Origin of the sequence: Streptomyces sp. NPDC052042, assembly GCF_044548345.1 — a bacterium.
In the GTDB taxonomy this organism is placed as follows: Bacteria; Actinomycetota; Actinomycetes; order Streptomycetales; family Streptomycetaceae; genus Streptomyces.
This window is the reverse complement of record NZ_JBIUBU010000004.1, coordinates 1-230,686: the sequence shown is the minus strand read 5'-3', so window position 1 is coordinate 230,686 and position 230,686 is coordinate 1. Positions and strand designations below refer to the sequence as shown.

184 protein-coding genes, 15 pseudogenes and 1 riboswitch (1 of these 200 cut by a window edge) are annotated in these 230,686 nt (G+C 70.5%); of the genes and pseudogenes, 121 read left to right on the top strand and 78 right to left on the bottom strand.

Features of this window, described 5'->3' with window-relative positions:
* From ACIHCL_RS10505 to ACIHCL_RS10495, 3 genes are all read left to right on the top strand, one after another.
* Positions 1 to 152 carry the 3' portion of an acyl-CoA synthetase gene (locus tag ACIHCL_RS10505; RefSeq protein WP_399859441.1) on the top strand. It extends 1,399 nt beyond the left edge of the window, so 152 of the gene's 1,551 nt are visible here — the last part of the coding sequence; the start codon falls outside the window, past its left edge; the stop codon is at positions 150 to 152.
* 165 nt (positions 153 to 317) lie between these two features.
* Positions 318 to 731: a DUF3592 domain-containing protein gene (locus ACIHCL_RS10500; protein ID WP_399859439.1), complete on the top strand. Its 414-nt coding sequence runs from the start codon at positions 318 to 320 to the stop codon at positions 729 to 731.
* Between the two features lie 524 nt (positions 732 to 1,255).
* The gene (locus ACIHCL_RS10495) at positions 1,256 to 2,755 is read left to right on the top strand and encodes an acyl-CoA synthetase (protein ID WP_399859437.1); all 1,500 of its coding nucleotides are present in this window, start codon (positions 1,256 to 1,258) and stop codon (positions 2,753 to 2,755) included.
* A gap of 290 nt (positions 2,756 to 3,045) precedes the next feature.
* Here the strand turns inward: ACIHCL_RS10495 and paaK are convergent, their stop codons facing one another.
* Positions 3,046 to 4,335 (bottom strand): phenylacetate--CoA ligase PaaK, encoded by a 1,290-nt coding sequence (gene paaK, locus ACIHCL_RS10490; protein WP_399859435.1) that lies wholly within the window; start codon positions 4,333 to 4,335, stop codon positions 3,046 to 3,048.
* Positions 4,336 to 4,539: 204 nt separating this feature from the next.
* Positions 4,540 to 6,165, bottom strand: a complete 1,626-nt coding sequence (locus tag ACIHCL_RS10485; RefSeq protein WP_399859434.1) for an FAD-dependent oxidoreductase — start codon at positions 6,163 to 6,165, stop codon at positions 4,540 to 4,542.
* A gap of 265 nt (positions 6,166 to 6,430) precedes the next feature.
* Here ACIHCL_RS10485 and ACIHCL_RS10480 point away from each other — a divergent pair, with 265 nt between their 5' ends.
* The 7 genes from ACIHCL_RS10480 to ACIHCL_RS10450 all read left to right on the top strand — a co-directional run bounded on the left by ACIHCL_RS10480 (position 6,431) and on the right by ACIHCL_RS10450 (position 11,739).
* Positions 6,431 to 7,552 carry a SchA/CurD-like domain-containing protein gene (locus ACIHCL_RS10480; RefSeq protein WP_399859818.1) on the top strand — a complete coding sequence of 374 codons (1,122 nt, stop codon included), beginning with the start codon at positions 6,431 to 6,433 and terminating at the stop codon, positions 7,550 to 7,552.
* A 76-nt stretch (positions 7,553 to 7,628) separates the two neighbouring features.
* Positions 7,629 to 8,063 (top strand): cupin domain-containing protein, encoded by a 435-nt coding sequence (locus ACIHCL_RS10475; protein ID WP_399859432.1) that lies wholly within the window; start codon positions 7,629 to 7,631, stop codon positions 8,061 to 8,063.
* Positions 8,060 to 9,328: a beta-ketoacyl-[acyl-carrier-protein] synthase family protein gene (locus tag ACIHCL_RS10470; RefSeq protein WP_399859430.1), complete on the top strand. Its 1,269-nt coding sequence runs from the start codon at positions 8,060 to 8,062 to the stop codon at positions 9,326 to 9,328. Before ACIHCL_RS10475 ends, ACIHCL_RS10470 begins: the two co-directional genes overlap by 4 nt.
* Entirely contained in the window at positions 9,325 to 10,575 is a 1,251-nt protein-coding gene (locus ACIHCL_RS10465; RefSeq protein ID WP_399859427.1) for a beta-ketoacyl synthase N-terminal-like domain-containing protein, read from the top strand. Before ACIHCL_RS10470 ends, ACIHCL_RS10465 begins: the two co-directional genes overlap by 4 nt.
* Before the next feature lie 14 nt (positions 10,576 to 10,589).
* Positions 10,590 to 10,847: an acyl carrier protein gene (locus tag ACIHCL_RS10460; RefSeq protein ID WP_362029754.1), complete on the top strand. Its 258-nt coding sequence runs from the start codon at positions 10,590 to 10,592 to the stop codon at positions 10,845 to 10,847.
* 1 nt (position 10,848) lies between these two features.
* Positions 10,849 to 11,328, top strand: coding sequence for an SRPBCC family protein (locus ACIHCL_RS10455; protein ID WP_399859424.1), 480 nt, complete (start codon positions 10,849 to 10,851; stop codon positions 11,326 to 11,328).
* A 75-nt stretch (positions 11,329 to 11,403) separates the two neighbouring features.
* Positions 11,404 to 11,739 carry a TcmI family type II polyketide cyclase gene (locus ACIHCL_RS10450; RefSeq protein ID WP_399859421.1) on the top strand — a complete coding sequence of 112 codons (336 nt, stop codon included), beginning with the start codon at positions 11,404 to 11,406 and terminating at the stop codon, positions 11,737 to 11,739.
* A gap of 280 nt (positions 11,740 to 12,019) precedes the next feature.
* Here ACIHCL_RS10450 and ACIHCL_RS10445 read toward each other — a convergent pair whose 3' ends face one another.
* From ACIHCL_RS10445 to ACIHCL_RS10435, 3 genes are all read right to left on the bottom strand, one after another.
* Complete coding sequence (locus ACIHCL_RS10445) at positions 12,020 to 13,090, bottom strand: methyltransferase (RefSeq protein WP_399859418.1); 1,071 nt, start codon at positions 13,088 to 13,090, stop codon at positions 12,020 to 12,022.
* A 35-nt stretch (positions 13,091 to 13,125) separates the two neighbouring features.
* A complete protein-coding gene (locus tag ACIHCL_RS10440) occupies positions 13,126 to 14,193 on the bottom strand; it encodes a nitrous oxide reductase family maturation protein NosD (RefSeq protein ID WP_399859415.1) in 1,068 nt (355 codons plus the stop codon).
* A 323-nt stretch (positions 14,194 to 14,516) separates the two neighbouring features.
* The gene (locus ACIHCL_RS10435; RefSeq protein WP_399859413.1) at positions 14,517 to 16,145 is read right to left on the bottom strand and encodes an acyl-CoA synthetase; all 1,629 of its coding nucleotides are present in this window, start codon (positions 16,143 to 16,145) and stop codon (positions 14,517 to 14,519) included.
* 165 nt (positions 16,146 to 16,310) lie between these two features.
* On the opposite strand from ACIHCL_RS10435, the gene ACIHCL_RS10430 reads away from it, so the two are divergent.
* The 5 genes from ACIHCL_RS10430 (at position 16,311) to ACIHCL_RS10410 (ending at position 21,100) form a co-directional block, all read left to right on the top strand.
* Positions 16,311 to 17,111, top strand: a complete 801-nt coding sequence (locus ACIHCL_RS10430; RefSeq protein WP_399859410.1) for a crotonase/enoyl-CoA hydratase family protein — start codon at positions 16,311 to 16,313, stop codon at positions 17,109 to 17,111.
* A gap of 15 nt (positions 17,112 to 17,126) precedes the next feature.
* A complete protein-coding gene (locus ACIHCL_RS10425) occupies positions 17,127 to 18,077 on the top strand; it encodes a Zn-ribbon domain-containing OB-fold protein (protein WP_399859408.1) in 951 nt (316 codons plus the stop codon).
* Positions 18,078 to 19,130 carry a thiolase domain-containing protein gene (locus ACIHCL_RS10420; protein ID WP_399859405.1) on the top strand — a complete coding sequence of 351 codons (1,053 nt, stop codon included), beginning with the start codon at positions 18,078 to 18,080 and terminating at the stop codon, positions 19,128 to 19,130.
* Positions 19,123 to 20,289 (top strand): thiolase domain-containing protein, encoded by a 1,167-nt coding sequence (locus ACIHCL_RS10415; RefSeq protein WP_399859402.1) that lies wholly within the window; start codon positions 19,123 to 19,125, stop codon positions 20,287 to 20,289. Before ACIHCL_RS10420 ends, ACIHCL_RS10415 begins: the two co-directional genes overlap by 8 nt.
* Before the next feature lie 310 nt (positions 20,290 to 20,599).
* Positions 20,600 to 21,100: a hypothetical protein gene (locus ACIHCL_RS10410; RefSeq protein ID WP_399859400.1), complete on the top strand. Its 501-nt coding sequence runs from the start codon at positions 20,600 to 20,602 to the stop codon at positions 21,098 to 21,100.
* Between the two features lie 93 nt (positions 21,101 to 21,193).
* Here ACIHCL_RS10410 and ACIHCL_RS10405 read toward each other — a convergent pair whose 3' ends face one another.
* Entirely contained in the window at positions 21,194 to 23,407 is a 2,214-nt protein-coding gene (locus ACIHCL_RS10405) for a germacradienol/geosmin synthase (protein WP_399859397.1), read from the bottom strand.
* Positions 23,408 to 23,804: 397 nt separating this feature from the next.
* On the opposite strand from ACIHCL_RS10405, the gene ACIHCL_RS10400 reads away from it, so the two are divergent.
* Positions 23,805 to 25,136 carry an N-acetylmuramoyl-L-alanine amidase gene (locus ACIHCL_RS10400; protein ID WP_399859394.1) on the top strand — a complete coding sequence of 444 codons (1,332 nt, stop codon included), beginning with the start codon at positions 23,805 to 23,807 and terminating at the stop codon, positions 25,134 to 25,136.
* 78 nt (positions 25,137 to 25,214) lie between these two features.
* Here the strand turns inward: ACIHCL_RS10400 and ACIHCL_RS10395 are convergent, their stop codons facing one another.
* Positions 25,215 to 26,348, bottom strand: coding sequence for an aminoglycoside phosphotransferase family protein (locus ACIHCL_RS10395; protein WP_399859393.1), 1,134 nt, complete (start codon positions 26,346 to 26,348; stop codon positions 25,215 to 25,217).
* Between the two features lie 232 nt (positions 26,349 to 26,580).
* Here ACIHCL_RS10395 and ACIHCL_RS10390 point away from each other — a divergent pair, with 232 nt between their 5' ends.
* Entirely contained in the window at positions 26,581 to 28,080 is a 1,500-nt protein-coding gene (locus ACIHCL_RS10390) for a hypothetical protein (protein ID WP_399859392.1), read from the top strand.
* A gap of 217 nt (positions 28,081 to 28,297) precedes the next feature.
* Here ACIHCL_RS10390 and ACIHCL_RS10385 read toward each other — a convergent pair whose 3' ends face one another.
* Complete coding sequence (locus tag ACIHCL_RS10385) at positions 28,298 to 29,761, bottom strand: PP2C family protein-serine/threonine phosphatase (RefSeq protein WP_399859390.1); 1,464 nt, start codon at positions 29,759 to 29,761, stop codon at positions 28,298 to 28,300.
* Positions 29,762 to 30,210: 449 nt separating this feature from the next.
* Here ACIHCL_RS10385 and rpmG point away from each other — a divergent pair, with 449 nt between their 5' ends.
* Positions 30,211 to 30,375, top strand: a complete 165-nt coding sequence (rpmG, locus tag ACIHCL_RS10380) for a 50S ribosomal protein L33 (RefSeq protein WP_399859387.1) — start codon at positions 30,211 to 30,213, stop codon at positions 30,373 to 30,375.
* Positions 30,376 to 30,625: 250 nt separating this feature from the next.
* Here the strand turns inward: rpmG and ACIHCL_RS10375 are convergent, their stop codons facing one another.
* Positions 30,626 to 31,282: a YoaK family protein gene (locus tag ACIHCL_RS10375; RefSeq protein ID WP_399859384.1), complete on the bottom strand. Its 657-nt coding sequence runs from the start codon at positions 31,280 to 31,282 to the stop codon at positions 30,626 to 30,628.
* Positions 31,283 to 31,757: 475 nt separating this feature from the next.
* Between ACIHCL_RS10375 and ACIHCL_RS10370 the strand changes: the two genes are divergently transcribed.
* The gene (locus tag ACIHCL_RS10370; RefSeq protein ID WP_399859382.1) at positions 31,758 to 32,273 is read left to right on the top strand and encodes a lytic polysaccharide monooxygenase auxiliary activity family 9 protein; all 516 of its coding nucleotides are present in this window, start codon (positions 31,758 to 31,760) and stop codon (positions 32,271 to 32,273) included.
* Positions 32,274 to 32,376: 103 nt separating this feature from the next.
* Here the strand turns inward: ACIHCL_RS10370 and ACIHCL_RS10365 are convergent, their stop codons facing one another.
* Both ACIHCL_RS10365 and ACIHCL_RS10360 read right to left on the bottom strand, forming a co-directional pair.
* Positions 32,377 to 32,994 carry a hypothetical protein gene (locus ACIHCL_RS10365; RefSeq protein ID WP_399859379.1) on the bottom strand — a complete coding sequence of 206 codons (618 nt, stop codon included), beginning with the start codon at positions 32,992 to 32,994 and terminating at the stop codon, positions 32,377 to 32,379.
* Positions 32,995 to 33,570: 576 nt separating this feature from the next.
* Positions 33,571 to 33,777 (bottom strand): DUF5988 family protein, encoded by a 207-nt coding sequence (locus ACIHCL_RS10360; protein ID WP_399859376.1) that lies wholly within the window; start codon positions 33,775 to 33,777, stop codon positions 33,571 to 33,573.
* Positions 33,778 to 33,892: 115 nt separating this feature from the next.
* On the opposite strand from ACIHCL_RS10360, the gene ACIHCL_RS10355 reads away from it, so the two are divergent.
* A complete protein-coding gene (locus ACIHCL_RS10355; RefSeq protein WP_399859373.1) occupies positions 33,893 to 34,225 on the top strand; it encodes a hypothetical protein in 333 nt (110 codons plus the stop codon).
* A 12-nt stretch (positions 34,226 to 34,237) separates the two neighbouring features.
* A pseudogene (locus ACIHCL_RS10350) lies at positions 34,238 to 35,897 on the top strand (helix-turn-helix domain-containing protein).
* Positions 35,898 to 35,991: 94 nt separating this feature from the next.
* Here ACIHCL_RS10350 and ACIHCL_RS10345 read toward each other — a convergent pair.
* Positions 35,992 to 37,419 carry an RtcB family protein gene (locus ACIHCL_RS10345; RefSeq protein WP_399859371.1) on the bottom strand — a complete coding sequence of 476 codons (1,428 nt, stop codon included), beginning with the start codon at positions 37,417 to 37,419 and terminating at the stop codon, positions 35,992 to 35,994.
* A gap of 34 nt (positions 37,420 to 37,453) precedes the next feature.
* Positions 37,454 to 37,951: an archease gene (locus tag ACIHCL_RS10340; protein ID WP_399859369.1), complete on the bottom strand. Its 498-nt coding sequence runs from the start codon at positions 37,949 to 37,951 to the stop codon at positions 37,454 to 37,456.
* A gap of 518 nt (positions 37,952 to 38,469) precedes the next feature.
* Between ACIHCL_RS10340 and ACIHCL_RS10335 the strand changes: the two genes are divergently transcribed.
* Positions 38,470 to 39,606: a hypothetical protein gene (locus ACIHCL_RS10335; protein ID WP_399859367.1), complete on the top strand. Its 1,137-nt coding sequence runs from the start codon at positions 38,470 to 38,472 to the stop codon at positions 39,604 to 39,606.
* Positions 39,607 to 39,618: 12 nt separating this feature from the next.
* Here the strand turns inward: ACIHCL_RS10335 and ACIHCL_RS10330 are convergent, their stop codons facing one another.
* The gene (locus tag ACIHCL_RS10330; protein ID WP_399859365.1) at positions 39,619 to 40,767 is read right to left on the bottom strand and encodes a galactosyldiacylglycerol synthase; all 1,149 of its coding nucleotides are present in this window, start codon (positions 40,765 to 40,767) and stop codon (positions 39,619 to 39,621) included.
* Positions 40,768 to 41,200: 433 nt separating this feature from the next.
* Between ACIHCL_RS10330 and ACIHCL_RS10325 the strand changes: the two genes are divergently transcribed.
* From ACIHCL_RS10325 to ACIHCL_RS10305, 5 genes are all read left to right on the top strand, one after another.
* Complete coding sequence (locus ACIHCL_RS10325; protein WP_399859362.1) at positions 41,201 to 42,016, top strand: SDR family NAD(P)-dependent oxidoreductase; 816 nt, start codon at positions 41,201 to 41,203, stop codon at positions 42,014 to 42,016.
* Positions 42,017 to 42,030: 14 nt separating this feature from the next.
* A complete protein-coding gene (locus ACIHCL_RS10320; RefSeq protein ID WP_399859360.1) occupies positions 42,031 to 42,963 on the top strand; it encodes a DMT family transporter in 933 nt (310 codons plus the stop codon).
* Positions 42,964 to 42,991: 28 nt separating this feature from the next.
* On the top strand, positions 42,992 to 43,753 hold the full coding sequence (locus ACIHCL_RS10315) for a polysaccharide deacetylase family protein (RefSeq protein ID WP_399859357.1): 762 nt from the start codon (positions 42,992 to 42,994) through the stop codon (positions 43,751 to 43,753).
* Positions 43,754 to 43,897: 144 nt separating this feature from the next.
* The gene (locus ACIHCL_RS10310; protein ID WP_399859354.1) at positions 43,898 to 44,482 is read left to right on the top strand and encodes a TerD family protein; all 585 of its coding nucleotides are present in this window, start codon (positions 43,898 to 43,900) and stop codon (positions 44,480 to 44,482) included.
* A 56-nt stretch (positions 44,483 to 44,538) separates the two neighbouring features.
* Positions 44,539 to 44,793 (top strand): hypothetical protein, encoded by a 255-nt coding sequence (locus ACIHCL_RS10305; protein ID WP_399859351.1) that lies wholly within the window; start codon positions 44,539 to 44,541, stop codon positions 44,791 to 44,793.
* A gap of 41 nt (positions 44,794 to 44,834) precedes the next feature.
* Here ACIHCL_RS10305 and ACIHCL_RS10300 read toward each other — a convergent pair whose 3' ends face one another.
* The gene (locus ACIHCL_RS10300; protein WP_399859349.1) at positions 44,835 to 45,326 is read right to left on the bottom strand and encodes a pyridoxamine 5'-phosphate oxidase family protein; all 492 of its coding nucleotides are present in this window, start codon (positions 45,324 to 45,326) and stop codon (positions 44,835 to 44,837) included.
* Between the two features lie 307 nt (positions 45,327 to 45,633).
* Here ACIHCL_RS10300 and ACIHCL_RS10295 point away from each other — a divergent pair, with 307 nt between their 5' ends.
* Together ACIHCL_RS10295 and ACIHCL_RS10290 are read left to right on the top strand one after the other, a co-directional pair.
* On the top strand, positions 45,634 to 46,116 hold the full coding sequence (locus tag ACIHCL_RS10295) for a hypothetical protein (RefSeq protein ID WP_399859346.1): 483 nt from the start codon (positions 45,634 to 45,636) through the stop codon (positions 46,114 to 46,116).
* Entirely contained in the window at positions 46,113 to 46,838 is a 726-nt protein-coding gene (locus ACIHCL_RS10290) for a vitamin K epoxide reductase family protein (protein WP_399859343.1), read from the top strand. The genes ACIHCL_RS10295 and ACIHCL_RS10290 overlap by 4 nt, the downstream gene beginning before the upstream one ends.
* Here ACIHCL_RS10290 and ACIHCL_RS10285 read toward each other — a convergent pair.
* Positions 46,789 to 48,147, bottom strand: a complete 1,359-nt coding sequence (locus ACIHCL_RS10285; RefSeq protein WP_399859341.1) for a globin domain-containing protein — start codon at positions 48,145 to 48,147, stop codon at positions 46,789 to 46,791. The genes ACIHCL_RS10290 and ACIHCL_RS10285 overlap by 50 nt on opposite strands.
* 166 nt (positions 48,148 to 48,313) lie before the next feature.
* Here ACIHCL_RS10285 and ACIHCL_RS10280 point away from each other — a divergent pair, with 166 nt between their 5' ends.
* A complete protein-coding gene (locus ACIHCL_RS10280; RefSeq protein WP_399859337.1) occupies positions 48,314 to 49,147 on the top strand; it encodes a response regulator in 834 nt (277 codons plus the stop codon).
* Between the two features lie 76 nt (positions 49,148 to 49,223).
* Here ACIHCL_RS10280 and ACIHCL_RS10275 read toward each other — a convergent pair whose 3' ends face one another.
* The gene (locus ACIHCL_RS10275) at positions 49,224 to 50,924 is read right to left on the bottom strand and encodes a GAF domain-containing protein (protein WP_399859816.1); all 1,701 of its coding nucleotides are present in this window, start codon (positions 50,922 to 50,924) and stop codon (positions 49,224 to 49,226) included.
* Between the two features lie 518 nt (positions 50,925 to 51,442).
* Between ACIHCL_RS10275 and ctaD the strand changes: the two genes are divergently transcribed.
* Positions 51,443 to 53,197: a cytochrome c oxidase subunit I gene (gene ctaD, locus ACIHCL_RS10270; RefSeq protein WP_399859334.1), complete on the top strand. Its 1,755-nt coding sequence runs from the start codon at positions 51,443 to 51,445 to the stop codon at positions 53,195 to 53,197.
* A 51-nt stretch (positions 53,198 to 53,248) separates the two neighbouring features.
* Entirely contained in the window at positions 53,249 to 53,629 is a 381-nt protein-coding gene (locus ACIHCL_RS10265; protein WP_399859332.1) for a hypothetical protein, read from the top strand.
* 233 nt (positions 53,630 to 53,862) lie between these two features.
* Here ACIHCL_RS10265 and ACIHCL_RS10260 read toward each other — a convergent pair whose 3' ends face one another.
* The 4 genes from ACIHCL_RS10260 to ACIHCL_RS10245 form a co-directional block, all read right to left on the bottom strand.
* Positions 53,863 to 55,548: a translation initiation factor 2 gene (locus ACIHCL_RS10260; protein ID WP_399859329.1), complete on the bottom strand. Its 1,686-nt coding sequence runs from the start codon at positions 55,546 to 55,548 to the stop codon at positions 53,863 to 53,865.
* A 1-nt stretch (position 55,549) separates the two neighbouring features.
* Positions 55,550 to 56,170, bottom strand: coding sequence for an L-threonylcarbamoyladenylate synthase (locus ACIHCL_RS10255; protein ID WP_399859327.1), 621 nt, complete (start codon positions 56,168 to 56,170; stop codon positions 55,550 to 55,552).
* Between the two features lie 378 nt (positions 56,171 to 56,548).
* The gene (locus tag ACIHCL_RS10250) at positions 56,549 to 56,917 is read right to left on the bottom strand and encodes an ABC transporter permease subunit (RefSeq protein ID WP_399859324.1); all 369 of its coding nucleotides are present in this window, start codon (positions 56,915 to 56,917) and stop codon (positions 56,549 to 56,551) included.
* Positions 56,918 to 56,974: 57 nt separating this feature from the next.
* The gene (locus ACIHCL_RS10245) at positions 56,975 to 58,021 is read right to left on the bottom strand and encodes an AI-2E family transporter (protein WP_399859321.1); all 1,047 of its coding nucleotides are present in this window, start codon (positions 58,019 to 58,021) and stop codon (positions 56,975 to 56,977) included.
* 442 nt (positions 58,022 to 58,463) lie between these two features.
* Between ACIHCL_RS10245 and ACIHCL_RS10240 the strand changes: the two genes are divergently transcribed.
* A complete protein-coding gene (locus ACIHCL_RS10240) occupies positions 58,464 to 58,619 on the top strand; it encodes a DUF6131 family protein (protein WP_199883202.1) in 156 nt (51 codons plus the stop codon).
* A 455-nt stretch (positions 58,620 to 59,074) separates the two neighbouring features.
* Here ACIHCL_RS10240 and ACIHCL_RS10235 read toward each other — a convergent pair whose 3' ends face one another.
* From ACIHCL_RS10235 to ACIHCL_RS10225, 3 genes are all read right to left on the bottom strand, one after another.
* Complete coding sequence (locus ACIHCL_RS10235) at positions 59,075 to 60,127, bottom strand: polyprenyl synthetase family protein (protein WP_399859319.1); 1,053 nt, start codon at positions 60,125 to 60,127, stop codon at positions 59,075 to 59,077.
* Positions 60,124 to 61,182, bottom strand: coding sequence for a tetratricopeptide repeat protein (locus ACIHCL_RS10230; RefSeq protein WP_399859317.1), 1,059 nt, complete (start codon positions 61,180 to 61,182; stop codon positions 60,124 to 60,126). The genes ACIHCL_RS10235 and ACIHCL_RS10230 overlap by 4 nt, the downstream gene beginning before the upstream one ends.
* Positions 61,183 to 61,596: 414 nt before the next feature.
* A complete protein-coding gene (locus ACIHCL_RS10225; protein WP_399859314.1) occupies positions 61,597 to 61,920 on the bottom strand; it encodes a hypothetical protein in 324 nt (107 codons plus the stop codon).
* Positions 61,921 to 62,251: 331 nt separating this feature from the next.
* Between ACIHCL_RS10225 and ACIHCL_RS10220 the strand changes: the two genes are divergently transcribed.
* The 4 genes and pseudogenes from ACIHCL_RS10220 (at position 62,252) to ACIHCL_RS10205 (ending at position 63,982) form a co-directional block, all read left to right on the top strand.
* Positions 62,252 to 62,719 (top strand): hypothetical protein, encoded by a 468-nt coding sequence (locus ACIHCL_RS10220; RefSeq protein WP_399859312.1) that lies wholly within the window; start codon positions 62,252 to 62,254, stop codon positions 62,717 to 62,719.
* Between the two features lie 72 nt (positions 62,720 to 62,791).
* Positions 62,792 to 62,968 (top strand): annotated as a pseudogene (locus ACIHCL_RS10215) (LuxR C-terminal-related transcriptional regulator); the annotation flags it as partial.
* Positions 62,969 to 63,044: 76 nt separating this feature from the next.
* A complete protein-coding gene (locus ACIHCL_RS10210) occupies positions 63,045 to 63,236 on the top strand; it encodes a DUF6381 family protein (RefSeq protein ID WP_399859309.1) in 192 nt (63 codons plus the stop codon).
* Between the two features lie 236 nt (positions 63,237 to 63,472).
* Positions 63,473 to 63,982, top strand: a complete 510-nt coding sequence (locus tag ACIHCL_RS10205) for a DUF664 domain-containing protein (protein WP_399859306.1) — start codon at positions 63,473 to 63,475, stop codon at positions 63,980 to 63,982.
* A 173-nt stretch (positions 63,983 to 64,155) separates the two neighbouring features.
* Here the strand turns inward: ACIHCL_RS10205 and ACIHCL_RS10200 are convergent, their stop codons facing one another.
* The gene (locus ACIHCL_RS10200) at positions 64,156 to 64,962 is read right to left on the bottom strand and encodes an SAM-dependent methyltransferase (protein ID WP_399859303.1); all 807 of its coding nucleotides are present in this window, start codon (positions 64,960 to 64,962) and stop codon (positions 64,156 to 64,158) included.
* A 443-nt stretch (positions 64,963 to 65,405) separates the two neighbouring features.
* Between ACIHCL_RS10200 and ACIHCL_RS10195 the strand changes: the two genes are divergently transcribed.
* A complete protein-coding gene (locus tag ACIHCL_RS10195) occupies positions 65,406 to 65,852 on the top strand; it encodes a nitroreductase family deazaflavin-dependent oxidoreductase (protein WP_399859300.1) in 447 nt (148 codons plus the stop codon).
* A gap of 254 nt (positions 65,853 to 66,106) precedes the next feature.
* Here the strand turns inward: ACIHCL_RS10195 and ACIHCL_RS10190 are convergent, their stop codons facing one another.
* Positions 66,107 to 67,081 (bottom strand): acetylxylan esterase, encoded by a 975-nt coding sequence (locus ACIHCL_RS10190; RefSeq protein ID WP_399859298.1) that lies wholly within the window; start codon positions 67,079 to 67,081, stop codon positions 66,107 to 66,109.
* A gap of 276 nt (positions 67,082 to 67,357) precedes the next feature.
* Between ACIHCL_RS10190 and ACIHCL_RS10185 the strand changes: the two genes are divergently transcribed.
* Positions 67,358 to 68,653: an alpha/beta fold hydrolase gene (locus ACIHCL_RS10185; RefSeq protein ID WP_399859296.1), complete on the top strand. Its 1,296-nt coding sequence runs from the start codon at positions 67,358 to 67,360 to the stop codon at positions 68,651 to 68,653.
* Positions 68,654 to 68,736: 83 nt separating this feature from the next.
* On the opposite strand, the gene ACIHCL_RS10180 is transcribed toward ACIHCL_RS10185, so the two are convergent.
* Entirely contained in the window at positions 68,737 to 69,309 is a 573-nt protein-coding gene (locus tag ACIHCL_RS10180) for a rhodanese-like domain-containing protein (protein ID WP_399859293.1), read from the bottom strand.
* A 97-nt stretch (positions 69,310 to 69,406) separates the two neighbouring features.
* Between ACIHCL_RS10180 and ACIHCL_RS10175 the strand changes: the two genes are divergently transcribed.
* The 8 genes and pseudogenes from ACIHCL_RS10175 to ACIHCL_RS10140 all read left to right on the top strand — a co-directional run bounded on the left by ACIHCL_RS10175 (position 69,407) and on the right by ACIHCL_RS10140 (position 75,932).
* A complete protein-coding gene (locus ACIHCL_RS10175; protein ID WP_399859290.1) occupies positions 69,407 to 69,685 on the top strand; it encodes a metal-sensitive transcriptional regulator in 279 nt (92 codons plus the stop codon).
* Between the two features lie 142 nt (positions 69,686 to 69,827).
* Positions 69,828 to 70,194: pseudogene (locus tag ACIHCL_RS10170) on the top strand (zinc-binding dehydrogenase); the annotation flags it as partial.
* Between the two features lie 186 nt (positions 70,195 to 70,380).
* Positions 70,381 to 71,985 carry an ABC transporter substrate-binding protein gene (locus ACIHCL_RS10165; RefSeq protein ID WP_399859288.1) on the top strand — a complete coding sequence of 535 codons (1,605 nt, stop codon included), beginning with the start codon at positions 70,381 to 70,383 and terminating at the stop codon, positions 71,983 to 71,985.
* Positions 71,986 to 72,008: 23 nt separating this feature from the next.
* Entirely contained in the window at positions 72,009 to 72,974 is a 966-nt protein-coding gene (locus tag ACIHCL_RS10160) for an ABC transporter permease (RefSeq protein WP_399859286.1), read from the top strand.
* A complete protein-coding gene (locus ACIHCL_RS10155) occupies positions 72,967 to 73,824 on the top strand; it encodes an ABC transporter permease (RefSeq protein ID WP_399859283.1) in 858 nt (285 codons plus the stop codon). Before ACIHCL_RS10160 ends, ACIHCL_RS10155 begins: the two co-directional genes overlap by 8 nt.
* A gap of 77 nt (positions 73,825 to 73,901) precedes the next feature.
* The gene (locus ACIHCL_RS10150; protein ID WP_399859813.1) at positions 73,902 to 74,819 is read left to right on the top strand and encodes an ABC transporter ATP-binding protein; all 918 of its coding nucleotides are present in this window, start codon (positions 73,902 to 73,904) and stop codon (positions 74,817 to 74,819) included.
* A complete protein-coding gene (locus tag ACIHCL_RS10145) occupies positions 74,812 to 75,516 on the top strand; it encodes an ABC transporter ATP-binding protein (RefSeq protein WP_399859280.1) in 705 nt (234 codons plus the stop codon). The genes ACIHCL_RS10150 and ACIHCL_RS10145 overlap by 8 nt, the downstream gene beginning before the upstream one ends.
* Before the next feature lie 221 nt (positions 75,517 to 75,737).
* On the top strand, positions 75,738 to 75,932 hold the full coding sequence (locus tag ACIHCL_RS10140) for a hypothetical protein (RefSeq protein ID WP_399859277.1): 195 nt from the start codon (positions 75,738 to 75,740) through the stop codon (positions 75,930 to 75,932).
* Here ACIHCL_RS10140 and ACIHCL_RS10135 read toward each other — a convergent pair.
* From ACIHCL_RS10135 to ACIHCL_RS10120, 4 genes are all read right to left on the bottom strand, one after another.
* Positions 75,913 to 76,095: a hypothetical protein gene (locus ACIHCL_RS10135; protein ID WP_399859274.1), complete on the bottom strand. Its 183-nt coding sequence runs from the start codon at positions 76,093 to 76,095 to the stop codon at positions 75,913 to 75,915. The genes ACIHCL_RS10140 and ACIHCL_RS10135 overlap by 20 nt on opposite strands.
* Entirely contained in the window at positions 76,092 to 76,454 is a 363-nt protein-coding gene (locus ACIHCL_RS10130; RefSeq protein WP_399859811.1) for a DUF779 domain-containing protein, read from the bottom strand. The genes ACIHCL_RS10135 and ACIHCL_RS10130 overlap by 4 nt, the downstream gene beginning before the upstream one ends.
* 436 nt (positions 76,455 to 76,890) lie before the next feature.
* Positions 76,891 to 78,408 (bottom strand): glycerol kinase GlpK, encoded by a 1,518-nt coding sequence (glpK, locus tag ACIHCL_RS10125; RefSeq protein WP_399859273.1) that lies wholly within the window; start codon positions 78,406 to 78,408, stop codon positions 76,891 to 76,893.
* A 48-nt stretch (positions 78,409 to 78,456) separates the two neighbouring features.
* On the bottom strand, positions 78,457 to 79,302 hold the full coding sequence (locus ACIHCL_RS10120; protein ID WP_399859270.1) for an MIP/aquaporin family protein: 846 nt from the start codon (positions 79,300 to 79,302) through the stop codon (positions 78,457 to 78,459).
* A 986-nt stretch (positions 79,303 to 80,288) separates the two neighbouring features.
* A riboswitch (cyclic di-AMP (ydaO/yuaA leader) is annotated at positions 80,289 to 80,473 on the top strand.
* Positions 80,474 to 80,477: 4 nt separating this feature from the next.
* Between ACIHCL_RS10120 and ACIHCL_RS10115 the strand changes: the two genes are divergently transcribed.
* A complete protein-coding gene (locus tag ACIHCL_RS10115; protein WP_399859268.1) occupies positions 80,478 to 81,227 on the top strand; it encodes a transglycosylase SLT domain-containing protein in 750 nt (249 codons plus the stop codon).
* A gap of 147 nt (positions 81,228 to 81,374) precedes the next feature.
* Here the strand turns inward: ACIHCL_RS10115 and ACIHCL_RS10110 are convergent, their stop codons facing one another.
* A complete protein-coding gene (locus tag ACIHCL_RS10110) occupies positions 81,375 to 81,692 on the bottom strand; it encodes a hypothetical protein (protein WP_399859265.1) in 318 nt (105 codons plus the stop codon).
* A 402-nt stretch (positions 81,693 to 82,094) separates the two neighbouring features.
* Here ACIHCL_RS10110 and ACIHCL_RS10105 point away from each other — a divergent pair, with 402 nt between their 5' ends.
* Both ACIHCL_RS10105 and ACIHCL_RS10100 read left to right on the top strand, forming a co-directional pair.
* Positions 82,095 to 83,492, top strand: coding sequence for an APC family permease (locus tag ACIHCL_RS10105; protein WP_399859262.1), 1,398 nt, complete (start codon positions 82,095 to 82,097; stop codon positions 83,490 to 83,492).
* Positions 83,493 to 83,806: 314 nt separating this feature from the next.
* Positions 83,807 to 84,730 (top strand): DMT family transporter, encoded by a 924-nt coding sequence (locus tag ACIHCL_RS10100; protein WP_399859259.1) that lies wholly within the window; start codon positions 83,807 to 83,809, stop codon positions 84,728 to 84,730.
* Between the two features lie 149 nt (positions 84,731 to 84,879).
* On the opposite strand, the gene ACIHCL_RS10095 is transcribed toward ACIHCL_RS10100, so the two are convergent.
* Positions 84,880 to 85,470 carry a lytic polysaccharide monooxygenase gene (locus ACIHCL_RS10095; protein ID WP_399859256.1) on the bottom strand — a complete coding sequence of 197 codons (591 nt, stop codon included), beginning with the start codon at positions 85,468 to 85,470 and terminating at the stop codon, positions 84,880 to 84,882.
* 436 nt (positions 85,471 to 85,906) lie between these two features.
* Here ACIHCL_RS10095 and ACIHCL_RS10090 point away from each other — a divergent pair, with 436 nt between their 5' ends.
* From ACIHCL_RS10090 to ACIHCL_RS10050, 9 genes are all read left to right on the top strand, one after another.
* Positions 85,907 to 87,211: a HEAT repeat domain-containing protein gene (locus tag ACIHCL_RS10090; protein WP_399859253.1), complete on the top strand. Its 1,305-nt coding sequence runs from the start codon at positions 85,907 to 85,909 to the stop codon at positions 87,209 to 87,211.
* Positions 87,212 to 87,357: 146 nt separating this feature from the next.
* Positions 87,358 to 88,122 carry an SMI1/KNR4 family protein gene (locus ACIHCL_RS10085; protein WP_399859251.1) on the top strand — a complete coding sequence of 255 codons (765 nt, stop codon included), beginning with the start codon at positions 87,358 to 87,360 and terminating at the stop codon, positions 88,120 to 88,122.
* A gap of 153 nt (positions 88,123 to 88,275) precedes the next feature.
* Positions 88,276 to 89,136, top strand: coding sequence for a Gfo/Idh/MocA family protein (locus tag ACIHCL_RS10080; RefSeq protein WP_399859248.1), 861 nt, complete (start codon positions 88,276 to 88,278; stop codon positions 89,134 to 89,136).
* A 794-nt stretch (positions 89,137 to 89,930) separates the two neighbouring features.
* Positions 89,931 to 90,779, top strand: a complete 849-nt coding sequence (locus ACIHCL_RS10075) for a sterol desaturase family protein (RefSeq protein ID WP_399859808.1) — start codon at positions 89,931 to 89,933, stop codon at positions 90,777 to 90,779.
* 80 nt (positions 90,780 to 90,859) lie between these two features.
* Positions 90,860 to 100,381, top strand: a complete 9,522-nt coding sequence (locus ACIHCL_RS10070) for an amino acid adenylation domain-containing protein (RefSeq protein ID WP_399859247.1) — start codon at positions 90,860 to 90,862, stop codon at positions 100,379 to 100,381.
* Positions 100,371 to 102,053, top strand: coding sequence for a phytoene desaturase family protein (locus ACIHCL_RS10065; protein ID WP_399859244.1), 1,683 nt, complete (start codon positions 100,371 to 100,373; stop codon positions 102,051 to 102,053). The genes ACIHCL_RS10070 and ACIHCL_RS10065 overlap by 11 nt, the downstream gene beginning before the upstream one ends.
* 44 nt (positions 102,054 to 102,097) lie before the next feature.
* Positions 102,098 to 103,798, top strand: a complete 1,701-nt coding sequence (locus ACIHCL_RS10060; RefSeq protein ID WP_399859807.1) for a phytoene desaturase family protein — start codon at positions 102,098 to 102,100, stop codon at positions 103,796 to 103,798.
* Positions 103,795 to 104,850: an MDR family NADP-dependent oxidoreductase gene (locus ACIHCL_RS10055; RefSeq protein WP_399859242.1), complete on the top strand. Its 1,056-nt coding sequence runs from the start codon at positions 103,795 to 103,797 to the stop codon at positions 104,848 to 104,850. Before ACIHCL_RS10060 ends, ACIHCL_RS10055 begins: the two co-directional genes overlap by 4 nt.
* Before the next feature lie 163 nt (positions 104,851 to 105,013).
* Entirely contained in the window at positions 105,014 to 106,216 is a 1,203-nt protein-coding gene (locus ACIHCL_RS10050) for a cytochrome P450 (RefSeq protein ID WP_399859239.1), read from the top strand.
* 183 nt (positions 106,217 to 106,399) lie between these two features.
* Here ACIHCL_RS10050 and ACIHCL_RS10045 read toward each other — a convergent pair whose 3' ends face one another.
* The 3 genes from ACIHCL_RS10045 to ACIHCL_RS10035 form a co-directional block, all read right to left on the bottom strand.
* The gene (locus ACIHCL_RS10045; protein WP_399859236.1) at positions 106,400 to 107,689 is read right to left on the bottom strand and encodes a cytochrome P450; all 1,290 of its coding nucleotides are present in this window, start codon (positions 107,687 to 107,689) and stop codon (positions 106,400 to 106,402) included.
* 1,187 nt (positions 107,690 to 108,876) lie between these two features.
* A complete protein-coding gene (locus ACIHCL_RS10040; protein WP_399859234.1) occupies positions 108,877 to 109,338 on the bottom strand; it encodes a hypothetical protein in 462 nt (153 codons plus the stop codon).
* A 335-nt stretch (positions 109,339 to 109,673) separates the two neighbouring features.
* Entirely contained in the window at positions 109,674 to 110,840 is a 1,167-nt protein-coding gene (locus ACIHCL_RS10035; RefSeq protein WP_399859231.1) for a PP2C family protein-serine/threonine phosphatase, read from the bottom strand.
* A 232-nt stretch (positions 110,841 to 111,072) separates the two neighbouring features.
* On the opposite strand from ACIHCL_RS10035, the gene ACIHCL_RS10030 reads away from it, so the two are divergent.
* From ACIHCL_RS10030 to ACIHCL_RS10015, 4 genes are all read left to right on the top strand, one after another.
* Positions 111,073 to 112,518: a glyceraldehyde-3-phosphate dehydrogenase gene (locus ACIHCL_RS10030; protein ID WP_399859228.1), complete on the top strand. Its 1,446-nt coding sequence runs from the start codon at positions 111,073 to 111,075 to the stop codon at positions 112,516 to 112,518.
* Positions 112,519 to 112,670: 152 nt separating this feature from the next.
* Positions 112,671 to 113,564, top strand: a complete 894-nt coding sequence (locus ACIHCL_RS10025) for a TIGR03619 family F420-dependent LLM class oxidoreductase (RefSeq protein ID WP_399859226.1) — start codon at positions 112,671 to 112,673, stop codon at positions 113,562 to 113,564.
* 366 nt (positions 113,565 to 113,930) lie between these two features.
* Entirely contained in the window at positions 113,931 to 114,569 is a 639-nt protein-coding gene (locus ACIHCL_RS10020) for an HD domain-containing protein (RefSeq protein ID WP_399859224.1), read from the top strand.
* Between the two features lie 602 nt (positions 114,570 to 115,171).
* Positions 115,172 to 116,347 carry a cytochrome P450 gene (locus tag ACIHCL_RS10015; RefSeq protein WP_399859222.1) on the top strand — a complete coding sequence of 392 codons (1,176 nt, stop codon included), beginning with the start codon at positions 115,172 to 115,174 and terminating at the stop codon, positions 116,345 to 116,347.
* Positions 116,348 to 116,593: 246 nt separating this feature from the next.
* Here the strand turns inward: ACIHCL_RS10015 and ACIHCL_RS10010 are convergent, their stop codons facing one another.
* The 4 genes from ACIHCL_RS10010 to ACIHCL_RS09995 all read right to left on the bottom strand — a co-directional run bounded on the left by ACIHCL_RS10010 (position 116,594) and on the right by ACIHCL_RS09995 (position 123,473).
* Positions 116,594 to 120,643 carry a Pls/PosA family non-ribosomal peptide synthetase gene (locus ACIHCL_RS10010; RefSeq protein WP_399859219.1) on the bottom strand — a complete coding sequence of 1,350 codons (4,050 nt, stop codon included), beginning with the start codon at positions 120,641 to 120,643 and terminating at the stop codon, positions 116,594 to 116,596.
* Between the two features lie 482 nt (positions 120,644 to 121,125).
* Entirely contained in the window at positions 121,126 to 121,443 is a 318-nt protein-coding gene (locus ACIHCL_RS10005; protein ID WP_399859216.1) for an urease accessory protein UreD, read from the bottom strand.
* A gap of 167 nt (positions 121,444 to 121,610) precedes the next feature.
* Positions 121,611 to 122,810, bottom strand: coding sequence for a GDSL-type esterase/lipase family protein (locus ACIHCL_RS10000; RefSeq protein ID WP_399859215.1), 1,200 nt, complete (start codon positions 122,808 to 122,810; stop codon positions 121,611 to 121,613).
* 93 nt (positions 122,811 to 122,903) lie between these two features.
* Positions 122,904 to 123,473 carry a TetR/AcrR family transcriptional regulator gene (locus ACIHCL_RS09995; protein WP_399859213.1) on the bottom strand — a complete coding sequence of 190 codons (570 nt, stop codon included), beginning with the start codon at positions 123,471 to 123,473 and terminating at the stop codon, positions 122,904 to 122,906.
* A 71-nt stretch (positions 123,474 to 123,544) separates the two neighbouring features.
* Between ACIHCL_RS09995 and ACIHCL_RS09990 the strand changes: the two genes are divergently transcribed.
* Both ACIHCL_RS09990 and ACIHCL_RS09985 read left to right on the top strand, forming a co-directional pair.
* Positions 123,545 to 124,036 (top strand): FBP domain-containing protein, encoded by a 492-nt coding sequence (locus ACIHCL_RS09990; RefSeq protein WP_399859211.1) that lies wholly within the window; start codon positions 123,545 to 123,547, stop codon positions 124,034 to 124,036.
* A 368-nt stretch (positions 124,037 to 124,404) separates the two neighbouring features.
* Positions 124,405 to 125,064 (top strand): DUF1707 domain-containing protein, encoded by a 660-nt coding sequence (locus ACIHCL_RS09985; RefSeq protein WP_399859208.1) that lies wholly within the window; start codon positions 124,405 to 124,407, stop codon positions 125,062 to 125,064.
* A 413-nt stretch (positions 125,065 to 125,477) separates the two neighbouring features.
* Here ACIHCL_RS09985 and ACIHCL_RS09980 read toward each other — a convergent pair whose 3' ends face one another.
* Positions 125,478 to 126,302 carry a dienelactone hydrolase family protein gene (locus ACIHCL_RS09980; protein WP_399859205.1) on the bottom strand — a complete coding sequence of 275 codons (825 nt, stop codon included), beginning with the start codon at positions 126,300 to 126,302 and terminating at the stop codon, positions 125,478 to 125,480.
* A 99-nt stretch (positions 126,303 to 126,401) separates the two neighbouring features.
* Here ACIHCL_RS09980 and ACIHCL_RS09975 point away from each other — a divergent pair, with 99 nt between their 5' ends.
* On the top strand, positions 126,402 to 127,412 hold the full coding sequence (locus tag ACIHCL_RS09975) for a GlxA family transcriptional regulator (protein ID WP_399859203.1): 1,011 nt from the start codon (positions 126,402 to 126,404) through the stop codon (positions 127,410 to 127,412).
* 193 nt (positions 127,413 to 127,605) lie between these two features.
* Positions 127,606 to 128,130: pseudogene (locus tag ACIHCL_RS09970) on the top strand (crotonase/enoyl-CoA hydratase family protein); the annotation flags it as partial.
* A 230-nt stretch (positions 128,131 to 128,360) separates the two neighbouring features.
* Here ACIHCL_RS09970 and ACIHCL_RS09965 read toward each other — a convergent pair.
* Positions 128,361 to 129,248 carry a septum formation family protein gene (locus ACIHCL_RS09965; RefSeq protein ID WP_399859201.1) on the bottom strand — a complete coding sequence of 296 codons (888 nt, stop codon included), beginning with the start codon at positions 129,246 to 129,248 and terminating at the stop codon, positions 128,361 to 128,363.
* Positions 129,249 to 129,742: 494 nt separating this feature from the next.
* Between ACIHCL_RS09965 and ACIHCL_RS09960 the strand changes: the two genes are divergently transcribed.
* The 10 genes and pseudogenes from ACIHCL_RS09960 (at position 129,743) to ACIHCL_RS09915 (ending at position 139,849) form a co-directional block, all read left to right on the top strand.
* Complete coding sequence (locus tag ACIHCL_RS09960; RefSeq protein ID WP_399859198.1) at positions 129,743 to 130,174, top strand: DUF6083 domain-containing protein; 432 nt, start codon at positions 129,743 to 129,745, stop codon at positions 130,172 to 130,174.
* Between the two features lie 628 nt (positions 130,175 to 130,802).
* Positions 130,803 to 130,901: pseudogene (locus ACIHCL_RS09955) on the top strand (TetR family transcriptional regulator); the annotation flags it as partial.
* A 510-nt stretch (positions 130,902 to 131,411) separates the two neighbouring features.
* Positions 131,412 to 131,879 carry a hypothetical protein gene (locus tag ACIHCL_RS09950; RefSeq protein WP_399859195.1) on the top strand — a complete coding sequence of 156 codons (468 nt, stop codon included), beginning with the start codon at positions 131,412 to 131,414 and terminating at the stop codon, positions 131,877 to 131,879.
* Positions 131,880 to 131,977: 98 nt separating this feature from the next.
* Positions 131,978 to 132,100 (top strand): hypothetical protein, encoded by a 123-nt coding sequence (locus ACIHCL_RS09945; RefSeq protein WP_399859192.1) that lies wholly within the window; start codon positions 131,978 to 131,980, stop codon positions 132,098 to 132,100.
* 264 nt (positions 132,101 to 132,364) lie between these two features.
* Positions 132,365 to 133,312, top strand: coding sequence for a hypothetical protein (locus ACIHCL_RS09940; RefSeq protein ID WP_399859190.1), 948 nt, complete (start codon positions 132,365 to 132,367; stop codon positions 133,310 to 133,312).
* A 664-nt stretch (positions 133,313 to 133,976) separates the two neighbouring features.
* A complete protein-coding gene (locus tag ACIHCL_RS09935) occupies positions 133,977 to 134,279 on the top strand; it encodes a hypothetical protein (RefSeq protein WP_399859187.1) in 303 nt (100 codons plus the stop codon).
* 937 nt (positions 134,280 to 135,216) lie between these two features.
* Positions 135,217 to 136,692 carry a sodium:solute symporter gene (locus ACIHCL_RS09930; RefSeq protein WP_399859185.1) on the top strand — a complete coding sequence of 492 codons (1,476 nt, stop codon included), beginning with the start codon at positions 135,217 to 135,219 and terminating at the stop codon, positions 136,690 to 136,692.
* Between the two features lie 57 nt (positions 136,693 to 136,749).
* Complete coding sequence (locus tag ACIHCL_RS09925; protein WP_399859182.1) at positions 136,750 to 138,144, top strand: NAD(P)/FAD-dependent oxidoreductase; 1,395 nt, start codon at positions 136,750 to 136,752, stop codon at positions 138,142 to 138,144.
* Between the two features lie 30 nt (positions 138,145 to 138,174).
* Positions 138,175 to 139,260, top strand: coding sequence for an arginase family protein (locus tag ACIHCL_RS09920; protein ID WP_399859179.1), 1,086 nt, complete (start codon positions 138,175 to 138,177; stop codon positions 139,258 to 139,260).
* A 10-nt stretch (positions 139,261 to 139,270) separates the two neighbouring features.
* Complete coding sequence (locus ACIHCL_RS09915) at positions 139,271 to 139,849, top strand: helix-turn-helix domain-containing protein (RefSeq protein ID WP_399859177.1); 579 nt, start codon at positions 139,271 to 139,273, stop codon at positions 139,847 to 139,849.
* Between the two features lie 617 nt (positions 139,850 to 140,466).
* Here the strand turns inward: ACIHCL_RS09915 and ACIHCL_RS09910 are convergent.
* The 10 genes and pseudogenes from ACIHCL_RS09910 to ACIHCL_RS09865 form a co-directional block, all read right to left on the bottom strand.
* Positions 140,467 to 143,685: an RICIN domain-containing protein gene (locus ACIHCL_RS09910; RefSeq protein WP_399859174.1), complete on the bottom strand. Its 3,219-nt coding sequence runs from the start codon at positions 143,683 to 143,685 to the stop codon at positions 140,467 to 140,469.
* Positions 143,686 to 144,017: 332 nt separating this feature from the next.
* Positions 144,018 to 144,647, bottom strand: a pseudogene (locus ACIHCL_RS09905) (transposase family protein); the annotation flags it as partial.
* A 106-nt stretch (positions 144,648 to 144,753) separates the two neighbouring features.
* On the bottom strand, positions 144,754 to 146,154 hold the full coding sequence (locus ACIHCL_RS09900) for an NAD(P)/FAD-dependent oxidoreductase (protein WP_399859171.1): 1,401 nt from the start codon (positions 146,152 to 146,154) through the stop codon (positions 144,754 to 144,756).
* A gap of 107 nt (positions 146,155 to 146,261) precedes the next feature.
* Complete coding sequence (locus ACIHCL_RS09895; RefSeq protein WP_399859168.1) at positions 146,262 to 147,413, bottom strand: M24 family metallopeptidase; 1,152 nt, start codon at positions 147,411 to 147,413, stop codon at positions 146,262 to 146,264.
* 81 nt (positions 147,414 to 147,494) lie between these two features.
* Positions 147,495 to 148,610, bottom strand: a complete 1,116-nt coding sequence (locus ACIHCL_RS09890; RefSeq protein WP_399859166.1) for a hypothetical protein — start codon at positions 148,608 to 148,610, stop codon at positions 147,495 to 147,497.
* Between the two features lie 6 nt (positions 148,611 to 148,616).
* Positions 148,617 to 149,039 (bottom strand): cupin domain-containing protein, encoded by a 423-nt coding sequence (locus tag ACIHCL_RS09885; RefSeq protein ID WP_399859163.1) that lies wholly within the window; start codon positions 149,037 to 149,039, stop codon positions 148,617 to 148,619.
* A gap of 181 nt (positions 149,040 to 149,220) precedes the next feature.
* On the bottom strand, positions 149,221 to 150,429 hold the full coding sequence (locus tag ACIHCL_RS09880) for an ABC transporter ATP-binding protein (RefSeq protein ID WP_399859161.1): 1,209 nt from the start codon (positions 150,427 to 150,429) through the stop codon (positions 149,221 to 149,223).
* A 1-nt stretch (position 150,430) separates the two neighbouring features.
* Entirely contained in the window at positions 150,431 to 151,231 is an 801-nt protein-coding gene (locus ACIHCL_RS09875) for an ABC transporter permease (protein ID WP_399859158.1), read from the bottom strand.
* A gap of 3 nt (positions 151,232 to 151,234) precedes the next feature.
* Positions 151,235 to 152,170 carry an ABC transporter permease gene (locus ACIHCL_RS09870; protein ID WP_399859155.1) on the bottom strand — a complete coding sequence of 312 codons (936 nt, stop codon included), beginning with the start codon at positions 152,168 to 152,170 and terminating at the stop codon, positions 151,235 to 151,237.
* A 47-nt stretch (positions 152,171 to 152,217) separates the two neighbouring features.
* A complete protein-coding gene (locus tag ACIHCL_RS09865; protein WP_399859153.1) occupies positions 152,218 to 153,273 on the bottom strand; it encodes an ABC transporter substrate-binding protein in 1,056 nt (351 codons plus the stop codon).
* Positions 153,274 to 153,377: 104 nt separating this feature from the next.
* Here ACIHCL_RS09865 and ACIHCL_RS09860 point away from each other — a divergent pair, with 104 nt between their 5' ends.
* Complete coding sequence (locus tag ACIHCL_RS09860) at positions 153,378 to 154,157, top strand: TetR/AcrR family transcriptional regulator (protein ID WP_399859151.1); 780 nt, start codon at positions 153,378 to 153,380, stop codon at positions 154,155 to 154,157.
* A 19-nt stretch (positions 154,158 to 154,176) separates the two neighbouring features.
* Here ACIHCL_RS09860 and ACIHCL_RS09855 read toward each other — a convergent pair.
* From ACIHCL_RS09855 to ACIHCL_RS09845, 3 genes and pseudogenes are all read right to left on the bottom strand, one after another.
* Positions 154,177 to 154,370: pseudogene (locus ACIHCL_RS09855) on the bottom strand (IS110 family transposase); the annotation flags it as partial.
* Positions 154,371 to 154,437: 67 nt separating this feature from the next.
* Positions 154,438 to 155,259 carry an IclR family transcriptional regulator gene (locus ACIHCL_RS09850; protein ID WP_399859148.1) on the bottom strand — a complete coding sequence of 274 codons (822 nt, stop codon included), beginning with the start codon at positions 155,257 to 155,259 and terminating at the stop codon, positions 154,438 to 154,440.
* 88 nt (positions 155,260 to 155,347) lie between these two features.
* On the bottom strand, positions 155,348 to 156,814 hold the full coding sequence (locus ACIHCL_RS09845; protein ID WP_399859146.1) for a dihydroorotase family protein: 1,467 nt from the start codon (positions 156,812 to 156,814) through the stop codon (positions 155,348 to 155,350).
* Between the two features lie 851 nt (positions 156,815 to 157,665).
* Between ACIHCL_RS09845 and ACIHCL_RS09840 the strand changes: the two genes are divergently transcribed.
* The 9 genes from ACIHCL_RS09840 to ACIHCL_RS09800 all read left to right on the top strand — a co-directional run bounded on the left by ACIHCL_RS09840 (position 157,666) and on the right by ACIHCL_RS09800 (position 168,869).
* The gene (locus tag ACIHCL_RS09840; RefSeq protein ID WP_399859144.1) at positions 157,666 to 158,853 is read left to right on the top strand and encodes a CaiB/BaiF CoA transferase family protein; all 1,188 of its coding nucleotides are present in this window, start codon (positions 157,666 to 157,668) and stop codon (positions 158,851 to 158,853) included.
* The gene (locus ACIHCL_RS09835; protein WP_399859141.1) at positions 158,850 to 159,656 is read left to right on the top strand and encodes an HpcH/HpaI aldolase/citrate lyase family protein; all 807 of its coding nucleotides are present in this window, start codon (positions 158,850 to 158,852) and stop codon (positions 159,654 to 159,656) included. Before ACIHCL_RS09840 ends, ACIHCL_RS09835 begins: the two co-directional genes overlap by 4 nt.
* A 23-nt stretch (positions 159,657 to 159,679) precedes the next feature.
* Positions 159,680 to 160,507 (top strand): cyclase family protein, encoded by an 828-nt coding sequence (locus tag ACIHCL_RS09830; protein ID WP_399859138.1) that lies wholly within the window; start codon positions 159,680 to 159,682, stop codon positions 160,505 to 160,507.
* Positions 160,504 to 161,916, top strand: a complete 1,413-nt coding sequence (locus tag ACIHCL_RS09825) for an MmgE/PrpD family protein (protein WP_399859136.1) — start codon at positions 160,504 to 160,506, stop codon at positions 161,914 to 161,916. Before ACIHCL_RS09830 ends, ACIHCL_RS09825 begins: the two co-directional genes overlap by 4 nt.
* A gap of 798 nt (positions 161,917 to 162,714) precedes the next feature.
* Positions 162,715 to 163,548, top strand: coding sequence for an IclR family transcriptional regulator (locus ACIHCL_RS09820; protein ID WP_399859133.1), 834 nt, complete (start codon positions 162,715 to 162,717; stop codon positions 163,546 to 163,548).
* A 300-nt stretch (positions 163,549 to 163,848) separates the two neighbouring features.
* Positions 163,849 to 164,694, top strand: a complete 846-nt coding sequence (locus ACIHCL_RS09815) for an arylmalonate decarboxylase (RefSeq protein ID WP_399859131.1) — start codon at positions 163,849 to 163,851, stop codon at positions 164,692 to 164,694.
* Positions 164,691 to 165,959, top strand: coding sequence for an FAD-dependent oxidoreductase (locus ACIHCL_RS09810; protein WP_399859128.1), 1,269 nt, complete (start codon positions 164,691 to 164,693; stop codon positions 165,957 to 165,959). Before ACIHCL_RS09815 ends, ACIHCL_RS09810 begins: the two co-directional genes overlap by 4 nt.
* A complete protein-coding gene (locus ACIHCL_RS09805) occupies positions 165,956 to 167,377 on the top strand; it encodes an aldehyde dehydrogenase family protein (protein WP_399859126.1) in 1,422 nt (473 codons plus the stop codon). The genes ACIHCL_RS09810 and ACIHCL_RS09805 overlap by 4 nt, the downstream gene beginning before the upstream one ends.
* 1 nt (position 167,378) lies before the next feature.
* On the top strand, positions 167,379 to 168,869 hold the full coding sequence (locus ACIHCL_RS09800; protein WP_399859123.1) for an aldehyde dehydrogenase family protein: 1,491 nt from the start codon (positions 167,379 to 167,381) through the stop codon (positions 168,867 to 168,869).
* 67 nt (positions 168,870 to 168,936) lie between these two features.
* On the opposite strand, the gene ACIHCL_RS09795 is transcribed toward ACIHCL_RS09800, so the two are convergent.
* Positions 168,937 to 169,110, bottom strand: a complete 174-nt coding sequence (locus ACIHCL_RS09795; RefSeq protein WP_399859120.1) for a hypothetical protein — start codon at positions 169,108 to 169,110, stop codon at positions 168,937 to 168,939.
* A gap of 31 nt (positions 169,111 to 169,141) precedes the next feature.
* Here ACIHCL_RS09795 and ACIHCL_RS09790 point away from each other — a divergent pair, with 31 nt between their 5' ends.
* The 7 genes from ACIHCL_RS09790 to ACIHCL_RS09760 all read left to right on the top strand — a co-directional run bounded on the left by ACIHCL_RS09790 (position 169,142) and on the right by ACIHCL_RS09760 (position 176,005).
* Positions 169,142 to 170,194: a class I SAM-dependent methyltransferase gene (locus tag ACIHCL_RS09790; protein WP_399859118.1), complete on the top strand. Its 1,053-nt coding sequence runs from the start codon at positions 169,142 to 169,144 to the stop codon at positions 170,192 to 170,194.
* Between the two features lie 26 nt (positions 170,195 to 170,220).
* Entirely contained in the window at positions 170,221 to 170,520 is a 300-nt protein-coding gene (locus tag ACIHCL_RS09785) for a hypothetical protein (protein ID WP_399859115.1), read from the top strand.
* Positions 170,521 to 170,591: 71 nt separating this feature from the next.
* Positions 170,592 to 172,091 carry an ABC transporter substrate-binding protein gene (locus tag ACIHCL_RS09780; RefSeq protein WP_399859113.1) on the top strand — a complete coding sequence of 500 codons (1,500 nt, stop codon included), beginning with the start codon at positions 170,592 to 170,594 and terminating at the stop codon, positions 172,089 to 172,091.
* A 95-nt stretch (positions 172,092 to 172,186) separates the two neighbouring features.
* Positions 172,187 to 173,164: an ABC transporter ATP-binding protein gene (locus tag ACIHCL_RS09775; RefSeq protein ID WP_399859110.1), complete on the top strand. Its 978-nt coding sequence runs from the start codon at positions 172,187 to 172,189 to the stop codon at positions 173,162 to 173,164.
* Entirely contained in the window at positions 173,161 to 174,135 is a 975-nt protein-coding gene (locus ACIHCL_RS09770) for an oligopeptide/dipeptide ABC transporter ATP-binding protein (RefSeq protein ID WP_399859107.1), read from the top strand. The genes ACIHCL_RS09775 and ACIHCL_RS09770 overlap by 4 nt, the downstream gene beginning before the upstream one ends.
* Complete coding sequence (locus ACIHCL_RS09765; protein ID WP_399859105.1) at positions 174,132 to 175,082, top strand: ABC transporter permease; 951 nt, start codon at positions 174,132 to 174,134, stop codon at positions 175,080 to 175,082. Before ACIHCL_RS09770 ends, ACIHCL_RS09765 begins: the two co-directional genes overlap by 4 nt.
* Positions 175,079 to 176,005, top strand: coding sequence for an ABC transporter permease (locus ACIHCL_RS09760; RefSeq protein WP_399859103.1), 927 nt, complete (start codon positions 175,079 to 175,081; stop codon positions 176,003 to 176,005). The genes ACIHCL_RS09765 and ACIHCL_RS09760 overlap by 4 nt, the downstream gene beginning before the upstream one ends.
* 33 nt (positions 176,006 to 176,038) lie before the next feature.
* Here ACIHCL_RS09760 and ACIHCL_RS09755 read toward each other — a convergent pair whose 3' ends face one another.
* Entirely contained in the window at positions 176,039 to 176,347 is a 309-nt protein-coding gene (locus ACIHCL_RS09755) for a transposase (protein ID WP_399859804.1), read from the bottom strand.
* Between the two features lie 213 nt (positions 176,348 to 176,560).
* On the opposite strand from ACIHCL_RS09755, the gene ACIHCL_RS09750 reads away from it, so the two are divergent.
* Positions 176,561 to 176,794: a hypothetical protein gene (locus ACIHCL_RS09750; protein ID WP_399859100.1), complete on the top strand. Its 234-nt coding sequence runs from the start codon at positions 176,561 to 176,563 to the stop codon at positions 176,792 to 176,794.
* Positions 176,795 to 176,826: 32 nt separating this feature from the next.
* Positions 176,827 to 177,567: a class I SAM-dependent methyltransferase gene (locus ACIHCL_RS09745; protein ID WP_399859098.1), complete on the top strand. Its 741-nt coding sequence runs from the start codon at positions 176,827 to 176,829 to the stop codon at positions 177,565 to 177,567.
* Between the two features lie 54 nt (positions 177,568 to 177,621).
* Here ACIHCL_RS09745 and ACIHCL_RS09740 read toward each other — a convergent pair.
* The 8 genes and pseudogenes from ACIHCL_RS09740 to ACIHCL_RS09705 form a co-directional block, all read right to left on the bottom strand.
* Positions 177,622 to 177,780 (bottom strand): annotated as a pseudogene (locus ACIHCL_RS09740) (transposase); the annotation flags it as partial.
* A 255-nt stretch (positions 177,781 to 178,035) separates the two neighbouring features.
* Positions 178,036 to 178,436 (bottom strand): annotated as a pseudogene (locus ACIHCL_RS09735) (transposase); the annotation flags it as partial.
* A gap of 50 nt (positions 178,437 to 178,486) precedes the next feature.
* A pseudogene (locus ACIHCL_RS09730) lies at positions 178,487 to 178,609 on the bottom strand (transposase); the annotation flags it as partial.
* A gap of 38 nt (positions 178,610 to 178,647) precedes the next feature.
* Positions 178,648 to 180,219: an ISL3 family transposase gene (locus tag ACIHCL_RS09725; protein ID WP_399859095.1), complete on the bottom strand. Its 1,572-nt coding sequence runs from the start codon at positions 180,217 to 180,219 to the stop codon at positions 178,648 to 178,650.
* 97 nt (positions 180,220 to 180,316) lie between these two features.
* Positions 180,317 to 180,517, bottom strand: a pseudogene (locus tag ACIHCL_RS09720) (transposase); the annotation flags it as partial.
* Positions 180,518 to 180,574: 57 nt separating this feature from the next.
* Positions 180,575 to 182,440, bottom strand: a complete 1,866-nt coding sequence (locus ACIHCL_RS09715) for a glycoside hydrolase family 36 protein (RefSeq protein ID WP_399859092.1) — start codon at positions 182,438 to 182,440, stop codon at positions 180,575 to 180,577.
* 18 nt (positions 182,441 to 182,458) lie between these two features.
* A complete protein-coding gene (locus ACIHCL_RS09710) occupies positions 182,459 to 183,313 on the bottom strand; it encodes an alkaline phosphatase family protein (protein WP_399859089.1) in 855 nt (284 codons plus the stop codon).
* Positions 183,314 to 183,377: 64 nt separating this feature from the next.
* Positions 183,378 to 185,504, bottom strand: a complete 2,127-nt coding sequence (locus tag ACIHCL_RS09705) for an alpha-galactosidase (protein WP_399859087.1) — start codon at positions 185,502 to 185,504, stop codon at positions 183,378 to 183,380.
* 177 nt (positions 185,505 to 185,681) lie between these two features.
* Here ACIHCL_RS09705 and ACIHCL_RS09700 point away from each other — a divergent pair, with 177 nt between their 5' ends.
* From ACIHCL_RS09700 to ACIHCL_RS09665, 8 genes and pseudogenes are all read left to right on the top strand, one after another.
* Positions 185,682 to 186,872 (top strand): ROK family protein, encoded by a 1,191-nt coding sequence (locus ACIHCL_RS09700; RefSeq protein WP_399859085.1) that lies wholly within the window; start codon positions 185,682 to 185,684, stop codon positions 186,870 to 186,872.
* Positions 186,873 to 187,010: 138 nt separating this feature from the next.
* A complete protein-coding gene (locus ACIHCL_RS09695) occupies positions 187,011 to 188,294 on the top strand; it encodes an ABC transporter substrate-binding protein (RefSeq protein WP_399859083.1) in 1,284 nt (427 codons plus the stop codon).
* Positions 188,291 to 189,304, top strand: coding sequence for a carbohydrate ABC transporter permease (locus ACIHCL_RS09690; RefSeq protein ID WP_399859081.1), 1,014 nt, complete (start codon positions 188,291 to 188,293; stop codon positions 189,302 to 189,304). The genes ACIHCL_RS09695 and ACIHCL_RS09690 overlap by 4 nt, the downstream gene beginning before the upstream one ends.
* Before the next feature lie 7 nt (positions 189,305 to 189,311).
* Positions 189,312 to 190,157: a carbohydrate ABC transporter permease gene (locus tag ACIHCL_RS09685; RefSeq protein WP_399859078.1), complete on the top strand. Its 846-nt coding sequence runs from the start codon at positions 189,312 to 189,314 to the stop codon at positions 190,155 to 190,157.
* 71 nt (positions 190,158 to 190,228) lie between these two features.
* Positions 190,229 to 192,169 carry a glycoside hydrolase family 5 protein gene (locus ACIHCL_RS09680; protein ID WP_399859076.1) on the top strand — a complete coding sequence of 647 codons (1,941 nt, stop codon included), beginning with the start codon at positions 190,229 to 190,231 and terminating at the stop codon, positions 192,167 to 192,169.
* A 37-nt stretch (positions 192,170 to 192,206) separates the two neighbouring features.
* Positions 192,207 to 193,961: a beta-galactosidase gene (locus ACIHCL_RS09675; protein WP_399859074.1), complete on the top strand. Its 1,755-nt coding sequence runs from the start codon at positions 192,207 to 192,209 to the stop codon at positions 193,959 to 193,961.
* Positions 193,962 to 194,051: 90 nt separating this feature from the next.
* A pseudogene (locus ACIHCL_RS09670) lies at positions 194,052 to 195,240 on the top strand (glycoside hydrolase family 38 C-terminal domain-containing protein); the annotation flags it as partial.
* A 54-nt stretch (positions 195,241 to 195,294) separates the two neighbouring features.
* On the top strand, positions 195,295 to 195,954 hold the full coding sequence (locus ACIHCL_RS09665) for an HAD family hydrolase (protein ID WP_399859071.1): 660 nt from the start codon (positions 195,295 to 195,297) through the stop codon (positions 195,952 to 195,954).
* Positions 195,955 to 196,344: 390 nt separating this feature from the next.
* Here ACIHCL_RS09665 and ACIHCL_RS09660 read toward each other — a convergent pair whose 3' ends face one another.
* From ACIHCL_RS09660 to ACIHCL_RS09645, 4 genes are all read right to left on the bottom strand, one after another.
* Positions 196,345 to 197,496 carry a hypothetical protein gene (locus ACIHCL_RS09660; protein WP_399859069.1) on the bottom strand — a complete coding sequence of 384 codons (1,152 nt, stop codon included), beginning with the start codon at positions 197,494 to 197,496 and terminating at the stop codon, positions 196,345 to 196,347.
* Between the two features lie 98 nt (positions 197,497 to 197,594).
* Positions 197,595 to 198,149: a hypothetical protein gene (locus tag ACIHCL_RS09655; RefSeq protein ID WP_399859067.1), complete on the bottom strand. Its 555-nt coding sequence runs from the start codon at positions 198,147 to 198,149 to the stop codon at positions 197,595 to 197,597.
* Positions 198,150 to 198,207: 58 nt separating this feature from the next.
* Entirely contained in the window at positions 198,208 to 201,123 is a 2,916-nt protein-coding gene (locus ACIHCL_RS09650; protein ID WP_399859064.1) for a M48 family metalloprotease, read from the bottom strand.
* Positions 201,123 to 201,653, bottom strand: coding sequence for a hypothetical protein (locus tag ACIHCL_RS09645; protein WP_399859062.1), 531 nt, complete (start codon positions 201,651 to 201,653; stop codon positions 201,123 to 201,125). Before ACIHCL_RS09645 ends, ACIHCL_RS09650 begins: the two co-directional genes overlap by 1 nt.
* A gap of 414 nt (positions 201,654 to 202,067) precedes the next feature.
* Here ACIHCL_RS09645 and ACIHCL_RS09640 point away from each other — a divergent pair, with 414 nt between their 5' ends.
* From ACIHCL_RS09640 to ACIHCL_RS09610, 7 genes and pseudogenes are all read left to right on the top strand, one after another.
* Positions 202,068 to 203,249, top strand: a complete 1,182-nt coding sequence (locus tag ACIHCL_RS09640; protein ID WP_399859059.1) for an aminotransferase class V-fold PLP-dependent enzyme — start codon at positions 202,068 to 202,070, stop codon at positions 203,247 to 203,249.
* A complete protein-coding gene (locus ACIHCL_RS09635; protein ID WP_399859057.1) occupies positions 203,234 to 204,565 on the top strand; it encodes an ABC transporter substrate-binding protein in 1,332 nt (443 codons plus the stop codon). Before ACIHCL_RS09640 ends, ACIHCL_RS09635 begins: the two co-directional genes overlap by 16 nt.
* A 5-nt stretch (positions 204,566 to 204,570) precedes the next feature.
* Positions 204,571 to 205,527 (top strand): carbohydrate ABC transporter permease, encoded by a 957-nt coding sequence (locus tag ACIHCL_RS09630; protein WP_399859055.1) that lies wholly within the window; start codon positions 204,571 to 204,573, stop codon positions 205,525 to 205,527.
* Complete coding sequence (locus tag ACIHCL_RS09625; RefSeq protein WP_399859053.1) at positions 205,524 to 206,339, top strand: carbohydrate ABC transporter permease; 816 nt, start codon at positions 205,524 to 205,526, stop codon at positions 206,337 to 206,339. Before ACIHCL_RS09630 ends, ACIHCL_RS09625 begins: the two co-directional genes overlap by 4 nt.
* A 5-nt stretch (positions 206,340 to 206,344) precedes the next feature.
* The gene (locus ACIHCL_RS09620) at positions 206,345 to 208,261 is read left to right on the top strand and encodes a glycoside hydrolase family 36 protein (protein WP_399859050.1); all 1,917 of its coding nucleotides are present in this window, start codon (positions 206,345 to 206,347) and stop codon (positions 208,259 to 208,261) included.
* 58 nt (positions 208,262 to 208,319) lie between these two features.
* A complete protein-coding gene (locus ACIHCL_RS09615; protein WP_399859047.1) occupies positions 208,320 to 209,348 on the top strand; it encodes a LacI family DNA-binding transcriptional regulator in 1,029 nt (342 codons plus the stop codon).
* Between the two features lie 27 nt (positions 209,349 to 209,375).
* Positions 209,376 to 209,504, top strand: a pseudogene (locus ACIHCL_RS09610) (TetR/AcrR family transcriptional regulator); the annotation flags it as partial.
* A 28-nt stretch (positions 209,505 to 209,532) separates the two neighbouring features.
* Here the strand turns inward: ACIHCL_RS09610 and ACIHCL_RS09605 are convergent.
* The 3 genes and pseudogenes from ACIHCL_RS09605 to ACIHCL_RS09595 all read right to left on the bottom strand — a co-directional run bounded on the left by ACIHCL_RS09605 (position 209,533) and on the right by ACIHCL_RS09595 (position 210,797).
* Positions 209,533 to 210,228, bottom strand: a complete 696-nt coding sequence (locus tag ACIHCL_RS09605; protein WP_399859044.1) for a GntR family transcriptional regulator — start codon at positions 210,226 to 210,228, stop codon at positions 209,533 to 209,535.
* A gap of 43 nt (positions 210,229 to 210,271) precedes the next feature.
* Positions 210,272 to 210,439, bottom strand: a pseudogene (locus ACIHCL_RS09600) (IS630 family transposase); the annotation flags it as partial.
* A 181-nt stretch (positions 210,440 to 210,620) separates the two neighbouring features.
* Complete coding sequence (locus ACIHCL_RS09595; protein WP_399859041.1) at positions 210,621 to 210,797, bottom strand: hypothetical protein; 177 nt, start codon at positions 210,795 to 210,797, stop codon at positions 210,621 to 210,623.
* 688 nt (positions 210,798 to 211,485) lie between these two features.
* Between ACIHCL_RS09595 and ACIHCL_RS09590 the strand changes: the two genes are divergently transcribed.
* Genes ACIHCL_RS09590 through ACIHCL_RS09575 form a run of 4 tightly spaced genes read left to right on the top strand, consistent with a single transcriptional unit; the run spans position 211,486 to position 216,627 of the window.
* Positions 211,486 to 213,381, top strand: a complete 1,896-nt coding sequence (locus ACIHCL_RS09590) for an FAD-dependent monooxygenase (RefSeq protein WP_399859038.1) — start codon at positions 211,486 to 211,488, stop codon at positions 213,379 to 213,381.
* A 29-nt stretch (positions 213,382 to 213,410) separates the two neighbouring features.
* Positions 213,411 to 214,301 carry an alpha/beta fold hydrolase gene (locus ACIHCL_RS09585; RefSeq protein ID WP_399859037.1) on the top strand — a complete coding sequence of 297 codons (891 nt, stop codon included), beginning with the start codon at positions 213,411 to 213,413 and terminating at the stop codon, positions 214,299 to 214,301.
* Positions 214,298 to 215,239 carry a 3-carboxyethylcatechol 2,3-dioxygenase gene (locus ACIHCL_RS09580; protein ID WP_399859035.1) on the top strand — a complete coding sequence of 314 codons (942 nt, stop codon included), beginning with the start codon at positions 214,298 to 214,300 and terminating at the stop codon, positions 215,237 to 215,239. Before ACIHCL_RS09585 ends, ACIHCL_RS09580 begins: the two co-directional genes overlap by 4 nt.
* 32 nt (positions 215,240 to 215,271) lie before the next feature.
* On the top strand, positions 215,272 to 216,627 hold the full coding sequence (locus ACIHCL_RS09575) for an MFS transporter (protein WP_399859033.1): 1,356 nt from the start codon (positions 215,272 to 215,274) through the stop codon (positions 216,625 to 216,627).
* Positions 216,628 to 217,424: 797 nt separating this feature from the next.
* Here the strand turns inward: ACIHCL_RS09575 and ACIHCL_RS09570 are convergent.
* From ACIHCL_RS09570 to ACIHCL_RS09550, 5 genes are read right to left on the bottom strand one after another with little or no spacing between them, the layout of a single operon-like run.
* A complete protein-coding gene (locus tag ACIHCL_RS09570) occupies positions 217,425 to 218,387 on the bottom strand; it encodes an electron transfer flavoprotein subunit alpha/FixB family protein (protein ID WP_399859031.1) in 963 nt (320 codons plus the stop codon).
* Between the two features lie 48 nt (positions 218,388 to 218,435).
* The gene (locus ACIHCL_RS09565; protein ID WP_399859028.1) at positions 218,436 to 219,224 is read right to left on the bottom strand and encodes an electron transfer flavoprotein subunit beta/FixA family protein; all 789 of its coding nucleotides are present in this window, start codon (positions 219,222 to 219,224) and stop codon (positions 218,436 to 218,438) included.
* Between the two features lie 45 nt (positions 219,225 to 219,269).
* Positions 219,270 to 220,790, bottom strand: coding sequence for an aldehyde dehydrogenase (locus ACIHCL_RS09560; RefSeq protein ID WP_399859026.1), 1,521 nt, complete (start codon positions 220,788 to 220,790; stop codon positions 219,270 to 219,272).
* 44 nt (positions 220,791 to 220,834) lie between these two features.
* Positions 220,835 to 222,190 carry an MFS transporter gene (locus tag ACIHCL_RS09555; RefSeq protein ID WP_399859023.1) on the bottom strand — a complete coding sequence of 452 codons (1,356 nt, stop codon included), beginning with the start codon at positions 222,188 to 222,190 and terminating at the stop codon, positions 220,835 to 220,837.
* Positions 222,187 to 223,620 carry an FAD-binding protein gene (locus ACIHCL_RS09550; protein WP_399859020.1) on the bottom strand — a complete coding sequence of 478 codons (1,434 nt, stop codon included), beginning with the start codon at positions 223,618 to 223,620 and terminating at the stop codon, positions 222,187 to 222,189. The genes ACIHCL_RS09555 and ACIHCL_RS09550 overlap by 4 nt, the downstream gene beginning before the upstream one ends.
* A gap of 165 nt (positions 223,621 to 223,785) precedes the next feature.
* Here ACIHCL_RS09550 and ACIHCL_RS09545 point away from each other — a divergent pair, with 165 nt between their 5' ends.
* The 4 genes from ACIHCL_RS09545 to acnA are packed head-to-tail and all read left to right on the top strand — an operon-like array spanning position 223,786 to position 229,251.
* Positions 223,786 to 224,565 (top strand): IclR family transcriptional regulator, encoded by a 780-nt coding sequence (locus ACIHCL_RS09545; RefSeq protein ID WP_399859018.1) that lies wholly within the window; start codon positions 223,786 to 223,788, stop codon positions 224,563 to 224,565.
* A complete protein-coding gene (locus ACIHCL_RS09540) occupies positions 224,562 to 225,767 on the top strand; it encodes a CaiB/BaiF CoA transferase family protein (protein WP_399859015.1) in 1,206 nt (401 codons plus the stop codon). Before ACIHCL_RS09545 ends, ACIHCL_RS09540 begins: the two co-directional genes overlap by 4 nt.
* Positions 225,764 to 226,597 carry a citryl-CoA lyase gene (locus tag ACIHCL_RS09535; RefSeq protein ID WP_399859014.1) on the top strand — a complete coding sequence of 278 codons (834 nt, stop codon included), beginning with the start codon at positions 225,764 to 225,766 and terminating at the stop codon, positions 226,595 to 226,597. Before ACIHCL_RS09540 ends, ACIHCL_RS09535 begins: the two co-directional genes overlap by 4 nt.
* 29 nt (positions 226,598 to 226,626) lie before the next feature.
* The gene (gene acnA / locus ACIHCL_RS09530) at positions 226,627 to 229,251 is read left to right on the top strand and encodes an aconitate hydratase AcnA (RefSeq protein ID WP_399859011.1); all 2,625 of its coding nucleotides are present in this window, start codon (positions 226,627 to 226,629) and stop codon (positions 229,249 to 229,251) included.
* Positions 229,252 to 229,382: 131 nt separating this feature from the next.
* On the opposite strand, the pseudogene ACIHCL_RS09525 reads toward acnA, so the two are convergent.
* Positions 229,383 to 229,954: pseudogene (locus tag ACIHCL_RS09525) on the bottom strand (IS3 family transposase); the annotation flags it as partial.
* Positions 229,955 to 230,028: 74 nt separating this feature from the next.
* Between ACIHCL_RS09525 and ACIHCL_RS09520 the strand changes: the two are divergent.
* Positions 230,029 to 230,355, top strand: a complete 327-nt coding sequence (locus tag ACIHCL_RS09520; RefSeq protein ID WP_399859008.1) for a transposase — start codon at positions 230,029 to 230,031, stop codon at positions 230,353 to 230,355.
* A 137-nt stretch (positions 230,356 to 230,492) separates the two neighbouring features.
* On the top strand, positions 230,493 to 230,686 hold a 194-nt coding region (locus ACIHCL_RS09515; protein WP_399859005.1), incomplete at its 3' end, for an IS3 family transposase.

Here is a 230,686-nt window from a genome sequence, read left to right as displayed (position 1 = left end):
CGGTCCTGCGCCACTGCGAGCAGCGCCTCGCCGGGTACAAACTCCCCCGGAGCATCGACTTCACCGAGGCGATGCCCCGCGACCCCAACGGCAAGCTGTACAAGCGGCGGCTGCGCGCACCGTACTGGCAGGGGCGCACGGGTGGCGCATGACCGCCCGCCGGGAGGGCGGCGAGCCAAGCAGGCGGGGCGGCCGTCCCCCTTGCCGACCGGACGCCGCACACGGGATCATGGCATCCGTACGAGGGGCTCGGGCGTCGGGCATGCCGTGCCCCGCGGACCCGACAGCGTTCCGGGGGAACTGTGGTCATAGCCGCCGTGTATTTCATCGTCTCCGTGTCGGCGGTCGCCGTCTTCGGCACTCATCTGGACCGGCAGCTCCAGGGACCGCGGCTGCGGGCCGCGTGGGCGGGCGGTCTCACGTCCGAGGCGCGGTGCACGGGCGTGCGCACCGAGGAGGGACAGGACGCGGACGGCGTGCCGATGGTCCGCACCCACCCGACCCTGGAGTTCCGCGCTTCCGACGGACGGGCCGTCACCTTCGAGGAGCGCCGGGAACGCGCCGAGCTGGCCGTGGGCGACGTCGTGACGGTGTATTACAGCGCCCAGGACCCGCAGGCCGCGACGCTCCGCGCCCCGTCGGTGTTCATGCGCCACACCAGGGCCCTGGTCATCGGCACGGGCGCGGTGGTCGCCGCGGTCACGGCGACCGTGCTGGCCCTGGCCTTCTGAAACCGTTCCGGGTGCGTGCGGCAGCCGGGACAACGACTGGCACGCGGACGGGCGCTCCCCGTACGTCGAGCGGCCGTGACCGATGCCCCCGAGCGCGCTCCCGGCTCTGCCGCCACAACTCCCGCCACGGCGGCGGACGTCGGTGATACCCGGGCCATGGGCTCCGGCCCCGTCGGCAGGACGACCGCAACGACCGCGACCGAGGCGCCCGGAACGGGAGGACGGGCCGGGCGGCAGACGGGCCGTCGGCGCGCTCCTCCGCCGAGGGGCCGTTCTCCCGGACGTACGCGACCACCGGCGAGCTCCGTCGCCATGATGTCCCTGACCGGGTTCGCCGCGGTGCCCACCCTGCCCACGGCCGCGCGCGACCTGGACGGGTGTCGCTCTTCCCGCTGATCGCAAGGAGTTTCGTGGCCGCCGGACCGCCCGGGGCGACCGCCGGGCGACCGCCGCCCGGGCCCGGCGGCGACCCCTTCGCCGTCCCACCCCTTGACCACAGGGATCCGGCCGCACAGGATCACGCCATGACAGGTGTACGGAGCAGCACAGTCGACGGTGTCGTGGGCCGCAGCGCCCGCCGGACCCCCGGGCGCACCGCCCTCGGGTACGCGGAGCGGACCTGGACCTATGCGGAACTCGACTCCGCCGTGAGCACGGCCGCGGCGGTGCTCACCGAAGAGCACCGGCTGAGCCCGGGTGACCGGGTCGCCTGCTACGCGCACAACTCCGACACGTACCTGATCGCCTTCCTCGCCTGCGCCCGCGCGGGCCTGGTCCACGTACCCGTCAACCAGAACCTCACGGGCGACGACCTCGCGTACATCCTGGAACAGTCCGGCAGCACCCTCGTCCTCACCGACCCGGGCCTCGCCGACCGCGTCCCGGAGGCGTTCGCCGTCCGCGCGCTGCGCGACGCCCCGGGATCCCTCCTCGACGCCCTGGCCACCCCGCGCCCCTTCGTCCCGGAGCGCGAACCGGATGCCGGGGACCTGGTCCAGCTCCTCTACACCTCGGGCACCACCGCGCTGCCCAAGGGCGCCATGCTGACCCACGGCGCCCTCGTCCACGAGTACGTCAGCGCCATCACAGCGCTCGACCTGCGCGCCACCGACCGGCCCGTCCACTCGCTGCCGCTCTACCACTCCGCGCAGATGCACGTCTTCCTGCTGCCCGGCCTCGCCGTCGGCGCGCACAACATCATCCTCGACGCCCCCGACGTGAACCGGATCTTCGACCTCGTCGAGGCCGGCCGGGCGGACAGCCTCTTCGCCCCGCCGACGGTCTGGATCGGCATCTCCCAGCACCCCGGATTCGCCACCCGCGACCTCGGCGGCCTGCGCAAGGCCTACTACGGCGCGTCGATCATGCCGGTCCCCGTGCTGGAACGGCTCCGTGAGCGGCTGCCCGGCCTCGCGTTCTACAACTGCTTCGGGCAGAGCGAGATCGGACCGCTCGCCATGGTCCTGGGGCCGGACGAGCACGAGGGCCGGATGGACTCCTGCGGCCGGCCCGTGCTGTTCGTCGAGGCCCGGGTCGTCGACGAGGACGGGGAGAAGGTGCCCGACGGGACGCCCGGCGAAGTCGTCTACCGCTCACCGCAGTTGTGCGAGGGCTACTGGGACAGGCCCGAGGAGACCGCAACGGCGTTCCGCAGGGGCTGGTTCCGCTCCGGCGACCTCGCCGTGCGCGACGCGGAGGGCTTCTTCACGGTCGTCGACCGGGTCAAGGACGTCATCAACTCGGGCGGTGTCCTCGTCGCCTCCCGCCAGGTCGAGGACGCGCTCTACACCCACCCCGCCGTCGCCGAGGCCGCCGTCGTCGGGCTGCCCGACGAACGCTGGATCGAGGCGGTGACGGCCGTGGTCGTCCTGCGCGGCGAGGCCACGGAGGCCGAACTCATCGATCACGCCCGTGAGCGGCTCGCCCACTTCAAGGCTCCCAAGAAGGTCCTCTTCGTGGACGAACTGCCGCGCAACGCCAGCGGGAAGATCCTCAAGCGGGAGCTGCGCGACCGGTTCGCCTGACACTCCGGCACGGCCCGGTGTCCGGGGCCGGTACCCGCCCCGGACACCGCGGTGGAAGACTCGGCAAGGTCCTCATGGGTCCTGCAGTGCCGCTCCCGGCCGTGTTCGCGCCCTCGCGCAGCCCGGCCCTTCCCCGGGCCCCCGGCTTCGTGCGAGCAGGGGAGACCCCGTCCGAGGGCTTCCGGCCGCCCTGCGGTCGCGAGCACCGGACGACGCTCCTTCCGGGCAAACATCGCCGGTCACGGCAGTGGTGCCGCATCCTTGACGGGCAAACGGTGCCTGCCGCGGCACTAGTCGAGGCCGCGCTCGTCCACGATCCGCCGGAACTTGCCGACCGAACGCTCCAGCGTCTCGGGGGCGGTGATCTCGACCCCCACCGACACACCGATCCCGTCCTTGACCGCCGCCGCGATCGACTCCGCGGCGGACGCCCGCTGTTCGGGGGTGGTCCCCGCCCGGGCCTCCGCCCGGACGGTCAGGGCGTCGAGCCGGCCCGCGCGGGTCAGCCGCAGCTGGAAGTGCGGTGCGACCCCCGGTGTCCGCAACACGATCTCCTCGATCTGGGTCGGGAAGAGGTTCACACCGCGCAGGATCACCAGATCGTCGCTGCGCCCGGTCACCCTCTCCATCCGCCGGAACACCCGCGCCGTGCCCGGCAGCAGCCGGGTCAGGTCCCCGGTCCGGTAACGGACCACCGGCATGGCCTCCTTGGTGAGCGAGGTGAAGACCAGCTCGCCCTCCTCGCCGTCCGGAAGCACCTCCCCGGTGAACGGGTCGACGACCTCCGGATAGAAGTGGTCCTCCCAGATGTGCAGCCCGTCCTTGGTCTCCACGCACTCCTGCGCCACGCCCGGTCCCATGACCTCCGACAGCCCGTAGATGTCGACCGCGTCGATCGCGAACCGCTCCTCCAGTTCGCGCCGCATCTCCTCCGTCCACGGCTCGGCGCCGAGGATCCCGGTCTTCAGGGAGGTCGTCCGCGGGTCCATGCCCCGGCGCTCGAACTCGTCGAGCAGCGTCAGCATGTACGACGGGGTGACCATGATGATCTCGGGCCGGAAATCCTGGATCAACTGGACCTGACGAGCCGTCATGCCGCCGGAGGCGGGGATGACCGTGCAGCCGAGCCGCTCCGCCCCGTAGTGCGCTCCCAGGCCACCGGTGAACAGCCCGTATCCGTACGCCACATGGACCTTCTGCCCGGGGCGTCCGCCGGCCGCCCGGATCGAGCGGGCGACCACGTCCGCCCAGATGTCCAGATCCCGCTCGGTGTAGCCGACGACGGTCGGACGGCCCGTCGTCCCGCTCGACGCGTGGATCCTGCGCACCCGCTCCTCGGGAACGGCGAACATGCCGAAGGGGTAGTTGTCCCGCAGATCCGCCTTGGTCGTGAAGGGGAAGCGGGCGAGGTCGGCGAGCGTGCGGCAGTCGTCCGGCCGCAACCCGGCCCGGTCGAACGCTGCCCGGTAGTGGCCGACATTCTCGTACGCGTGGCGCAGCGTGGCCCGCAGCCGCTCCAGCTGGAGTGCCTCCAGCTCGTCCCGGCCCAGTCGTTCCGCCGAGTCCAGCAGGGACGTCATCCCGATCTCCCTCTCCCGAGCAGGCGACCGATCATTCGGTCGAACTTTCGGGAGCAGTAACGCAGGAGGTCTCGCCCCATGGCAAGAGGGGCGACGCGGATCGTCCGCGCCGCCCCTCGCCTCCCGCCGCGCCCCTGCCGGGCCCGCGCGGCCCGCCGCCCCTGCGCGACGGCCGTACGGACCGGCCGGGGCGCGGCGCGCCGGTCAGGACCGGTGCAGCAGTGAGGTCAGCACGTCGTGGAGGGTGGCCTCCGCATCGGCGACGGAGCCCGCCGACCGCCAGGCCACGAACCCGTCGGGACGCACCAGCACGGCACCCCCGGACGTCGTGCCGTGGGCCCGGGCCCAGTCGGCCCCGTCCTCCGGCTCCAGATCGGCGCCCGGTCCGATGCCGTACGCCCGCAGCCGCACCGACAGCCGGTCCGCGACCGCCTCGGCCGCCTTCCGCCACACCACGTCCGTGCCGTCCGTGAGCAGCACGAACGTGTGCTCGTACAGATCCAGGGTCGACATGCGTCCGCCCGCCTGCCGGACCCACAGGTGCGGCGCGCGGGTGCCCGGCCGACCGTCCAGCCGCATGGTCTCCGGCACCACCGGCTCGGCCGGGTCGGCGCCCAGCACGGCGCCCCGGGGATAGCAGTAGCCCAGTGCCACGGCGAGCATCCCGGTCTGTCTGCCGCCCACACCCGGGGCCGCGGTGTAACCCGGGTGGCTGTGCTCGCTGGAGCGCGCCGAGGCCCGCGCGCTCGTCGCCCGCGCCACCGGCAGCCGCTCCGCCTCATAGGTGTCCAGCAGCCCCGGGCCCGCCTCACCCCGCAGCACGGCTGCGAGCTTCCAGGCCAGGTTGTGCGCGTCCTGGATGCCGGTGTTGGAGCCGAACGCCCCGGTGGGGGACATCTCGTGGGCCGAGTCCCCGGCGAGGAACACCCGACCGGAGCCGTACCGCTCCGCGACGCGCTCCGCCGCGTGCCACGGGGCCCTGCCCGTGATCTCGATGTCCAGGTCCGGGGCCCCGACCGCGGCGCGGATGTGCGCGGCACACCGCTCGTCGGTGAAGTCGTCCAGCATTTCGCCGTGCTGGGGCTGCCACGGGGCGTGGAACACCCAGTCCTGCTCGTTGTCCACCGGCAGCAGGGCACCGTCCGCGGCGGGGTTGGTCAGATAGCAGACGATGAAACGGCGGTCGCCCAGCACATCGGCGAGCCGCCGCGAACGGAAGGTGATGCTGACGTTGTGGAACAGGTCGCCGGGACCCGTTCGGCCGATCCGCAACTGCTCGCGGAGGGGACTGCGCGCCCCGTCCGCGGCGATGACGTAGTCCGCGCGCACGCTGATGTGTTCACCGGTCTCGCGGCTCTTGAGGACCGCGTCCACCCCCGACGCGTCCTGGTCGAAGCTCTGCAGCTCGGTGGAGAACCGCAGATCGCCGCCCTGCCTGCGGGCCTGCTCCAGCAGCACGGGCTCCAGATCGTTCTGGCTGCACAGGCACCAGCCGGTCGGGCTGAACCGTGCCAGTCCGCCACCCGGGTCGATCTCCTTGAACAACCACGTCTGGTCGTCCCCGGTGAGCGAACCGGCCTGCAGGATGCCGTGGTTGCCGGCGAGCACCGACGCCGCCTCGCGCACGGCCGGCTCGACGCCGGCCGAGCGGAACACCTCCATCGTGCGCACGTTGTTGCCGCGGCCGCGCGGATGCGTCGAGGTGGCCCGGTGCTTCTCGACCAGCAGATGCTCGATGCCGAGCCGGCCGAGGAAGAGTGAGGCGGACAGGCCCACCAAGGAGCCGCCCACGATGAGGACCGGTACGCGAATGTCGACGTTCTCGTTCATCAGTTGCTCCAGCTCGGACGCCGTTCGTTGCCTTGTTTCATGCCCTTGTCGGAGCGGTTCGGACGGCCGCTCACCTGAACGGTTCATAAATCTCGCGCCACCCGGACCAGCGATTCACGATCGGTCACGGAGACGATGCCCGCTGTCACGGGGGCGGACCACTCGCATCCGCCGGGAGAACCCCCGCTCCGCATCCACTCGCCAACCGACGGTTGACGGTATGCCTCCGGGCTGCCCGCGAAGCCGTCCTGAAGGAGACCCAATGATGACCAGCACCCTCTCGGAACGGATTTCCCAGTCCGCCTTCGATGGTTCCCGACTGCGTGTCGTGCTGCTGCTGGACCTCTACGACGGGGCCCAGCAGCAGTTCCTGGAAGCGTACGAACACCTGCGCAACCAGGTGGCGTCCGTCCCCGGGCACATCAGCGACCAGCTGTGCCAGTCCATCGAGAACCCCTCGCAGTGGCTGATCACCAGCGAATGGGAGAGCGCCCCGCCCTTCCTCGCCTGGGTGAACAGCGAGGAGCACGTGGCGATGGTCCAGCCGCTGCACAACTGCGTGCGCGACACCCGTTCGCTGCGCTTCAGCGTCCTGCGCGAGACCGGGAAGGCGTTCGAGCTGACGCCGGAGACGGCCAAGGGCAAGCTCCAGGCGTCACCCCGTCTGGGCGACGGAGTGGTGCGCCACGCGCTCACGTTCACCGTCCAGCCCGGCACCGAGGGCATCGTGGCCAAGATCCTCGCCGATTACGAGTCCCCCAACGCGCGTGTCGACGAAGACACCCGTTTGCGCCGCACTTCGCTCTTCATGCACGGCAACCGGGTCGTACGGGCCATCGAGGTCGAGGGCGATCTCCTCGCGGCCCTGCGCCACGTCGCCCGGCAGCCCGAGGTCAGGGCCGTCGAGGAGGCCATCAACCCGTACCTGGAACAGGACCGGGACCTCAGCGACCCGGACTCCGCCCGCATGTTCTTCACCCGGGCGGCGCTCCCGACCGTCCACCACGTCACCGCCGGCCGCCACAAGGCCGAGGACGTGCGCCGGCGCGCGCTCTTCTACCACGCCAAGCCGGGCTGCGGCATGGCACTCGCGCGGCTGCTCGCCGGCCACGACGAGGAGGCGGCCGACGACCCGGCGAGCATCATCGACAGCAGCACCATCTTCCAGCGCGACGACGTGGTCGTCCGCCTCCTGGAGGCGGCCGGGCCCATCGACGCGCAGCCCGCCCAAGCCATCGGGATCGACGGCCCCGGAAAGGTGGCCAGGCTCGGACGCCTCCTCGACGGCGCCGCCAACACCGTGCCCACCGACGAACGGGAGATCGCGGGCTTCCTCGAGAGGGCCGAGATGTCCCTGATCACCGATCGGCGGGCCACGGAGTCCTGAACCGCGCATCCGCATCCCGGGGGGTTCTCGCTCAACCCGTCCTTACACCGCGCAATGTGCCAGGAGGAAACCAGTCATGACCACGTACCGGCCACACATCGTGGACCTCAGCGAGACGCAGCCCAACCGCAGGCGCGGAGGCGACCTGCGCGCCATGCTCACGCCGACCGCCGTGGGAGCCACCAGTGGCTTCATGGGGTTGGCGATCGTCCAGCCGGGCGAGCGCATCGGCGAGCACTACCACCCGTACTCCGAGGAGTTCGTGTACGTCGTCGACGGCCTCCTGGAGGTGGACCTGGACGACGAGCCGTACAAGCTGCGGCCCGACCAGGGCCTCCTGATCCCTCCCCATGTGCGCCACCGGTTCCGGAACGTGGGCGACGTCGAGGCGCGTATGGTCTTCCACCTGGGCCCGCTCGCGCCGCGCCCGGAACTCGGCCACGTCGACACCGAACACACCGGGCCCGCCGACCGCGTCGCACCGCCGGAGCGGACGGAGGCCCCCTCATGACCCGACGCGTGGCGGTCACCGGTGTCGGCGTCGTCGCCCCCGGCGGCATCGGCGCACCGGCCTTCTGGGACCTCCTCGCGAACGGACGCACCGCCACCAGGGGCATCACCCTCTTCGACCCCGCCGGCTTCCGCTCCCGTATCGCCGCCGAGTGCGACTTCGACCCGGCGGCACACGGTCTGGACGCCGACGAGACCGCCCGGTCGGACCGCTACGTCCAGTTCGCGACCGTGGCCGCCAGGGAGGCACTCGGCGACGCGGGACTCGATCCGGAGAAGGTGGACCCCTGGCGGGTGGGGGTGTCGCTCGGCACCGCGGTCGGCGGAACCACCCGGCTGGAGCACGACTACGTCGCCGTCAGCGGCGGCGGCGCCCGCTGGGACGTCGACCACCGGCCCGCGGGCCCGTACCTGGAACGGGCCTTCTCGCCCAGCACCCTCGCCTCGGCGGTGGCCGAACAGGTCGGTGCGCACGGCCCGGTGCAGACCGTGTCCACGGGCTGCACCTCCGGACTCGACGCGATCGGGTACGCCTTCCAGTCCATCGAGGAGGGACGGGTGGACGTCTGCGTCGCCGGGGCGTCCGACTCGCCGATCACCCCGATCACGGTCGCGTGCTTCGACGCGATCAAGGCCACCTCGCCCAACAATGACGACCCGGAACACGCCTCCCGGCCCTTCGACGCCCGTCGCGACGGCTTCGTCATGGGCGAGGGCGGCGCGGTGCTCGTCCTGGAGGAGCTGGAGCACGCCCGCGCCCGCGGCGCGAACGTGTACTGCGAGATCGCCGGGTACGCCACCTTCGGCAACGCGTACCACATGACCGGGCTGACCGCCGAGGGACTGGAGATGGCCGAGGCGATCGACCGCGCACTCGGCCACGCCCGGATCGACCGCTCGCAGATCGACTACGTCAACGCGCACGGCTCGGGCACCAAGCAGAACGACCGCCACGAGACGGCCGCGGTGAAGCGGGCCCTGGGCGCGTACGCCTACGACGTGCCGATGAGTTCGATCAAATCGATGGTCGGCCATTCCCTGGGGGCGATCGGGGCCATAGAGATCGCCGCCTGCGTACTCGCCCTGCTGCACCAGACGGTGCCGCCGACGGCGAACTACGAGAGCCCGGACCCGGAGTGCGACCTCGACTACGTGCCGCGCACCGCACGTCCCCTGAAGCTGCGCAGCGTCCTCTCGGTCGGCAGCGGCTTCGGCGGATTCCAGTCCGCGGTGGCCCTGACCCGGACAGGTGGGAGGACACCATGAGAAGCCGCAGAGCCCGGCGGACCGTCGTCACCGGCATCGGTGTCGTCGCCCCCGGTGGAACCGGCACCGAAGCCTTCTGGAAGCGGACCCAGGAGGGGATCAGCGTCCTCGACCGGGTTTCCCGAGAAGGGTGCGAACACCTTCCGCTGCGGGTCGCGGGCGAGGTGCGGGACTTCGAGGCGGCCGAACTGATCGAAGAGCGGTTCGTCGTCCAGACCGACCGGTTCACGCACTTCGCGATGGCCGCCGCGGACATCGCGCTGGACGATGCCCGGCTGGGCCGCGCCGACTACGAGAACTCCCCGTACGACATCGGTGTGGTGACCGCCGCTGGCTCCGGCGGCGGCGAGTTCGGGCAGCGTGAACTCCAGCGGCTGTGGGGGCAGGGCCCCACCTATGTCGGCCCGTACCAGTCCATCGCCTGGTTCTATGCCGCCAGCACCGGCCAGATCTCCATCCGCGGCGGATTCAAGGGTCCGTGCGGGGTCGTGGCCGGCGACGAGGCGGGCGGGCTGGACGCGCTGGCCCACGCGGCCCGCGCGATCCGCGGCGGCTCCACGGCGGTGGTGGTCGGCGCGGCCGAGGCACCGCTGGCGCCCTACTCGGTGGTGTGCCAGCTCGGGTACGACGATCTGAGCACCCGCGACGAACCCTCCCGCGCCTACCTGCCGTTCACCTCGGACGCCTGCGGTTTCGTGCCGGCCGAGGGCGGGGCCATGCTGGTGGTCGAGGAGGAGCAGTCGGCACGCCGCCGCGGCGCCCGGGTCCGGGCCGAACTCGCGGGTCACGCCGCGACGTTCACCGGGGCGGCCCGCTGGGAGGAGTCCCGGGAGGGCCTCGCCCAGGCGATCATCGGCGCGCTCCGGGAGGCGGACTGCGCACCGGACGAGATCGACGTCGTCTTCGCGGACGCCCTCGGCGTCCCGGCCGCCGACCGCGCCGAGGCGCTCGCGATCGCCGACGCGCTCGGCGCCCACGGCCGCCAGGTACCCGTGACGGCGCCCAAGTCCGGTACCGGGCGCGCCTACTGCGGGGCGCCGGTGCTGGACGCGGCCGCCGCCGTGCTCTCCATGGAGAACGCCCTCATACCGCCCACGCCGAACGTCTACGAGGTGTGTCACGACCTCGACGTCGTCACCGGCAGCGCCCGCCCCGCGGAACTGCGCACGGCGTTGGTGCTCAGCCGCGGGCTCATGGGCTCGAACGCGGCCATGGTGCTGCGGGGTTCCACCGACACCCCATCGTGAGAAGGAGAAGTCTCATGACCGACCGACTGACCTACACGGAACTCGCCGCCCTGATGAAGAAGGGCGCCGGACTCACCGTGGACCCGCGCGAGATGGAGAAGAGCCCCCAGGCCGCCTTCGACGAGTTCGGCCTCGACTCGCTCGGCCTCCTCGGCATCGTGGGCGTGCTGGAGAACCGGCACGGGCGGGCGCTGCCGACCGACGCGGACCGGTGCAAGACCCCCCGCGAATTCCTCGACCTCGTCAACAACAGCCTCATGCAAGGAGCCTGACGTGTCCGGACACACCGAGAACGAGATCATCATCGCCGCCCCCCTGGATCTGGTCTGGGAGGTGACGAACGACCTGGAGAACTGGCCGGACCTGTTCAGCGAGTACGCCTCGGTCGAGATCATCGAACGGGACGGCGACCGGACGAAGTTCCGGCTGACCATGCATCCCGACGAGAACGACAAGGTCTGGAGCTGGGTCTCCGAACGGACCGTCGACCGCGCCTCCCGCACGGTACGCGCGCGTCGCGTCGAGCCGGGCCCCTTCCAGCACATGGACATCCGCTGGGAGTACTCCGAGGTCCCCGGCGGCACCAGGATGCACTGGACCCAGGACTTCGCCATGCGGCCCGACGCCCCCGTCGACGACGCGTGGATGACCGACAACATCAACCGCAACTCCAAGATCCAGATGGGGCTCATCCGGGACAAGATCGAACAGCGGGCCCGGGACCGCCGCACCGCTCCGATGGCGGCCGGCTGACCCCCGTACCCCTCCCACGGCCCGGCATCCGGTCGCGACCGGATGCCGGGCCGGGACCGAGAAAGGCACGCAACGATGCACCACGCCCTGATCGTCGCCCGGATGGCACCGGGGTCGGCGCCCGACATCGCCCGGGTGTTCGCCGCTTCCGACAGCACCGAACTGCCGCATCTCGTCGGCGTCACCCGGCGCAAGCTCTTCCAGTTCGGCGACGTCTATCTGCATCTGATCGAGTCGGAGCGCCCGCCCGGCCCCGAGATCGCCAAGGTGACGGAGCATCCGGAGTTCAAGGCCGTCAGCGACCGGCTCAGCGCGTACGTGAGCGCGTACGACCCGGAGACCTGGCGCAGCCCCAAGGACGCCATGGCCCGGGAGTTCTACCGGTGGGAGCGGGGAGCCGCCCCCGCCTAGTGCCGCTCCGGCAACGTCCGTCCCGTCGCGCCGCCCGGCACTTCCCCGGGCTCTCGGCCCCGTTCGGGCAGGGGAGCCCCCATGGCCCGCCGCGGCGGCCCGAAGCCCTCGCAGTCCCGCTGCGAGGGCTTTCGGACGTCCGGGCGAGCGCCCGGGCGACGCTCTTCGCGGTCGCGGCGCCGGGCCGGTACGGCGAGGTGCCCCGGGTCCGTCCGGCGGGACGCACCCGGGGCACCTCGCGTGGCCGTGCCTCCCGGTCAGCCGGGGACCACGCGCCGACTCAGTCCGGGACCACGCATTCGAACGCGTCCAGGTAGGTGTTGACCGGGACGATCCTGTCGATCACCAGGCCCGCCTCCGAGATCCGGCCGACCATGCTGTCGCGGGTGTGCTTCGCGCCGCCGACGTTGAGGAGCAGCAGCAGGTCCATCGCGGTCGTGAACCGCATCGAGGGGCTGTCGTCGACGAGGTTCTCGATGACGACGACCCGGGCACCCGGGCGGGCCGCGCGGATGACGTTGCGCAGGGTCCGGCGCGTGCTGTCGTCGTCCCACTCCAGGATGTTCTTGATGATGTAGAGGTCGGCCGCGACGGGGACGGCCTCGCGGCAGTCGCCGGCCACGATGCGGGTCCGGCCGCAGAGCGGCCCCTCGTCCCGCAGCCGGGCGTCCGCCCGCGCCACCACACCCGGCAGGTCCATGAGGGTGCCGCGCAGCGACGGGTGCTTCTCCAGCAGGCTCGCCAGCACGTGCCCCTGACCGCCGCCGATGTCGGCGACCGAGGACACACCGGTGAGGTCGAGGAGATCGGCGACGTCCCGCGCGGACTGCACGCTGGAGGTGGTCATGGCCCGGTCGAAGACCCGGGCCGACTCGTCCGCGTCCTGGTGGAGGTAGTCGAAGAAGCCCTTGCCGTGCACGTCCTCGAAGACGCTCCGGCCGGTGCGCACCGCGTCGTCGAGGCGCGGCCACACCTCCCAGGTCCAGGGCTCGGTGCACCACAGGGAGATGTGGCGGAGGCTGTTCGGGTCGTCCTCGCGCAACAGACGGGACATCTCCGTGTGGGCGAAGCACCCGTCCGGTGTCTCGGCGAAGATCCCGTAGCAGCTCAGGGCGCGCAGCAGCCGGCGCAGCGGCACCGGCTCGGTCCCCACCAGCGTCGCGAGCTCCCGCACGTCGGCGGGCGTCTCGCCGAGCGCGTCGGCGACGCCCAGCCGGACCGCGGCACGCACGGCGGCGGCGCGGGCCGCACCGAAGACGATCTCGCGCAGCTGCATGGCGGGTTGCGGGGGTGCGACGGGGTGCGGGACGGCGGCGGGGGTGGGTGCGGGAGTGGGACTCACAGTGGTCATGCTGGTTCGCTTCTCCTCGTGCGGGGGTGCGCCGGTCAGCACATCCCGGCCGGTGTGGACTTCGTGCAGACGTTGGAGACGAAGGTGTTGCCCGTGCCGGTGTCCCCGTTGGCCAGGTCGGCGGGCTTGTTGCCGAGCGCGACGTTGCCGCTGACGGTGTTGCCGTTGTTCTTGGCGCCGACGAAGCTCTTGAAGAGCACGACGCCGCCGGACATCGGCGTGGCGCCCGTGTTGTCGCTGATCGTGTTCGAGCGGATCCGGGTGTCCTCGGCGCCCGTGAGCACGATGCCGGAGCCCTGGATGGCGGGCAGCCGGTCCGTCTTCGCGCAGTACTTGTTGTTGGCGGTGATCCGGTTGGAGTGGATCGTCATCGCCCCGGCCTGCGGGCTGCCCTCGTCACCGACCACGAACACACCGCTGCAGTTGGCGGTGATGGTGTTGCTGTGAACCGACAGGTTCCTCACGCGCCGGGCGGTGAAGCCGATCCGGTTGTCCCTGAGCGTGTTGCCCCGGAGTTCGGTGCCCCGGGTGTCGGTGGCGCCGCCCTCCTCGCTCACGGTGTTCGCGACGAAGACGCCCGCGTCCCCGTTGGCGCGCGCGGTGTTCCCGGTGAACGCGCCGCGGGTGGACCGCTCCTGGGCGATGCCCCAGACACCGTTCCGTTCCGCGACCACGCGCCGCACGGTCAGCCGGTCCGTCCAGGAGGCCCAGACGCCGTGCTTCTGGAATCCGGAGACGGTCAGCGCGTCGATGGTCACCCCGTCGACGGTCGCGCCGGACCGCCCCAGGACGCAGATCCCGCTCCCGGCCTTCGCGCAGGCGCCCGCCGCCTGCGCCTTCCCGGTCGCCGGGCGGATGACGGTACGGTCGCCGGAACCGCGCAACGTGAGGCCGGACTTGTCGATCAGGACGGTCTCCCGGTACGTGCCGGGCTCGACGACGACGGTGTCACCCGGCTTGGCGGCGTCCACCGCCTTCTGGATCGACTGGCCGGGCCGCACCACGAGGGGGCTCGTGGCCGAGGCGGACGGTACCGCCGTGCCGAGCCCGGCGGCCGAGACGGCCACGGCGATCGCGAGGCTCTTGAAATGTCGTTTCCTCATGTGGCGAAGCTATGGGCGATTTCCCCCCTTTGCCACACAGAGTGAGCGGTCGGGTACCCGGCATAGCCGCAATGGCTCAGGGTGCGGACCGCCGCCCGGGAACGGGCGCCGGAGCGTCGCCGGGGCTCCTCGGTGCCGCCCGGTGCGGGGCGGCCGGTCCGGCCACCGGGACCGGTGCGGGGCCGTTCGAGTGTTCTTCGGCTGCGGCCGGCCCGGCCCCTCCGGACGAGGGCCGCGGGTGGTCGGGCGCTCACGCCCCGCAGGGGGTTCTGGGCGCGGGCCCGGCCCCGGACACCGGCGGCGGGGATCCGGGCGGGGCCGTCTCAGCCCGGGTCGCCGTGCGGGGACGTGGCGACCGCACGGGCCCACCGGTAGTCGGCCTTGCCGCTGGGGGAGCGCCGGATCCGCCCGGTGATCACCAGCCGCCGGGGGATCTTGTAGCCGGCCAGCCGGGTCCGGCAGTGGGCCTGGACGTCGTCGAGCGAGGGCCGCGCGGCCCCCTCGCGCAACTGCACCACCGCCGCCACGTGGTTGCCCCACCGCTCGTCCGGCACCCCGGCGACCAGGGCGTCGTAGACGTCGGGGTGCGCCTTCAACGCCTGCTCGACCTCCTCCGGATACACCTTCTCGCCCCCGGTGTTGATGCACTGCGACCCCCGGCCGAGGACCGTGACGATGCCCTCCGCGTCCACGGTCGCCATGTCGCCGAGCAGGACCCAGCGCCGGCCCTCCCGCCGGAAGAACGTCTCCGCCGTCTTGCGCGGATCGTTGTAGTAGCCGAGCGGCACATGGCCGCACTGGGCGAGCCGCCCGGGCTCACCGGGCGCCACCGGTTCATGCGTCACCGGATCGACCACCGTGGTACGGGAGTTGACCTGGATCCGGAAACCCTTCTCCGGTCCCGAGTCGGGTGTCGCCGTGCCGTTGAACCCCGACTCGGACGAACCGAAGTTGTTCAGCAGCATCGCCGTCGGCACCAGTTCCCGGAACTCGGCGCGCACCGATTCCGACATGATCGCGCCCGAGCTGGACACGGAGAACAGCGACGAGCAGTCGGTTCCCCGCAGCGGGCCCCTGAGCGCGTCGATCAACGGCCGCAGCATCGCGTCGCCCACCAGGGAGACGCTGGTGACCTTCTCCTTCTCGATCGTCCGGAGCACCTCCTCCGGCACGAACTTGCGGTGGACCACCACCCGTTGGCCGAAGTCGAAGGCGATGAACGCGGTCAGCGTCGACGTCCCGTGCATCAGCGGGGGAGCGGGCAGGAACGTGATCCCGTCCCCGCCCGCCACCACCCGCTCCGCCAGTTCCTCCGGGGACTTCACCGGCTCGCCGGTCGGCGCGCCGCCACCGAGACCGGAGAAGAACAGGTCCTCCTGACGCCACACCACCCCCTTGGGCATGCCCGTCGTGCCGCCGGTGTAGATGATGAACCGGTCGTCGGCGGACCGCGGGGCGAACCCGCGCTCCGGGCTCCCGGCCGCCTCCGCGTCCGCGAACGCCACGGCGTCCGGCCCGCGGACCCCCGCGGCCGGTGCCCCCACCCGGATCAGGTGGCGCAGGGTCGGGGCCTGCGCGGCGGCGACCCGGACCCGTTCGTCGAACTCGGCGTCGAAGACCAGGGCCGCCAGATCCGCGTCACGATAGAGGTGGGCCAGCTCGTCCTCCACATAGCGGTAGTTGACGTTGACCGGGACGAGCCGGGCCTTGAGGCAGGCCAGCAGTGTCTGGAGGTACTCGACCCCGTTGTAGAGATGCAGCCCCACGTGCTCGCCGGCGCTGAGCCCCGCGTCGAGCAGGTGGTGGGCGACGCGGTTGGCCGCCGCGTCCAGTCGCGCGTACGTCAGCCGCCGCTCCGCACCCGTGCCGGGATGGTCGACGTAGACGAGCGCCTCGCGTTCCGGGACTACGTCGACGACCGATTCGAACAGGTCGGCAAGGTTGTACTCCACCGCTCCTCCTGACCCCGGCTGCTGACCGACACGGCGTCATTAGAGCGCCGGGGCGCACAAGTGGGAAGGGTGTCGTCCAATAAATCTGACTACCTGTCAGAAAACTATTGAACTGGCTCCCCGCCTCCTGCAACCTGTTCCGGTACGCGAGACGGGAGGCACGCGATGGCTGGTACGGAACACCTCACCGTGCGGCGCGAGGGCGCCACGATGGTGCTCACCCTGAACAGGCCCGAGGCGAAGAACGCACTCTCGCTGCCGATGCTGGTCGGGCTGTACGACGGCTGGCTCGCGGCGGACGCGGACGACACGGTCCGCTCGATCGTCCTCACCGGCGCCGGCGGCTGCTTCTGCGCGGGAATGGACCTCAAGGCCCTGGCCGGTGGGGGAACGGAGGGCGACGAGTACCGCGACCGGATGACCGCCGACCCGGACCTGCACTGGAAGGCGATGCTGCGCCACCACCGTCCCCGCAAACCGGTGGTCGCCGCCGTCGAGGGCCCCTGTGTGGCGGGCGGCACCGAGATCCTCCAGGGCACCGACATCCGCATCGCCGGGACGGGCGCCACCTTCGGCCTCTTCGAGGTCCGGCGCGGCCTCTTCCCCATCGGCGGTTCGACGGTGCGGCTGCCGCGCCAGATCGCCCGCACCCACGCGCTCGAAATGCTCCTCACCGGCCGCCCGTACAGCGCCGAGGAGGCCGCCGCCGTCGGGCTGATCGGCCGCGTCGTGCCCGAGGGCACCGCGTTGGAACAGGCCCTCGACGTCGCCGGGCGGATCAACGCCTGCGGACCGCTCGCCGTCGAGGCCGTCAAGGCGTCCGTGTACGAGTGCGCCGACCTGACCGAGACCGAGGGCCTGGCCGCCGAACTGAAGCGCGGATGGCCGGTCTTCGCCACCGACGACGCCAAGGAGGGCACCCGCGCCTTCGCCGAGAAGCGCGAGCCCGTCTACCGGCGCTCCTGAACCGAGGAGGCAACCGTGCCCGACACCCTCAGCGCACCCCTGGTCGTCGCATTCCCCTTCACCCGCTCCCTCGGCCCGGTCCAGAGCGCCTTCCTCACCGGACTGCGTGAACGCACCGTCCTCGGTGTGCGGACCGACGGCGGAAAGGTCCTCGTCCCGCCCGTCGAGTACGACCCCGTCACCGCGCGGGAGATCCGCGAACTCACCGAGGTCGCCGCCACCGGCACCGTCACCACCTGGGCCTGGAACCCCGCGCCGCGCCCCCACCAGCCCCTCGCCACCCCCTTCGCCTGGGTCCTCGTACGCCTCGACGGCGCCGACACCGCCCTCCTGCACGCCCTGGACGCCGCCGGCCCCGAAGCCGTCCGCACCGGCATGCGGGTGCGGATCCGCTGGGCACCCGAACGCACCGGCGCCATCACGGACATCGCCTGCTTCGAGCCCCACGACGGGCCGCCCGGCCGGACGGCCCCGCACGACGGCGCGTTCACCGACCCCGTCACCGGCATCGTCACCCCCGCCCGCCTCGACTACCGGTACACCCCCGGCCGCGCGCACGGCGCCTACCTGCGGGCGCTCGCCGAGCGGCGCATCATGGGCGAACGCTGCCCGTCCTGCGAGAAGGTGTACGTGCCGCCCCGCGGCGCCTGCCCCACCTGCGGCGTCGCCACCGCGGAACAGGTCGAGGTCGGCCCGCGCGGCACCGTGACCACGTACTGCGTCGTCAACATCAAGGCCGCTCATACGGCGAATCCCGGCATCGAGGTCCCCTACGTCTACGCGCACATCGCCCTCGACGGCGCGGACCTCGCGCTGCACGCGCGGATCGGCGGCATCCCGTACGACCGGGTGCGCATGGGCCTGCGCGTCGAACCCGTCTGGACCGAGGGAGCACGCCACCCCGACCACTACCGGCCGACCGGTGAGCCGGACGCCGCCTACGACGCGTACAAGGAGCTGCTGTAGATGCGAGACGTGGCGATCGTCGCCTTCGCGCAGACCGACCATCTGCGGCGCACCGACGAACTCTCCGAGGCCGAGATGCTGATGCCGGTGCTCCACCGGGTCCTCGACGCGACCGGACTCGGGACCGGCGACCTCGGCTTCGTCTGTTCCGGCTCCAGCGACTACCTGGCGGGCCGGGCCTTCTCCTTCACCATGGCGCTCGACGGGGTCGGCGCCTACCCGCCGGTCTGCGAGTCCCATGTCGAGATGGACGGCGCCTGGGCGCTGTACGAGGCATGGGTGAAGCTCCGGACCGGCCGGGCCGGCACCGCGCTCGTCTACTCCTACGGCAAGTCCTCGCCCGGTTCCGTACGCGACGTCCTCACCCGCCAGCTGGACCCGTACTACGCCGGTCCTCTCTGGCCCGACTCCGTCGCGCTCGCCGCCCTCCAGGCCCAGGCCCTGATCGACGCCGGCGACACCGACGAGGCCGCGCTCGCCGCGATCGCCCACCGCAACCGCGCCGCCGCCGCGGACAACCCGCACGCCCAGCTCACCGGCCCGGTCCCCGCCGGCGACTACGTCGTACGGCCGCTGCGCACCGGCGACTGTCCGCCCGTCGGCGACGGCGCCGCCGCCGTGATCCTCGCCGCCGGGGACACCGCGCGGGCCCTGTGCCCCCGCCCCGCCTGGGTCCGGGGCATCGACCACCGCGTCGAGGCCCATGGCCTCGGCGTCCGCGAACTGACCGAGTCCCCGTCCACCCGGCTCGCAGCCGAGCGCGCCGGAGCCTTCGAACGGCCCGTGGACACCGCCGAACTGCACGCCCCGTTCACCTCCCAGGAGGTCGTGCTGCGCAAGGCGCTGCGGCTCGACGGCACCGTCACCGTCAACCCGTCCGGCGGCGCGCTCGCCGCCAACCCCGTCATGGCCGCCGGGCTGATCCGGCTCGGCGAGGCCGCGAGCCGCATCCACCGCGGCGCCTCCGACCGGGCGCTCGCCCATGCCACCTCCGGGCCCTGCCTGCAACAGAACCTGGTCGCCGTACTCGAAGGGGAGGGCGCTCATGCCTGAGGAGCCCGTGGCCGTCGTCGGCATCGGCCAGACGAAGCACGTCTCCGCCCGCCGGGACGTCTCCATCGCCGGACTCGTCCGTGAGGCCGCCGTCCGCGCCCTGGAGGACGCCGCCCTGGGCTGGGCCGACATCGACGCCGTCGTCATCGGCAAGGCCCCCGACTTCTTCGAGGGCCTGATGATGCCGGAGCTCTACCTCGCGGACGCCCTCGGCGCGGTCGGCAAACCGATGCTGCGGGTGCACACCGCGGGCTCGGTCGGCGGCTCGACCGCGCTCGTCGCCGCCGAGCTGGTCTCCGCAGGGGTGCACCGCACCGTACTCACCGTCGCCTTCGAAAAGCAGTCCGAGTCGAACGCCATGTGGGGGCTCTCGCTGCCGGTCCCGTTCCAGCAGCCGCTGCTCGCGGGCGCGGGCGGCTTCTTCGCCCCGCACGTGAGGGCCTACATGCGCCGCACCGGGGCGCCCGACACGACCGGCTCCCTCGTCGCCTACAAGGACCGCCGCAACGCGCTGAAGAACCCGTACGCGCACCTCCACGACCCGGACATCACCCTGGAGAAGGTCCGGTCCTCGCCGATGCTCTGGGACCCGATCCGCTACTCGGAGACCTGCCCGTCCTCCGACGGCGCCTGCGCGATGGTCCTCACCGACCGTGCCGGTGCGGACCGCTCGCCGCACCCGCCCGCCTGGGTGCACGGCGGCGCGATGCGGAGCGAACCGACGCTCTTCGCGGGGAAGGACTTCGTCTCACCACGCGCGGGCCGGGACTGCGCCGCCGATGTGTACCGGCAGGCCGGCATCGACGACCCGCGGAGGGAGATCGACGTCGTCGAGATGTACGTCCCGTTCTCCTGGTACGAACCCATGTGGCTGGAGAACCTCGGCTTCGCCGGCGAGGGCGAGGGCTGGAAGCTCACCGAGTCCGGCGTCACCGGGCTCGACGGCGACCTTCCCGTGAACCCCTCCGGAGGGGTGCTGTCCACCAACCCCATCGGCGCCTCCGGCATGATCCGCTTCGCCGAGGCCGCGTTGCAGGTGCGGGGACGGGCGGGTGAACACCAGGTGCAGGGGGCGCGCAGGGCGCTCGGCCACGCCTACGGGGGCGGGGCACAGTTCTTCTCCATGTGGCTGGTCGGATCCGAACCGCCCGGCAGCTGACCGCCGACCGCGTCCCGGAAACGGGGGAGAGCGGGTGCGGGGTCCCGCACGCCGCCACCCGGTCGGGGCCGCGCTTCCCGGCCGGGGTACGGGGACGGGGTCGCCCCGCCGAGGGCGCCCTCCAGGACCCCGCCCCGGTGCCCGTCGGGCGGGCCGGGCCGCGCGGGCCCGCACCCGCCGTCCCGGCCGCCGACGAGCACGCCGCCACCGGAACGCCGCGCCCCCGAGGGCCCGGGATCGCCCGCGCCGGGCGGGCGTCCCGGCGCGGCCCCGGCTCCGCGACGTGAGCCCGGACACGTACCATGTCCGCATGTCCTTCCTCCGCCGCCGCAGCGCCGCCACACCCGCGGGCCCCGACTTCGACGTCCTGGCCATGGACCCGGGGGACTGGCCCGGAAACCTCGGCGCGGGTCTGCTCCCTGCCCCGGACGGGAGCTGTCAGGGCGTCTTCCTGCGCTACGACCTGTTCGGCGGCCGCGGCCCCGCGATGATCATCGGCAATCTCCCGGAGGGCTCGCCCGCCCGCGAGACCGAGGAGGGACAGGTCCCGTTCGAGGTCGCCCAGCTGCTGCTCGCGCTGGAGAACGACGATCCTGTCGAGGTCACCGGCACCGAGGACATGCCGGTGATGCAGGGCGACAACCTGCTGATCGTCCACCGGATCAAGCTTTCGGAGAGCCGCATCTCCTGTGTCCAGTTCGACCGGAGCGACGGTGTGCTCGTCACCATCGCCAGCTGGGACCGGCCGATCACCGACGACCTGTACGCGCTGCTGAAGCCGCTGCCCGCCGAGCTGTTCCAGCAGGGCTGAAACGTCCCTGCGCCGCAGCCGCGCGCTCGGCGTCGCGCGGCTGCGGCGGGAGCGCCCGACGGGTGCGGACCCCGGACGCCGTCCGGCCCGGTGCTACACGCCGCTGCCCGCGAGCGGGGCGAAGAGCTCCGTCACCCGCGCCGCCGACACACCGATCCCCGTGGGCCCGCTCAGATGCCACGGGGTGCCGGTGCCCCGCCGCAGATCCTCCTCGCGGTAGCGTCGGCAGCCCCGGTGCCAGATCAGGATGCCCGCGAGCCAGTGCTCAAGCTCCCGCACATATCCGGCCAGGACCTCCCTCGCCTCCGCGTCCAGCCCGAAATCGTCGTACAGCACCGGGAGTTCGTGCTCGGCGACATGGCGGAACTGGCGCAGCCGCGACGTCATCAGGTCGTACACGATCCGTACCCCGGTGGGATAGTCCACCCCGAAGAAGTTCTGCACGACCAGGACGCCGTTGTGCACCTCGCCCTCGTACTCGATCTCCTTCTGGTACGAGAACAGGTCGTTGAGCAGACACGCGTAGTCCGCCGCCGCGTTCTCCAGCGACCGCAGCGGACCGCTGCGGTAGACCTCCTCCGGCACCTTCCGGCCGTGACCCAGACGGCTCAGACTCATCGTCAGTTCGGAGCCGAACGTCATACGCCGCATCTCGACGTAGTCCACCGGGTCGGGGATGCGGTTCTGCGCCTGGTTCGCCAGCTCCCACAACCAGCTCGCGGTCATGTCCTCGACCGCCCCCCGGAACGCGCGCCGCGCGCCCGCGTCCATCGGCGCCGAGGTCCTCGCCCACAGATCGGCGAGCGAACGCTCCAGCGCGTTGACCGGTTCGGGCGTCCCGCTCCCGTCCAGCGGCATGAACAGCGAGAGCCGCTCGTTGGCGAGCCTGGCCCCCGCCAGGTCACGGGCCCGCCCGTGCACCACCGGGAACCAGTCGTCGCCGTACGTCCCCCAGGTCAGCCACTGCGAGGCGAGATCCAGTTCCTCGGCCGTCGCGTCGGGATGCAACCCCGCCGCGCACAGCGGGAGGTCGAACGCGACGAGCCGCTCCTCGTCCCAGATGTGCGAGCCGGGCACACCCGGCTGCGCCTCCAGAATGCCCATCCGGCGCGACCAGTCCACGATCCGCACCCGTGCACCCTCCAGATGCGGACTCAGGGTCGTGCCGAACGGCAGCTCGAAGTCGGGCAGCAGGGACGGGCCGACGTACTGGTACGGCACATGCGTGTGACTGCGCAGCCGGGCCGACTCCGAGCGGTGGGTCAGCCGGATCGACGCCGCGGCCATGCCGAGGCCGGGTACCGCCCCGTCGGCGCCCCCGCCGTTCATGTAGCGGCTGGAGCGCATGTGCCACTCGTGGCCGCCGGACTGCCAGTCCTGCAGGCCCTTGACATACGCCAGGACCGCCGCCGTCCGCTCCGGGCTCAGGCCCTTCTCCGCGCACAGCGGGCCGACTTCGGTGAGCGCGGTGTTCTCGAACTGGTGGAGACGGGACGTCAGCAGATCGTTCACCGCGTCGGCCGCCTCCTGCGTCGAGCAGCCGAGGAAATGCTCCAGGACCAGCACCCCGTTGCTGTTTTCGCCTTCGTCCTCGACCTCACGCTGGTACGAGAACAGGTCGTTGCGCAGATGCACACCGTCGGAGAAGGCGTCCCGCAGTACCCTCAGCGCCCGCTCGCCGGCCACCGGCTCGGGGACCTCCGCGCCCGCCGCGTACTCCACCAGACCCGCCGACCACGGGGCGCCGCCTACCTTGCGCCGCATCTCGATGTACTCGACGGGATTCGCGATGCGCCCCTCGTCGATGTTGGCCAGCTCCCACAGCGACTCGTTGAGGAGGTTCCGCGTCGACTCGGCGAACCGGGCCCGCCAGGCATCGGACATGCTCGGGACCGTCCGCGCCCACAGATCGGCCAGCCCCGCCTCGACCGGATTCGCCGGCTCGGGCGTCCCGGCCCCGCGGTCCATCGGCATGAAGGCCGGCAACCGGTCCAGGTAGCGCTTGCCGCCCTCGCGGTCGCGGGTGCGTTTGAACAGCTCCAGGAAGTGGTCGTCGAAGAAGAAGACCCACACGTACCAGTCGGTGACCAGCGAGAGCGCCTCCGACGAGCAGTCGGGGTGGGTGTACGCGCACAGCAGCGCGTAGTCGTGGGAGTCGAGGTCCTTCTCCTCCCAGACGCCCGAACCCTCCAGCATCCCCATGCCGCGCGCCCACTCCTTGGTATGCCGCCGCGCCTCCTCGACATGGGGATTGAGCCGGGCCGGATAAGGAACGTAGAAGTCCGGCAGGGTGAAGGGCTGAGCCATGTGTGTCCGGCCTTTCCGATGTCTCGCCGTGCGCACGCCGCACGGACCAGGTGTCCGCGCGAGCACTACCCTTCGGCCGTTCAGGGCACGCACATCCGCGATTAGTCACATGAATGGTGGGCCCGGGAGCGGCGGTCCCACGTCCGCCGAGGGCTGCCCCGGGCCGGCCGGAATCCGGGGAGCCAAGTGCCACCGACCACGGGCGGATCCGGTCTTTCCGCAGGTCAGGGCGGGCGTCAGTGGTCTGGTCCACTGACTCGACCGGCGCTCTTGGCCGAACCCTTGACGTGTCGTCACCTCAGGTCGGAGAGTGTGCGCGCACCACGCAACGGTGAGATCGGATCACGCACACCCCCACCGCACGGCTCCCGTCCGTGCGGCTCCAGGAGAGGTTGCCATGACGTCCAAGCACAGGTCCCGACTCGCGGTCGCTTCGGTGGCGGCCGGCGCGCTGAGCATGACGCTGCTCGCTCCCGCGACCCAGGCCGGCGCCGACCCGGTGCGGCCGGAATGCCCGCGCGTTCTCGCATGCGACTGGGTGCCGGCGGCCTACCAACAGACGGGCGACCCCGCCGACAAGGAGACGTACGGCAACTACGACACCGCCGACCGGCCCCGCAGCCACAAGATCAGGTACATCGTCCTGCACGACACCGAGGTGGACTTCGACACCACCCTGAAGATCTTCCAGAACCCGCTGAAGCAGACCTCCGCCCACTATGTGGTCCGCTCCGCGGACGGCCACGTCACGCAGATGGTCAAGAACAAGGACGTCGCCTGGCAGGCGGGCAACTGGTACGTCAACAGCCACTCCATCGGCATCGAGCAGGAGGGTGTCGCCGTCGACGGCGCCACGTGGTACACCCCCGAGATGTACCGCTCCACCGCCGAGCTGGTGCGCTATCTCGCCGCCAGGTACGACATACCCCTCGACCGCCAGCACATCATCGGCCACGACGGCGTACCGCCCACCAGTGCCTCCGGAACCCGGAACATGCACTGGGACCCGGGCCCGTACTGGGACTGGAACCGCTTCATGGCGCTGCTCGGCGAGCCCACCGTGCCGACCGCCCCCAGGCGCAGCGAACTCATCACCGTCAGCCCGGACTTCAAGAGGAACAAACAGGCGTTCCGGGACTGCGAGAAGGGCGTGGACCTGCCCGTCCAGGCCTCCAGCGCCGTCCCGCTCCACACGGCCCCGTCGAAGGACGCGCCGCTCTTCTCCGACCCCGGCCTGCACCCCGACGGCTCTCCCGGCACGAACTGCGCCGCCGACTGGGGCAGCAAGATCAGCGCCACCCAGCAGGCCGTCGTCGCGGACCGCGTCCCCGGCTGGACGGCGATCTGGTGGTACGGCCAGAAGGCATGGCTCCGCACCCCGGCGCACATCCGGACCACCACCCCCACCTCCGGATACGTGGTGCGGCCCAAGGAGGGGCGCGCCGAGGTGCCGGTCTACGGCGTCGCGTACCCGGAGAAGTCCGAGTACCCCGCGGACTTCGCGGACCAGCGGGTGGGATCACCGCTTCCGTACACCATCAAGACCGGGCAGTCCTACCCCGGCGGTGGTGAGGCCCCCACGGGCTACTTCCACGCCCCGACCATCGACTCCTCGTACCCGTACGACCACACCTACTTCCGTGGCCGGGAGAAGTACGTGACCGTGCAGGTCGGCCACCGGATCGCCTTCGTCAAGGCCTCCGACGTGGACATCGTGCGCGCACGCTGACGGCGACCGGCGCCATGACAGCACGCCGCGGGCCCGTGTGTCGGCATCGGGCCCGCGGCGTGTCCCCCCGGGAAAAGGTCAGCGCGTGCCGACCGCGGCGCGAACAGCCCGGCGGGCCATGGCGCAGTCGTCGTGCAGCCGCCGCAGCAGCAGGCGCTGCTCCTCGCTCGACGAGAGCACACCCGGCCGGTCCGGAACGGTGCCCCCGGCCGGTTCCCGCATGGCCCGCTGGACGGCCGTCTCGTAGGTGCGGATCTCCCGCGTCAGTACCAGCATCAGGTTCACCAGGAACGCGTCGCGCGACGCGGGCCCCGCCACCTGCGCCAACTGGCTGATCTGGCGTCGCGCCGCCGGTGCGTCCCCCAGGACCGCCCACAGCGTCGCCAGGTCGTGTCCCGGCAGGTACCAGCCCGCGTGCTCCCAGTCCACCAGGACCGGACCCGCCGGCGAGAGCAGGATGTTGGAGAGCAGCGCGTCACCGTGGCAGAACTGCCATATGGTCTGCCGACCGCCCGCGTACGCCAGGCCGTGCAGCAGCTTCTGGAGGTCGCTCAGGTCACGGTCGGTGAAGAGACCGAGCTCGTGGTACTGGGTGATCCTCGCCGCGTAGTCCAGTGGCGCGTCGAACAGTCCCGGGGCGGGCCGCCAGGCGTTGACGCGGGCGACCGCACCGAGCACGGCCCGCACATCGGCCCGGGGCGGGGCCTCCGTCGGGTGGCGGGTCAGCGCCGCCACCCGGCCGGGCGTCCGCTCGATCACCAGGGCGCAGTTGTCAGGGTCGGCCGCGATCAGCCGGGGCACCCGCACCGGCGGACGGTGCCGGACGAACGCGCGATAGGCCGCTATTTCGTGGCGGAAGCGCTCGGACCACGCGGGCGAGTGGTCCAGCAGACACTTGGCGACCGCGGTCGTGCGTCCCGTGGAGCCGACCAGGAGGACCGAACGGCCACTGCGGCGCAGGACCTGCACCGGGTTGAATTCCGGGCAGATCCGGTGCACCGAGGCGATCACCGTCCTCAGCTGAGAGCCCTGCGGACCGGACAGGTCCAGCCGTCCGCTGAGCGGCGCGCCGCCCACCCTCGCCGATCGCCTCGGCCGGACCGCACCGGACGCCGACGGGGCGGCGTGCGGCGCGAGGTACGGCCCGCCGCCCGCCCCCAGGGGACGAACCGGCCGGGGCGGGGCGCTCACGGAGGACGATGCTGTGTACATGGGGGAGACAGATCCCTTCGTGCGCCGACAAGTTCGCGTGCGCCACCCCGGCCGGCGGCCGTCCGGCACCCTGGGGAGAACCGGGGTCTGCCGGGCGGGGTGGCGCTGTCCTACCTGACACCGGATCACGGGTGGCAGACCATGTGGCGCACCCTGGCGAACCCTGGCGAATAGTCGCGATGCCTCTGACAGGCGGTTACTGTCAACACAGCCGAGAACCTGGGGGCTTGACGTGACCGGAGAACCCAACACCCGCCTGTCCGACCTGTTCGGCCTCGCCGGCTGGTCCAAGGGCGAACTCGCGAGGCTGGTGAACCGGCAGGCGGCGGCCATGGGCCACCCGCAGCTGGCCACCGACACCTCGCGGGTGCGGCGTTGGATCGAGATGGGCGAATCCCCTCGCGATCCGGTGCCCAAGGTGCTGGCAGCCCTGTTCACCGAGCGGCTCGGCCGTGTCGTGACCATCGAGGACCTCGGGTTCGGCCGGCGCGGGCGTGTGGGGAGACGGCGGGAGGCGGGGACGGAGAACAACCCCGACGAACTGCCGTGGGCGCCCGAGCGGACCGCCGCGGTCCTCACCGAATTCACGGGAATGGACCTCATGCTCAACCGACGCGGCTTGGTGAGCGCGGGCGCCGCGCTCGCCGCAGGATCGACCATCACCGGCCCCATGCGCGACTGGTTGCACAGCGACCCCGTGCTGGCCGCCGACATCCCTCGGACCGACGACCCCCTCCACGCGGAAACCGCCGGATTCGACCGGTACGAGGCCGCGCCCATCGGCTCGGAGGAGATCGAGGCGCTCGAACGCTCCGTCGAGGTGTTCCGCGCCTGGGACGCCTCCAGGGGCGGCGGACTCCAGCGCAAGGCCGTGGTGGGCCAGCTCAACGAGGTGGGCGGCATGCTCGCCTACCATCACCCCGAACACCTGCAGCGCCGCCTCTGGGGCGTCGCCGCCAACCTCGCGGTGCTCGCGGGGTGGATGTCCCACGACATCGGCCTGGAGCCCACCGCGCAGAAGTACTTCGTCATCGCCGCGCACGCGGCACGCGAGGGCGGCGACCGCCCCCGCGCGGGCGAGGCGCTGTCCCGGGCGGCCCGTCAGATGGTCCACCTGGGCCGTCCCGACGAAGCCCTGGACCTCATGCAGCTCGCCAAGTCCGGCTCGGGCGACACGATTCTGCCGCGCACCCGGGCGATGCTGTGCACCATCGAGGCATGGGCGCAGGCGTCCATGGGACAGGGCCAGGCGATGCGGCGCACGCTGGGCAAGGCCGAGGAGCTCTTCGTCTCGGACAAGAGCGATGTGCCGCCCCCGAGCTGGATGCAGATGTTCGACGAGGCGGACCTGCACGGCATGCAGGCCCTGGCGTTCCGCACCCTCGCCGACCACGATTCGTCGGTGGCGACCGTGGCCCAGCGCCACGCCAAGCGGGCGCTGGAGCTCCGGGTCAACGGGCGGCAGCGCTCCAAGATCTTCGACTACATCTCACTCGCCTCGGCGTGCTTCATCGCCGACGACCCCGAACAGGCGGACCGCTACGCACGGTTGGCGCTGGTGCCGATGGGGGAGACCTCCTCGCACCGCACCTGGGACCGGTTGCGCGAGATGTACCGGCTGACCGGCCAGTACGCGGGGTATTCGAAGATCGCGGATCTGCGGGAGGAGATCGAGGTCGCCATGCCGCAGCGCGCCGTCGGCAAGCAGCCCAGGCGCTCGTCCGAGATCTGACCGCAGGGCGTCGTGACGGACGGGCGCCGGCCGTACCGACGACCGCGGTCCGGTCGGGAGCAGTCCGGTCCGGCACCACCGCCTGATCACGATCCCCCGATCACTGTCCGATCGGTGGGCATCCGCACGCATGGGGACTGCGGGCCGCTCGTGCTCCTGCCGGTCGTCCCCTGTCCGGCGTCGGTACGTCCGCGTTCCCGCGGGTGTGTCGCCGTGTCTACGCCCCGATGCGGGCGATCAGCACGCACGCGTCGTCCAGGCGTTCGGTGCCGCCGAACTCCGTGACGACCGTACGCACGCACTCCTGTGCCGTACGGGCCCGTGCGAAGCGCGGTGCCAGCGCGAGCAGGGCGTCCGGGCCGGCATCCCGGCCGCTGTGACGGTTCAGCCCGTCGGTGTGGAGGACCAGCACGTCGCCGGGGAGCAAGGGCACTTCGTCCTGCTGGTACGCGACCGCGGACGCCGCGCCGAGGAGGACCCCGTCGGGCGGCGGCAGCGGGCGCCCCTCGCCGTTGCGGAACAGCAGCGGCGCGGGGTGCCCGGCCTGTGCCCAGGAGAGGGAGCCGGTGGCGGGGTCGAAGCGGCAGCAGACGGCGCTGCCGAGAGCAGGCTGCGCGGACGACTCGAGCAGGTGGTTGAGGTGTCCCATCAGGGGCCCGGGCTCGATGCCGGCCACGGCCATTCCGCGCAGGGCGCCCAGGAGCATCGCCATGGCCGAGGTGGCCTGGATACCGTGCCCGGTCAGGTCGCCGACGGTGAGCACCGTCCTGCCGTCCGGCAGCTCCAGGGCGTCGTACCAGTCGCCCCCGATCAGGGAACTCGACTCCGACGGAAGGTAGTGGGCCGCGACGTCCAGCACACCGGCTCCCTGCGAAGGGAGCCGCAGCGGGCCGCGCCACGGAGGCAGCACGGCTTCCTGGAGCTCGACCGCCATCCGGCGCTCGGTCCGTGCCATGTGCTGCCTGCGCCGCACCGCGTCACGGGTCCGGAGCACCGCCTGCTCGCTGCGTCGCAGCTCGCTCACATCCCGCAGGACCGCCCACATGGAGGCCGTGCAGCCGTCCGTGTCGAGGACCGGCTCGCCCATCATGTGGAGCGTGCGCGTCCGGCCGTCGGCCCGCAGGATGCGGAATTCCCCGTCTATCGGCTTCCCGTCCACCAGGCAGTCCGTGACCAGGGCGGTCAGCAGCGGCTGGTCGTCGGGGAGAAGCATGGACGGCAGCTCGTCCAGGGAGAGGGCGCCCGCGTCGGGAGACCTGCCGAAGATCTGGAACAGCTCCTCGGACCAGGTGGCCTCGTCGGTCAGCAGGTTCCACTCGGCGCTGCCCACCCGGCAAATGAGAGAGCCGTTCCCCGGCGGGGACGCCGCACCGCGCGGCACGTCCGGCACGTCCGGTACCGGGACCGAAGGGGGCGGTCCCGGTGTCCGCGGCGCCCCGGGCCCGAGGTCCTCCTTGAGCTGTCCCAGATGGGTGCCGAGATCATCCAGTTGGTGAACGGCCAGTTCGCAGAGCGCCCGGTGCCAGCGCGTTCGCGGGTCCTCCTCGTCGACCAGCACCGCGTCCCGTCGTACGGCATCCACCTCGCCGCGCAGCTGCCGGGTCCGGTCGATCAACGCGTCGACGGCGTGGTGCCCGTGCGGCCGGGGGGCGGGGCGGTCCGCGGACCGAGGGGACGGCATCTCGTACTCCGATACAGGCGCGGCGCGACCAGGTCTGGGAGGTGGACCGGAGACGACTGTCGCACAGCGCGCGGAGGCTCGTAAGGGATTTGGCGACACTCGATACGGTGTTGCTTCTGGCATATGCCATAGGCTGTGCATTCCGTCGATTCATCGAACAGACTTTCTTCTGGCGGAAGTTGACGCTCGCCTCCGGTGTGCGTGCCCCCGCCGGTGCGCCGGTCGTGCGCCCAGGTCATCCGGTGTGCGACGGGGTGTGCGCGGGCGTGCGGAGCAGGCGCGCGGGGCGCGCGGCGCTGCCGTCGCCCCGCGTCGGCTCCAAGGGGAGAGCGCGGGCCCGTCCGGCGGGAATGCGGCGGCGTGCCCGTGCGTTGCAGCAGCCGGAATGAAAACGACACTCATCGCCGAAAGTCGGATGGGTGAGATGTCGAGGAGGTTCGGAGGCAGGCATGGCCCGCAATGAAACGCGTCCCGTCGTGACGCTCCGGTCGACGGCCGGAACGGGCTGGAGCTACACGACCCGCAAGAGCCGTCGGAACGGCCCCGACCGGCTGGTCCTGCGCAAGTTCGACCCTGCCGCGGGGCGGCACGTCCTCTTCCGTGAGGAGCGCTGACGGGCAAGGCCGCGGACGGCCGTCCGCCGGGGGCCGGCTTCCGTGCCGCACCTCGCACCCCTGGGGCGGCTCCCGGGAACGGTTCGCAGTGGTTTATCGTTCATGCATGTGGGTGCGTGCGACGCGTCCACATCTGGACCGCCCCGGCCGGATACCCCCGATCCGGCCGGGGCTTCCCCTTCTCCGAGGGCTTTCTCCGAGGGCCCGGTGGCTCCAGCCACCGTGTGCGGGGCGGGACCGGGACGGCGGGTCAGCCGCTGGAGCGCCTTCCCGGGACCGCCTCGACCAGCAGCGCGCCCACCACGGGCACCACCATCACCGTGGCCGCCGTCTCCGGCCGGAACCGCACCGCCAGCGCGGTCACGGCGGCTCCCGCCACGACAGCCGCCAGCCGGGCCGCAGCCCAGCCGTCCTCCCGTCGTCGGGACCGCGACGCCGCGCGCCCGACGAGGGAGGTGAGGGTGCCGGTGAAGTAGTTCGTGGGCGTCGCGAGGGTGCTGCCCTGGACGCCCATGGCCGCGGCGCCGAGCACCAGCAGAGCCGGCCGGTCCCCGCCGGACGGGGCCGGGCCCACCCCCCACAGCACGGCAGCCGCTCCCAGCAGCCCCGCCTCGACCAGCAGTGTCATCGGCACAGACCACCGCAGCCGCGCGCTCAGCCATGCTCCGCACGCGACCCCGGAGCCGTACGCGACCAGCGCGGTGACCACCCGGAGGGCCATCCCGTGCTCGCCGATGCCGACCGCGGAGGCGCCCAGGAGGACGAGGTTGCCGGTCATCACCCCGGCGAAGACCTGCCCCAGGCAGACGAAGGCGAATGCGTCCGCCGCTCCCGAGGCGGCCGACAGGAGCAGCAGGGCCCACGCGGTCCGCGGATCGCGCCGGGCGGGGGAGGAGAGAGTGGGCACGCCTGCATTCTCGGTGCGGCCGTACCGAATGGCGCCGAAGCGCCGCGGGCGTGGCGAGTCCGCCCTGGCCGCGGCGTCGGTGCCGCGTCGGGCCGGTGCGGCGGGTCGTCGCTCGCCGGACGGCCGGACCCGGTGGCGGGGTGTCCGTGACCGGCCGGTCGCACGTCCGCGGGAACGTGGTCCGGGAGGCCGCCGCCTCGACGGGGCTCGCGGGAAGTGGGGCGGCCGGCGGGGCATGTCGAAGCGGACTTCGTGAACTCCGGGCGCACCGCCACTCTTGACGGCGACTCTGCGTTGGCTATGGTCTGGTCCAAGTGCAAGGCCGTCGCATGGACGCCCGCGACCGCGCGGCGTGCGTTCCGGCGGACTTGCCAGCCCTTCGCACATCTCGGCCCCACACTGGAGAGGCCGGCCTGCCGTCGTCGGGCCCCCACGGCCCGGCCGCGCGCAGCGACGCCTCATGTGAAGGAGAAGCATGCACGCGAAAAGGAAGACAGCCGCAGCCATCGGTGCCGCGCTGGCACCGGTTCTGGCCCTGAGCCTTCCGGCCGGTTCCGCCAACGCCCACGGATACATCTCGTCGCCGCCCAGCCGTCAGGCCCAGTGCGCCGCCGGGACCGTGAGCTGCGGAGACATCAAGTACGAGCCGCAGAGCGTGGAAGGCCCCAAGGGGCTGACCAGTTGCAGCGGCGGCAACGGCCGCTTCGCCGATCTCGACAACGACGCCAAGGGCTGGAAGGTGACTCCGGTCGGCCGGACCACGGCCTTCCAGTGGGTCCTGACCGCACGGCACGCCACGAGCACCTGGCAGTACTACGCGGGCGGCCAGAAGATCGCGGAGTTCAACGACAACGGGGCTCAGCCGGGAGCGACGGTCACCCACCAGGTGAGCTTCGGCGGCTTGAGCGGTAAGCAGAAGGTGCTCGCGGTGTGGAACATCGCCGACACCGCCAACGCCTTCTACGCCTGCGTCGACGTCAACGTCGGCTGACTCGGAGTCTGATGCCCGCCCCTGCCGTCGGTTCTGGTGGGGGCACACGGAACCCCGGCCCGATTCCGGCGGGCCGGGGTTGTGTGTGGGGTGGGTGGTTGGATCAGTCGCGGCCGCCGAAGTCGTCGTCGTAGTCGCCGCCGTATCCGCCGCCGTCACCGCCGTGGCCGCCGTGGTGGCCGTGGTGGTGGTGATGGATCACGCGGAAGCTGCCGACGATCCCGTTGTGGACGTGGACGCCGCCCTTCACGCGGCCCGGGTGGACCCCGTCGCTGGAGCTCCAGGGCCCGACGGTGGCGATGGGGGCGCCGTTGTCGCAGGTGACACCGCGGAACACCTCGATGGTGCGGTGGCTCTCGTTGCGGATGTTGAGGGTCCTGGAGCCGAGACCGCTGACCACGGTCACGCAGCCGCCGCGCTCGTCGGAGTAGGTGCGCTCGTTGATGTGGATGCGGCCCTTGTGGTGGTGCCGGTGGTGGTGGCGGCGCTTCTCGTGTCCGCCTCCGCCTCCGCCGCCGTAGCCCTTGCCCTCGTTGCCCTTGCCCTCGTTGCCCTTGCCGGAGTCTCCGCCGGTGAGGGCCGTGGTGGGGGCGGCCTGCTGGACGATGGGGGCCGCCTGGGCCGGCTCGGAAGTGGCGGCCGAGGCGTAGGTGATGCCGGTGGCCGCCAGGGCCGCCGCGGCCGCGACAGCACCGGTAACAACGGTGGAACGGGTAACCATGTCACTTCTCCTGTCTCAGGGAGGCCGGCTGAGCAGTCGGCCCGTGATTGAACGTACTGACGGTCCCCATACCTGTCATATCGGACACGTTGCCGTGCGGCGCCGGAACGCCCATCGGGGGACACACCGTACGCCGAATGCTATTTCCAGATAATCTGATGATCTATCAACTGCCGTGGATCTAAGGCTTCTTGAGGTTTCGTTGGGCTGTCCGGGCGACTTCTGGAGTCCTGCTCACCCCCGCGAAAGCGTGTCATTCATTGACACGCCCGGGTAATGGTGCCCGCCGCGCCTTCGGTGCCGGTTGTGTTCCGCCCTCCGGCCTGCTGCTTCGTACGGCTGCTTCGTACGGCGTCGTGCTGCGCCGCGCCGCCGGGGCCGCGATGCGGCGGGGCGATGCCGTGGGCGGGTGACCGGGCGGAGAGCGGTGCCGTGGGCCGCCCGGTGACACCTCCGCCTGCTGGTCGTACCGGTGTGGGCGGTGCCCGCCCGCACCGCTGCGGTGCATGGCCCGAAAGCGGTGCTGATGCCCCGGCTGTATCCCCGTCGGGGGAGGGGGCGCGCCCCGGGGGGTGCTCAGCCCGGGAACTCCGTGCGCTCCCACCATTCGTAGACGGGCAGTTGGCCCTCTTCGGTGTCCCGGCGGCGCGTGGTGACTCTGAAGTGCTCGTATCCGCCCCGGAACGGGATCTTGACGTCGTCTCCCGGGGTGGTGAGGGAGACGATGCGCTCGGGGAGGTCGTCGGGGCCGCCTTCGAGGAATGCTCTCGGTGTGTTCGCCATGAAATGCAGTCTCTCCGGTGGCTGCTCGGGCTTCTCCGTGACGCGCCGAGGCCCTGTCCGCCCGGCCGATGCAAACTTCGCAACAAGTTGAGGAGTATCCCTGAGGGGTGGACGGATGCTGCAGATCCGGATCGGCCCGGAGCGTGCCGCGGACGTGGGCGACGGCCTGGCGCGCACGCTCCTCGGGTGGCGTCCGGGAATGAGCGAGGACGAGGCGTGGGAGGCCGGCCGGGGCGTCTGGAAGTTCAACGCCGACCGGGCCCTGTCCCAGAGCGAGGCGCAGATCATCAACGCCGCGGGAACCGTGCTCGCGGTGGCGAGGATCACCGGCATCTCCAAGCACGGCGACCGCTTCGCGCTCCAGGGCGAGTTGCTGCGCGGTGATCCGCGTGTCGGGCGCCCCACTCCCAGCCCGCATCTGTCCCGCAACCCCGTGACCTACATCTGAAGGGCCTGTCCGGTGAGTGATTTCGACGCGATCGACTCGCTGCTCGCCGCCGTCGGCCCGTAGGCCGAACTCCCGGCCGCCGAGGTGCGCCGCGCTCTGCGGGAGCGGGCCCGGCTGTCCAGGGCGCAGGTGGCGCGGGCGCTCGGGGTGGGCCCGTCGACCGCGGCCGGGTGGGAGAGCGGCCGGGACCCTTCCGGTGAGACGCGCACCAAATACGCGTACCTGCTGGACGGGCTCCGGGCCACGCTGGGCGCGGAACCCGGGCCATCCGCCGAGAGCCCCGCACCGGACCGGGGACCCGGCGCCGATTCCGGTGACGAGGGCGGAACCGGGGGCGAGGCCCCGGTCGAGGAAGGGCCCGCTTCGGCCCGCGGCGCGTCGGCCGTCGCCGCGCCGGAGCCGGGGTCCGGGCCCGACGAGGTGGAGCCCCTCGCCGCCCCCGAGCGTGCTGTGCGGACATCCGGCCCCCCAGCGGGTCGCGGGCTTCGCCCAGCACCTGGACGCGGCCGACTGCCGCCCGGCCGGTACGACGGCCGGATCCCCCGACACCCCCTCAGCCGCCGCCCGCGTCGCCGGTCCGTCCGCCCGTCCCGCGCCGGTGCGGCCCACCGCATCCGGCGCGGACACGAAGCCCGCGAGGGGCCCGGCGCGGCGTTCCGGCACACCGGCCCGGCGCGCCCTGCCGGAACCGGCCGGTCCGGCCGGTTTCGGTCCACGAGGCGGTCCGGGGCACGCTGGCCGAGCACCGCGGCGACGTCGACGCCGCCGTCGCCGCCCTGTCGAGGCGAGCGATCCCGGACGCGATGCGTCTGCTGGACGAGACCCGCAGGGGCGCCCGCTACGACCTGATCGCTCACCCCTGGATCCCCGACATCCTGAAGAAACAGACGTCCCGGGGAGCGGACCAGATCTGGGAGGCGCCCGAAATGGACCCGTCATGAACTCCCGCCCGGCCGCCACGAGGTGACGGCGCTCGACGTCAACGGCGCCTACCTCTCCGCCCTCAAGACGCATCTGCCGTTGGGGCAGTTGGAGCACTCCACCGGCTTCGCCCACGACCGCCGCCGCGCCGGTGTCCACCTGATCATCCCGCCCGAGTGGGACCACGCTGCGGTGCTGCCCAAGCCGATCGGCAACCGTGACGAACCCGGCCCGCTGTGGGCGACCGAACCGACCCCGCCGCCTCCTGCTGCGTCTGTCCGGCCCGAAGTACGGGCTGTGCGAACCACCGGAGATCCACGAGTCGTTCACCTCCGGCGCCACCGAGAACCTGCTGGAGAAGTTCCGCGTCGCGCTCAACGAGGCCAGGGACACGGCACTCGCCGGCGATGACGAGGTGACGCTGGAGTACGTGAAGGCGATGTACTCGAAGTTCGTCTCCACCATGGGGGAGTCGAACTACAACCGGGAGTCGAACCGGCCGGACTGGATGCACATCATCCGCTCGCAGGCGTTCGCCAACCTCTGGATGAAGGCCCTCAAGGCCCATGAGGAAGGACTCGCCGTCGTACGGGCGACGGGCACCGACGAACTGCACGTCATCGGTGACTGACGGCGCGTCTTCCCCGAGGGGCGGGGCGTCGCCGAGGTCAAGGTCAAGGACACCTACGCCGTCGGCGACGACGGTGCGGACACCGAGGACCCGGACGACCCCGGCGGCATCGGGGGATAGGGGGACAGGGGGCGACCGGCTGCGCCCCCAGCGCCCCGCCGCCGGCGTGTCCGACGGCCACCGGGAATCCCGGCCGGACGGGGAAACCGTCCACTCACCCCTTGACGACGCCCAGCGGCACCAGTCGGGCGACCGGCCGGGCGAGTCCGGCGCCCTCGGTGGCCTCGACGACCGCGTCGACGTCCTTGTACGCCTCCGGCGTCTCCTCGGCGAGACCGCGCCACGAGGAGGGACGCACGGCGATGCCGCGGGCCTCCAGTTCGTCGCGCAGCTGCTCGCCGCGGACCGTGCGCAGCGCCCGGTGGCGGCTCCAGACCCGGCCGGCGCCGTGGCAGGCGGAGTGGAACGCGTCGTTGCCGGGCAGGCCGACCATGACGTACGAACCGGTGCCCATCGTCCCGGGGACCAGCACCGGCTGGCCCGCCCGGACGAGGTCCTCGGGCAGATCCGGGTCGCCGGGCGGCAGTGCCCGCGTCGCGCCCTTGCGATGGACGCACAGCGAGCGCCGCACTCCGTCCACCTCATGGGTCTCGATCTTGGCGGTGTTGTGCGAGATGTCGTAGACCAGGTCCAGGCCCGCCCCGGTGGCCGTGGCGAAGGCGCGGCGGGCGGCTTCCGACAGCAACTGCCGGTTGGCCCGGCCGTAGTTGGCGGCCGCTGCCATCGCCCTCAGATAGGCGCGGCCGCGCGGCGAGTCGACCGGGGTACAGGCCAGTTGCCGGTCCGGGACCCGGATGCCGTGCCGATGCAGCTCCTGGTCCATCACGCGGACGTGGTCCGTGCACACCTGGTGCCCCAGGCCCCGCGAGCCGCAGTGGATCATGACGCACACCTGGCCCGTCCGCAGCCCGAAGGCCGCCGCCGTGGCGGGATCATGGATCCGGTCCACCGCCTGCACCTCCAGGAAGTGGTTGCCCGATCCGAGGCTTCCCACCTGGTGCAGCCCGCGCTCGACGGCCCGCGTGCTCACCTCCCCCGGCGCGGCGCCCTCCAGTACGCCGTAGTCCTCGCAGCGTGCGAGGTCGCGCGGCACGCCGTGGCCGCGCTCGACCGCGTACCGCGCGCCGCCGACCAGCAGTTCGTCCATCTCCCCGGTGCCGGACAGCTTCCACAGGCCGCCCCGCCCCATGCCGCGCGGGACGGTGCGGTCGAGGGCGTCCATCAGGCGGCGCATCCGGTCGTGGCCGAGCGCCTCGCGGTCGATACCGGCGGCCAGCAGCCGCACACCGCACGAGATGTCGAACCCGACGCCGCCCGGCGAGACGACCCCGCCGCGGGAGATGTCCGTGGCGGCCACCCCGCCGATCGGGAAGCCGTAGCCCCAGTGGACATCGGGCATGGCGAAGGAGGCGCGCACGATGCCCGGGAGCGTGGCCACATTCGCCACCTGCTCCAGTGCCCTGTCCCCGGACGCCTGTGGCAGCAGCGCCCGCGAGGCGAACACCAGACCCGGTACGCGCATAGGCTCCCGCCGGTCGATCCGGAACCGGTGCGGACTCAGTTCCGCCAGTGCGATCTCCATGACCCTTCACCTCCGGTCGCCGGCCGGCCCGCGCTCAGACGTCGAGGGTCACCCGGCAGGTCCAGCCGGCGGGGCCGTGCCACAGCCGCAGGCCGTGGAGCGAGACCGCCTTCGGTACCGCGCCGACCTCCCGGGCGGCCCCGGCGTCGGCCATCCGGAAGCGCACCGACGCCACCGGTCCCGCAGCGGCCGTGCGATCCGCTCCCGCGTCCGCGTCGCCCGCCGTCACGTCCATGTCCACCTCCACGTGGACCGGAATCTCCCCGTACGCGTCCAGCCGGTAGATCATCTCCTCCAGGACGGACACCAGCAGATCCTCGGCGGAGCCGGCCGCGACCTCGCACACGTGCTCCCCGACCGGGGCCGCGCCGGACGGGTCGGCGAAGCTCTCCACCGCCGCGCGCACGGCCTCGGCGACGCAGTCCCCGGCCGTCGACGCCCACGCCTCCACCCGCAGGTCCGCGGTGTGCGGCACGGTCCGGTGGCCGTGTGCGCCGGGATGCCGCCGCGGCACGGGTTCCCGGCCTTCCACGCCGGCGCCTCCCCGTCGTCTCCGGGTACGCGGCCCGATCCCCGGCCCCGCGGGCCGCCGCTCTCTCCAGCGTCGTCCCGCACCCCGCTCCACGGCAACCCGCAAGGTGCGCCACGGGGCGCGGCCCGTCCCCGTGGCGCACCTTGCGGTGTTACTGGCCACCGGACGGGGCACCCGTCATCCGCTCACGGCCGCCCCGGCACCCGCCCCCGGCGGCCCCGCCCGCGACCGGTTCCACGCATCCGGCGCAGGGGGCCTGGCTGGACGACGGCACGGACGCCTGTGCGCTGCCCGGTGCCGACGGCCGGGCGAGCGCCGTCCGGACCGTCCCCGCGAACGGCACCGGCGCGCCCCGCCTCGTCGTGGCGGGCGGATCGTCGCCCACGACGGTGGGCTGATCCGCTCCCCGGGCACCGGCCCCGCACCGGCCCGGGGCAGTGCCGCCCGGTCGCGGGTCCCACCGCGGCGTGGTCCCCTGGATGCGATCACCGTTTCCCGCCGCTCCAGGGAGGCCATGGATGCGCACCAGTGACCTGACTCCGGCCGTGCTCAAGGACCTGCGTCGCCCGCGCCCCTTCCCGGCGATCTCGCTGCTCATGCCGACCCACCGGGCCAGGCCCGACAACGAGCAGGACCCGATCCGCCTGCGCAACCTCCTCGGCGAGGCGACGCGACGCATCAAGGAAGACCCGGCGGTCGACCGCGACACCTGCTTGCGACTGGAGCGGCAGCTCGACGAGGACGCCGTCCTGCGGCTGTTCGAAGCCCAGCGCTCCGAGGACGGGCTGCTCCTGCTGTTCGCGCCGGGAGAGGACCCGCAGGCCTGGCAGTTCGTCTCCCCGCACGACGTCCCCGAACGCATCGAGATCACGACCACGTTCCTCACGCGCAACCTGGTCGCGGCCCACCTGTACGCGCGGCCGTACTGGGTGCTGGTCCTCGACCAGGAGGAGAGCAGGCTCTACCTGGCCCACGCGGGGAACCTGACCGAGGTCGCCGCCCACGGATTCCCGGCCGAGCCGCAGGTCCCCTCCCGCGACGACGCCATCCCCGGCCCGGCATACGGTACCGACCGCACGGGCTACCGCGCGGCCCGCGTCGGACAGTACGTCTCCGACATCGAGGAGCGCTTCGCCCGAGCCATGACCGACCGGAACCTGCCCATGATCCTGGTGGGCAGCCCCGAGCTGACCACCGCCTTCGGGAAGATCTCCCGCCACACCGGGGCGACGGTGGGCACGCTGGAGCTGACGGGGGCCGAGAAGCACGCCGTACCCCAGCTGGAGAAGCGGCTGGAACCCGTCTTCCACAAGATCCGCGAGGAGCGCGCGGCACAGGCCCGCCGGGAACTGGACGCGGCCCGCGGTCGCAAGGCGTTCGTCGCGGGACTCGCGGAGGTGTGGCACACGGTCGTGGACCACAGGGCCGCCCTGGTCCTGGTGGAGGAGGGCCTGCGCGCGGCCGGGCGCGCCGACGAGAACCACCAGCTGCACATCGTCGACGTGCCAGAGGGCGAACCGGCCCCCGAGGGCGTCGAGACGGACATCGTCGACAGCCTCGTCGAGGCGGCCCTGGACGCCGACTCGGAGGTGCGTTTCGTGCCCGACGGCACACTCCCCGACAGCGTCGGCATCGCGGGCACGCTCCGCTACTGAACCGGCCTCCGGTCAGAGCGTCCTCGGCCCGCCGGGCGTCCCGGCCTCCTTCCGGGGAACGGGTCCGGTCCGCGCCAACTCCTCCAGCGGGCGCACCCCCGCCCCGCGGAACAGGCCGCGGGCCGCGGACAGGCGCCGCTCGCGGGCCGGCCCCGGGGCGGTCACCTCGTCCAGCGCCCTCAGCAGCGCCCACGGATCCGGGGCGTGGTCGGCGAGACCGAGCGCCGCCATGCTCCGCACGCCCTCCTCGCCGTGGCCCGGAATCGGCCGGTGGCCCACCACGGGCAGCCCGGCGGCCAGTGCCTCCAGCGCCGTCTGGCCCGCCGCGTTGTCGACGAGGGCGCGGGTGGCCGCCATGACGCCCCGTACGTCGTCCACCCAGCCCAGGGCGTCCGTGTGCGGGACACGGGCCACGCTCCGCAGCAGACGCGTGTCGCCCCCGCAGAGCACGACCGGGCGGTACCCCGCCGAGGCCAGCAACCGCGCGGTGTCCACCACCCGGGAGCCCGCCCCCCAAGCCCCCGTCGAGACCAGCACCGCGGGACGGTCCGTCGAGCCGATGCGCCGCCGCCACCGCGCGGCCGTCGGCGCCGGGGCGTGGAAGCGGGGTGCCACCAGGGCGCCGGAGACAACGGCCGGGCGCCCCGCGGCCCGTCGCACCAGGCGGGCCAGACCGGGCGTCAGGCACAGGTGGAGGTCGTTGCCCGGATGGAGCCACTGGCGGTGCACGGCGAAATCGGTGATGACCACGGCGCTCGGCACCCGGAGGGCCCCGCGGGCGCGCAGACCACCGGTGAGCTGGGCGGCCAGATGGAAGACGGGGACGACCACGTCCGGGCGCCACCGCGCGACGAGCTCCAGCAGCCGCCGCTGTGCGAGCCCCGCCAGCGGAGCGCTGCCGGGGCGGGGGAGACCGCCGCCCGGGCCGCGGAAGAACGCCGCGTACAGCCCGGCGTACACGAACGGGGCCCGGCGGATGACCGTCCGGTAGAAGTCGCGCAGCCCGGCACCGACCCCCGGGGGCAGCAGGTCCAGGACGTCGACCGTCGTCGTTCGCCCACCGCCGACCTCCAGCCGGCGGGCGAGCTCGGCCGCCACCGCGTCGTGCCCGGAGCCCATGCCGGCGCTCAGGACGAGGAAGCGGCCGGGTGCCGGGCTCATCGGCCCACCGCCCCTGGGCGCCGTCCGGGCACCGGGCCGCCCCAGGAACCGGGAGGCGCCGCCCCGCGACCGGAACCGGCCGACGGCGGGGATCCCGCCGCGCGCCGCGGCACACGTTCACCCGGTCGGCCGGGGGTTCGGTCCGGCCCCGAAGCGCCGTCCGTATGGGCAGCAGGCACCTGATCACCCCTGAGATCGGCGGCGCGCGCGGAACCGGCGCCGTGGGAACTGGGCGTGGTGGTCCCATTCTGCGCGCGGGGGCCGTGCCGTGCGGTTCAGTGAGGTGTGGGGCGCGGCGGTTTTGTCCGAGCGCCCCCGGGCTACTCCTAACCAGACCCGGCGGCGCGAGGTCCCCGGCCCGGATCTCCGAGCGAGCCCGAATCCCCGGGCGGGGAGGCGACGCGCCGCACCGTGCCGACACAGGGGAGAGGCCATGTCATCTGGTCCGGGAACCGCCCGCCGCGGCATGCCGGACGGCGGCGTGTCGGACGGCCGCGCCGTCCGGACCGGCGTGGCGCTGGTGACGGGGGCCTCCTCGGGCATCGGGGCCGCGGTCGCGCACCGGATCGCGGCCGAGGAGGGCTGGCGGCTGCTGGTCACCGGCCGGGACCGCGAGCGGCTGGAGCGCGTCGCGGGGGCGACGCGCTCGACGGCGCTCTACGCGGACCTGATGGCGCCCGGCGGAACGGAGCGGCTCGCCCGGCAGGCCCTCGACCTCGCAGGCCGGGTGGACCTGCTCGTCGCGGCCGCCGGCGTCGGCTGGGCCGGTCCCTTCGAGTCCATGCCGGCCGCCGCCGCCGACCGGGTCCTCACCGTCGACCTGGTGTCCGTCGTCCGTCTGGTGCGGCTTCTGCTGCCGCACATGCTCGCGGCCGGGCGCGGACACATCACGCTCATCGGATCGGTGGCGGGATCCACCGGAGTCCGCGGCGAGGTGGTCTACTCCGCGGCGAAGGCGGCGATCGGAACCTTCGCCGACGCCCTCCGCCACGAACTGGCGGGAACCGGAGTGCACATCACCCATCTGGTCCCGGGGGTCGTGGACACCCCGTTCTTCGACCGCCGGGGCAGGCCCTACGCCCGTTCGTGGCCCCGCCCGATGCCGCCGGAGCGGGTCGCCGACGCCGTCTGGGACGCCTATGCCGCGCGCCGCGACGAGGTGTACGTCCCCGGCTGGCTGCGCCTGCCCGGGTGCGTGCGCTCGGTGGCCCCCGGGCTCTACCACCGGCTCGCCGCCCGCTTCGGCTGAATCCGCCGGTACGCATGGACGTGCTCGCCGTGACCCTGGCACTGCTGGCGGCCGTCGCCAACGGCGCCGCCTCCGTGCTGCAACGGCGGGCCGCCATGGAACAGGCGGCGAGCGAAGGGGCGGGCGGCGCACCGGACACGTGCCGGGCGGTGCGTCACGCGGTGCGCCGTTCGGCCCGGCTGGTGCGGCGGCCCTTCTGGCTGGCGGGCGCGTCGGCGCTCGGACTGTCCACCGCGCTCCAGGCGGCGGCGCTGGCGGTCGGCAGCATGTCGGTGGTGCAGCCGCTGATGGCGAGCGAACTGCTCTTCACACTTCTGCTCGGCACCGTCGTGTTCCACCACCGCCCGGACGGCAGGACCTGGTCGTCCTTCCTGATGCTCGCCGTCGGACTGACGCTCTTTCTGGCCGCCGCCGGTCCGTCGCCGGGCGAGGGAAGCGCCGAAGCAGGTGCCTGGCTGCTCGCCGGAGCCTGCGCCGCGGCGGCGGTGTTCACGCTGACCCTGGTCGCCCGTACCGTCCGCGGCGCCACCCGCACCGCTGTGCTCGGCTGTGCCACGGCCGTCTGCTTCGCCTGCACCGCCGGGCTGGTCAAAGAGGTCGCGGGCCGGATCCCGGACGGGGCGGAGGTCCTGAAGACCGGCTACCCGTACGTGATGTGCGGCATCGGCCTGCTGAGCCTGGTGCTGCTGCAGAGCACCCTGCGCGCCGGGACGCTGACCGTCTCGCAGCCGGCCCTCACCCTCGGGGACGCGCTGGTGAGCGTGGTCCTGGGCGCGGTGCTGTTCGGCGAACGGATCGCCGTGGGAGCCCATGCGCTGCCGGCCGTGGCCGGGGCGCTCCTGCTGGCCGCCGGGACCGTGGGCCTGTCGCGTTCCCCGGCGGTGGCAGGGCACTGGGACACGGCGGGGGAGACATCGCGCGAGAGCCCGCCGGGCCACCACCGATAGCCGCACCGACGGAGAGGACGAGGACCCGATGAACCACCGATACCAGCGCGTCCCGCCGGGACTGCGCGTCCCGTTGGCGGTGTCGGCTCTGGTGCTGACCGCGCACATCGCCCCGGCCGGCACCTGGCTCGCGGGCCCGCGCCGGACCTGCTTCCCCGCCCTGGCCGGCCTCGGCCGCACCCATCATGTCGCCCTGACCTTCGACGACGGGCCCGACCCCCGCTCCACCCCGCACGTCCTCGACGCACTGGACCGGCTCTCCGTACGCGCCACGTTCTTCGTGCTGGGGGAGAGTCTGCTGCGCCACCCGGAACTCGGCCGTGACATCGCCCGCCGCGGCCATGAACTGGCCGTCCACGGATGGACGCACAGCCGCCCCTGGCTCCCCGCCGCGGGCCGGGACGTGCGCGAGGTCTCCCGTGCCGTGGCGGCGGTCAGGCGGGTCTCGGGTGTATGGCCCCTGTGGTATCGGCCGCCGTACGGCATCCTGACCGGCGGACGCTGGGCGGCGGCCGTGCGCTGCGGACTGCGCCCGGTCCTGTGGTCCGCCTGGGGCCGGGACTGGACCGACGACGCGACCGCCGAGAGCGTCCTGGCCACCGTGCGCCGTGACCTCCGGGGCGGCGGCACGGTCCTGCTGCACGACGCCGGTCCCTCGGCGTCCGGCCGTCGGCGGCCCGCTCTCGCGGCACTGCCCGGACTCGTCGACGGCATCCGCGCCGAGGGACTGGCCGTCGGCCCGCTCGCCGAACACGGTCTCGTGCCCGCCCGCACGGGAAAGATTTGCTGACGGGTCGTCAAGTAGGTGGCGAATCACACCGAAAGGTGTCGCACCGACCGGGGACCGCACCGGGAATCCACCCGGCTGGGTGGAGTGCGGGCAGACCAGGCACACTTCAGGGGTAGCAGTCCGACCCACCAAGAGGGATCACGCATGATCACGCTGAAGAAGGAAGACGGCCCGGCCGATCTGGACGGGGTGACCCATCTGTCCATCGGGGCGTCCTGGGACCCGACCGCCGGGAGCAGCGGCGGGCTGTTGGGCAAGCTCCGGCAGAAGGTCGGCACCGACCTCGACCTGATCGCCGTCGCCATGCAGGGAGCGGAGCCGGTCCGGCTGGCCGGGCTGGACTCCCTGGACCCCATGGGCAACGGCTCGTTGGTCCACAGCGGGGACAACCAGACCGGGCGCGGCGACGGCGACGACGAGACGGTCACCGTCGAGTTCGCCCGGATCCCGCCCAACATCACGTCCATCGTGTTCATCGCCGCCGCCTACAAGAAGCGCAGTGCCTTCCAGAACGCGCGCAACATCAGCTTCAAGGTGTACGACGCGACGGGCGGCAGCAGCCAGCAGGTCGCCGACATCTGGCCGAGCCTGCTCACCAACGACAACGGCTGCGCCGTGGCCAAGGCGATGCGGGTCGGCGCGGGCTGGAAGCTCGAAGTGATCAACGAGACCGGGAAGATCAAGCAGGGCGACGAGCGGGACCTGATGCGTTTCGCCGTCAGCAAGTAGCCCGGCCGCCCCGCCCCGGCGCGTGCGCGCGGCCCCGGTCGGTACGCCCCGGCCGGGTGCGGTCGGGCCGGGCCGGGGCGCCGACCGAGGTGGTCGGGGCGCCTTCCGGCGGTTGCCGGGACGGACACACGCGGACCGAGCTCCGGCGGGCGGGCGAAGACGGCCTCACCCTGTGCGCCGAGGGCGCCCGGGGGCGCACCACCCGGGACCTGCTCGATGACGACGCCTCACCGGTACGCGCCTTCGACGCCGACAGCGGGGAGTACGTGATGGCCCCCCACCACGCGTACACGGGATGGGGGCCCTGGTGAACGCCGGGAACCTTCCTCACCGGACGCTCCGGGCCGTCGGCTCATCCGCGCCCGCCGCCCTCGGCCAGCCGGATGCCGGTGACCAGATGCGGCCGGATGTGCACCGCGCAGTCCATCATCCGGTCCGACCAGGGCCGGATGAGGCGCTGATAGCGGACCAGGGACTCGGGATCGGTCACCGGCCGGCAGTAGCCCGTTGCGACGACGCTCCACCCCAGATGGGTCAACGGATCGATGACGTCGGCCTGGTAGGCGACCACGACCCCGCGGTCGCCGTGGTCCCGGGCCTGGAGGAACAGATCCGAGTCCCCGTGGGTCCGGATGACGATCCGGCCGCGGTCCAGCACATGGTTCACCGGCCGGATCGCGGGCAGTGCGTGCTGGGTGAAGACGATCCGCCCGAACGACACCTCGCCGAGCAGCCCGAGGGCCTGACCGCTCGTCAGCTCGACGGTGTGGCGCGGCCAGCCGGCCTCCGGTGCGTGGACCGCGGATCCTTCCGACCGGCCGTGCGCGGCCGGTCTCGCGGCCATGGGCAGGGGTGACCGGGGCGGCGGCCGGTGACCTGTGTGGCTCATGACTGGCGACCTGCGTGGCTCATGGGGGCGGCCTCGTCTCCTGATGTGCTCGTCTGCGGTACGAGTACATCGTGTGCCGCTGCGCCCCGCCAGGGCCGAACGGCCCAGGGCCGAACGGCCCTAGCGGTGCCCCGCCCCCGATGGTTTCACTGCGGTGGTTCGCACGTCCGGCCCGGCCTCACGGCGGCAACCGGGGCCGGGCCGCGGTGTGCGGAGTGTTCGGTCGGGTCGGTGGTGCACAGGTGCACAGAAGGGGTACGCGGTGATCGCGGTCGTCGGACACAGGGATCTCGACAGCAGAACGCTGGAACTGGTGGAGACGGAAATCAAGGCGCGGCTGGACTCTCTGGCGGAGGGCGTGGCCGCGCTCGTGCGCGTGGGGGCGGGCCTGCCCCTGGTGTTCGGCCGCACGGTCCGGGCAGCAGGGCGGAAACTGACGGTGCTGCTGCCGGCCCAGGGGGCGGTCCCGGCGGTACTGCCGGAGCGGGACCGGCAGGCCGCCGGTGAACTGCTGGTCCTGGCCGAGGATGTGCGCCTGCTGGCCTTCGACCCGGCCGACCGCGACGCGTGCGTCGGCGCCGACGAGCGGGTCGTGGCGACGTGCCGGTCCGTGCTCGCCGTGTGGGACGGATCCCCGTCCGACGGGCGGGACGCCACGGCGCACCTGGTCGCCTTCGCCCGGGCGCGCGGCATCCACGTGGACGTCGTATGGCCGGACGGTTGCGCCCGACGGAGGCCGGCATGAGCGCATCGGCACAGCGGACGCGGGCCGCGGACGCCGGTCCCCGGACCGTCCACGACGACGCGCCCCACCCGGCGGGTGGGGCGCACGACCGCGCGGCACCGGTGGACGGCGCCCCGCCGGGGACGCACGGGGCGCCGGAACGGATCGGCGCCCGGCCGGGGTTCGGATGGCTGCTGATCGTCACCGCGGCACTCGGGCTGCTGGGATCCTTCGTGATCACCATCGACAAGTTCGAACTGCTCGCCGACCCCGGCTTCGTCCCGGCCTGCACCCTGAGCCCCGTGGTCTCCTGCACGGATGTGATGCGCAGTGAACAGGCATCGGTGTTCGGCTTCCCGAACCCGCTCCTCGGGCTGATCGGGTTCGGGGTGGTGGCGGCCGTCGGGGCGGGTCTCCTCGCGGGCGCCCGCTACCGGCGCTGGTACTGGCTGGGCCTGAACCTGGGCACCCTCCTCGGCGCCGTGTTCTGCATGTGGCTGATGACCCAGGCCCTGTACGACATCGGTGCGCTCTGCCTGTGGTGCATGCTCGTGTGGGTGGCGACCATCTTCATGTTCTGGCACACCACCGTGCACAACCTGCGCCACGGTGTGCTGCCCGCCCCGCGTGCCGTCGTCGCGGCCGTGCTGGAGTTCCCGCTGGTGGTGCCGGTGACCTGGTGCCTGGTCATCGTCATGCTGATAGCAACCCGGTTCTGGTCGTACTGGGCGTCATTTCTGTGACCGCCGGTTCGAGCACGCCCGCGACGGCCTCGCGTCCCGGTCCGGTGACCGGGACGCGGCTCGTGCCGTCGTGACGGATGTACGCCGCCGGAACCCCGGCGGCGGCGAGCCGGGCCGCGGCCACCCCCGTCGAGTCCGGGGCGGCGAGCTCGGGGGCCAGCGCCAGGAGGACGTGCTGCCGTACGAGATCCCCGGAACCCCGCCCCGGTACGCCGCACAGCGCCCGCAGCTCCTGGTCCGTGAACGGGCCGCTGGGCGGAAGCACGGTCAGCCAGGAACGCCCGCGCCGGAAGGCCTCCAGATACGCCGCGTCGTACATGCCCTCGTCCGCCGCGCCGTCCAGCAGCAGCCGCACCTGGTACGCCCGGGACCGTTCGGCGTCGATCTGCTGGAGCAGGGCCTTCACCGGCGCCCACCCCGTGCCCGAGGCGATCACCAGCACGTCGGCGGACGGGCTGTGACCGGGCAGCGCCAGCCTGCCGCGCGGTGCGCCGAGACGTACGGTGTCGCCCTCCCGGGTGTGATGCACGAGCACGTCGCTCACACCGCCCGCGCCACGGGCCCGAACGTGGAACTCCAGTTCGCCGTCCGGGTGCGGTGCGCGGGCCAGGTAGTAGGGACGCCACGCCTGCTCCAGCAGCGGCGACTCCAGGGACGCGTACTGACCCGCCGTGAAGGTGTACGGCTGATGGGGCCGCACCCTCAGAACCGCGAGATCCGGCGAACGGAGCTCGTGCGCGGTGACCGTCGCGCTCCAGCTCGGGGGTTCCGCGATCGCCTCGTCGGCGCCCCGGACCATCGCCGAGACGGCCAGGCGCAGCATCCGCAGCCAGGCGTTCTCCAGCATCTGAGTCCACCGGGAACCCGCCCGCAGGCGCAGTGCCTCGAGCAGCGCCGCCTCGAACGCCTCGAAGTGCGCGGGACGCACACCGAGCTTGCGATGGTCCCGCCCCAACTGCTCGAATGTGCCGATCATGTCGTCCGTGCGGTGCAGATTGCCGATGAGATAACGGAAGATCTCAGCCAGATGGGCCTGCTGGAACGCCATCGACTCCGGGAACAGCGACCGCAGGTACGGGTGCCGCTCGAACAGGGCCCGGTACAGTTCGGCGATCAGGTCCTCCAGCGGGCCGACCAGTGGCAGGCAGTCACCGATCAGCCGCTGGTCCTCCGTTCCGTCGTACGCCTGCGGCCGTTCGGCTCGAGGCGCGACGGAGTCCGTACCGGTCGGGGAGAGGATGCGCCGCCTCAGCCGCATCGCGTCGTGCCGCGCGAGCAGTGCGTGGTAATCCTCGCTCGGGGTGTTCATGGACCGGTGACTCCTTGGGGAAAACGCGGTGAGGGTGGGATGCCGGGACGGGGGGCGAAGTCGGCGGCGCCCCGATGATCTCGGCGGCGTCAGTATGGCACCGCCACCGACTCGCCGACCGGCCCTGGTCACAGGGCCTTTCGGCCCTGTTCGGATGCTGTTAACCATGCTGTGGAACCCCGCCGCACGGGCCGGCGGAGGGACGCACATACTGGTGGTCGCCCATCCTTTCCCCGAGCCGATCGAGCGTGGTGTGAACGACTTCGCGAAGTCCCCGTTGAGCACGGACCCGCCGCGGTCCGCCGACCCCGTGCGCGTCTTCATCCTCGACGACCACGAGGTCGTGCGGCGCGGTGTGCGCGATCTGCTGGAGGCCGAGGACGGCATCGAGGTGGTCGGGGAGGCGTCCGACGCCCGCGAGGCACTCGCCAGGGTGCCCGCGAGCAGGCCCCAGGTGGCCGTGCTGGACGTACGCCTCGGCGACGACCCGCGGGGCGACCACGCCGGGATCGAGGTGTGCCGGGAACTGCGCGCCCTGATGCCGGACCTGGCCTGCCTGATGCTGACGTCCTTCGACGACGACGAGGCGCTGTTCGACGCCATCATGGCGGGCGCGGCGGGCTATGTGCTGAAACAGATCAACGGCGCCGACCTGATCGCCGCCGTACGCACGGTCGCCTCCGGCACGTCGATGCTCGACCCGCGGACGACCGCCCGCGTGATGGCCCGGCTCCGGGGCCCCGAACGCGGCCCCGCCGAGGAGCCGGAGGCCTCGGAACTGGACCGGCTCACGGCCAGGGAACGCCAGATCCTGGACCTCATCGGCGAGGGCCTCACCAATCGTGAGATCGCCGAACGCCTCTTCCTGGCCGAGAAGACCGTCAAGAACCGCATCTCCTCGATCCTCGCCAAGCTGGGCGTCGGCCGCCGGATCCAGGCCGCGATGCTCGTCGGCCGGCTCAAGGACCGCCAGGGCGCCGACCAGATCCGGCGCGGCTGAGCCCGTACCCCGGTGCGGGGGCCGCGGGACGCCGTGACCCGCCGCAGGTCCGCGAGCGACAGCCGCTTGCGGGGTGTCAGCCGTGGAGCGGAACGCGCCACACGATCCGGGTGCCCCCCTCCGCGAGCCGCTCCACCCTCAGCGTGCCGCCGCACAACTCCGCACGAGTGCGCATGTTGGCCAGTCCGCCGCGCCTCGCCGACCGCTCGCCGTCACCGGCCGGGGCCTTTGATCCGGGAACGGTCGTGTGGGCGTCCGGGACTCCGATGCCGTCGTCGGCGACGGTCAGGGTCACCGCGTCGTCCGCCGACAGCACGATGTCGATGCGGCTCGCGCCCGCGTGACGGGAGGCGTTGGACACCGCCTCGGCGGCGACCGCCACCACGTGCTCGGCCAGATCGTCCGGGACGGCGGCGTCCACCGGTCCGTCGATCCGCACGGACGGCCGGAAGCCGAGCGCGCGCGCCGCCGTACGGGCCGTCTCGGCCATCCGGTGCCGCAGCCCGCTGGGCCCCGAGGCGTCCGCCGTGCGCAGATCGAAGATGGTGGACCGGATGATCCGGATCGTGGTGTCCAGGTCGTCCACCGCCCGGCTGACCCGCTCCGCCGCGTCCGGGCGGTCCGCGATGGCCCGGGTGGTGCTCTGCAGCGTCATGCCCGTCGCGAACAGCCGCTGGATCGCCAGGTCGTGCAGATCCCGGGCGATCCGGTCCCGGTCGTGCATCACGGCGAGCTCCTCGGACTCGGCCCGCCCACGGGCCAGTTCCAGCGCGATCGCCGCCTGGTCGGCGAAACCGGACACGAGCGCCACCTCGGTGTCGTCGAACGGCGGACGCCCCGCCGGCCGCCCCAGACGCAGCGCGCCCATCGCCCCGCTGTCCACCCGCAACGGCACGGCCACCACCGGGCCGAGCCCGTCCTCGGCACCGTCACCGAACGGATGGGCCCGCGGATCGGTACGCACATCGGCGCAGTACGCGGGCTCCCCGGTGCGTGCGGCGAGGCCGGCCAGCGACCCCGACGCCGGCACGGACAGCCCCGTCACCCGGTCGCTGTCCCGGCCATGGGCCACGGCGACGGTGAGCCGCTCCTCGGCCCCCGGGGACACCGGGCCCTGCGGCGCGACGGCCGCCCCCGGATGCACCGACGGCAGCAGGACGGCGGCCCGGTCGGCCCCCGCCACCTCCATCGCACGCTCGGCGATCAGATGCAGTACCTCGTCGGCGTCCGCACCCGACAGCAGGGCACGGGTGATCTCGCCCAGCGCCTCCAGGCGTCGCTCCCGGCGGCGGCTCTCGTCGTACATCCTGGCGTTGTCGATGGCGACCCCGGCGGCGATCGACAGCGTGGTCAGCACCGCCTCGTCGTCGTCGTCGAAACCCGCCCCGCCCCGCTTCTCGGTCAGGTACAGATTGCCGAACACCTCGTCACGCACCCGTATGGGCATCCCGAGGAACGTGTGCATCGGCGGGTGGTGCGGCGGAAATCCGTAGCTGCGCGGGTGGCTGCCCAGATCGGTGAGCCGCAGCGGCTTCGGGTGGTGGATCAGCTCGCCGAGGATGCCGCGGCCGCACGGCGACTGCCCTATCCGGGCGGTGAGTTCCTCCGACATCCCCACCGGCAGGAACTCCAGCAGCTTCTGCCCGTCCCCGATGATGCCGAGCGCGCCGTACTCCGCGTCGGTCAGCGTCACCGCCGCCTCCACGATGCCGCGCAGCACCTCGGGCAGTTCCAGGCCGCGCCCCAGCCCCATCACGGCGTCCAGCAGACCGCGCATCCGGTCCGGCCGGCTCGGCTGCGGCCACGGCGCATGCCGCGGGCAGGAACCGCCGGACGAACCGTCCGCCGCCGCGACGCCGGGGGAGGGCACGCCGGAATCGGATCCGGTCGCGAAAGGTGCTGTCTCTTCCATCGGGTCGCCGTTCTCTGGTGCCGTGCGCCGTACGGCGTGGGCCGCACGCCGGGATCTGCTCACCGGATCACCGCAGGGCTGGAACCGGTCCACGGCCTGTCAGCCTACGGCAGCCCGCAGGGCGGGTGACGGGCGGTGCACGCCTCGGGGAGGCGGCTACGGGGCCGACCGGCCCCGTACGGGGACCGGGGCGGGGCCGGCCGGCCCTGCGGAAAGTGCCCGTCGGCCCCTGGGGAGCGCTTCCGCCCACCACCAGCATGGTGCGGCCGGGAAGGTCCGGTCCGTCCGTCCCCCGTGAGCCGCCGGATCTTCCCGACCGTTCCCGGACCGAACCCACGTCCGGGAACGCTCGGACAACCGCAACAGCTGGAGGATTCAGTCCGGTGGACGCATTGGAAACGCAGGGCAGCGAGGCCGCTCCCGCACACGGCCCCCAGCCCCCCGGGCCCCGGTCCGCCCCCGCACCGGGCCCCGATCGTCCCGGTGCCGGGACCGCTTCCGGGACCATCACCGGCCGCCGCCCCTCGCGAGGCCGGCTCGTCGTCTCGTGGCTCACCACCACCGACCACAAGCAGATCGGCACGCTCTACCTCGTCACCGCCTTCGCCTTCTTCCTGATCGGCGGCGTGATGGCGCTGGTCATGCGGGCCGAACTCGCCCGCCCCGGAACGCAGATCCTGTCCAACGAGCAGTTCAACCAGGCGTTCACCATGCATGGCTCGGTGATGCTGCTGCTGTTCGCCATGCCACTCTTCACGGGCTTCGCGAACTGGCTGATGCCGCTCCAGATCGGGGCGCCCGATGTGGCCTTCCCGCGACTGAACATGCTCGCGTTCTGGTTGTTCCTCTTCGGTTCGCTGGTCGCCGCCGGAGGATTCCTCACCCCCCAGGGCGCCGCCGACTTCGGCTGGTTCGCCTACACCCCGCTGTCCGACGCCGCGCACTCCCCGGGCATCGGCGCCGACATGTGGATCATGGGCGTGGCCCTCTCCGGCTTCGGTTCCATCCTCGGCGCGGTGAACTTCATCACCACCATCATCTGCATGCGCGCCCCGGGCATGACCATGTTCCGGATGCCGATCTTCACCTGGAACGTGCTGCTGACCGCCCTCCTCATCCTGATGGTCTTCCCGGTCCTGGCCGCCGCCCTCCTCGCACTGGAGATGGACCGCAAGTTCGGCTCGCACATCTTCGACCCCGCCAACGGGGGCGCCCTGCTGTGGCAGCACCTGTTCTGGTTCTTCGGGCATCCGGAGGTCTACGTCCTTGCCCTGCCGTTCTTCGGCATCGTTTCGGAGATCATCCCGGTCTTCTCCCGGAAGCCCATGTTCGGCTACATCGGCCTGATCAGCGCCACCATCGCCATCGCGGGCCTGTCCGTCACCGTCTGGGCCCACCACATGTACGCAACCGGCGGTGTGCTGCTGCCGTTCTTCGCCTTCATGACCTTCCTGATCGCGGTGCCCACCGGGGTGAAGTTCTTCAACTGGATCGGCACGATGTGGAAGGGGTCGCTGTCCTTCGAGACACCGATGCTCTGGGCCACCGGATTCCTCGTCACCTTCGTCTTCGGCGGACTGACCGGGGTCATCCTGGCCTCGCCCCCGCTGGACTTCCATGTCACCGACACCTACTTCGTCGTCGCGCACTTCCACTACACGCTCTTCGGAACCGTCGTCTACGCGATGTTCGCCGGATTCCACTTCTGGTGGCCGAAGTTCACCGGCAAGATGCTGGACGAACGCCTGGGCAAGATCACCTTCTGGGTGCTGACGGCGGGCTTCCACCTCACCTTCCTCGTGCAGCACTGGCTCGGCTCGCAGGGCATGCCCCGCCGGTACGCCGACTACCTGGCCGCCGACGGCTTCACCACCCTCAACACCCTGTCCACCATCGGGTCGTTCCTGCTAGGACTGGCCTTCCTGCCCTTCTTCTACAACGTCTGGAAGACCGCCCAGTACGGCAAGCCGGTCACCGTCGACGACCCCTGGGGCTACGGCCGCTCCCTGGAATGGGCCACCTCCTGCCCGCCGCCCCGGCACAACTTCACCTCCCTGCCCCGCATCCGCAGCGAGTCCCCGGCCTTCGACCTGCACCACCCGGAGATCGCCGCACTCGACCACGTCGGATCGCACTGACCCGTGTCGACGACCGGTTCGTGCCCCGTTCCCGAGAAGGAGAGATGACCGATGTCCCATGGAGTCCTGGCGCTCGGCGTCGCCGTGCTCTGCATATCGGGGCACGTCTGGTACCTGCCCGCGTGCATCGATCTGCGCGCGGCCCAGGACCGTCCGGTCTCACGACGGCCCGCCGCGGCCGCCGTGCTGACCGGGTGGGCGTCCGCAGGGCTGACGATGCTCCTGCTGCTCACACCACTCAGCCCGTGGGCGGCAGCGACGGTGGGTTCCGCCGGACTCTCCGCCACCCTGACCCTGGCCGCCCGTTCATGGCTGCTCCGGCGCCAGGAGCAGTGCGAGGAGGCGGCCCGCTGGGCCGCCCTCCTGCCGGTGCACCCCGCGGCCCCCGCCCGCCGCACCGATCCCGCCCGGCACACGGAGGACGAGCGCTGAGCCCGCTGTGACGGAGCGGCAGAGCGCCGGATCCTGCCTGGCAGATCACGGTAGTGTCGGCTGAGGACGATCGGACGCGTTCGCGGAGCCGGCCCACGACGAGGGTCGGGGCTCGGAGGCGGCGGAGCATCGCGCCGTCGCGGACGCCATCCGGAACCGCAACGGCCTGGGCCGGGAGGAGTAGCCCGTGGGGCCGTGATGGCCCGACGGGACGCATGCGATCGGCCCCGGTCCTACGGCTGGACGAGCCGCCCGGTCTCCTCGTCGGTGGCCGGGCGGAGCACGACGGGGAAGGCCCGGTCGCCGATGCGGCAGGTCAGCCGGACCGGGTCCTCTGGCACGACGCGCCGGCCGGACAACCAGGCGTGGACGGCGGACAGGGCGGCGGCTGGGTCGGCGCGCACGACGCGGCCGTCCACCGACCAGGGCTCGACCAGTACGGCGTGGGCGCGGTCCACACCGCGGATCCGGAGCACGCACAACCCGGGGGACAGCACGGCCGCGGCCGAACGGCAGCCCGGGTACTCGGACAGGGCCTGCCGGGTCCATCCGGACGCCGTCCACGCCGCGTCCGGAACGGCGGTGGCGGGCGGGTACGTGCGGCGGTACAGCAGACCGGCCGAACGGGAGAGCTGTTCGCACGCGGCACCGTGCTCCACCGCCAGGTGGTGCCCGGGCGGACCGAGCCCGGCGGGCCGACGGACAATCCGGATCGCGGTGCCGGAGACCTCGGCGTCGACGTCGAATGCGACGGGCACACGGGAGGTGCCTGCGGGGGAGGGCAGCAGTCGGGGCGGAGCGCCGAACGGGGGCGGATCGAGACCGAGCAGTGCGTACACCTCGGTCCGCAGCAGTTCCAGCGCCTCGCCGCATCGGTCGAACGCGGCCCGGGCCGCGGCGAGTCCGGGCCCCGGCTGATAGGCGGCCAGTGCCTCGCGCACGTCGGAGGCGGGCCCCAGCTCCGGGATCCGGCGCAGCAGGGTGTCCATCGGGCTGCCGGGAATCAGCTCGCGACCGCCGCCGTGCACGCTCACGGCCGGCCGGTCACCGGCCGCGGAGTAGTACAGCGCGGTCGAGCCGTGATCGGTGATCAGTGCATCGGCGGCGATCAGGACGGATGCCCAGTCCTCGTACGGGCCGGTGAGCACCATGCCGGCTTCGAGGGCGGGCGCCAGACGCTCGGTCAGCTCGTACTCGCCCAGTCGGCTCCGCTCGTTGGGATGCACGATCAGCGCCAACTGGTACTCGTCGTACGGGAGATGGTCCGCGAGTTCGGCGGGGAGCCCGGGGCGCCGTTCGAGCAGTGCCTCCGGCCCCCAGGTCGAGGTGAGCACGAGCAGGGTGCGCGGCCCGGTGCCGAGGGCGGCACGGTACCGGTCGCGGAGGGGGAGGGAGGCGAGCATGCGTTCCAGGGTGGGATCGCCGACGACCTTGGCCCGTTCGGCGGCCTCGGGGTCGACGGCGGCCAGTCGGGCGACCTGATCGGGATGAGCCAGGGTGTGCAGGGTGACCGGTGTGCCGTCCCTGTCCGGCAGCAGGTATCGGGGATCCAGTCCGGAGGCGGAGTCGGCGGAACCCTCGCCCGGAATCGACTTGTTGAACCCCGCCCCGTGCGGGAGCAGTACACGCGCGCCGTGGAGCAGGTCCAGCTCGCCCTTGGGACTCGCCGCGAGCACCAGGTCGTGGGTACGCCGGCAAGCTTCCTCCCACGGCAGGACACGGCCCTTGACCGCATCGATCACGGACAGGGTGTCGACGTCGAAATCCGATCCGGGAACCAGGGTGAAGAGACGGGTGAAGCGCTCATCGCCGGAGAACGCGTGGAGGGTGTCGAGCAGGCGGTACAGGGCCACGGCGGACCGGGCAGCCAGCAGTACGGCCTTCTCGCCCGTCGCCCGCCGGGTAGCGACCGCTCGCACGCTACTCGAAACGGGAGGTGTCACCGGCTCCCCGGCGTACGATCTCGACCCCGCCGCCGGAGAAGTCGACGACGGTGGTCGGCTCGGTGCCGCAGTCGCCCGAGTCGACCACGATGTCCACCACGTGGTCGAGCCGCTCCTTGATCTCCCAGCCCTGCGTCATCGGTTCGTCCTCGTCGGGCAGGAGCAGCGTGCTGGAGAGCAGCGGTTCACCGAGTTCGGCGAGTAGCGCCTGGGTGACGACGTGGTCGGGGATCCGGACGCCGACGGTCTTCTTCCTGGGGTGCAGCAGTTGGCGCGGCACCTCCTTCGTCGCCGGGAGGATGAACGTGTAGCTGCCCGGTGTAGCCGCCTTGACCGCGCGGAACACGTCGTTGTCGACGTACACGAACTGCCCGAGTTGCGCGAAGTCCCGGCACACGAGTGTGAAGTGGTGGCGGTCGTCCAGGTGCCGGATCGACCGGATCCGGCCGAGTCCGTCGCGACTGCCCAGTCGGCATCCCAGGGCGTAGCAGGAGTCCGTCGGATATGCGACGAGCGCCCCCGACCGGATGGATTCGGCCACGGACCGGATGGTGCGCTGCTGGGGGTTTTCGGGGTGGACGTCGAAGTACTTCGCCATCCGCCGAGTCTAAGGGCAGTCCGGTCGATCCGCGGCGGAACGGCGCATGGCGTCGGATGCGGTGCGTCGCAGGGCGGAGTGGCGCCCGTGTACCGGCGGTACGCGGGCGTTCCGGTGACGCGGCGAGGAGCCGCACCCGTCGTCGGTCCCCGCCGGCGGGCCCGGGACAGCCCCGAGGCACAGGCGGCCCCGTCCAGCCGGGCACGGACGTCCGCGCGTCCGGGGTGCCGCCGGAGGACCGGCGGCACCCCGCGGGGCTCACTCCTTGACCGCGCCCGCGTTGGCCGTTCACGAAGTGGCGCTGGAAGCAGAAGTGGAGCTGGAAGCAGAAGAACAGCACGGCCACCGGGAGGGTGGAGAGCAGGGCCGCCGCCAGTTTCAGCGGGTACTGCGTCCCGCCCCCAGCCCGCCCGAGACAAATCGGGCCGGGCCCGTGGTGAGCGTCTCGTACTGGCCGGACCGGGTGCTGACGAGAAAGTGCGTGAACTCGTTCCACGACCCCTGGAACGACAGGATCGTCAGGGTGATCAGCGCCGGCCTGGCCATCGGCAGGACGACGGACCAGAAGATCCGGAACACTCCCGCCCCGTCCACCCGCGCAGCCTCCTCGACCTCGCGCGGTATCGACTCGAAGAACTGCTTCATGATGAAGACGCCCGCCGCGTCCACCAGCAGCGCTACGACCAGGCGTTCGGGCACCCAGGTGCGGACGAGTGGGAGGCGTGGGCGGCGCGGCTGCGCGACCACTTCCCCGCCCGGGCCGGTTGGACTCCGACCGGCCCAGGGGCGCCGGGTTGCGGCGGCTCACGTCGCCGGGCGTACGGACGCCCCCACCGGGCGCAGCGCCTGACGGACCGACCAGAGGACGGAGACGAGCGGTACCGCCACCACGGCACCCAGCACCCCGGCCGTGATGGCACCGCCGATCACCGCGACCGCGACCACCACGGGGTGCAGTCGGACGGCCCAGCTCATCACGATCGGGTGCAGCAGATGGCCCTCGATCTGCCCGATGACCACGATCAGCGCGATGACGACGGCCGCCACGACGGGGCCCTGCGCGGCCAGCGCCACCACGGCGGCGATCGCCAGTGCGATCGGCGAGCCGATCAGCGGGACGAACGCGGCGAAGAACTCCAGCAGTGCCAGCGGGAACGCCAGCGGCACCCCGAGCGCGAACAGGGCCAGTCCGACGAGCACGGCGTTGGTCGCCGCCACCAGGACGATGCCGCGGGTGTACCCGGTGAACGTCCGCCAGGCCGCCCGCCCCGCGATCCGCACCCGGTCCCGTGTCGTCTCGGGGAGCTGGGTGCAGAACCAGTCCCAGTGCCGGTCCCCCGAGTGGATGAAGAAGACCGAGCAGAACAGGGCGAGGGCGAAGACCGTCACCACCTCGACCAGCCGTCCCACACCGGTGAGGGCCGTACTGATCAGGGTGGAGCGGTGGTGGGAGAGGAACGCGCCGATCCGGGACTGGAGACCGTCGAGCACATGCGGGTTCAGCCGAAACGGCGGCGCCTCCAGCCAGCGCTTGATCCGGCCGAGCCCGTCGCCGAACTCCCTTTCCAGCCCGGCGCTTTCTGCCGCCACCGTCTCTCCGACGAGACTCAGCACACCGAGGACCAGGACGATGCTGCCGATCAGGGCCAGGGCGACGGCGAGCGGCCGCGGCAGCAGACGGGCGAGGAGGTCCGCGACGGGACGCAGCATCGCCGTGCCGACCAGGGCGAGGAAGACGGCTACCGCCACCTCGTGGAACCGGCCCAGGACGGCGAAGGCACCGTACACGACGGCCCCCACGACGAGGATGCGCCAGGCGTAGGCGGCGCACGTCCGCAGAGTGGGGTTCACCCAGGGTACGGAGCCGCGGGACGGTGCGGGACGTGCGCGGGTGGTCCGGCGCGCAGGGCGGGGCGAGCCGCGCAACGCCCCGAGGGAGGGGGCACGACGCCGTGGCCGACGGCCTCCGGGCGGCCCGCCGGAGGCCGCGCTGTCGGGCTGCGGATACGATGACCTGGGCATTCCCCTCCTGGTACCAGCAGGGAGCGTGTCGAGGGGAGCTCGTGCGGCGACATGCGCGGGAAGTCACCCTACGGGCGGAGCCGCCCCCACCGGGCCCCGCCCACCGGGCCCCGCCCACGCGGGGCGTACGGCGGCGGGGCGAGCCGGTCACCGCCCGTTCCGCCTTCCGGGGGCGCCCGCCGCACCGCGTCTCCCCGACCCCGTCGCCTCCGTGTCACCCCGCGACGGGGCGCGGCGCATACTGGACTGAGATGCGTGATTGGAGGACTCCATGATCGTCCTGGGTGTGATCCTGCTGATCCTCGGCCTGGTGACGGGCATCTCGATTCTGTGGACCATCGGCATCGTTCTCGTGGTGATAGGGCTCGTCCTCTGGGTCCTGGGCACCGTGGGGCATGCTGTGGGAGGACGGCGGCACTACTGGTAGGGGACCCGCCGCTTCCCGTGGTCCCGCCCGGCCGAATCCGCCGAGGAGGCCGGGGAACCGTGGGGCGACTGCACCCCCTTCCCGGGCTCCCCGCGCCACCGTCGGGACCGGAGCGATCCTCTCGACGCGCCGGGTCCGTGGCCGCGGCATCGCGGCCCGGCCTCGTCGACACCGGTCGTTGACGGGAGCTGATGACAGCCGCCGGTGAGACCGTGACGTCGAGGGCTCCTGCACGACCTGTGCACGCTACGGGCGGCCGGCGCCGGTCGCGGGCCGGTGCGCCGTGGCGTGCCGCACCGGCGGGCATGGGAGCCGTGACGCCCGGGCACCGGACCGCGGGCCGGGCCCGGCCCGTGTGGCAGGGCCCGTTGAGCCGTGCCGGTGCCGGTGCCGGGCGCGGGACGGAGCGCCGCGGTGGCATCACGTCCGCGTCCGCGCCGGATTCACCCCCGGATTCACCCGGAGCGTTCGACGAGGAACGGGAGCAGCCCGAGGATCTCGTCGAGCGCATCCGGTGCCAGCGGAACGCTCTCCAGACCGCGGCGCGCGCCGTCCAGATGCCGGTGGGCCTCGGCCAGAGTGGCCTCCCGTCCACCCGCCTCCTCGACGAGATCGGCGGCCCGCCGCGCGGTCGCGGCGTCGAGCGGGTCCCCGGTGCCGAGCAGAACCGCCAGACGCTCCGCGCAGGGACGGCCCGAGGCCAGCGCCGCGAGCACCGGGTACGTCTTCTTCAACCGGCGCAGGTCGTTGTGGACGGGCTTGCCCGTGGCCTCCGGATCCCCCCAGATCCCGAGGAGGTCGTCCACGGCCTGGAACGCCACCCCGAGGTGGCGCCCGGCGTGGGCGAGGGCGTCGACGGTCGCGGACGGAGCACCGGCGAGCACACCGCCGAGTCCCATCGCGCAGCCGAGGAGTGCGCCGGTCTTGTGCTCGGCCATCCACCGGTACTCCCGGGGACGCACCGCCTCAGGACCGGTCCAGGGGCGGGACTCGAAGAGCAGGTCCTCCGCCTGACCGCGCACCAGGTCGGTCAGCGTCGCGGCGAGATGACGCACCGCCGCCGCGCCGTGCGCGCCGGGAGCCTCGGCCAGCGTCCGCACCGCCAGCGCGAACAGCGCGTCGCCCACGAGGATCGCCGGTCCCGTGCCGTACACCTTCCAGGCGGTGGCACGCCGTCTGCGGGTCTCGTCGCCGTCCATGATGTCGTCGTGGAGGAGCGAGAAGACATGGATCAACTCGACGGCGACCGCGCCGACCACGGCATCCTCCGCGGGCGCACCAGCGGCCTCGGCGGCGAGCAGCGCGAGGGTCTGACGGACGCCCTTGCCCTGCGAGCCCGGCGATGTACCGCCGTCCGCGGCGTCCCATCCGAACGAGAAGGCCGCCATCTCCGCGTGCCACGGGTGCAGTTGGCGCACGGCATGCACGAGCGCCGGGCGGACCAGGTCGCGGCAGCGGCCGAGGGTCTGTGGTGCGGTGGGCCCGCACGTCGCGGACGGTGAGCTCATCGTCGCCCGCTCTCCTCGTCCGCGCCGCCGACCGGAGCGACGCCCAGTTCGGCGAAGGCCTTGTCCACCATCTCGCGGGCGTTGAGCAGGCCGATCCGGTCCAGGGTGCGGCGCAGCTCGTCCAGATCGGCGGCGGTCCGGTCCCGGTCGCGGCCCAGCCGGGCGAGCGACTTGACCAGGCCCAGCCGGGCCAGGGCCTCGCCGCGGGGTTCGGCCATGTCGTGGAACTCGGCGAGCGCCTGCTCGTAGACCTCACGCGCCTCCTCGTAACGGCGGGCCCGGAAGAGCACGTTGGCGCGCATTTTGTGGTTGTACGCCAGGGCGCTGGACAACTTCATCTCACAGCAGGCGAGTTCGGCTTCCGAGAGCAGGGAGAGGGCACGCTCCGGGTCGTCCCGCAGCGAGATGATGTCGGCCATGCCGCGCAGTGCCCAGGCCCGGCCCCGCCGGTCGTCCGCTGCTCCGGCGAGCTCGGCCGCCTCCTCGAACATGGCCAGCGCGCTGTCCAGCGAACCGGTGTTGCGGTGGATCTGGGCTATGCCCTCCAGGGCCCACACGGTGTGGCGGGCCTCGCCCCGGGCGCGCGCCTCCGCCAGCAGTTGTTCGTGCAGGGCCGCGACGGTCCGGTAGTCGCCCTGGATGCGCCCGGTCTCCGCGAGACCGGCGAGCGAGTACCCGCGGGCCACGATATCGCCGCCGCGTTCGCCCATGTCGGCCGCGAGCTCCAGCAGGCGGAACGCGAGCCTGAGCCGGCCGCGCTGCCGGGCGAGCGTCCCGCCGCTCCACAGCGCCCACGCCATCGACCCCTGATCGCCCGCCGCGCGGGCCGCGCGGTAACTGGCCTTCCACGCCTGATCGGCTTCTTCGACGTGGCCGAGCCGACGGTGCGCCTCGGCCACCGCGAGCCCGCACCGTGCCACCTCCTGCTGTGACCCGGTGAGCTCCGCCTCCCTCAAGTGCCCTAATCCTTGGGCGAGTACGTCCGTAAGTGAGGCGTTCACCGACATCTTGGTGAGCGCGCCCTGATACTCGGGCGCCAGAGCCTTGCTGTGCATGGAGACCTTTCGCGCGCGTCCGGGCCGCCGACCGTCAGCTATACATGCCATGTATACGCGCGATGCATAGCTGTCCGGTGGTCACACCCGGGCACTCGTGGGGTTGTATCGCGTGCGGCGAACCGCCTTGCTGTGGATCAAGACGGCGGGAGGATGCCCGAGGTTGCTCCGGGAGCTACGGAATTCGAACGCCTGCTGTCGCGCGCGCGAGCGCCGGTCGTCCCGGGGCCGGTCGGCCGACCCGTGGAGCACGGGCAGGGCGGCCGGTTCGGGGGGCCGGCCGGGCGCCGGGGGCGGACGGTGGTCCGGGAAGGGGCCGGGACGCGCGGCCTGTGCCGCCACCAGGCCGCGCGCCCCGGTGCGCGTGGCGCCGATTTGGTCGGTGAACCGGCGGGCTCCCGGCCGGGGCGTACGTCAGCGGCCGAGCGGCCTGCCCCATGCGGCGGGGGCGGCCGAGGCGAGATCGGCCCCGCGTACCGGGCGCCGCTCGTCGTACCAGACGGCGGTCAGCGGCACGTCGAACGGGAACTCGATGTCCGTACCGTCCTCGAACGAGACGACCACATGGGTGTCCGGGCCGGACGGGTGGTTGTCCACCCACTGCACGTGCTCCACCGTGGGCGTCAGAGCCCCGTTGGGATCGACCAGCCGGTAGCCCTCGTCCACCTCCTGGGACCGCACGGGCACCAGCACCGGTTGCTCCCTTGCCGTTCGCTCGTTCCGGAAGTACGTCGTCATCCGGCTGAAATTACCCGACCGCAGGATCGGCGGCGGCCCGTGAACGCGGACGATTCCCACGACCGGGTGGTCCCCGCGGCGCCGCGCTCGTACAGGGGCGCGGTCGTCTCTGGCGGGATCACCCGTTGGGCGGAGCGGCGGTCGGGCGCCGGTGACCGGCCGACGACCGGAATCGTGGCCCCGGGGCGTCGCCGCATCGAGCGGCAGGGGCCGGGACCGGCGGTGGGGCGCCACCGGCCGGCGAAGCGGCATGGGAGCCTTCTGGCTAAGCTCGACGGGGCCGGACATCCAGACCGGCAGGGGGGCCGGAACCAGACCGACGGAGGCTCCCATGACGACTGCATGCGAAATGCGCGATGTGGCCCCCCGCCTCGCCACCGGCGCGTTCATCCTGAACTCCGGCCTGGGCAAGCTGAACGCGGACGAGGAGACTGCCCGGGCCATGCACGACATGGCCTGTGTCGCCTACCCGTTCCTGAAGAGGATCGAGCCCGGCCGGTTCACCCGGATGCTCGCGTGGTCGGAGGTCGCGATCGGCGGGGCCCTGCTCGCCCCGTTCGTGCCGACGCGTGTGGCCGGACTGGCGCTGACCGGGTTCTCCGGAGGGCTGCTCGGCCTCTACCTGCGGCTGCCCGGTATGCGGGAACCGGGAAGCCTGAGACCCACGCACAACGGCATCCCGCTGGCCAAGGACACATGGATGCTGGGCATCGGGATCGGCTTCCTGGGCGCCGGTGCCCGTGCCGGTGCGGTGGAGACCCGCCGCTCCCGGTGCCGGCGGCGCGGGTGCCGGGGCTGACGGTCAGCCGGGCCCGGGGCGGGCCGTGACGGAACACACGCCGGACGGGGCGAGTCCGGGGGCCGGCCGAGGGGGCCGCGAACGGCGGAGATCGCCGGGCGGTTGCGGATGAGCGGGAGCACGCTGAAAGCCCACGTCAGCCGCATCCTGACTACGCTGGGAGTGGGAAACCGCGTCCAGGCGGCACCGGCCGCCCGGGACGCAGGGCTGATGAGCAGCGCTCCGTCCGCGCAGGAGGAGCATGGGTGACGGTCTGGGGTGCGGTGTCCCGGGAAACCTGGTTCCGTGGCGGAGGCGGCTCCACTCACAGATCCAAGGAGTGATCATGAGCGATGCGGATGAATACCGTGGTCGCGTGAAGGAGTTGCGCGCCAAGGCGAAGAACCTCAAGGAGGCCGCCGAGCGCGCCACCGACCCCGAGGAACGCCGGCGTCTGAAGGAGAAGGCTCGCAGGATCGAGGTGGAGAGCGAACAGGTCAGCGGCATGGCGAGCGGGGACATCTACCCCATGGAATGATGCCCGCCTTGTGTCCCGTCGTGTCCCGTGCGGCGACGGCTCGCACCCCCATGGGCCCATGAGGCGGCCGATCGCCCGGCGCGGCGGCGGAAGGTGCGCAGGCGCCGTCGCGCAGGCGCCCGCCGCCAGGATCGTCGGTGCGGCACTTCGCCGCACGGCCCGGCCGCGGATCGGGCGCCGGTGCCGTGCGCGTGTCGATGGCGAGGGGTTCGTACGGCAGCGGCCATGGTGAGGGCATGAACAGCGCAGACCTACTGACGGACGCGTTCGGCCGCGTTCAGGAGACCGTGCACGCGGCGGTCGAGGGCGTGTCGCGCGCCGACCTCCACGCCCGGCTCGACGACGGAGCGAACACGATCGCCTGGCTCGTCTGGCACCTCACCCGGGTCCAGGACGACCACGTCTCGGACGTCGCCGGTACCGAGCAGGTCTGGATCGCCCAGGACTGGGCCGCCCGCTTCGACCTGCCCTTCGACGAGTCGGCCACCGGCTACGGCCACAGTGCCGAAGACGTCGCGGCCGTACAGGTGAAGTCGGGTGCCCTGCTGCTCGGCTATTACGACGCCGTCCACGAGCAGACCCTCGCCTTCGTGCGCGGGATCGACGGCAGATCGCTGAACCGTGTCGTCGACGAGGCGTGGTCACCGCCGGTCACCCTCGGGGTCCGGCTGATCAGCGTCATCTCGGACGACCTGCAGCACGCCGGGCAGGCGGAGTTCATCCGCGGGGTCCTCTCCCGACGGTAGCCCGCCATGTGCGCGGGGCCCGGCGGTGGCCCCCGGCGCTCACGGGGGGCGTACCCCGTCGCAGGGCGGCGCGGAGCGCACCGGCCCCTCGTACCACCGTCCTCCCCGCTTCTCCGGTTCCCCGGTGCCGAGGCCGTGGACCGCGCGGTCCCGGCACCGGGGTACCGGATGTCTCACACCTTGAGCCCGACGCCGCTCACCGCGTGGCCCTCCGACTCGTCCGCCCCGCCGAGTGAGGGGTCCGGACGCCAGGCGGACGACTTCACCACGCCCGGTTCCACCAGTTCCAGACCGTGGAAGAAGTCCGCGATCCGCTCCGGGCTGCGCAGGTGGTACGAACTGGCCGAGTTCGCGTTGTACGAGGAGACGGCCTGGTTCAGCGAGTCACTCGTGTTCGTGCCGTCGCTGAGGGCCAGGTAGCTGCCCGGGGGGAGGGCGGCCAGCAGCCGGTCCACCAGCCCCCACGGATCGTCCTCGTCGGGCAGCTGCCCCATGATCCCCAGCATGGTCAGCCCGACCGGCTTGCTGAAGTCCAGGGTGTTCGCCGCATCGGCGAGGATCGCGTCGACGTCCCTGACATCGGCGTCGATGTACGCGCACGCGCCCTCGGGGGTGCTGGTGAGCAGGGCGCGGGCGTGGGCCAGGACGAGCGGGTCGTTGTCGACGTACACGATCCTGGACTCGGGGGCCACGCGCTGGGCGACCTCGTGCGTGTTGTTCGCCGTCGGCAGACCCGTGCCGATGTCGAGGAATTGGCGTATGCCGGCCTCCGCGGTCAGGAAGTGCACCGCGCGGGCGAGGAAGGACCGTTGGAGACGGGCGATGGCGGCGAATTCCGGGAACGCCTTGAGGATCATGTCGCCCATCTCGTGGTCGACGGCGTAGTTGTCCTTGCCACCCAGAAGGTAGTTCCAAACGCGAGCCGAATGGGGCCGGTCCGTGCGAATCCGGTCAGCCGGGGACTGCGGTGATGTACTCATGGCCAGATCTTCACATATGCCATAAGGGCTTGCCTCAACCGAGGTCAGGGATGGGGGCGGGAGCCGGGCGAGCGCTTCTTGCCGAGGCGTTCCGGGGAGGGTCGCTGACGGACCCTCAACAGCGGTCTCGCGCGGCGGTTCGCCGGGGCGGACTTCCCTCTTCCCTGCGGCCGAAGGGTGTTGGACGCGGTCCCTGCGGAACACGCGCCCCGGGCGCAGCCGGAACGCGGTGGTCCACGTCCTGGCGAGAGCCCGGCAGGCACACCGTTCGGGACGTCCCTCACCGGGACACGCGGGCTCCGCCGGGCTCGCGCGGGCCCGGGATGACAGAGTTCTCGCAGCAGCCGGACGCGCCGGTTTGCGCGGGGCCCGGCAGCCGGACGCGCCCGCGTCCGCGCGTCGGGACGATCCGGTATCCGCACGTCGACGATGGGACAGAAGTCATGCCTCTCCAGGGCGAGTACGAGCCGAGCCCCGAGAAGTGGGTCCGCGATCAGGTCGAGCTGTTCGAGGGCTCAGGAGGAACGGAGGGAACCATGATGCGGGGCCTGCCGGTGGTCATCCTGACCAGCCGCGGGGCCAGGAGCGGGAAGATCCGCAAGACTCCGCTGATGCGCGTCGAGCACGACGGCACATACGCCGTCGTCGCCTCGCAGGGCGGGGCCCCCAACCATCCCGTCTGGTACCACAACGTCGTGGCCGACCCCCGGGTGGAGCTCCAGGACGGCCCGGTCCGGCAGGACATGAACGCCCGTGAGGCCATCGGCGAGGAGAAGGCGCTGTGGTGGGGGCGCGCGGTCGAGGCGTTCCCCGACTACGCCGACTACCAGCACAGGACCGAGCGGCAGATCCCGGTCATCGTCCTGGAACCGGCGGCCCGGCCGCACTGACGGCCACGGGGGGAGACGCCGCGATCGGCGCGGCGTCTCCCGGGACGCCCGGTCTTCACGGCCCCGGGGCCGGGCGTGTGCGGCCACCCGGCGGACACGTCCCGGACCCCGCCCCGGGGCCCCGCGGCTGTGGGGCGAGGAGCACTGCTTCGATGTCGGCACGCCGTCCTCGGAGAGGTACGGCGGCGTGCCGGACCCCGGGGCGTGGGGGCGCCTCTCGGCCCGCGGCGCACGCGAACGGACCCCGGGTCCCGTCAGGCGGTCAGCTTCCCGGGCAGCCAGCTCAGCTGGGCCGCCTTCTGGAACGGCCCCCCGCCCTCGTGGTCGTTGAACTCGTACACCTCGATGGCCTTGTCCGGATGGGCGTAGGCGTTGTAGGCGGCGAAGACGGTCGACGGCGGGCAGGTCATGTCCTCCAGGGCCGCCGAGAACAACGCGGGCGCCCGGCCGCGCGCGGCGAAGTGCACCCCGTCGAAGTAGGAGAGCGTGGTCCTCGCGTGTTCGGCCCGGCCCCGGTGCGTCTTGAGGTAGTTGCCCACCTCGCGGTACGGGGTCCGGTCGGTCACGGTCAGCGCGCGGGGGAAGTCGCACAGGAAGGGGACATCCGGCGCGATCGCCGCCAGGTCGGGTACCAGCCCGCCGACGGCGAGGGTGATACCGCCGCCCTGGCTCTCGCCGACGGCGGCGGTGCGCGCCGCGTCGGTCAGCGGATGCGAGCGTGCCGCCTCCACGGCCCGGACCGCGTCGGTGAACACGCGCCGGTAGTAGTAGGAACGGGGGTCCTCGATGCCCCGGGTCATGAAGCCGGGGAACGAGGGCGCGCTGCCCACCGGGTCGGGGGTGTCGCCGACGAGCCAGCTGCTGCCCTGGCCCCGGGTGTCCATCACGAAGTGGGCGAACCCGGCCGACGCCCAGAGCAGATGGGTGTGGGGCAGGCCCCGCCCGCCGCCGTAACCGATGAACTCCACGACCACCGGGAGCGGTTCCGTGGTGCCGGTGGGCAGAACGAACCAGCCCTTCACCGGGTGACCGTCGAAGCCGGCGAACGTGACGTCGTACACGTCGACCGTCTTCAGCCCCGTGTCCGTGCGCGGCTCGAACCGGGCGCCGAGATCGTACGACCGTGCCTCGTCGAGGGTCTTCGCCCAGAACGCGTCGAAGTCCGCCGGTTCCACCGACCGGCTGCGGTAGTCGCGCAACTCCTCGATGGACAGATCGAACAAGGACATGGGGAACCGCCTTCGGCACGGGGGTGAGTCGTCACCCGTGGGGTTGTCGGTCACACCGTACGGGCAGCGCCGGAAGACCGACGACCTCGTGGTCCGGCCCCGCCCAAGGGGGCGGACCGGCGGGGCCGGGGACCGCGTCCCGGTCCGGGGGAGGGGACGGCTTCCGGGAGCGGGACGGGCGGGGCGCGCCCACGGGCCCGCGACCACGGGCCGCGGCGGCCGGCGCCGGGGTCGTGTGCTGAACTGTCGAAGGCACATCGGACTCAGGAGCACCTTGTGAGCAGTTACCGGCACCCCGGCACGGTCTTCACCGACCGCTACTTCACGGTCCCGCTGGACCACGCGGATCCGGACGGCGAACAGATCGAGATCTTCGGCCGCGAGGCCGTGGCCGGCGGCCGGGCCGACGAGGAGTTGCCCTGGCTCGTCTACCTGGAGGGCGGTCCCGGATTCGGCGCCCGGCGCTTCATCGGCGCGGAGGCATGGCTCGGCCGGGCCCTGCGGGAGTTCCGCGTCCTGCTCCTCGACCAGCGCGGCACCGGCCTGTCCTCGCCGGCCAACCGGCAGACCCTGCCGCTGCGCGGCGGCCCGCGCGAACAGGCCGACTACCTCGCGCACTTCCGGGCCGACAGCATCGTGCGCGACTGCGAGCTGATCCGCGCCCGGCTGACCGGAGGCGAGCCGTGGACGGTCCTCGGCCAGTCCTTCGGGGGTTTCTGCACCGTCCACTATCTGTCGGCCGCTCCCGAAGGACTCAGGTCGGCCCTCATCACCGGCGGACTGCCCTCGCTCGACGCCCATGCCGACGACGTCTACCGGGCCGCCTATCCCCGGATCGAGCGCAAGGTCGCCGCCCACTACGCCCGCTATCCGCAGGACGTCGAGCGCGCCCGGCGGATCACCGCCCACCTCGCGGAGCACCGCCCCCAGAACGCGGGGCACCGGCTGACCCCCGAGGGATTCCAGTCCCTCGGCATCATGCTGGGCAGCGGCAACGGCAGCCACCAGCTGCACTACCTGCTGGAGAACGCCTTCGTCCGCACCCCGCGCGGCAGCGATCTCTCCGACACCTTCCAGGAAGCCATGCGCGCGGCCACCTCGTTCGCCGGACATCCGCTGTACGCGCTGATGCACGAGGCGATCTACGGCCAGGACGAACGCCCCACCGGGTGGTCCGCCGAGCGGGTGCGCGCCGAGTTCCCGCAGTTCGACGCGGCCGCGGCGCTGGAGGGCGACGGACCGGTCCTGTTCACCGGCGAGTCCATCCACCCCTGGCACTTCGAGGTCGACCCGGCGCTGCGCCCGCTGAGTGAGACCGCCCACCTGCTGGCCGCCCGCACCGACTGGGCGCCGCTGTACGACCGGGAGCGCCTGGCCGCCAACGAGGTGCCGGTGGCCGCCGCCGTCTACCACGACGACATGTACGTCGACACCGGGCACGCGCTGCGGACGGCGCGGGCGATCAGAGGGCTGCGTACCTGGGTCACGAACGAATACGAGCACGACGGGGTCCGCGCCGGAGGCCCGAGGGTTCTCGACCGGCTGCTCGCCCTCGTCCGGGGCGAGGTCTGACCCACCGCATCCCACCCGCCGGCACGACGGAGGGAGCCGGTCACGCCTCCGCGCGACCGGCTCCCTCCGCCACGGCGAGGAGGTCAACCCTGGATGGTCCGCAACGTCGCGTCCAGGTCCATGGCCGAGCGCGGGGCGCGGTTGTACGGCAGCTTCGACAACGCCGCCGCCATGCCGCACGTGTTGGTCACGGCCGAGAAGACGAGCCCGGAGCCGACACCGGCGGAAACCCAGCGCGCGGCCGGGAAACGCAGGCCGGCCAGCAGCCCCGCCACCACGAGCGAGCCCGCGGCGAGCCGGACCTGGCGTTCCATCGGCCAGGTCGTCCGGGCACCGGCGGGCCGGTCGAGAGCGCGGCCTTCCTTCTCCCAGGCCGAGGTCCCGCCCGACAGCGTCATGGCGTCGACGTCGGCCACCGCCAGGATGTCGCAGGCCCGGGTGGAGCGGACGCCGGAGGCACACACCATCAGCAGCGGTCCGCGGGCCGCGGCGGATTTGAGTGCCGACACGGCTGCGGGGAGGTGGTCCAGCGGGACGTTCAGCGCGCCGGGGACGTGCCCGGAGGCGTACTCGCCGGGGGCCCGCACATCGACGACGGTGAACTCCGCGAGCCGGGCCGCGGCCTCGGCGGGGGAGAGGGAGGCGGTGCTGGTCACGAACAGTTTTCCTTTCGTCCACCGGGGGCGCGGAGCGGTTCGGCCCGTCCGTCCCCGTTCAGGGTAGAATACCCCTTGGGGTATCAGAGGAGGGTGTGTGCAACTCGACATGGCGGCCGATGAACTGAAGTCGGTCCTCAATCGCCTTCGCCGCGCTCAGGGCCAGCTGGCGGCGATCATCCGGATGATCGAGGAGGGCCGGGACTGCGAGGACGTCATCACGCAGATGGCGGCCGTGTCCCGTGCTCTCGACCGCGCCGGCTTCGCGATCATCGCCACGGGCCTTCAGCAGTGCCTGGCCGACGGCGGAAGCGAACCGGCGGACCGCGACCAGATGCGGGCAAGACTGGAGAAGCTCTTTCTCTCGCTGGCCTGAGCCGTTCGTCGCCCATGGCGTTCCGGCCGCGGCCCGCGAGGGGTGCCGGCCGGAACGCGAGCCGCGTCCGGGCGCCGATGGGGTCCGGGACGGCGGTCCGGGCCGTTCCAGAGGGCTGAACAACCGCTAGTGCCGCGGCAGTGGTTTCGCCAGCGAGGGGCCGGCCCTCCAGGCGGCGCCGGAATCCCTCGACGACGCCGAGGCCGCCGCACTGCACATCGGATACCGGACCGCCCCGTTCGGCCCGCACCGCCGCGCACGGCTGCGAGCGGGAGAGACCTCCTGGTCCACGTGGCGGCCGGTGGCGTCGGCGTCGCGGCCGTCCACCTCGGCAAGGCCGCTGCGGCCGCCGTCCATCGGTGTCGTCTCCGGGCCTGGGAAGGCCGGGACCGCCGCCGCGCACGGCTGCGACCTGGTCGTCGACCGGCCGGACCGAGGACGTCGCCGCACCGGTCAAGGAGTTCACCGGCGGACGCGACGCCGACGCCGTCACCGGGTCGGTGGGAGGAACCCGCCCCGTGACCGGCCGGGACGAGCGGCCCGTGACAGCGGCGGGGGTCGGGTGGAGGCGCGGGCCACGCGCCTCCACCCCGCCCGTCCGGCGCCGGGGCCGGGTACCGCGCACCCCTTTACCTGCTGTTTAATTGCGATGGATTCGCAATAACAGTCGATCTTCAACAAGGGGTGTGCAGAGTATGACGGGCCGATCGATACGGGGAGCGGTCGCCGTGACACTGGCGACCGCGCTGTCGCTGTCCGCGGCGGCCTGCTCGAAGCCGAGTGGCCCGGACAGCGGCGCCTCCGGCTCGGGGGCGGGCGAATCGGCGGTGGTCGGCATCGCCTACGAGCCCGACAGCCTCAGTCCGCTCCTCGGCTACGGCAAGGACGGCAACTCCAAGATATTCGACGGGCTGCTCACCCTCGACGCGGACATGGAGCTGCGCCCCGCGCTGGCCTCCGCCCTGCCCGAGGTGAGCGCCGACGGGCTCACGTACACGTACAAGCTCCGCAAGGGCGTGAAGTTCAGCGACGGCAAGCCCTTCGGCGCCAAGGACGTCGTCTTCACCTACCGCACCATCCTGGACCCGAAGACCAACAACGCCTCCCGCTCCGAACTCGACGCCCTGAAGAGCGTCGAGGCGGCCGGTGACGACACCGTCGTCTTCCACCTCAAGTACCCCTACGCGCCCTTCGCCCAGCGCACCGTCCTGCCCATCGCCCCCGAACACGTCGCGGCCGGGCAGGACGTCAACAACGGCGCCTTCACCACCCGCCCCGTCGGCACCGGGCCCTATGTCCTGACCAAGTGGTCCAAGGGCGAGAAGCTGAGCTTCCGCGCCAACCCCGACTACTGGGGCGGCGCGCCGAAGGTGAAGAAGTTCACCATGGTGATCATCAAGGACGACGACGTGCGCGCCACCCGGCTGCGCTCCGGCGAACTCGACGGCGCCATCCTGCCGCCCAACCTGGCCAAGGGCTTCGCCAAGGAAAGCGGCATGAAGACGTACGCCGCCACCACCTACGACTACCGCACGGTGACCCTGCCCACCCACAACAAGGTCACGCGCGACAACGCCATCCGGCGGGCCCTGGACCTCGCCGTCGACCGGCAGGCCATGGTCGACTCCATCCTCAACGGCGAGGGCAAGCCCGCCTACGGGCCCGTCCCCACCGACAGCGAGTGGTTCACCAAGGGCACCGAACGCTCCCACGACCTGGCCGCCGCGAAGAAGATCCTCGACGACGCCGGATGGAAGCCCGGCAAGGACGGCATCCGCGTCAAGGACGGCGTGCGTGCCGCGTTCCCGCTCTGGTACCTCAGCGGTGACAAGCTCCGCCAGGACCACGCGCTCGCCTACGCCTCCGACGCCAAGAAGGCCGGCATCGACATCACCACCGACGCCGGCACCTGGGAGGTCATCGAGCCCCGGATGAGGCAGGACGCGGTCCTCGCCGGCGGCGGATCGCCCGCCGACCCCGACTTCGACCAGTACTCCATGCTGAAGTCCTCCCTGGCGGGCGAGGGTTTCAACAACATGGCCTGGTACGAGAACAAGACGATCGACAAGGCCCTCGAACAGGGCCGCAGGAGCGGTGACAAGGCCACGCGCAAGGCCGCCTACGACACCATCCAGCGCGAACTGGTGAAGGACCCCGGCTACACCTTCCTCACCCACATCGACCACCTCTACGTCGTGAAGGACCGCTTCGGCCCGCTCACCAACCAGATCGAGCCGCACGACCACGGCCTGGCCACCGGCCCCTGGTGGAACGTCGAGGACTGGACGCCGAAGAAGTGAAACACCGCCTCCCCTGGGGGCCGATGGGCAGGATGGTGGGACGGCGGGCACTGCTCGCCGTCCCCGTCCTCGTCGCGGTGACGTTCGGCGTCTTCGCCGTCGCCGCCGCCTCCCCCTTCGACCCCGTCAAGGCGTACGCGGGTACCGCCGGGCTCACCGCGTCGCAGGAGAACCTCGATCAGCTGCGCGCCAACCTGGGCGTCGACCAGCCGCTGGTGCTCCGCTGGTGGAACTGGCTGACCGCCGCGCTCCAGGGCGACCTCGGCGACTCCAGCGTGATGCGCCAGCCCGTCGCCGACGTCATCGGCGAACGCCTCGGCTGGTCCGTGTTGCTCGCCGGGACCGCCTTCCTCGTCGCCGTCGTGCTCGGCACGGGCCTGGGCGTACTCGCCGCCCGTCGCCCCGGTGGCCTGCTCGACCGCTGCGTGTCCGCCGCCGCGTACACCCTCGAAGCAGCCCCGGCGTTCTGGCTGGGACTGCTCGCCATCTGGTTCTTCGCCGTGAAGATCGGCGCGCTGCCGGCCGGCGGCCTCACCGACGCGGCCAGCGACACGATCACCTTCGGCGAGGTCGCCACCCATCTGGTGCTCCCCGCGGCCGTGCTCGGAATCTCGCAGCTGCCGTGGTTCTTCCTCTATGTGCGCCAGGGCGTCGCCGACGCGCTCGACGAGGATCCGGTGCGCGGTGCCCGCGCCCGCGGACTGCGTGAACGCACCGTGCTCCTCGGCCACGCGCTGCGCTCGGGGATGCTGCCCATGCTCACCCTCATCGGCTCCCGCGTCCCCGAACTGATCACCGGTGCCCTGCTCGTCGAGACGGTCTTCAGCTGGCCGGGCATCGCCGCTGCCACCGTGCAGGCCGCCACCTCCGTCGACTTCCCGCTGCTCGCCGCACTCACGGTGCTCGCCACCGCGGCGGTCGTGCTGGGCAACCTGCTGTCCGATGTGCTGTACGCGCTCGCCGACCCGAGAGTGGGTTTCGATGGCTGAGACCCTTCTCGGAACCACGCGCCGCACCAGCCGCCGCGTCCGGCTCTACTCCTCCGCCGGGATCATGGCCGCGGTGCTGCTGGCCGTCCTCCTCGTCCCCCCGCTGGTCCAGCTCGACCAGCAGGCCGTCGACCTGTCGGCCCGGCTCCGGCCGCCGTCCTGGGAGCATCCGTTCGGCACCGACGACGTCGGCCGCGACCTGCTGCTGCGCTGCGTCTACGGGCTGCGCGTCTCGCTGCTCGTCGGCGTCGTCGCCGGCCTCACCGCCACCGTCGTCGGCACCGCCGTCGGCGCGCTCGCCGCCGCGTCCGGCGGCTGGGTCGACCGGCTCGTCATGCGGCTCGTGGACACCTTCTCCTCCGTACCGCACCTGCTGCTGGGCATCTTCATCGTGGCCATGTTCCGGCCCGGCGTCGGCCCGGTCATCGTCTCCATCGCCCTCACCCACTGGCTGTCCACCGCGCGCATCGTCCGCTCCGAGGTGCTGTCGCTGCGTTCCCGGCCGTTCATCGACGCGGCGATCTCCGGAGGCGCCTCGCGGAGCCGGGTCGTCGTGCGGCACCTGCTGCCCGCGGTGCTGCCGCAGGCGGGCCTCGCCGCGGTGCTGATGGTGCCGCACGCCATGTGGCACGAGTCCGCCCTCTCGTTCCTCGGGCTGGGACTGCCCACGCACCAGGCGAGCCTGGGCAACCTCGTGCAGACGGCGCGCGGTTCGCTGCTCGCGGGGGACTGGTGGCCGACGCTCTTCCCCGGCCTCTTCCTGATCGTCCCGACCCTCGCGCTGGCGGGCCTCGCCGGTGCCTGGCGGGAACGGATCAACCCGCGCCGCCGATCGGAGCTGATGCTGTGACGACCACCTCGCGACCGCCGGTCCCGGACACCGCAGCCCCGGCCCTCTCCGTCCGCGGGCTGACCGTCCGCTTCCGGATGCGGGGTGGCCGGCACGTCGCTGCCGTCACCGACGCACACTTCGACCTCGCCGCGGGGGAGTGCCTCGCCCTGGTCGGCGAGAGCGGCTGCGGCAAGTCCGTCCTCGCCTCCGCACTGCTGGGCCTGCTCCCCGGCAACGCGGAGACCGCCGGCTCGGCGGTGCTCCAGGACGGCACCGACCTCCTCACCGCCGATGAGAAGACCCTCGCCCGCACCGTGCGGGGCCGCCGCGTCGGACTCGTCCCGCAGAGCCCGGCGGCCCACCTCACCCCGGTCCGCACCGTCCGGGCCCAACTGGAGGAGACCCTCCGCGAGCTGACCGGCACCCGCAAACCGGAGCTGCGCGCCGCCGCGGAACGGGCCGCCGAACGTGCCGCGTTCCCCGTCGACCACCTCGACCGCCACCCGCACGAACTCTCCGGCGGCCTCGCCCAGCGCGCCGCCACCGCGCTCGCCCTGATCGGCGACGCGCCCCTGCTCCTGGCCGACGAACCGACCACCGGACTCGACCGCGACCTGGTCGAGCGGACCGTGGACGAACTGCGCCGCCACACCGACGGCGGCCGGGCGCTGCTGATCATCACCCACGACCTCGCGGCGGCCGAGCGGATCGCCGACCGCGTCGCCGTCATGTACGCGGGCCGCATCGTCGAACTCGCCGACGCGGAGGGGTTCTTCGGGAAGCCAGGGCCACGCCACCCGTACGCCCGCGGCCTCCTCGACGCACTTCCGGAGCGCGAATTCGCCCCCATCCCCGGAATGCCCCCGGAACTCGGGGCGCTCCCCGAAGGCTGCGCGTTCGCGGCCCGTTGCCCGCGAGCCGACGACCGCTGCTCCGTTCCACCCCCGTTCGACGGCCGTCTCGCCTGCCACCACGGTGTGCCGGCGGACGCGGAGGAGTCCGCCCGTGCTTGAACTCACCCGTATCACCGCCGGATACGACCGCCTCGACCCCGTGGTCCGTGATGCCTCGCTGACCATCGCGCCGGGGGAGTCCGTCGGGCTCCTCGGGCCCAGCGGCTGCGGCAAGTCGACCCTGGCCAGGGTCGCCGCCCTGCTGCACCAGCCGGACGCGGGCACGCTCACCCTCGACGGCAGCCTGGTACGCGGCTGGCGCCACCGCGCCCCGCGGGAGCAGCGGACCGCGATCGGCGTCGTGTTCCAGCAGCCCCGGCTCTCCGCCGACCCCCGGCTCAGCCTGCGCGAACTCATCGCCCAGCCCCTGCGGGCGACGGGCCGGCGTGCCGAGGTGACGGACCGGGTGGCCGAACTGGCGCCGACCGTCGGGCTCACCGCCGAACTGCTGGACCGCCGTCCGCACGCGGTGAGCGACGGCCAACTGCAACGCGCCTGCCTGGCCCGGGCGCTGGTGCTCCGCCCGCGCTGGCTGATCTGCGACGAGATGACGGCGATGCTGGACGCCTCGACGACCGCCGCACTGGTCGCCGTCGTCGAGGCGTACCGGCACGAGTCCGGGGCCGGGCTGCTGGTCGTGGGCCACGACCGGGTCCTGCTGGAACGCTGGTGCGACCGTACGGTCGGCTGGTCGGAGGTCTGTGCCTTCGGGCCGGCGGCCCCGGAACCCCGGGAGACCGCGCGCCGGGCCGGGTGAGCGAACCGGCGCACACGGCAGGGCGTGCCGCGGTGCCGGTTCGCGGCGCCGAGGTCCGTCGCCCCCACGGCCGCCCGCCGACCGTTCCGGCCGCACCGCGCCCGGAACGCGACCGCCGGACAACACCCGGATGGCGGACACGCCAGTCCGCCGGATGGCCTCCCCACTGCGCCACACTGGCGGCCGAATGCCGCATTCCGGCGCGGCGGAGGAGGCTGACCATGGTTATTTCGATCTCACTGGTGATGTTTCTGCTGATCCTTGTGGTGATCTTCTTCCGCAACGGGGGACTGAAGATCTCGCACGCGCTGGCCTGCGCCCTGCTCGGGTTCTTCCTCGCGGGTTCGAGCATGGCGCCGACCATTCAGGAGGGCCTGACGGCCACGGCCGACGTGGTCAGCAGCCTGGGGCCCTGACGGCCACACCGGCGACAGCCGCCGTCCGTGCTCCGAGCGCCCGCATGACACCGACGACATCGCGGACGTGGACGGTCATGGGGAACGCCTCGACCAGGCCGGACGGGCGGACGCAGCCGCGCACGTCGACCGCGACCGCGCCGGAACTTCGCCGCGGATTCACGGAGCGACGAGCCGGGAACGGATCAGGAACCGCACACCCTCCGGAGCCTCCAGCGAGAACCCGCTGCCCCGCCCCTCCACCACATCGACGACCAGCCGGGTGTGCGCCCACACCTCGGACTGACTCCGCGAGATCCAGAACGGGATGCTCTCCGCCACCCCGTCCACCCGGAGCGAGGCCAGCAGCACATCGGAGCCGCCGGTACGGAACTCGCCGTCCCGGTAGCACATGGGAGCGCTGCCGTCGCAGCAGCCGCCCGACTGGTGGAACATCAGCGGGCCGTGGGCCGCGCGCAGTCGCCGAAGCAGGTCGGCGGCTGCGGGCGTGAGCTCCACCGCGGGCGCCTCGGGCGCGCTCACCGCGTTGCTCCGCGGCAGGGAACCGCCGATGCGCGCCGGACCGGCGGCAGACACTTCGCCACGTCCTGTCGGTTCTCGGGGAACCGGCCCGTACCGAGCCGGTGCATGCCGTGCGGGTCCATGAACGCGTCCCTCCACCTCTGTGCGGGATCCGAGCGTCGGCGCGGCGGATCGTGCCTCGCGGCCCGGCCCCGCCCGTGCGGCGGGCCCCGGCCTGCCGATGCCACCGTACTCCCGCCGGGCGCCGTCCACGAGGCCGCAGCAGGCCCCGTCGGCCGGCGACGACCCGGGTGTGCCGTGCCCGTGCGGTCCGGGCCGTCTGGGTTCGGGGCCCCGTGGCCGGCCCCGCGACGCCGATGTGCTGGTCGGCGCGCGCCCCGCCGCGACACGTGCGGTCCGGTGCGGCGACACGCCGGCCGGGGCGGCCGAGGGGCGGTCAGCCCACCCTGACCCAGTCGAGGGTGCGCTCGACCGCCCGCCGCCAGTTCTCGTACCCCTCCGCGCGCCGCTCGTCGTCCCACCGCGGCTCCCAGCGCCTCGACTCCTGCCAGTGCCCCCGCAACTCACCGACGTCGCGCCAGAATCCGGTGGCCAGGCCCGCCGCGTACGCGGCTCCCAGCGCGGTCGTCTCGGTGACGACCGGGCGGCTGACGGGCACGCCGAGGACATCCGCCTGGATCTGCATGCACAGGTCGTTGGCGGTGACGCCGCCGTCGACCTTGAGCACGTCGAGGTGGACACCGGAGTCCCGTTCCATCGCCTCGACCACGTCACGGCTCTGGTAGCAGATGGACTCCAGCGTGGCTCGGGCCAGATGGGCATGGGTGTGGTAGCGGGCCAGCCCGACGATCGCGCCGCGCGCGTCCGAGCGCCAGTACGGGGCGAAGAGCCCCGAGAACGCGGGCACGAAGTACACGCCTCCGCTGTCCTCGACGGTACGGGCGAGCCATTCGCTCTCCGCCGCCTCGCCGATGATCTTCATCTGGTCCCGCAGCCACTGCACGGCGGATCCGGTGACCGCGATCGAGCCCTCCAGGGCGTAGACCGCGGGACTCTTCCCGAACCGGTACGCGACGGTGGTGAGCAGCCCGTGCCACGACCGGACCGGCTCCGTACCGGTGTTGAGAACGAGGAAGTTGCCCGTGCCGTACGTGTTCTTCGCCTCGCCGGGCTCGAAGCACACCTGTCCCACGGTGGCCGCGTGCTGGTCGCCGAGCACCCCGGTCACCGGGATCGCGGCCCGCAACGGCGGTGAGGTGCAGGTGCGGCCGTACGCGTCCGGGTCGGACGACGGGTTGATGGCCGGCAGCATCCTGCGGGGGATGCCGAAGATGTCCAGCAGCTCGTCGTCCCAGTCGAGCGTCTCCAGATTCATCAGCATCGTCCGGCTCGCGTTGGTCACGTCGGTGGCGTGGATGCCGCCCTCGGGACCGCCGGTGAGGTTCCACAACACCCAGGAGTCCGTGGTCCCGAAGAGCGCGTGCCCGCGTTCCGCGGCCGCCCTGACGCCCTCGATGTGATCGAGGATCCACCTGATCTTCCCTCCGGAGAAGTAGGTGGCGGGCGGCAGACCCGACTTGTGCCGGATCACCTCGCCGTATCCGTCGTTCTCCAGTGCCTGGGCAATGGCGTCGGTGCGGGTGTCCTGCCACACGATGGCGTTGCAGTACGGGCGGCCGTTGCGGGGATCCCAGACGACGGTCGTCTCGCGCTGGTTGGTGATGCCGACGGCGTCGAGGTCCTGGGCATCGAGTCCGCCGGTCCGCAGCGCGTTCTGCATCACGGAGCTGGTGCGCTCCCAGATCTCGATCGGGTCGTGCTCCACCCAGCCGGGGCGGGGCAGGATCTGCTCGTGCTCCAACTGGTGCTTGGCCACCTCCTTCCCATCGTGATCGAAGATCATGAAGCGGGTGCTGGTGGTGCCTTGGTCCAATGCGCCGATGAAGTCCGCCATGGCGTGCTGCCTCTCCTGATTCCGCGCCCGATGCCCGGGAGCCGGCCGTCATCCCTCCGGCGGCACGGGGACGCGGCCCTCCGGCTCCGGTTCCGCGGCCGGGATGAAGCGACCGACGAGGTACTTGTAGAGGAAGGCGCCGAGCGGACCGCCCACGAGCGGCCCCACGATCGGCACCCAGAAGTAGAAATTCCCGTACTGGTCCCGCCATGCGTTCCCATAACCCGTCAGAAAACTCGCAAGTCTGGGCCCGAGGTCGCGAGCGGGATTGATCGCGTATCCGGCATTGGTTCCGTACGCCATGCCGATGGCCACCACGATCAGCCCCACCACGAATGGCCCCATATTGGCGCCCGGCGCCGTATTGAGTACATCCGTGACCGCGAGGATCAGCAGTATCAGAATGGCGGTGCCGATGATCTGGTCCCGTAGTGCTCCCCATTCGGTGACAGGAAGCGCGGTATTGCCGTTGGCGGGCAGAGTGGAGAAGACCGCTTGCGTCTTGATGGTGTGTCCGGGATCCACCCTCGCCAGTGCTTCGGTGTAATTCCAGCGCACCACCAGTGCGGCGACGAAGGCTCCGGCGAGTTGCGCGAGGGAATAGGGCGCGACCTTCTTCCAGGGGAAATCCTTGAACACCGCGAGCGAGAGCGTCACGGCAGGGTTGAGATGAGCACCGCTCAGCCGCCCCGCCACATAGACGCCCAGCGTGACACCGAGCCCCCAGGCCCAGGCGATGCTGTCGTGGTTACCGAGTCCGCCCGGCGGTTCGGTCAGCGCACCGCCGGCCGCGACCTGGGCCACCACGCCGCAGCCGAAGAGGACGAGAACCATCGTTCCGACGAATTCCGCCGCGAGTTCCCCGCCCAGGCCCGACAACACGCGCCGCTGCATGGGGTTCTCGCTTCCTGTCAGGGCACGGGCCGTCGGCGGCATTGATCCAGAAATGAGCGTAGATGCATGGTTCCGCTTCCGCCTGCGATGGCGAGGCGTTGGTGTGAGGGCGAGGCATTGGTGTGAAGGCGGGACCCGACGTGCCCGACGGTGCGGACGACGCCCGGGGCGGGTGTCGTGCGACCCGAGGCGCGGGTGCTCGACATGACGCCGGGCCGGTCTCGGAAGGGTGGGGGGCTGGTGTCGTGCGGCGCGAGGAGAGGCATCCGCCATTGGCGCGCATACGGCCGCGACTGCGCACGAGAGCCTCGACGCCGTGGTGGGCGGCCGTCGGCAGGGAGCACTCACCAGCCGCGTCTTTGCGCTCGGACCCGGAGGCGTGCCCGCCGGACGGCGGCGGGACGCTGTTGTCCGGCGGGCGGCGTCGGGGCCATACGGCTGCCGCCCTCGACGGCGCCCCGCTCCGCGCGCCCTGGCCGACCTCCGGGCCTCGCCCGCCCGTCTGCGCGAGGTGCGCCGGCGGCGTGAGGGAGGGAGTGAGGCCCGTTGGGTGCCGCCGTGCCCCGTACCCTCGCCGGCCCCCGGACCTGCGCGTTTTCACCGGCCGAGGCGGCCGTGAGTCACGGACGGGGGGCGTGCCGGGCCGTCCCGAGAGCTCTGCTCGCTATCTCCGGACGAGTGAAATGTCCAATTTGGGAGCGTATGAAGCGAATTGCAAATTTGGTAACTAAAAAATGACTTAGGTGCATGTTGGGGAGTTTGGCCTCCAGGCGGAATGCCCCTTTTGTCACTTCGTGGCGTGAGTCACTCACAAGCCTTCCGGAAAGCCGGGCCGTGCCCTGGCTCCCCTTGTCGCACAAGGGGGAGTGGGTTCGCGCTGTGAGCTGGGTTACTAAGAATTACGTGAATTGATCAAGTGAATCAATTGTGATCAAAAAATGAGGGCTTGTTCCGTTCCGCTTTTCTCGCCTACGGTCACCGTCAATCCGGACGGAACGCCGAATCCTGCCGCCGTCCGAGAAACCGACCACTCATGACGGCAGGAGCGGGGGAACCAGGTAGGCCGCCGGTCCGGTATACGGAACGGCTCGGGGTGAAGTCGCATTCCCGTGCGACCAGACATCTCCAGTCTGAACCCGACAGCTCACCTCGCAGGCGACGGAGAGGAATTCACCATGACCGCAAAGGGCACGCGCCGTCGCCGTTCGTCCACTTCGCTGACCCGTGGCATCGTCGCCGCGGCCGGTGTCGCCCTGGTGCTTCCGCTGATCGGAGCGGGTTTCGCCGAGGCCGCTCCGACTCAGGCCACCACCGGAAAGGCTGCGGTGTCGACCGCCGTGAGCACCAGCGTTTCCCCGCAGAAGGCCGCGACCGTCACGCATTCCGTGATCTCCGGAGAGACCCTCTCCAAGATCGCGCAGAGCTACTCCCTCAAGGGCGGCTGGCAGAAGCTGTACGAGGCCAACCGGGAGACCATCGGGAGCGACCCCTCCCTGATCCACCCCGGAATGGAGCTGGCCGTAGGCGCCCAGTCCGGCTCGAAGGCCGCCGCCGGCGCCTCCGGTGCCTCGTCCGCGACCGTCACCGCCGCACCGGTCTCGTACTCGAACAACCTGGACGGCTGGATCAGGGAATCGCTCGCCATCATGGCCAAGCATGGAATTCCCGGCAGCTACGACGGCATCCACCGCAACGTCATCCGCGAGTCCTCCGGCAACCCCCGGGCCATCAACAACTGGGACTCGAACGCCGTCGCCGGAACGCCGTCCAAGGGTCTGCTCCAGGTCATCGACCCGACGTTCCGTGCCTACCATGTGCCCGGCACCGTGTTCGACAGCTACGACCCGGTCGCCAACATCACCGCCGCGTGCAACTACGCCGCGGACAAGTACGGCTCCATCGACAACGTCTTCGGCGCCTACTGACGCACACCGGCACCGGCCCGGTCGCCGGCCGGGAACACGACGGGATGCGCCCCTCGGGAAGCCGCACGGCTCCCCGTGGGGGCGCATCCCGTCTCGTACCGGGCCCCCGTCGCACCGCCCGCCGGGCGGGGCCTGCCTCGCCCGTGGTCACTCCAGGGTGCTGCCCGTCGGCCGTTCCGGCCGCCGCAGCGGCGGTCTGGGGACCGTCGCCGCCGAGCCCTCCCGGACGGAGTGCACCGCCGCGTCGTGGAGGCGCCGGCTGTCCTCCTCCGAACGACAGGGCACGGGGCTGCCCGACATGGTGAACCAGTCGATCGCACCCGTGTACTGCACGGTCACCTGAGCCGTGTCGTCGGCCCAGGTCGTGTGCACGGTCAGGTCCCCGGTCAGGACGCCGACCTCGTCCGTGAGCACGCCGCCGTGCCCCGAGAACACACCACGAGTCGTCCATGACGCCCAAGCCATGTGTCCAGGCTGGCACCGGGTCCGCGGATGCGCGACTCGTGGGAACCTGTGTGCCCGACCGTGCATGCCACGTCGCCAGGGGTTACGGCCCGCGCGCGGACGGCTCCGGGGCGCTCCGGGGCGCTGCCCCCGGTCCGCCATGCGAAACGCGCGGAACTTTCCTTCCGGGCCGGCTGCGGTTCCCGCACCCTCCGAACTCCCGCAGTTTGACGCACTTTTAACATCGAACCGTTGAATCGTTGCTCCAAAACAACGAATTCCGAAGGTAAATAGCTCTTGACCTACGGAACTCGTCAGGATTGCATGTCGCGCTGGGAGCGATGAAACCACTCACCACGTCCTCGTCTGGAGGCGATACCGCTCCCGTGCTCACACCTCGCATCTGTTGATCGGAAATGCACGATGACCGAAACGCTCAGCGCTCCCCAGGCGCTCGCGCCGGCGACCGGCCCCACCCCGCAGAAGCTCAAGCGTTCCATCGGCGTCGTGGGCGGAACACTGCTCACGCTGTCCTGCGTGACGCCCGCCTCGACCCTCTTCGTGGTCGTACCGGACCTGTTCTCCAGCCTCGGCACCTACACCGCCCTCACCATCGCCATCGGCTCCCTGCTCTGCATCGCGGTCGCCTTCTGCTACTCGGAACTGGGCACCCTGATCCCGAGCGCCGGGGGCGAGTACGCGATGGTGTCGACCATGGCGGGGCGGCTGGCCGGATGGCTCGTCTTCGTGCTGTCGCTGCTGGTCGTGATGATCGTGCCGCCCGTCATCGCCATGGGCACGGCCGACTACCTCGCCCCGGTGGTGCACATCCCGGCCTCCGTCGCGGGCGCCGGCGTCATGCTGCTGGCCACCCTCGCCGGTCTGCTGGACCTGCGGGCCAACGCCTGGATCACCGGGATCTTCCTCGTCCTCGAAGTGATCGCCGCGGCCGTCGTCGCCGTACTCGGCTTCGCGCACTCCGAGCGCGGGGCCTCGGCCCTGGTGCACGGCCAGGTCGCCTCGTCGAACGGTACGACCTCCACGGTCACCGCGATGATGGTGGTCTCGGGACTCGCGATCGCCCTCTTCATCACCCAGGGCTTCTCCACGGCCGTCTACCTCTCGGAGGAGCTGGAGAACCCGCGCCGCAACGTGGCCCGCACCGTGCTGGCCACCCTCGCCATCTCCTCGGCGGTCATCCTCGTCCCCGTCATCGCCATCACGCTCGGTGCCCCGGACCTCGCGGCGCTCACCTCCGGCGACCTCAACACGATGGTCGCCGCCTGGTCCAACTCGGCCGTCGGCACGTTCGTCAGCCTCTGTGTGGCCCTCGCCATCATCAACGCGGGCATCGTGATGGTCATCCAGAACTCGCGGGTCCTGTTCGCCTCGGCCCGGGACAAGGCCTGGCCCGAACCGGTCAACGGCGCGCTGTCCCGGCTCGGCCGGTTCGGCTCCCCGTGGGTCGCGACGCTGGTCGTCGGCATCCCCGGTGCGGCGCTCTGCTTCGTCAACCTGGACACCCTGTACGGCGTCACCGGAGTCTCCGTCACGGGCATGTACCTGCTGGTCGCGGTGGCCGCCCTGCTCTGCCGCCGCGGCGCGCACCGCGACGCCCCGGCCTGGCGGATGCCGCTGTGGCCGGCCGTCCCCGTGCTGCTCATCGCCGTGCTCGCGTACATCCTGACCCAGCAGGAGGCCCAGTACCTGCTGTGGACCGGCGGCATCACCGCGGTCGCCACCCTCTACTGGGCCCTGTACCTGCGGCCCCGCGCTCAGACCCGCTGGCTGGTCAGCATCCCGGAGGACGCCCACTCCTGACCGGATGGCCCGGCCCGGCCGCACGAGCCGACCGGCCCGGCCCCACCACGGCGTGACGACGGCCGTCGCCCCGGACAGACGTCCCGGGCGGTGGCCGTCGCCGCATCCGGGGGGGCGGTGGACGCGCCCCCGTACGGCGCACCATGATGGGCCGCCGGGCGCGGGACCCGGCTCTCCCCGGCGGCGGAGGGCCACCGCGGTCCGTGGGCGCGAGCATCCGACGACGGTCGGGCCACGCGCTCCAGACGGTTCACCGCCCGTGCCGTCCCGCACCCCGCCCCGCCGCCCCTGAGCCGCCCGCGAAAGGTGGTGCCGTGCCGGTCGTCCTCGTTTCGCTGCTCGCCGGTACCTGGCTGCTCTCCGGTGCCCTGGTCACCGGGACCGATCCGCTGATCGTCGCCGTGGGCCGCACCGCGGTGTGCTGTGTGGCGCTCACCGCCGTCGCCGCGTCCCGCCCGGACGGCAGGGACGCCCTGCGCCGGACCGCCGCGCGGCCGGGCACCGTATGGCTGCTGGGCCTGCTCGGATTCGCCGGGTACGCGGCCGGTACCCTGCTCGCCATCCCGCGCATCGGCACCTCGCTGACCAACCTCGTCGTCGCGCTGATGCCCGTCGTGTCGGTGGTGGTGGGCGCGATGTTCTTCGGCGAGCGGCCCGGGGCGCGCGGGGCGGCCGGGGCGGTCCTGGCGTGCGCGGCGGCGACCGGGTACGCGTTACTCGGAGCGGACGCGGGACACGTGGACGGGGCGGGCCTCCTGCTGGCGGGAGCCGCGACGGCGGGCTTCGCGGTCTACGGCTACCTGTACCGGCGGCGGCTCGCGGTCCTGCCGCCGCTCGCCGTGCTTCCCGTACTGCTCGCCGCCGCCACGTGCCTGCTCCTTCCCATGTCCCTGCCCGCGCTGCTCGGCCACCCTCCGACGATGGCCGCGACCGGTGGCATCGCGCTGCTCGGAGCGGCGGTCTACGCCCCCGCCTACGTCGTGCAGCACCGGCTCATCCTGCGGCGCGGGCCCGTCGTCACGGCGGCGGTCCAACTGGCCGTGCCGTTCACCGTGCGCCTCGGCGACTGGGCGCTGCGCACCGCGCCCGCGCCGTCGGCCATCGAACTGCTGCTCCTCGCCGTGTGCTGTGCGGGCATCGCCCTCGTCACCGTCCGGCCGGACGGCTCGACGCGGTCGAATGGCCGCCCGGCCCCGCTCCGCACCTCGCGCCCGGCTCCGCCCTCGCGGGATGTGTGAGGCCGGCCCCGGGGGTGCCCGGTCCGGTGCCATGTGCCGGCCCGCGCGGACCTGCCCCGTGCACCGTTCCGGCGCCCGGAGCGGCATCCGGCGCACCGGCCCGCGCGACGTGCGGCGCGAACCGGTGCGTGTGCGGACGCGGGCACGGCTCAGAAGGTCACGTCCGAGCAGGCGTAGAAGGCGTTGCCGGTGTCGGCGATCGTCCAGACGCCCAGGATCAGGTGCTTGCCCGACTTCTGCGGCAGGACTCCGGAGTGGCTCTCCGTGGCGCCCGGCAGACGGCCGCCGAAGGGCACGGTCAGGAACGGCTGGGGCTCCAGGTCGGCCCGGGTGAGGGGCCTGGCGGGGTCGTAGCCGTCCTTGGTGATGTAGTAGCGGAAGTCGGTCGTGGCGTGCCGCGCGCTGATCCGCCAGCGGAAGGTGTAGTCCTGCCCGCCGGTGATCTTGGTCGCGGGCCAGTTGCCGCCGCGCGGGTCGTCGAGCTCGGAGAAGCGGCCGATGCCGCCGGCACAGATCGTGCCGTCGACCGGACCGCGGGCGGGGAAGCCCTTCGGTCCCTCGACACTCGGCGGCTCCCACTGGATCTGTCCGCAGTTGCGCACGGTGCCGTTGCCGCACAGCTGCTGGCGGCTGATGGGAGCGTCGGTGTAGCCGTGGCTCTGGGCGGTGCCGGCGGTGGCGACGAGGGAAGCCCCGGCGATGCCGAGCCCGAGCAGTAACGAGGTGATCCTTCTGCGCATGCTTCGCTCCTGAGGGAGGTGGGGGCGCTGCGGGACCGGGAGAGGAGCGGACGCTCCGTCAACCGGGGCCGAGACCAGCGAACATGACCCGAAGAGGCATTAGGTCTAGACCAAGTTCGAGGCTAGCCCGAGGAATTGGTCATGTCCATACCAGGTGCCCGATCCCGGTGAGACGGTCGACCGCACCCGGACACGAAGGGTGATGCCGCGACTGAGGTCCCGGCAGATCCCCGCGGACCTGGCATCGTCCACACCCCGTGAAGCCGCACAGCGGCCGGGCAGCGGAGCCGTGGAACGCCTTCACCCGCGACCTCGGCCGTGGCCGGTCCGCTTCGTGCGTGTGTTCCGGCCGAGCCCTCCGGGTCCAGGACCCCGACGGTTCTGCGGTGCTTGCGGCGCTCGCGGTCAGGCCGTGTGCCACGCTGATGGAGTGTTTGTGACACTCGACGCCCTGGACTGGGCGAATCTGACCCACGCCTACGGTCGCGCCACCGACGTGCCCGAGCAGATCCGCGCACTGCGCTCCGCCGACCGCGCCGTCCGGGAGAGCGCCCTCGGTGAGCTGCACGCGAACATCTTCCACCAGGGCACCCGCTACCAGGCCAGCGCCGCCGCCGTGCCGTTCCTCCTGGAACTGGTCGCCGATCCCTCGGCACCGATGCGGCCGGCGCTCCTCGGACTGCTGACCGCTCTGGCGATCGGCTACGACGACGCGCACCTCCCCGCCGGATACGCGATCGCCGCCCACCGGGAGGCCGCCGAGGGCGGGCCGGAACTCCTGGCGGATGCCGAGGCGTGGATGTCCGCGGGACCGGATGTGCCGGACGCCCGTCCCGGCCCCGAAGAGGACGCCGACGAGGAAGAAGAGGGCGAGGAGGAAGAGGAGGACGACGACGAACTACCGCCGCTGTACGCGTACCTGGACGAGCTCACCGACGACGAGCAGACCCGGCTGCACGCCTTCTTCGAACTGGCCGCCTATGACGCCGTGCGCGCCGGGCTGCCGATCGTCCGTGCCCTGCTCGGCGCCGAGGACTCCGACCTGCGTACGGCGGCCGCCCACACCCTGGCCTGGTTCCCGGAGGAAGCAGCAGCCACCCTGCCCCCGCTGATACCCCTGGCCGACGACCCCGACCCGGTCGTCGCCGCCACCGCCCTGGTCGCCGTCGGCCTGCTCGCCGGACCCGGATCGGAGCGGGTCGTGCCCCTGCTGCACGCCGCCCTGGACGACACCAGGGAACTGGTGCGCTGGGGCGCCGCCACGGCACTGGTCCGGCTGAACGGACCCGAGGCGGGCCACCGGGCCGTTCAGGAGCTCCGGTCCCGCCTCGCGGGGCAGGCAGAACGGGGCGACGAAGTACCGTTCCTCGACGGCGACGTAAGGGGACACGCCGCGCTGTCGCTGTGCCTGCTCGGTGACGCGCACGCGGACGACACGTACACCGCTCTGCTGGCCTCGCTGCCGGACATCTCCGGTACCGAGGCGCTGACCGTCGTCCAGGCCGCTCTGGGACTGGCGTTCCCGGAGGGCGCCCCGCCCGGTGAGGTTCCGTTCGCCGCCCTCGACGACCGTGGTCGACGGCTGGTCCGGGTGCTCGCCCAGTCGCCCGGAACATGGCTGGTGGACGGGAGGCCCTTCGGCAACTTCGCCATGCTCGTGAGCGGTTACGGGCTGCCCGGCGACGCGCAGGCGATGGCCGCGTACACGGCGGGCGGACCGTCGACCCGTAGGGCACGGTGAAGCACACGGCACACGGTGTCTGGCACACGCCGCGCCCCGCGGCCGCCAGGGCAGCGCGGCGCACCACGCGGACCTCGTCCGCCCGGACCCCGAAACGCTGTCACCCGTCGCGCACGTGTGTGCGGCGGCCTGGCAGACTCCGCGTCGTGAGACCTGACCTGACCCGACTGCGGGACATGATCGACGCTGTGTCGGAGCCGGGCCGAGGACCCGCCGCCACCCCTGAGCCGGCGATCCGTGAGGCCGAGGCACGCGTGGGGCCGTTGCCGCCGTCGTACCGGTGGTGGCTGGCGGAGTACGGGCGCGGCCGGGCCGGACGTGCGGAGATCGCGAGCGTCATACCGGTCGATTCAGCCGACGACGTGTACGAGTCCATCACCGCCGGCTGGCGGCTGGACGGCACCCGGCTGTGCTTCGCCGTCGAACCCGACTGCGGTGACAGTTACTTCTTCGCCCTCGACCGGGACGGCGGGGCCGGGGACGGGGAACATCCGGTGGTGTGCCAGGACGGAACGGACGGTGGCGAGTACCCCGTCGCGGAGTCCTTCGCCGGTTTCCTGACCGTCCAGGAGGCGCTCTCGCGCGGGCTCCGAGAGGGCCCCAACCCCGCGATCGCCCGCCTGTGGCGGTCGACGCCGGGCGTCCTGCTCGACAACGGTGTCCTGGTGTACGGACCGGACCTCATCGGGGAACGCAACGAGACCTTCGAAGTCGCGCGGTACGCGCCCCACTGGGTGCTGATCGGCGACGACAGCGGGGGAGGCGGGCTGTTCATGCGCCGCCACGGCCGGGACCGGACGCGCGTCCACCGCCTGGATCTCGGAGCGGTCGACGAACACATCGAGGCGAACGGCGACCTGGTGACGGACGACCTCCTCGGCTGGCTGCGCGCGGGCGGCCCGCTGCGCTGACGAGGAGCCCTCGGCGGCTGACGACGCCGGCGGGGCCGGGGGCGTCGTCGGCCCCGCTCCAGTTGTCGGCGCCCGCGGGCTCCGGCATTCCGCCGCCCGGTGAGCGGGGGAGTCCGGGCGTGCGGTTCGGCGGCGTGAAGGTAGCCTCTCCCGATGCGCATTGGGATCGTCGGAACCGAGAACAGCCACGTCGACCACATCGTCGACCACCTCAACGTCCGGAGGGCGGGCGGTGACGCCCGCGTCGTGGCGCTCAGCGGCGGGCGCAGCCGACGCAACGAGACGCTCGCGTCCACCGGCGCGGGGATGGCGATCGTCGATGCGCCGTCGGACCTGCTCGGCATGGTGGACGCCGTCATCGTCGCGGACCGGCACGGTGCGCGCCACCGCGAGCAGGCGGTCCCCTTCCTCGCCGAGGGACTGCCGGTCTTCGTCGACAAGCCGCTGGCCTGCACCGTCGAGGACGCACGGGCCATGATCGACACGGCGCTCGCGCACGACGCACCACTCACCTCGTCCTCGGCCCTGCGCTGGATTCCCGACGCCGAGGCGCTGGCGGCCCGGACCGCGCGCGCCGGACGGCCGCATGCGGTCGTCATGTCGGGGCCCGCCGATCCCGACGGCGATCACGGAGGGATCTTCTTCTACGGAATCCACCCGGTGGACCTCGCGCTCCGACTCGCTCCCGGCGAGATCTCCGGCGTCCGCACGGAGACCACCGACACCACCGTCACCGCCACGTTCACGGCGGGTGGCACCCGTGTCGTCGTGAACTTCGTCAAGCCCACCGAAACCCGTCAGATCCCGTTCCACGGTATGACGTTCACCCGGGACGGCATGGTGGAGCAGACCCTCACCCTGGACGCGCACTACTGCGTGCCGGGTCTCGAAGTGTTCCTCGAGATGGCCCGCACGGGCAGAGCTCCGATCGACTATGCGGACCTGCTGCGCCCCATCGAGGTCCTGGAAGCCGTGGCCACCGCACTGCGCCCGCGACGGACCGCTGCGCGGTGAGGTGACGCGCACGTCGCCCCGCCCCCGCCGGAACCCCGCCCCACCCGCCGTCGCGCTTGCCCCGCCCGGCTCCGGTGCTTATGAGCCACCCCGGAATACCAGCGGCTCCGGCGCTCCGCCCGGCTCGCACCGGTGGCCGACGCGCTTGTGGGCGCGTGCCGACAGCGCCTGTCGCGGCGTCGGATCCAGGGGGGCGTCGTCCCCCGGAGGCGCGGGCGGGGGCCCGGCGGGCGCATCGCCGTTTCCGGTCCGGTACGTCATTTCCCGGGATCGTCCATGGCCGGCCGGCCATGAAAAGCAACACACGTCTCGTATGAGAAAATATGAATGCACGCCTGTAATCCATATGATTATCAACCCCCTTGGGGTGGGGTGAATTATTCCTATTCCGCCCGGCTGGTCCGCCTGCTTCATTGAAGAGTGAACGAGGCGTGGATTGCCCGGTGATGGCTCGCCCCGCTGATACGCGGCTGGAATCCGACGGTTGGCGGCGCCCGGAGGGGAAAGAAACAGGAGCGGGTCTGCTCGGCCTCCCTGCCCGGCGATGCGGGGGTGGCGAAGCAATCCGTACTGTTCTCGAAATCAAAGGCTCATACGTGAACTCCGGCGTCCGTGCGCCGGTCTCGTGTGCCCGCAGGAAGTCGTCAGTCCTCTTTCGCGGTCTGCGCATTTTCTGTGTGTCTTTCAAGAAGGTGCTGCGGATGGAGAATTGCGAGCCAATGCCCGGTGGCGGTCCGGAAACCGGCGCCGGTCCGGCAGCGGGGAAAGGTTCCCCCACCTCTCGGGTGCGCGGTCTGCTCAGGGTGTCGGCGTACCCGATCCTGCTGGTCGCGGTGGTGTCGGTGGCGGCGGCGGCCCTGCGGTTCGGCTGGGAGCCGGACCGGGTGAGCCCGCTCTTCCTGATCGGTACCGTCTTCTATCTCACCGCTCTCGAGCGGCTGATTCCCCATCAGCGATCCTGGCATCCGAACGCCGACGAATGGCGCTGGTACGGCGTCTATTTCCTGCTCACGATCGCGTCCAGCGCCCTGGCCCAGTACCTGGTCACCGCGACCGTCTCCGCGCTGACCCCCGAGGAGCCCGTGCTCGCACTCTGGGAGGAAATCCCGACGGCTCTCCTGACGGGTTCACTGGCGAGCTATCTCGTGCACCGTCTCGGCCATAAGAACCCGATATTATGGCGGTTCCATGGAGTGCATCACGTACCGGAAAAGATCAATGTCGCCAATAATGGCGTCAATCACATCCTGGACATCGTGATCGCCCAGGGTTTTGTCCAACTGGCCCTGGCGCTGATCGGATTCTCGCGTGAATCCGTACTCGTCGTGGGATTGTTCGTGGCCGCCCAGGGGTATTTCGTCCACGCCAATATCGACGTACGCATCGGCCGGCTCAACCACGTCCTCGCCAGCCCCGAACAGCACCGCCTGCACCACAGCACCGATCTGTCGGAGGCGGGCCACTACGGCTCGGACCTGTCGATCTGGGACCACCTCTTCGACAGCTACACCTGGCGGCCCGGCCGGGAACCGGCCGCGATCGGACTCGCCGAGCCCGCGTCGTTCCCGCCGACCGGCGAGATCACCACCACCCTTCTCCACCCCTGGCGTCGCACGAAGAGAGCCGGGCCCGGTCCCGTCTGACCGCTCTTGCCCCTCTCGGACACCCGGACAGCCCTCCCGATCCCTGCCGTGCCCGGCGTCACGACTTGAGGAGTACGACCTTGCCCGACGTGAACAGTTCCTCTGTGCGCGACAAAGTAGCGATCATCGGCATGGGCTGCCGACTCCCAGGCGGTGCGTCCGACCACCGCACGTACTGGCAGAACCTCATGGAGGGCAAGGACTGCATCACACCGACGCCGGCCGACCGCTACGACGTCACGACGCTGGCCAGCAGGCACAAGGACAAGCCCGGACGCCTCGTCGGCGGCCGGGGCGGATACATCGACGGATTCGACGAGTTCGACCCCGGGTTCTTCGGCATCAGCCCGCGCGAGGCCGACCACATGGACCCGCAGCAGCGCAAGCTGCTGGAGGTGGCCTGGGAGGCACTGGAGGACGGCGGTCAGCGGCCCTCGGAGCTGGCCGGGAGCAACACGGCCGTCTTCGTCGGCGCGTTCACGCTCGACTACAAGATCCTCCAGTTCTCCGACCTGGACTTCGGCTCGCTGGCCGCGCACACCGCCACCGGCACCATGATGACGATGGTCTCCAACCGGCTCTCGTACTGCTTCGACTTCCGGGGGCCCAGCCTGTCGATCGACACGGCGTGCAGTTCCTCCCTGGTCGCGGTGCACCTCGCCTGCCGGAGCCTGCACCACCGTGAGACCGACCTCGCGCTGGCCGGCGGGGTCCTGCTGCACATGGCGCCCCAGTACACCATCGCCGAGACCAAGGGCGGGTTCCTGTCCTCCGGCGGCCGCTCCCGCACGTTCGACGCGGCCGCCGACGGCTACGTACGCGCGGAGGGCGTCGGCATGGTCGCCCTCAAGCGCCTCGACGACGCCCTGCGGGACGGCGATCCCGTCCACGCGGTGATCCTCGGCACGGGCGTCAACCAGGACGGGCGCACCAACGGCATCACCGTGCCCAGCGCGGATGCCCAGGTCCGGCTCATCCGGAGCGTCTGCGCCGGAGCCGGCATCACGCCCGGAGACCTCCAGTACGTGGAGGCGCACGGCACCTCGACACCGGTCGGCGACCCGATCGAGGCGAACGCGCTGAGCCGGGCACTGGCCGAGGGCCGCAGACCGGGTGACGCGTGCTACGTGGGGTCGGTCAAGACCAACATCGGGCACACCGAATCCGCCGCGGGCGTCGCCGGGCTCATCAAGGCCGTGCTCTGCCTCAAGCACCGCCGGATCCCGCCCCACATCAACCTGGAACGGATCAACCCGGCCGTGGACGCCGCCTCCGCGCCGTACCGTATCCCCACCGAACCGGCCGACTGGCCCGCGCACGAGGGCCCCGCACGCGCCGGAGTGAACTCCTTCGGGTTCGGCGGCACCAACGCGCACGTCGTCCTGGAGGAGGCACCCGAACGGGAAGCCCCGCCCACCGCGCGCGAGGAGCGCGCCTGGAACATCCTCCCGCTCAGCGCGAAGACCGCGGACACCCTGCCGGACGTGGCCGCGGGCATCCGTCGCGAGCTGGCGGGCACCCGAGGCCCGGCGGCGTCGCTGCCCGATCTCGCGTACACCCTCGCCCGGCGCCAGCACCTCGAAACCCGGCTCGGCGTCGTCTACTCCTCACCGGACGAGCTGGACGAGGGGCTCGCGGCCTTCCTCGGCGGCGAACCCCATCCCCGGGTCGTCCAGGGCAGACGTCTCGACGCCGAACAGTGCGGCCTGGTCTGGGTCTTCACCGGAATGGGCCCCCAATGGTGGGGCATGGGACGCCAACTGCTCCAGAGCGACGAGGCGTTCCGGGAGGCCGTCACCCGCTGCGACCGCGCGGTCCGCGAACTCGCCGGCTGGTCACTGATCGAGGAGATGACGGCCGACGAGGCCGATTCACGCATGGCCGAGACCTGGCTGGCCCAGCCGGCCAACTTCGCCCTCCAGATCGGGCTCGCGGCAATGTGGCGCCGGTACGGCGTGCGGCCCGACGCCATGGTCGGTCACAGCACCGGCGAGATCGCCGCCTTCTACGAGGCGGGTGTCTACACCCTGGACGACGCGGTGCGGATCGTCGTCCACCGCAGCCGGCTCCAGCAACTGCTGACCGGCACCGGCACCATGCTCGCCGTGAGCCTTCCCGAGAAGGAGGCGCAGACCCGGGCGGCCGTCTACGGGGACCGGGTGTCCGTGGCCGCGGTCAACAGCCCCTCGGCCGTCACCCTGGCCGGGGAACACGACGCCCTCGCCGAACTGGCGGAGGAACTGCGGGCGGAGCAGGTCTTCGCCAGGTTCCTGACCGTACAGGTGCCCTACCACAGCGCGGGGATGGAGGTGATCAAGGACGAACTGCTCGCCTCCCTGGCCGGGATCGAACCGCGCCCGGCGACCGTTCCGCTGTACCTCACCGGCCAGGACGGCACGGCACACGGCACCGAACTGGACGCCGGGTACTGGTGGAAGAACGTCCGCGACCGTGTCCGCTTCCGCTCGGCCGTGGACCGGCTCGCCGACGACGGCTACGGTCTGTTCCTGGAAATCGGTCCCCACCCGGTGCTGGGCCACTCCATCCGCGAATGCCTCCACGGCCGGGGAACCACCGCACGCACCCTTCCCTCGATCCGCCGCCGGGAGAACGAGCCGGAGCGCTTCGCCGCCTCGCTGGCGCAGTTGCACACCCTCGGCATCCGCATCGCCTGGGACGCCCTGCACCCCGCGGGCACTCCCGTGACCCTGCCCCGCTACCCGTGGAAGCGCGACCGCTACTGGACGGAGCCGGCCCCCGTCGCACGGGTCCGCCTCGGCCACGCCGACCATCCGCTGCTGGGCCGCCGCACCACACACCCCGAACCGACCTGGCACGCCGCGCTGGACACCGAGCGGCTGCCCTACCTCGACGACCACCGCATCCAGTCCACCGCCGTCTTCCCGGCGGCGGGCTATCTGGAGATGGCCATCCAGGCCGTCCGCGCCCTGACCGGCGGCACACACGCCGTGCTCACGGACATCGAACTCCGCAAGGCGCTCTTCCTGCCCGGGGGCGAGGAGCGGGCCGTACGCCTGACGCTCTCGCCGCGGAACGCCGCGTTCACGATCGCCTCGGCGGGAGAGGACGAGAACGCCCGCGCGGTGCACGCGAGCGGAGTCGTACGCTCCGGGCAGCCCCGCCCGCCCGGCCCCCCGGTCGACATCGAAGCCGTCGGCGCACGGATGCCGCGCCGGCTGGACGGCGAGGGCTGCTACGCCGGGCTCGCGGCCCTCGGGTACCACTACGGTCCCGCGTTCCGCGCCGTCGAGGAAGTGCGGATCGGCCACGGCGAGGTCCTCGCCCGGCTCCGCCCGCCCGCGGTGATCGGCGACGACGCGGCACGGCACCACATCCACCCCGTGCTGCTCGACGGATGCTTCCAGGCGCTGCTGACGACGCGGCTCCCCGGCGACGGCGCCGACCGTCAGGGCTCCGGCATCCGGCTGCCGCTGTCGATCGACGAGGTCCGCCTCGCCCCGGTCGGGGACCGGCCCTTCTGGGCGCACGCCACGGTGACCCGCGAGGACGCCGAGGAAATCGTCGGAGACATCGCCCTCTACGCGGACGACGGCGAACCGCTCGGGCGCATCGAGGGGTTCCGCGCGGCCGACGTGGAGAAGGCATCGACCGCGGTCGGCCTCGGCACCATCGACTCCTGGCTCGCCGAGACCGTCTGGACCGACCGGCCCCACACCGACGGGACGGAGAGCACGAACGGGAGCCCGGCCGGGCACGGGACCGCGAACACGCACGGGGACGCGGACGAGGAGAGGGCCGGTGCGGTCCCCGCCACCGGGGCCGGCTGGCTGGTGTTCGCCGACAGCCGCGGAGTCGGCGACGCCCTCGGCGCCCTCCTCACCGCGCGCGGCGAACGATGCCACCTCGTACGCCCGGGGGAGTCGTACCGGAGAGCGGACGACGGAAGGGAGTTCACCGTCGCCCCCGGCTCCGAAGAGGACCTGGAGCGGCTCCTCGCCGACCTGGACGAGGCCGAGGACGGCGAGAGCGGCGGCCGGACCGGAGCGGACGCCGCGGACGGACGCGGCGGCGCGACCCCGTACCCCGGCACCGTCGTGCACCTGTGGAACCTCGACCTGCCGCGCCTCGCCGACGTGACACGGCCGCACCTCGCACACCACCGCGACACCGGCGCCTACTCCCTGATCACGCTCGCCCGGATACTGCTGCGCCGCGAGGGCGGCGGACGGCTGCACATCGTGACCCGCGGCGCTCAACACGTCGAACCCGGCGAGGCGGTCGAGCCGCTGGGCGCGCCCGCATGGGGCGTCGGCCGGGTGCTCCGGCACCAGGAGCTGCTCACCCACCCCGGCAAGCTGATCGACCTGGACCCCCGTCCGCGGGAGGGCGGGGACGCCCGGACCGAGGCCGCGGCCCTCCTCAGGGAGATGCTCACCGACGACGAGGAGGAGATCGCCCTGCGCGGCCCCCGCCGCCTCACCAGCCGGGCACGGCGGGCCGATGGCCTGACCCGCCCGTTGCCGCTGAGTCTGCGCGCCGATGCGAACTACCTGGTCACCGGAGCCTTCGGAGCACTCGGCCGACTGCTGTGCCGGACCCTGGTGCGACGCGGGGCGCGCGGCCTCATCCTCATCGGACGCACCACGCTGCCGGAACGCACCGCCTGGCGGGACCTCGAACCCGACACCGCCGAGGGCCGCTCCGCCGCCTTCGTCAAGGAACTGGAGGCCCTCGGCGCACGCGTCGTCCTGGCACCGCTCGACATCACCGACGAGGCCGCGTTCACCACCTGGCTCGACGGCCACCGGCGCGCCGACCCGCTGCCGGTCCGCGGGGTGTTCCACCTGGCCGGGCAGGTCCGCGACACCCTCGTCGCGGACATGGACCACCGCACGTTCACCGACGCCCACGACCCCAAGGCCGTCGGCGCCTTCCTGCTCCACCGCCACCTGCGGGACGAACCCCTGGACCACTTCGTCCTGTTCGCCTCCGTCGCCTCCCTGCTGACCACCGCCGGCCAGACCAACTACGCCGCCGGAAACGCCTTCCTGGACGCACTGGCCCACCACCGCAGGGCACTCGGCCTGCCCGCCCTGAGCGTGGACTGGGGACCGTGGGCCACCGGCATGATCGAGGAGCTGGGGCTCGTCGGCCACTACCTCCACAGCCGCGGGATGAGTTCGCTCTCACCGGAGGCCGGCATGGCCGTCCTGGAGCGGGTCATCGGCCAGGACCGGGCACAACTGCTCGTCGCGACCGTCGTCGACTGGCCGGTGTTCCTGGACTGGTACGCCTCACCCCCCGCACTGGTGGCGGAACTGGCCGCGGGCGCCCGCGCGGACAGGGCCGAGTCGGGGGCGGGCGACGGCCTCCTCGACACCTTCCGCGAGGCGGATGCGGCCGGACGCCTGGCGTTGGTGACCAGCCGGTTCACCGCGGTCGCCGCCGCGGTGCTCCGGGTGGGGCCCGAGCAGATCGACCCGCAGTCGGGCCTCAACGCGCTGGGTCTCGACTCGCTCCTGGCGATGGAGCTCCGTGCCCGGCTCGGCGCCGAACTCGGCGTGGCCCCGCCCGTGGTGGCGCTGCTCAGCGGCACGACGGTCGGCGAACTGGTCGCACAACTCCACGACGGCCTCGCCGAAACGGTGGCGCCGGAGGACGGGGGCGGGGGCAGTGCGGCCGTAGAGGTGTTCGACGATGAGTTCCGCCACCCGCTGACGCAGAACCAGAAGGCCCTGTGGTTCCTCCGCCAGCTCAATCCCGAGGGCTACGCGTACAACATCGGCGGCGCCGTCGAGGTCCGGGCCGTCCTCGAACCGGACCTGATGTTCGAGGCCGTCCGTCACCTCGTCGCCCGCCACCCCGCGCTGCGGACCAACTTCCTCACGGTGGACGGCGTGCCCATGCAGCAGGTCTCGCCCGAGGGGAGCCCGGACCTCGCCCTGTTCGACGTGCAGGACCTGGAGTGGGAGGACATCCACAGCACGATCGTGGCCGAATACCGCAAACCGTACGACCTCGAACACGACTCGCTGTTCCGCTTCCGCCTCTTCAAGCGCGGCCCCGAACGCTGGGTGATCATGAAGGCGGTCCACCACATCATCTCCGACGCGATCTCGACGTTCACCTTCATCGAGGAACTCCTCGCGGTGTACGAAGGGCTGCGCCAGGGCCGGGTGCCCTCGCTGCCCCCGGTCACCGCCCGCTACCTGGACTTCCTCAACGCACAGAACCGGTTCCTGGCCGGGCCCGCCGCGCAGCGCATGCTCGACTACTGGCGAGCGCACCTGCCGCAGGAGGCGCCGGTCCTGGAACTGCCCACCGACCGGCCCCGCCCCGCCGTCCAGACCCACAACGGCGCCTCGGAGTTCTTCGTCCTGGACACGGCGCTCACCGCCCGCGTGCACGCCCTGGCCCGCCGGCACGACGTGACCCCGTTCATGGTGCTGCTCGGTGCCTACTACGTGCTGCTCCAGCGCTACTCCGGACAGGACCACGTCATCGTGGGCAGCCCGGTCACCGGTCGGACCGAGCAGGAGTTCGCCTCCGTCTACGGCTACTTCGTCAACCCGCTGCCGCTGCACGCGGACCTGTCCGGCGATCCGTCGGTCGCCGGACTGCTGCAACAGGTCCGCACCGCCGTGCTGGGCGGCCTGGACAACCAGGAGTATCCGTTCGTCCTGCTGGTCGACGAACTCGGGCTCCAGCACGACCCCAGCCGCTCCGCCGTGTTCCAGGCCATGTTCATCCTGCTGACACACAAGGTCGCCACCGAGAAGTACGGCTACCGGCTCGACTACATCGAACTTCCCGAGGAAGAAGGGCAGTTCGAGGTCACCCTGTCCGTCTACGAGGACGAGGCGGATCACCGGTTCCACTGCGTCCTCAAGTACAACACCGACCTGTTCGAGGCGGAGACGGTGCGGCGGATGGCGTCGCACTACACGAAGCTCGTCGACAGCATGACCCGGGCGGCGGCCGAACACCCCGTCACCCGGCTGGACATGCTCGGCGCCCGGGAACGCGAGCGGCTGGTCGGCGAGTGGAGCGGCGCCGACCGCCTCCCCACGCCATCGCAAGCGGGGGAGAGCGGGACCAGCGCGATCCGGCCGGTGCACGAACTGATCGGTGAGGCCGCCGACCGGTGCCCCGGCGCGGTCGCCGTCACCGTACCCGCACGTCACGGGCAGGCCCGTCGGCTGACCTACGCGGAACTGGCACTCCGTTCCGACCGGCTGGCGTCACGGCTGCGGGAGAACGGGGCCGGGGAAGGCACGACCGTGGCGCTGTGCCTCGACAAGTCGCCCGACCTCGTCGTGGCGCTTCTCGCGGTGCTCAAGACCGGCGCCTCCTACCTCCCGCTCCCGCCCGACCACCCCGCGGACCGCATCGCCGGAACCCTGCGGACCGCGGGGGCCGCCCTCGCCGTCGTCGCGGACGACACCGCCCGCAACCGGTTCGCGGGACTCCCGGCCAGGACCCTGACCCTGCGCGAACTGTACGAGGCACCGCCCGCGCCGCAGGAGTCCGCGCCCGGCGCCGCCCATCCGGTGGACCTCGACGCGCCCGCCTACGTCATCCACACCTCCGGCTCGACCGGGCTGCCCAAGGCCGTGCAGGTCAGCCACCGCAGCCTCGCCTCCGCATACCGGGCGTGGCTCGACGCGTACCGGCTCGACCGGGACGTGCGCGTGCACCTCCAGATGGCCGCCCCCTCGTTCGACGTCTTCACCGGGGACCTGGTCCGCGCGCTGTGCTCGGGCGGCACCCTCGTCCTCGTCGACCGCGACCTCCTCTTCGACACCGAGCGCCTCTACCGCACCATGCGCGAGGAACACGTCGACTGCGCCGAGTTCGTCCCCGCCGTCGTGCGCGGACTCATGGACCACTGCGAACGCGAGGGCCACCGAATCGACTTCATGCGTCTGCTGGTCGTCGGCTCCGACTCCTGGAAGGTGGGGGAGTACCGGCGGCTGCGCGACCTGTGCGGCCCGCACACCCGCCTGATCAACTCCTACGGGCTCACCGAGGCCACCATCGACAGCGCCTTCTACGAAGGCCCCGCGGGCGGCCTCGAACCCGGCCGGACCGTGCCCATCGGACGCCCCCTGCGCAACAGCACGCTCCACGTCCTCGACCGCCACGGCGAACCGGTGCCCCCCGGCGTCCCCGGCGAGCTGTGGATCGGCGGCGAAGGCGTCGCCCTCGGCTACGTCGGCGACCCCCGGCAGACGGCGGAACGCTTCGTGACCCGAACCCTCGACCGGGGACCGGACGCCGGCCCCGTACGCCTCTACCGCACCGGGGACGCGGCACGGTGGGACACCGACGGCGTCGTCCACCTGCTCGGGCGCGTGGACGGGCAGATCAAACTCCGCGGCCACCGCATCGAGACCGGCGAGATCGAGACCCACCTCGCCCGATGGCCCCAACTGGCCCGCGCGGTCGTCACCGTGCGCGCCGACGCGCGGGGGGAGGACCTGCTCTGCGCGTACTGCGTACCGATGCCCGGAGCGGAACTCGACCGGCGCGCGCTGCGCCGGCACCTCGCGGACCTGCTGCCCACCCACATGATCCCCGCGCACTTCGTCGTCCTGCCCGAACTTCCGCTGACCGCCAACGGAAAGGTCGACCTCACCGGCCTTCCCGAACCCCGGCCCGACACCGCCGGGGAGCCGGAGAAGACCCCCGGCACACCGTTCGAGGTGAGCATGGCCCGGCACTGGAAAGAACTGCTCGGTCTCGAACGGGTCGGTCCGGCCCACGAGTTCTTCGAGACGGGCGGCAGCTCCATCAAACTGATCGAACTCATCCACCGCCTCCGGCAGGAGTTCGGCGTGGGCATCCCCGTCAGCCTGCTGTACCGGGTCACCACCCTGCAGGGCATGGCCGCGACGGTGGAACGGCTCGCCACCGGCGGCCTCGAAGACGATCTGCCCTGTCTGGACTTCAACACCGACCGGGAGAGGACGCTGTTCTGCTTCCCGCCGGCCGGCGGCCACGGGCTCGTCTACCGGTCGTTCGCCGCCCGCCTGCCCGAACACCGGCTGATCGCCTTCAACTACGTCCCCGGCGAGGACAAGACCTCCCGCTACGCCGACCTCGTCGAGTCCACGCAGCCGGAAGGGGGCGTCCGGCTGCTCGGCTACTCCCTCGGCGGCAACCTCGCCTTCGAGGTGGCCAAGGAACTCGAAGCCCGTGGACGCGAGGTCACCCACGTGATCGTCCTGGACTCGCACCGCGTCACCGAACCCTACGTCCCCGGCCCCGAACACCTTGAGGTCTTCGAGGCGGAACTGGCCGGACACCTGCTCAAGCACACGGGATCGGAGAGCGTCGCCCGAGAGACCCTGGACCAGGCCGCGGAGTACCTGGCCTTCTGCGGCCGCCACCCGAACCTCGGCACGGTCTCCGCGACCGTCGGCGTCGTCACGGACGAGGAGAAGACCGCCCTCTACTCCTCCGACGCGCGCGGCACCTGGCACGGCAGCTCCACCACGGCCACCACCGTGCTCCGCGGCTCCGGGATCCACGCCGACATGCTCGACCCCAAGCACGCGGCCCGCAACGCCGACCTCGTGCGCGGCATCCTCCAGGAGGGTGGCGGCCATGGCCGGTGACACGGAGGACGCATGGGGCCGCGACGGGCGCGCGGCGGACGGCGCGCCCCGGGTCATCGTCGTCGGCGCCGGCGTCGCCGGACTGTCCACCGGGTGCTACGCGCAGATGAACGGCATGAGGTCGCGCATCTTCGAGAAGCACGTGCTGCCCGGCGGCTGCTGCACCGCGTGGTCGCGCGACGGCTACATCTTCGACTACTGCATCGAATGGCTGATCGGTACGGCCGCAGGCAACGAAGCCCACCAGATCTGGCGGGAACTGGGCGCACTCGACGGCAAGACCATCACCAACTTCGAGATGTTCAACCGGGTCGTCGACGAGACCGGCCGGTCCGTGGTCTTCTACAACGACCCGGACCGGCTGGAGAAGCACCTGCTCGAACTGTCGCCCGCCGACGCCCGCCCGATCCGCTCGTTCTGCCGCGACCTGCGGCGGTTCACCGCCATCGAGCTGTACCCGTTCCTGACCGCCCCCGCCTTGCGGACCCTGCGCGAAAGAGCCGCGACGCTGCGCACCGTCCTGCCCGCGTTCCGCCTCTTCTGGCGAACCGCCTCCACCCCGATGCACGAGTGCGCCGACCGGTTCCAGGACCCGCTGCTGCGCCGGGCGTTCCGCAACATCTTCTTCCAGGACCCCGAGGGCTTCCCCGTACTGCCCTACCTGTTCAACATGGCGAGCGCACACCACCTCAACGCGGGCTTCCCCCAGGGAGGCTCGCTGGGCCTGGCCCGGTCGATCGAGGAGCGGTACAAGGGCCTGGGCGGCGAGATCGGCTACCGGGCACGGGTCGAGAGGATCCTGGTCGAGGACGGACGCGCCGTCGGCGTCGAACTGCGCAACGGCAGGCGGTACTACGCCGACCACGTCGTCGCCGCCTGCGACGGCCACACCACCGTCCACGGCCTCCTCCAAGGCCGGTACACCGGACCCCGCATCGACAAGCTGTACAACGACCTGCTGCATCGCCGGGGCACCCTCTTCCCCGCCGTGGTCTCCGCCTTCGTCGGGCTGAAAGGTGAGCCGGGAGACGACCGGGCGCACAGCACCACCTACCTGCTCACCCCGGAGGACGCGGCCCGACTGCCCGGGGCGCTCCAGAGCAGTCTCGTGGTCCAGTTGCGCTCCCGCTACTCGGACGGATTCGCCCCGCCCGGCCACTCGGTGGTCCACTGCACCTACTTCAGCGACTTCGCCCACTGGAAGGAACTGCGCGCCGCCGACCGCAAGGCGTACCGTGCCCAGAAGCACCAGGTCGCCGCATTCGTCCGGGGCTTCTTGGAACGCCGGATGCCCGGCACGGCCGACCGCATCGAACTCGTCGACATCGCCACCCCGGCGACGACCCGCCGCTACACGGGCAACCACGACGGATCGATCCTCGCCTGGAAGGCGTTCTCCGAGGCCGACGACATCGCGGCCGAACTGGTCGGCAAGGACCGGATGCGGCTGCCCGGCCTGCGTGGCTTCTCCATGGCCGGGCAGTGGGTGGGCCTGGGCGGTCTCATCCGCGCCGCGTCGAGCGGTCGCTTCGTCGTCCAGTACCTCTGCGACGAGCTGGGACGCCCCTTCACCGCGTACGAGAGCCCGGGCGGTGAGCCCTGGCATCCGGGGAAGCTGGGCCGGCTGCCCCAGCTCGACCGATGGTCCACCCGCGGGGACACCCGCACATGAACACCGAGGAGAGCACGCGCGTGTCGCGTTCCCGACGAGAATCGATGATCATCATCGGCGCGGGGCTCGGCGGCCTGTCCACCGGCTGCTACGCCCGGATGAACGGCTACCGCACCCACATCCTGGAGATGCACGAACTGCCGGGCGGCTGCTGCACCGCCTGGGACCGCGGCGACTTCACCCTGGACCCCTGTGTCAGCTGGCTCCTCGGCAGCGGGCCCGGCAACGAGATGCACCAGATCTGGCTGGAACTGGGCGCGTTGCAGGGCAAGGAGATACGGCATTTCGACGTCTTCAACGTGGTCCGCGGCCGGTGCGGCCGGGCCGTGTACTTCTACTCGGACCCCGACCGCCTCCAGGCCCACCTGACAGAGCTCTCGCCCGCCGACGCGCCCCTGATCCGCGGCTTCTGCAAGCAACTGCGCGCCTTTCGCAAATGCCTCGCCGTCTACCCGTTCCTCAAGCCGGTGGGGTTGATGTCGGCGCCGGAACGCTGGCGCATGCTGGCCGGGTTCATTCCCCACTTCAACGCCGTGCGCAAGTCCATCGGCGTTCTCATGACCGACTTCTCGGCCAGGTTCAAGGACCCCCTGCTGCGTGAGGCGTTCAACTTCATCCTGTACGAGAAGCACCCGGCCTTCCCGGTGCTGCCGTTCCACTTCCAGCTCGCCTCGCACGCCAACCTCTCCGCGGGCGTCCCCGAGGGCGGGTCGCTCGGCCTCGCCGAGTCCATCGAGCGCCGTTACCGCGCTCTCGGCGGCGAAGTCACCTACAACGCCAAGGTCGAGGAGGTGCTGGTCGAGGACGACCGGGCCGTCGGGGTGCGGCTCAGCGACGGGGAGGAACTGCACGCCGACATCGTCGTCTCGGCCTGCGACGGCCGCACCACGACCATGGACCTGCTCGGCGGACGCTACCTCGACGACACCTACCGCCGGCTCTACACCCGCACGATCCGCGAGCCCGGCATGGTGTTCCCCGGCTACTTCATCCTCTTCCTCGGCCTGCGCCGCGCATTCCCCGACGCCGACCCCTGCACGACCTACCTGCTCGACGAGGAGGTGGCCGCCGAGCTGACCGGGATCCGCCATCCCAGCGTCAACGTCCAGTTCCGCAGCAGGCACTACCCGGAACTCTCGCCCCCGGGCACGAGCATCGCCTACGTCACCTACTTCTGCGACATCGCGCCCTGGCGGGCCCTGGACGAAGGACCGGAGCAGGTGACCCGCAGCCGGGGCGGCCAGAAGCTGCACACCCTGCCGGTCCGCCACGGCCGCGGCTACTACGCAGCCAAGCGGCGGGCCCGGGAGGCACTGATCACGCTCCTGGAACGGAGGCACCCCGGGATCAGGGACGCGATCGCCGTCCGGGACGTGTCGAGCCCGCTCACCCAGGTCCGCTACACCGGCAACTACGACGGCACGGTGCTCGGCTGGCAGCCCTTCGTGGAGAGCGGGGAGACGCTGGAGACGCTCATCAAGAAACACGGCCCCGGCCTTCCGGGACTGCGCGACTTCTACCAGTCCGGTGTCTGGGCGACGACCGGCGGCCTGATCCGGGCGGCGGCGGCGGGCCGGCACGTCATGCAGTTCATCTGCCGGGACGACGGACTGGGATTCACCGCCTCCGTCGACGACAGCGCGCCGCTTCCGACCCATCGCGTCATCCCGGTGGGACCGCGGCCGGACGCCGCGGCCGGCCCGGAGGGCCGTCCGCCCCTCGCCGACAGAAAGGCAATGCGATGAGGACCAGGAAGTGGGTCGTGCGGGAGCACATCGAGGGGGTGCCCGACGTCGGCCGGGTCTACGAGATGGTCGAGGAGCACCTCGACACCGACCTCGCCCCCGACGAGATGCTGCTGAGGACGCGCTACGTGTCCGTGGACCCCTACTTGCACGGCATCGCCCTGGACACCCGGCTCGGCGCCCACATGGGCGCCGACTCGATCATGGAGGTGCTGGACGCCGGCCCGCTGGCCGCCCACCGGCCCGGCGATCTGGTGCAGGGTTTCGGCGGCTGGCGCACCCACTTGGTCAGCAACGGCGCGGCGACCCCCTGGCAGACCGGAACGTTCCCGATGGTCTTCCCCGCCTACCGCCGCCTGGATCCCCACTGGTACGACGACGAGCTCCCGCTCCCCACCGCGCTGAGCATCATGGGCGGACCCGGCATGACGGCCTGGGGCACCCTCACCAAGTTCATGTCGGTCCGCCCGGGGGACACCGTCGTGGTCAGCGGCGCCTCCGGACAGGTCGGTTCGCTGGTCGGCCAGCTCGCCAAGCTCGCCGGCGCCCGCGTGGTGGGTACCACATCGACCCCCGAGAAGGCGGACTACCTGGACGAGCTGGGGTTCGACGCGGTCGTCGTCTACCGCCACGGGGACAGCTGGGAGGCGGTGCGCGAGGCCCTCGGCTGGGTGGCGCCCGACGGGATCGACAAGTACTTCGACAACCTCGGAGGCGCCGTCACGGACGCCGCCTTCAGCATGCTCAACGTGGGGAGCCAGGTGGCGGTGTGCTGGCAGTGGGCGACCCAGGTAGGCCGGGAGGCGACCGGCCCCAGACTGCTGCAGCACATCATGTTCCCGCGCACCTGCGTGCGGGGCATCTTCTCGCTGGAGTGGTTCACGGAACAGAACTGGCGCGCACTCCACGACGAACTCGGGGGCCGGGTCAGACGGGGCGAGGTCCGCTTCGGCCACACCGTCCACCACGGCTTCGAGAACATTCCGGATGCCTACCGGAGCCTCTACGAGGAGACGGGGGCCCACCGCGGCAAGGTGCTGGTGAAGCTCTGACCGGCCGCCGTCCGGGCCGGTCCGCTCATCCGGCCGCCCCGGGCCGGAACGCGAACCCGGCGACCGCGGACCGCCCGGAACCGCATCCCGCACGCCCGACCGTCCGTCCGCCCGTGCCCCGTCCCGCCCACCGTCCGCCGAACCCGCATCCGTGGAGGACTCCGTGCCCCGTCCCGACGACAACGACGCCACCACCGGCCCACCGACGCTTCCGCTGCACCGTCTGGGATTCGACCCGCCCGGCCCGCCCCGGCCCGTCGCCCTGCCCGACGGAACCCGGGCCTGGCACGTGACCCGCTACGCCGATGTGCGCAAGGTCCTCACCGACCCCCGGTTCGGACGCGCACGGCTCCGGACATCCGACGCCGCCCCCCTGACCGGTCAGGCCGGACTCGTCGCCAGCACCGACCTGATGTTCAACCAGGACGGCGAGGACCATCTGCGTCTGCGCCGCACCCTGCGCGGCGCGTTCACCCCGAGGGCGGTCGCCCGCTGGCGCCCCTGGATCGCCTCGATCGTGGAACAGCGTCTGGACGCCCTCGCGGGCGGGGGGTCTCCGGCGGACCTGGTCGCCGGTTTCACCCTGCCTCTCCCGGTCGAGGTGATCAGCCGGCTCATGGGTCTCGGCGCCGCCGCGCGGGAGCGGCTGGGGCACTGGAGCCGGTACGCCTTCTCCGACGGGTCCCACGCGGATGAGGACATGGCCCCGGCGCTGGCGGAGTTCGCCGGGTTCGGAGCGGCGCTCCTGGCAGAGCGGCGCGAGACCCCCGGCGAGGACCTGACCAGCATGCTCGTCCGCGCGGCCGACAGCGAGGGCGACATCCCCGAGAGCCAACTGGTCCACCTCGTGTGCGGACTCATGGTGGGCGGACACGACAGCACCATGACGATGCTCGGCAACGCCCTGCTCTACCTGCTCGGCGAGCGCCGGGACTGCTGGTCCCGGATCGGGGCCGACGAGGAGGGTGCCGGAACGGTCGCCGATCGGCTGCTGCATCTCATCCCACTGGGAGACGACCGGGGGACCGCACGGCACGCCGCGGTGGACACCGAAGTGGGCGGGATCGTCATCCCGGAGGGATCGGTGGTGCTGGCAGACTGCGGCGCGGCCAACCGCGACCCCGACGTGTTCTCGGCCCGGCGACCGGACGATCTGTTCCGCCCCCTGGAGGCGCCCACCCTGGCGTTCGGCGCCGGCCCCCACTACTGCCTCGGCGCCTGGCTGGCCCGGCTCGAACTCCGGCTTTCCCTGCACCGGCTCGCCGCGCGTTTCCCCGGACTCCGGCTCGTCCGGCCGGCCGACGAGATCGAGTGGCGGCGGAACAGCACGTCCCGCAGCCCTCGGCGCATCCCTGTCACCTGGTAGCCGGGCTCTCCCGCGACGCCGCCGCTCACGGGGCGAACCGGAAGGCCGGGCCGGAGGGCGTGCCCGCGGCGCCGCAAGGCCGGAAGGCGGCATCCGGAACGATGACTTCGGGCACCGCCCGAAGCGCGCTCGCCGACAACGGGTCCGCCGGGCGTGATGGTGTGCGTTCGGCGGCACGCGCGCTCAGCCCAGGTGAACCGGCAGCGACTCGACCCCGTACACGATCGACAGCTTGCGGAAGGACAGGTCCTGCGGCTCCACGGCGAGCCGCATCCGGGGAAACCTCCGGGCCAGTGCCGGGTAGGCGGTGCGCAGTTCCATGCGCGCCAGCTCGGCGCCGACACAACGGTGGAATCCGTGGCCGAAGGCGAGATGTGCGGTGGGATTGCGGTGCGGATCGAAACGTCCGTCGTCCCCCACGTACGACGTGTCGCGGTTGGCGCCGCTCAGCGAGCAGAGCACCATGTCGCCCTGGGGGATGACCACCCCGGCTATCTCTATGTCCCGGCGGGCGAACCGGGGGAAGGCGATCTGTACCGCGGAGGTGTACCGCAGCACTTCCTCGACGAACGGCGACGCCGCCTCGTCGTCCGTCCGTATCCGCTCGAACACGGCCTCGTTCCGCAGCAGTACGAGAGAGCCCAGGGCGATCGTGCTGGCGGTCGTCTCGAACCCACCGGTGAGCACGCCGTCGGCGAGGCCGGCGAGCTCCTCGTCCTCGATGTCGTCGCCGTGCTCTTTCACGATCATGCCGAGCAGCCCGTCACCGGGCTTCCGGCGCTGCTTGCGGACCACGTCCCTGAAGTACGCCAGGGACTCCGACATGGCGCCGAAGGGCGCGGTCGTCCCGGCGAAGAGGTCGAAGCGGTCCATGGCCAACTGCTGGAAGTCGTGGCGGTCCTCGTAGGGAACCCCGAGCAGTTCGCAGATGGTGAGGGAGGGGATCGGCAGTGCGAACTCCTTGACCAGGTCGACCGGGCCGCTCCGGGACTCCATCGCGTCCAGGCGCTCCGCGGTGATGGCGTCGATCCGGGGCGCGAGGCGACGCAGGCGTCGCATCGTGAACTCCGGGGTCAGGATGCGGCGCAGGCGTGTGTGCACCGGCGGGTCGCTGAACCCCAGCCCGCCGGGGCTCTGTTCCGCCGCGACCCCGGCGTTCACGGCCAGATGGGCGAAATCGGTGCTGAAGCCGTCGGGCGAACCGAGGACCGCCTTCGACTCCTCGTATCCGCTGACCACCCAGGCGTCCATCCCGAACGGCAGCGAGACCTTGTGCACGGGTTCCGTCGCGCGCAGAGCGGCCAGCCTGTCCACCGGGTCCAGACCGTCCCTGCGCAACAGCGCCAGGAGATCGTCCGGCAGCAGGCGCATGGTGGAGGAGCCGAGGCCGTACTTCTGGATCCTGGACAGATAGGTGCGCCCGAGCCGGGCAGTGATACGAGAACGGAGCTTCGTCCTCAACGTGTTCTCCATAAGTCGTCGCGCGGTCCGCACCGCCGGGGCGCGGAGATGAGAGAGAAGGGCGTGCAGCGGGCTCGTGATCGGACATGGAACGGCGCTGCGACGCCTCGTGCCCGGTGATGACACGTCATCACCGGGTACGAGCCGTAAGAGCGCTGATGACACACGGTAGCGTGAGTGCGCATCACGATTGTTCGACACTGTTCGATATGGGCCGGGTGTGCCGGCGGCAGCTCGGACTCGACGTACGCGCTGATGTCCTGCTGTCCCGTGCGCGGTCGGGCGCGACGAGCCGGACGACGGTGCGAGCCAGGTCCGGAAACTGACCGGATCGGCCCGGTTCGGAGGGCTGTCCTCACCGGCGTGATCGAGACCGGGCGACTGCCGCTGCGGACCCGTCGTCGTCGTTCGATGGCGACGCCTTCGTCGAACTCCACGCCGATCCGGGAGTCGACCGGTTCGCCGGGGCCTGTTTCCGTCAGCAGGCGCTGGAGCGCCTCGCCGCGGTCGAGCGCCAGTGGGGCGAACGGGGGCACGGCCCTCCGTGCGGTCCCGCTCAGGCCGAACGGCGAACTCATCGGCCGAAGCGCCCTTTGGTGCGGGACGAGTTCGACCAAGCCGAGTCGGGCCGGACGTTCCGGGCGGAGCACGGGGGAAACGGGTACGCCACCGGGGCGGGGCGGGCATGCCCCGACGGGGGCTTCGCCCCCTCGACGAGGACCGTTTCACCGCGTTCGTCCGGCACGGCGACGATCCGTCGATGGGAGTCGCCGAGCGTCTCGGTCCCACGCCGCCGCAGCACGGTCGACGGCCATGCCGTCACGGTGTACGCGGCGGACCGCCCGGACGCACGCGCGTCCCGTCGGCGACGGCACCGGGGACGGCCATCCGGGCGGGCCCGCCGCCGCGCCGAGCAGACGGCCGCGCCCCGACCCGCAGCACCAGACGGTCGGCCCTGGGGACGACAGCGGTCGCGCGAGCGGTGGGACGCGGTGCCGCCTCACCCCGGCCGCTTGCGGCGCACGCTTCGCCACCGCGCGGGATGTGGCCTTCGGGCGTTCGCCGGCGCGCTCGTGCGGGCGGTGCCGCTCGATCGGGGCCGATCGGCCGGGCGCCGACGAACCGGTGAACGCGCCCCTGGCGAGCCGGAGGACCGCTGCGGGACCGGTGCCGACGGCGCCCTTCGGCTTCCGAGGACGTCAGTCCCAGAGGGCGTGGTACACGACCCGGTGCGTCTGCGCCGGTGTGCCGTCGGTGTAGTCGAGCCGCAGCCGGGTGAAGTGCTGGAGCCCGGGTTGCCCCTGCAGGCTCTTCGGGCGGTCGAGCCGCACCCGGACGGGATACGTGTGGAAGGTGCCCGCGGCGCAGTAGGGCCGGCAGTCGTTCACCGCGTCGAGCCCGGTGCCCTCGGCGGACGCCCGGTCCCAGCGGGTCCAGCGCAGCGAGACGAGGCGGTTGTTGCCGTCACCGCAGGCGAGCAGGAAGTCGTCGGGGCGCACGCGCGGCTGCGAGAAGCAGTCGACGACCACCGTGCGGACCGAGGGGGGTGGGGCGGAGGGGTGCGCCGGCGGTGCCGAGGACGCGGCCGTCGGCACCGCCGCCACCGCGAGCGCCGAGGCCGCACACACCACGACCGCGTTCCCGAATGCCTTTCCGCGCATGCCGCCTCCCCAACCGCTCCTCGGGCCGAGGGCTCTCGCCGCCCGCCCGTAACGGGCCGGCGCCGCCCGCCGCACGAGCGCATCGTGCGGGTTGGGACGCGCCGGATGCTGCAATCGGGCACGGCGTGCCGTCTCCCGCAGACCCGTTCGGCCGGTTCTTCGGGGGAGGCCGGCAACCGTCTCCTCAGTCGACGGTACGACCGCGTCCGGGCATGCACCACCCGTGCACGCCGCGCCCAGCGACCGGCTGGCCGCGGGGCGACGACCGGAGTCGATGGCCGTCGGTGCGGACCGCCGGGCAGCCTCGCCGGGCCCGGCCCCGGTGGTGCCTTCGCTCAGAGGGCGGCACCGCCGGGGCGTCCGGCCTCGGGGACCTCCAACAGGACGAGGGCGATCGCGGCCCGGTCATCGGCGGCCCCGGTGGACCACTGCTCCGTGTCGGCCCTCAGGAAGGACACGAGAGCCGAGGGGTCGGGAGTTCCGCAGCCGTCACCGAAACGGCCCGCCAGCCGCTCGGCCAGCGGGTAGAGCTCGCCCTCCGTGTTCCGTGCCTCGCTCACGCCATCGGTGTACAGCAGGACGACCTCGCCGGTCCGCAAGGGGTGCGTGGTGATCTCGGCCTTCTCCCCGCCCAGCTCGCCCAGTCCCAGCGGCAGGGCCGGGACGGTGGGGAGCCGTCGCGTCCCGTGCGCCGTGAGCAGCAGCGGTTCCGGATGCCCGCGATCCACGATCCGCACCGACCCCCCGCCGGGCGGGAACTCCAGCAGGAGGGCCGTGACGAACAACTCATCGTCCCCGGTCGGGTGGCCGGAGTTGCGGGCGATGCTGAGCTCCAGGTGCTCCGCCAGACGGCTCAGGTCCGGCCACTCGTGGGCCCAGACCCGGAAGCTCCCGAGAACGGCGGCGACCGTCTCGACCGCGTCCAGCCCTTTCCCGCGTACGTCCCCGACGACGACCCGTACCCCGAAACGGGTCTCGCACAGGTCGTAGAGGTCGCCGCCGACGAGCGTGCCGCGCTCGCCCGCCTCGTAGAAGCCCGCCGCCCTCACCGGACCGAGGCGTTCCGGGAGCGGGCGCAGCAGGGTCAACTGCATGGCCTCGGCGACCGAGCGCGCCCGGACCAGGTTCGCCTCGGCCCTGAGCCGCTGCCAGGCCAGCCAGGCGCCGACGAGGCCGATCATGGCGGTGGAGAGGTAGAGGGCGAGATGATGCGGCTCCCCGATGTGCCCCGGGCGCCGGGAGGCCAGCCAGATCTCCAGGGCCAGACACAGGGCGGCGAACCCCGCGGTGCGCCGGGGCGTACGTGTGGTCGCCGCCACCGGAGGGACGCCGACCAGCAGAAAGCTCAGCGGCTCGCGGCTGCGGGCCGCGAGGTCCGCCGCCACGTCCAGAGCGATCAGCAGCAGCGGAAGCCACCAGGCCCACGTCCGGGCGCCGAGGCGAAGGCGCCACCGCCGCGACCGCCCGGCCTCTCCGCCTCCCACTCCACCGGAATGTGACATAAAGGAACTTTATTGGCATAACGGCATTCTTTGATGTCGCTGTCGGGCCTCTCCTCCTTCGTCGCCGGACGTTTCCGAGGGTGGGAGCGCGTACCTGCGGCTCGAACCGGGAGCGGGATCCGTGCCGAGGCCGGGCCCCGGGCGTCGGCGTGCCACCCGGGCAGGGCCCCCTGATGGAGCGGAATGCGAGCGGGTTAGCATATGAGCGCCGCCTAGCTCGAAAGATAGATCTGTGACTGTCAACGATGACTCGTTCACTAACTGGATGAACCGCGAGGAGATCGCGGAGTCGATGATCCCGATCATCGGGAAGCTGCAGCGGGAGCAGGACGTCACCGTCCTGGTCCACAGCCGCTCCCTGGTGAACAAGTCGGTGGTCAGCATCCTCAAGACCCACCGATTCGCCCGCCAGATCGCGGGCGAGGAGCTCTCGGTCACCGAGACGCTGCCATTCCTCCAGGCACTCACGGCCCTCGATCTCGGCCCTTCCCAGATCGACATCGGCATGCTCGCCGCGACGTACAAGAACGACGACCGCGGCTTGTCCGTGGCGGAGTTCACCGCCGAGGCCGTCGCGGGCGCCACGGGCGAGAACAAGATCGGCCGCCGTGAGCCGCGCGACGTCGTCCTCTACGGCTTCGGCCGTATAGGCCGCCTCGTCGCCCGACTGCTCATCGAGAAGACGGGTTCCGGCAATGGCCTGCGGCTGCGCGCCATCGTCGTCCGCCGAGGAGGCGACCAGGACATCGTCAAGCGCGCCTCGCTGCTGCGCCGCGACTCCATCCACGGCCAGTTCAACGGCACCATCACCGTCGACGAGGCGACCAGCACGATCGTCGCCAACGGCAACGAGATCAAGGTGATCTACGCCAACGACCCCTCGGAGCTCGACTACACGGCGTACGGCATCGACGACGCCATCCTCATCGACAACACCGGCAAGTGGCGCGACCGCGAGGGCCTGTCCCAGCACCTGCGCCCCGGCATCGCCAAGGTCGTCCTGACCGCTCCCGGCAAGGGCGACGTCCCCAACATCGTGCACGGCGTCAACCACGACACCATCAAGCAGGACGAGCAGATCCTGTCCTGCGCCTCCTGCACCACCAACGCGATCGTGCCGCCGCTGAAGGCGATGGCGGACGAGTACGGCGTGCTGCGCGGCCACGTGGAGACCGTCCACTCGTTCACCAACGACCAGAACCTGCTGGACAACTACCACAAGGCCGACCGTCGCGGCCGTTCCGCGCCGCTCAACATGGTCATCACTGAGACCGGCGCCGCCTCGGCCGTCGCCAAGGCGCTTCCCGACCTCGAGGCGCCGATCACCGGCAGCTCGATCCGCGTCCCGGTGCCGGACGTCTCGATCGCGATCCTGAGCCTGCGGCTCGGCCGCGAGACCAGTCGCGAAGAGGTGCTCGACTACCTGCGCAACGTGTCGCTGACCTCCCCGCTCAAGCGCCAGATCGACTTCATCACGGCCCCCGACGCGGTCTCCAGCGACTTCATCGGCTCGCGCCACGCCTCGATCGTCGACGCCGGCGCGACCAAGGCCGACGGCGACAACGCGATCCTCTACCTCTGGTACGACAACGAGTTCGGCTACTCCTGCCAGGTCATCCGGGTCGTCCAGTACGTCTCCGGTGTGGAGTACCCGACCTACCCGGCTCCGGCGGTCTGACCCCCGTCCCGCCCCGCCCCGTTCCCTCCGGTTTCCCGGCGGAAGGGGCGGGGGCGGGGCGCAGACCGCAGGGGAGACCCGCGAGACCGCGGAACCCGGACCGGACCTCCCACGAAGCCCTCGCCCGTCAGCCGACGGGCGAGGGCTTCGTCATGACCGCGCGCGCCGAGGCGCCGGGGAGGAGGAGCGGTATCGGCGCGGCCGCGTACCGCGCCGTGCCGCCTCGCCACGCGGAACCCCTGTTCCCCGAGCCCGCGACCCAGGGCCTCTACGGCGTCCCGGGCCGGCCGTGGCCCGATCGGTACCGCGGCGTCGCCGACCCGTTGATCACGCTGACACTGGCCGCCGCGGCCACGGAAGAACGGGCCCGGCTCGGGACCAGTGCTCTCGTCGCACCCCTGCATGTGCCGTTCCAACTGGCCCGCTCGCTCGCCTCGTTGGACGCGGCGAGCGGCGGCCGGGTGGTCGCGGGCCTCGGCACGGGGTGGTCGTTGGACGAGTACGCGGCGGCGGCCTTCGCCCCCTTCGACAGGCGCGGCGCGGTCCTGGACGAACTGCTCGACGTGTGTGCGGCGGTCTGGGGCCCGGACCCGGTGGCATACAGGGGCGAACTGACAACCATCGCCCCGTCCGTGGTCGGGCCCAAGCCGGCCGGGCCCATTCCGGTGTACCTGCCCGCGAACAGCCCACGGGCCACCCGCCGCCTCCTGGACCGGGCGGACGGCTGGATGCCCGTGGCGGCGGGCGCCGCCCAGCTCGCCGAAAAGTGGCAGCGGGTGCGGGACGTGGCCGCCGAACGCAGCCGGGAGCGGCCGATCGACGTCTGCGCCCGCGTCAACGCGCTCTACACCGCCGATCCGGTCGGCAGCGGGGGACGCCGCCCCTTCCACGGCAGCGTGGCGCAGATCGTCGAGGACCTGGCGGCACACGCCGAAACGGCGGTGACGGCGTTCATCCTGGACCTCCAGAGCACCACGCGCGATGCCGCGGAACTCGTCGACGTGGCCACCGAGGTGTACCGGACGGCGCGAGCGGCGGGCAGCTGACCGCCCCGCTCCCGGTGCCCCGGCCCGACCCTCCAACCGGCCGGGGCACCGGAAGCACCGTGGGAACGGCACACCGACGGGCCCGGTCGGCCCGCTCCGGCCCGACGCCGGGGCGAACGCACCGCACCGGCGACCGCCGAGCGGCCCCGCCGACGCCGCGCCCCGCTGCCGCCGAGCACGTACGCGCCGCGCCCCGCTGCCTCCCGTACCCGCTGACGCCCGGAACCGTCCGCATGGACCACCGCGCCGGAGGAACCACGCGACGGACCGCGCCGGGTTCTGCGGTTTTCCACGGCGAGAACGGCAATCTCTCAAGAGGGTGTGCCCCACGGCCCCGGATCAACCACCGAGAAAGGCATGGACATCATGAGCGAAACGATCGCGGACGTGCAGATCCCGGACAGCACCATGGCGCGGGAAGCCACCGAACTGGTCCGTGAGGTGGCCTCACCACTCCTGTTCGATCACTCCCGGAGGGTCTTCCTCTGGGGCGCGCTGCGCGGCCGCGAACAAGGACTGCGATACGACCCGGAGCTGCTGTACGTGGGGGCGATGTTCCACGACCTGGGACTGACGGAGCGCTACCGCCGGACCGACCAGCGATTCGAGATCGACGGCGCCGACGAGGCGCGGAGGTTCCTGCACACCCACGGCATCACCGGTGAGGAGGCCGACCGCGTCTGGACGGCCATCGCCCTGCACACCACACCGGAGATCCCGCTCCACATGGCACCCGAGATCGCCCTGGTCACCCGGGGGGTGGAACTGGACGTGCTGGGCATCGGCTACCACACCGTCTCCGACGAACAACGCGCGGCCGTCGTCTCCGCCCATCCCCGGCCGGACTTCAAGAAGCGGATCCTGGCCGCGTTCACCGAAGGCATCAAAAGCCGCCCCGAAACGACATTCGGCAACGTCAAGGCAGACGTACTCGCCCATTACATGCCCGGATTCGTGCGCGGCGACTTCGTCGACGTCATCCTGAACTCCGACTGGCCGGAATGACCACCGGGCCGTGGTCGCCGCACCGCGGGGCGGCGACCACGATCCGAGGCAGGGCGGCCGGACGCCGCGAGCGCGACGACGCCCCCTTCCGAGGACCGCCGACGGCCTCGTCGGCGGTCGGCCGTCCGGCCCACACCGGGTAGCGGGCAGGCGCGGGCGGCGAACCGGGCGACCGGCACAGCCTCTCGTCCCGCCGGCCGCCCGGGACCCGCCCGGAAGACCGGGCCCCACACCTCCGGCTACGGAGAGACCACACCCCCGGTGACGCCCCCGGACACCCGCCCCGGCCGTCGGACCGCCCCACCACATGCGGGTGAATTCCCCGCTGAACCACGACGGCCTGAACAGGACGGCCATCGCCATGGCCGAGGATCTGAGCAGGCTCCGTGACGGCCCGGTGGAGAATCTCCGGCCCGAGCGCGCCGGTCGCGGTCGTACGGGACCACAGGAACAACCCCCTTCCGTCGGAACGGTGCGGTGGCGTTCGCACACCCGTCGCCGCTCACCGCCGATCCGGTCACCGGCCTCACAGCGAGCCCCGACCGAGCCATCAGCCGAGCCGACGCCGCAGCCCGTTCTCCGGGGCGGCGGGCAGGAGGACCATGCCCCTCACCGACGAACGCGTTCCCCTGCACCGCCTGACGTTCGCCCGGCCCGGTCCGCCCCGGCGCACCACACTGTCCGACGGCAGCCCCGCCTGGGTGTTCACCCGCTATGCCGACGTCCACCAGGTCATCGGCGACGGCAGGTTCAGGCGCACCCTGATCCGCGCCTCGCGGGACGGCGCCACCGCTCTCGTGGATTCCCCCGATGCCGTGGGGAAGCTGGACGACGTCCAGCACCTGCGGGTGCGACGCACCGTCCAGCGCGCCTTCGGTCCCCGCGCGGTCGCGCGCATGACCCCCTGGGTGGCCGATGCGGTCGACGAACTGGTCGACGCGCTCGCCGACCACGGCCCGCCGGCGGACCTGGTCGCCCACTACACCCGGCCGCTCCCCATCGCGGTCATGAGCAGGCTGACGGGCGTGCAGGACGTCAGCGACGCACGCCTGCTGCGCTGGACCGAGAACGCCTTCGCCACCGGGGCACAGGACCCGGCGGAAGTCGCCGAGGTCACACGCGAGTTCACCGATTTCACCATCGGCCTGCTGGCCGAGCGGCGACGCACCCCCGGCCCGGATCTGATCAGTTCCCTGGTCCGTGCGGCGGACGGGGAGGGCGGAATCCCCGAACCACAGCTCGTCAACCTGGTCAGCATCCTCGTCGTGGGCGGTTACGACACCGTGATGACCGTGCTCGGCAACTCCCTGCTCTACCTGCTCCACGAACGCCCCGAGGTCTGGACCCGCCTCGGCACGTCCGACGAGGAAGCGGCAGGGCTGCTGACCGAACGCCTGCTGCACCTGCTCCCGCTCGGCGACCCCACGGCCCACTCCAACCCCCTCCAAGCCGAGGAGGACATCGAGGTCGGCGGTGTCACCGTCCGGGCCGGGGAGATCGTCACCGTGGACCGAGGTGCGGCCGGCCGGGACCCGGCGGCGTTCTCCGACGAACCCTTCGACGACCTGTTCGCCCCGCTGGAGAGCCCGACCCTGGCCTTCGGCGGAGGGCGGCACTACTGCCTGGGCACCTGGCTCGCCCGCGCCGAACTGCGCCTGGCGCTGCACGCACTCGCCGCCCGCTTCCCGCACCTGCACCTCACCACCCCCGTGGACGAGATCACATGGCGCCGGGGCACCATCACGCGAAGCCCCTTGCACCTTCCGGCCCGCTGGTGATCCGGCCGGTGGTCGCCCCGCCGTACGCGAGGCCGGGCCCGGCGCGTCGGCGCGATCTGCCGCCCATGGCGATCGGTACCCCGACCGGCGGGCCGGGTGTGATCTGCCCCGACCCCGGTGTGTAGGAAGCCGTCGGCAGCGTGCGCCTTCGCCACGGCCTCGCGGCAGAACCGACCTGGCGCACACCGGGCCGCCTGCCCGCCGACCGCGGGCAGGCGGCCCGGTCACGTCGTCGCCGCACGCCTCTTACGGCGCGGGCCACGGCCCAGGTGCTCGTTCAAGTCCCTCTCCCCGGGACCCGGGGGTGCGACGCTCGACGACGGTCTCCGCGGGAATGCCCCGCCAACTCGTGCCCGGAGCGAGGTGCTCGCCCTTCATGAGCAACGACAGCGCGTCGAGCCGGACGCCCTCGCCGACGACGGAGTCATAGAGCACGACCGCTCGCGTGCCGATGCTCGCGCCGTCTTCGACCGTGACCGTCGACATCTTCATGACACGGTCTTCGAACAGGTGCGTCTGCAGTGAGGCGCGCAGACCGATCGCGGCGTCGTCCCCGATTCTCACGAGGTCGAACTCCGTGAGGAAGGTGGTGGCGATCCACGTGCCTCTGCCGATGTGCGCCCCGAAGAGCCGAAGGACGACCGGCAGATACGGCGTTCCGATGAGGAAGCCCGCACCGACCGGCACCGCGGCCGCTTCGAAGAGGCCGGTGACGAACTCGGTACGGCGTACGAACAGACTCCACAGAGGCTCGACCCGAGGACGGTAGGTGCCGATGACCAGACGCTTGACCACCGCGCAATACGTGATGACCACGAGGCTCGCGGCCATCACGAGGACGGGTGCCGCGAGCACGGGCACCAGCAGGCCCGGTCGGCCGGTCAACCACGACAGCGCCAGCAGATACAGATAGGCGCTCGTGCCGAGCACGGACGCGGGCATCGTGATACGGAAGAACTCGATGCCCAGACGCTGGAGCACCGCCGTGCGGGTGGGCCGGAACGTCAGTTCCTCCGGGAACGAGCCGCTGCTCTGGCGGACCGGCAGACGCATCGCCGGCGATCCGAGCCACGTGGTGCCGTCGGCCACGTCGTTCTGCGGCGGGACCGTACACACTCCGACCAGGGACCCCGGTCCGGTCCGTGTTCCCGCGAGCAGGAGGGCGGAGTTGCCGATGAACGCGCGCCGTCCGACCTCGGTGGGGCCGAACGCCACCCGGCCGGCCGCGAACGTGGCCCCTCCGATGCTGGCCAGGTCCGCGACGAAGCTGCCTTCGTGGAGGGTGAGCAGGTCCGGGTCGATGTGCGAGACGGTGGAGACCTCGGCGCTCCGGCCGATACGGGCGCCGAGCAGTTTCAGCCAGGGCACGGTGTAGAGGGTGGCGTACAGCGAGTTGGTGAAGGTGAGACTGACCTCCAGTAGTTTGTCCGACACCCACTTGCGTACACCGAGCCAGGAGCGCACCGGGTGGATGCCGACCGGCGCTGTCGGCAGGACCAGGCGCTTCCCGGCCGCGACGACACAGCAGACGGTGACCACGAACACGGGGCCGGACAGCGCGGTGGCGGCGATGCCGCCCGCGATGCCCCGGTTCAGCGTCGCCCACCAGAACAGCGCGATCCCCGGAAGGGTCGTCGCCAGTGCGGTGGTCTCCAGGAGCATCAGGCCGATGAATGACGCGGCGACATGATGTGCCCGCCATCGGCCCGCGCCCCCGCCGGTGCTCAACATGGTCTCGACCACGGGGGCCAGTGCCTTCACCTGGCGCGCGGGGGATCCGGCCCACCGGGTGCCGACGGTCACCTTCTCATCGGGGCCGATGGTGGACTGCTCGCCGAGCGCGGCGTCGGCCTCCATGCGTGCGCCCGGTTCCAGGACCGCGTTCCCGCCCACGAAGGCGCGCGAGCCGATCTCGATCGGGGCGACCGTGACCCACCCGTCCGATACTCGCCAGGTGGTGAGGGAGACCCCGTAGCCGATCGACGCGTCGCCGCCGATGCTCACCAGGCTCGGCAAGGTGATCAGGCCGGTGGCGATGGTGGTGCGTGGTCCGACGCGCGCGCCGAGCAAGCGCAGGTATCCCGCCATCAGGGAAGAACCGCTGAGCACCGGAAGCGGGGAGAAGCCGAGCAACAGGTTCGCCGTCCAGAGCCGTATGTAGACCAAGCCCCACAAGGGGTAGCGGCCCGGCCGGATACCGGCCGACAGCGGACGCACGAGGGCGACCGGCAGGAGCCAGCGCACCATCAGATAACTGAGATACACGCCGATCGTCGTCTGCACCGAAGCTTGGACCGAGATCTGGCCACCGTGCCGGCTGTACACATAGGCGATCGGAAAGCCGAGTACGAACAGCAGCACGTAGATGACGCTCAACTGAGCGGTGCCCGCGACGGCGATCCGGCGGGTGCGGTGACGGATCGGTTCGGGGCGCGGCGAAGCGGTTGCCCGGCCCGCACCGGGCCCGGTGTTCAGCCGAGGGGCGAGGTCGCGCACGGTGGGATACGTGTAGAGGTCGCGCAGTGTGGTGCTCGCACCGATGCCGCGGTCACGCAGGGCCGACACGACCTTGGCCGCCAGGAGCGAGTGCCCCCCGAGATCGGTGAAGAAGTCCGCCCGGACCGACAGGGTCTCGGGCGCGATCCCGAGCACCTCCGCCCAGACGTCCCGCACCCGCGTCTCCAGTTCGCCCTCGGCCGACACGAGTGGGCCGCCGCCGACCAGCCTCCGGCCGCTCGGCGTGGGCAGGTGTCTGCGGTCCACCTTGCCGCTGGACATGGAGGGAAGAGCCGGGAGGATGTCCAGATAGGACGGCACCATGTACACGGGCAGTCTGTGCCGCAAACGGTCGTGCAGCTTGGCGACGAAGGCGCTCTCGTCCCCCCGGCTTCCCGGGGCACGGACCACGTAGGCGCACAGTTCGCCGCTTCCCGCCGCCTCGGCGCGGTCGCTGCCGTGCGAACCGTCCGTCAGCGTGGTGACCGCCTCGACCACGTCGGGGTCCTCCAGCAGGGCGCTGTCGATTTCGCCCAGGTCCACCCGGTAGCCCCGGATCTTCACCTGGTCGTCGGCCCGGCCCAGGAACTCGATCTCGCCGTTCGGGGTCCTCCGGCCGAGGTCGCCGGTGCGGTAGAGCCTGCTGCCGGGCGGTGCCAGCGGATGCTCGATGAACCGGTCGGCCGTCAGCGCAGGCTGCCCGACGTAGCCACGGGCGACGCCGGGGCCTCCGATACAGATCTCCCCCACCTGGCCGTCGGGCACCCTTCCCAGCCGTTCGTCGAGAAGCACCACCAGGTAGGTCGGCAGCGGCTTTCCGATGGTCACCATTCGGTCCGGTCGCAGCTCCGCCCAGGTCGCGGTGACCGTGGCCTCGGTGGGGCCGTAGGTGTTGAGCATGCGGCGCCCGGGCGTGCTCCATCGCTCGACGAGTTGGGCGGGACAGGTCTCACCGCCCACCACGAGGGTGCGGATCCGGGGCAGTTCCGGAGGAATCGTCTCCAGCAGCGTCGGTACGCAGTACAGCACCGTGATCCGCAGGTCAGCGAGGAAATCGCCGAGTTCTGCTCCGATATGCCCGGGACCGGTCGGCCCTGCGACGAGGGTCGCACCGACCGACCACGTCGGCCAGATCTCCTCGATGGAGAAGTCGAAGGAGAACGTCATGCCCTGGTACACCCTGTCGTCCGGCTGCACGCCGTAAACCCCGGGCACGATGTCGAGAAAGTTGCAGATGCTCGCATGGGTGACTTCCACCCCCTTGGGCCTGCCGCTCGATCCGGAGGTGTACATGATGTACGCGGCAGGGTCGTCGTCCCTCGTGCCGCTGCCGGTGAACTCCGGCAGTGGCCGCGTCGCGGGCATACCGGCCAGTTCGTCGGCGCACGCATCCAGCCGGACCACAGGGCAATCGAGTTCGGCAGCGGCCGGTGCGAGAGCAGACGTGGTCAGCACCAAGTCCACCTCCGCGTCCCTGGCGATGTAGGCGAGCCGGTCCGGGGGCGATGCCGGATCGACCGGAACGAACACCGCACCGGCCTTCCCCACCCCGAGCAGCGCCGCATACGCCTCCACCGACCGCGGCAGCAGCAGCACGACCCTGGAACCGGGGCCGACCCCCAGCCCATGGAGAAAGTGGGCGATCCGATTGGCGCGTACTTCGACGTCGGCATAGGTCAATGCCTGGTGGTCGCACTCGAGTGCCGTGGCCGACGGGGCACGGTCGCACGAGGACTCGAAGAAGAAGTGCAGGCGGCGACGCCCCTCCTGAGACGGCGTCGAGCCCGGAACAGCCATCATCTCCGTGTCCTTCCCATAGGCGCGGGGCACACCAGCTGAGCCGAGGGCCCGGCGCGCCCCGACCGCCCACACCTCACCGTTGCCGCTCACCGGCTGGTGGACCGGTCGCCCAGGAGAGAACCGAGCGCCCTGGGCCGCCGGTGCCGGAATCGCCCGAAGGCGCTCCGCCGGTGCCGGGCCGGTGCTCCGCGGGGCGAGCACGCCGATGACGATAAACCGTGTCGTCGGCCATGCGGTGTCTTCGACCGCGACGGCGTCCGTGTCGTTGACCTGAAGGGGGGACCGCCGTCCGACCGGTTCCGCCGGTCCGCGACTCCACAACGGGCACGCACTTCACCGCAGCCGGTGCTCGTCCGCGCCGGCCGCACCGTACGTCGCCGCCAGGCGGGCACCGTCTTCCCGGCGGGCACCGTCTTCCCGGCGGCGCGGCACGGGCGCCGCGTCCTGCCCGGCGGTGAGCAGTCGGCCGTCCCACCGCACCGTCAGGCGGGCGGTGAGAGAACCGGGCGGCTCGGCCGTGCGACCGAGGAGTTGCTCCTCCCGGAACAGCAGCCGCGAGGCGGGGCGAGGCCCAGCACGTAGGACTGGACCAGAGTGCAGCCCCCGGTGCTGATCAGCGGTTGAGGGAGCCCGCGCAGACGGGCCCGTTCGCCGACGGTGAGCCTCGGGTCGTAGTCCGCGGGCGCGGGGATGGGACCGCGCAGGGCGATGGTGGCGGCGGCTGTGGGCACCTCCGGGTCGGCGTCGCTCCCGGCCTCGATGTCGGGCCCGAGACGGTGTCCTTCGAGTGGTGCGCTCATCGCACCGATCCCCCCGACGCGGGCGCGGCCGTCGCGGGTCCACGGTCTCCGGAGGTGGCAGGGGTCGTCGGAGTGCGGGAGCGGGAGTGTCGTCGTGCGGCCGGTGATCCCGATGGAGCTGGAATCGGATGCTCCGATGGCATGGGGACCAGAGGACAGGCATGCGGTCAGGAGGCTGATCGCGATTCCGGCCAGGTGGTCTCGGTGGCGAAGGGGCCGCCGTTGCCGAACGCGAGCCGTGCGAAGTTCTCGGCGATGCGGCGGTGCCCTGCGGGGTCGGGGTGGATCTCGTCGGGCAGCGGGAGTTCGGCGTAGTCCGCCTCGCCGTAGAGGTCGCGGCCGTCGAGGTGGTGCAGGTTCGGGTCGTCAGCCGCCCGTTGTTCGACGATCCGGGCGAGTTCGTCGCGGATGATGTCGAGCGTCAGGCGTCCGGCGGCGCGCTCGGCCGGATCGCCCGTGGCCTTGAACCGCAAGGACCCGCCGTCGAAGTCGGGCGCGAGAGGGCCGGGGGTGTCCTCCTGGACCGGGCACAGGATGGGGGACACGACCAGCAGCGGCGTGGTCGGATGTCCCTCGCGGATGGTGTCGAGGAAGCCGTGGACCGCGGGGACGAAGGCGCGCAGGCGCATCGCGTCGGTGTTGACGACGTTGATGCCGATCTTGAGGCTGATCAGGTCCGCGGGGGTGTCCCGCATCGCACGGGCGGTGAACGGGTCGACCAGCGCGCCGCCGCCGAACCCCAGATTGACCAACTCCACTCCACCCCGGGCAGCGGCCAGCGCCGGCCAGATGGCGGTCGGGTGGGCGGCGTTCGAGCCGTGGCTGATGGAACTGCCGTGGTGCAGCCACACCTTGCGCCCGCTGTCCGGCGCCCGTTCGACCGGGGCATCGGTGCGCAGGGCGATCAGCTCGGTGATCTCCGTGTGCGGAAGCCAGATCTCGACGCCCTTGTCACCCGCCGGCAGATGGGTGAACCGGGCGGTGCCGACAGGCCCCTCGCGCAGTTCGACGGACTGGGAGGCCATGTCGATCATGCGGACGTTGCCGCCGGTGACCGTGGCCTGGGCGGCGAGACGGCCATCGACCAGCAGGTCGTACACGCCGTCCGCCGGGGCCGGGAGGCCTCGGTAGATCCTCTTGGTGGGCAGCGTGTCCAGTTCGATCGTGGTGGCCCGGGTGCGGAAGGCCAACCGCACGCCGGAGGGCTGAGCCTCGGCCATGGCCAGTTGGTCGTCAGGGACTTGCCGACGGGCCCGGACGGGCAGCCGGTGCGGCAGCAGACCGTGCGCCGTGCGTTCCACGTCGAGGAATCCGCGAAGGATGTCTGCGGTGACGGGTGTGCTGATCCAGTCGTGCTCGGTGTTCATCGCCTCAGCCTGTTGATCAAGAGCTTCGGATTGTTGGGGGACGCCGGTGTGCTGTGCGGCAGATCCCTTCGGAGGTGGGGAGGCCCCCGAGGGTCAGGGTGCGGTGCGGTTCCGCAGCAGGGCGTCGAGGGAATCCACGATCCAGACCCAGGACTCCTGCGAGTCGACGGCGGTGTGGCTGAAGCCTCCGGCCATTTCCAGGCTGACGTAGCCGTGGAAGACGCTGCCCAGCATCCGGACCGCGTGCGTCTGATCCGGCTCCGTCAGGTCGTAGCCCCGCAGGATCGCCCGCGTCATCTGGGCGTGCCGAACGCCGGCGCTGGCGGCCGCCGTCTCGGGGCTGAGCCTGAGCCGGGCGGCGGCGTAGCGGCCGGGGTGCTCTCGGGCGTAATCGCGGTAGGCATCCGCGAAGGCGGCCAGGGCTTCCTTGCCGGCACGCCCGGCCAGGGCGGCTGCGACGCGGTCGGCGAGTTCCTCCAGCGCGAACAGGGCGATCCTGGTCTTGAGGTCCTGGGAGTTCTTCAGGTGCGAGTACAGACTCGCGACCTTGACGTCGAACCGGCGGGCGAGCGCCGAGACGGTCACCTGGTCGAAACCCACCTCGTCGGCCAGTTCCGCACCCGCCCGGGTCAGGCGCTCCGGGGTCAGCCCTACTCGAACCATAACCTTCCTCCTAATCGGCGATAGTCATTATTCATTTGCCTAACACCTTTAGGAAATCTAGCCTGCCGCTCATGAGACCGCTGACCGAGCAAGAGATCCGTGCCGCGTTCGTGAACTGCACCAAGGGTGAGGCGAAGCGCCTGTCCGTCCCCCGCGATCTGGCCGAGCGTCCCTGGGACGACCTGGACTTCCTTGGCTGGCGAGACCCGCAGGCCCCTGACCGGGCCTACCTCGCCACCGAATGGGACGGCCGCCCGGCAGCGCTCGCCCTGCGCTGCCCGAGCCCCGCCCTCCGGCAGGCGCGGCGCAGTATGTGCACGATGTGCATGACTGTCCATACCGGAGGGGTCTCGCTCATGGTCGCGGCGAAGGCGGGGAGAGCCGGGCAGCAGGGCAACTCCGTGGGCGCCTACATGTGCAGTGACCTCGCCTGCCCGCTGTACGTACGGGGCAAGAAGGACGCGGGCGTCGGTGGGCGGCTCCGCGAGTCGCTCACCCTGGAGGAGCAGATCCAGCGGACCGTCGCGAACCTTGCCGCGTTCATCGCCAAGGTCACCACATGAAGCATGACTTCGGTGTCCGGGAGGCAGGAGTGCCACAGACTCGACCCGAACCAGTCACCAATGGACGGTGTCGGCTCAGGGAACCGATGGCGGCTCTGATTCCTCTCGTGACCGGCTGTCGACGGCAGTGAAGGACTCGGCTGCGTGTCAGGGCTGAAGCCAGTTCGAGCAGCTGCTCGGCCCCTGGGGCGCAGTTGTTGTCGCGACGGGGCCTCGGCATGATGGGGGTCGCATACCGTGAATCGCCGCTGCCCCTTGGCTCCTCGTGATGGGTCCAGTCGGGATCCATGTCGCGATATAGCGCTAGTCTTCTACTCGCGCCGCTGTCTGCGTCGCGCGAAGACGTTCGACAGGACCAGGACGGAAGCATGTCGGGAGAGATTTCGCCAACCGGGAAGCGCTCCGGCCCGGGCTCGTCGCCCGAGCTGCGAGCCTCTCATGCCGACCGGGACCGAGTGGTGGATGTGCTGCGCATCGCAGCGGGGGACGGCCTGCTGACCGCGGACGAGTTGGACGAGCGCCTGGAAGCCGCCCTGTCGGCCCGGACTCTGAGCGAACTGACCACGCTCACCGCTGACCTGCCGCCCGCATCGGCTATGGCCGGCGTGACCGGAGCAGAGGTCAAGGACACAGTTCGGATCGAACAGGTCCACAGCGGCGCGGTCGAGCGCGTGGGTCGCTGGGTGGTACCGCGGAGACTGGAGCTCGCGGTGACGTTCTGCGGGGTGACGCTTGACTTCACTGACGCAGTGATCACGCACGACACCTTGCGGATCGACGTGGACATGACGGGGAAGGCCCTGACACTGATCACGAGGCCGGGCATCGTGGTCGATACCGATGGTCTGCAGCTGGCACACAGCAGGGTCAAGCACCGCCAGGTTCCGACGAATCCCGATACGCCGGTCACTCTGCGGGTGGAGCTGGTCGGTCGAAAGGCCCACGGCCGCGTGGTGGTGCGGCCGCCGCGCCGGACGTTCGGGCAATGGCTGCTGCGCAGGCCGGCGTCCCTTTCTGCAGGCGATTGACTCCATCGGTGTGAGCCGTCGGCGGGGCGGTCGCCGAGGTCTCCAGAACGGGGCGACGCCCGGGTATGGCGGGTGAGGTCGCTGCCGGAGCGACCGGGCGGCCGGCTGCGCCGTCACCGCAGGCGGAAGCGGCGCTGCCACATCGCGTCCCAGGCCGGGCACCGCCCCGGATCGGTCGCGTCCAGCTCGTCCCGTCGCGCCTCGCTCGTCGTCCCGGCCGCCGACCGGGCAGCGCGGCCCGCCGAACGCAGCGGTTCTGCGCAACCGGAGGGTGGGCGCGTGTCATCGGAGTCGGAGCGACCTGTATCACTCGTGGTCGCCGGGGCGGTCGCGAGTGACACAGGTCGACGACCGGGTCGCATCGGGAAGTGGCGGCGCTCCCTCGCGTCGTCAGGCGTCGGAGCGCCGAGGGCTCACTCTTGCCCTGTCCCGAGCCGCTCGGCCAGGAAGTCGATGATTTCGTTCCGGGCCTGCATGGTGGGGTGACCGTCCTGGTCGACGAGGTGTGCCGTGACGACGCTGTGGGCGCAACCGACGACATCGCGGAAGAAGGGCGGTGGGTTCGTGTTCGCCGTCCCGGCTTCGAGTACGCGGCCGTCGAATGCGTCCCCGAGCAGTGCTCGGTAGGCCGCGAACCGCTGGCCAGTGCACCACCTGTCGTTGTCGAAGCGGTAGGCGAGAACCTTCAACCCGTCTCGCGCTACGCGCTCGGCCACGGCAGCAGCGTCTTCGTCACTGATCTCCAGACCGCCGGCGTCGTCGAGCGGAAGCGAGGGATGGTTCACCACGGGCGCGATGACGGCCGGTTCGAGCGCCATGGTCAAGGCGAAGTTGCCGGTAAAACACAGACCGACGGCGCCGACGCCAGGCCCGCCACGTTCGGCGTGCGCCAGGCGAGCGAGGCCGCGCAGCCAAGCGACGACGGGGCTGGTACCTCCACCGGCAAACGCTCGGAACTCGGCGCTGACACACGCGCGTCGAACGATGGTCTCCTGTGCCTCGGCGAGCGGATAGGCACCGTCGACGCCGAAAAGGGAGGGCAGATACACGGAGAAGCCGGCATCGCGCACCCAACGCGCGAACCGAGCGACGTCGGGACTGATACCCGGCATCTCGGGCATGAGGATGACGGCCGGTCCTGACCCGGCAACGTACACGGTCTTGTCGACGTCGTCGACGCTGACGGCTCTCCGCGAAAAGTCGTCCAAGGGGTCGTTCTGCTCTCGCATGATTGTCATGATCGGGATCATGATGGAGGGCCGCCCCCCTGAGAAGCGGCGGCATCGCCATGTTTCCCGGTAATATCGCCACCTGATCCCGAGGTGCCGGAGGGCAGCATGAGTCCGCTGCGCGTTGGTGTGCTGGCCTACCCCGGCTGCTTCGCGTCGGAGGTGTTCGGAGTCCCCGACCTCTTGGCGATGGCCACTCACGTCGCCGCGGCACAGGGCTCGGTTCAGCCGGCCTACGCGGCGTCGGTCATCTCGCCCCGGCGGCGGGTGATCGCGTCCGGCGGCTCGGCCATCGACGTCTCGGCGGTTCGCCCGGTAGACGTTCTGATCGTGCCGGGCTTCGAGCTTTCGCCCATGCTCGATCTCGACGCGACACTCGCAAACCTGGGACCGGAAGTAGCAGCGATTCGATCGCAGGCGGCTTCGGGAACCGCTGTCGTATCGATCTGCGTGGGTGCCTTCCTGGTCGCTGAAGCCGGGCTGCTCGGCGGGCGCGAAGCGACCACGTCCTGGTTGTTCGCGGATCGGTTCGCCCGCCGGTACGCCGACGTGCGCCTCCGCTCGGAGAGCTTGGTCGTGACCGACCGGGGGGTGACGACCACGGCGGCCTTCAGTGCCATGTACGACTTCGCGCTGCAGTTCATCCGCGAGCACGACGGCCCCCGCGTCGCCCGCAGCACCGCGCGCATCGCGCTTGTCGATGACGCGCGCTCCACACAGGCTCCCTATGTCGACGCGCGGCTCATACCCACTGTAGGCGGGGAGTTCTCGCTCAGCGTCAAGCGGTGGCTCGACCAGAACCTCAGCGCTCGCTATGACCTGCCCGCCCTCGCCCAGGAGTTCCACGTAAGCACGAGGACCATGCTCCGTCGCTTCGGCGACGAAGCCGGCGAGACGCCACTCGCGTATCTGCAGACGGTCCGGGTGCGTCGAGCCAGACACCTGCTGGAGAAGACGGACAAGACCGTCGCAAGCATCGCCGCCGACGTCGGGTACCTCGACCCCGGGACGTTCAGCGGCATCTTCGCCAGACACACGGGCCAGCGGCCGGGGGAGTATCGCGCGATATTCCGTCGTCGCCGCGGTCGCCACGGGCCAACTCGACGAACGGAGAAGTGAGACTTGTCCGGACCGCAACGGGCCCCCTCCCAGGGCCCGGAGGGATGCGGGCCGTTCGCCGCGGTCGTGGGCGCGGTGGCCGCCGCCGGCGGGGATCTTCCGGGCTTCTTGACGCCGACGTGGATCATGTCGCCGGGCCGGGGGTGTTCGTGGCGTCGGCTGCTGGCCCTGGTGGCTCGGATGACCTGGCTTTGACGGCCCCATGGGGCCCACACGGCTTCAGCTGACCAAGCCGGTCATCGCGGTAGCGGAGGGATATGCGGTGGCCGGCGGGCTGGAGCTGGCCATCTGGTGCGATCTCCGAGTCGTGGCCGACGATGCCACCTTCGGTGTCTTCTGCCGGCGCTGGGGCGTGCCGCTCATCGACGGCGGCACGGTCCGGCTTCCCCGCCTGATCGGAATGAGCAGGGCGATGGACATGATCCTCACCGGCCGCCCGGTCGATGCCCGGGAGGCAGCAGAATCCGGGCTGGCGAACAGGGTGGTCGCGGCCGGAAGCGCCCGCGCCGAGGCTGAGGCGCTGGCCCGTCGGATCTCGGGGTTCCCCCAGACATGCCTGCGCAATGACAGGAGATCCGCCTACGAGCAGGACGGGCTTTCGGAGCCCGACGCCCTCCAGTTCGAAATGACGGTGGGCCTGACGTCACTGCAGACCGACGGGGCCTTCGGTGCTGCCCGCTTCTCCGCCGGGGCCGGACGGCACGGCTCCTTCGGCTAACCTTCTGCGCCGTGGATAAGCCGTAGATAACAGGTGCCGTCGTACATCCACCGGCAGGTGTCGCCCGTGCTGCGGCTGTCGCCGCAGCCGAGCATCCCGGTCCGCGAGTCGGATGCGGCCGACGAGGGGCGGGGCGAATCCCTTCCTCGGCGGCGGCGTCAAGACCGAACAGATCCCAGGTAGCGGGGCCAGGTCCTTGACAGACACGGCCCCGCTACTCCAACAGGGGGTCAGCCCGCCCAGACCTCGGCCTCGTCGGCCGGGACGGTGGTGGCCAGGCCCAGTTCCTTGCGGGCGGCGACCGACTTGTGCGGGTCGATGTCGGTGAACGCCGAGTCGTAGGCGATGTAGAACGCGTCGGCGTCGGCGGCGTTCGCGGCCTTCTTCCAGTTCCCGGCCGCCTTCGTCAGGGTCGCGCGGAGCTTGCCGACCTCGGTGCCCTCGATGCCGTCCAGGCCCTTGACGTGTGCGTCGAGGGCGGCCGCGACAGCCTTGGCCTGCGCCTTGTAGCCGTCCAGGTCGTCCTCGACGCTGTCCTTCTCGGACTGGTTCGCCCACAGGGCCTCGTAGACCGCGTTCGAACCCTTGAGGTACGTGGCCTGCTCGGGCTTGAGGGACTTCGCGGTGTTCAGCGAGCCGCTGAACTTGCCCTTCTCCGCGGTGTAGGTGCAGCTCACCGCGCGGTCACCCGTCGCCCAGCTCTCCTTGGTCGGGGTGTAGTAGAAGAGGGCGACGCCCTTGGGGAGCGCCCAGGCGTCCGGGGCGTACTTCTGCGCCTCGACCGGGCAGCGGTTGTCCGCGATCGTCGCGACCTCGTCGTCGCCGGGGTATTCCTTGCCCTTGTCGATCGCGAACTCGCCGACGACCTGGCCCTCGTGCGCCTCGTCGCAGGGCACGATCTCGACGGCGTACGCCGTGCCCTCGTCCTTGCCGTTCGGGTTGTAGCAGTCACCGATGTCCAGCGAGAACACCGAGCGCTGACGAGCCACCTTCTTCGCGCCGTCCTTGGCGCTGTTGACGGCGTCGGAGACGCCCGAGCATCCCACCGCGCCGATCGCGAGCAGGGCGGCAACGGCAGATATGCCGCGAAGGGAACGATACGGAGCACGGATTGTCATGACGTGTACATCCTCATAAGTGATCTTTATCAACGCCCGCGCATCGTATGCCATTCCTGTGGCCCGGTTGTGCGGTGGCCCTCACCTCACCGCGACGTCTCTGACTCGCGGCGGGCCGCGAGGGTTGTATCCGGGCTGCTCGCAGGTGGGAGTCGGGAGGACCCTGTGGCACTTCTGTGGAGCCGGGCGCTGTTGGCGAGGTACGCATTCGCCATGAACCGGTCACACCTCTTGTCGGCCGGATGCCCGCGGGATCTCTGCCGTCGGCAGCCTTGCATCACCTACTGCGTCCATGTCACCGCGATCGACTCATGCTGCTTTCACTCAGCGTCATGGACCCTGGGCATCGGTCACAAACGCGCAAGCGGTGCCTGGCTCGTCAAGGCCCGCACCAAGCGCCGCTCCGGGCAGCACCACCCTGGCGCCCCGGACCCCCCGGTACCGGCCGGATCGCGCCCTACCGCTTCCGATGGACCGTCCGGACCCTGAACGTTATGGGGGACACCGAGAACTCCGCGACAGGCCCGGACCACCCCGACGACGATCCGCAAGCCCTCCGTGAAGGCGCCACCGCACCCGCACCACCCGCCCCGTCCCACTGCCCGGACTGCGGCCTCGCACAAGACCGCTACGCAACCCACTACGAAGGCCACTGGGTCCTTCTCGAACCCCGTGCTCTCGTCCCCGCCCACACCCTGCCCCCGCGCCGGCGCTGGATCATCACCACGGACGGGGCGGCCATGAACCTGTGGGACGCCGAGCCCATCCCCGGCACTCAATGCCGAATCGCGCACCGTATGGTCTGCCCCTACCTCCAGCTCGAAGACCCTTGGCCCTGGGCGACCGTGCTCCGTCAGGAGAACGAACGTCGGGCGCAGCGCCTGTTCAACCTTCCCGACGGCTGGGATCTCCCCAACGCGGGCTGACAGGGGCCGACCGGTACCGTCGACCACGGCCGGACTGGTTCACCGCTGGTGACATGTTCTCCAAGCCGGCCCACGCGCCTCGGATCAGGGGTCTGGTCCGGGGCGCAACCGCAGCGGACGACATCTGCCTCGAACACCCCGCGGGCGCCCCGGACCACGGGGCGGTCCGGGGCACTGCCGCTGTCCTCTGCACGGTGCAGGCAGCGAGCGGGCGGCGTGCTGTGCAGCGTGGTGATCGGATGCGGGCCGACTACGGTCCTGGCGCGGGAAAGAGCGGACACTGAGCTCCTTCCAGCCTGCTGGCTATGACTGAGAGTCGTTGTGTGGACGGTCGGCCACGACGTCTGGTCACATGTCCGGTAGAAGAAGCCGGCGCCGTGCCTGCCCGGCCTCACGGGTCAGGGTGTGCGTCTGCGGCGGGCGCGGGCTGGAGGCTGCCCCGTGAGTCTCGTGCCCGCTCGTCATGGCGCCCGAAGGCGGTGCTTGAGCGTCGGTCGGCAAGCTCTGCTCGCCCTGGCCCATCTGTACTGCAACGACCCCACGGTGGCGATCCATCCCCTCTCCATACTCGGTTCAATTCTGAACCGTGAATGATTACTGTCCCCGTGTGGCAGGTCTGTGTGAGTGCATGAAGGAACAGACGAAACAGACGAAACAGACGAAACAGCGGATCACCTCTGCGGCACTGAAGTTGTTCGCCGAGCACGGATTTGATGCCGCGACGGTCAGCGAGATGGTCGAAGTCGCGAAGGTCACCCTCTTCGCCTACTTCCCAGTAAGGAAGCGCTCGCGCTGCAGGGCGTTGGTCAGGAAGACCTGGCCGAGATCGTGGCACAGCGACCGATGGAGCACTCCCCGCTCCAGGCGCTGGATCATCACTATTTCCTGCTGCGGGTAGCCCGTGTCCTACTGATCCTTCACTTCTGTGCACCTCGCTTGGTCGGGCTCGTTGGTGGGGCACATCCCCTGAAGTGGTGTAGCCGATCACGGTGGCAAAGGACCGGTTCACGACCGGAATTCGGGCTCCGCGGCCACTGCCGGACTGACCGTGCGTCAGCGCCGGCTTCAGCGCAAGCACGTCGGCCAACCTGATAGCAGCCGAGCGATCGTGAAGATCACCGGCGGGATCGGCTGCACGACTTGGCGGCAACCGTCGTAGGAAGTCCACGTCCGCCGCGCCCGAAGGCTGTCCGGGCTCACCAAATACCTTCTGACACAGGTGTGTTGGAATTCCCTTATGGCCACTCCCGCTGACGGAACCACACGCCTGAGTCCGGACGAGCCCGCGCACCGTCTGCGTGCCGAGATCGAGCGACTGAGAGACGAGGCGAGGCGCCAGAGAACACTCGCCCACCGCCGGGCGGAGTTCTGGACCAAGACGGACATCGCCCTCGGTTTCCCTGCGGCCCTGCTCGCGGGCACGGCGGGAGCGGCAGGACTGGCCTCGGCGGATGTGCGCATTCCCACCGCCCTCGCCGCTCTGGCCTCCGCCGGGCTCGCGGCGGGAGCGGGCTTCCTGCGCAGCGACACAAGGCGCCGCGCCAACAAACGCGCCCGGTACGCATGGGCCACCGTCGAGGCCAGGGCCACGGTGGCACTGACCCATGAGCACATGACCCATGCGGACCTGGGCGACCTGCTGGAATGCCGCCAGGCTGCGCTGGCGGCCTACGACGGAGAGGAGCCCCGGCCTGGGGCGTCGTGATCCGCAGCCCTTCGGCTGGCGCCCCGCGTTGAAGAACTCGGAGTGGGTGGCCGGCCTGGCAGGCGTAGCCGCCCCCGCGTCATCGCAGCCGAGCGACGGTGAAGAGCACCGGCAAGATCGGCTACTATCCCGCCGCCCGCGAGCAGTTCGTCATCGTGATCCTGGCGCGCGTCACCGCCGACACCTGGCAGCGCCTGGCCCTGATAGCCCGCCACCGCTGATGGGGTCGACTGATACTATTCCGCTGGCTCCACGGTGAAATAGGGCACACCCCGCCTGTCGAATACGAGGCCAACTACTGCCACGTATCCACGAAACCCTAGGTCACAGTCAACATCTGGGGTCTCTACCGAACCCGGAAACGGTTCGGTCCTGACCATTCTCGACGCCGGGCATCCAGACGCCGGTCAGGAGCCGGACACGGCTGGATCGGCCGGCTCCGAGCGCAGTAGCTGCAGGGCCCGCTCGGCGGCGGGCTGGAAGGCGTGCGGTTCAAGGTGCAGGCAGGCTTCGTACAGATCCGTCAGCTCGCGTACCTCGAAGCCGTGCCGGAAGGTGCTGTCCGAGTAGACTCGCGCCAGCCGTCGGCATCCTTGAAGTTTGGTGCGTTGGCCGTTTGGAAGGCGATGAGCTTCTTTACTAGGAGAATTTCGGAGATGAAGACGTCCCAACGCACGGTGCTTGGCACCGTCTCGGCCATGCTGTTGCTCGGTCTCGCAGGGTGCGCAGCTCCCGAAGGGTCTGCGGCACCAAAGAACAAGGAGCCTCAGAAAGCAGAGACGGAGGCTCCTGTAGCCAAAGAACGCAAAGCGCCCCAGTCTTGCACCGCACTCGACCTGACGCCGGGAGCAGAAATCGATGGTGCCGCGCTGGGCGTGTGCGTCTCGGAAGCTCTCTCAAGCTACGGCTCGGGCAAGATGCAGCTCACCGCCGACACCTACGGTGACATTGAATTCACTTACGATCCCAAGTACAGCTTCCAGGGCGAGATGCAAGGCTCTGACGGGCCGTTCAAGATGACTTTCCTGGATGATGTCATGTGGATCGACAGGGGTTCGGGCCCCGTCAAGGGCGATCTCAAGTCCGACGACCCCGAGGAAAAACTGGTAGGGGTGACCGGTGAACTCTATCGCATCTACTCGGACTTGGATCAGACAGCGCAGATGGTGAAGTCGCAGCCGGTCTGGAAGGTGGACGAGGCAATGGATAAGGTCTCGCTCCCCAACGGTGAGTCGGTGGAATCCTACAAGATCGTGAGCGACGGCCCGTTCAGTTGGAACGAGATCCCGGTGAGTGAGTTCATTCTCTGGTTCGGAAAGGACTGGGTGCCGGTCGGCGACCAAGCCTCGGTGGAGTTCATGGGCACGAAAGGCACGCACACTCAGAAGTTCTACGATCTTGGCGAACCCGTTACGATCAAGCCGTTGAGCTAATACTCCAGCAGCGAGGCTTTCCCAACCTCTTGGATATTCACGAAGGTTGGGGCGACTGAGCAACGAAGCTCCTGGTGGGTGGGTTGTCGATCAAGATCAACCTTCTCCGCCAGGAGCTTCATGTACCTGTCCACCCGTCCGGGTTGGATCCGTCTGTTTCCGTCGTGCGGCTGGTGGAACGAGAACTGGCTGCTCACCGATCAATGTCGCGGTGGTGAGCTCCCGCAGCCTGATCTCAGGTTGATCGCTCGCCGTCAGCTGCGCCGCGCGTACGGCGGCCCGCTCCTGTCCTTGCCCAGAGGGTACTTCGCGTCCTTACGCTGGAGGTTGGCCATGTGCTGCCCGGGCACCATCGTCTCGCCCTCGCCCCACACCGCGTCCTGACGCGGCGCGAGGTGCCCGGTGGCGCGCCGGTAGACCGGAGCGCGGTGAGCGTGGCCCGGCCGGTGCGGCGGTGCACATCGCTCTGTGACGGAGCAGTGATCTTCAGGGGTGCGGCTGCTTTGGTCTGGTGTCCCGTTGATTCGTTGGGAGTTGAGTCTTTGGGGAGCGGTTGTATCGGGTGTGATGGGCATGGCCTGGTGTCGCGTTCGGTTTTGATGTGCGGGCTGTTGGCCCGTGGTCCTGCTAATCGTGTGGGAATGATCTCACCTATACTGGACGCGTGATCATAGGGGGTGTCATGAGGCGACGATGGGTGTGGATGCTGGTCCTCAGCATCCCCGCGCTCGGGCCCTTGGGGCTTGCCGTCGCGGCGCTTGTGGTGTTCGTCGTCAACGGTCCGACAGCTGAGTTCTGGTTCCCCGGCCGGAACACAGACGGCATGATGAGGGCCTGGGGTGCGTCCATCGCTTATGCCTTCATGGCAGCTCTCGGGTTCTCCATGGCATGGGCCTTGTCGAAAGGCGCCGACCAGACCAGCGCGGAGGGCAGCGAAGATCCACCGCGGAATCGCAGGAATCCCTGACGAGACCTGCCACGGTCTTTGTGGGAACGTCGGGCTGGTTTGTGGTGGTGTGTGGCCTCGCCGTTCGTAGTGACTGCGACGAGGCTTGGTGGTGGCAGCGGCTCCAGGACCCGCCGCTGAATCCGGTTACGCGGGCGGCTTGTGGCTGCCGTCCAGCGCTGGACGGTTCAGGCGTGGCCCCGGACGCAGACGACGAGTACCGCGACAACGGGACACCGCCCCGACCCACCAGTGCATGCCGAGGGCATCGAGGTCTGCACGCTGCTGGTCGGTGAGCGTGCCTGCGCTTTTGCGGACGTTGTCGAGTCATGTGCCGAGCTTGACCACCACGACCCCCTCAACTCGGTTCTGACGGCCCGACGAGCCGGTCTCCGTCTCCAACTGCTCGGCGTGCTTCCGGGGCACCCGCAGAAGCCGGCGCAGGTGGGGCGGATCGCGGGCCCGTCACCGGGACGAGCCGCCTCGATCACGCTTCATTCCGGACGCGCACACATCGAGGAACGACATGAGTTCCTCCGCCTCGCCCTCTCCCGCGCCTCCCGATGCAGGACCGGGACCAGGCCGGACGAGTCGGCCCGGTCGCCGGACTTGCGCAGCAGATCGGCCTCGAACACTACGCCGATGAGCCGGTCCTGGTTCGTCCACCACGTGCACCGCGGTGACGTCGTTCACCGCCAGCAGCCTGGTGATCCTGGAACGGCAGAGCACGCCGCGCGCGGACGGCATCGTGGGTCATGAACTCCGCAACCATGCGATGACGCATCTGACGTGCGGCGAAGCGTTGACAGGTACTTCACCCCTCCCTAGTATCGCCCACACCGATATCGCTGTAAGCGATATGCGACGAGTTTTGAGGTTCGCCGCACCGCGGTCGGCGGCTGCGGGAAGCAGGGCCGCGCCCCAGCGTCTGTCCTAGCCCTTCCGAAAGGGATGCTCCATGGCTCTCGTCATCGTTGTAAGCACCTTCGCGTTGGTCCTCGCGGCCGCCAGCTTGTTCTCGCGTCGGTACGTGAAGTCCGGTGAGGACTTCTACCTCGCGGGGCGCCGTATGCCCTGGTGGGGAATCGGGCCCACCATCGCGGCCGGCCTCTTCGGTGGAACGTCCATGCTCGTCGTGGCCGGCAATTCGATGAGCTACGGCGTGAGCGCCATCTGGATTCTGGCCGTGCCGTCGTGGATCGGCGCCTTCGTGGCCACCGTCTTCTTCGCCAGGAAGGTCCGTGGGCTCAAAGGGGTCGCGTCCGTCCCGGATATCGTCGCCCTGCGCTACGGGGAAGGCACACGCACGGTCTTCACCATCGTCACCATCTTCTTCTATGTCGGATTCACCACCTCGCAGCTCCTCGCGCTGGGCATTTTCATCCACGGCTTCACCGGCGTCCCCCTGCTGCCCGCGATGGGGGCCACGCTGCTCGTGGGTCTGGTGCTGGCCGGCGCGTCCGGTTTCCTCGGTGTGGTCATCACCGACGGCATCATGTGCGTCATCCTCGCCATCGGCGTCGGAATCCTCGCGGTGACCGGTGTGCGGTGGGCGGGTGGCTGGTCCGGCATCGTCGACACCCTGGCCGCGGACAGCCCCGGACACCTCGACCTGTTCTCCCCGTCCATCACCCCTGGTGTCGCGATGGCCTACGTCGCGGCCTTCGGCCTCGCACTCGTCCCGCAACAGGACATCCTGCAGCGGTTCGCCAGCGCGAAGAACGCGAACCATGCCGTCCGCGGCGGCCTGTTCGCCCTGCTGATCTTCATTCCGCTCTACCTGTTTCCCATCGTCGCCGGCCTCGCCGCGACCGTGTGGCTGCCGCGGAAGGGCCACGGCGCCCTGCCCGCCGAATCACTCATCTCGTGGACGTCGAAGACCATGTACTCGCCGTGGGTCTCGGCCTTCCTGTTCCTGGCCGTGGCGGCGGCCATCCTGTCCACGCTCACCACCACCATCAACTCCTGCGCCCTGAACATCACCAAGGACGTCTACCTCCGCGTGACCGGGGACAAGGCTTCCCCGTCCCGCACCGTCGCCGTCGGCCGGATAGCCACAGTCCTTGTCGGCCTGGGGGCTTTGCTGTTCGCCACGGTTTTCGATTTCATTCTCGGGGCGCTCTACCTCGCGTTCTCCATCGCGTTCGCCGGCATGCTCGTCCCGATCGTCGCCGCGTTCTACTGGAAGCGCGCCAACGGGCACGGCGCATCGTGGAGTGCACTGTCGGGCAGCGGGTTCGTCATCCTCGACTTCGCCCTGCGCGAGCTGGGGGTCTCCGTGCCCTGGCCGGGCGAGCCCTACTCCCTGCTCATCGCGTTCTGCATCTCGTTGTTCGCCCTGATCGCAGGCAGCCTCCTGACGGCACCGCCGCCCGCTCACATCGTCGACGGGTTCGGCCGGTCGAACGACCCGAAGCTCACCGCCACGGCGTGACGCGCCGCTCCCTCCCTTTCACCCGTCATGTTCGTCTGTCGTAGACAAGGATTCGTCATGGGCGTGCCATTGAGTGCCACCTACCGGAACGGGCAGGTCTCGTTCTGGCGCAAGACCGCCGGCGATCTGCCCGCTCGACCGCCGCTCGAAGGCGACCTCCAGGTCGACGTGGCCATCGTCGGTGCCGGATACACCGGCCTGTGGGCGGCGTACTACCTCAAGACGGCCAGCCCGGACCTGCGCATCGCCGTCCTGGAGGCCCGTCACGTCGGATACGGCGCCTCGGGCCGCAACGGAGGCTGGCTCTCCGGCGAACTCGGCGGCTCACGGGAGCGGTACGCGGCCGAATCCTCCCGTGACGCCGTGGTACGCATGCAACGCGCGGTCATCGACAGCATCGACGAGGTGATCGATGTCGCGGCGGCCGAAGGCATCGAAGCCGACATCACCCGCAGCGGGCTCCTGTACACGGCACTGACGGAGAGCCAGCGCGGCCGACTGGCGAAGACGGTGGAGTACAAACGCGCGTGGGGAAACTCCGAGGAGGACTTCCGCCTGCTCACCGAGACCGAGATCCGGTCGAGGATCACCGTGTCCGGTGTCAAGGCGATGGCGTTCAGCCCGCACGGCGCCCGTATCCACCCGTTCAAACTGGCTACCGGGCTGGCGGACGCCGTGGAACGCCTGGGGGTGCGGATCTACGAGCAGACGCCTGTGCTCGGCATCGAACCGCGCACGGCGCGCACCACCCACGGTGTGGTGACCGCCGACTACGTCCTGCGCGCCACCGAAGGGTTCACCGCGGGCCTGCCGGGAGCGCGACGGCAATGGCTGCCGATGAACAGCGTCATGATCGCCACCGAGCCGCTGTCCGAGCAGACCTGGCAGCAGATCGGCTGGAACGGATTCGAGCTCCTGGGCACCCAGGGGCACGCCTTCCTGTACGCACAACGCACCAGTGACGGCCGGATCGCGATCGGCGGACGCGGCAACCCCTACCGCTTCGGCTCCCGCACCGACGTCGACGCCGCCGCTCGGCCCGGGGACGTCGAAGCGCTGTGGTCCAGCCTGACCTCGATGTTCCCCGAGGTGCGCGGATCGGCCGTCGCGCATTCGTGGTGCGGGGCACTGGGGGTGGCCCGCGACTGGTGCGCCACGGTCCGGCTGGACCACGGTACCGGCATCGGGATCGCCGGGGGCTACGCCGGGCACGGCCTGGCGATGGCCAATCTCGCGGGCCGGGCCCTGCGCGACCTCGTGCTGCGGCAGGGCAGTGACCTCACCTCGCTGCCCTGCGTGGGCCGCGCGGTGCGCACCTGGGAACCGGAACCGTTGCGCTGGATCGGGGTGCAGGCCCTCTACGCCCTGTACCGGCGCGCCGACCACAACGAACGCCACCGACCGGAAACATCGCGCCTCGCTCGGGTCGCCGACGTCATTTCCGGTCGGTAGGAGTACACAGAAGAAGGAGTGAAGGAACCAATGGGAAACGAACAGATCGAAGCCAGGTTCGACCGGGCCGCGGCTGTTGCGGAGCTGTCCGGCACGCGGGTCGAGCGGCGGGCCGAGGCCCTGCTGCGGCCGGGGGTACCGACCTTCGCCGAGGTCGACCGTGTCCGCCTCGGCGGATTGCGGGACTACGACGCCGTCTTCTACGGGATACCGTTCGAAGGCTTCGTGGTGAAGGACCCGCGCAACTTCTACCCGCAGGGCACGGCCCCCGCCCCGGGCCACGACGTCTACTCACGTCCCGGCGCGTACGAGGCGCCCACGGCGATCCGGCAGGCATCGCTGTTCTACTCGATCGACCACTCGAACTGGCTGCTGCCGGAGCGCGGTCTCGTGGTGGGCGACCACCTGAGGGTGGGCGATCTCGGTGACGCGCCGATCGGGGAGCAGAGCCCCGAGGAGATCCTGGAGTGGCTTCCGGGGCACATCAGTGAGATCACCCGGGCCGGCGCCGTGCCACTGATCTTCGGTGGTGACCACAGCGTGTCGCTGCCGACCATCGCGGGCATCTTCGCGGCGACGGGCAAGAAGCTCGGGGTGGTCACCTACGACGCGCACTACGACCTGTCGTGGTACCCGAGGTACTGGGCGGGCTCGCAATGGGCCCGGGCGATGGAGCTGGGCGCTCTCGACCCGGCCAACCTCGTCCACCTCGGTATCCGCGGAGTGCGCAACTCCCACTTCTGGCACGCCGCGGCAGCCGAACTGGGCACCACGGTGCTGACCATCGACGACATCGAGCGACGAGGCATCGAGGAGGTGAGCGTCGAAGCACGGGAACGGGCCCTGAGCGGTTGCGACGCGCTGTATGTCTCCATCGATGTCGACGTGTTCGACCCGGCAGCGCTGCCGGCCCAGAAGTACCCGGAGGTAGGCGGACTGACCACTCGTGAGATGCTGTGTTCTCTGCGTACCGTGCTCGGTGACGGACGCGAGCTGGTCGGGTTCGACTTCTCCTGCCTGGGGCCCGCCTACGATCACCAGCATCACGGCGCGGCTGTGGCAGGGCGGTGTTACATCGAGGTGCTCGCGGCCCTGGCGGCGGGCCGGAAGGGCTGAGGTCTGACGCATGGACCACCACGATCCGTCCGCGGTCGGGAGGACGATCAGGTCGCTGCGCATCCAGCAGGGCATCACGATGGTGCAACTCGCAAAGCATGCTGGGATTTCGCAGTCCTATCTCAGCGAGATCGAAACCGGCAAGGCGTCACCAAGCCTCACCACTCTCTTCGCGCTCGCGGAACAACTGGGGATGACCCCCGCCGGCCTCCTGCGCCCCTCCGTGCAGGAGGACGAGATCGTGGTCGTCCGGGCCGATGAGGCCGCCGATGTCTACCCGATCAGCGACACCACCGGTCACATTCACTTCCGGGCCGTCCTCCGGCAGGGGCCGCTGTCGATGTCGGAGTTCGTCGCCGCCCCCGGCGACGACCTCACCGGCGACTTCAGCCACAGCGGCTACGAGGTGATCTACGTGGCACAGGGCAGCCTGGTCGTGACCCTCAGTGGTCGCGACCCGGTGTTGCTCACCGTCGGCGACACCATGTCCTATCCGGGTGAACTCCCGCACTCATGGGAGATCGCGGGGACGGAGCCGGTCCGTGTGTTCCAGGTCCTCGACGCACCCACCGCCCACCCTCCGCACTGAGGCGGGCCCATGGGCCGGCGCCCGTACCGGATGCGCTGATCACGAAAGATGTGCGTCTCCGGGGTTCGCCAAGGGGCGCCGGCTTGCCCGGTTGATCTCGGCGACGACCTGGTCCAAGTGGGCCTGCATTTGGCCTGTCACCTGACGGGCAACAACTCGACATGATCATCGGCGGACAGCGGAACCGGCACATGCCCCGTCATCACCACCAGCGCCGCCCACATCTCGTTCGGCGACACGGCGCCACGGCGACCTGCGGCATCATCGGGTGCCGCAGCGCTTCGTGCCCGAGCTCCTGCCGCCCGGCGACGACCCACGCGTCCAGCAGCTCCTGCGGCTGCGCCAGGCTCCAGTACGCACCCCCTTGCGCCGCTCTTCCGCCAGTCCACCACCGTGCCCCTACCTCATACCACCCGATGGCGGGCGGTGCTGAGCACGGCGGCGCTGGGCTTCCTGGCATGGGCATTGGTCCGCTACGGCGCGGCGGGCTGACGGGCGCTCACAACGCCACGGGGCACGAACACCCTCAGCGGCTTCCGGGGCCCTTCCGGGCTGCACGGGCCCCTGGCGAGCGACGGCCGCGGCGGACGGGGCCCGCCGCGGCCGTCGCTCGGCCGTCACTCGGCGCTGTTGAGGAACACTGAGGTGGTCGGCGCGGTGTGGGAGACGTTGATCCCTCCGGCGCCGGTGAAGTCCGCCGTCTCGTTGCCGTTCCAGTCGGCGATCGGGGAGCCGTCGCGCGCGAGGTGCAGGAAGCGGCCCGGGGCGTCGGCGGCGGAGCCGAACTGGAAGACCGGCTGGGGGCCGGCGCCGTTGCGCGTGTACGGCGCGTACTCCTGGTACGGCCCACCGGGGACGAGTTGCTTGCTGAGGACGTTGTCGTGGAAGACGTTCTGCGGTCCGGAGGATCCGGCCCACTTCGCCGCCTTCGCCCCGGCGGCCCACCAGATCGGGTACCAGGTGCCGGTCTCGACGCCGCCGCCCTCGCCGCCGCAGCGGGCGGTGCAGTTGCCCGGGGAGTGCTCGTACGGCACGCGGACGGTGTTCTTCTCGAAGAGGTTGCGGCGCTCCCAGCCGCCGTGGAGGTTCAGGTCCGAGTCGAAGTCGTTTCCGTAGACGACGTTGCCCGAGGAGGACCACTGGAGGGTGAAGTGGCGCAGGTTGCGCGTGGTGTTGTATGCGTACAGGGAGTCCCAGACGCGGCTGCCGCGGAAGTAGCCGTTGCCGCCCTTGCCCTTGTTCCAGGCGCCGTCGAGGTGGTTCTTCTCGAACTGGAGGTTCTTGGCGACCTCGGTGACGACCGGGTGGGAGCCGGACATGCCGGAGGTGACGCCGCGGGCCCACGAGTCGGCGGCCCACTTGAAGACGATGCCGTGCATGGCCGCCTCGGGCGCGAGGTTGCCGTAGTTGTGGGTCGCCTGCTGCCGGGTCAGACCGGGCGCCTCCTGGGTGAAGGAGAAGTCCTCGAAGCCGACGCCGACCACCATCTTCAGCGGGGTCACCTTGCTGACGTACGCGGTGCCGCCGATCGGTGCGGAGCCGTCGGAGGTGGAGTCGACGGGGAGGTCGAACTCCAGCGGCTTGTCGAGGGTCACGGTGCGGTCGGCCACGTCCACGGCGCTGATGCGGAAGACCTGCTGGCGCATGTGCAGGTCCTCGTACTGGCTCGTGTCCGTGGCGCCCTGCCGCTCGTAGAACTTGCGGCTGTTCGCGGCGCCCACCCACAGGTGTCCGCCGACGCGGAAGCGGGTGGTGTCGGCGTTCGAGGCCAGGTGGACGACCTGGCCGCCCTCCCGGGCGGAGTAGGCGGAGTCACCGGTCGCGCCGCGCAGCTTCACGCCGGAGGCCCAGTGCTGGTTGATCGAACCCTCGTAGAGGTCCTTGCGGTTGGCGGGGGCCGCGGCCCACTCGTCCTCGTAGCGCGGGGCGCGCTCGCGGGTCTGGACGCGGAAGAGCCCGCGGCCCGGCCAGATCCAGCCGCCCTTGGCGGTGTCGGCCCCCGCCTCGTAGGTCATGGCGTCCTGGTCCCAGCGGCCGCCGTCCTTGGTCAGGGTGTCGTAGCGGGTGTTCGCGTCCGGGGCGAAGACGATCCTGGTGCCGCCTTCACCGCCGCCCTGGCCGCGCAGGACGAGGTAGTCGGCGTCCATGGCGATCTGCCGGGTGATGTCGATCTGTCCGGCGGGCAGCTCGATCAGGGAGAGCCGGTCGAAGGTGGCCGTGCCACTGCACTGGGTGCGGATGTGGTCGATGGCGCTCTGGAGCCCGGCGGAGTCGTCGAGGCCGTCGTCGGGCGTCACTCCGTAGACATCGGTCAGGTGTTGCGGGGTGATCCGGCACGACGCGTCCCGGTTGAACTGCTTGCTGCCGGGGAGGTCGGCGCCGCCGCGGTAGCCGGCCCCGGTCCAGTTCGGCAGGCCGGGCAGGGGGCCGCGGCGGTGCTGCGAGGAGAGGTCCCGGGAGGACGGCTTCTCGGTGTAGCGGTGCCGGTTGATGGTCTCGATCGCCCGGTGGGTGGCGCCGCCTAGGGGCAGCTCGTAGAAGTCGACGGCCACGTAGTTGGGCTTCTTGCGGGCGGCGGGCCCGCAGTAGTTCAGCGCCCGGTCGACCAGTTCGTCGCCGTTGTCGATGGCGGCCGTGATGGTCGTGGGAGCGTCCCTGAACTGGTTCATGACGAACAGCGGGGTGAAGCCCGGCTCGCGGTGGGTGAGCGGACGCTCATCCCAGCGGCTGTAGCACTCCCACTTGTTGCCCAGCGGGCCGATGCTCCAGTGGTTCTCGACCGTCCACTTCTTGCCCTTGACGACGCCGATCTCGGGGATCGCCTCCGCGTCGGTGAAGACCAGCAGGCGTTTGCCCAGTTCCCGCATCTCGGAGAGTCTGGGCCAGCCCGCCGTTCGCACGCCCTGCGTCTCCGGGTCGAAGATCTCGGCCGCGAGCCCCGAGGTCTCGAACGCCTCCTTGAGGGCGGTCCGGTCGGTGACGTAGTCCTCCAGGAAGAGGGTGACGATCGCGTCCGGGTCGTTCTGGAGGTGGGTCGCGACCTCCTGGAGCCCCCTCGCCAGCGGGATGCCACCGTTCAGCTCACAGGGATTGTGGCACAGCACGAGGTTGCCGGACTTCTCGTAGACGTCGAGCATCAGTCCGCGCACGCCCTCTTCCAACTGGGTCGTCATGCTGCGCGACTGGTTGGGGGCCTGGTTGCCGTAGGCGTAGCTGTTGAAGGCGTTGTGGGCGGTGAGGAAGGTCGCCTCGTCGAGGCGGGGGTCGGCCGGAGGGGTGTACTCCTCCAGCGCCAGGTCGGTCAGGTACCACCGGCCGAGGCTCTGGGCCTGGGCCGAGTCGCCGAGAGAGAGCTGTTTTTTGCTGTTGTCGTCGCCGCCGGACGCGGTGGCCGCGACCAAATACTGTTCGCTCCCGGCGGACTTCAGCAGGTAGGTGTCGGCGTCGACCTCGTCGAAGACCCAGGAGGTGCCCTCCGCCCCGCAGGTCTTCAGCACAGCGAGCGGGCCGTCGAGACCGACGCAGTAGGCCCCGTTCACGTTGCTCTTGATGTGGTACGCCGCGCCGACCGCCTCGAACCACCACTGCTGGCGCTTCTCGGCCTTGTAGGAGCGCTGGAGGATCTTCCGGCCTTCCTCCATGTCGCCGTTCTCGGCGTCCACGGCGAAGCCGTTCATCACGTTCTGGATCTGAACCGGGCCGAGTCGGTTCGGCGGTCTTTCCGCCGCCTCGGCGACGCCGGTCGCGCCGGGCAGCGCGAACGCCGACAGCGCGAGGACGATCGCGCCGACGATCGCGCGGACCGGCCGCCCGGGGCGGCGATCTCGCTTGTGCATGGAAGGGGCTCCCTCGGAGAGTTGGGCCTTTCGGCCGACATGTCGACGCCCACTCTCCGGGGCGCCGCTAACGTTTTGCTCACGTCCGGCTGACGGCCGCCGCCGCGCTCACCAGCGGCCACGGCTCCTCGGCCGGTCGTCACCCGCCGCCGCCCGTAGGAGAGGTCGGCCAGATGAAGGGACAGCACCTCGCCCGGCCGCAGCCCTCCGTCCAGCACCAGCAGAAACATCGCCAGGTCACGCAGCTTTGTCAGGCTTGCGATGAAGTCCTCCAACACCGCCTCGTCCATAGGACGCGGGAGCCGCCGCGCCGCGCGGTCGGTGTCCTAGGTGCGCATGGCGGTCCGGTCGTGCATCCGGCCGGGCCGGTCGGCCCCTGACCACAGCAAACGCCCCGAGTCGTCGCCGATGGTCGTGGTCTTGGCGGTGTTCTGCTTCTTCTTGCCGGAGACGAACGCCTTGCGGCCCGCCCGGCCGGCCCTGGGGCGGCGGACCTGGGTCTCGGTGCCGTCGGTCCGCAAGTCGACGCCTTCGGCCTCGGCATGGGCGAAGACGTCGACCAGAGTCCGCAACCGAAGTCCCGGCTGGTTGGGGACGGCGAAGCCGCGGGCGGCGAGCAGCGGCCGGATCTCGTGGATGGCGCGGGTGACGGTGGGGCGGGTTACGCCGGATAGCTGTGCCAACGCCGCGTGGGGCAGCTGTAGGCGCAGGTGGACCACGGTGACCAGGACACGGTCGGTGAAGACGAGCTGGTGATTCGGCCCGGCGCCTACCGCGCGCTTTCGGTCGCCGCCCCGGCGTTCGCGCAGCGCGGACTCGCACTGGGCTGCCCATGGATCGGCCAACTCCTCGATCAAATCGCCGAGATGTGCACGTTCAAGGCCGCAGATGGCAGGACGGGACAAGGCCGCACGGGCCTGGTAACGCGTCACCACATCACCAACCCGTGCGGCCGCCTTCATGTCACGGTCGTGCTGCCACTACCGCGTACCACGTCGTAACAGGAGCTCCGTCTGTTCTCGGACCTCTTGACACATCAGCACCACGCTCAACTGCACGGCATTGGTATTAGGAGTCGAATCCGAGTCCGAACCTGTCGAGTGTGCGTAGCCACAGGTTGCGGTGCCCGCCGGTGTGGTCGGCGCGGTCCAGGGAGCGCCGAGTCAACTCGACGCCCACGTACCGCACCGGCTCCGGCGGGAAGGGCAGCGGCTTGGTACGCACCATCTCCAGGCGGGTGCGTGGGGTGTCACGGCCGGACAGCAGGTCGAGCATCACGTTTGCCCCGAACCGGCTGGCTGCCACACCGAGCCCCGTGTATCCGAGCGCGTAGGCCACCCGCCCGTTCATCGCCTGACCGTAGAAGGCGGTGAAGCGGGTGCAGGTATCGATGGCCCCGCCCCACGCATGGCTGAACTTCACTCCCGCCAACTGCGGGAATGTCGTGAAGAAGTGGTCGGCCAACTTCGCGAACGTCTCGGGGCGCTGGTCGAGTTCGTCCCGTAGCCCGTTGCCGTAGTGGTAGATCGCGTCGTAGCCGCCCCAAAGGATCCGGTTGTCGTCGGTGAGCCGGTAGTAGTGGAATTGGTTGCCCAGGTCCGACATCCCCTCGCGGCCCTTCCAACCGACCGATGCGAGCTGGTCGTCGGTCAGCGGCTCGGTCGTCAGTACGTAGTCGTACACCGGCACCGTGTACAGGCGCAGGCGGCGCAGTAGCGCGGGGAAGACATTGGTCGCGAGTGCCACCTGCCGGGCGCCGATCCTGCCGTAGGCGGTGTCGAGGACGACTCCTCGGCTGCCCTCGCGCATCCGCAGTACCGGGGTGTTCTCATGCATCCGTACGCCCAGGCTCAGGCACACCTCGCGCAGGCCCCAGACCATCCGGGCTGGGTCGGTGAGCGCGTATCCCTCGGCGTCGAAGGCGCCCGCCAGAAAGGTCGGTGAGTCGACCTTTGCGCGGATCTCGTCCCGGGTGAGGAAGCCGATCGAGCGGCCGTGCGTCGCAGCGAGGTCGCACATCGCCCGGGCCATGTCCACCTGGTGCGGCGCGGTGGCCGCCCACAGCTTGCCGTCGCGCCGGAAGCCGCAGTCGATGCCGTACCGGCGTAGGGTCTCTTCGATCTCGGCGAGGTTTTCCAGGCCCATGCGCTCCAGGTCGGCCAGCTCCCTTGGCCAGCGGTCGGCACCGTTGCCCAGGCCGTGGGTGAGGCTGGCGGAGACGAAGCCGCCGTTGCGGCCGGACGCTGCCCAGCCCGCGGTGCGTGCCTCGACCAGGACGACGTCCAGCGATGGATCGCGCTCCTTGGCGAGCAGTGCGGTCCACAGTCCGCTGAAGCCGCCGCCGACGACGGCGAGATCGCAGGTGATGTTCTGGGTGAGCGCTGGCTGTGGCGCCGGGGCGTCCGGGCTGTCGAGCCAGGGGCTCAGGGGTTTGGCCTCGGCGAGCGCGTCGGTGTAGGGGACGCTCACGGTGGGATGCCTCCGTTCAGGAGCGGTAGGGGAGGTGAAGGTAGTGGTACGAGACGAGTGGAGGCCGATCACGCACCGGCCGCCACCGACGGTTGATCCGGCGCGCGTCAGTCGACGACGTGCAGTGTGTGGGGCAGCCGCGAGAGGCTGCGGGCACCGTCCGGCGTGCACAGCACGGTGTCACCCATCTTGATCCCGAAGCCTTCGTCGGGCAGATGCAGATTCGGCTCGATGGTGAAGGACATCCCGGGCGCGAGCACGTGTTCGTCGCCCTCGACCAGCGTCATCGGCTCCAACCACCCGGGCGGGTAGGCGACGCCGAGGCTGTAGCCGATGCGGTGGCAGCGACGTCGTACGAGGTCCAGTTCACCGAGAACCGCGTTGCAGGCGTCGTCCGGGGCGGGCGCCGGTGCACCGGGGCCCGCCGCGGCGATGGCCGCCTCGGTGGCCCGCTCCACACACTCCGCGACCTCCTGGACCCGGGGCGACGGCTGTCCGACCACGGCGGTGCGCATCAGGACCGCGTGGTAGCGGTGCACGACTCCGGCGAACTCGATGCAGACCACGTCACCCCGGGACAGGGTCCGTCGCGAGGCCATCGCGTGTACCAGCGCGCTGCGCTCGCCTGAGACGACCATCGGCGGGATCGCGGCGAACTCGCTGCCCGCCTCACCGAGCGCCTTGCTTGCTATGCCCGCGAGTTCGGTCTCCGAAACACCCGGCCGGACCGCTGCGAAGACCTGCTCCATGGCGTAGTCGGCCATCTCGGCGGCCTGCCGCTGATACGCGATCTCGGCCGCGGACTTGATCAACCGCTCCTCCGGTACGAGCTGCGTCGCGTCAACCCAGCGGACACCAGGAAGCAGCGCGCGCAGCCGGTCCCAGTTGCCGGGCAGCAGCGTGAATGCCTCCAGTTCGATGCCGACTGTCGCTTGGTCGAGGCCGCGTTCGCGCACGCTCTCGGCAATGACCTCGACGGCATCCTGCGTTGCGATGTCGTAGACCCGCGGGGAGCGCAGCCACGACAGCATGTGCACGCCCGGTTCCTCGGTGGTGCGTGTGACGTACTCGGGCTCCGCGTCACCGGAGTCGATGACCAGTGCCTGTGGCCAGAGATAGCCCACAGAGCTGACGCCGGTGAGCCAGTTCACGACGTCGGGCATGGTGACGACGAGTCCGTCGAGGCCCTGGGCGGCCATCCGGGCCCGGACCCGGCGCAGTCGGTCGTCGTAGGTGGGCAGTGTGAAGGGGAGTTCCATGGTGCTCTCCGGCGGTTGAGGTGTACGGATGGCATGAGGCGCCGTCGAGTTCGGCGGTAAGGGGGGCAGTCGGGATACGGGTCACAGGTCCCAGTGGGGCGCCAACGCCGCACGGACCCGGTCGAGTGCCGCGTCGCCCCGGGTGACGTCGTCGGGCACGTAGGCGATCGGGTCGGCGAGTCCGGGTTGGCGGCCAAGCAGTCCCTCAACAGTGGCGTGCAGACAGTAGGCGGCGTAACTGCGCGCGTAGCCGCCTTCCTGGGTGAGGACGAGCCGACCGCCCGTCAGCTCTCGGCTCAGCTCGCCGAGCAGGGTACCGATCCGGTGGAAGCCGGCCATGGTCACGTTGTGCTGGCCGTTGGCGTCGAAGGTGGCCGCGTCCTGTCCCGACGCGGCGACGATCAGTCCCGGCCGGTACTGCCGCAGGACGGGCCGGACGATCTGCTCGATCGCGTTGGCGTATGCCTGGTCGCCCGAACCGACCGGCAGTTCGATGTTGATGTTGTGCCCGAGGCCCGTGCCGCGCCCCAGTTCGTCCGGGCAGCCGGTCTGCTGATGAGTGCTGCCCCATGCGCCATGCGCCATGTGCAGCGAGACGGTGAGGACGTCGGGTCGGTCGTAGAAGCACTCCTGGGTGCCGTTGCCGTGATGGACGTCCCAGTCGACGACGGCGACCCGGTCGACGCCTCGGTCCCGTGCCCGCTGGGCGGCGAGTGCGGCGTGCCCGAAGACGCAGTAGCCGTCGGCCTGCGCAGGCTGTGCATGGTGGCCGGGTGGTCTGACCAGCGCGTACGCCATGCCGCACACACCGTCGAGCACCGCGTCCACGGCTTGGAGACAGGTCCCGGCCGCCGCGAGCAGCGGCTCCCAGGAGCCAGGTGCGATCGTGGTCGTGGAGGTGAGCCAGTGCCGGGCGGTGCCACCCTGCTCGCACAGGGCGCGCACCTCTTCGACATACGACTCCGTGTGCACGGTGGTCAGTTCATCCTCGGTCGCGAGGCGTCCTGGGTGCCACACGAGGTGCTCGGCGGCCGGCCCGCGTTCCAGCACCGCCTTCATGTTGCGTACCCGCGCGGCGTTTTCGGGGTGCAATTCCTGCTCGGCAAGGAGATCGGAGGGGGCGGCCTCCCAGAAGCCGGACCCGGTGTCGTGATCCAGGACGCGCTCGTCCCAGAACACATGAATGGTTTCGCCCACGGTCTGTTACTCCTGCGAGGGGGTCATCGAGTACGTGAAGAACGCGGGCTCGTCGCCGTTGTTCTCCAGGTGGTAGGTCCAGCCCGGCGCGAGGTAGACACAGTCGTCGGGCCCCAGGTCGAAGTGGCCCTCGTCCCAGGTCAGCCGAAGGTGTCCGCGGATGATGAAGTACGTCTCCTCGACCGGACCGTACCAGTGGTCGCCGTCGGCGACTTCGTCGTCCTGGCGTGAGGACCAGACGTTGGTACGCTCGCCCGGTTCCATCCAGGCGGCGCCGAGCATCAGGTTGGAGCCGTTGCGCTGCTTGGTGATGACGCGGGCGATCCGCACCCTGGTCACCGCTTCGGCGGCCGGGGTGACTGGCACATCGGCGAGAGCGACGACACTGGGCGGGACTCTGCCGGGAACGGCGCTGCTGCCGTGGGACATGACTCACTCCTCAGGTGGCTGGAAAGGGGTGTCGCGAGCTGGGGCGTCCGGGGCCGGCCCTCGGAACGCCTACGGGTCTCTTCCGAACGGCTCGGTAGCGCACCGACCGCCCCCGCACGCGGCGCGTACGGGACATGGCCGGTAGCGGTCCAGGTGCTCGGACGGGCGAACCGCCGGTCTCTCAGGCGTCCATGGCGTCGGCTCCCTTCGCGCCCCCGGACGTCTCGGTGCCGTCCGACGCGACCGGTACCAGCGCTGCCTGTTCGACGGGCCATGCGACCCTCACGGGGGAGCCGGGCCGCAGCTGCTGCTCCTGTCCGGCCGCTTCCCGGAGCTGGACGTGTTGGCCGCAGGCCAGATCAACAGCGACCCTCCGGTACGCACCGAAGTAGACGATCTCCGTGACCGTGGCGTCGAGTGTGTTGTGTGCCTCAGGTGCGGCTTCACCGGGCGCGAGGAGCCGCATACGCTCGGGCCGTACCACCAGGGCGACCTGATCTTTCCCGCCCACCGCAGTGTCGGTGCCGGGCGGGACAGCCAGTTCGTAGCCGTCGCCGGTGAGGACGCCCGGTGCCGTGCGGCGTCCGGTGAACACGTTGGACTCGCCGAGGAAGCGAGCGACGAAGAGGGTCGCAGGCCGCTCGTACAACTCCTCGGGAGTGCCGACCTGTTCGATGCGGCCCTCGTTGAAGACAGCGATCCGGTCGGAGAGAGCGAGCGCCTCCTCCTGGTCGTGGGTGACGAACACGAAGGTGATGCCCAGCTCTCGGTGCATCCGGGCGATCTCGCCCTGGAGCTGTTCGCGCAGCTTCTTGTCGAGGGCGCCCAGCGGTTCGTCCATCAGCAGGACGCGCGGGTTGAAGACGACGGCCCGCGCCAGCGCCACCCGCTGCTGCTGCCCGCCGGAGAGTTGGCTGGGAAGCCGGTCGGCCATCCCCTCCAACTGGACCATCCGCAGGGCCTCTGCGACCCGCGTCGCGATCTCGGCCTTGGGCACCTTGCGCTGTTCCAGCGGGAAGGCGATGTTCTTCGTGACCGTCATGTGCGGGAAGAGCGCGTAGTGCTGGAAGACCATTCCGAGATCACGCCGGTGCGGCGGCAGACCGGCGACGTCCACACCGTCGACGGTGATGCTGCCCTCGGTGGCCCTGCTGAACCCGGCGATCATGTTGAGCGTCGTCGTCTTGCCGGAACCGGACGGGCCGAGGAAGGTCATGAACTCCCCGACCTCGATGTCCAGCGAGACCCGGTCCACTGCGGCCCGTCCGCCGTAGCGCTTGGTGAGCTGCCGCAGCCAGACCGCAGCACCGCGGGCCCGCGCCGCCCCGGACGCACTGGGCGGGGACGCGGCAGTCGGAATGTCGGTCGAAGCGGTGGTGGTGTCGGCCATGTCAGCGTTCCCCCTCGCGCCCGGTGCGCCGCAGCAGTTGCGGCAGCAGGATCAGCGCGGTAGTGGCGACGAGCACGATGCTCGATGCGGCGGCGATCGTCGGATCGGTCTCCACGGTGACGCTGCTGAACATGGTCACCGGAAGGGTGTGCAGGGTCGGGCTCTGGAGGTAGAACGCGATGACGACCTCGTCGAGCGAGGTGACGAAGGCGAACACCGCTCCGGAGAGCACGCCCGGCGCGATGAGCGGTGCCGTGATACGCCGGAAGGTGGTGAACGGGGTCGCGCCGAGCATGGCGGCGGCCCGGTCCAGCCGACGATCGTAGCCGCGCAGGCTGGTGGAGACCGCGACCAGCACGAAGGGCACAGCGAGCGCGGTGTGCGCCACCACGAAACCGAGAGCGGTACCGGACAGCCCCCAACTCAGGAAGGCCGCGTACACGGCGATGGCGGCGACGATCTGCGGCACTACCATCGGCGCCATCAGCAGGCCGTTGATCAGCCCCTTGCCGGGCAACCGCCCCCGGTCCAGGGCCAGCGCCGCCAGGGTGCCGAGCACCGTGGCGAGGGCCGCGACGGCGACGGCGATCTGGAGCGAGGTGACGAGCGAGTCACGCCACGTCGGGTTGGTGAAGAAGTTCCGGTACCACTGCAGCGACCAGCTCTCCGGCAAAAACGCGAAGCTGCGCTTGCCGGTGAAGGAGAGCGGGATGACGACAAGGGTCGGCGCGACCAGGACGGCGCCCACCAGGGCAGCCCAGAGCCTGAGCCCGATGCCGCCGCGGAAGAGCTGGTTCTCCATGGGTCAGCGCTCCTTTCCGGACAGACCGAGGACCGCGCCCGCCCGGCTCACGCGGGCCACCACGAGCAGCAGCAGCGCGGTGATCGCCAGCAGGATCACGGAGAACGCCCCCGCCCCGCCGAAGTCGAGCAGCTTCTCGACCTTGGTGCCGATGACCTGAGCGACCATCGACTCCTTGGGGGAGCCGAGCAGCTTCGGGGTGACGTAGAAGCCGAGGGCGAGGACGAATACCAGGGTCGTCCCGGAGATCACACCCGGCATGGACAGCGGCAGATAGACCCGCCGGAAGCTGGTGAACCGCCCCGCGCCGAGCCCGGACGCCGCGCTCAGCAGCCGCCGGTCGATCCCGCTCATCACGCTGTAGAGCGGCAGGACCATGTAGGGCAGCAGGACCTGGATCATGCCGATCGCCACGCCGGGGGCAGTACCGAGCAGCCCCCCGTCCCGTCCGAACAGCGACCCCAGCATGCCGAGCGGTCCGCCGTCCTGGAGCAGCACGATCCAGGCGAAGTTGCGGGCCATCAGGCTGGTCCAGAAGGGCAGCAGGACCAGCGCCATGAGCACCGCGCGGGTCCGCGGCCCGGACACCGTCATGAGGTACGCGTACGGGTAAGCGAGGACCAGGGTGGTGACGGCTACGACGAACGAGGTGAGCAGGGTGCGCACCACGACCCGTGCGGTGGTCGGGTCCGCCAGCAGGTCGCTGAAGTTGCCGAGCCCCGGCGCCGGGTCCGTGAACGCCTGCCAGATGATGTCCACCAACGGATAGGCGAAGAACACCAGCAGCATCAGGACGGCCGGGGCCAGCAGGAGCAGTTGCCGGTTCCGGTCGCCCAGGACCCGGTGGCGCGGCGTACGTGCCGGGGCACGCCCAGCGTCGGAACCCGGATCCTGCCCGGGAGCACGGGCTCGTCCCGTGCTGGTCATAAGGTTGGTCATGGTGGTCACCTTGTTCTCCGGAGTTCGGCCGATCGGCGTCCGTCGGCTCAGCCGGTGGCCCAGTCGGTCCAGCGCTTGGTGGCTTGGTCCTGGTTCTTCGCCCACCAGCCGACGTTCTGGTAGAAGCCCTTGTCCTGGATGTCGGAGCGGGCGGTGTTCCACGCCTGGGCGAGGTTGTCCAGCTTCGGCTCAGCGTCGGAGTTCACGACCGCGTAGGGCTGGTCCTCGGCGAAGGTGGCCTGCCCCTTGGGACCGGTGGCGTACGCGATGAAGTCCATGGCGCGCTCCTTGTTCGGGGCGCCTTTGGGGACCATGAGGACCGCGTAGGCCAGCATGTTGTCCTGCCACACCGGCTTGTACGCAGAGCCGTTTTTCGCGGCCATGTACGCGCGTCCCGACCACACCAGGGCCATATCGGCCTGCTTGGACTCCAGGGCCTGCTGACTCTGCGCGGAGGTCTCCCAGAAGCTGAGGTTCTTACCGAGCGTGTCGAGCTTCTTGAAGGCGCGGTCGTAGTCGAGGGGGTAGAGCTTGTCGGGGGTGACGCCGTCACCGATCAGGGCGGCCTCAATGGCGCCGCCGGTGGCGAAGCCCGGGGCCAGGCGCTTGCCGGGGAACTTCTTCGTGTCGAAGAAGTCGGCGATCGAGGCCGGTTGAGCGTCGGGGTACTTCGCGGGGTTGTAGACCAGCACCAGCGAGTACATCGCGTCCGGCACCGCGCAGTCACTCACCGTGCCCTTCGGGAACTTCGACTTGTCAATCTTGTTGAAATCGAGTTTCTCCGCGTACTTGCCGCAGGCGCCGACCGGGAAGAACGGCTCGGTGTCCACAACATCCCAGGTCACGCGGTTGGCCTCGACCATGGTCTTGATCTTGGCGTAGTCGGTCGGCTGGTCCTGGACCGCCGTGACGCCCTCGGTCGTGGCCCAGGGCGTCAGCCATGCCCTGGCCTGAGCCTCCTGGTACCCGCTTCCGTACGAGGTGAAGGTGAGCTTCTTGCTCCCACTGCCGGCGCTGCTGGAGCCGGTGGAACATCCTGCGGTGATCACGGTGAGAGTGACGACAGCCGCCGTCACGCCCAGGCGGCGAGATGGGAAGTACACAGCTGATCCCCCCTTTGAGGTGGCAATAATGCCTTATTATTGTGATGACGATCCGGTTGGCAATACCCGTTCCCACTTCGCGAGATCCGGGAGGACATGCAGAGATGGCTCCACAGAGCGCGCACACCGACGGACAGGACAGCTCCCGGCGGGCCGGCTCCGCCGTGGCCGACATCGACCTGACGGCCTGGCGACGGCTCCAACTCATCGGCGCAGCAAGCGAAGTGATTTGCCGTAATGGCGTGGATGGAGCCCGCCTGAAGGACATCGCCCAGGAGGCGGGCGTCTCTTTGGGGATGGTGCAGCACTACTTCCGGCGCCGCGAGGAACTGATCACCGAGACGATCAGCTCGATGCTGGAGCTGACCCTCGCGACCTGGCGCTCGATGTCGGAGCGCGAGCCCGATCCGGTGCGCAGGCTCTTCGCGCTGCTGCGGTTCCAGGTCGCCGGGTGGGCGCCCTTCAGTAAACGCTGGTCGTTCTGGATCGAGTTCTGGTCGGCCGCCAACCGGGACGCGACGCTGCACACCTATGCGCAGAACGTGTACCAGCGCTGGGAGGAACCGTTCCGCAACGCCATTGACGCGGGCGTGCGGACCGGGGACTTCCGCCCGGCCCTGCCCGCCGACCGGCTCAGCCTGATCCTGATGTCTCTCGCCGACGGGGCCGCCGTGCACGTCCTGATGGCTGGGGACTCGCTCGATGAGGAAGGCATGTTCGACCTGCTCATCGACATGGCGTGCCGGATTCTCGGCATCGAGGACGAGGTCCGCGACCGTGCCCTTCAGGAACTGCCCCGGATCATCAGCCCGTACTACCCTGAGGAGCCGGAGCCCGGCGACGGAATCGACTGGAGCCCGCTGATGAGGGCGCTCCAGGAGTGAGAGAATCTCAATGACGAGGTCAAGCGGTCTGCGCGACCGGTGGGGCGGAGGCGAACGGCCTCCTGTCGCGCAGCATCGCCCGCAGCACGTCGACGCGGCGGCGGGCGAGTGCGAGCAGTGCCTGGATGTCGATCAGGCCCTCGGCGCGTTTCTTTAGCGCCTCGACGGGCCCGGTCGCATCATCGCGGACATGCAGAACAGCCGGCGCTGACGTCACCAGCCCGACCGCCGAATGGGCAGCCCTCCAAGTGCCGCTCGCCGGGGTCGCGGACGTGAGGAGTCAGCGGATCTCGGGAGTGCGCAGCCAGGCCCAGCTCCGGTTGATCTCTTCGGCCGCAGTCAGTACCAACTCCCGTGTGTGCGCCACCAGCTCCGGCGTGAATCGGTGGCTGGGTCCGCACACGCTGATTGAGCCGTGAGCCTCGCCGTCAGGGCCGATGAGCGGCGCGGCGATCGAGGCCGCGTCGCTCTGGCGTTCCCCCATGGACACTGCGACCCCCTCCCGCGCGATCTCGGCCAGTTCGGCGCGCAGCGCGGCGCTGTCGGTGATCGTGCGCTCGGTGAGCGGTTCCAGCGGACGGGCCAACACCGTCTCCCTGCGATCCCCGGGCAGGAACGCCAGAATTGCCTTGCCGGACGAGCCTGCGTGCAGCGGGAACCTGCGGCCCACCTCCACGGTCATCTTGACCTCGCGCGGACACTCGAACTGGGCGAGGTAGACCCGCTCTTCGCCAACGAGTCCGGACAGCGTAGTCGTCTCGGTGGTCTCGTCACGCAGTCTGCGCAGCACCGGCATCGCCGCAGTCCGTATCTCGAAGCGGGACAGTGCGATGGCGCCGAGCGCAACAGCGGCGGGCCCGAGTCGGTATCCGGCGATGTCCGGATCGGTCTGGAGGATCTCCCGTGACACCAGTGAGCGCAGGATGCGGTGCACGACCGCCTTCGACAGGCCCAGCTTGCGGCTGATCGCGCTGACGCCCAGATACTGAGGGCCGCCCGCGAACAGCAGCAGCACGTCGGCGACCCGCGCGGCCGTCTCGGTGCCCACGTCCTCTGTGCGGCTGCGCGGCTCCGGGCGGCTGATGGCACTCTTTTCAGTCACGTCGTGATCCTAGATGTCCGGTGATGCGGAAAGACCACGCGGCCGCCCTGCGCGGACGGTCGCGTGGCCGGAACGGATGGTGGACCAGTCAGCGGCCACGCTTGACGTAGCGGCCCACAGGCTTCCCGGTGATCTCGCCGTCGGCCAGCACACGTGTGCCACGCACGAAGGTGTCGGTGACCTTGGAGGTCATCGCGAATCCCTCGAACGGGCTGTACTCCTGGGTCGACTCGGAGTCGGCGGCGCGGACCGTCCAGTTCACGTCCGGGTCGACCAGGGCGATATCGGCGTCGTAGCCTTCGGCGAGGTCGCCCTTGTTGAGCAGGCCATAGCGGCGCGCGGGGTTGGCGGAGGTCAGGCGGGCGATTGCCTGGAGCGACAGGCCGCGCTTGACGCCCTCGCCGACGAGGCCGGGCAGCAGGTACTCGGCGCCGCCGAAGCCCGACTTCGCCAGGAAGATGTCGTCGCGGTCGGCGCCGAACTTCATCTCGTCGCGACAGCAGGCGTGGTCGGACACCACCCAGTCGACCTCGCCGGCCAGGACGTGTCGCCACAACGCCTCGACGTCCTCGCGGTCGCGCAGCGGCGGGTTGACCTTGCCGCCCAGGCCGTGCGCGGTGTCCACGTCGGCGAGCAGGTGGCCGATGGTGACCTCACGGCGGAAGTCCACGTGCGGGAATGCCCCGGCCATGCGCAGGGCGGCGTCCAGGGCCTTTTCGGACGACAGGTGCAGCAGGTTGATGTTCGGCAGGCCGGTCTCGTGCGCCAGGTAGGAGGCGATGGTGACGGCCAAGCCCTCGGAGTGCGGCGGGCGGGAGGCGCTGTAGGCACGCAAGCCGGTGAGCGTGCCGTCCTGCTCGACCTTCTTGGTGTAGGCCGTCATGATCTCGGCTGTTTCGCAGTGCAGAGACAGCGACAGATGCGGGGCGTATTCGGTGAGGATCTCCCGGGCATTCTGCACACCGCGCATGACGAATTCGAAGTGCGCCATGTCATAGCGCTCGTTCGGCGGGATCATCAGGAAGTCGCTCTGGCTCGTCGAGCGGCCGTGCAGACCGTGGCTGCCGTAGAACATGAAGATCTTGAATGACGTGACGCCGTGCTCCTCCACCAGGTACGGGATCTCGCCGATGTGTTCGGCCGACATCGGCGCCAGGTGGAAGGCGTAGTCGATGTAGGCGTTCCCCTCGGACAGTGACAGAACCTCGGGGAAGAAGTCGCGGTAGGAGCCACCCTTGTTCAGGTAGTACTGGCCCGTCCGCATGTAGGTGAGCGCGGTCGTCACGCCGCCCTGGGCGCTGGCCCGGCTCTCCGAAGCGGTGTCGGCGGACAGCTCGTTGTAGATGCCCCAATGCTGGTGCGCGTCCACCACCCCGGGGAAGGCCAGCTTGCCTCCCCCGTCCACGACAGTTGCGGTATCGCCCTCAGGCAGGTTCGGGGCGATACGCACGACCTTGCCGTCGGCGACGGCGATGTCACCCAAGGGGGGTACGCCGTCCGGGGCGCCGGGTCGGACGACGCGGACGTTCTTCAGCAGCAGTTCGATGGATGCCATGGAAACGGTCCTCCAGGGAATCGGAGCGGGTAGTCGGTCTGCGGGAGTGGGGGAAGGTGGTCAGCGGCCAGGCAGATGAGGCCAAGGGCGGGAGCCGGAGCGTTGCCCGGCTGATCGTCGGCGCCGCGGCCGGAGATCCCGGCGGCGGCTCCTTTCGCGGCGGGTACAGGCCGGCCGGGCCCGCCGGAGGCGTTCTCGCCCACGATCAGGTCGTCCTGGGGGTGCGGACAGCGTGGGGACGGTTCGGTCGGCGGCTTACGGGGCGGGGGTTTCCTGTGGTGGCGGACGTGGGCGTCGGCGGGCGGGGAGGTGGGCCTGGCAGAACACGACGTCGCCTGCCTATGGCCGGAGTTGTCGATGTCGCGGAAATCTTGGCGCCGGCCGTATGGGGTCTGGCCAACGGCGATCCAGCCGGTCGGGCCAGGGTGGGCGGCCAGTTCGACGGCGTGCTCGAAACGGCGCCGAGTCTTGTCACCGAAGCGTCGTCCGTTGCCCAGTCCAGCGGAATGCCCGTAGCCCGCAGGGTGGCCGCGCCCGCCGCCACCGGATCCGGGTGACCGGACTCCGTCGCGCTCATCACTTCTGCGTTGCCCTTCCTGCCCGCACTGTCCTCTATGAATCACTCCATGCGTTCCGCCTAGGGGAACGCTTCCTTGTTGTTCCTTTATCGTGACATCTTTCCGTCGCCTTGGTCAATCTTCCCTGCATGCTTGACTAGCACCGCTGGGCGGTGCGAACTTGGACCCTCCCAGCCCGAATCGGACGCCGGTCGTCGACTCCGGCGTGTTCCGTTGAGGGGAACGCTGGTAGGGGTTCGGGGTGCGGGATGACGAGGAAAGGAAGTGGACGCCATGGCAGGCGCCCTGGATGGGATGCGGGTCATCGACACGGCCACACTGTTCGCCGGACCGCTCGCCGCGACACTCCTCGGGGATTTCGGTGCCGAGGTCATCAAGATCGAGCACCCCAGGGGCGACCCGGTGCGCCACCATGGCGCGCAGAAGGACGGTGTCGGCCTGTGGTGGAAGATGATCGGCCGCAACAAGAAGGCGATCACGCTCTACCTCGGTGCGCCCGAGGGCCAGGACCTCTTCCGCCGACTGGTCGCCGACGCCGACGTCGTCATCGAGAATTTCCGACCCGGCACCCTGGAGAAGTGGGGGCTGGGCTACGACGAGCTGAGCCGGATCAACCCCGGGCTGGTGCTGGCCCGCGTCACCGGCTTCGGCCAGTTCGGCCCGTACGCCTCACGGCCCGGCTTCGGCACCCTCGCCGAGGCGATGAGTGGGTTCGCCGCCATCACCGGCGAACCCGATGGCCCGCCCACGTTGCCGCCCTTCGGCCTCGCCGACGGCATCACCGCGCTCACCACCGCCTTTGCTGTGATGACGGCACTTCGCGCCCGTGAGCAGACAGCTCGTGGCCAGGTCGTGGACATGGCCATCATCGAGCCGATCCTCACCCTGCTCGGCCCGCAGATCATCACCTACGACCAGCTCGGCACACTGCAAAGGCGCACGGGCAACCGGTCGGCCAACAACGCGCCGCGCAACACCTACCGCACCCGCGACGGGAAGTGGGTTGCCGTCTCCACCAGCGCCCAGTCGGTGGCCGAGCGCGTCATGCAGTTGGTCGGCCGCCGTGAGTTCCTCGACGAGCCGTGGTTCGACTCCGGCGCGCAGCGCGCCGAGCACGCCGACGAACTGGACGAGGCCGTTGGCGGCTGGATCGCCCAGCGCGATCGCGCCGAGGTGATCAACGCCTTCGATGCGGCACAGGCCGCCGTCGCGCCCATCTACGATGCCGCCGACGTGCTGGCCGACCCGCAGTTCCAGGCCCTGGGCAGCATCGCCACCGTCGAGGACGACGAGCTCGGCCCGATCCGCATGCAGAACGTTCTCTTCCGACTGTCGGAAACACCCGGTGAGATCCGCAGCGCCGGGCCCGCACTGGGCGCGCACACCGCGGAGGTACTCGCCCGCTACGGTGTCACCGCGGAGGACCTGGCCACCCTCCGAGGCAAGGGCGTCATCAAATGATCCGCTCCTGGCTGTACGTTCCGGGTGACCGGCCCGACCGGATCGACAAGGCACTGGCCGGCCCCGCCGACGCCGTCGTGATCGACCTGGAGGACGCGGTCACCGCAGATGCCAAGGACGGGGCCCGCAGCGTCGTTCTGGACGTGCTCGGCGAAGGCGGGCCCGCCTATGTTCGGATCAACGACCCCGCCACTGAGGCGGGACGGGCCGATGTCGCTGCGCTCGCTGCGGCGCCCGGCGCGCTCGTCGGCGTTCGCGTTCCCAAGTGCGAGGAGCCCGGCGAGTTGCGCCGCGTGGCCGACGCCCTCGGCGTGCCAGTGATTCCCCTGGTGGAGTCCGCACTGGGCGTTGAAAACGCTTTCGCTCTAGCGACCGCCCACCCGCTGGTCCGCGGGATCTCCCTCGGCGAGGCCGATCTCTCCGCGGACCTGGGCGCCGGCGGGAGTGCCCTGGCGTGGCCGCGCTCCCGTGTCGTCGTCGCGGCTCGCGCGGCCGGGCTGCCCAGCCCGGCCCAGAGCGTCTGGACTGCGGTCCGCGACCTTGACGGGCTGCGCGCCGACACCGCGGCCGGCCGCGCCGCCGGCTTCTTCGGACGCTCCGTCATCCACCCCACGCATATCCCGGTCGTGCACGAGGCCTGCGCCCCTGACCCCGGCGAGACAGCCTGGGCGCACGACCTGCTTGCCCGCGCCGACAGCAACGGCGCCGCCTGGGTTGACGCCACAGGGCGGTTCGTCGACAGGGCCGTCCTGGAACGCGCGCGCCGACTCGCCGCGCTCGCCGACGCCCACGAGACCTCCTGATTCTCCCGAGAACGAGGAAGACAATGTCCCAGACCACCTCTGCAGATCCGCTGCTGGCCGCCGTCGCGGCCGGGGTGCGGCTCATCGAGCTCGGCCAGCCGTTCTTCACCGGCATGCCGTGCTCCCCCAACCACCCCGGCTTCCGTATGACGCTGATCCGCCGCCACGGCGACATGGAACGCCCCGACGGTGGGTCGGCCGCCAACGAGATCATCGTCACCGGCGGCCACGTCGGTACCCACATTGACGCGCTCTCGCACGTCAGCCACTGCGGTGAGCTGCACGGCGGGGTGGACGCGGCTGACGCCCAGAAGGGCGGCGCGTTCACCATGCACGGCGCCGAGACGCTGCCCGGCCTGCTGCGCCGGGGTGTCCTGCTGGACGTCGCCGCCGTCCACGGCGTCCCGACGCTGCCACCCGGCTACGGGGTGACCATGGCCGACCTGGAGGCCGCTGCCGAGCGCGCGGGCGCCGAGCCGGGGGAGGGCGACGTCGCACTCGTCCGCACCGGCTGGGCCCGCAACTTCGGCGATGCCGGTGCCTACCTCGGCAAGGCGGCGGGCGTGCCCGGCGCGACCGTCGAGGCCGCCCAGTGGCTGGCGGCGCGCGGTGTCGTCGCTACCGGTGCCGATACGACCGCGTACGAGCAGATTCCGGCGGGCGCGGGCCACGCGGTTTTGCCCGTGCACCGGGTGCTGCTGGTGGAAAGCGGGATCTACATCATGGAGCACCTGAACCTGGAAGAACTGGCCGGGCAGGGCGTCCACGAGTTCGTCTTCCTGCTGGCGCCGCTGCGCATCAAGGGCGGCACCGGCTCGCCCGTACGGCCCCTGGCGGCGGTGAGCGCGTGAGCACCGCCGTTGAATCGCTGGCCATGTTCGCCGCGGGCGTCCGCGAACGTGGGCTCGGAGCGGAACTGCGCGAGGACGCTGCCCGCCGTATCCTGGACGTCCTGGGCAACAGCCTTGCCGCGACGTCCGAGCCGCCTGCCAAGTCCGTCGGCGCGCTCGTCGCCGAGTGGGGCGGCGAAGGCCGGTCCACCGCGCTCGGACAGGCCGTTGCGCTGCCCGAGCCCAGCGCCGCGCTGTTGAACGGCACGCTCGCCCACTGCCTGGACTTCGACGACACGCACCTGCCATCGGTACTGCACCCGTCGGCGTCCGTCGTGCCAGCCGCGCTTGCAGCTGCCGAGGCACGCGGCGCGTCCGGTGCCCAGCTGCTGGACGCGGTCGGCGTGGGTGTGGAGATCGCCGTCCGCGTCGGTATGGCCGGCTACGACCCAGCCCTGGGAAACTCCGTGTTCTTCGAACGCGGCCTGCACGCCACCGCGATCTGCGGCGCGCTGGGCGGCGCGGCGGCGGGTGCGATGCTCTCGGGCCTGGACGCCGCCGGGATCGCGCACGCCCTGGGCATCGCCGCGAGCATGGGCTCGGGCCTTCTGGAGGCCAACCGCACCGGCGGCACCGTCAAACGGGTTCACTGCGGCTGGGCCGCGCACGCCGCCGTCACTGCCGCAGGCATGGCCCGCACCGGGCTCACCGGCCCACCGACCGTGTTGGAAGGCCGCTTCGGCCTGCTCCAGGCGTTCTGCGGAGACCAGTACCACCTGGAGCCGTTGCTGAACGACCTCGGCGAGCGGTGGGAGCTGCCGGGCATCTTCTTCAAGCCCTACCCGTGCAACCATTTCACCCACGCCGGGATCGACGCCGCCCGCCGGCTCCGAGCCCGCGGCCTGGACGTCTCCAAGATTGTCGACGTTGAGCTGGGCGCTCCCACACCGGTGCTGCGAACGATCGGCGAGCCAGTCGAGGACAAGATCCGGCCGAAGTCCGGCTACCACGCAGCGTTCTCCGGTCCCTACACGGTTGCGGCGGGGCTGCTGGGCGGTGGTGGTCTCGGCGTCTTCCACGAGGACTTCACCGACGAGGCGGCGGCCGATCCGGCGCGGCTCGCCCTGGCTGCCAAGGTCCGCTGCGTGCCCGACACCCGGTGCGACGAGATCTTCCCGCACCAGTTCCCGGCGGTTCTGCGCGTCCGCCTGGAGTCCGGAGAGCTCCTGGAGGAGCGGGTGGACGTCAACCGGGGCGGGCCTGACAATCCGCTGAGCGACGAGGAGCTGGCGACCAAGTTCCGCCTCAACGCTACGCGAGTGGTCACCGAGGCCGAGGCCGAGGAGATCACCGCGCGCACCTACGGTCTGCACAGTGCCCCGAACCTCGCGGCCTTCGCCGCCGTGCTGCGTGCTCCAGCAGCGGGCTGACCCTTCCCGCCGCTTGCCGTGTGCCCTCATTGCCTGCTCCGCGGCTCCGCAAGGGGGCGCCCGGCCTCTGAGCCGGCATGGCTGCTCCACCTGTCGAACACATGGCAACGTCGTTCTTTTGGAACCTGCGTGTGGTTGACCCGGGTTGGTGCCGTGTCTGGAGCTGGGGATTTCGACCAAGTCCTGTCCGCCTGAGCTGGTGGACAGGGTTGTGGGAGAAGCGGGAAGGACGGAGAAGCGGGGCGGACGGAGAAGCGGCACCGCCCGCTGTCCGTCCGTTTCACGGTGTCCCGGCGATCCTGGGAATGCCCCGACCAGGTAGCGGGGCCGGTCCAACAACGCGGCCGTCCCCGCACCGGTCCGAACGCCGAACTCCCGTGCGGGGAAAGGCCATCAGTATCGGTTCGTCTCGGAGTCAGACGTCGTAACCCGCGTTCGGCCACCTATGAAGCAGCAAAGCGTCTCTACGGCTATTTCTGGCCACCCATTCTTTGGCCGAGATCTTCCCATCTCAGTGGAACGACGTTACGATAGGTGGAACAAACCCCCGCGTATGTGGGAAAGAAGGGGGAGGCCCGGTTCCGCTCGGCTGCCGAGGCGGAAGATTTCCAACATCGCGAGCGGGCTGCCGCCCGGAATGCCCCGAGGCGGGGCTGGCAGGAAAGCCTGCCGCATTTTCGGTCCGTCGACGCAACCCTGGGAATTCCCGACAGTTGAAAATGCTGCTGACGGACCGGCAAGGGTTGGATTTCGGTATTCCAATGACCGACCGAACCTAGCCGTCCACAGGAGAACTCCATGTCCCCCAGAAAGCAGAGTGCCGACGCCGGCGATAGTACTTCCCAAGAAGCGACCGGCCAGGTGATCGCGACGGTCGAACGCGCGATGGATGTGCTGATGCATTTCGCCGACACGCCGACGACCACGCTCGGGGTGACCGAGATCGCCGACGCCCTCGGTATGTCCAAGGGCGTCGTGCACCGCGTGCTCGCCTCCCTGCGTGGCAAGCAGCTCATCCAGCTCGACCCGGTCAGCAGGCGCTACTCCCTGGGAGTCGGGGCCATGCGGCTTGGTCTTTCCTACCTCGACCGTCTCGAGATCCGCCGGATCGTCGCACCCGAACTTGCGCTGCTGTCCCAGCGCACCGACGAAACCGCGACCCTGTCGCTGCGCACCGGGTGGACTCGCGTCTACTCGGACCAGGTGACGCCCGAGCGAGAAGTCATCATGAGCGTGTCCCTCGGGGTGCCCTACCCGCTGCACTCCGGCGGATCGTCCAAAGCATTTCTTGCCTTCCTGTCGAAGCAGGAGATCGAGGAGTATCTGGTGCAGGCCAGGCGCGACCCGCCGACGGGCCACACCATTGACGACGTGGGGCGGCTGCGCAAGGAACTGGAGGAGATCCGGCTGCGGGGCTGGACCCAGTCGTTCGCCGAGCGCATGTCGGGTGCGGCCTCCGTCGCCACCCCTGTCCTGGATCATCTCGGCCGCCCCGCGGCCGTGATCAGCGTGTGTGGACCGCTTGAGCGGTTCCGCGAGGAGGTCGACGACTGCGTCTCCGCCCTGCTCGACTCAGCCCGGAGGCTGTCCGCCCAGATGGGGTGGGTCGAGCGCGAGGGGAGGGAACACTAGTCGCCTTCTCTGGTGCCGCTCCCGGCAACGCTTGCCCCGTCGCGGCGCCTGGCCCTTTTTCGAGCTCGACTTTGTTCGAGCAGGGGAGACCCCGCACGAGAGCTTTCGGCCGCCTTCCCCTCGCACGCACCGGGCGACGCTCCTTCCGGGCAAGCATTGCCGGTCACGGCCCGAGCCTCTGACCTGCCTGATCCACCGCGTGTCCGCCCTGGCGCCGCAGCCCGCCACGACCGGCCATTTCACCGTTTCCTTGCTCACGGACGGGACGGGCACGCCCCTTCAGCGAAGGATGTGCAACGGATGCCTCCTGACATAACCCCCAACAGCCCTTTCCCTCCGCCGCACGGCAGCGCCGTGCCTGCGGTCGGCGCGCCGCCGGGCCGACGGGACCGAGCGGTGAGTGGCACGGTCCGGGTCGGGATCGTCGTCCCCGCGTCCAATCCAACAGTGGAGCCCGAAATCCAGCGGCTTCTGCCGGCCCGCATGGTGGGCTATACCGCGCGGATCGTCGCGCCTGCGGGCCTGGACCTGCGCGACAGGCTGACTTGGTACCGCGAGAATCCGGAGGACAGCCTTGACTCGCTGCGCGGGCTCGGCTTGTCTGCGGTGCTGGTGGCTTGTACGGGCGCCACTTACCCGCTGGGCGTCGAGGGCGACCGGGCCTGGTCGGCGGCCCAGTCGGCGCGGCTCGGTCTTCCCGTCCTGACGTCCGCCGGGGCCCTGGCCGAGGCGCTGAGCCTGCTCGACACGGCCCATGTCTCCCTAGTTTCTCCCTATCCCGCTTGGCTCACCGACCAGTGCGCGGCGTTCTGGCGCGGCGCCGGGCTCTCCGTCCGGGAGTTCCCTCTGAGCGGTACAGGCGCCATCTACGACACCGCGCCGGAGGACGTCGGCGCCGCGGTCCGGGCCACGTTGGCCACCGAGACTCCCGCGGGCGGGCGCGCGGTCGTCGTGACAGGCACCGGGGCACCCAGCCTCGCCGCGCTCGACGCCGTCGCCGCCTCTTCCCCCATCCCGGTGCTGTCCTCCAACCTCGCCGGAGCCTGGGCGCTGGCGCGCGTGGCGGGGGCGGGCGGCCTGCTGGCCCATGCGCCAGGTGCGGCACTGCGCCGACTCGACCGTGACACCCTGGAAGGAGCCCGATGAGCGACAGGAACGCGCCGCTGGTCGTGGTGGGTGCGGGCCCCGTCGGCCTGGCCGCCGCGCTGGTGTTCGCCCGCACCGGAGTCCCGGTCGTCGTCCTGGAAGCAGACGGCCCCGCGCTGCGCACCGAGTGGCGCGGCTCCACATTGCACCCGCCGACGCTGGAACTGCTCGATCTGCTCGGCATCGCCGATGCCGCAGCGTCCGGCGGCGTCCGGGTGGACCGTCTCCAGTTCCGCGACCTGGAGGCCGTGGAGAGCGCGACCTTCGACTACTCCCTGCTGTCCTCCTGTACCCGGTTTCCTTTCCGGCTCCAGTTCGAGCAGTACAAGCTGATGCGCCTCCTGCGGGACGCTGCGGACCGCACCCCGCTGGTGGAGATCAGGTTCGGGCACCGTCTGACCGGCCTTGAGCAGGACGCGGACCACGCGGTCCTCACCGTCGAGGATGCCGCAGGCGAACCCGTGGTGTTGCGGGCGCGCTGGGTGCTGGGCGCGGACGGCGCGCGCAGCACGGTCCGGGAGCTGTGTTCGCTGGCCTTCGACGGCGACACCTATCCGACGATGAGCCTGGTGGCGGCCACCCGCTTCCCGTTCGAGAAGGCTCTCGACGACCTCGCTCCGGTGTCGTACTGGACCGGGCCGTCGGGGCGGCTGTCGCTGATCCGCACCCCCGACATCTGGCGGGTCGCGATGAGCACCGGCGACAGCTCCGACGACCGGCCCGCAGACCTCGACCCCGCCCGTCCGCACCCCGCCTTCGCCGACGCGCTCGACTGCCTCCTCGGCGGCCGCGCCTGGGCGGAGACACCCTTGGAGCAGCATCGGCTGTACCGCAGTCACCAGCGCGTCGCGTCGGCCTTCCGGGCTGGACGGGTGCTGCTGGCCGGCGACGCCGCCCACCTGTCCAGCACGACCGGCGGCATGGGCCTGAACTCGGGACTGCACGACGTGTTCGATCTCGCCCAACGGCTCGGCCCGCCGCTGGCGGACGGCGACGCTGTGGCCGAGAGCGCCGCGGCGAACCGCTACGCCGAGACGAGGCGGGCCGTGGCCGAGGAGATCGTGCAACCGGCCACCAGGACGGTCCGGTCCGGTATCGACACGACGTCCCTGGAGGGGCGCCAGGAGCGGCTGGCCGGGTTGTGCGCGCTGGCCGACGACTCCGATGCCGCAGCACACCACCTGTGGCAGCTCAGCATGTTCGACTCCGCTCCTACGACAGGGCTGTTGGAAGACCGAGGTACGAAAGACGTGATCCGCCCATGACCGCCGTGCTGTCACCCATCACCGGCGAGACCATCCAGGAAGTGCCCGACACCGGCTTGAACGGTCTGGATGCCGCGCTGCGCGCCGCTGAGGCCGCCGCGCCGGTCTGGCGTCGCGTCCCCGCGGGCGAGCGCGGGGGACTGTTGGTGGAGATCGGTCGCCGCATGCGCGCCCGGGCCGAGGAGATCGCGCACCTGGAGACGCTGAACACGGGCAAGCTCCCGGCCGACACCCGACGGGAGGCCGACCGGGCGGCCGCCTGTTTCGAGTACTACGGTGGCTACGCCGACAAGGCAGTCGGCACCGTCATCCCGGTCGCGGGCCCGTTCCACACCTACACCGTGCGCGAGCCGTACGGCGTCGTCGCCGGGGTCATCCCGTGGAACGTGCCGTACTTCTTTGCAGCCAAGAAGATCGCGCCCGCGCTCGCCTTCGGCAACGTCGTGCTGGTCAAGCCCGCCGAGGAGACCCCGCTCACCGCGCTGCTCCTCCAAGAAATCGTCACCGGGGTCCTCGCCGAGGCGGGCCTGCCCGACGGGATCGCACAGGTGATCCCAGGCGGCGGCGACCTCGGCAGGGCCCTGGTTGCCGACCCGCGCACGAAGCTCGTCGTCTTCACCGGCTCGGACCGCACGGGTGCGGCGGTGGGCGCGGCCGCCGCCGCGCACTACGCTCCGGCCGCGTTGGAGTTGGGCGGCAAGTCCCCCCAGCTGGTCTTCGCTGACGCCGACCTCGACGCCGCCGCCGACGGCGTGGTCGAGGGCTTCGCGGGATCGTGCGGCCAGATGTGCATCGCCGGATCGCGACTGTACGTGCAGCGCGAGGTGTATCCCGAGTTCCTGGAACTGCTCACCACGCGGGTCGAGGGCCTGCGCGTCGGCGACCCGCGGGTGGCAGGCACACAGGTCGGACCGCAGGTGACGGGACCGCAGGCTGACAAGACCCGCGGCCTTATCGCCGGCGGGGCCGCCGCCGGGGCGACGGTCGTCGCGCGGGCCGCGGTCCCCGACGAGCCCACACTGGCGGGCGGCAACTGGGTGGCACCGACGGTGTTCACCGGAGTGGCCGACGACTCCCCGCTGCTCACCGAGGAGATCTTCGGACCTGTTCTGTGCGCCGCTTCCTTCGCCGACGAGGACGAGGCCGTGGCGCTCGCGCACGACACTCGCTTCGGGCTCGGCGCCGGGATCTGGACGGGGGATCCGGGACGAGGGCACCGCCTGGCTGCTGAGCTGCGCGTCGGGACGGTCTGGATCAACACCTACCGCATCCTGTCCGATCTCGTCCCGTTCGGTGGGGTGGGCGCCTCCGGCTACGGCCGTGAGGGCGGCACTGACGCCGTCAACCTCTACACGTGGACCAAGAGTGTGTGGACGTCCACCACGCCGGGCGTGCCCGGCGTCTACAGAAAGGGCTGAGATGGCCAGCAAGGTCCGCGCCCTCGCGCCGGAACGGTTCCACCGCGATGACGTCTTCATCGACGGGCGCTTCCTTCCTGCCCTGTCCGGGCGCTTCATCGAGATCGTCTCGCCCTCCACCGAGCAGGTCGTCGGCCGGGCCCCGGACGGCTCGGTTGCCGACGTCGACGCCGCGGTCGAGGCAGCCCGCCGGGCGTTCGAGGACCCGAAAGGCTGGCGCCACTGGGCGCCCGCCGATCGGGCAGCGGCGATGGAACGCCTCGCCGACCTGCTCCAGAGCCGAGAGGAGGAGCTGGCCGTCCTGCTCGCGCACGAGATCGGCAAGCCGCTCAGTACCTCGGCCGGACGGTCGGGTCGCGCGTCGGAGTTGCTGCGATACTTCGCAGGCATGGCCCGGACCCTGGTCCAGGAGGAACTGCGCCCGGTTCCCGAGCAGCGCGGTCCCGGCAGCGTGCGGCGCAGCCTGGTACGGCGTGAGCCGCGCGGCGTCACGGCCGCGATCGTGCCTTACAACGGCACCCTGCCGATGGGCATGTTCAAGATCGGGCCGACGCTCGCGGTGGGGGGCACGGTGGTGCTCAAACCGCCGCCGCAGGCGCCGCTGGAGGCATACATCCTCGCTGAGGCAGCCGTGGAAGCCGGCATTCCGCCGGGAGTGCTCAACGTCGTCCCGGGCGGTCGGGAGGCCGGGGAGCGGCTGGTTGGGCATCCCGGTGTCGACATCGTCGGCTTCACCGGGTCCACCGAGGCGGGCCGACGCATCGCCGTGCAGTGCGCGGCGGCGTTCAAGCCCGTGGTACTGGAACTCGGCGGCAAGTCAGCCGCGGTGGTCCTGGAGGACGCCGACCTCGACCGCTTCGCCAGGGCGCTCCCGTTCCTCGCCTACACCTTCAGCGGCCAGAACTGCTTCATCCAGAGCCGGATCGTCGTGCCACAACACATGCTTGCCGAGCTCACCGACCTCGTAGTGGAAGTGACGGCGGGGCTCATTGTCGGGGACCCGCTCGACCCCGCGACACGGCTCGGCCCCCTCATCTCCGCCGAGCACCGCACGCGGGTTGAGGCGCACGTCGCCGCGGGACGCGATCAGGGCGCGGTGCTTGCCCATGGCGGAGGCCGGCCGCCCGGCCTCGACCGGGGCTGGTACGTGGAGCCCGCGGTGTTCACCGGCGCCCGTAACGACATGGGTATCTGCCGGGAGGAGGTCTTCGGCCCGGTCGTCACCCTGATCCCGGTGGATGGGGAGGAAGAGGCGATAGCGGTCGCCAACGACAACGATTTCGGTCTCGCGGGATCGGTGTGGAGCGCCGACGAGGGCCACGCCCTGGACGTCGCCGGCCGACTGGACACCGGGTCCGTCGGGATCAACGGCTTCGGATTCAATACGGCGGCGCCGTTCGGCGGACGTCGCGACAGCGGGCTCGGCACCGAGTTGGGCGTCGAGGGATTCGAGGCCTATGTTCAGTACCAGAGCCGCCATCTGATGCACTGACTCGCCACTTTTGAATAGGTCCGCCTCCGACGGAGGCGGACCGGCCCGCCGTGCCTATTTCCGGACGTTATTCGGACGCCGCGAGAATCTTTTTCACCGATGCCGTGTCACCGGTTTCACCTGCGTTTTTGCCGTCCGATGCTTCTGCTTCGGCATGCAGGCGGTCGTCCTCTTTTTTATTCGGCCGAAACATTGACACCAATTCGAATGCGCGGATAGCCTCCCCGGCATTGGAACTCAATTTCGCTGAGTGGAACAGTGAGGACTCGAGAATGTCCGATTCCCGCACTTACCCGCCGACCGCAGCAACCCTCGATGACCGGAGTTACCTCGAATTCACCATGGGCCTGCGGGCCTTCGCGTTGGGCGACCTGAACCGGACCGCGCGCACCGCGGTCGAGGGCGTCCTGACCGGCGAGACCGTCTCCTCGGTCGGCGAGCTGAGGGAGAAGGCGGACCCGATCCCTGCCGTGGCGATGCGGAACCGGGTCCTGCGCAGCCAGCAGGAGATGACATGGCGGCGCGCCCGCGAGAGCGGCCTTAGGCGCGAGGCCGAGCTGCGCGCCGCGCTCCAGGAGGCGGAGGACTCCACTCCGGACTCCCTCACCCTGGAGCCCGGCCTGGTCTACCCCGAGTATCTGGACGTCGCCGACATCCATCTCCAGCCGGGCAGCTACGAGAAGGACGACCTGGCGGGGTACGTCTATCATCTCGGCACCGACGTCTTCTATGCCGGGCGCAACGAGGACGACAAGGCCAAGCGTGCCGGCATCGCCCGCATCCCCGTGCCGGAGGATGGCGAGGTCACCGCGATCCTCGACCTTGCCTGCTCCATCGGGCAGAGCACGACCGCACTCAAGGAGCGCTTCCCCGAGGCCTGTGTCACGGGCATCGACATCGCCGCTCCGATGCTCCGCTACGCCCATCTGCGTGCCGTGCGGCTGGGGGTGGACGTGGACTTCCGGCAGGAGTCGGCGGCGCACCTCTCCTTCTCCGATGCCTCATTCGACCTCGTCTACTGCAACATCCTCTTCCACGAGTTGCCCCGTTCGGTGGCTGAGCACGTGGTCGTCGAAGCCGCCCGCGTCCTGCGACCCGGAGGCCTGTTCGTCGTTGTGGACTTCGCCGGCCGCGACGCCGCGGGCCCTTTCGACTACCTGTCGTACACCCGCGACGTGGACACCGTGTTCAACGGCGAGCCGTTCGCCAGCAAGTTCGTTCACTCCGACTTCGCGGGGCTGCTCGGCAGGCACTTCCGCGAAGTTGACCCCGACGCCCTGCCCGATCCCACCGGCATCCGCCATGTCCGGCGCTGCGTGAAGTGACGACTCGCCCAGGAAGGAAGACTCCGATGACCGAAGACACCGCGTCCCACGAGTGGGACGAGCAGGCCGGGCCGCACCCGGTGTTCTTGCGCGACCCCGCCACGGACGCCCTCGTCACCGTGTGCCTGGAGCTCGCGGCCGAGCTGTGGGTGACCCGCAGTCGGCTCCACCACCTGGAGGGCCTGCTCACCGTGGCCGGCCGGCCGGCTGGTGAGGTCCTCGACAGCAAGGTCGGCAAGCCCGCCGATGCAGAAGCCCTGGCGCAGGCCCGCGACGAGTTCGTCCGCAACATCTTCGGCAGCCTGGCGAACCTGCCGACGAGCTGACCCAGCTTCTTCCGGTTGCCGGCCCTGGCTCCCTCCCCACCCCCAGACCTAAAGCACGAAGGAGAACCCGCATGGCAGGCAAGGCATGGAGAGCGTCGATGCTGGCGGCGTCGCTGGCGGGCGCGCTCGCGCTGACCGGCTGCGGCGGCGCCGGCGACGAGAAGGGCGGTGCTGCCTCGGACGTCGTCACCATCGGCACCTCCTCTGTGATCAAGAGCGACAACCCGCTGGACCAGTCGTGGTCCACCTACAACTTCGCGGTCTTCGACAGCCTGCTCAAGGCCGGCGACGAGGACTTCACCGAGGGGGGACTCGCGACCAAGTGGAAGATCGACGGCAAGACCCTCACGTTCACCGTGCGTAAGGGCGTCAAGTTCCAGAACGGCGAGGCGCTGACCGCGCATGACGTCGCTTTCTCCCTCAACCTGACCAAGAAAGAGGGATACGCGTTCTCCCAGAACCTCGACACGTTCGTCTCTGCCAAGGCCAAGGACGACACCACTCTCATCGTGACCATGACGGCCACTGACCCACTGGGCGTCCAAAAGGTGGGCATGGTCCCGGTCGTCCCACGCGACTACTGGGAGGCGAAGGGTTTGAAGGGCTTCCTCGCGAAACCCATCGGCAGCGGCCCTTACCGCGTGCTGTCCTACTCTCCCGAGAGTGGATACGACTTCGAGGCACACGACGGCTATTGGGGCAAGAAGCCCCCCACCCGCCGCGTCAACCTCAGGTTCTACAAGGACCCGCAGGCGCTGGAGTCCGCACTGCTGTCCGGGCAGATCCAGGTCGCGCAGGCGCTCAGCGCCTCCTCTGCCCCGAACATCAAGACCAACGCGTCGCTGGAGCTGCACGCGGGCTACATGGGCAACACCACGATGCTTCAGCTCAACACGACCAAGGCGCCTTTCGACGACTCCAAGGCCCGCCGCGCCGCGAACCTCGCCCTCGACCAGGCCGCTCTGGTCAAGACGATCACACATGGTACGTCCGAAGCGGAAGACGGGCAGGTGACCTTCAAGGGCGTCGCCGGCTACGTGGCCGACCTGCACAGCCAGGGCTACGACCCCGACGAGGCCAAGAAACTGCTCGCCTCCTCCAGCTACGACGGCGAGGAGGTCCGCTTTGTGGGCACGACCCTCCAACAGCCGCTGATGGAGGCCGTCGCGGGCTCCCTGAACGAGGTCGGCTTCAAGGTCAAGGTCGAGGCCTTGGACGTGCCTGTCTGGCTGGAGCAGTTCCGCAACGGTTCCGACGCCCAGATCTTTGCCCGCGGCATGTCCTACTCCGGAATCAACGACGCCTCCCGGGCCTACCGCTGGCTGGCCACCGTGAACAAGCCGTTCGTCAAGGACCGGGAGTGGCTGGACCTGTGGAAGGCGCAGAGCACGGAGAGGGACCACGACGCGCGCGTCGCGCTCCTGGAGAAGGCCACACGGATGGTCAACGAAAAGGACTACATCCTCTTCACCTACTCCCAGTCCTCCCCGAACGCAACGGTCAAGGGGGTCGACGGGATCCGCTGGCTGAACCCGGCCATGGACTTCACCGGGATCACCTACCAGCCGTAGCCGTGTGACGGGTGGCCGCCCACCCGTCACACCCGATGTGGTGAGGCCGTGCGCCGACGGCCTTGGCCTCACCGAGAAGGAACAGGAGGTCTGCCGTGGGAGACTCGGGTCGAGCGCTCAGCATCCGCGCCCTGTCGATGCACATCGACACCCGGCACGGCACCGCCCATCCATTGCGCGACGTCAGCCTGGACGTCGCACCGGGCGAGGTGGTGGCCCTCGCCGGAGAGTCCGGATCAGGCAAGTCCACGGTCCTGCGGTCGATCGTGCGGCTGCTTCCGCGCGCCGCGCGCACCGAGGGGTCGGTGCAGGTCGCCGGGACTGAGGTGACCAGCCTCCCGAAGAAGGACCTGCGCTCCCTCCGCGCCCGGACCGTCCGCATGGTCTTTCAGGACCCGTGGGCGGCGTTCCACCCGATGCACACCATCGGCCGCCAGCTCGTGGAGTCCGCGCGCGCCGCGGACCCCGGCCTGTCGACCGAGCGGGCGCGGCAGTTGGCCGTGGAGACGTTGGAAGCCGTCGGCGTCACCGACGCCCCGCAGCGGCTGCGCGCCCGTCCACAGGAAGTGTCCGGCGGGCAGCTCCAGCGTTCGATGATCGCGATGTGCCTGGTCGGCGCACCGCGGGTCCTGCTGTGCGACGAACCGACGACCGCCCTGGACGTAACGACCCAGGCTGCCGTGCTCGACCTGCTGCGGGATCTGGCTGACGAGCGCGGTATAGCCGTGCTGATGTCCACCCACGATCTCGGACTGATTCGCGAGATCGCCGACCGCGTCGTGATCATGTACGCGGGCCAGGTCGTCGAGGACGGACCTGTCGCCGCCGTCCTGGACGACCCGCGCCACCCCTACACCCGGGCGCTCATCGCCGCACGGCCCGACCCGTCAGCCGCCCGGCTGCAGCCCATCCCCGGAATAGCACCAAGCGCAACCGAACGGGTGAACGGCTGTGCGTTCGCACCGCGCTGCCCGTCCGCGGTACCCGCTTGCCGCGAGGAGGATCCGCCCGTGATCGAGACCGACCGGCTCCGGCGCGTCCGCTGCCGGCTGATCGAGGGGACCGCGGTATGACGGCCCCCGCCACACAGCCGGTGCTGGTCGCCGAGCACCTGATCAAGCGTTACCCCGTGAAAGACAGACGCGGTGCGAAGCTCACCGCCCTGGCCGGGGCGAGCCTGACCGTCGGCGCCGGGAAGACCACCGCGATCGTCGGGGAATCCGGCAGCGGCAAGACCACCTTCGGGCGGGCTGTGATGCGGCTGACCTCTGTGGACGAGGGAAAGCTGCTGTTCGAGGGCGAGGACATCACCCACGCTTCTGAACGCGCCTTGCGTGCGGGCTTCCGGCGGCGAGCGGCGATGGTGTTCCAGAACCCCGGTACCTCGCTCTCCCCGCACCTGCGGGTCGAGGACATCCTCGCCGAGCCGTTGCGCGTCAGCCGGACCGACCGAGGCGGTCGCCGCGACCGCGTCTACACCATGCTGGAGCAGGTCGGCCTGCCCTCCGGGACCGGACAGCGCTATGCCGAAGAACTGTCCGGCGGACAGCGCCAGCGCGTCGGCATCGCCCGAGCCTTGATGCTGCACCCGCGGCTGGTGGTCGCCGACGAGCCGACAGCCTCGCTCGACGTATCGGTGCAGGCCCAGATCATCAACCTGCTGACCGATCTACGCGCCGAACTGGGCTTGTCGTATCTGTTCATCACACATGACCTGGTGCTGGCCGAGCAGTTCGCCGACCAAGTGGCGATCATGTTTCTTGGCGAGGTCGTCGAGACCGGGACGCCCGCCGTGCTGTCCTGCGGCGCCCAGCACCCTTACACCGTCATGTTGACGTCGATGAACCGGCCACGCGACCAGCGCATCCAGCCGAAGGGCGAACCACCGTCACCGGTACACCGCCCCACCGGATGCGTGTTCGCCCCCCGATGCCCGCTCGCTGTCGACCTTTGCCGGGCCGAGGCGCCCCCGCTGAAGCCGGTTCCTGCCGGCGGCACCGTCGCCTGCCACCGACCCGGCGAACTGAGGATGGAGGCGGCATGACAGCCGTGTGGTGGAACCCCGTCCTGCGGCGGGTCGGCGCGCAGGCCGCTCGTCTGGTCTTCGTGGTGTTCGGGGTGACGTCCTTCCTGTTCCTGCTCAGCCATCTCGCGGGAGACCCCGCCGAGCTGTACGCCGAACCATCCGCAACCCCGGAGATGCTGGAGGCGACACGCGCCCGGCTCGGCCTGGACGAGCCCCTGGCCGCCCAGTACTGGAACGCACTTGTCTCATCCTTCACCTTCCGCTTCCCCCCGTCGTACACCTTCGGCGGCCCGGTCGAGGGACTGGTCCTGGGCAAGCTCGGACTCAGCCTCGTCCTCGTCGGTGTCTCGATCACCCTGGCCTGCGTGATCGCGCTGGCACTCGGAGTCGTCGGTGCCCTTTACCCGACGCGCCTGCTGGGCCGGGCCGCGCTGTTCGTCTCGTATGTGACAGCGGCGGTCCCCTACTTCGTGCTGCCGCTGATTCTCATCCTGCTGTTCAGCATCCGGTGGAGGCTGCTCCCGGCCGGGGGTGACACCGGCCTGGAGTCCTATGTGATCCCAGTGGCCGCGCTCACGTTCATGGGCTACGCGACGCTGTCGCGACTGGTCCGCTCGGAACTCCTCGACGTGTTCACCCGCGGCTACATCGAGACCGCCCGGTCGAAGGGCATCTCTCCGTGGCGGGTGCTCGCCCTGCACGGCCTGCCCGGAGCCGCCCCGCCAGTCCTGGCGTGGGTCGGCATCGAGTTCTCCTACCTGTTCGGCGCACTGCTGGTGGTCGAGCCACTGATGAACTTCAACGGTATCGGCTCCTTCCTCCTCAACGGGGTCGCTCAACGGGACTTTCCCGTCGTCCAGACGGCCATCGTGTCGATCGCGATCCTTGTCACCCTGGTGAACGGGCTGATCGACATCACGGTCACCGCCATCGATCCACGCACGAAGACTGGAGCTGAGACATGACGAACACGGAGCACGTTCCAGTCCCACGCAGACAAGGGCCGCGAGGGCCCCAGCGCCGGTTCCGCCTGGCCCGCCAGGTCCTGGCCGACCCGATGGCGCGGCTCGGCCTTGCGGTGCTCGTCCTCCTCGTACTCGCCGCGGTGCTTGCCCCGCTCCTCTCGCCGATGTCGCCGCTGGAGCAGCGGCTCGACAAGGCGAACGTCGCGCCGGCGTGGCTGGGCGGAAACGGGGGAGGCGTGTTCGGCACCGACCAACTCGGCCGCGACCTGTTCAGCCGGGTCGTCCACGCACTGCGGACCAGCCTGCTTTTCGGTCTTGTCACGGCCACGGGCTGCGCCGTGATCGGCACCGTGCTGGGCATCGTCGGCGGCTACTACAACCGGTTCCTCGGACCCGTGTTGATGCGTCTGGCCGACATGCAGTTCTCGGTGCCGTTCTTCGCCGTGGGCGTCGCGCTCGTGGCGGTGATGGGCCCCGGGCTGAGGAATTTGGCGATCGCGCTCATGCTGTGGAGTTGGACGGGGTTCGCCCGGACGATCTTCAGCACTGTTGTGCAGATGAAGGGCTCCGACCACGTTGTGGCCGTTCGGACCCATGGGGCCACTGCGCTGCGCATCATGGCCCGGCACATCCTGCCGAACGTCATCGGGCCCATTATCGTGCTGTGGGCTACCCTCGCGGGTGGCTTCATCCTCGCCGAGAGTGCGCTCAGCCTCCTCGGGCTGGGCGTGCAGCCGCCGGACTTCTCGCTGGGGGCGATGCTCGCCGGAGCACGTGCCTCGATCGCCACCGCCTGGTGGGCCGTGTTCTTCCCCGGCCTGGCCATCGGCCTGTCGGTGATGGGGTTCCAGCTCCTCGGCGACGCCGTGCGCGATGCCGTCAACCCTGCGGAGTCCAGCCGCACCGACCCCGACCTTTCCTGAGCCGGACTCTGTCGGGGATCTCGATGGTCGAGGTCAGCTGCCGAGGCTTCGCCAGGACTTCGACCAGGGGATCCCGTGCTGGTCCAGGAAGGTCTGGAACGCGGTCGGCGATCTCAGGGAAGAGGTCTCCTCGGTCACTGACCGGCTGCTGAGCCGTTCGATGTTCACGGCGATGGCCGTGAGTACGTGTTGCAGGTGGGCTTTAGGCTGTCCTCGGTAGCGGCAGCGGCGCATGCTGTGTCCGTGGGCGAACTCGTTGATGGTGCCCTCCACTCCGGAGCGGACCGCGTAGCGGGCCGTCCAATCGGGTGTCTGCCGCTCGGTGCGGACGCGGACTTGCAGATCGCGGAGTTCTCGCAGGGGGAAAGCCCACGTTGCGGGCGCTTTCGCGGGAGCTGGTGCACCGGGGACGGTCTGGACGCGGCTGGCATTGGCCCTTGGTGAACCGGGCCACGATCAGCGGGGCGGCGGTGGGTGAGGAGGCCGGGTAGGGGCCGTGCCAGCCCTGGCTGACCTGGCCTCGGGGCAGGTGACCTGTCGGCGGTCGAAGTCGATGTGGAAGTCGTCGCGGTCGAAGCCTTCGTGCTCTTCTTCCTCGCCGACACCGGGAATCTGGCGTGGCTGACCCTCGGCATCTCGGTGACCCTGTTCTTCGTCGGCACGGCGAGCGGCATCACCACCGCCTTCCTACCGGAGATCTTCCACACGTCCTACCGCTCGACCGCCATCGGCGTCTCCTACAACCGGGGGAGCCTCATCGGCGGCGCGATCCCGCCACAATCGTGTTGACCGCCCCCGGCAGGCAGTGCTTGAGTCGGCGCGTGGACAGCATTTCTGCCAACCGGCGGTTCTGGAACCAGATCAGCAGCGCCTACCAGCACGAGCACGACCCGCAGATCGGCGCAACGCCCCGGCTGTGGGGCACGTACGCCATCCCCGACGCGCACCTGAACGCCCTGGGCGACGTCACCGGCAAGCGCGTCCTCGAACTCGGCTGCGGCGCCGGCCAGTGGTCCAGGGCGCTCGCCGCTGAGGGCGCCACCGTGGTCGGGCTCGACCTGTCCGAAGCCCAGCTCGCCGCGGCAGCTCGCGCGATGGGAGCGGCCCGCTACCCGCTGGTGCAAGGCGCCGCCGAACACCTCCCGTTCGCCGCCGACAGCTTCGACCTGGTGTTCTGTGACTACGGCGGGCTTAGCTGGGCGCCCCCGCGCCTGGCCGTCCCGCAGGCCGCACGCATCCTGCGCCGCGGTGGGCGCCTGGTGTTCAACGTCGCCAGCCCATGGTTCGAAGCCTGCTATGACGAAGCCGCCAGCCGCGCAACCACGACGCTGCACCAGGACTACTTCGGGCTGGACACCATCGCCGAAGACCAGGGCGCGGTCAGCTATCAGCTCACCTACGGCGACTGGATCAAGGTCCTGCGCGGCGCAGGTCTCATCATCGACGACCTCATCGAGCCGCGGCCCGAACCCGGAACAGCCAACGGCTACAACGAAACCGACCCGCCTGACTGGGCATACCGCTGGCCGGCAGAAATGCTCTGGGTCACCCACAAACCGTAAGCACCGCCGCACCGAGACGTGAAGGTATTCCCTCCCCGGTTGGCCCTAGAAGGTCCTGTCCCACGTGCCATCCGCCGACCAGCGCTGGTGCCGCTCATACACGGTCTTCCACGGACCGAAACGCGCAGGCAGATCCCGCCAGGGCACACCCGCGCGCTGCCGGTACAGGATCCCGTTGATGATCCTGCGATGACTGGCCCACCGGCCGCCGCGCAGCCGTCGCGTACGGGACCGCCCGCTGGTACTGGCGCAAATGCCCGTGAGGATGCGGCACTGCAGTTCGTGTTCGACATCCCCGAGTTCATCGAAGATCGCCGCCGCCCGAATGTGGACTCGCAGCGCGTCGGCGAAGCCCTGCCGTTCGCCGAGTCCGAATCCGAGTCGCAGCAGGGCCATCGCCGTCGCCTGGCGCTGATCGGCGGAACCGCTGATCGCGGCGGCCCGCAACAGCGGTTCGATCGCGTCCCGGGAGTGTCGGCGTCGGGTGTTGTAGCGGTGGAGCCATCGGAAAGCGTCGAGGCGGGCCTCACGCTCGTTCGGCCAGCTCTCTCGTCCTTGCAGGGTCTCGCGTTTGAAGGTCGCGTTGAAGGACTCGGCGAGAGCGTCGTCCGCGCTGGACCCGATCGCGCCCATGCTCCGCCTGAACCTGTTGACCTGCAGGCTTCGGCGAAGGCACTGCTTGTGTACTGAGCTCCGTGATCGGTGTTGTGTACTGAGCTCCGTGATCGGTGCGTGATCGATCCGGCGGGACTGCCGCGGGTGCGGATCGCCGCTGCCAGGGCCTCGGTCACGAGGGCCGCGCGCATATGGTCGGCGATCGCCCATCCGGCCAGACGGCGCGATGCGAGGTCTATGACGCACGGCCCGTATCCGGGCGGCCGGCCGGGCGTCGGCTGCCCGCCGGGGGGCCGGTCCGCTGCCAGTGCTTGGCGCCCTCGCCGCCCTCGCCCGCCCACGGCCCGAGGATCTCGCGCCGGCCCTCAACGGTGACGGCCAGGGCCACGTGGACGGGCTGGTTGGCGACGGCGCCGTCGCGGATCTTGGTTCTGTCGACGATCTTGTGATCCGGACGGTCTGGACTCATCTTGCGAGCAGGACGCGTTTGCGAAGGAGATCGAGGCCGGCACGGCCGAACATCTGGCGTTTCAGCATCTTCAGCCGGTTGATGTTGCCTTCAACAGCGCCGGAGCTGTGCGGCAGTGACAGGCCGTTGCGGATGGCGTCGAAGTCGCGGCGGAGGTTGCGGGCGAAGCCTGCGAGCGGAGCCAGGTTGTCGTGCTCGGCGCTGGCGATCCACTCTTCGAGTCGGTCGCCGTGGCGTGCGGTCATCATCGCGGCGAACTTCCTGACGTGGCCGGTGAGCCGGTCGAGTTCGGGATCGCGCTCGCGGAGGCGGTGCAGCTTGTCGGCATCCTCGTCGCGGAGGTGTTCGGGGTGGGTCATGATCCAGGAGGTGACCTCGCGGACCGAGGGAGGCTTGGGTCCGACGGCGGGTGCGTGTCCGCGCCCGGTCCGGTAGCGCCGTAGGTGACGCTGGACAGCCAGCTCACCTCCCGGATAGCCGAGTTCCCTGATCTCGCGGTAGAGCTGGGCGGCGTTTCTGACGCCCTCGTTCCAGCGCTGGTGCAGGTAGCCGATGTACGGGTCGACGACATGCGCCCGCTGCAGGCTCTTGGCGACGACATCGTCAGCGGAGCGAGCGCCCACCAGCTTGCGGACGGTGGCCTGGTGCAGTCCGACCTTCCGGCCGATCGCCGCCTTCGACATTCCTTGCTCCCACAGTTCGTGGGCGGCGGCGTGCTGTTCACGCAGGCGGGTCACGATCTTCAGCTCTGTCGGTGGCTGGACCACTACGGGCTCGGCTTCCAGGGTGTCGGGGCTGTCGGCGGGTTCGGGCTGCGGCCCGGCCAGGCGGGAGCGGTGGGCGTTCACCGTCTTCTCGACCGCCTGGCCGAGGTTGGCCCACAGGTGATAGCGATCAGCGACCTGCTCGGCTTGCGGTGCCCCGACCCGCGCGCCTTCCGCGTAGCCGCTGGAGCGGTCCCGGCAGATGACCTTCACTTCGGGATGGTCCTGGAGCCAGGCGGCCAGGTCTTCGCCCTCGCGGCCGTCGTAGAGGTGCAGCGGGCGGTGGGTCGCCATGTCGATCAGCACCGTGCCGTAATGGCGGCCCTTGCGGAAGGCGAAGTCGTCGACACCGAGGACCTCGACCTCGCCGATGACCGGCTCGGGCAGAGTCCTGACCAGCCGCAGCAGCGTGTCCCTGCCCACGGTGATGCCGACCGCGTCCGCCAGGCGGGCACCTGCCCGGCCGGCCAGGGCCAGGCCGATCTGCGTCAACGCTCCACGCAAAAGAGGGGTGTGGCGGCTGTGCGGGGTCGTCAAGCCCGTGATCTGCTCGGCGAAAGTCACCGTCGTGCAGGCAAGGTTCTCGCAGCGGAAGCGGCGGACGCACAACTCGATCACGACACCGAGCCCGCCCACAGCGACGTCACGCAGCCTGCGTACATAGCGGCCATGCACCCGTGCCGAGCTCTGGCCACACCGGCAGGCCGCGGTCGCCGACCGCACCCGCGTCCTCAGCACCACCTCATCCGGCCGCCGCTCGACCTCCTCGATCAACAACGCGGACAGGTACGGAAACAGCTCCAAGAACACATCACGAGAGCACGCGATGCATGATCGCGAACAGCCGACACCACCCGCTCAACCGTCCGGATCACAAGATCGTCGACAGAACCCGGATCTACACGTGGATGGCATCGATGAAGACCACCGGATAAACGACGCCATGAGGCCGGTTCTGCCATTCGGCCATGCCGTCCAGGACCTTGTCCGTGACCGTGGAGATGGTCGGCCGGGAGACCCCGGCGCCATAGACCTCCGCGAGATGGGCCTGGACCTCACCAGTGGTCAGGCCCTTGGCGACCAGCGAGATCACCATCTCGTCGAACGATTTGCAGTCCCCAAGGCGCGTGGGCCCGGGCCGAGGCGTCCGCGAGCTCTCTCAAGCCTCGTCCGGCATGTCCGCATGACCGGCCGCGGCTCTGTCCGTGGTGAGACGGCACAGGCCGGACGGTGGCACGTCGAGAGTGTGAACGCCGCCGGTGAACAGTCGCGTGGTGGGCGGCTGGGGACGACCGTCGGCGCCGTAGGTGTGGACGCGGACAAGGACGGGCTCGGCCGGCTCGGGAGTTTCGACGAGGAGCCGAGCCGCGGGGGTCGCGTTGACAAGGGTGAGAGCCTGCCAAGGCGCTTGGGGGAGGCGGAGGACCGTGTCGGCGTAGGCGGTGATCACCGTCTCGGTCGCGCAGTGGGCGGTGACGTGGGGGTAGAGCTCGTCCGGCCGCCCCGTCTCGTACGTGCCTCCGATGAGCGCCGCCCGAAGCCGGTACCAGGTGCCGAGCCAGAAGGCGAGGGTCTCCCGATGGGCGAGGGAGAGCCGGGACAGGCGTATGGAGAGCTGGGGCACCGCGTGCAGGGCGCCGTGCAGCTGGCGAGCGACGGTCTCGGGTGCCGCCTGCGGGTCCCACATCAGCATGTCGGAGTGCACGACGGCGCCCGGCGCGACCATACCGATGTCCAGGGTGCGCACCCGATTGGCGACCGGGTCGGCCGGACAGTCCGTGGCGCGCAGGGCGTTGCCGAACGTGGTCATGGCCGGTCCGGTGTAGGGCTGGCGGAGTTCGAGCACCACCTCGTCCCCGCGCAGGGACCGCAGGCTGTCGCGCAGGTCGGTCAGGAGCGCGGTCATGGCGTGTCCGATGTCGGGGATGTAGTCCGGCTCCGGTGTCACGGCGGGCGGTGCGTCCGTGTAGGCCATGACCTCGTCCAGAAAGTCGAGCTTGAGTCCGTCGAGACCGTTCTCCTCGACGAGTCCGCGACAGGTGGCGACGACGTGATCACGTACGTCGCGGTGGCGCGGATCGAGCACATGACAGTCCAGGTGCGGCACGTAGTGGGGTGCTCGCGCTGCCCACGCCCGGTAGGCATCCGAGCGGCTGCCGAGGAGCAGGGGCGCGATCCACACGACATGGCGCAGTCCCAGGCCGTGGACCTTCTCGACGTGGCCGGGCAGGTCGGGGAACTTTGCGGGGTCGGGCCGCCAGTCGCCGCAGCCCGCGTAGCCTCGGCCGCTGCCGTGCAGTTGCCAGCCGTCGTCGAGGAAGAGTTGACCGCAGCCGAGGTCGGATGCGAGGGCGGCTTCGGCCTCGACGTCGGCCGCGTTCACGTCCTGCGTGAAGGCGTACCACGTCGAGTACACCGGTGTGCGGGCGAAGTCCGGGACTGGCAGCGGGCGTACGACCGGGAGCTCCGTCAGCCAGTCCCGCAGCTCTCGTAGCGCCGCCGCGAAGGTGATGCCGGGGGTGGCCAGTCGTATGAGACAGCTCTCGTCGGCCGCGAGCAGGAGGCGCAGCCACACGCCGAAGCGTTTGCGTTCCTCCGACACTCCGAAGCGGATCAGGCTCCGTTGGACGACGTGGTCGGTGGCGAACGCGAGCAGGTTTCGCCCCGCGGTGTCGTACAGGCATCCGACCGGTGCGGAGCGGACGAGCGAGAGGGGCCGCCAGGCGGACCAGTCGGCGGGCAGGGTCCGTTCCCACCCCGCGTCGGGATGCCAGAAACCGGCGGCGTCGCCGAGGGGGACGTCGAGGCGGATGTCGACCGTGCCCGTCTCGCTCGCGTTGACGTGTACGAGAAAGGGCCGCTCAGGGGCCGTCCCCGGCGTCGCTCCGACGGCGGTGCCGGGGGCACGAACGCTGACCGTCACGCCGTTGACGTGGAGGGCACCGGGGTCTTGCCACCACTGGTCGCCGAAGGGCGACGCCGCGGCGGTTTGCGCCGCGCCGAGCGGCGAGGGGGTGGTGTTCACGGAAGTCCTCCGGTCGGATCAGGCGGTGAAAGCGGTGCCGTCCAAGGTCCAGTGGGGGTCGGGGGTGATGCCGAGGGCGGTGTAGACATGGGCGGCGACATCGGCGTGGTGGAGGGCCGACGGAGCCTTACCGGCGGGCAGACCGGGACCGCACGCGGCGATCCAGGCCGTGCGCTCCTGTGGGCTGCGTCCGCCGTGGCCTCCTTCGTCGCGGTGGCCGTGGTCCGTCACCACGATGACCGTCCAGTCCTCCGCCGCATGACCGGGACGCTCTCGTACGGCGGTGAGTATCCGGCCCAGGCGCCGGTCAGCGGCTTCGATCGACCGGTGGTACTCCTGGCCACAGCCGAGGAAGTGGGCGGTCTCGTCGACGGCGCCGAGGTAGACGAAGCCGACGTGGAGGTCGTCGTCCACGCCGAGGAGATGTTCCGCCTCGGCGGTCACCTTCTCGTCCACCTCCTCCCACCCTTCGGGGGTGTCCTCGCGGGGAGCGACATAGGCGAGCCGGGACGGGGCGACGAAGAGCGGACCGCCCTGCTGCGCGAGGAAGAGCGGAGCCCAGCCCCCGACGGCGAAGGTCCGCCGTCCGCAGTCGGCGGCGAGACGGGTCGTGAAGTCGGGGAAAACGTCGAGGCGGTTGCCGTCGAAGCGGTTGGCCCACACGCCGTGCTTGGCGACACCGACGCCGGTGACGATGGTGGTCCAGCATGGGCCCGACATCGTGGGGGTCACGGAGTCCACCTCGACGGGTGCCAGGAAGCCCGCTCGGGCGATCCCGTCGAGGTGGGGGGTGTTGAGTTCGGGGAGCAGGTCGAGGCGTACGCCGTCGATACCGACCACCAGTACGCGGGCGGTGTCCTGAGAGGTTTCCATGGGTGATCCAGAGGTTTCGTGGCGGGCGAGGAAGGCGGGGCGTGGGCGGGGAGGGGCGTGATGCTCAAGGGGCGACGCGGTGGAGCCGGATCAGGCTGCTGGCGTAGTCGCCGGAGGGAAGCCGCGGGTCGATGCCCTGGTGCACCAGGACGCCGCCGCTGTACACCCGGTTGAGGTCCGGGTCCAGGTAGTGCGCCCCGGCGTCGAGTGCGGGCAGCCGCACGGGGGCGGGGCGGTGGCCGAACCGGGTCGCGGGGCGCCAGACGAGGAGCACGTGCTCGCTGTCGTCGGGCGCCGCGTAGTGCACGGCGGTCACCGGGCCGGCCGGGGTGAGGCGGTGCTGGTGCCCCCGCTGCACGAGCGGGCGGATCCGCTTGTACTGGGCGACGAGCTCGGCGGCCTCGTCGAGTTCCTCGTCGGACCAGGACGTCAGGTCTCCGCCGACTCCCAGCGCCCCGGCCATCGCGACGTGGAAGCGGAAGCGCAGCGGTGTGCGCCGGCCGGTGGCGGGGTTGGGGCTGTCGGTGACCCACGCGGCCATGGCCTGGGCGGGGAAGAGCTGACCGAAGCCCTGGTGGATGCCGATCCGGTCGACCGGGTCGGTGTTGTCCGAGGTCCACGCCTGGTCGGTGCGGGCGAGGACGCCGAGGTCGATGCGACCGCCGCCACCCGCGCACGCCTCGATGCGCAGCCCGGGGTGGGCGGCGCGGAGCCGGTCCATGACCCGGTGGACCGCCCGGGTGTGGTCGATCCACAGCCGGTCGGGGTCGGGGTGCCCGTCCCAGCCGGCCTCGGTGAAGGGCCGGTTGGCGTCCCACTTGAGCCAGTCGACGTCATGGTCGCGCACGAGCCGGTCGAGGGTCTCCAGGGCCCAGGACTCGACCTCGGGCCGGGCGAAGTTCAGCACCAGCTGGTTGCGGAGCTCGGTCGCGTCGAGGCGGGGGGAATGGATGACCCAGTCCGGATGGGCGCGGTACAACTCGCTGTCGCGGTTGACCATTTCCGGCTCCACCCACAGCCCGAAGGCCATGCCGAGGCGGTGCACCTCGTCCGCGAGCGGACGCACTCCGCGGGGGAAGGCTTCGGGGCGGGGAGTCCAGTCGCCGAGCCCTGACCGCTCGTCGCGGCGGGTGCCGAACCAGCCGTCGTCCAGGACGAAGAGCTCCGCGCCGAGCCGGGCGGCCAGGTGCGCGAGGCGGATCTGACCGGCCTCGTCGACGTCGAACCCGGTGGCCTCCCACGAGTTGTAGAGGACCGGCCGGTCCCGTTCGGGCTCCGGCAGCACGTGCCCGCGTACGTAGTCGTGCCAGGCGCGGCTGGCCGCGCCGAAGCCGTGCGGGGTGTAGAGGCCGGCGTACACCGGTGTGCGAAGGCTCTCGCCCGCCCGCAGGGTCCAACTGAGGCCCTCATGGCCGAAGCCGCCGGTCCAGATCGTGCGGCCGACCGGATCGCGGTGGATCGTGACGCGCCAACTTCCGCTCCAGGCGAGCGTGGTGCTCCACACCTCGCCCCGCTCCTCCGCCGCGGTGCCGTCGTCGAGGGCCAGCCAGGGGCTCGCATGGTGGCCGGTGAACCCCCGACGGCTCGTCAGCACGGTCTCTGCAACGGGAAGTCGGTCGCGGCGAAGTTGAAACTCGCTGTTCCAGCCGCCGACCAGATGGCTCAGCCGGTAGTCGGCCAGTGGGGGAGCGGTCCAGGAGGCCGAGTCCAGCCGGTCGACGGTGACCGGAGCCGGCGGGCCGTCCGTGGCCCCGGTGTGGGTCAGTTCCGTCCAGCGCTCGACGACGTCGGTGCCGGGCCGCACGCGGTAGCACAGTTCGGCCCGCAGCGGACGGTGCCGGTCGTCGAGGCGCAGTCGCAGCTCCCCACCGTCGACGGTGTGACCGGCGAAACGCCACTGGGCGCCTCGGGTGCCGTCGGGGAAGCGGACCTGAAGGCCGGCCGGCCCGAACCGCGCCCCGGTCTGTGGTGCGAGTTCGTCGGCGGCGGCTTCGGCCTCGAAGCTGCTTGCGGCCGGGGAGATGGGCTCCGGCATCGCGGCGAGGGCGGCGGTGTCGAGCGGAGTGCCCCAATGGAGGTGCCGGGGGCTGCCGTCGAGGGCGACGCGGAGCGCGTACTGGCTGTTCGGTGTGCGCAGCACCGCGAGGCCGAGAGTGGTATCGAAGGTGACGAGCGGGAGCGTGGCGAGCACGGAGTGGGTCCCCTGACGTGCGGAGAGGAACAGGGTTGTGTCCAGGGCGGCGTGACGCGGGCACGACCGACGCCGCGTTTTGGCCCGGGATGGACACGAGGCGGACCTGAGCGTAGGGCGGTCACAACTCCTAAATCAATACTGGAAGAAGTTATTTATTTGCTCTACGTTGCACCCGTGCTTCGACAACACTCCCAGCCTCTGGTCAGTGCACCCGCCGAGACTGCGGTCCTCGCCCTGCTTCTCGCGGAGGGACCGCTCAGCAGAGTGGAACTGGCACGGCGGACGGGGCTCTCCTCGACAGCCGTCACCAAGGCAGCCAGACCCCTCATCGATGACGGCTACCTGTACGAACTCCCGCCGGAGCGAACCGCGCCCGGCGCAGGCCGACCGGTCAACCCGCTCGCGGTCGCTTCCGACCGGGAGTACTTCGTCGGGTTGAAGATCAGCGTCGACCAGATCTTCGGCGCCGTCTGCGATCTGCGCGCCGGCATCCGGGCCACGGCCGTCCGGCCGCTCGATGTGTGCGCCCCCGAGGTCGTCGCAGCCCTCGTCGCCGAGCTGGTCGACGAACTGCTCGACGCCGAGCCCGCATTCCGGGACCGTACGCGCCACCTCGGCGTCGCCGTGAACGGCGACGTGGACCGCGACAGCGGGCGGCTCCGTCACTCCGGCCTCCTCGGCTGGCGCGACGTCCCGCTCGGCGAACTGCTCAGCGCCTCCACCGGCCTGGCGGTCACCGTCGAGAACGACGTCAGGGCCCTGACCGTCGCCGAGCACTGGTTCGGCGAAGGCATCGGCACGGGCTACTTCGCGCTGGTCACCATCGGCGCGGGCATCGGCTCCGCCCTCGTCGTCAACGGGCACCTGCTCAGAGGCGCCCATGGGGTCGCGGGCGAGGTCGGACACATCTGCGTCGACCCCGCCGGACCGCTCTGCCGTTGCGGCGCTCGCGGCTGTGTCGAGGCGATCGCCTCGACCGACGCGATCCTCGCGGCGGTCCGCCGCGCCGCCACGAACCCGCATCTCACCTTCGACGAGGCGGTCGACATGGCCCGCGAGGGCCACCTCGCGGCCCGCCAGGCCTTCGCTCGGGCCGGACAGGCCATCGGGGTGGGCATCGCCGCGCTGGTCAATCTCGTCGGCCCGGAGCGTGTCGTCGTCAGCGGTGAAGGAGCCGACGCCTACGACCTGTTCAGCCGCCACATTCAGGACGCATACGCCGCACACGCCTTCGGAGCGGCGTCCCGATGCCCGCTGTTGCTGCGCCCGCTGCCCTGGGAGGAGTGGGCCCGCGGCGGCGCCGCCGTGGCCATCCAGGCCCTCTTCCCACAGCCCCCGGCCACATCCACGATCGGCGCCGGATGACCGGAGCAGCAACCGTCGTCCTCACCGCCGCCGCGTACGACTCCCCGGCCGCCGCCCTCCTCTGCCGGCAAGCACTGACGAAGGCTCCGGCCAGGGAGCACATCCGCCCCGCACACATCCCCACAGAAGGAAATGCACATGAGCGCACGCAGAGTCGAGCTTAGCCGACGCGGATTCCTCACGGGATCGCTGCTCGTCACCGCCGGAACGGTCCTGACGACCGCCTGCAGCACCGACCCCACCGGCGGCTCCTCCTCCGGAGCGAAGACCACTCTCAACGTCTGGTACCACGCCTACGGCGAGACCGGCGCCCAGCAGGCGGCGCTCCGCTACGCCACCGCCTTCACCAAGGCCAACCCGGACATAGCCGTCAAGGTGACCTGGGTTCCCGGCGACTACGCGAGCAAGCTCTACTCGACCCTGCTGACCGACGCGGCCCCCGACGTCTTCGAGATCGGCGACTTCAGCGAGGCCCTCGCCCGCCGTGGCCAGATCGCCCCGCTCGACGACGTGTACGGCAGCGCCAAGAGCGATTTCAACACCAACGCCATCGAGTCGGTCACCGTCGACGGCAAGCTCTACGGCGTCAAGGAGATCGACGACGTCATGATGCTCTACTACCGCAAGAGTGTCCTGTCGAAGGCCGGGATCACCCCGCCCACGACCTTCGACGGTCTCGTCGACGCGGCGAAGGCCCTGACCACCAAGAAGAACAAGGGCCTGTTCGTCGGCAACGACGGCATCGGCGATTCCGCGATCCTCAACGTCTGGTCCAACGGCAGCGACCTCGTGACCCCGGACGGCAAGGTGGCCTTCGGCTCGGACCGGGCACTCGAAGCACTGAAGGGTCTGAAGCGCCTGCACGACGACAGGTCGCTGCTGCTGGGATTCACCACCGACTGGTGGGACCCGGCCGCCTTCATCCAGGGCGTCGTGCCGATGCAGTGGTGCGGCCTGTGGGCGATGCCCGCCATCTCGCCCGCGCTCGGCGACGACTTCGGCGTGCTGCCGTGGCCGGCGTACGAGGCCGGCGGCGCTCCCGTCGTACGGGTCGGCGGCTGGACCAGCTGCGTCAACGCCAAAGGCAAGAACGTGGCCGCGGCCAAGAAGTTCGTCCAGTGGCTGTGGGTCCAGCAGTCCGACCTGCAGAAGGACTTCGCCGAGAGTTACGGCTTCCACGTCCCGCCGCGCACGTCCGTGGCGGCAACCGCGAAGAAGCTCTCCGCGGGCGCCGCCAAGGAGACCGTGGAACTGGCGGAGAAGTACGGGAAGCACAACCCGGGAACCTGGGAGACCGCCGTGAGCAGCGCGTTCAACGCGACCGCGGCGAAGGTGGCCGGCGGGCAGGGCGATCCGGCCGCTCTCCTGGCCGAAACGGTGAAGAAGGCCCAGCGCGAGATCGACAAGCAGCTCGGCCGATGAAGCCGATGAACCCGGCGACCGACATCACGCCGAAGCCCGAGCGGGCCGGGCGCCCCGCGGCCACCCCGCGGGGCGCTGCTCCCACCGGCCGGGCCCGCGCGGGCCGGACCCGCGTCGGCCGGTCCGGCTGGGTCGCGTTCCTCCTGCTGACCGCGCCGACACTGATCGGGCTCGGCGTCTTCAAGTATGTCGCGATCGGCTGGAGCTTCCTGCTCAGCCTCAGCGACGCGCGCGGCACCATCGCCCTCGGCCACTGGGTCGGACTAGAGAACTACCAGACCCTCCTGTCCGATCAGGCGTTCCGCGACTCGCTGCTCACGATTCTGCTGTTCACCGCCTTCATCGTGCCGGTCACCTTCGCCGCCTCCCTCGGGCTCGCCCTGCTGGTGAACCGGGTCCGGCGCGGCCGGGCCCTGCTGCGCACCACCTTCCTCATTCCCGCGGCCGTCTCGTACGTCGCCGCTTCACTGTTGTGGAAGATGTGCCTGTTCAACGGACTGCCGTCGGGCATCGCCAACATGATCGGCGGATGGTTCGGAGCAGATCCGGTGCCCTGGCTGCAATCCACCTCGCCACCGCTCTACTGGATCGTCCTCGTCACGCTGCGTCTGTGGCTCCAGGTCGGCTTCTACATGGTGCTCTTCCTCGCCGGACTCCAGGCCATCCCCAAGGAGGTCTACGAAGCCGCCGCGCTCGACGGCGCCACCGGCCGGCGGCTCCTGACCAGGATCACCCTGCCGATGCTGCGCAACACCGCCGTCGCCGTGCTGATGCTGCTGTTCATCGCCGCCTTCCAGGCCTTCGACGAGTTCTACAACCTGTTCAACAGCGGGCTGTCGGGAACCGGCACCGCCCCCGTACAGACACCACTGGTCCACCTCTACAACACCGCCATGGGCAGCCAGAACTACGGCCTCGGCTCGGCCGGAGCCTTCGTGCTCACCGCCCTCATCGTCGGAGTGACCCTGATCCAGGGACGGTTCACCGGATTCGGCAGGAGCGGAGAATGAGAAACGCATGATCACTCTGCCCGGACTGTCCCGAACCGTGCGCCTGCTGGCACGGGGTCTGCTCATCGGACTACTGACCGCGGTCTTCATGGCGCCGTTCTACCTGATGCTCCGCAACGCGCTGATGGACTCCCAGGGTCTGACGGCGCCGGAGTGGACGTGGTGGCCCTCGACCATGCACTTCGAGAACTTCACCGCACTGTTCGACGACCCCGCCGTAGCGATGGGCCGGTCCCTCGGCAACTCGCTGTTGATCGCCGCCGTCACCGCGCCGGTATCCACGCTCCTTGCCTCCGCCGCCGGCTATGCCCTCGCCAGAATTCCGGTTCCGGGACGCGGTGTGCTGCTCGCCCTGGTGGTGGCCACACTGATGATCCCCGGCTCGGTCACCTTCGTGCCGACGTTCGTCGTCGTCGGCTCCATGGGGGGCGTCAACACCTTGTGGGGCATCATCGTGCCCGGCCTTTTCAATCCGTTCGCGGTCCTGCTGTTCCGCAACTTCTACCTCCAGTTGCCGCGGGAGCTCGAAGAGGCGGGACGGCTCGACGGCCTCGGCTGGCTCGGTCTGTACCGCCGGATCGCCCTGCCGACTTCCGGGGCGATGCTGGCCTCGCTCGGGGCGCTGTCCTTCATCGAGAGCTGGAACTCCTTCCTGTGGCCGCTGGTCATCGGCCAGGACCCGTCCGCCTGGACCGCGCAGATCGCGCTGTCCACCTTCCTCACCTCGCAGACCATCAACCTGCCCGGTCTCTTCGCCGGCGCCGTCGTCACCATCACGCCGCTGGTCGTCATGTTCCTCGTCGCACAGCGCTACATCGTCGAGGGGATAGCCACCAGCGGTCTCAAGGGCTGATCCACCGCACCACACCGTTCCGCACCGCACACAAGGCAGGCACACGTCCCCCACCCGCAAGGAGCTTCCCCGTGACACCTCGCATCACCCTGCTCCGACGCGCGACCGCGGCCCTCGCCACGTCGTCCGCGCTCCTCCTCTGCACCCTCACCCCCACCGCCGCCGCGGCGGACACAGGGACCGCACCGCCGCCCCAGGCCCTCACCGGCGCACAGCTCGCCGCCTCATGGACCGCCCCGCTGTCCACCCGGGACCGATACGTCGTCGACGCCGACGGCGACCGGTTCAAGCTCAAGTCCGGCAACTGGGCCGGCGCCCAGGGAACCTGGCAGGGCAGTGGCGACGTCGGCGACGTCGCCAACCACCAGGCGAGGCAGATGTCGCACAACATCCCGCTCGGCCTCGACCGGAAGCCTATGGCCCAGATCCTGGCCGACTTCCACGCCCTGGGCCTGAACAGCATCCGGCTCCCGTTCGCCAACGCAGTCATCCACGACACGAGTACCGTCCCGGACTCGGCCGTCGCCGCCAACCCGCAGCTCAAGGGCAAGACCCCGTTGCAGGTGCTCGACGCCGTCGTCGGAGCCCTGACCGCGGACGGTTTCGCCGTCATCCTCAACAACCACACCACCAGCTACCGCTTCTGCTGCGGCCTGGACGGCAACGAGCGCTGGAACAGTGGCCAGACGACCCAGCAGTGGATCGACGACTGGGTGTTCCTGGCGAAGCGCTACGAGGCCGACAAGCGGGTCGTCGGAGCCGATCTGCGCAACGAGGTCCGCCGCGACACCTGGAACGACGCCAACTGGGGCTGGGGCGACGACCACGACCTCAACAAGGCCCTGGAAGAAGCCGGCAACAAGATCCTGCGGGCCAACCCGGACATGCTCGTCATCATGGAGGGCATCAACTGGCAGGGCATACCGACCGACCTGACCCCTCACGGCCGCCCGACACTCACCCCGGTCGCCACCCTGTCCAACACCCTGATCCGTTCCGACAAACTCGTCTACGCGGCCCACTTCTACGGCTACACCGGCCCGAACCACACCGGTGCCACCGGAACGGGCGAGACGCACGACCCGCGCTACGAGGAATTCACCCCCACCCAGCTCGCCCAGGTCGTCGACGACCAGGCCCTGTTCGTCACCCGGTCCGGCCAGCACTTCACGGCACCCGTGTGGATCAGCGAGTTCGGCGCCGGTGGTCGCGGTGGCATCAACGCCAAGGAACGTGCCTGGTTCGCCAACTTCACCGACATCCTGGTGAAGAACGACACCGACTTCGCCATCTGGCCTCTGGTCGGCTGGACCGACACGAACGGCACACCGCAGGACTCCTGGGCCATGGTCAACTACAGTGCGGACGGCACACGGCTCGGTGTCATGGACGCCGGTGACTGGCGCGCCACCGACTGGAACAAGCTCGTGAACGCTCCCGGCAGGACAGGCCGGATCGCCCCCGCCCCCCGCTGGAACATGCTCAACCTGGACTACGCCGACTACAACGTCTCCGCCGCCATGCTGGCGAAGCCGGACTGGTCTCCGGGCAACCGCAAGGGCAACTGCCCCGACAGCCAGCGGCTGGCCGGCCTCGGCCGCAGCGACAGCCGAGGACTGTGCACCGACGCCGGTCAGCCGACGAAGGGGAACGGGGCCTGGACCGCCGTCACCGACGAGCGGTACGTCACCGGCGGCGACTGGGCGAGCGGCTACAACAAGCTCCAGTGCCCCGACAACACCTTCGCGGTCGGTTACAGCGTGAACAAGAACGCCATGACGGCCCTCCTGTGCGCCCCCGCAGCCGGCTCCCTGCCCACCACCGGCCGCGCGGTCTGGTTCGACCGCGGTGACAACCGGCCCGCCACCGGAGGCTCGACCGGCAGCGACTGGGCTCCGGGCCACTACAAGGGCCAGTGCGCCGACGACGAGTACCTCGCAGGCGTCGCCTACACGTGGAAGTGGAACCACGGAGGCGTTCCCGACGCCCTGCTGTGCCGCCCGCTCGGCTGAACCAACCGGATCCGTACCCCTGAGGAGCACCACAGCCATGCCCCGACTGGAGATCGCCGACGACGGATTCCGTCTCGACGCCCGACCGTTCCGCATCATCTCCGGAGGCCTGCACTACTTCCGCGTCCATCCGGAGCAGTGGGCCGACCGACTCCGCAAGGCACGGCTGCTGGGCCTCAACACGGTCGAGACCTACGTGCCGTGGAACCTGCACGCCCCGCGCCGCGGGGAGTTCCACCTCGACGGAGGTCTCGACCTGCCCCGGTTCCTCGACACCGCGGCCGCCGAAGGACTGCACGTCCTGCTCAGACCCGGCCCGTACATCTGCGCGGAATGGGAAGGCGGCGGCCTGCCCTCCTGGCTGCTCGCCGAGGACGATCTCACCCTACGCAGCCGCGATCCCCGCTTCCTGCGGGCGGTCGACGAGTACCTCGGCGCCCTGCTGCCCCCGCTCCACCCCTACCTGGGAAGCAACGGCGGGCCGATCCTCGCCGTCCAGGTCGAGAACGAGTACGGCGCCCACGGCGACGACACCGCCTACCTGGCCGAACTCGCCGCCATGCTGCGCCGCCACGGCGTGGACGTCCCGCTGTTCACCTGCGACCAGCCCTCCGATCTCGTACGAGGCAGCCTCGACGGCGTCCTGTCCACCGCCAACTTCGGCAGCCGCGTCACCGCCGGGCTCGCCGCCCTGCGCGAGCACCGGCCGCACGGCCCACTGATGTGCACGGAGTTCTGGATCGGCTGGTTCGACCGCTGGGGCGGCATCCACACCCGCCGCGACACGGCCGACGCCGCCGCGGACCTCGACCGTCTGCTCGCCGCGGGCGCCTCCGTCAACATCTACATGTTCCACGGAGGCACCAACTTCGGCTTCACCAACGGAGCCAACGACAAGGGCACCTACCGTCCCACCGTCACCTCCTACGACTACAACGCCCTCCTCGACGAAGCCGGCGACCCGACGCCCAAGTACGAGGCCTTCCGCGCGGTCATCGCCCGCCACGCACCCGTTCCTGCGGAGCCCCTGCCTCCCGCCGCACCCAAGGCCGCCTTCGGGCCGGTGGAACTCACCCGCGCGGCCGGCCTGCTGGAGCAGGCCGACACCCTCGGCACCCCGGTGACGGCCGACCGCCCTCTGACCATGGAGGATCTCGGCCACCCCTTCGGCTTCGTCCTCTATGAGACCGACCTGCCCACGCCCGGGCCTGCCGTCCTGCATGTCGAGCGGGTCCACGACCGCGCCCAGATCTTCGTCGACGGCCAACCGGTCGGCGTCCTGGAACGCGAGAACCACGAACACACCCTCGCCTTCACCGTGCCCCGTCCCGGAGCCCGGCTCGCCGTACTCGTGGAGAACCAGGGCCGCGTCAACTACGGACCGGGGCTCTACGACCGCAAGGGCCTCATCGGCCGCACGACGGTCAACGGGCACCCGCCCGCCGCCTGGCGGAGCCGCTCCCTGCCTCTCGACCGCCCCGACACCTTCGTCCACCGAACCACCGATCCCGCACGGCAGCCGGTGGGGCCGACGTTCCACCGCGGCACCTTCACCGTGGACGAGCCCGCCGACACCTTCCTCCACCTGGACGGCTGGATCAAGGGCGTGGCCTGGATCAACGGCTTTCCCCTGGGCCGCTACTGGTCCCGAGGACCCCAGGGCAGCCTGTACGTTCCCGCGCCCGTCCTCAGACCCGGACCCAACGAGATCACCGTCCTCGAACTCCATGCCGCCGCCACCCGCCACGTCCACCTGCGCGACACGCCCGACCTCGGGCCCACCGAGGAGTGACCGCCCCGTCTCACGGAGCACGCCATGCACAGCAACCGACGTTTGACCGAGCAGCGCCTCGACCGCGTGCTGGGCCAGCGCATCCGCCCGGAGTTCGGCGTCGAGACCGAGGAGATGTGGCTGCCCGACACCTTCGGCTACAACGCGGCGATGCCCCAGCTGATGAAGCTGGCGGGCGTGCGCTGGTTCCTCACCCAGAAGATCTCCTGGAACACCACCAACAAGTTTCCCCACCACACGTTCTGGTGGGAGGGCATCGACGGCACCCGCATCTTCACGCACTTCCCGCCGGCGGACACGTACAACGGCGAGCTGTCCGGAGCGGAACTCGCCCACGCGGTAGGCAACTTCCAGGACAAGGGCCCGGCCAACCACTCCCTCCTTCCCTTCGGATACGGCGACGGCGGCGGCGGACCCACCCGGGAGATGCTCGCCCGCGCCGAGCGACTGGCCGACCTGGAGGGTTCCCCCCGGGTCGTCATCGAGCGGCCCGCCGACTTCTTCGCCCGCGCCCACGCGGAGTACCCCGACGCCCCGGTATGGCTGGGGGAGCTCTACCTGGAGTTCCACCGCGGCACGCTGACCAGCCAGCTGCGGACCAAACAGGGCAACCGGCGCAGCGAGCACCTGTTTCTTCGGCCATGTCCGGCGCCCCACCCACACCAACACCAGCTGGGACGCAGCGAAGTTCGAGATCTGCGCCCACCGGTGCCTCCACGTCGGCGAACGAGACTGGGGCGCGGCCCTGGTCAACGACTCCACCTACGGCCACGACGTCACCCGGGACGTACGCGAGGACGGCGGCACGACCACGACCGTGCGGCTCTCCCTGCTGCGGGCCCCCCGCTTCCCCGACCCGGACGCCGACCAGGGAGGACACCGGCTGCGCTACGGTTTCGTCCTCGGCGCCGACATCGCCGACGCCGTACGAGAGGCGTACGCCTTCAACCTCCCGGAGCGCTCCGTCCCCGGAGCGTCGAGCGTGGCCCCGCTCGTCACCACGGACGACGAGGCCGTCGTCATCGAGGCCGTCAAGCTCGCCGACGACCGCTCCGGCGACCTCGTCGTCAGGCTCTACGAAGCCCACGGCGGACGCGCCCGGGCCAGGCTGAGCACAGCCGTCCCGTGGGACACCGTGACCGAGACGGACCTCCTGGAACGCCCTCTGTACGGAGCGGCACCCACCCGGCCAAGCACACCGCGGAGCACATCACTCCACCTCACGCTGCGCCCGTTCGAAATCCGTACCCTCCGGATCGGGCTCCGGTCCCGTCCTTGACCCTGGGCCCGGCCTCCGGCCGGGTCCCCCCGACCACATCTCCAGGGAGCCTCCGTGCACACCGAACTCCGGGCGGTCCTCTTCGACATGGACGGCACACTCGTCGACACCGAGCGGCTCTGGCAGCAGGCGGTCGAGGAGGAGGCCCTCGGGCTGGGACTCGTCCTCGCGGACGCGGACCTCCCGTTCGTCCTCGGCCGCGCGATCGAGGACAGCGCCGCCCACCTGGCCTCCCGCGCGGCCGGCCGGGCCGGGGCGGCCCGGCTCGCCGCGTCCCTCGAACGACGCTTCACGCAGCTCGTACGCGGGCAGGTCGTCCCCCTGCCGGGGGCCGTGGAACTGCTCTCGGCGGTCCACGCCGCAGGAGTGGCCACGGCGCTGGTCTCGGCCTCGCCCCGGTCTGTCGTGGACATCGTCATCGACGTCCTCGGGCGGCACCGGTTCACCACTTCCTTCGCCGCGGGGGAGACCCCGCGCACCAAGCCGTTCCCCGATCCCTACTGGGCGGCCCTGGCAGCCCTGGACGTCGCCCCCACCGCGTGCGTCGCCGTGGAGGACACCCCGACCGGCGTCGCCTCCGCGGAGGCGGCCGACTGCAACGTCCTGGCTGTGCCCTCGCTCACCCCCATCCCCGCTGCGCCGCGCCGGACCGTCGCGCACAGCCTGCGGGACGTGGACCTCGGGCTGCTCCGACGACTCGTCGCCGAGCCGTGAGCAGAGCAGTGCGATGCTTCGACGCGGTCGCCTGTCGAGTAGGTACGGAGCGCGTTGTTGGCGTTGCCACCGGCCCGTTTCTCCGTGCCGCTCGCCGAACCCGGCGTACCGTCTCCGAGTACCGGGCTCTCCACGGACTGAATCGCTCCGGGTCCGGTTCGGTTGCTTGCTTTCGGCATTCCTCCGATGGTGGGCACGTCACGCTCGCATCCGTGGTTGCCGAGGAACGACTACCTGGGGTATGAAACTGCCCGGCCTGCCGTTGGTCCTGGTGGTAGAGGGCGGCGAGTTCCGCGCCGCGGCGTCGCCGCCCTTCGTGCACGTGAAGGCGCCGATCCCCGGTATCAGCTCCAGCAGCGCCTCGTTGTGCTGTGGACGCCGACGGGTCGGTCAGCGGGGTGTCGGCGGATCAGGAAGCACCGCGATTTTCTCGCTGTTGTCGGCGGCCAGGCGTACCAGGCGCTCGTACTCCTTCGGGGTGAGTGCGCGGTCGAAGGTGTGGATCTTGCCGTGGTACTGACCCCGGCTCGCCCCGGACCCGACGGACGGCCCGGTCCCAGTGCACGACAGGTCCTCCGACTCGCCCGGCTTGATCAGGAGGGCACCCGAGCACTCCGGGTCCAGCTCCACCGGCGTCCCGTCCCGGTCGATGGCCCACGAGTAGGTCACCGAGACGGCCTTGGAGGCGTCGGGGTCCGAGGTGGACCCGAGGTACGTAACGGTCACCCGCGCGGTGAAGACGCAGGCGGTGGGGGCGCATTCACCCTTGTAGTCGCGCAGGATCTGGGTGGTCACGCTGATCCTGGGGTCCACCGAGTCGCGGATCAGAGGGAGCTTCGACCGGAAGTCGGTGGAGAACCGCTCCACCTCCTGCCTGGACATCGCCTTGATGTCGAGCACGGCCGTCCCCCCGGAGAAGCTGATCCTGTCGACGAACCGGGCGCCGTCCACCCGCTCGTCGCTCAGGCAGATGGTGGTGTTGTCGGCGTGGATCGGGGTGCAGGTGTGGTCGCCCACGGTGACGGGCTTGCCGACGGTGATCTTCTCGTCGGGGACGTCATCCGCCAGCACGGTCTTCGCCAGCGCCGGAGGTGCCAGGGCCGTGGCGAGGTCTTGGGAGAAGAACATCCCTGGCTGCACCATCGAGGGGTGCTCTGCGAGCACCTTCGACTTCTCGGCCATGCCGAGTGACCGCCACGCCTCGGTCTTCCCACGCAGGAACGACTTGCTGTCGATGCCCACGTAGTCCAGTGCCGGACTGTCGGGCATCCTGAACGTGCCGAGCGCGTCGGCGGGATTGCTGACGATCAGGTCCACTCGGGCGTCCTCGCCTCCCTGGGCGCTTGTGATGCCCATGGTGCCTGTGTAGTGCAGTGCCGGGGCGTCACGCAGAAGGGCGGCGGCGCGTGCCAGGTCGGCGCGTGGCGATGAGTTGCGGTCGTCGCCCGACCCGTTGGCCCCGTTGTCGCTGCCCGGCCCGTTGAAGATCCACAGGAGCAGGCCGGCGACGAGGAGGAGAAGGAGAAGTAGGGCGAGCAGCAAGGCCCGCCGCCGTGAGCGACGGCGCGCGTCCGGGCCCGGGCCCGGACTCGGGGTCGGACCTGATGCCGGCTCCGGCATCAGGGACGAGGAGTCGTCGGTCATCGTCCCTCACTGGCCTTCCCCTTGAGCGGAGTGAGACAGGTCACCGGGATGATCGTGGGCCAGGTGTACGACTTCTCCGCGACGACCTTGCCGTCGATGGTGATACGGCAAGTGGTCGTGCCGGTCCCCTCGATGTCCTCGCGGCTCGGGATGGCCCCGGTCTCGCAGGAGTCGCCCCCGGTCGCCCGACCGAGACAGCCGGTCCCGTTCGCCATCAGGCTGACCCACACGTCCTTGCCGTCCACCGTGAGCGTGGTCTTCCACGGCGATTCGGCCGACAGTTCTCCGCCCTTCTCCCCGAGCACCTTCATGCCGTCGGGGCCGTTGGTGTGCCCGAAGTAGTTGATCGCGACCGGTCGGCCGTAGTCGGAAGTGACCTCCAGGACGACGGTGTGGCGCTCGCCCGGTTCCATGCTCGGGGCGGTGGCGCCTCTGCCCTTCTGGCCGCCTTCGCCGTCTTCGTCGCCTCCGCCGCACGCGGTCAGCGCGAGCGCGCCGCTCAGCAGCAGGACCGCGATGCGTCGCCTCGCTGTGTTGGGGGTGATCGTCATGTGTCCGCCCTCCGGTGGGGTCGGGTCGGTTGGGTCGATTGGGTCAGTGCCCGGGTATTCACGATGACTTCGGCCGGATCGCCCCCTTTTCGGCGAGCCAGTAGAACATCGCGTCCACCGAGTCGATGGCGTTCCGGCGGGCGGTGCCCGCCGCCTTGGCTGTCGTGGTGCTCGGCCGTGTGGCGAGGGCCCGGCATGTGCCGACCATCGTCCGGTGCCGGGTCAGCACACGTGCCCACATCCGTTGCCCCGCCGCGCTGGGCACGCTGAAGTACGTGTTCGCCCGCCGCGTCGCCCGGTCCATCTCCCTGCAGGTGCTCTTCATCCGGTCCATCGCCTGGAGGAATTCGGCGTCGGTGGCGGACTCTCCTCCGGCCGTGAAGGCGGCGCTGTACGTGCGTTCCGCGGCCCGCAGTGCCTGGATCCGTTCCAGCCCTCCGGCCGCCGCCCACGCCTGGTGCTGGAGCCGGGACACCGCCGCCGAGGGCGCGGGCGTCGACTGGTCCAGCATCAGCGCCGCCGGCCGGGAGGACCGTCCGTGCGACTCGGATACGTCCATACTGAGCGCTGTGGCGCCGACCCCGGCCACGACGGCTCCGATCGCCGCCATGCGGACAGCGCGCCGCCATACCGGACGGAGCGGACGCTCCTCGACGGGCGCGGGCCGCGCCGCCGATCGCGGCCAGGCCCGGCGCCCGGTGGCTACCCACCGCCGGAGCAGCCCGGCGCCCCGGCCCACGAAGGCGGCCAGGCCCGCCACCGGCGTGCCCAGGGCCACCGCGTAGGGAAGATGGACGTCCTGCGACAGCGACCACGACACCGTGTCCGGCCCGGCACTCGCGTCCGCCCGCATCAGGGCGTACGTAGCTCCCACGCCCAGCAACGCGGTGATCCCCGCCGCCACCAGCCCGGCCGTCAGCCATCCTGAGTCCGTCAGTGCGGCGACGACGGCGGCCGTCAGGGCCATCGCGGCGCAGATCACCAGGACGGGCCCCATCATGTGCGCGAGTCGGAGCGGTCCCGTCGTTCCCACGGCACCCGGGTCCGCCATACGCAGCCGGGCCAGCGCCACGGCCAGCCCGGCTAGGCAGAGGACTCCGCCTGCCAGCCCAGCGGCCAGCAACCGCCCCGGCCCGTACGGAGCTGACGCCGGCGCCGTCGCCCCTGGCAGCGTACGAGCAAGCCACTTCGGGCGTTCCGCCCCCGACCCGCCGCCCGAGCGGGAGGCGACGACCAGAGCGAGCAACGGCAGCACCCACAGCAGCACCTCCGCCCACCACAGACTTCCGACACGTGAGAGCGTTCCTGGCAGGAGGCCCACCACCGCGATGACGTGCCACAGCAGCCCGATGTCCGAGGGCGGGGGCGGCAGTCCGGGTAGGTCGTACGAGGCCAGCACCCCGGCCGTCGTGAACGGCCAGCCGCCCGTCAGGACCTCGCCCAGGAACCACCACCAGTACAGGACGGAGGCATACGCGAGAGCGGGCGCGGCCAGGCCCGCGAGCATGACCGGACCCAGCGAACGCCCTCGCCAGGCCCGCAGCCACCACTCGGCGTTCTGCGCCGTCCACGTCATCACCAGGACCAGCGTGGCCACGAGGATCAGCAGTGCCTCTGGGTGCGCGGGCAGCCACTGGTTCATCGCGGCGCGCGGCCCGGTCAGTTCCCCCACCACGACGCCGAGCCCGAGCCAAAGTCCGACGGACCATCCCGAAGGGACCGGCCGCCCGGCCAGGAGCGCGTACAACACGGCACGCCACAGTGCGACGCCACCGATGCCCACGACCAGGACCGCGACGAGAACCGCCTTGAGCCACAGGAGTTCGTACGGCAGCGCGCCCAGGTGCCAGACGAGGATGTCCGCCGCCAGCCCGGCAAGGAGAAGAGGCAGCGCCTTCAGCGTGAACAGCGCCTGCGGGTCGGTCAGGGAGGCCCGGCGCAGCTCCTGCGACGGGTGCGTGTGCCACAGCCCGGCGAACCGGACGGGCAGTTCCCGCCACCCTCTCTCAGAGCGCTGCCGAGCAGCGCCGCCTTCCCACGGCTCCGCGCTCGCGCCCCAGCGAGCGGCCATGAGGTCGGCGTAGATCTCGCGGTGGCGCACGATCTCCAGGCGGGAGAGATAGACCGCCAGTACGAGCAGACCGCCGAGCACCTGGGAGTGCGTGTTGAACGGGGCGAACATGCCCCGGACGTCCGCCGTCCCACGGAAGAAGAGGATGTCCATGCCCACGGCCACCCACGGCAGCAGCACCACCACGAGGAACACCCGCCACAGTGCGACGGTGGCGTAGGTGATGCCGATGTCCTTGTTGCGCAGATGGGCCAGCTCGTGCAGCACCACGGCACGGAACCGTGCCTGCTCGGTGTCGGCGGTGACCACCAGACCGCCGTCCAGGCGGATCACGGGCCGGCGCTGGCGGCCGAACGCGATGGCGCCTGTCGTCCGCGACGCCGGATCGACGACGAAGCGGGGAGTACGGTCGAGTCCGGCGACGGTCACCAACTCGTCCAGCAGCGGCCGAAGTCCGCCGTGTACGTCCATCACGTCCAGCGGTACGACCTTGGTGCGCCGCGTCCGCCACACCGGTAGCAGCCAGTAGACGGCGAAGGCCGCGATGAGCGCCACGGTCCCGACACCCAGCGCAACCCCGGTGAAGTCCTGCGCGAACCGCGCCGTGCACTCCTCCAACGCGGCCGGCTGACGCCTGGACTGGACGAAGCTCGTGTTCATCGACACGCTGGGATCGATCCCTGCCGCCAGTGGACAAGCCGCCGCCATGTCGGCCTTCTCCGAAGACGCGAGGAGGTGCCAGACGGTCCGGGGGATCATGCTCGAGCCGGCCGTCGCCAACAAAGCCAGGAGCAGGACGAAGCGCAGGGTTGTACCGGCCACGAGGGCCCGCTCGTCAAGCGGGGCGGAGGCCGCGGGCTGCTCCGCCGCTCCGGGAGCGGCATCCGTGGGTAAGACGGCCATCAGGGCTCGTCCGGCCTGTCCGGCCGTTCCGGTGCATCCGGGCCGGGCAGTTCGGGTGCCCTGTCGGCCTCCGTCTCGACCAGCACCAGTCTGGTCACCACCGCGTCGGCGATCACCGCCGCGCGCTCCGACTCCAGCCCGCGCTGCGCAGCCATCGTCAGTACCGACTCCCGTACGAGCACGAGCTGTTCACGCGTCAGCGGCGGAATCGCCACTGGCTCGGACACTGGCCTGCGTAACAGCCTGCGCAGGGCGATACCCGTCCTGCTGATCCCGTTGTTCACCCAGGTCCCCACGATCTGCTGCGCGGCCTGGTCCACCGCCAGCCACACCACCGGAGTCACCAGCGCGGCAACCTCCCCGAGCCCGAATCCCAGGGTCTCTTGCCGCCGGTCCCTCTCACCCAGCCGTCGTACGGCCCTGACATCGTCGAACCCGGCAAGACCCGCCATCAGCGGCAGTTCCTCCGGAGCCACCTCGGTCACCACATCCCGGACCAAGTCGCGTACACGCACCGCTTTGACGTCCATGACACCTCCGGGGCCGGAACCCGAACCGTGGACCTGCTGAGGCCGTCCCATGGGGAGGGGAGGGCAGGTTTCGGCGACGTGAAGAAGAGATTAGCGCTTCCGGCGCCGCGTTTGGGCTCGAAGTTTCGTCTTCTCGGCGAAGCGGGCCACCGACCGTCGACGAAGCCTGCCCACTCCCGAGGGCGGCGGGCTTGCCGCAGGTTCCAGAGATGGATGCCGGAGAGGTGGGAGAGCCGTTTCAGTTCGGGGTTGGCGCGGCGGTGGAGGGAGGCCAGGACGCGCGGTTGAACTTCAGAAGTTGCGCTGAACCTCTTGCCGGGTCGCCCCAGTCTCCCTAATGTGAACCTTCAAATTCGCGTAAGTGCATGCAGCAAGCTCTCTTGGGGCATATTTTTGAACGATCAAATTCATCGGGTGCCCGAAGCCGCCACCCCCGTGGCCTCAGGTCCGACTCTCGCCCGCAGTCCGAGGGTGGGCTACCTCGACTACGCCAGGGTCGGCCCGCTCTCCCGCCCGGCCGCCGCCGCGCTCGCCGCCACGACCGCACTCGCCGCCCGCGTCGACCCCGCCGACCTCGACCGGCTGTTCGCCCTCGGCGACGCCGCCCGGACCTCAGCAGCCCGGCTGCTCGACGCCCGCCCGCACGAAATAGCCCTCGCCCCGTCCACCAGCAACGGCCTGTTCACCGTGGCCGCCGCACTCCATGGCCCCGGTACCATCCTGGTGCCCCGCGGCGAGTTCCCCGCCAACCTCTACCCCTGGCTCCGCTTCGCCGACCGTGGCGGCCCCGCGGTCCGCCTCGTCGACCCGGCTGGGCAGCGGCACATCACCCCCGACCTCCTGCGCCGCCACCTCACTACCGACGTCATCGCCCTCACTGTCAGCGCCGTCGACTCGCTCACCGGCCACCTGGCGCCGCTGGCCGCCCTCAAGGAGGTCCTCGGGCCCGAGCGGCTGCTGATCGTCGACGCCATCCAGGGCCTGGGCGCCGTCGCACTCGAAGCGGATGCCGCCGACATCCTCGTCAGCGGTGGCCAGAAGTGGCTACGTGCCGGCTGGGGAGCCGCACTGCTACTGATCCGCGACCGGTGCGCCGACCGCCTGGCACCCGGTCTCGGCGGATGGGCTGGCGTCGCGGAGCCCTTCGCGCCCCGGCATCCGGCTCCGCCGCTGCCGGGGGCCGCCGCCCACCTCGCCACCAACCCGGACTTCCCGGCCGCTGCGGCCATCGGCGCAGCCATCGACGACCTGTTCGACCAGGGCGGCCCGGCCGCCGTAGGCGCCCGTATCCGCGCCACCCTTGCCGATCTGCTCGACCGCGCACGGCGGGTCGGCGCCGACATCCTGCTGGACGGACTCGGTCCCCAGGAGCGCGCTGGCATCGGCACCTTCCGCCTGCCCGGCCACGACCCCGCCACCGTCCACCACACCCTCGAAGCGGCCGGCCTGATCACCACCCGCCGCGACGAGTGGATCCGGCTGTCTCCCCATGCCTCCACCCCGGGCGCCGCGGCGGACCTACTTGCCGAGGCGCTGTACACCCTCACTCACCGCACAACCCACTATCCCCAGGAGCCGACATGTCCCCTCAACTGAGCCGCCGCCAACTGCTCCAGCTCGCCACCGCCTCCGCCGCCGGGCTCGGCCTGTCCGCCTGCGGCGGCAGCGGATCGGGCGGCAACGCCGGTGCCGACGGCGACAGCGGCCGGATCACCGTCTGGAGCTGGACCACCGCGGCCGAAGCCCTGCGCGGCATCGTCCCCTCCTTCGAGCGGGACAACCCCGGCATCAAGGTCGACATCCAGGACGTCGGCAACCCGGCCATCTGGGACAAGATCACCGTCGGCCTCGCCTCCAGCGGCAAAGGACTCGCCGACGTCCTGCACATCGGTGTCGACTACCTCCCCGGCTACCTGGAGAAGTTCCCCGACGGCCTCGCCGATCTGTCCAAGCTCGGCGCCAACCGGTACAAGGACGCCTTCGCCAAGGGACTGTGGCCGACCGTCATAGGCAAGGACAAGGCCGCCCACGCCCTCCCGTGGGAGGTCAACCCGCTCGGGCTGTTCTACCGGCAGGACTACTTCGAGAAGGCTGGTGTCGACCCCGCCGCCATCAGCAGCTGGGACGACCTGATTGCCGCCGGACCGAAGATCCTCGCTGCCACCGGCGCCCAACTGCTCGGGCTCGACAAGCCCGGCACCACCCCGGACATGGACTTCTTCCAGAACCTGATGCAGCTCCAAGGCGCCTTCTACTTCGACCGCGCAGGCGAGATCACGCTCGCCTCCCAGCAAGCCATCCAGGCCCTGACCGTCATCAAGCGGCTCAACGACGGCGGCCTGCTCGCCGACACCGCGGGCCAGGGCACCAGGAAACGCCTGCTCGGCCAAGGGAAGCTCGCCACCTCCCCGGACCCCGCCTGGGCCGTCGAGTACCTGGCCACCAAGTTCCCCGACCAGAAGGGGAAATGGCGCGTCATGCAGCCTCCCGCCGCCGTTCCCGGGGGCGGGCGCAGCGCCGTCGTCAACTCCACCTACCTGGCCGTCGCCGCCTCCAGCAAGCGCCGCCGGGCCGCCTGGCGATTCATCGAGTACGCGCTCACCAAGCCCGCCGAGATCAACCGGATGTTCAACTCCGGCGGCGTCTTCCCCGCTCTCAACGCGGCATACACCGACCCGACGTTCAGCGCGCCCCACCCGTTCTACGGCGGCCAGAAGGTGCTCAAGACCTTCGTCGACACGCTCTCCTCCGGCTCCGAAGCCACCAACTTCACCGGCGACTACACCCGTGCTCTCAAGCTCGCCAGCGACGCCCAGAGCCAGGTGCTGGTCAAGGGCGCCGACCCGACCCGCGCCCTCAAGGACGCCGCCGAACGGCTCGCCCAGCAGACCGGCCGGCAGCAGGCGGCCTGACCACCATGTCCCTCGCCCCGTCCGAACGCGCTCCCGCCACCGTCACCCCGGCCGGCGGCGGCACCCCCGCACGCACCGGCCGCGCCCGCCTGCGTCGACGTCGGCTGCTGACCCGCGCCTCCGTCCCGTACCTGCTGATCATGCCCGCCGTCCTGGGGTTCGCGATCTTCAAGGCGTATCCCATAGCTTCCTCCCTCTGGATCAGCCTCACCACCGGCAGCGGGGACGACAGGACGTTCGCCGGACTCGCCAACTACCGGCGCCTGCTGGAAGATCCGCTGTTCTGGACCGCGTTGGAGAACACCGCGCTGATCCTGGTCGTCCAGGTGCCGCTGATGCTCGGCCTGGCCCTGCTCGTCGCCCTCGCCCTCAACTCCACCAAGGTCTGGCTGCGCCCGCTCTGGCGACTCGGCGTCTTCGTCCCTTCGCTGACCGGCCTGGTCGCCGCGGGTGTGATGTTCTCCGTGATCCTCAACCGCGACGCCGGGCTGCTGAACTGGGTCCTCTCCCTGTTCGGCGTCGACCGGGTGAACTGGCTCGGCAGCCCCTTCTGGGCCCGTGTGGGCGTCGTCCTCGTCATCACCTGGCACTACACCGGCTACAACGCGGTGATGTACCTCGCCGGCCTGCAGGGCATTCCCAAGGAGTTGTACGAGGCCGCGATGGTCGACGGCGCGGGACCGATCCGCCGCTTCTTCTCCATCACCCTTCCCCAGCTGCGGCCCATCCTGCTTCTCACCGTGGTGCTCTCCACCATCGGCACCCTGCAGCTCTTCGACGAGCCGTACGTCCTCACCGGCGGCGGCCCCGACAACGCCACCTTGACGGTCACCATGTACCTCTACAACAACGGCTTCAAGTACTTCGACTTCGGCTACGCCTCTGCCATCGCCTACGCGCTCGCGCTGATCGTGTCCGTGCTCGGCATCATGCAGGTCCGCCTGATGGGAGAGCGCCGGTGAAGCCCCGTGGCCCCCTGCTCACCCTGCTGCTCGCGGGCGCCTTCGCGCTCTGCGTCGGCCCGTTCTACTGGCTCGCCATTGCCGCGACCCAGGAGGACAAGGACGTGTTCTCCTGGCCACCGAAACTGCTGCCCGGCGGCCATCTCATGGAGAACCTCCGCGGGCTGGAGGAGTCCATCGGACTCACACGGGTCCTGCTCAACACCCTGCTGGTGGCAGGCATCCAGACGATCGATGCGGTCGCCGTCTCGGTGCTGGCCGGATACGCCTTCGTCAAGTTCGAGTTCCGCGGGCGCAACCTCTTCTTCGTCCTGCTGCTCAGCACCCTGGTCATCCCGGACACGGTCATGCTGATCCCGATCTTCCAGATGATGATGGAACTGGGCCTGATCGACTCCTACCAGTCCATCATCCTGCCCGGCCTGGTCACCCCGTTCGGCATCTTCCTGATGCGGCAGGCACTGCGCTCCATGCCCGACGAACTCCTCGACGCGGCCCGCGTCGACGGCGCCGGAGAACTACGCGTGCTGTGGCGGATCGTCATCCCGGTCAACCGACCGATCATCGCGGCACTCGCGCTGTTCGTCTTCCTCGGCAGCTGGAACCAGTTCGTCTGGCCGCTGATCGCACTGCGCAGCCCCGAGATGTACACGCTGCCCGTGGCCACCGCCACCCTGCAGGGGCTGTCGACCACCGACTACGCGCAGGTCCTGCTCGCCGCAGGCATCGCCGCCATCCCCGTGATGGCCCTCTTCCTCGTCCTGCAACGCCAGTTCATCTCCGGCCTGCTGGCCGGGGCCACCAAGGAGTGACCACCGTGACCACCGAACCGCGCCCCGCCGACGAACTCCCCGAGAGCCCGCAGAAGCTCACTGAGCCGGGTACCGCCTGGCAGGACGCCACCGCGCAGCAGCCCGTCCCGGCCTGGCGCCCGAACACGCCGGCCGTGGCCACCCCCGACACCGTCGTCCACCGGCAGCTCGCCACCGGCCTGGTCCACTCCGCCGACGCCCCGCTCACCGTCCACCTCACCGGGCTCGGCTGCGACCGGCTGGAGACCACTGTCACCCCGGTCGGCGACAACGTGGTCCTGATCAAGGTCACCGCGTCGGCCGCGGCCACCGTCCGCGCCGAATGGAGGGTCCCCTGCGTCGCGGCCACCGCCTACTGGACCCCGGACACCAACGCCTCCCGCTGGCTGCCGCCGTCCTGGATCGCCCCCCGGACCGTCTCGCTCGCCCTGGGCGCCCCCCTCGCCAGTCTGATCGGCGCCGACGACCGCGCTCTGTGCACCGCAGCCGCCGGTGAGACCTCCGCACCCGTACGCGTGGGCGCCGGCGTGGTGGAGGAGAGCGGCGAGTTCGCCTTTGCCGTCGAACAGGACCTCACTTTGGACGGGCCGCCGCTGCGGCTGCGGATCGACCTCAGCGGCCGCCACTTCGCCGCCACCCTGCAGGCCGTCACCGCCTGGTGGGCCGAGGGCCTTCAGCATCCCGGCACCGCCCCCGCCGCCCGGATGCCCGCCTACTCCACCTGGTACAGCCTCCACCAGAACGTCGACACGGCCGCCGTCGAACGTCAGGCCGCCCTTGCCGCGACCGTCGGTTGCGAGAGCATCATCGTCGACGACGGCTGGCAGACCACCGACCGCGCCCGCGGCTACGGCCACTGCGGCGACTGGGAGCCCAACCCGGCGGCCTTCCCCGACCCCGCGGCCCACGTCGCCGAGGTCCACCGGCTCGGCCTCGCCTACCTCCTGTGGTACGCACTGCCGTTCATCGGCCGGCACAACGATGCCTGGGACCGCTTCAAGAACATGATCCTGCGCGAGGAGCCCCACCTGGAAGCGGCCGTGCTCGACCCCCGCCACCCCGAGGTCCGCGCCTACCTGGTCGAGAAGGCCTCCCGCGCCGTCGAGCAGTGGGACATGGACGGTCTGAAGCTCGACTTCATCGATCGCTTCGCCGTCACGGACCCCCCACCCGCCCCGGCCGGCGCCGACCACACCGACGTCCACGAGGGAGTGCTCCAACTGCTCGCCGATCTCGACGCCCGCCTGCGCCGCACCCGGCCAAACGTAATCGTCGAGCACCGCCAGCCGTACGTCAGCCCCGGGCTGTGGCCGTACGCCACCATGATCCGCGCCACCGACTGCCCGCTCAGCCCCGCAGAGAACCGCCAGCGCACCGTCGACTGCAGGCTCACCGCGGGCCCGCTCGCCGTCCACGCCGACATGATCATGTGGAACTCCGCCGAGATTCCCGAGGCCATCGCCGTCCACCTCGTCAACGCCCTGTTCTCGGTGCCGCAGATCTCCGTCGACCTCACCGCCCAGAGCCCCGACCAGCTCGCCACCCTGCGCTTCTGGCTCGGCATCTTCCGCCAGTACGCCGACGTCCTCCAATTTGGTGTCCTGGAACCCACGCGACCGGACCTCGGCTACCCCCTGGTCCGCGCCCACGACCGCCACACCACCGTGGTCGCACGCTACGCGCCGCTGCCCGTCGCCCTTCCCGACCGGCACGCCGCGGACGGCCCGCAGACCCTGCTCGTCGCCAACGCGGACGGCGACCCTGCGGTGCTCCTGACCGCTACCCGACCGGAACAGGCCCTCGCGCGCGTCCAGGACTGCCGTGGTGAGATCCTGTCCGAGACCGTGCTCGACCTCGTCGCCGGGGTGAACTCGGTGACCGTGCCGACCGGTGGCCTGCTCACCCTGATCCGCGAGCACTGACAACCGCGGGCTGGGGGCAGTCATCCACCGTCCCCAGCCCGCCGACCACAGAGGAACGATGACCGCTCGACAGGTGACCATCGAGGACGTCGCACATGCGGCCGGAGTCTCCCGCCAGACCGTCTCGAACGCCCTCAACGCTCCCCACCGGCTGCGTGCCACCACCCTCGCCCGGGTCACTGCCGCCATCGACGAACTCGGCTACCAGCCCGACCAGTCCGCCCGCAGCCTGCGCACCGGCACCCGCAAGGTCATCGGCTATCCCGCCCCCGCCGACAACCCCGCCGACCCCAACCCCCTGATGGGCGGCTTCCTCCAGGCCCTGGTGACCGCCGCCGACGCGGTCGGCCACCGCATCCTGGTGTTCCGTTCCGACCCCCAGCAGGGCGCCGGAGCGGTGGCCAGGTCCTTCAACGGACTGATCGCGGCCCGCCAGGTCGACGGGTTCGTCCTCTCCGACGTCGTCCACGACGACCCCCGCGTCGACGTGCTCGCCGAGGCCGGATTCCCGTTCGCCGCCTTCGGCCGCACCGCCCCCGGCCGCCCGCAGAACTGGGTGGACATCGACTCCACCGCCGCCACCGCCGCCCTGGTCGGACTCCTCCTCGACCAGGGCCACCGCCGGATCTGCTACCTCAACTCCGCCGCGTCCCTGCCCTGGCTCGCCGACCGCAGGGCCGGCTTCCTGCAGGCCGCGGCCTCCGCCCCCGACGGCGCCTTCGAGGTCGGCGTCCCCGACGACAACCCGGCCGCGCTTTCCCACGCCGTCCAGCGCCTGCTCACCGGTCCCGACCGCCCGACCGCCCTGGTATGCGCGAGCGACTGGCTTGCTCTGACTGCCTACCAGGCCGTCCGCGCCGCAGGTCTCACCGTCGGCGACGACGTCGCCGTCACCGGTTTCAACGACATCCCGCTCTGCACGCTGCTCCAGCCTGCTCTCACCAGTGCGCGCCTGCCCCTGGCCGCCATCGCCCACGCCCTCGTCGACCGGCTGATCACCGCCGTCGAGGATCCCGCCGCCGCCCCGGCGAGCGGGCTGCTGCTCCCTGCGGAGCCGGTCGTGCGCGACAGCACGCCGGGGCCGTAGCGGCGGCCGCGGGACGACGACTTCGAGCGAGATTGCGCGGCCGACAGCGTCGCCCCGATCCGGCGCATGATTGACGAGTCGCCTGCTCTGCGGGAGTACGAGTCGATGAGGCTGCGCCACGCGGAGCCGTTGGCAACGGCCCTCGTCGTCGTTCCCACCACCCGCGGCACCGAGCAGGTCGTCTTCAGCAGGTGGCGGAAGAAGGGGTGGATTCAAAGATCGCGACGTTGCTGACGATGTGCGACTGCATCGCGACACGCGCGATGTCGGCGTTGCCTGACCGGATCGCGGTGCGGATCACGTCGTGGTCCCGGTTGCGGTCGTGCAGGGAGTCCGAAAGCGGTCGCGGGCCGCCGCTGTTGTTGATGAAGAAGTCGGACAGGTCCCACATGCGCCCGCTGAGGTCGGCCATCACCCGAGAGTGCGACATCCGGTGGATGACCAGGTGGAACTTCCGGTTCAGGAACCGGTAGCCGTGCGACCTCTCCTCGGGATCCGCGAGCTCCTTCAGATCCTCGATCTCCTGCCATGCCGCGTCCATCTCGGCGAGCTGCGCGTCGGATCGCCGAGACGCCGCAGCCGCGGCGATCTCGCCCTCGAACCGGCCGAAGAGGTTGAAGAAGTCCTTGATCTCCTGCACCGAGTAGTGTGTGACCCGGCAGCCGCTCTGCGGGACGATCTCGACGATCCCGATGGCCTCGAGGCGCCGCATCGCGTCCATGACCGGTTGCTTGCTCACACCGAACTCGGCTTTGACCTCTTCGATCGAGATCCTTGAGCCGACCGGATAGTGGCCCGAGAGCAGGCGTTCGCGGAGTTCGTCGAGCACGACCTTGCCCAGGCGCTGCCCGGAGCGGGCGGTGAAGGCGGGTTCGGGCACGGCTGACTCCTCGGACGGGTGTGGGGGTCTCAGAGTCTAACCAGTGTCCTGAGTCCTTGATCCGTCGACAGTATCCGGCGAGAGATTCGAGGATCTGATCGGTGGTCTTGGTCCAGACGCAGGGGGTGTCGTTCCAGTCGGCGACCCAGGCCCGGATGGCGCGTTCGAGTGCCTGGACGGAACGGTGGACACCACGGCGAGGCCTCTTACGACCTGGGGAGCAATAGTGAGCGGCGTCGCGACGCCCGGCACGGCCGCTCGCGACGTTGGCGAAATGTCCTATTAGCTCCGCCTCTAGGGTCTTCTGGGGTCTTCCGGTCGACCACACCGGACAGCCGCTTCTTGCGCCACTCCCTACTGCTCCCCGGGTCGTTACTGGTCAGCTCGGAGAATCAGGGCTCGAGGAGGTTCAGCCAGGATGAGCCGGTCGGCTTGAAGTGCGGGTGGAAGCAAGGATGGGCCAACGGCCACTTCTTGATCGACTCGGTCTTGTGGGTGTTGTAGAAGCCCCTGTGTTTCGTCGAGCCGCGGTGATGGGTGCCAGGGTCGGCGGTGCCGGTAGGGCTCACGTGCGACGTAGCGCATGAGGCATCGGCTTTTTTTGCCGGAACATACCCTCGGTGGTACGTCGTTGCAGGCAGGCATGGGTGCGCTGGCCTCAGCGCAGGCGGCTTTGCGTGATGCGGTGGAGGGCGGCGTTGGCCTGCCCGTTTCCGCCGTGGTTCAGGCTCCGCCGCCGGGTCTTTCCAAGAGGGCTGCTCAACCGGGTTGGCACCGCGCAGAGCGGTGAGCGTGGTCGCTGGTCCTGCGCGACCACGCAGAACAGCGGGATGTCGGAAGCCGGATCGCTGTGGCCTTCCTGAAACGCGACACGGGTGTGGACGACCTGCACTCCGGCGGCGCGCTCTGCCGAGCAGGCTCTTGGCGGCATCGATTCCCCCGGCGCTCGACTTCGGCGTGAAGAAGGGGGCGAAAGCACCGTCGGCGCGCCGACGTGGACTTGTTCAGCTTCATGGATGGACCCCTTGATCGGGCGACACGCGACAGCAACTGACCTGCTAGTTGGCTGGCGACCATAGGTCAGGCGTGGTGATCGCCGCAAGGGTTTCAGTCGATTTTTCCGCGAAAATGTCGATTGGCGCTGCTGGGAGTCCGTCTGGTCAATTGATTGACCCAGGCTAACTGGCATGCTAGTTCTGGTGATGTCGTCACGATCTGCTGATCGATTGCCTGCTTCGCGCACTCACCGAGGTCCCCATGAATACTTCGCTCCCTGCTCCGCTCTTCGAGCCGTTCCCGTCCGACGGAAGTGGCTTCGACACGGATGTCGTCGTCGTCGGCGTCGGTCCGGCCGGCGGCGTCGCCGCCGCCGCACTCGCGACGTATGGCGTGCGCGTCCATGCAGTGACGGTGTTCCCGTGGGTCGCCAACGGTCCCCGGGCGCACATCACCAACCAGCGGGCCGTGGAGGTCCTCCGTGACCTCGGCATCGAGGACACCGCACGCAAGCAGGCGACGCCTTGGGACCAGATGGGGGACACCCTGTTCACGACCAGCCTGGCTGGGGAGGAGATCCTCCGTCTGCAGACCTGGGGTACGGGCGACCAGCGCCACGGCGACTACCTCACGGGCAGCCCGTGCCCCATGCTCGACCTCCCCCAGCCGTTGATGGAACCGATCCTCGTCAATGCCGCAGCCTCCCGGGGTGCAGTCGTCAGCTTCAACACCGAGTATCTGGACCACGTCCAGGACCCCGACGGCGTAACGGTTCGCTTCCGGGACGGGCGTACCGGCGAGGTCTTCACCCAGCGCGCGCGTTACCTTCTCGGGTTCGACGGTGCACGGTCTCGTATCGTCGACCAACTCGGGCTTCCGCTGGAGGGCGAGCTCGCCCGAGCCGGAACGGCCTACATCCGGTTCCGCGCGGACCTGTCGCGGTACACCGAGCACCGGCCGAGCATCCTCTACTGGATCTTCAACTCCAAGGCCAGTTTCGGTGAGATCGGAATGGGCGTGCTTCGGGCGATCCAACCGTGGGAGGAGTGGATCGCTGGCTGGGGCTTTGACATGGCCGCTGGGGAGCCGGACCTGTCCGATGACAAGGTCATCGCGCAGATCCGCACCCTCGTCGGTGATCCAGACCTACAGCCGGAGATCGTCACCAAGTCACTGTGGTACGTGAACCAGCAGCACGCCACCCGGTACTCCCGGGGCCGGGTGTTCTGCGGCGGCGACGCCGTGCACCGGCACCCGCCGAGCAGCGGACTCGGGTCGAACACCTCGGTGCAAGATGCCTTCAACCTCGCGTGGAAGATCGCATTCGCCGTCAAGGGGCATGCCGGTCCGGGACTGCTTGAGTCGTACTCCGACGAGCGGGTGCCCGTCGGGAAACAGATCGTCGCCAGGGCGAATCAGTCTCGCAAGGACTATGCCAACCTGCGCGAGTGGTTCGACCACGATGCCGAGGACCAGGTCACCGCGGGGCTTGCCAAGCTCAAGGAGCCGACTCCGGAGGGAGTCGCACTGCGGGAGCGGTTGTACGAGGCGCTGGAACTGAAGAACACCGAGTTCAACGCCCACGGCGTCGAACTGAACCAGCGCTATGAGTCCAGTGCGGTGATCCCCGACCTCGCTGTCGGCGAAGAAGACTGGTCGCGGCATCGCGAGCTCTACCTCCAGGCAACGACCCGTCCTGGCGCCAAGATCCCGCACGCCTGGCTGGTCGGTGGCGATGGGCGCCGGATCTCAACTCTCGATGTGACCGGAAAGGGGCAGATGACCCTCCTCACCGGCATAGCAGGTGCCGCCTGGAAGCACGCGGCCGAGAAGCTCGACCTGCCATTTCTGCGCACCGTGGTCGTCGGCGAGCCTGGCGCAATCGACCCTTACGGGTACTGGGAGCGGGTCCGCGAGATCCCTGAGGCAGGCGCCCTGCTGGTCCGCCCCGACGGCTACGTCGCCTGGCGGCACAACGCCGAGGTCTGGGACACCGGCGAGGCCCTTGCCCTGCTCGACAAGGCCCTCTGCAAGGTCCTCGATCGCCCGAACCGCCTCGTCGACGAGACCGAAGCCGCCGGCGGCTGGCACCAGTACAGCACCCGGTCGGTCGACATCACCGTCCCCATGCACACTCCCGACACGGCCGACGCCTGAGCCCGTATCGACTCTCACAAGGAGCACCCGTGACCTCTCGTCCCTACTCCAGCGTCTGGAGCGACTTGGCTCAGGTCGAGTTCTCCCAGGGCTATCTCCAGGCCGGTCCCTACCGGACCCGCTACCTGCACGCCGGTGACGATTCCAAGCCCGTTGTCCTGCTGCTGCACGGCATCACCGGCCATGCCGAGGCATACGTCCGCAACCTTGCCGCGCACGCCGAGCACTTCTCGGTCTGGGCGATCGACTTCATTGGCCACGGCTACTCCACCAAGCCCGAACACCCGCTGGAGATCCCGCACTACATCGACCAGGTCAACCACGTCCTGGACGCCCTCGGCGCCGAGAAGGCCCATTTCAGCGGCGAGTCCCTCGGTGGCTGGGTCACGGCCCGTTTCGCACAGCTGCACCCCGACCGGGTGGAGAAGATCGTGCTCAACACCATGGGCGGCACCATGGCCAACCCGGCCGTCATGGAGCGGCTCTACACGCTGTCGACGGAGGCCGCCAAGGACCCGTCCTGGGAGCGGGTCAAGGCCCGGCTGGAGTGGCTGATGGCCGACCCGACCATGGTCACCGACGACCTGATCCGCACCCGCCAGGCCATCTTCGAACAGCCCGGCTGGCTCAAGGCGTGCGAGATGAACATGGCGTTGCAGGACCTCGAGATCCGCAAGCGAAACATGATCAGCGACGATGACCTGCGCTCGATCAAGGCCGACGCCCTGGTCATCTGGACCACCAAGGACCCCTCGGGACCGGTCGACGAGGGCCGCCGGATCGCTTCCCTCATCCCCAACGGCAGGCTCGAGGTCATCGAGAACTGTGGCCACTGGCCCCAGTACGAGGACACCGAGACCTTCAACCGGATCCACCTGGAATTCCTCCTCGGTGGCTCCGGGGGAGAGGTGCGGTCATGACGCTCGCTCTCCTGGCCACCAGCCACAGCCCGCTCCTGGACTACGCCGACCTCCCCGCCGACGTCTCGCAAGAGCTCGAAGACGCCTTCGCCGAGGCCCGCCGGTTCGTCCACGAATTCGACCCCGACCTGGTGGTCAACCTCGGACCCGACCACTACAACGGGTTCTTCTACCGGCTGATGCCGGCCTTCTGCATCGGCTACGCCGCCCGGAGCATCGGCGACTACGGTACCCAGGCAGCCCGCCTCGACGTCCCCGAAGACCTTGCCAGGGGCCTCGCCGAAGCGGTGCTCGCCGACGGCATCGACCTCACCGTCTCTTTGGACATGGAGGTCGACCACGGCGCGGTCCAGCCGATGGAGATCCTCTACGGCGACGCCACAGCCAAGCCGTTCATCCCCATCTTCATCAACTCCGTCGCGCCGCCGTTCACGCCGCTGCGGCGGGTCCGGCTCCTTGGCGAAGCCGTTGGACGTCATCTGGCCACGCTGGACAAGAAGGTGCTGCTGATCTCCTCCGGCGGCCTGTCCCACGACCCACCCGTGCCACGGCTCGCGACCGCTACCCCCGAGCAGCGGAGCATGCTGCTCGGACAGACCGGCCCGCTCTCGCCGGAAGCCCGCGCCGCACGTCAGCAGCGCGTCATCGATGCCGCACGCGACTTCGCAGCCGGCACCGCCACCATTCAGGACCTTGCCCCCGAATGGGACCAAGAACTGCTGCGGATCGTAGCCTCCGGCGACCTGACCCCGATCGATGCCTGGACTCCGGAGGAGATGACCCGGATCGCCGGCAACTCATCCCACGAGGTCCGCACCTGGATCGCCGGGTACGCCGCGCTCGGCGCAGCCGGCCCCTACACGGTCCGGTACAGCTACTACCGGCCCATCCGCGAGCTCATCGCCGGCTTCGCGCTCACCACCGTCACCCTCGACTGACAGCTGCGGCTGACATCCACCTTGGAGACCCCATGACTTACACCAGCCAGCCTTCACCTGCGAGAACCTCTCCGCTGAGGGTCGCCTCGGCGAGCTTCATCGGCACCACTGTCGAGTACTACGACTTCTTCATCTACGGCACCGCGGCGGCGCTGGTCTTCCCGGCGCTGTTCTTCCCGGACTCCAGCCCGCTGGTGGGCACGCTGCTGTCGTTCGCGACCTTCGGTGTCGGGTTCCTGGCCCGCCCGGTCGGTGGTGTCGTATTCGGCCACTTCGGCGACCGCGTCGGCCGCAAGAAGATGCTCGTCATCTCGCTCGTCACGATGGGCTTGGCGACGGTCCTGATGGGCCTCATGCCCACCTACGCGCAGATCGGTGTGGCCGCCCCGATCTTGTTGACTCTGCTGCGGTTGGTGCAGGGCTTCGCCGTCGGCGGTGAATGGGGTGGGGCCACATTGATGGCCGTCGAGCACGCTCCGCAGGGCAAGCGTGGGTTCTACGGCGCCTTCCCCCAGATGGGGGCGCCCGCCGGTGTTGGCCTGGCCACCATCGCCTTCTTCCTGGCCACCAAGCTCAGCCCCCAACACTTCGAGAGCTGGGGCTGGCGACTGCCGTTCCTGTTCAGCGCGCTGCTGGTCGTCGTTGGCCTGGTCATCAGGCTCACCATCGCCGAGAGCCCCGAGTTCGAGGCCGTGCGTGACCGGGCCGAGCAGATCAAACTGCCGGTCGTCGAGGCGTGGCGGCGCCACCCTCGTGAGATCCTGCTCGTCGCCGGCACCTACCTCAGCCAGGGAGTGTTCGCCTACATCTGCATGTCCTACCTGGTGTCCTACGCCACCAAGGAGGTCGGCATCGCACAGCCCTCGGTCCTCATGGGCGTGTTCATCGCCGCCGTGATCGCGGTCGTGCTCTACGCCGTGTTCGGTGCCCTCGCCGACCGCTGGGGCCGCAAGACCGTCTACCTGCTCGGCGCCGTCCTGATGCTGGTCACGATCGCGCCCGCGTTCGCACTCATAAACACCGGCTCCCCGGTGGCCTTCGGCATCGCCTTGGTGATGGTGTTCGGCATCGCCATGGCACCCGCCGGAGGCGTCACCGGTTCACTGTTCAGCATGGTGTTCACCCCGGAGGTCCGCTACAGCGGCGCCTCGGTCGGCTACACCATCTCCCAGATCTGCGGGGCCGCGTTCGCCCCGACCATCGCCACCGTCCTGTACGCCGCCAACGGTACCAGCGGCCCTGTGGTCACCTACCTGCTGATCGTGGCCGCGATCTCGGTCGTCTCGGTACTCCTGTTGCCCGGCCGCCTCGGACGGCCCGAGCCACACGGAACCGTGCCCCGCGGCACCACAGCCACTGACGCGGCCCCGACCTCCACGACCGCATAGCCACCGACCGCACGCTCCCCGCATCTGGCCAGAGGCCACGGTGCTGCCGATGCACGGCGCCGCCCGGGGACGTATGTGGTGGCACAGCCGCACTGCTGTCACGCGCACCCCACAGGGCGATGCCGCACCCGGCCGGGCTGCCCGACGTGCGGACGGCCCGGCGAATCGGGCCTCACGGCTGCGGGGGTCGGCCGTCACGGACCTGGTGGATCAGCGGTCCGGTGGCGAGGGAGGAATTACGTGCGTACCGACCAGTATTTAAGGGGGAGTTGGCGCGCAATCGGCGGTGGCGCACCCTCACCTCCCTTCCGGGGCAGGGCTAAGACCTGCAGGGATGACGATCGCACTCCACGCCGAAGCACCGGAACCGTTCACGGGCACGATCTTCGGGAGCTCGGCGGTGGCGAAATGATGCCTGGCGGGATCCGGTCACGGACTCGTCCCGCCACCGCCCGGGCCCACGGCTCCCGAGGCGGTTCTCACGGCGGGCTCAGCGGGTTCGGCGTTCGGCGGGTTCGGGGTTCGACGGCTTGGCGGGCTCGGCCCTCGGGCCCGGTGACACCGCCCCCAGGTCATGCCTTCGACAGGGGGACACAGTCATGCCGGGCCCGGAGGCCAGCGGCCCTCCTGCAGGACCGCGATAAACATGACGGGGGGCACTTCCAGCCGGGCGAGGGTGCGAGGTCCGGAGAGGGCTCGCCGCGTACGATCCGGCCGACGGAACAGGCAGTGACACAGCGGAAGCTGGCCTTCAGGCCGGGACCCGTACCGCCCAGCTGCATCAGCAGTCAGAACACTCAGCCCTTACGGACCTTGATCTGTTCGGTGAGCGCGGGCACGACGTCGAACAGGTCGCCGACCACACCGTAGTCGGCCAGTTCGAAGATGGGCGCCTCGGCATCCTTGTTGATGGCCACGATGGTCCTCGAAGTCTGCATACCTGCCCGGTGCTGGATCGCGCCGGAGATGCCCGCGGCAATGTACAGCTGAGGCGAGACTGTCTTACCGGTCTGGCCGATCTGGTTGGTGTGTGGGTACCAGCCTGCGTCCACCGCCGCACGCGAGGCGCCGACGGCCGCACCGAGGGAGTCGGCGAGGGTCTCGATCAGCGCGAAGTCGTCCGCGCTGCCTACGCCTCGGCCGCCGGAAACCACGATGGCGGCTTCGGTCAACTCCGGGCGTTCCGTGGACTCGCGTGGTGTCCGCCCGGTGACCTTGGTACCGGTGGCCTTCTCGGAGAAGGCCACCGGTAGCGCCTCGACGGTGCCGGCCGCGGTGGTGGCCTCCACGGCAGCGCTGTTGGGCTTCACCGTGATAACCGGCACGCCTTTGCAGACGCGCGACTTGGTGCTGTAGGCGGCGGCGAACACCGACTGCGTGGCCACCGGGCCTTCGTCGCCGGCCTCCAGGTCGACGGCGTCGGTGATGAGGCCCGAGCCGATGCGCAGCGCCAGGCGGGCGGCGATCTCCTTGCCCTCGTCGGAGGACGGCACCAGCACGGCGGCCGGGGACACGGCCTCGACTGCGGCCTGGAGGGCGTCCACCTTCGGCACGACCAGGTACTCGGCGTACTCGGGGGCGTCGTGGGTGAGGACCTTCACCGCGCCGTGCTCGGCCAGCACTGTGGCGGTGTCGGCCGCGCCGTTGCCCAGGGCGACGGCGACCGGCTCGCCGATGCGGCGGGCCAGGGTCAGCAGCTCCAGGGTGGATTTGCGGACTGTGCCATCTACGTGGTCGACGTAGACGAGAACTTCAGCCATGAGACTTCTTCTCCTGCTTGCTACAGATGTGGGCGGTTGGCCAGCGGCTCAGATGAGCTTCTGGCCCGTGAGGAAATCGGCGATCTGCTTGCCGCCTTCGCCCTCGTCCTCGGTGACCGTGCCCGCGATCCGGGCTGGACGCTCGGTCGCCGTGTCGACCACGGTCCACGCGCCGCTGAGGCCGACCTCTTCCGCCTCGATGTCCAGGTCGGACAGATCCCAGGTTTGGACCGGCTTCTTCTTCGCCGCCATGATTCCCTTGAACGACGGGTACCGCGCCTCACCCGACTGGTCGGTCACCGAGACCACTGCGGGCAGTGAGGCCTCCAGCCGCTCAGTTGCCGCATCCCCGTCGCGGCGGCCCTTGACCTTGCCGTTCGCGACGGAGACTTCCGACAGCAGTGTCGCCTGTGGCACACCGAGGCGCTCTGCCAGCAACGCCGGAACCACGCCCGCCGCGCCGTCTGTCGACGCCATCCCGCACAGCACTACGTCATACCCGGCTTTCTCGAGCGCTCTCGCCAGCACCAGCGACGTTCCGATCGCGTCGGTGCCGTGCAATACGTCGTCCTCGACGTGGATCGCCTTGTCGACGCCCATGGACAGCGCCTTGCGCAGCGCGTCCTTGGCGGCCTCCGGGCCCACCGTTAGGACGGTGATCTCCACGTCGTCGTCGGAGTTCTCCGAGATCTGCAGCGCCTGCTCGACCGCGTACTCATCGAGCTCGGAGAGCAGGCCCTCCACATCGTCCCGGTCCACGGTCAGGTCATCGGCGAAGTGCCGGTCGCCAGTGGCGTCGGGCACGTACTTCACAGTGACTACGACTTTCATGCTCACGCGGTCTTCCCTGCTTGCTGGTTCATGGTGGTGGAGTGACGGAATTCAGGCGCGAGGGTTGAAGGGATCGGTGATGCGGTTGCCCATGTCGATCCACACTGTCTTGACCTCGGTGTACTCGTTGACGGCGTCGATCCCGTTCTCACGGCCGAGGCCGCTTTCCTGGAAACCGCCGAAGGGCGCGACATAGTTTGTCTTGCGGTAGTTGTTGACCCAGACAGTTCCGGCACGCAAGCGCCGTACCATGCGGTGGGCTCGGGCGACGTCCGTGGTCCAGACGCCGGCGGCCAGGCCGAAGGGGGTGTCGTTGGCGATCTGGACGGCGTGTTCCTCATCGCTGAACGGAATGAGCACGACGACCGGGCCGAAGACCTCTTCCCGGGCGATACGCATGTCGTTGGTGACGTCCCCGAAGATGGTCGGTTCGACGAAAAGGCCCTTCTCAAGGGCCGGACTCTCGGGACGCTTCCCACCGGCCAGCAGGGTGGCGCCCTCCTCCTGGGCGATCGCGATGTAGTTCAGGACTTTGGTGTGCTGGGCCTGGCATGCGACGGTGCCCATCTCGGTCTCAGGGTCGAGGGGGTCGCCGATCTTGATCTGCTTGGTGCGTTCCACGAGGGCCGCGGCGAACTTGTCGTAGATCTCCTGTTGCACCAGGACCCGTGAGCCTGCCATGCAGGTTTGCCCGGTCGCCGCGAAGACTCCTGCCAGGACGCCGTTGACGGCGTTGGACAGGTCCGCGTCGGAGAAAATGATGTTCGGTGACTTTCCGCCGAGTTCCAGGGAGACGCGGGCGAGTCGTTCCGCAGCGGTCACCGCGATGGTCTTGCCGACTGTGGTCGAGCCGGTGAAGGCGATCTTGTCCACTCCGGGGTGCCGGGCGAGGGCCGCCCCCGTGGTGCCCTCACCGGTCACGATGTTCACGACTCCGGCGGGGAAACCGGCCTCGGTGATCAGCTGGCCGAGAATGAGGGTGGAGACCGGGGTGATCTCGGACGGCTTGATGACCACGGTGTTGCCAGCGGCGAGCGCGGGACACAGCTTCCACAGGAGCAGAGCCAGCGGACTGTTCCACGGGGTGATGGCCGCGATGACGCCGATGGGCTCCCGCACCGTGAAGACGTGCATGTTGGGGACGCTGCTGGCGAGGGTCTGACCATGCATGGTCTCCGCTACGCCTGCGTAGAAGTAGCAGTGCCCGGCCAGAGCCCGTGTCTGGCCGGCGACTTCACGGAGGAGCTTGCCGTTCTCAAGGACCTGGACCCGAGCGAGGTCGTCGGCCCGTTCGGTGATCAGGTCGCCGAGACGGCGAAGCAGGAGGGCCCTCCGGGCGGGGGTTGTGGCGGGCCAGGGTCCGCTGTCGAAGGCGGCTCGCGCCGCGCGGACGGCGGCGTCCACGTCGCCTTCTCCCGCCAATGGGACATCGGCCCAGTGGTTACCGTCGAAGGGGTTAATGGAGTCGAAGCGCCGACTGCCGGCGGCGTCGCACCAATGGCCGCCGATCAGCATCTGATAGTGCTCGCGGCCGTCAGAGCTGGTGGCAGAGGGGCTCTGGGGCGTCGTCATGATGTGGCTCCGATCGATATGAGGGTGGGAGGGTCCGGTTCCGGTCAAGCCGGGCTGCCGCCCTGCGGTGTGGTGCCGACAGGGATGGCGCCGTCTGCCGGTTCGCGGCTGTCGTGGTGCGAAGCCGTCCGAGGCATGGCTCGTATGGTGAACAGCGAGATCACTCCCGCGATGACCGCCATGGTGCCCAGGGGCCACCATCGGGTGCCGTCCGGGCCGATAACGGCCTCGGCGATGAGTGGCGTGGGGGCGCTGAAGACGAGCCCGCCCAGGGCGTTGCTCAGCGAGGTGCCGCTGTACCGGACGCTGGAGTGGAAGAGCCCTGCGGTCATGCTGGAGATCACGGCGTACGTAGTGGCGTGTGCGCACACCATCATCAGAGTGACCGTCAGGGTGACCACCATGGTGTTGCCCGAGTTCACCAGCCAGAAGAAGGGGTAGGCCGCAATGACGGTGAAGGCGACTCCTGCGGTGAACACCCGGTGTGCGCCGAGCCGGTCGCTGAGATGGGCGAACAGGGGCAGGGCGAGCAGGTCGACGGTCGCGGCGAAACTGACGATCAGCAAGGCCGTGGTGCGCTGGAAGCCCAGGGCGTTGCTGGCGTACGAAAGGAAGAACACCGAGATGACGTAGAAGACGACGTTCACCGATGCCTGCAGGCCGATGCCGAGGAGCAGTTGTCTCCACGCTCGGGTGCACACGTCACGCAGGGGAAGGCGTGACGTCCTGCCGTCTTCCTTGAGCCGTTGGAAGTCGTCCGACTCCTCGACGCCGAGCCGGATGACCAGGCCGACCAGGACCAGCACGAAGCCCGCGAGGAAGGGGATGCGCCAGCCCCACGTCAGCAGGCTCGACTCGGGAAGGGCGGCGACGGCCGACATGACCGCCGTGGACAGCACCAGGCCCAAGGGGCTGCCGATCTGGGGTGCTGCGCCGTAGAGGCGGACACGTGAGGCGGGGGCGTGCTCGACCGACATCAGGACCGCGCCGCCCCATTCGCCTCCGACAGCGGCACCTTGCAGAAGACGCAGGACGATCAGCAGCACCGGTGCCCAGACCCCGATGGTGTCGTAGGTCGGAAGGCACCCGATCAGGCCCGTAGCTGCGCCCATGAGCGCCAGGGTGGTTACCAGTGTCGCCCGACGTCCGAGACGGTCGCCGAAGTGTCCGAAGACCGCGGCACCGATCGGGCGGGCCAGGAAGGCGACCCCGAGGGTGGCGAAGGAGGCCAGCCGGGCGGAGTGTTCGTCGACTGCGGGGAAGAACAGGTCACCGAAGACGAGGGCGGCCGCCGTGCCGTAGATGAAGAAGTCGAACCACTCGATGGTCGTGCCGACGAGGCTGGCCAGCGCGGCGCGGCGTGCGGTTGACGCCTGCGCAGCCGTGGGGCGGGTGCTCATCTTTCCGCTCCTTCGTGCTGGGCAAGTGCGTCCGGCTGGCCGGCTCGGCCGGCGGAGGTGCGGGCGGCGGCCTGTCGGCCGGCGATGCGGCCGAAGACCAGAGCGCGCAGGACGGAGGTGGCCCCGGGGTAGGCGTGGTGGTAGATGCCAGCAACTTCGCCGACGGCGTACAGGCCTGGGATGGGTGTGCCGTTTCTGGAGAGAACCCGGGCTTCGGCGTCGGTGCGCAGGCCTCCGAAGGTGAAGGTGATTGCGCAAGTCACCGGCCATGCGACATACGGAGGCTTGTCGAGGGGGCGAGCCCAGTTGGACTTGGGGGGTTCTACGCCCGTGGTGGTCACTCCGTCGAGCTGAGTGATGTCCAGGTCTCCGGGCACGGCAGCGGCGTTGTAGGCATCCACCGTCGCGCGCAGTGCGGCGGGATCGATGTCGAGGCGGGCCGCGAGCGCTTCGAGCGTAGGCGCGGTCTCTGGGGCTTTGTCGGTCAGCACCGCGCGGCCGATATCGTGCCGCATGAGCTTTTGGTCGGCGATGACGAAGGCGAACTGGTCGGCGTCACGCCAGATTCGGTAGGCCACGTCTTCGAACGTGTTGTCCGGGGTGTCGGCCCCTTCATCGAGGAAGCGCCGGCCTCGGTGGTCGACGAGGATGCCGTAGGGGTAGACCATGACGAGCGCCTCGGCGCTGCGGGTGCGGGGGTCGACCGGCTCTCCGTGGAAGCGGTCGAACTGTCCGTCGGTGTCCGCTCCGGCCTCAATCCCCATGACGATGCCCTCGCCCTGGTTGGCTCTGCCGCCCGGGGTGATGGTCGGCAGGTCAGGCGTGTCCTCACCGAGGTGTTCCCTCAGGAGCTGCCCGCTGCCCTCGAATCCACCGCAGGCGAGGACGACCGCGGAGGCCTGCCATGAGTGTTCCTGGCCGCTGGTGTCCGTCCCCACAACCCCGCAGACGCTCCCGTCCTCGCTCTGGCGGAGAGCAGTGGCGGTCACCTCGTACTCGATGGCGCCGCCGAGCTCGGCGACACGAGTACACAGCCTGTCAACGATGGCCCCGCCGCCTCCTGCGGGCATGAGACGCGGCCCCTTGGAGGTGAGGAAGTACGTGGGACCAGAGATCGTCTCGACGCCTTGAGCGTTCAGCCACTCCAGGGTCGATTTGGCGTTGGCGCTGAGCGTGCTGATGATCTCCTTGCCGGTCAGCCCGCGGCTCAGCTCGTGCATCCGCTCCTCGAAGTCGGGCGCGGGGGTGCCGTCCGGCTGAAGCCGGAAGAACGCGCCCGTCCAGGCCGTGTTGCCGCCACGGCGGTGCTCCGGCGCGCGTTCCAGTACGACTACGCGCGCGCCCGGCGCGGATTCGAGGAACTGCACGGCGGTGGCCAGACCACCGGCGCCACAACCAACAACCACAAGATCAACTTGGATTTCGTCCATGTCCCTGCCCTTGCATGATGCATGTCTCGCGACTGCGACCGCAGAGCGGTATGACGAAACCATTTCTTCGTCGTGGCTCTGCGGTGCACATCGAAACACGACCATCTGGCTCACACAACCCATCAAGCGGTTTATTTAGACCGCACAACGGTTTACGATGCTGCTGTGAGTACACACGACAAGACCTCGACGTCGGCACGGACCGACGGGGTGCGCAGCGTCACCCGCGCGGCCGAGTTGCTACAGCTCTTCGACGCCCACCACCCCACCCGCACCTTGCGTGAGCTGACGGAACTGACCGGGCTGCCCAAGACCACGGTCGTCCGGCTGTTGACGACGCTGACGTCACTCGGCCTCGTCGCCTCCACGGGCGAGACGGTCTACAGCCCGGGTGCCGGCTTCCTGCGCTGGGTCAGGCTCTCGCAGAGCCTGTGGGAGGTGAACGCCGAGACACGCGCCGTGATGCGCGATCTGGTGGACGAGTGCGGCGAAACAGCCAACCTCTACGTCCGTCAGGACACCCACCGTGTCTGTATCGCGCAGGAGGAGGGCACGGCGACCGTGCGCAGTGTCGTGGAAGTGGGAGTAGCCATGCCGCTCACAGCAGGTGCAGCTTCCAAAGTGCTCCTCGGCGGCGTTCCCGCCAGTGTGTTCGACGACCTCGCAGCAAAGGAGGCCCAAGTGGACATAGAGGCTCTCAAAGGGCAGGTGGCTGCCGTCAGCGAGACCGGCTACGCGGTGACACACGGAGAACGCGAGTTCGGAGCGTCATCCGTCGCCGCGCCTGTCCGCTCCAAGGACGGCCGGATCATCGCGGCCCTCTCAGCCAGTGGCCCCACGTCCCGGTTCACGGCCGAACGGGTCGGCGACTATCTGCCAGCCGTCACCCGCGCCGCCGCACAGATCACCAACAGCGGACTGGGAACCGTGGAGGCATTCCTGTGAGTCCAGCACTTCTCGAGGGCGTGCGCGTCCTCGACATGACCAACGTTCTGTCCGGCCCCTTCGCCGGCTACCAGCTCGCCCTCATGGGCGCCGACGTGCTCAAACTCGAAGTACCCGGCGCGGGCGACCTGGCCCGGCAGCTCGGCGCAGACCCCGAGCTGAGCGACCAGAACCTGGGAGTGTCGTTTCTCGCCCAGAACGCCGGCAAACGCTCCGTGACGCTCAACCTCAAGCACGAGCAGGGCCGCGAAGTCTTCGCCCGGTTGGTCGCCGAGGTGGACGTACTGCTGGAGAACTTCCGGCCCGGCGTCCTCGAACGACTGGGTTTCGGCTGGGACCGGCTGCACGAGATCAACCCGCGTCTGGTCTACTGCGCTCTGTCCGGATTCGGCGCCGACGGCCCGATGAAGCAACGGCCCGCCTACGACCAGGTCATCCAGGGGCTGTCGGGCGCCATGAGCGTCACCGGCACCCCGGACACGGCACCGCTTCGCGTCGGCTACCCCATGTGCGACAGCATCGGCGGAACGGTGGCGGCCTTCGCCGTGGCATCCGCGCTGCTGCGGCAGCACCGCACGGGTCAGGGCGCCTACCTCGACGTCTCGATGCTGGACGCCACCCTGGCCTCCATGGGATGGGTCGTCTCCGACTACCTGATCGCGGGCCGCGAGCCGACGCCCATGGGCAATGAGAATCGGACCTCCGCCCCCTCGGGCACTTTCGAGACAGCTGACGGCCAGCTCAACATCGCCGCCAACAAGCAGGAGCAGTTCGAGGCCCTGTGCGCCGCGCTGGATCGGCAGGAACTCACCACCGATCCGCGGTTCGTCAGCAGGGAGGCCCGCAAGAACAACCGCGACACCCTGCGCAAGGAGCTGGAGAAGACACTGCGGACCAGGCCCGCCGAGCACTGGGACCAGGTGCTGGTCCTGGCCGGCGTTCCCGCGGCACCGGTGCTGACCGTCCCGCAGGCGCTCCACTCGCCTCAAGTTGTCCACCGGCGGCTCACGCACCGTGTGGCCACACCGGCGCTGGAAGGCCGCGAACTCACTCTGCTGGGCAGCGCGGCTCATGTGGACGGCGAGAGCGTGGCTCCCTCCGGGCCGCCGCCCCGACTCGGCGAGCACACCGACGAGGTACTGGAAGCCCTCGGCTACACCCCGGACGATATTGCCCGGCTGCGGGAGAACGGAGCCATATGAGCACCCAGGACATGACCATCGACCAGGTCACCCAGTGGTGGAGCACAGCGATCTCCGACATCAGTCCCGGAGTCATCCGGCTGCGCGGGTATCCGATCCAGCAGCTCATCCAGCACGTCTCGTTCACCGACACGATCTGGCTCATGCTGCGCGGCGAGCTGCCCGACCCCCGTCAGTCGGCTCTGCTGGAGAGGGCCCTGGTTGCCGCGGTGGACCACGGTCCGCAAGCGCCGTCGATCGCGGCCGCGCGCATGGCGGCAACCTGCGGAGTGGGCCTCAACAGCGCCGTGGCGACCGGAGTGGGTCTCCTCGGAGATGTGCACGGAGGCGCCGGCCAGCAGTGCATGCAGGTCCTCACCGACATCCGTGACCGCCTCGAGCGCTCCGCGGCCCCGCTCGCCGACGCCGTCGCCGAGGCACTCGCCGAGATCCGTGCCGCGGGCCGATACGTACCCGGCTTCGGACACCGTTTCCACCCCCGCGACCCGCGTCGGGACCCACTCATGGATGCGCTCACCGACGCCGTGAAGAACGGCATCGTGGACGCAACGTTCCAGGACATCGGGCTGGAGATAGAACGGCAGCTGGCAACCGGACGTCCCCGCCCCGTCCCCATGAACATCGACGGCGCGACAGCCATCATCTACAGCTCGCTGGGCTTCGCTCCGGAGCTCGGCCGCGGTCTGTTCGTTCTCTCCCGCTCCATCGGCATCCTGGCGCATGCCTGGGAGGAGAAAGAGGGCGGGCGGCGCATCAAGGGGCCCATCCCCCCGCCGCTCCTCGCCGCCTACCACGGTGCAGCCATGCGGGACGTGACTACGGGCCGATGACTCACACACCTCCCGGAGACCGACCGTCGATGTCACACGCCTTCCCCAACCGCCGTGTTCCCATCCCGGGGTTCGACCGGATCGACCACGTGAGCCTGCCGGCGGCCGAGGCAGCCGGCGCTGGGCCCATCTCCCGTCTGCCCTACTCCCTGAGAATTCTGGTCGAGCATGTGCTGCGGCAGACTGCGGACAGCCGTGACGCCGCCGCGTCCGTCGCCGCAATCACCCGGAGGGGCCCGGACTCGGACACCGTGCCGTTCCTTCCCCGGCGCATCCTGATGCAGGACGCCTCCGGACTGCCCGTTCTCGCCGACCTGCTGGCTCTTCAGGCGGCTGTCCGGGAGCGCGGCGGGAATCCGCAGCGTGTCCGGCCCCGGCTTCCGATGGACCTCGTGGTGGATCACGCCGTCGAGGTGGACCACTGGGGCACCCCCCGGGCCGCCGAACAGAACCTGGCCCTGGAGATGGAGCGCCACAAAGACCGGTACCGGTTCTTGCGGTGGGCACAGACACGGCTGACGGGCCTGCGGATCATCCCTCCAGGAGCCGGCATCTGCCATCAGCTGAACCTGGAGAAGCTCGCCGAAGTCGTCTCGGTCACCAGCGACGACCATGGCCGCCCTCTGGCCGGTTTCGATTCTGTACTGGGCACCGACAGCCACACCACCATGATCAATGCGCTGTCGGTGTTCGGCTGGGGAGTCGGAGGCATCGAAGCGACCGGCGCCGCCCTGGGCGAGCCCAACGCCCTGAAGGTGCCTGATGTCATCGGGCTGCGTCTGACTGGCAGCCTGCAACCAGGGGTGCTGGCCACGGACCTGGCGCTGTCCCTCACGGCCATGCTGCGGGAACACGGGGTGGTGCAGAAGATCGTCGAATTCTGCGGTCCCGGACTGCACCGGCTGTCCGTCCCGGACCGCGCCACCATATCCAACATGGCCCCCGAATACGGCGCGACCATGGCCTTTTTCCCGGCGGACGAAGCAACGCTGGCCTACTTGCGTGCCACCGGCCGTGCTGATGAACATGTCGCCCTTGTCAGGGCATACCTTGAAGCACAAGGTATGCTCCGCAGCTCCCACACGCCTGAACCCGACTTCAACGATGTCATCGAGTTCGACCTCTCCACGGTACGCGCGACTGTCGCCGGACCGCATCGCCCGAACCAAAAGCTGACGCTCAGCCAAGTCCCTTCGTACTTCACCGCATTGACCGGCCAACGAGACGGCCGTGCTCTCGCGAACGGCGATGTCGTGATCGCCTCCATCACGAGCTGCACCAACACCTCCAATCCACGCGCGCTCGTCGCCGCCGGCCTTCTGGCCCGCAATGCGATCCGCAAAGGGCTGTCGGCCGCCCCCTTGGTCAAGACCTCTTTCGCCCCCGGTTCGCGGTCAGCGGGTGAGCTGCTCACGGCCACCGGTCTTCAGCGCTCCTTGGACCAGCTCGGATTCCACGTTGTAGGCCACGGCTGCACCACCTGTATGGGCAACTCCGGTCCCCTCGACCCGGCCGTCGAACAGGCCGTACGAGAACAAGAGCTGGAGGTCGCAGCTGTCATCTCCGGAAACCGGAACTTCGAGGGCAGAATCCACCCCTCAGTAAAGCTGGGCTATCTCGCATCACCTCCTCTCGTCGTGGCTTTCGCTCTCGCCGGCACCGTCGCAGTCAACCTGGAGACGGCAGCGATCGGCCAGGACCCTGACGGCCAGGACGTGCACCTGTCCGATCTATGGCCAAGCGACGCAGAGATAGACGAGGTCATCGCCACGGGCTCGGCAAACCGAAGCGGGCACCGCCTCCCGGGAGAGCCTCGACACATCGAACTGTCCCTGTGGGACAGCATCGACCACCCCACCTCCGAGGATTACGACTGGGATTCCGAGGAAGGGTTCATCCGCAAGCCACCGTTCTTCGACGACTCCCTCGCTCGGCCCCTTGTCACCGGCGACATCCGTGGCGCGCGTCCTCTTTTGGTACTCGGCGATGCCGTGACCACCGACCACATCTCTCCCGTCTCCCGGATAACCGCTGGATCCGCAGCGGGCAACTGGCTCGGCGAACGAGGCGTGCCCGCACACCGATTCGCCAGCTTCAGCGCGCGGCGCCTCAACCACGATGTGATGGTGCGCGGCGCCTTCGCCAATCCTCGCCTGCACAACCTCCTATTGGATACGGAAGGCGGCAGAACCCGGCTGTTCCCGGAAGGAACAGTACTTCCGGTGTCCGCAGCAGCCGCGCTCTACGCCGAGCGACGAGAGCCTGCGGTCGTTGTAGCCGGGTACGGCTATGGTGCGGGATCCGCACGTGACTGGGCTGCCAAGGCCACTCGCCTGCTGGGAGTGCACGCCGTCATAGCTCGAAGTTTCGAACGCATCCACCGGACGAACCTCGCCGCCATGGGTATTCTCCCCCTCCAGCTTCCCCCTGACGCGGTGCTCGACATAAGCGGCGAGGAGACGTTCGACCTGATCGGGGCGGAGAACGCTCTGCAGCCAGGCGGTCGCGCCAACCTCCGCGTCTTCAAGGACGGCCGGCTCCTTATCGAGGTCACCCTTCTCAGTAGTGTGATGACCCAGGATGAGACCGTATGGCTGAGTCATGGCGGCCTACTCCCCAAGATCCTGGCGGAAGCCGCGGATACACTCGCCTGACGGTTTTGCGCGGCCGGGCAGGCGCCCGGCCGCGCGGCAAGCAGTCAACGGGCTGCTGGAACGCGCGCTCACCGATTCGAACAAGGCAGGCCTGGCGACCTCGGGCCTTGACCCCGGATCCTGGGCAGGGCTTATGCGCCTGCTGTCAGCGTAGTTGATGTTGTTCCGGACGCTGCCTCGTAGGCGATCGGGCTGCGGTGCCCGAGGCCGGAGTGATGGCGTCGGGTGTTGTAGCGGTGCAGCCTGCGGAACGCGTCGAGGCGGGCCTCGCGCTCGCTGGACCAGCTCTTGCGGCCTTGCGGCGTCTCGCGTTTGAACGTCGCGTTGAAGGACTCGGCGAGCGCGTTGTCCGCGCTGGAGCCGATCGTGCTCATGGACTGGCGGACGCCGGCTCTGAGGCAGGCGTCGGCGAACGCCCGGCTCGTTTACTGGGCGCCGTGGTCGGTGTGTATGACCGCCCGGCGAGGCTGACCCGGCATCGCTCGGCGGTGGCCAGCGCGTCGGTGACAAGCTCGGTGCGCAGGTGATCCGCGATCGCCCACCCGGCCAGGCGGCGCGAGGCGAGGTCGATGACGGTGGCCAGGTAGAGGAACTTCCCGCTCTCCAACGGGAGATAAGTGTTGTCGCCGACGTACTTCGTGTTCGGTTCGCTCGCGGTGAAGTCGCGGCCGATCAGGTCGGGGGCTTTCTCCGCGGCCGGGTCCATACTGACTTTGGCTCGTCGGGGTGAACCGCCCCGATTCGAATGGAGACTCGATTTCATGAAAGGATCGAGTCATGGCACGACCTTCCCGTTACCCGCTTGAGCTCCGCCGTCGTGCGGTGCGCATGGTTGCCGAGGTGCGCGGCGACTACCCGAACGAGACGGCCGCTCTGCAGGCGGTCACCGACAAGCTCGGCATCGGTTCCCGCGAGACGCTGCGGAACTGGCTGAAGCAGCACGAGATCGATGCGGGGACGCGGCCGGGGACGACGACGGAGGAATCGGCCCAGTTCAAGGCGATGAAGAAGGAGATCGCCGAGCTGAAGCGGGCGAACGAGATCCTCAAGGCGGCGGCGAGTTTCTTCGCGGCCGAGCTCGACCGGCCACACACGCGCTCGTAACCTTCATCGACGAGCACCGGGACCGCTTCGGCGGGGTCGAGCCGATCTGCAGGACACTCACCGAGCACGACTGCAAGATCGCCCCTTCCACCTACTACGCCCAAAAGAAACGACTGGCCGTCCCGTCCGCCCGTACCGTGCGGGACACGGAACTCAAGGAGCTGGTCCGCCAGGTCCACACCGACAACTACCGTGTCTACGGGGCGAGGAAGATCTGGCGGGAGCTGAACCGGCACGGTCACACGGTGGCCCGCTGCACCGTCGAACGTCTGATGCGCGAGCTGGGCATCGCCGGCGCCGTCCGCGGCAAGAAGGTGGTCACCACGATTCC

Excerpts from the sequence above, each read along its gene's own strand:
- ACIHCL_RS10220 (WP_399859312.1), top strand. The coding sequence starts at position 62,252 with ATGACGACTGCATGCGAAATGCGCGATGTGGCCCCCCGCCTCGCCACC.
- ACIHCL_RS10300 (WP_399859349.1), bottom strand. The coding sequence starts at position 45,326 with ATGGCCGCGAGACCGGCCGCGCACGGCCGGTCGGAAGGATCCGCGGTC.
- rpmG (WP_399859387.1), top strand. The coding sequence starts at position 30,211 with ATGGCCCGCAATGAAACGCGTCCCGTCGTGACGCTCCGGTCGACGGCC.
- ACIHCL_RS10210 (WP_399859309.1), top strand. The coding sequence starts at position 63,045 with ATGAGCGATGCGGATGAATACCGTGGTCGCGTGAAGGAGTTGCGCGCC.
- ACIHCL_RS09780 (WP_399859113.1), top strand. The coding sequence starts at position 170,592 with ATGGCAGGCAAGGCATGGAGAGCGTCGATGCTGGCGGCGTCGCTGGCG.
- ACIHCL_RS09770 (WP_399859107.1), top strand. The coding sequence starts at position 173,161 with ATGACGGCCCCCGCCACACAGCCGGTGCTGGTCGCCGAGCACCTGATC.
- ACIHCL_RS09950 (WP_399859195.1), top strand. The coding sequence starts at position 131,412 with ATGGCCACTCCCGCTGACGGAACCACACGCCTGAGTCCGGACGAGCCC.
- ACIHCL_RS09675 (WP_399859074.1), top strand. The coding sequence starts at position 192,207 with ATGCCCCGACTGGAGATCGCCGACGACGGATTCCGTCTCGACGCCCGA.
- ACIHCL_RS09695 (WP_399859083.1), top strand. The coding sequence starts at position 187,011 with ATGAGCGCACGCAGAGTCGAGCTTAGCCGACGCGGATTCCTCACGGGA.
- ACIHCL_RS10450 (WP_399859421.1), top strand. The coding sequence starts at position 11,404 with ATGCACCACGCCCTGATCGTCGCCCGGATGGCACCGGGGTCGGCGCCC.
- ACIHCL_RS09925 (WP_399859182.1), top strand. The coding sequence starts at position 136,750 with ATGGGCGTGCCATTGAGTGCCACCTACCGGAACGGGCAGGTCTCGTTC.
- ACIHCL_RS09520 (WP_399859008.1), top strand. The coding sequence starts at position 230,029 with ATGGCACGACCTTCCCGTTACCCGCTTGAGCTCCGCCGTCGTGCGGTG.
- ACIHCL_RS09880 (WP_399859161.1), bottom strand. The coding sequence starts at position 150,429 with ATGGCCGACACCACCACCGCTTCGACCGACATTCCGACTGCCGCGTCC.
- ACIHCL_RS10195 (WP_399859300.1), top strand. The coding sequence starts at position 65,406 with ATGCCTCTCCAGGGCGAGTACGAGCCGAGCCCCGAGAAGTGGGTCCGC.
- ACIHCL_RS10335 (WP_399859367.1), top strand. The coding sequence starts at position 38,470 with ATGCGCACCAGTGACCTGACTCCGGCCGTGCTCAAGGACCTGCGTCGC.
- ACIHCL_RS10460 (WP_362029754.1), top strand. The coding sequence starts at position 10,590 with ATGACCGACCGACTGACCTACACGGAACTCGCCGCCCTGATGAAGAAG.
- ACIHCL_RS09785 (WP_399859115.1), top strand. The coding sequence starts at position 170,221 with ATGACCGAAGACACCGCGTCCCACGAGTGGGACGAGCAGGCCGGGCCG.
- ACIHCL_RS09560 (WP_399859026.1), bottom strand. The coding sequence starts at position 220,790 with ATGACGACGCCCCAGAGCCCCTCTGCCACCAGCTCTGACGGCCGCGAG.
- ACIHCL_RS09975 (WP_399859203.1), top strand. The coding sequence starts at position 126,402 with ATGAGTCCGCTGCGCGTTGGTGTGCTGGCCTACCCCGGCTGCTTCGCG.
- ACIHCL_RS10415 (WP_399859402.1), top strand. The coding sequence starts at position 19,123 with ATGCCTGAGGAGCCCGTGGCCGTCGTCGGCATCGGCCAGACGAAGCAC.
- ACIHCL_RS10115 (WP_399859268.1), top strand. The coding sequence starts at position 80,478 with ATGACCGCAAAGGGCACGCGCCGTCGCCGTTCGTCCACTTCGCTGACC.
- ACIHCL_RS09650 (WP_399859064.1), bottom strand. The coding sequence starts at position 201,123 with ATGGCCGTCTTACCCACGGATGCCGCTCCCGGAGCGGCGGAGCAGCCC.
- ACIHCL_RS09930 (WP_399859185.1), top strand. The coding sequence starts at position 135,217 with ATGGCTCTCGTCATCGTTGTAAGCACCTTCGCGTTGGTCCTCGCGGCC.
- ACIHCL_RS09570 (WP_399859031.1), bottom strand. The coding sequence starts at position 218,387 with ATGGCTGAAGTTCTCGTCTACGTCGACCACGTAGATGGCACAGTCCGC.
- ACIHCL_RS10400 (WP_399859394.1), top strand. The coding sequence starts at position 23,805 with ATGACGTCCAAGCACAGGTCCCGACTCGCGGTCGCTTCGGTGGCGGCC.
- ACIHCL_RS10345 (WP_399859371.1), bottom strand. The coding sequence starts at position 37,419 with ATGGAGATCGCACTGGCGGAACTGAGTCCGCACCGGTTCCGGATCGAC.
- ACIHCL_RS10320 (WP_399859360.1), top strand. The coding sequence starts at position 42,031 with ATGGACGTGCTCGCCGTGACCCTGGCACTGCTGGCGGCCGTCGCCAAC.
- ACIHCL_RS09820 (WP_399859133.1), top strand. The coding sequence starts at position 162,715 with ATGTCCCCCAGAAAGCAGAGTGCCGACGCCGGCGATAGTACTTCCCAA.
- ACIHCL_RS10010 (WP_399859219.1), bottom strand. The coding sequence starts at position 120,643 with ATGATGGCTGTTCCGGGCTCGACGCCGTCTCAGGAGGGGCGTCGCCGC.
- ACIHCL_RS09910 (WP_399859174.1), bottom strand. The coding sequence starts at position 143,685 with ATGCACAAGCGAGATCGCCGCCCCGGGCGGCCGGTCCGCGCGATCGTC.
- ACIHCL_RS10120 (WP_399859270.1), bottom strand. The coding sequence starts at position 79,302 with ATGCAGCGGCGCGTGTTGTCGGGCCTGGGCGGGGAACTCGCGGCGGAA.
- ACIHCL_RS09635 (WP_399859057.1), top strand. The coding sequence starts at position 203,234 with ATGTCCCCTCAACTGAGCCGCCGCCAACTGCTCCAGCTCGCCACCGCC.
- ACIHCL_RS09920 (WP_399859179.1), top strand. The coding sequence starts at position 138,175 with ATGGGAAACGAACAGATCGAAGCCAGGTTCGACCGGGCCGCGGCTGTT.
- ACIHCL_RS10365 (WP_399859379.1), bottom strand. The coding sequence starts at position 32,994 with ATGGTTACCCGTTCCACCGTTGTTACCGGTGCTGTCGCGGCCGCGGCG.
- ACIHCL_RS09995 (WP_399859213.1), bottom strand. The coding sequence starts at position 123,473 with ATGGTTCGAGTAGGGCTGACCCCGGAGCGCCTGACCCGGGCGGGTGCG.
- ACIHCL_RS10140 (WP_399859277.1), top strand. The coding sequence starts at position 75,738 with ATGGTTATTTCGATCTCACTGGTGATGTTTCTGCTGATCCTTGTGGTG.
- ACIHCL_RS10045 (WP_399859236.1), bottom strand. The coding sequence starts at position 107,689 with ATGGAGAACACGTTGAGGACGAAGCTCCGTTCTCGTATCACTGCCCGG.
- ACIHCL_RS10080 (WP_399859248.1), top strand. The coding sequence starts at position 88,276 with ATGCGCATTGGGATCGTCGGAACCGAGAACAGCCACGTCGACCACATC.
- ACIHCL_RS09980 (WP_399859205.1), bottom strand. The coding sequence starts at position 126,302 with ATGACAATCATGCGAGAGCAGAACGACCCCTTGGACGACTTTTCGCGG.
- ACIHCL_RS10255 (WP_399859327.1), bottom strand. The coding sequence starts at position 56,170 with ATGGCGAAGTACTTCGACGTCCACCCCGAAAACCCCCAGCAGCGCACC.
- ACIHCL_RS09550 (WP_399859020.1), bottom strand. The coding sequence starts at position 223,620 with ATGGACGAAATCCAAGTTGATCTTGTGGTTGTTGGTTGTGGCGCCGGT.
- ACIHCL_RS09710 (WP_399859089.1), bottom strand. The coding sequence starts at position 183,313 with ATGGAAACCTCTCAGGACACCGCCCGCGTACTGGTGGTCGGTATCGAC.
- ACIHCL_RS10420 (WP_399859405.1), top strand. The coding sequence starts at position 18,078 with ATGCGAGACGTGGCGATCGTCGCCTTCGCGCAGACCGACCATCTGCGG.
- ACIHCL_RS10405 (WP_399859397.1), bottom strand. The coding sequence starts at position 23,407 with ATGGCTCAGCCCTTCACCCTGCCGGACTTCTACGTTCCTTATCCGGCC.
- ACIHCL_RS10355 (WP_399859373.1), top strand. The coding sequence starts at position 33,893 with ATGCTGCAGATCCGGATCGGCCCGGAGCGTGCCGCGGACGTGGGCGAC.
- ACIHCL_RS10285 (WP_399859341.1), bottom strand. The coding sequence starts at position 48,147 with ATGAACACCCCGAGCGAGGATTACCACGCACTGCTCGCGCGGCACGAC.
- ACIHCL_RS10160 (WP_399859286.1), top strand. The coding sequence starts at position 72,009 with ATGGGCAGGATGGTGGGACGGCGGGCACTGCTCGCCGTCCCCGTCCTC.
- ACIHCL_RS09885 (WP_399859163.1), bottom strand. The coding sequence starts at position 149,039 with ATGTCCCACGGCAGCAGCGCCGTTCCCGGCAGAGTCCCGCCCAGTGTC.
- ACIHCL_RS10055 (WP_399859242.1), top strand. The coding sequence starts at position 103,795 with ATGAGGACCAGGAAGTGGGTCGTGCGGGAGCACATCGAGGGGGTGCCC.
- ACIHCL_RS09690 (WP_399859081.1), top strand. The coding sequence starts at position 188,291 with ATGAAGCCGATGAACCCGGCGACCGACATCACGCCGAAGCCCGAGCGG.
- ACIHCL_RS10290 (WP_399859343.1), top strand. The coding sequence starts at position 46,113 with ATGAGCGCATCGGCACAGCGGACGCGGGCCGCGGACGCCGGTCCCCGG.
- ACIHCL_RS10040 (WP_399859234.1), bottom strand. The coding sequence starts at position 109,338 with ATGCGCGGAAAGGCATTCGGGAACGCGGTCGTGGTGTGTGCGGCCTCG.
- ACIHCL_RS10475 (WP_399859432.1), top strand. The coding sequence starts at position 7,629 with ATGACCACGTACCGGCCACACATCGTGGACCTCAGCGAGACGCAGCCC.
- ACIHCL_RS10035 (WP_399859231.1), bottom strand. The coding sequence starts at position 110,840 with ATGTCACATTCCGGTGGAGTGGGAGGCGGAGAGGCCGGGCGGTCGCGG.
- ACIHCL_RS10385 (WP_399859390.1), bottom strand. The coding sequence starts at position 29,761 with ATGCCGTCCCCTCGGTCCGCGGACCGCCCCGCCCCCCGGCCGCACGGG.
- ACIHCL_RS10480 (WP_399859818.1), top strand. The coding sequence starts at position 6,431 with ATGACCAGCACCCTCTCGGAACGGATTTCCCAGTCCGCCTTCGATGGT.
- ACIHCL_RS10060 (WP_399859807.1), top strand. The coding sequence starts at position 102,098 with ATGATCATCATCGGCGCGGGGCTCGGCGGCCTGTCCACCGGCTGCTAC.
- ACIHCL_RS09630 (WP_399859055.1), top strand. The coding sequence starts at position 204,571 with ATGTCCCTCGCCCCGTCCGAACGCGCTCCCGCCACCGTCACCCCGGCC.
- ACIHCL_RS09860 (WP_399859151.1), top strand. The coding sequence starts at position 153,378 with ATGGCTCCACAGAGCGCGCACACCGACGGACAGGACAGCTCCCGGCGG.
- ACIHCL_RS09835 (WP_399859141.1), top strand. The coding sequence starts at position 158,850 with ATGATCCGCTCCTGGCTGTACGTTCCGGGTGACCGGCCCGACCGGATC.
- ACIHCL_RS09685 (WP_399859078.1), top strand. The coding sequence starts at position 189,312 with ATGATCACTCTGCCCGGACTGTCCCGAACCGTGCGCCTGCTGGCACGG.
- ACIHCL_RS09985 (WP_399859208.1), top strand. The coding sequence starts at position 124,405 with ATGTCGGGAGAGATTTCGCCAACCGGGAAGCGCTCCGGCCCGGGCTCG.
- ACIHCL_RS10015 (WP_399859222.1), top strand. The coding sequence starts at position 115,172 with ATGCCCCTCACCGACGAACGCGTTCCCCTGCACCGCCTGACGTTCGCC.
- ACIHCL_RS09590 (WP_399859038.1), top strand. The coding sequence starts at position 211,486 with ATGAATACTTCGCTCCCTGCTCCGCTCTTCGAGCCGTTCCCGTCCGAC.
- ACIHCL_RS10395 (WP_399859393.1), bottom strand. The coding sequence starts at position 26,348 with ATGTACACAGCATCGTCCTCCGTGAGCGCCCCGCCCCGGCCGGTTCGT.
- ACIHCL_RS09555 (WP_399859023.1), bottom strand. The coding sequence starts at position 222,190 with ATGAGCACCCGCCCCACGGCTGCGCAGGCGTCAACCGCACGCCGCGCC.
- ACIHCL_RS09915 (WP_399859177.1), top strand. The coding sequence starts at position 139,271 with ATGGACCACCACGATCCGTCCGCGGTCGGGAGGACGATCAGGTCGCTG.
- ACIHCL_RS09960 (WP_399859198.1), top strand. The coding sequence starts at position 129,743 with ATGGGGGACACCGAGAACTCCGCGACAGGCCCGGACCACCCCGACGAC.
- ACIHCL_RS10485 (WP_399859434.1), bottom strand. The coding sequence starts at position 6,165 with ATGAACGAGAACGTCGACATTCGCGTACCGGTCCTCATCGTGGGCGGC.
- ACIHCL_RS10020 (WP_399859224.1), top strand. The coding sequence starts at position 113,931 with ATGAGCGAAACGATCGCGGACGTGCAGATCCCGGACAGCACCATGGCG.
- ACIHCL_RS10440 (WP_399859415.1), bottom strand. The coding sequence starts at position 14,193 with ATGAGGAAACGACATTTCAAGAGCCTCGCGATCGCCGTGGCCGTCTCG.
- acnA (WP_399859011.1), top strand. The coding sequence starts at position 226,627 with ATGTCACACGCCTTCCCCAACCGCCGTGTTCCCATCCCGGGGTTCGAC.
- ACIHCL_RS10065 (WP_399859244.1), top strand. The coding sequence starts at position 100,371 with ATGGCCGGTGACACGGAGGACGCATGGGGCCGCGACGGGCGCGCGGCG.
- ACIHCL_RS10105 (WP_399859262.1), top strand. The coding sequence starts at position 82,095 with ATGACCGAAACGCTCAGCGCTCCCCAGGCGCTCGCGCCGGCGACCGGC.
- ACIHCL_RS10025 (WP_399859226.1), top strand. The coding sequence starts at position 112,671 with ATGACCGCGCGCGCCGAGGCGCCGGGGAGGAGGAGCGGTATCGGCGCG.
- ACIHCL_RS10310 (WP_399859354.1), top strand. The coding sequence starts at position 43,898 with ATGATCACGCTGAAGAAGGAAGACGGCCCGGCCGATCTGGACGGGGTG.
- ACIHCL_RS10165 (WP_399859288.1), top strand. The coding sequence starts at position 70,381 with ATGACGGGCCGATCGATACGGGGAGCGGTCGCCGTGACACTGGCGACC.
- ACIHCL_RS09800 (WP_399859123.1), top strand. The coding sequence starts at position 167,379 with ATGGCCAGCAAGGTCCGCGCCCTCGCGCCGGAACGGTTCCACCGCGAT.
- ACIHCL_RS09765 (WP_399859105.1), top strand. The coding sequence starts at position 174,132 with ATGACAGCCGTGTGGTGGAACCCCGTCCTGCGGCGGGTCGGCGCGCAG.
- ACIHCL_RS09895 (WP_399859168.1), bottom strand. The coding sequence starts at position 147,413 with ATGGAACTCCCCTTCACACTGCCCACCTACGACGACCGACTGCGCCGG.
- ACIHCL_RS09805 (WP_399859126.1), top strand. The coding sequence starts at position 165,956 with ATGACCGCCGTGCTGTCACCCATCACCGGCGAGACCATCCAGGAAGTG.
- ACIHCL_RS10360 (WP_399859376.1), bottom strand. The coding sequence starts at position 33,777 with ATGGCGAACACACCGAGAGCATTCCTCGAAGGCGGCCCCGACGACCTC.
- ACIHCL_RS10155 (WP_399859283.1), top strand. The coding sequence starts at position 72,967 with ATGGCTGAGACCCTTCTCGGAACCACGCGCCGCACCAGCCGCCGCGTC.
- ACIHCL_RS09645 (WP_399859062.1), bottom strand. The coding sequence starts at position 201,653 with ATGGACGTCAAAGCGGTGCGTGTACGCGACTTGGTCCGGGATGTGGTG.
- ACIHCL_RS09965 (WP_399859201.1), bottom strand. The coding sequence starts at position 129,248 with ATGACAATCCGTGCTCCGTATCGTTCCCTTCGCGGCATATCTGCCGTT.
- ACIHCL_RS09810 (WP_399859128.1), top strand. The coding sequence starts at position 164,691 with ATGAGCGACAGGAACGCGCCGCTGGTCGTGGTGGGTGCGGGCCCCGTC.
- ACIHCL_RS10000 (WP_399859215.1), bottom strand. The coding sequence starts at position 122,810 with ATGAACACCGAGCACGACTGGATCAGCACACCCGTCACCGCAGACATC.
- ACIHCL_RS10110 (WP_399859265.1), bottom strand. The coding sequence starts at position 81,692 with ATGGCTTGGGCGTCATGGACGACTCGTGGTGTGTTCTCGGGGCACGGC.
- ACIHCL_RS10190 (WP_399859298.1), bottom strand. The coding sequence starts at position 67,081 with ATGTCCTTGTTCGATCTGTCCATCGAGGAGTTGCGCGACTACCGCAGC.
- ACIHCL_RS09790 (WP_399859118.1), top strand. The coding sequence starts at position 169,142 with ATGTCCGATTCCCGCACTTACCCGCCGACCGCAGCAACCCTCGATGAC.
- ACIHCL_RS09870 (WP_399859155.1), bottom strand. The coding sequence starts at position 152,170 with ATGACCAACCTTATGACCAGCACGGGACGAGCCCGTGCTCCCGGGCAG.
- paaK (WP_399859435.1), bottom strand. The coding sequence starts at position 4,335 with ATGACGTCCCTGCTGGACTCGGCGGAACGACTGGGCCGGGACGAGCTG.
- ACIHCL_RS09760 (WP_399859103.1), top strand. The coding sequence starts at position 175,079 with ATGACGAACACGGAGCACGTTCCAGTCCCACGCAGACAAGGGCCGCGA.
- ACIHCL_RS10370 (WP_399859382.1), top strand. The coding sequence starts at position 31,758 with ATGCACGCGAAAAGGAAGACAGCCGCAGCCATCGGTGCCGCGCTGGCA.
- ACIHCL_RS10235 (WP_399859319.1), bottom strand. The coding sequence starts at position 60,127 with ATGAGCTCACCGTCCGCGACGTGCGGGCCCACCGCACCACAGACCCTC.
- ACIHCL_RS10465 (WP_399859427.1), top strand. The coding sequence starts at position 9,325 with ATGAGAAGCCGCAGAGCCCGGCGGACCGTCGTCACCGGCATCGGTGTC.
- ACIHCL_RS09575 (WP_399859033.1), top strand. The coding sequence starts at position 215,272 with ATGACTTACACCAGCCAGCCTTCACCTGCGAGAACCTCTCCGCTGAGG.
- ACIHCL_RS09830 (WP_399859138.1), top strand. The coding sequence starts at position 159,680 with ATGTCCCAGACCACCTCTGCAGATCCGCTGCTGGCCGCCGTCGCGGCC.
- ACIHCL_RS10445 (WP_399859418.1), bottom strand. The coding sequence starts at position 13,090 with ATGACCACTGTGAGTCCCACTCCCGCACCCACCCCCGCCGCCGTCCCG.
- ACIHCL_RS09845 (WP_399859146.1), bottom strand. The coding sequence starts at position 156,814 with ATGGCATCCATCGAACTGCTGCTGAAGAACGTCCGCGTCGTCCGACCC.
- ACIHCL_RS10150 (WP_399859813.1), top strand. The coding sequence starts at position 73,902 with ATGCGGGGTGGCCGGCACGTCGCTGCCGTCACCGACGCACACTTCGAC.
- ACIHCL_RS09815 (WP_399859131.1), top strand. The coding sequence starts at position 163,849 with ATGCCTCCTGACATAACCCCCAACAGCCCTTTCCCTCCGCCGCACGGC.
- ACIHCL_RS10315 (WP_399859357.1), top strand. The coding sequence starts at position 42,992 with ATGAACCACCGATACCAGCGCGTCCCGCCGGGACTGCGCGTCCCGTTG.
- ACIHCL_RS10430 (WP_399859410.1), top strand. The coding sequence starts at position 16,311 with ATGGCTGGTACGGAACACCTCACCGTGCGGCGCGAGGGCGCCACGATG.
- ACIHCL_RS10275 (WP_399859816.1), bottom strand. The coding sequence starts at position 50,924 with ATGCGCGGTCTGCTGGACGCCGTGATGGGGCTGGGGCGCGGCCTGGAA.
- ACIHCL_RS10240 (WP_199883202.1), top strand. The coding sequence starts at position 58,464 with ATGATCGTCCTGGGTGTGATCCTGCTGATCCTCGGCCTGGTGACGGGC.
- ACIHCL_RS10280 (WP_399859337.1), top strand. The coding sequence starts at position 48,314 with ATGCTGTGGAACCCCGCCGCACGGGCCGGCGGAGGGACGCACATACTG.
- ACIHCL_RS10410 (WP_399859400.1), top strand. The coding sequence starts at position 20,600 with ATGTCCTTCCTCCGCCGCCGCAGCGCCGCCACACCCGCGGGCCCCGAC.
- ACIHCL_RS10205 (WP_399859306.1), top strand. The coding sequence starts at position 63,473 with ATGAACAGCGCAGACCTACTGACGGACGCGTTCGGCCGCGTTCAGGAG.
- ACIHCL_RS10325 (WP_399859362.1), top strand. The coding sequence starts at position 41,201 with ATGTCATCTGGTCCGGGAACCGCCCGCCGCGGCATGCCGGACGGCGGC.
- ACIHCL_RS10225 (WP_399859314.1), bottom strand. The coding sequence starts at position 61,920 with ATGACGACGTACTTCCGGAACGAGCGAACGGCAAGGGAGCAACCGGTG.
- ACIHCL_RS09875 (WP_399859158.1), bottom strand. The coding sequence starts at position 151,231 with ATGGAGAACCAGCTCTTCCGCGGCGGCATCGGGCTCAGGCTCTGGGCT.
- ACIHCL_RS10230 (WP_399859317.1), bottom strand. The coding sequence starts at position 61,182 with ATGCACAGCAAGGCTCTGGCGCCCGAGTATCAGGGCGCGCTCACCAAG.
- ACIHCL_RS09840 (WP_399859144.1), top strand. The coding sequence starts at position 157,666 with ATGGCAGGCGCCCTGGATGGGATGCGGGTCATCGACACGGCCACACTG.
- ACIHCL_RS10265 (WP_399859332.1), top strand. The coding sequence starts at position 53,249 with ATGTCCCATGGAGTCCTGGCGCTCGGCGTCGCCGTGCTCTGCATATCG.
- ACIHCL_RS10470 (WP_399859430.1), top strand. The coding sequence starts at position 8,060 with ATGACCCGACGCGTGGCGGTCACCGGTGTCGGCGTCGTCGCCCCCGGC.
- ACIHCL_RS10330 (WP_399859365.1), bottom strand. The coding sequence starts at position 40,767 with ATGAGCCCGGCACCCGGCCGCTTCCTCGTCCTGAGCGCCGGCATGGGC.
- ACIHCL_RS10495 (WP_399859437.1), top strand. The coding sequence starts at position 1,256 with ATGACAGGTGTACGGAGCAGCACAGTCGACGGTGTCGTGGGCCGCAGC.
- ACIHCL_RS09615 (WP_399859047.1), top strand. The coding sequence starts at position 208,320 with ATGACCGCTCGACAGGTGACCATCGAGGACGTCGCACATGCGGCCGGA.
- ACIHCL_RS09990 (WP_399859211.1), top strand. The coding sequence starts at position 123,545 with ATGAGACCGCTGACCGAGCAAGAGATCCGTGCCGCGTTCGTGAACTGC.
- glpK (WP_399859273.1), bottom strand. The coding sequence starts at position 78,408 with ATGGCGGACTTCATCGGCGCATTGGACCAAGGCACCACCAGCACCCGC.
- ACIHCL_RS10095 (WP_399859256.1), bottom strand. The coding sequence starts at position 85,470 with ATGCGCAGAAGGATCACCTCGTTACTGCTCGGGCTCGGCATCGCCGGG.
- ACIHCL_RS10200 (WP_399859303.1), bottom strand. The coding sequence starts at position 64,962 with ATGAGTACATCACCGCAGTCCCCGGCTGACCGGATTCGCACGGACCGG.
- ACIHCL_RS10005 (WP_399859216.1), bottom strand. The coding sequence starts at position 121,443 with ATGAGCGCACCACTCGAAGGACACCGTCTCGGGCCCGACATCGAGGCC.
- ACIHCL_RS09655 (WP_399859067.1), bottom strand. The coding sequence starts at position 198,149 with ATGACGATCACCCCCAACACAGCGAGGCGACGCATCGCGGTCCTGCTG.
- ACIHCL_RS09535 (WP_399859014.1), top strand. The coding sequence starts at position 225,764 with ATGAGCACCCAGGACATGACCATCGACCAGGTCACCCAGTGGTGGAGC.
- ACIHCL_RS09580 (WP_399859035.1), top strand. The coding sequence starts at position 214,298 with ATGACGCTCGCTCTCCTGGCCACCAGCCACAGCCCGCTCCTGGACTAC.